The 170,097-nt window shown below is 58.9% G+C and carries 142 protein-coding genes, 7 tRNA genes and 2 pseudogenes; 86 read left to right on the forward strand and 65 right to left on the reverse strand.

The features are described 5' to 3' along the window. Positions 1-131: 131 nt before the first annotated feature. The 6 genes from rpoD to csaB form a co-directional block, all read right to left on the reverse strand. Positions 132-1,478, reverse strand: coding sequence for an RNA polymerase sigma factor RpoD (rpoD, locus tag B5E56_RS07555; RefSeq protein ID WP_242955465.1), 1,347 nt, complete (start codon positions 1,476-1,478; stop codon positions 132-134). Next, positions 1,471-3,261 carry a DNA primase gene (gene dnaG / locus B5E56_RS07560; protein ID WP_087389244.1) on the reverse strand — a complete coding sequence of 597 codons (1,791 nt, stop codon included), beginning with the start codon at positions 3,259-3,261 and terminating at the stop codon, positions 1,471-1,473. Before dnaG ends, rpoD begins: the two co-directional genes overlap by 8 nt. Before the next feature lie 127 nt (positions 3,262-3,388). Then, positions 3,389-4,393 (reverse strand): deoxyguanosinetriphosphate triphosphohydrolase, encoded by a 1,005-nt coding sequence (locus B5E56_RS07565; RefSeq protein ID WP_087389245.1) that lies wholly within the window; start codon positions 4,391-4,393, stop codon positions 3,389-3,391. 96 nt (positions 4,394-4,489) lie between these two features. Continuing rightward, positions 4,490-5,185, reverse strand: a complete 696-nt coding sequence (locus tag B5E56_RS07570) for an HAD family hydrolase (protein WP_087389246.1) — start codon at positions 5,183-5,185, stop codon at positions 4,490-4,492. Positions 5,186-5,250: 65 nt separating this feature from the next. Next, positions 5,251-6,327, reverse strand: coding sequence for a glycosyltransferase family protein (locus B5E56_RS07575; RefSeq protein ID WP_242955463.1), 1,077 nt, complete (start codon positions 6,325-6,327; stop codon positions 5,251-5,253). Then, on the reverse strand, positions 6,324-8,555 hold the full coding sequence (csaB, locus tag B5E56_RS07580; RefSeq protein ID WP_087389247.1) for a polysaccharide pyruvyl transferase CsaB: 2,232 nt from the start codon (positions 8,553-8,555) through the stop codon (positions 6,324-6,326). Before csaB ends, B5E56_RS07575 begins: the two co-directional genes overlap by 4 nt. A 122-nt stretch (positions 8,556-8,677) precedes the next feature. Here csaB and B5E56_RS07585 point away from each other — a divergent pair, with 122 nt between their 5' ends. The 3 genes from B5E56_RS07585 to B5E56_RS07595 all read left to right on the forward strand — a co-directional run bounded on the left by B5E56_RS07585 (position 8,678) and on the right by B5E56_RS07595 (position 10,373). Beyond that, positions 8,678-9,193, forward strand: coding sequence for a DUF4330 domain-containing protein (locus tag B5E56_RS07585; RefSeq protein ID WP_087189101.1), 516 nt, complete (start codon positions 8,678-8,680; stop codon positions 9,191-9,193). 77 nt (positions 9,194-9,270) lie between these two features. Continuing rightward, a complete protein-coding gene (locus B5E56_RS07590; RefSeq protein ID WP_087189100.1) occupies positions 9,271-9,825 on the forward strand; it encodes a phosphatase PAP2 family protein in 555 nt (184 codons plus the stop codon). A 2-nt stretch (positions 9,826-9,827) separates the two neighbouring features. Then, positions 9,828-10,373: a GNAT family N-acetyltransferase gene (locus B5E56_RS07595; RefSeq protein ID WP_087265622.1), complete on the forward strand. Its 546-nt coding sequence runs from the start codon at positions 9,828-9,830 to the stop codon at positions 10,371-10,373. 45 nt (positions 10,374-10,418) lie between these two features. Here B5E56_RS07595 and B5E56_RS07600 read toward each other — a convergent pair whose 3' ends face one another. After that, on the reverse strand, positions 10,419-11,612 hold the full coding sequence (locus B5E56_RS07600; RefSeq protein WP_087265619.1) for a coenzyme F420-0:L-glutamate ligase: 1,194 nt from the start codon (positions 11,610-11,612) through the stop codon (positions 10,419-10,421). 107 nt (positions 11,613-11,719) lie between these two features. Next, positions 11,720-12,595 carry a LysR family transcriptional regulator gene (locus B5E56_RS07605; protein WP_242958835.1) on the reverse strand — a complete coding sequence of 292 codons (876 nt, stop codon included), beginning with the start codon at positions 12,593-12,595 and terminating at the stop codon, positions 11,720-11,722. Between the two features lie 120 nt (positions 12,596-12,715). Here B5E56_RS07605 and B5E56_RS14610 point away from each other — a divergent pair, with 120 nt between their 5' ends. Further along, positions 12,716-12,859, forward strand: coding sequence for a hypothetical protein (locus tag B5E56_RS14610; RefSeq protein ID WP_158094701.1), 144 nt, complete (start codon positions 12,716-12,718; stop codon positions 12,857-12,859). Positions 12,860-12,942: 83 nt separating this feature from the next. Here the strand turns inward: B5E56_RS14610 and B5E56_RS07610 are convergent, their stop codons facing one another. Then, positions 12,943-14,148, reverse strand: a complete 1,206-nt coding sequence (locus tag B5E56_RS07610) for a hypothetical protein (RefSeq protein ID WP_087389249.1) — start codon at positions 14,146-14,148, stop codon at positions 12,943-12,945. A 170-nt stretch (positions 14,149-14,318) separates the two neighbouring features. Here B5E56_RS07610 and B5E56_RS14895 point away from each other — a divergent pair, with 170 nt between their 5' ends. After that, complete coding sequence (locus tag B5E56_RS14895; protein WP_242958851.1) at positions 14,319-14,462, forward strand: phage holin family protein; 144 nt, start codon at positions 14,319-14,321, stop codon at positions 14,460-14,462. A gap of 264 nt (positions 14,463-14,726) precedes the next feature. Here B5E56_RS14895 and B5E56_RS07620 read toward each other — a convergent pair. Continuing rightward, positions 14,727-14,800 (reverse strand) — tRNA-Gly (locus B5E56_RS07620). A 193-nt stretch (positions 14,801-14,993) separates the two neighbouring features. On the opposite strand from B5E56_RS07620, the gene B5E56_RS07625 reads away from it, so the two are divergent. Next, positions 14,994-15,629 carry a TetR/AcrR family transcriptional regulator gene (locus B5E56_RS07625; RefSeq protein ID WP_087389250.1) on the forward strand — a complete coding sequence of 212 codons (636 nt, stop codon included), beginning with the start codon at positions 14,994-14,996 and terminating at the stop codon, positions 15,627-15,629. Between the two features lie 53 nt (positions 15,630-15,682). On the opposite strand, the gene B5E56_RS07630 is transcribed toward B5E56_RS07625, so the two are convergent. Further along, entirely contained in the window at positions 15,683-16,957 is a 1,275-nt protein-coding gene (locus tag B5E56_RS07630) for an adenylosuccinate synthase (RefSeq protein ID WP_087189094.1), read from the reverse strand. A 291-nt stretch (positions 16,958-17,248) separates the two neighbouring features. Here B5E56_RS07630 and B5E56_RS07635 point away from each other — a divergent pair, with 291 nt between their 5' ends. The 11 genes from B5E56_RS07635 (at position 17,249) to B5E56_RS07685 (ending at position 23,683) form a co-directional block, all read left to right on the forward strand. Beyond that, the gene (locus tag B5E56_RS07635; protein ID WP_087189093.1) at positions 17,249-17,557 is read left to right on the forward strand and encodes a YerC/YecD family TrpR-related protein; all 309 of its coding nucleotides are present in this window, start codon (positions 17,249-17,251) and stop codon (positions 17,555-17,557) included. After that, complete coding sequence (locus B5E56_RS07640) at positions 17,547-18,293, forward strand: class I SAM-dependent DNA methyltransferase (RefSeq protein WP_087389251.1); 747 nt, start codon at positions 17,547-17,549, stop codon at positions 18,291-18,293. Before B5E56_RS07635 ends, B5E56_RS07640 begins: the two co-directional genes overlap by 11 nt. Positions 18,294-18,297: 4 nt before the next feature. Continuing rightward, positions 18,298-19,176, forward strand: a complete 879-nt coding sequence (gene hslO / locus B5E56_RS07645) for an Hsp33 family molecular chaperone HslO (protein ID WP_087265601.1) — start codon at positions 18,298-18,300, stop codon at positions 19,174-19,176. Positions 19,177-19,281: 105 nt separating this feature from the next. Further along, a tRNA-Val gene (locus B5E56_RS07650) sits at positions 19,282-19,357 on the forward strand. Between the two features lie 36 nt (positions 19,358-19,393). Further along, a tRNA-Asp gene (locus tag B5E56_RS07655) sits at positions 19,394-19,470 on the forward strand. A gap of 3 nt (positions 19,471-19,473) precedes the next feature. Then, a tRNA-Phe gene (locus tag B5E56_RS07660) sits at positions 19,474-19,549 on the forward strand. A gap of 92 nt (positions 19,550-19,641) precedes the next feature. Beyond that, positions 19,642-19,717, forward strand: a tRNA-Gly gene (locus B5E56_RS07665). A gap of 41 nt (positions 19,718-19,758) precedes the next feature. Further along, positions 19,759-19,832 (forward strand) — tRNA-Cys (locus B5E56_RS07670). 249 nt (positions 19,833-20,081) lie between these two features. Further along, positions 20,082-21,260: a transglutaminase domain-containing protein gene (locus B5E56_RS07675; RefSeq protein WP_158098689.1), complete on the forward strand. Its 1,179-nt coding sequence runs from the start codon at positions 20,082-20,084 to the stop codon at positions 21,258-21,260. A gap of 54 nt (positions 21,261-21,314) precedes the next feature. Then, positions 21,315-23,108, forward strand: a complete 1,794-nt coding sequence (locus B5E56_RS07680; RefSeq protein WP_087389253.1) for a hypothetical protein — start codon at positions 21,315-21,317, stop codon at positions 23,106-23,108. A gap of 95 nt (positions 23,109-23,203) precedes the next feature. Next, entirely contained in the window at positions 23,204-23,683 is a 480-nt protein-coding gene (locus B5E56_RS07685) for a GNAT family N-acetyltransferase (protein ID WP_158098690.1), read from the forward strand. Between the two features lie 51 nt (positions 23,684-23,734). Here B5E56_RS07685 and purD read toward each other — a convergent pair whose 3' ends face one another. The 9 genes from purD to purE all read right to left on the reverse strand — a co-directional run bounded on the left by purD (position 23,735) and on the right by purE (position 32,979). After that, positions 23,735-24,991, reverse strand: coding sequence for a phosphoribosylamine--glycine ligase (purD, locus tag B5E56_RS07690; RefSeq protein WP_087389255.1), 1,257 nt, complete (start codon positions 24,989-24,991; stop codon positions 23,735-23,737). Positions 24,992-25,233: 242 nt separating this feature from the next. Beyond that, complete coding sequence (locus B5E56_RS07695) at positions 25,234-26,406, reverse strand: phosphoribosylaminoimidazolecarboxamide formyltransferase (protein ID WP_087189086.1); 1,173 nt, start codon at positions 26,404-26,406, stop codon at positions 25,234-25,236. Between the two features lie 19 nt (positions 26,407-26,425). After that, a complete protein-coding gene (locus B5E56_RS07700; RefSeq protein ID WP_087189085.1) occupies positions 26,426-27,133 on the reverse strand; it encodes an IMP cyclohydrolase in 708 nt (235 codons plus the stop codon). A gap of 4 nt (positions 27,134-27,137) precedes the next feature. After that, positions 27,138-27,770 carry a phosphoribosylglycinamide formyltransferase gene (gene purN, locus B5E56_RS07705; RefSeq protein ID WP_087389256.1) on the reverse strand — a complete coding sequence of 211 codons (633 nt, stop codon included), beginning with the start codon at positions 27,768-27,770 and terminating at the stop codon, positions 27,138-27,140. Continuing rightward, the gene (gene purM, locus B5E56_RS07710; protein ID WP_087389257.1) at positions 27,767-28,810 is read right to left on the reverse strand and encodes a phosphoribosylformylglycinamidine cyclo-ligase; all 1,044 of its coding nucleotides are present in this window, start codon (positions 28,808-28,810) and stop codon (positions 27,767-27,769) included. The genes purN and purM overlap by 4 nt, the downstream gene beginning before the upstream one ends. An 18-nt stretch (positions 28,811-28,828) precedes the next feature. Further along, positions 28,829-30,253, reverse strand: a complete 1,425-nt coding sequence (purF, locus tag B5E56_RS07715; RefSeq protein WP_087389258.1) for an amidophosphoribosyltransferase — start codon at positions 30,251-30,253, stop codon at positions 28,829-28,831. Positions 30,254-30,305: 52 nt separating this feature from the next. Then, positions 30,306-31,727 (reverse strand): amidophosphoribosyltransferase, encoded by a 1,422-nt coding sequence (locus B5E56_RS07720; protein ID WP_087189081.1) that lies wholly within the window; start codon positions 31,725-31,727, stop codon positions 30,306-30,308. A gap of 3 nt (positions 31,728-31,730) precedes the next feature. Beyond that, positions 31,731-32,450, reverse strand: coding sequence for a phosphoribosylaminoimidazolesuccinocarboxamide synthase (gene purC, locus B5E56_RS07725; protein ID WP_087189080.1), 720 nt, complete (start codon positions 32,448-32,450; stop codon positions 31,731-31,733). Positions 32,451-32,487: 37 nt separating this feature from the next. Beyond that, complete coding sequence (purE, locus tag B5E56_RS07730; RefSeq protein WP_087189079.1) at positions 32,488-32,979, reverse strand: 5-(carboxyamino)imidazole ribonucleotide mutase; 492 nt, start codon at positions 32,977-32,979, stop codon at positions 32,488-32,490. A gap of 381 nt (positions 32,980-33,360) precedes the next feature. Between purE and cls (B5E56_RS07735) the strand changes: the two genes are divergently transcribed. Beyond that, positions 33,361-34,893, forward strand: a complete 1,533-nt coding sequence (gene cls / locus B5E56_RS07735) for a cardiolipin synthase (protein WP_242958837.1) — start codon at positions 33,361-33,363, stop codon at positions 34,891-34,893. Positions 34,894-34,935: 42 nt separating this feature from the next. On the opposite strand, the gene B5E56_RS07740 is transcribed toward cls (B5E56_RS07735), so the two are convergent. Further along, positions 34,936-37,035, reverse strand: a complete 2,100-nt coding sequence (locus B5E56_RS07740; RefSeq protein WP_087389259.1) for a glycogen debranching protein — start codon at positions 37,033-37,035, stop codon at positions 34,936-34,938. 56 nt (positions 37,036-37,091) lie between these two features. Continuing rightward, positions 37,092-39,338 carry a hydratase gene (locus B5E56_RS07745; RefSeq protein WP_087389260.1) on the reverse strand — a complete coding sequence of 749 codons (2,247 nt, stop codon included), beginning with the start codon at positions 39,336-39,338 and terminating at the stop codon, positions 37,092-37,094. A gap of 191 nt (positions 39,339-39,529) precedes the next feature. Here B5E56_RS07745 and B5E56_RS07750 point away from each other — a divergent pair, with 191 nt between their 5' ends. Next, positions 39,530-41,035, forward strand: a complete 1,506-nt coding sequence (locus tag B5E56_RS07750) for an N-acetylmuramoyl-L-alanine amidase family protein (protein WP_087389261.1) — start codon at positions 39,530-39,532, stop codon at positions 41,033-41,035. A gap of 59 nt (positions 41,036-41,094) precedes the next feature. On the opposite strand, the gene B5E56_RS07755 is transcribed toward B5E56_RS07750, so the two are convergent. The 6 genes from B5E56_RS07755 to larA form a co-directional block, all read right to left on the reverse strand. Then, positions 41,095-41,808, reverse strand: coding sequence for a FadR/GntR family transcriptional regulator (locus B5E56_RS07755; RefSeq protein ID WP_158098691.1), 714 nt, complete (start codon positions 41,806-41,808; stop codon positions 41,095-41,097). A 221-nt stretch (positions 41,809-42,029) separates the two neighbouring features. Next, entirely contained in the window at positions 42,030-43,172 is a 1,143-nt protein-coding gene (locus tag B5E56_RS07760) for an acyl-CoA dehydrogenase (RefSeq protein WP_087389263.1), read from the reverse strand. Positions 43,173-43,310: 138 nt separating this feature from the next. Continuing rightward, positions 43,311-44,315: an electron transfer flavoprotein subunit alpha/FixB family protein gene (locus B5E56_RS07765; protein ID WP_087389264.1), complete on the reverse strand. Its 1,005-nt coding sequence runs from the start codon at positions 44,313-44,315 to the stop codon at positions 43,311-43,313. Positions 44,316-44,329: 14 nt separating this feature from the next. After that, on the reverse strand, positions 44,330-45,136 hold the full coding sequence (locus B5E56_RS07770; RefSeq protein ID WP_087265575.1) for an electron transfer flavoprotein subunit beta/FixA family protein: 807 nt from the start codon (positions 45,134-45,136) through the stop codon (positions 44,330-44,332). 22 nt (positions 45,137-45,158) lie between these two features. Further along, positions 45,159-46,580 (reverse strand): FAD-binding oxidoreductase, encoded by a 1,422-nt coding sequence (locus B5E56_RS07775; protein ID WP_087389265.1) that lies wholly within the window; start codon positions 46,578-46,580, stop codon positions 45,159-45,161. A gap of 60 nt (positions 46,581-46,640) precedes the next feature. Continuing rightward, the gene (gene larA / locus B5E56_RS07780; protein WP_087389266.1) at positions 46,641-47,915 is read right to left on the reverse strand and encodes a nickel-dependent lactate racemase; all 1,275 of its coding nucleotides are present in this window, start codon (positions 47,913-47,915) and stop codon (positions 46,641-46,643) included. 381 nt (positions 47,916-48,296) lie between these two features. Between larA and B5E56_RS07785 the strand changes: the two genes are divergently transcribed. Further along, entirely contained in the window at positions 48,297-49,856 is a 1,560-nt protein-coding gene (locus B5E56_RS07785) for an L-lactate permease (RefSeq protein WP_087189241.1), read from the forward strand. Positions 49,857-49,908: 52 nt separating this feature from the next. Here B5E56_RS07785 and B5E56_RS07790 read toward each other — a convergent pair whose 3' ends face one another. Together B5E56_RS07790 and B5E56_RS07795 are read right to left on the reverse strand one after the other, a co-directional pair. Beyond that, on the reverse strand, positions 49,909-50,610 hold the full coding sequence (locus B5E56_RS07790) for an ATP-binding protein (protein ID WP_087265568.1): 702 nt from the start codon (positions 50,608-50,610) through the stop codon (positions 49,909-49,911). Between the two features lie 131 nt (positions 50,611-50,741). Next, positions 50,742-50,990, reverse strand: a complete 249-nt coding sequence (locus B5E56_RS07795) for an IreB family regulatory phosphoprotein (protein ID WP_087189243.1) — start codon at positions 50,988-50,990, stop codon at positions 50,742-50,744. A gap of 244 nt (positions 50,991-51,234) precedes the next feature. Between B5E56_RS07795 and B5E56_RS07800 the strand changes: the two genes are divergently transcribed. Together B5E56_RS07800 and B5E56_RS07805 are read left to right on the forward strand one after the other, a co-directional pair. Further along, positions 51,235-51,702: an RNA polymerase sigma factor gene (locus B5E56_RS07800; protein ID WP_087189244.1), complete on the forward strand. Its 468-nt coding sequence runs from the start codon at positions 51,235-51,237 to the stop codon at positions 51,700-51,702. A gap of 2 nt (positions 51,703-51,704) precedes the next feature. Next, complete coding sequence (locus tag B5E56_RS07805) at positions 51,705-53,180, forward strand: serpin family protein (protein WP_087389267.1); 1,476 nt, start codon at positions 51,705-51,707, stop codon at positions 53,178-53,180. A 41-nt stretch (positions 53,181-53,221) separates the two neighbouring features. On the opposite strand, the gene cls (B5E56_RS07810) is transcribed toward B5E56_RS07805, so the two are convergent. The 10 genes from cls (B5E56_RS07810) to B5E56_RS07855 form a co-directional block, all read right to left on the reverse strand. Further along, on the reverse strand, positions 53,222-54,766 hold the full coding sequence (cls, locus tag B5E56_RS07810) for a cardiolipin synthase (RefSeq protein ID WP_242958840.1): 1,545 nt from the start codon (positions 54,764-54,766) through the stop codon (positions 53,222-53,224). A gap of 25 nt (positions 54,767-54,791) precedes the next feature. Next, on the reverse strand, positions 54,792-58,268 hold the full coding sequence (locus B5E56_RS07815) for a DNA polymerase III subunit alpha (protein ID WP_087389268.1): 3,477 nt from the start codon (positions 58,266-58,268) through the stop codon (positions 54,792-54,794). A 30-nt stretch (positions 58,269-58,298) separates the two neighbouring features. After that, on the reverse strand, positions 58,299-58,829 hold the full coding sequence (locus B5E56_RS07820) for a hypothetical protein (protein ID WP_087389269.1): 531 nt from the start codon (positions 58,827-58,829) through the stop codon (positions 58,299-58,301). Between the two features lie 35 nt (positions 58,830-58,864). Next, entirely contained in the window at positions 58,865-59,758 is an 894-nt protein-coding gene (gene whiA / locus B5E56_RS07825) for a DNA-binding protein WhiA (RefSeq protein WP_087389270.1), read from the reverse strand. Between the two features lie 12 nt (positions 59,759-59,770). Then, the gene (locus B5E56_RS07830) at positions 59,771-60,787 is read right to left on the reverse strand and encodes a gluconeogenesis factor YvcK family protein (RefSeq protein WP_087189249.1); all 1,017 of its coding nucleotides are present in this window, start codon (positions 60,785-60,787) and stop codon (positions 59,771-59,773) included. Positions 60,788-60,800: 13 nt separating this feature from the next. Next, positions 60,801-61,661, reverse strand: coding sequence for an RNase adapter RapZ (gene rapZ, locus B5E56_RS07835; RefSeq protein ID WP_087189250.1), 861 nt, complete (start codon positions 61,659-61,661; stop codon positions 60,801-60,803). Between the two features lie 11 nt (positions 61,662-61,672). After that, positions 61,673-62,587, reverse strand: coding sequence for a UDP-N-acetylmuramate dehydrogenase (murB, locus tag B5E56_RS07840; protein WP_087389271.1), 915 nt, complete (start codon positions 62,585-62,587; stop codon positions 61,673-61,675). Between the two features lie 63 nt (positions 62,588-62,650). Then, positions 62,651-63,400, reverse strand: coding sequence for a glycoside hydrolase family 25 protein (locus B5E56_RS07845; RefSeq protein WP_087389272.1), 750 nt, complete (start codon positions 63,398-63,400; stop codon positions 62,651-62,653). 116 nt (positions 63,401-63,516) lie between these two features. Then, the gene (brnQ, locus tag B5E56_RS07850; RefSeq protein WP_087389273.1) at positions 63,517-64,806 is read right to left on the reverse strand and encodes a branched-chain amino acid transport system II carrier protein; all 1,290 of its coding nucleotides are present in this window, start codon (positions 64,804-64,806) and stop codon (positions 63,517-63,519) included. Between the two features lie 115 nt (positions 64,807-64,921). Further along, positions 64,922-65,092: a DUF362 domain-containing protein gene (locus tag B5E56_RS07855; RefSeq protein ID WP_087189254.1), complete on the reverse strand. Its 171-nt coding sequence runs from the start codon at positions 65,090-65,092 to the stop codon at positions 64,922-64,924. A 328-nt stretch (positions 65,093-65,420) separates the two neighbouring features. Here B5E56_RS07855 and B5E56_RS07860 point away from each other — a divergent pair, with 328 nt between their 5' ends. The 3 genes from B5E56_RS07860 to malQ all read left to right on the forward strand — a co-directional run bounded on the left by B5E56_RS07860 (position 65,421) and on the right by malQ (position 69,994). Next, positions 65,421-67,913, forward strand: coding sequence for an ATP-dependent Clp protease ATP-binding subunit (locus tag B5E56_RS07860; protein WP_087389274.1), 2,493 nt, complete (start codon positions 65,421-65,423; stop codon positions 67,911-67,913). Beyond that, positions 67,898-68,413, forward strand: coding sequence for a DUF4358 domain-containing protein (locus B5E56_RS07865; protein ID WP_087389275.1), 516 nt, complete (start codon positions 67,898-67,900; stop codon positions 68,411-68,413). Before B5E56_RS07860 ends, B5E56_RS07865 begins: the two co-directional genes overlap by 16 nt. A 102-nt stretch (positions 68,414-68,515) precedes the next feature. Further along, complete coding sequence (gene malQ / locus B5E56_RS07870) at positions 68,516-69,994, forward strand: 4-alpha-glucanotransferase (RefSeq protein WP_087389276.1); 1,479 nt, start codon at positions 68,516-68,518, stop codon at positions 69,992-69,994. Positions 69,995-70,046: 52 nt separating this feature from the next. Here the strand turns inward: malQ and B5E56_RS07875 are convergent, their stop codons facing one another. Then, positions 70,047-71,090: an HAAS signaling domain-containing protein gene (locus B5E56_RS07875; RefSeq protein ID WP_087389277.1), complete on the reverse strand. Its 1,044-nt coding sequence runs from the start codon at positions 71,088-71,090 to the stop codon at positions 70,047-70,049. After that, positions 71,083-71,409 carry a PadR family transcriptional regulator gene (locus tag B5E56_RS07880; protein WP_087265538.1) on the reverse strand — a complete coding sequence of 109 codons (327 nt, stop codon included), beginning with the start codon at positions 71,407-71,409 and terminating at the stop codon, positions 71,083-71,085. Before B5E56_RS07880 ends, B5E56_RS07875 begins: the two co-directional genes overlap by 8 nt. Before the next feature lie 249 nt (positions 71,410-71,658). Between B5E56_RS07880 and B5E56_RS07885 the strand changes: the two genes are divergently transcribed. The 4 genes from B5E56_RS07885 to B5E56_RS07900 all read left to right on the forward strand — a co-directional run bounded on the left by B5E56_RS07885 (position 71,659) and on the right by B5E56_RS07900 (position 77,920). Then, positions 71,659-74,595 carry an acyl-CoA dehydratase activase gene (locus B5E56_RS07885; RefSeq protein WP_087389278.1) on the forward strand — a complete coding sequence of 979 codons (2,937 nt, stop codon included), beginning with the start codon at positions 71,659-71,661 and terminating at the stop codon, positions 74,593-74,595. A 19-nt stretch (positions 74,596-74,614) separates the two neighbouring features. Further along, positions 74,615-75,925: a 2-hydroxyacyl-CoA dehydratase gene (locus B5E56_RS07890; RefSeq protein WP_087389279.1), complete on the forward strand. Its 1,311-nt coding sequence runs from the start codon at positions 74,615-74,617 to the stop codon at positions 75,923-75,925. Beyond that, complete coding sequence (locus B5E56_RS07895) at positions 75,918-76,481, forward strand: GNAT family N-acetyltransferase (RefSeq protein ID WP_087389280.1); 564 nt, start codon at positions 75,918-75,920, stop codon at positions 76,479-76,481. Before B5E56_RS07890 ends, B5E56_RS07895 begins: the two co-directional genes overlap by 8 nt. 98 nt (positions 76,482-76,579) lie before the next feature. Next, positions 76,580-77,920, forward strand: coding sequence for an MATE family efflux transporter (locus tag B5E56_RS07900; RefSeq protein WP_087389281.1), 1,341 nt, complete (start codon positions 76,580-76,582; stop codon positions 77,918-77,920). A gap of 54 nt (positions 77,921-77,974) precedes the next feature. On the opposite strand, the gene B5E56_RS07905 is transcribed toward B5E56_RS07900, so the two are convergent. The 3 genes from B5E56_RS07905 to B5E56_RS07915 are packed head-to-tail and all read right to left on the reverse strand — an operon-like array spanning position 77,975 to position 80,930. After that, positions 77,975-79,198 (reverse strand): aspartate kinase, encoded by a 1,224-nt coding sequence (locus B5E56_RS07905; RefSeq protein ID WP_087189413.1) that lies wholly within the window; start codon positions 79,196-79,198, stop codon positions 77,975-77,977. 52 nt (positions 79,199-79,250) lie between these two features. Continuing rightward, entirely contained in the window at positions 79,251-80,462 is a 1,212-nt protein-coding gene (locus B5E56_RS07910; protein WP_087389282.1) for a homoserine dehydrogenase, read from the reverse strand. A 27-nt stretch (positions 80,463-80,489) separates the two neighbouring features. Continuing rightward, positions 80,490-80,930, reverse strand: a complete 441-nt coding sequence (locus B5E56_RS07915; RefSeq protein WP_087189411.1) for an ACT domain-containing protein — start codon at positions 80,928-80,930, stop codon at positions 80,490-80,492. 174 nt (positions 80,931-81,104) lie between these two features. Here B5E56_RS07915 and ytvI point away from each other — a divergent pair, with 174 nt between their 5' ends. Beyond that, complete coding sequence (ytvI, locus tag B5E56_RS07920) at positions 81,105-82,187, forward strand: sporulation integral membrane protein YtvI (RefSeq protein WP_087389283.1); 1,083 nt, start codon at positions 81,105-81,107, stop codon at positions 82,185-82,187. Between the two features lie 32 nt (positions 82,188-82,219). Here the strand turns inward: ytvI and B5E56_RS07925 are convergent, their stop codons facing one another. Further along, positions 82,220-82,609, reverse strand: a complete 390-nt coding sequence (locus B5E56_RS07925) for a PaaI family thioesterase (protein WP_087189409.1) — start codon at positions 82,607-82,609, stop codon at positions 82,220-82,222. 10 nt (positions 82,610-82,619) lie between these two features. Next, entirely contained in the window at positions 82,620-83,189 is a 570-nt protein-coding gene (locus B5E56_RS07930) for a xanthine phosphoribosyltransferase (RefSeq protein WP_087189408.1), read from the reverse strand. Positions 83,190-83,344: 155 nt separating this feature from the next. On the opposite strand from B5E56_RS07930, the gene B5E56_RS07935 reads away from it, so the two are divergent. Further along, a tRNA-Ser gene (locus B5E56_RS07935) sits at positions 83,345-83,433 on the forward strand. A gap of 173 nt (positions 83,434-83,606) precedes the next feature. Here the strand turns inward: B5E56_RS07935 and B5E56_RS07940 are convergent. Together B5E56_RS07940 and B5E56_RS07945 are read right to left on the reverse strand one after the other, a co-directional pair. After that, positions 83,607-83,978, reverse strand: a complete 372-nt coding sequence (locus B5E56_RS07940; RefSeq protein ID WP_087389284.1) for a hypothetical protein — start codon at positions 83,976-83,978, stop codon at positions 83,607-83,609. Positions 83,979-84,057: 79 nt separating this feature from the next. Next, a complete protein-coding gene (locus B5E56_RS07945; RefSeq protein ID WP_087389285.1) occupies positions 84,058-84,435 on the reverse strand; it encodes a DUF5655 domain-containing protein in 378 nt (125 codons plus the stop codon). A gap of 160 nt (positions 84,436-84,595) precedes the next feature. Here B5E56_RS07945 and dinB point away from each other — a divergent pair, with 160 nt between their 5' ends. After that, entirely contained in the window at positions 84,596-85,834 is a 1,239-nt protein-coding gene (gene dinB / locus B5E56_RS07950; RefSeq protein WP_087389286.1) for a DNA polymerase IV, read from the forward strand. A gap of 200 nt (positions 85,835-86,034) precedes the next feature. Continuing rightward, positions 86,035-87,408: a radical SAM protein gene (locus B5E56_RS07955; RefSeq protein WP_087188976.1), complete on the forward strand. Its 1,374-nt coding sequence runs from the start codon at positions 86,035-86,037 to the stop codon at positions 87,406-87,408. Between the two features lie 42 nt (positions 87,409-87,450). On the opposite strand, the gene B5E56_RS07960 is transcribed toward B5E56_RS07955, so the two are convergent. Both B5E56_RS07960 and B5E56_RS07965 read right to left on the reverse strand, forming a co-directional pair. After that, positions 87,451-88,119, reverse strand: a complete 669-nt coding sequence (locus tag B5E56_RS07960; protein WP_143383147.1) for a YczE/YyaS/YitT family protein — start codon at positions 88,117-88,119, stop codon at positions 87,451-87,453. A 43-nt stretch (positions 88,120-88,162) separates the two neighbouring features. After that, complete coding sequence (locus B5E56_RS07965) at positions 88,163-88,852, reverse strand: helix-turn-helix transcriptional regulator (protein ID WP_242958843.1); 690 nt, start codon at positions 88,850-88,852, stop codon at positions 88,163-88,165. Positions 88,853-89,142: 290 nt separating this feature from the next. Between B5E56_RS07965 and B5E56_RS07970 the strand changes: the two genes are divergently transcribed. From B5E56_RS07970 to B5E56_RS07980, 3 genes are all read left to right on the forward strand, one after another. Next, positions 89,143-89,520, forward strand: a complete 378-nt coding sequence (locus tag B5E56_RS07970) for a RidA family protein (protein ID WP_087326604.1) — start codon at positions 89,143-89,145, stop codon at positions 89,518-89,520. A 134-nt stretch (positions 89,521-89,654) separates the two neighbouring features. Beyond that, positions 89,655-91,316: a tryptophanase gene (locus B5E56_RS07975; RefSeq protein ID WP_158098692.1), complete on the forward strand. Its 1,662-nt coding sequence runs from the start codon at positions 89,655-89,657 to the stop codon at positions 91,314-91,316. Between the two features lie 192 nt (positions 91,317-91,508). After that, on the forward strand, positions 91,509-92,903 hold the full coding sequence (locus B5E56_RS07980) for a sodium-dependent transporter (protein WP_087389287.1): 1,395 nt from the start codon (positions 91,509-91,511) through the stop codon (positions 92,901-92,903). A gap of 59 nt (positions 92,904-92,962) precedes the next feature. On the opposite strand, the gene B5E56_RS07985 is transcribed toward B5E56_RS07980, so the two are convergent. Both B5E56_RS07985 and B5E56_RS07990 read right to left on the reverse strand, forming a co-directional pair. Continuing rightward, positions 92,963-93,451, reverse strand: a complete 489-nt coding sequence (locus B5E56_RS07985; protein WP_087389288.1) for a DUF6530 family protein — start codon at positions 93,449-93,451, stop codon at positions 92,963-92,965. A gap of 149 nt (positions 93,452-93,600) precedes the next feature. Next, the gene (locus B5E56_RS07990; RefSeq protein ID WP_087389289.1) at positions 93,601-95,592 is read right to left on the reverse strand and encodes a fructose-1,6-bisphosphatase; all 1,992 of its coding nucleotides are present in this window, start codon (positions 95,590-95,592) and stop codon (positions 93,601-93,603) included. 154 nt (positions 95,593-95,746) lie between these two features. On the opposite strand from B5E56_RS07990, the gene B5E56_RS07995 reads away from it, so the two are divergent. From B5E56_RS07995 to B5E56_RS08005, 3 genes are read left to right on the forward strand one after another with little or no spacing between them, the layout of a single operon-like run. Further along, entirely contained in the window at positions 95,747-96,181 is a 435-nt protein-coding gene (locus B5E56_RS07995; protein ID WP_087389290.1) for a MarR family winged helix-turn-helix transcriptional regulator, read from the forward strand. Next, positions 96,178-97,914, forward strand: coding sequence for an ABC transporter ATP-binding protein (locus B5E56_RS08000; protein ID WP_087389291.1), 1,737 nt, complete (start codon positions 96,178-96,180; stop codon positions 97,912-97,914). Before B5E56_RS07995 ends, B5E56_RS08000 begins: the two co-directional genes overlap by 4 nt. Continuing rightward, entirely contained in the window at positions 97,907-99,709 is a 1,803-nt protein-coding gene (locus B5E56_RS08005) for an ABC transporter ATP-binding protein (RefSeq protein WP_087389292.1), read from the forward strand. The genes B5E56_RS08000 and B5E56_RS08005 overlap by 8 nt, the downstream gene beginning before the upstream one ends. Positions 99,710-99,911: 202 nt before the next feature. Here the strand turns inward: B5E56_RS08005 and B5E56_RS08010 are convergent, their stop codons facing one another. The 4 genes from B5E56_RS08010 to B5E56_RS08030 form a co-directional block, all read right to left on the reverse strand. Then, complete coding sequence (locus B5E56_RS08010) at positions 99,912-102,053, reverse strand: sodium-translocating pyrophosphatase (protein WP_343214239.1); 2,142 nt, start codon at positions 102,051-102,053, stop codon at positions 99,912-99,914. A 132-nt stretch (positions 102,054-102,185) separates the two neighbouring features. Continuing rightward, positions 102,186-103,622, reverse strand: coding sequence for a TrkH family potassium uptake protein (locus tag B5E56_RS08015; RefSeq protein ID WP_087389294.1), 1,437 nt, complete (start codon positions 103,620-103,622; stop codon positions 102,186-102,188). Next, entirely contained in the window at positions 103,619-105,010 is a 1,392-nt protein-coding gene (trkA, locus tag B5E56_RS08020; RefSeq protein ID WP_087188964.1) for a Trk system potassium transporter TrkA, read from the reverse strand. The genes B5E56_RS08015 and trkA overlap by 4 nt, the downstream gene beginning before the upstream one ends. A gap of 229 nt (positions 105,011-105,239) precedes the next feature. Then, entirely contained in the window at positions 105,240-105,929 is a 690-nt protein-coding gene (locus tag B5E56_RS08030; protein ID WP_087389296.1) for a hypothetical protein, read from the reverse strand. Between the two features lie 248 nt (positions 105,930-106,177). Here B5E56_RS08030 and udp point away from each other — a divergent pair, with 248 nt between their 5' ends. From udp to B5E56_RS08105, 16 genes are all read left to right on the forward strand, one after another. Further along, positions 106,178-106,948, forward strand: coding sequence for a uridine phosphorylase (udp, locus tag B5E56_RS08035; protein WP_087389297.1), 771 nt, complete (start codon positions 106,178-106,180; stop codon positions 106,946-106,948). 224 nt (positions 106,949-107,172) lie between these two features. Next, positions 107,173-107,607 carry a MarR family winged helix-turn-helix transcriptional regulator gene (locus B5E56_RS08040; protein ID WP_242955454.1) on the forward strand — a complete coding sequence of 145 codons (435 nt, stop codon included), beginning with the start codon at positions 107,173-107,175 and terminating at the stop codon, positions 107,605-107,607. Positions 107,608-107,685: 78 nt separating this feature from the next. Then, positions 107,686-109,428, forward strand: coding sequence for an ABC transporter ATP-binding protein (locus tag B5E56_RS08045; RefSeq protein ID WP_087389298.1), 1,743 nt, complete (start codon positions 107,686-107,688; stop codon positions 109,426-109,428). Continuing rightward, complete coding sequence (locus B5E56_RS08050; protein WP_242958846.1) at positions 109,418-111,307, forward strand: ABC transporter ATP-binding protein; 1,890 nt, start codon at positions 109,418-109,420, stop codon at positions 111,305-111,307. The genes B5E56_RS08045 and B5E56_RS08050 overlap by 11 nt, the downstream gene beginning before the upstream one ends. A 175-nt stretch (positions 111,308-111,482) precedes the next feature. Continuing rightward, positions 111,483-111,629 carry a hypothetical protein gene (locus B5E56_RS14615; RefSeq protein WP_158094694.1) on the forward strand — a complete coding sequence of 49 codons (147 nt, stop codon included), beginning with the start codon at positions 111,483-111,485 and terminating at the stop codon, positions 111,627-111,629. A gap of 105 nt (positions 111,630-111,734) precedes the next feature. Beyond that, positions 111,735-112,277, forward strand: a complete 543-nt coding sequence (locus B5E56_RS08055; protein ID WP_087389299.1) for a hypothetical protein — start codon at positions 111,735-111,737, stop codon at positions 112,275-112,277. A 61-nt stretch (positions 112,278-112,338) separates the two neighbouring features. After that, on the forward strand, positions 112,339-112,752 hold the full coding sequence (locus tag B5E56_RS08060; RefSeq protein WP_087326564.1) for a Mini-ribonuclease 3: 414 nt from the start codon (positions 112,339-112,341) through the stop codon (positions 112,750-112,752). Continuing rightward, positions 112,743-114,467 carry an Rqc2 family fibronectin-binding protein gene (locus tag B5E56_RS08065; RefSeq protein WP_087389300.1) on the forward strand — a complete coding sequence of 575 codons (1,725 nt, stop codon included), beginning with the start codon at positions 112,743-112,745 and terminating at the stop codon, positions 114,465-114,467. The genes B5E56_RS08060 and B5E56_RS08065 overlap by 10 nt, the downstream gene beginning before the upstream one ends. A 24-nt stretch (positions 114,468-114,491) precedes the next feature. Further along, on the forward strand, positions 114,492-115,181 hold the full coding sequence (locus B5E56_RS08070; RefSeq protein WP_087266651.1) for a response regulator transcription factor: 690 nt from the start codon (positions 114,492-114,494) through the stop codon (positions 115,179-115,181). A 100-nt stretch (positions 115,182-115,281) separates the two neighbouring features. After that, on the forward strand, positions 115,282-116,202 hold the full coding sequence (locus B5E56_RS08075) for an ABC transporter ATP-binding protein (protein WP_087389301.1): 921 nt from the start codon (positions 115,282-115,284) through the stop codon (positions 116,200-116,202). After that, positions 116,195-116,950: an ABC transporter permease gene (locus B5E56_RS08080; protein WP_087389302.1), complete on the forward strand. Its 756-nt coding sequence runs from the start codon at positions 116,195-116,197 to the stop codon at positions 116,948-116,950. The genes B5E56_RS08075 and B5E56_RS08080 overlap by 8 nt, the downstream gene beginning before the upstream one ends. Positions 116,951-116,974: 24 nt before the next feature. After that, entirely contained in the window at positions 116,975-117,721 is a 747-nt protein-coding gene (locus tag B5E56_RS08085) for a hypothetical protein (protein WP_087389303.1), read from the forward strand. Positions 117,722-117,790: 69 nt separating this feature from the next. Continuing rightward, positions 117,791-118,711, forward strand: coding sequence for a sensor histidine kinase (locus B5E56_RS08090; protein ID WP_087389304.1), 921 nt, complete (start codon positions 117,791-117,793; stop codon positions 118,709-118,711). Between the two features lie 189 nt (positions 118,712-118,900). Further along, positions 118,901-119,758, forward strand: a complete 858-nt coding sequence (locus tag B5E56_RS08095; protein ID WP_087266644.1) for a sulfide/dihydroorotate dehydrogenase-like FAD/NAD-binding protein — start codon at positions 118,901-118,903, stop codon at positions 119,756-119,758. A 15-nt stretch (positions 119,759-119,773) separates the two neighbouring features. Then, positions 119,774-121,171, forward strand: coding sequence for an NADPH-dependent glutamate synthase (gene gltA / locus B5E56_RS08100; RefSeq protein WP_087326543.1), 1,398 nt, complete (start codon positions 119,774-119,776; stop codon positions 121,169-121,171). A 160-nt stretch (positions 121,172-121,331) separates the two neighbouring features. After that, positions 121,332-122,669 carry an MATE family efflux transporter gene (locus tag B5E56_RS08105; protein WP_087188949.1) on the forward strand — a complete coding sequence of 446 codons (1,338 nt, stop codon included), beginning with the start codon at positions 121,332-121,334 and terminating at the stop codon, positions 122,667-122,669. A 68-nt stretch (positions 122,670-122,737) separates the two neighbouring features. Here the strand turns inward: B5E56_RS08105 and B5E56_RS08110 are convergent, their stop codons facing one another. Beyond that, entirely contained in the window at positions 122,738-123,691 is a 954-nt protein-coding gene (locus tag B5E56_RS08110) for a LysR family transcriptional regulator (protein WP_087389305.1), read from the reverse strand. A gap of 198 nt (positions 123,692-123,889) precedes the next feature. Between B5E56_RS08110 and B5E56_RS08115 the strand changes: the two genes are divergently transcribed. The 15 genes from B5E56_RS08115 to B5E56_RS08185 all read left to right on the forward strand — a co-directional run bounded on the left by B5E56_RS08115 (position 123,890) and on the right by B5E56_RS08185 (position 138,632). Further along, on the forward strand, positions 123,890-125,161 hold the full coding sequence (locus B5E56_RS08115; protein ID WP_087266640.1) for an MFS transporter: 1,272 nt from the start codon (positions 123,890-123,892) through the stop codon (positions 125,159-125,161). Between the two features lie 29 nt (positions 125,162-125,190). Further along, positions 125,191-126,468 carry a DUF362 domain-containing protein gene (locus B5E56_RS08120; protein ID WP_087389306.1) on the forward strand — a complete coding sequence of 426 codons (1,278 nt, stop codon included), beginning with the start codon at positions 125,191-125,193 and terminating at the stop codon, positions 126,466-126,468. Continuing rightward, a complete protein-coding gene (locus B5E56_RS08125) occupies positions 126,452-126,736 on the forward strand; it encodes a hypothetical protein (protein ID WP_087187972.1) in 285 nt (94 codons plus the stop codon). The genes B5E56_RS08120 and B5E56_RS08125 overlap by 17 nt, the downstream gene beginning before the upstream one ends. Before the next feature lie 268 nt (positions 126,737-127,004). Then, positions 127,005-127,967, forward strand: a complete 963-nt coding sequence (locus B5E56_RS08130) for a 3-hydroxyacyl-CoA dehydrogenase family protein (RefSeq protein WP_087187973.1) — start codon at positions 127,005-127,007, stop codon at positions 127,965-127,967. A gap of 11 nt (positions 127,968-127,978) precedes the next feature. Further along, positions 127,979-129,208: an L-lactate MFS transporter gene (locus tag B5E56_RS08135; protein ID WP_087326528.1), complete on the forward strand. Its 1,230-nt coding sequence runs from the start codon at positions 127,979-127,981 to the stop codon at positions 129,206-129,208. A 1-nt stretch (position 129,209) separates the two neighbouring features. Next, positions 129,210-129,863, forward strand: coding sequence for a CoA transferase subunit A (locus B5E56_RS08140; protein WP_087389307.1), 654 nt, complete (start codon positions 129,210-129,212; stop codon positions 129,861-129,863). Between the two features lie 13 nt (positions 129,864-129,876). Then, a complete protein-coding gene (locus B5E56_RS08145; protein WP_087389308.1) occupies positions 129,877-130,527 on the forward strand; it encodes a CoA-transferase in 651 nt (216 codons plus the stop codon). 1 nt (position 130,528) lies between these two features. Beyond that, a complete protein-coding gene (locus B5E56_RS08150) occupies positions 130,529-131,701 on the forward strand; it encodes a thiolase family protein (RefSeq protein ID WP_087389309.1) in 1,173 nt (390 codons plus the stop codon). 47 nt (positions 131,702-131,748) lie between these two features. Further along, on the forward strand, positions 131,749-132,765 hold the full coding sequence (locus B5E56_RS08155; protein ID WP_087266626.1) for an enoyl-CoA hydratase/isomerase family protein: 1,017 nt from the start codon (positions 131,749-131,751) through the stop codon (positions 132,763-132,765). Between the two features lie 40 nt (positions 132,766-132,805). Next, positions 132,806-133,819: an enoyl-CoA hydratase/isomerase family protein gene (locus tag B5E56_RS08160; protein WP_087187979.1), complete on the forward strand. Its 1,014-nt coding sequence runs from the start codon at positions 132,806-132,808 to the stop codon at positions 133,817-133,819. A 104-nt stretch (positions 133,820-133,923) separates the two neighbouring features. After that, on the forward strand, positions 133,924-134,808 hold the full coding sequence (locus tag B5E56_RS08165) for a 3-keto-5-aminohexanoate cleavage protein (protein WP_087389310.1): 885 nt from the start codon (positions 133,924-133,926) through the stop codon (positions 134,806-134,808). 1 nt (position 134,809) lies between these two features. Beyond that, positions 134,810-135,772 (forward strand): phosphotriesterase family protein, encoded by a 963-nt coding sequence (locus B5E56_RS08170; RefSeq protein ID WP_087187981.1) that lies wholly within the window; start codon positions 134,810-134,812, stop codon positions 135,770-135,772. 239 nt (positions 135,773-136,011) lie between these two features. Then, positions 136,012-136,857, forward strand: a complete 846-nt coding sequence (locus B5E56_RS08175) for a transketolase (protein ID WP_087389311.1) — start codon at positions 136,012-136,014, stop codon at positions 136,855-136,857. Positions 136,858-136,860: 3 nt separating this feature from the next. Continuing rightward, positions 136,861-137,808, forward strand: coding sequence for a transketolase family protein (locus B5E56_RS08180; RefSeq protein WP_087389312.1), 948 nt, complete (start codon positions 136,861-136,863; stop codon positions 137,806-137,808). After that, the gene (locus B5E56_RS08185) at positions 137,805-138,632 is read left to right on the forward strand and encodes a Cof-type HAD-IIB family hydrolase (RefSeq protein ID WP_087389313.1); all 828 of its coding nucleotides are present in this window, start codon (positions 137,805-137,807) and stop codon (positions 138,630-138,632) included. The genes B5E56_RS08180 and B5E56_RS08185 overlap by 4 nt, the downstream gene beginning before the upstream one ends. Positions 138,633-138,682: 50 nt before the next feature. Here the strand turns inward: B5E56_RS08185 and B5E56_RS08190 are convergent, their stop codons facing one another. Next, the gene (locus B5E56_RS08190) at positions 138,683-140,029 is read right to left on the reverse strand and encodes an MATE family efflux transporter (RefSeq protein ID WP_242958848.1); all 1,347 of its coding nucleotides are present in this window, start codon (positions 140,027-140,029) and stop codon (positions 138,683-138,685) included. 75 nt (positions 140,030-140,104) lie between these two features. Here B5E56_RS08190 and B5E56_RS08195 point away from each other — a divergent pair, with 75 nt between their 5' ends. The 4 genes and pseudogenes from B5E56_RS08195 (at position 140,105) to B5E56_RS08210 (ending at position 143,191) form a co-directional block, all read left to right on the forward strand. Then, complete coding sequence (locus tag B5E56_RS08195; RefSeq protein ID WP_087266620.1) at positions 140,105-140,911, forward strand: MerR family transcriptional regulator; 807 nt, start codon at positions 140,105-140,107, stop codon at positions 140,909-140,911. Positions 140,912-141,207: 296 nt separating this feature from the next. Continuing rightward, a complete protein-coding gene (locus B5E56_RS08200; protein WP_158098693.1) occupies positions 141,208-142,173 on the forward strand; it encodes a transglutaminase domain-containing protein in 966 nt (321 codons plus the stop codon). A gap of 71 nt (positions 142,174-142,244) precedes the next feature. After that, a pseudogene (locus B5E56_RS08205) lies at positions 142,245-142,580 on the forward strand (sigma-70 family RNA polymerase sigma factor); the annotation flags it as partial. 104 nt (positions 142,581-142,684) lie between these two features. Then, positions 142,685-143,191 carry a helix-turn-helix domain-containing protein gene (locus B5E56_RS08210; protein WP_158098694.1) on the forward strand — a complete coding sequence of 169 codons (507 nt, stop codon included), beginning with the start codon at positions 142,685-142,687 and terminating at the stop codon, positions 143,189-143,191. A gap of 15 nt (positions 143,192-143,206) precedes the next feature. Here the strand turns inward: B5E56_RS08210 and B5E56_RS08215 are convergent, their stop codons facing one another. From B5E56_RS08215 to B5E56_RS08225, 3 genes are all read right to left on the reverse strand, one after another. Next, positions 143,207-143,389, reverse strand: a complete 183-nt coding sequence (locus B5E56_RS08215) for a hypothetical protein (RefSeq protein WP_087346811.1) — start codon at positions 143,387-143,389, stop codon at positions 143,207-143,209. A 37-nt stretch (positions 143,390-143,426) separates the two neighbouring features. Further along, on the reverse strand, positions 143,427-144,347 hold the full coding sequence (locus tag B5E56_RS08220; protein WP_158098695.1) for a tyrosine-type recombinase/integrase: 921 nt from the start codon (positions 144,345-144,347) through the stop codon (positions 143,427-143,429). A gap of 1,038 nt (positions 144,348-145,385) precedes the next feature. Beyond that, positions 145,386-145,595 (reverse strand): helix-turn-helix domain-containing protein, encoded by a 210-nt coding sequence (locus B5E56_RS08225; RefSeq protein WP_158098696.1) that lies wholly within the window; start codon positions 145,593-145,595, stop codon positions 145,386-145,388. A 96-nt stretch (positions 145,596-145,691) separates the two neighbouring features. Between B5E56_RS08225 and B5E56_RS08230 the strand changes: the two genes are divergently transcribed. From B5E56_RS08230 to B5E56_RS14620, 3 genes are all read left to right on the forward strand, one after another. Continuing rightward, entirely contained in the window at positions 145,692-146,207 is a 516-nt protein-coding gene (locus B5E56_RS08230; protein WP_087389317.1) for an SLOG family protein, read from the forward strand. 92 nt (positions 146,208-146,299) lie between these two features. Next, positions 146,300-147,577 carry an ATP-binding protein gene (locus tag B5E56_RS08235; RefSeq protein WP_087389318.1) on the forward strand — a complete coding sequence of 426 codons (1,278 nt, stop codon included), beginning with the start codon at positions 146,300-146,302 and terminating at the stop codon, positions 147,575-147,577. A 73-nt stretch (positions 147,578-147,650) separates the two neighbouring features. Then, on the forward strand, positions 147,651-147,806 hold the full coding sequence (locus B5E56_RS14620) for a hypothetical protein (RefSeq protein ID WP_158098697.1): 156 nt from the start codon (positions 147,651-147,653) through the stop codon (positions 147,804-147,806). A 278-nt stretch (positions 147,807-148,084) separates the two neighbouring features. On the opposite strand, the gene B5E56_RS08240 is transcribed toward B5E56_RS14620, so the two are convergent. Both B5E56_RS08240 and B5E56_RS08245 read right to left on the reverse strand, forming a co-directional pair. Further along, positions 148,085-149,398: a sensor histidine kinase gene (locus tag B5E56_RS08240; RefSeq protein ID WP_087389319.1), complete on the reverse strand. Its 1,314-nt coding sequence runs from the start codon at positions 149,396-149,398 to the stop codon at positions 148,085-148,087. Further along, positions 149,395-150,117, reverse strand: coding sequence for a LytR/AlgR family response regulator transcription factor (locus B5E56_RS08245; protein WP_087389320.1), 723 nt, complete (start codon positions 150,115-150,117; stop codon positions 149,395-149,397). Before B5E56_RS08245 ends, B5E56_RS08240 begins: the two co-directional genes overlap by 4 nt. 252 nt (positions 150,118-150,369) lie before the next feature. Here B5E56_RS08245 and B5E56_RS08250 point away from each other — a divergent pair, with 252 nt between their 5' ends. The 3 genes from B5E56_RS08250 to B5E56_RS08260 are packed head-to-tail and all read left to right on the forward strand — an operon-like array spanning position 150,370 to position 164,499. After that, on the forward strand, positions 150,370-150,753 hold the full coding sequence (locus B5E56_RS08250) for a hypothetical protein (protein WP_087389321.1): 384 nt from the start codon (positions 150,370-150,372) through the stop codon (positions 150,751-150,753). 8 nt (positions 150,754-150,761) lie between these two features. Next, positions 150,762-157,952 carry an immunoglobulin-like domain-containing protein gene (locus tag B5E56_RS08255; protein ID WP_087389322.1) on the forward strand — a complete coding sequence of 2,397 codons (7,191 nt, stop codon included), beginning with the start codon at positions 150,762-150,764 and terminating at the stop codon, positions 157,950-157,952. Positions 157,953-157,974: 22 nt separating this feature from the next. After that, positions 157,975-164,499 (forward strand): S-layer homology domain-containing protein, encoded by a 6,525-nt coding sequence (locus B5E56_RS08260; protein WP_143383146.1) that lies wholly within the window; start codon positions 157,975-157,977, stop codon positions 164,497-164,499. Positions 164,500-164,910: 411 nt separating this feature from the next. On the opposite strand, the gene B5E56_RS08265 is transcribed toward B5E56_RS08260, so the two are convergent. Then, a complete protein-coding gene (locus B5E56_RS08265) occupies positions 164,911-165,090 on the reverse strand; it encodes a hypothetical protein (protein ID WP_087346780.1) in 180 nt (59 codons plus the stop codon). A 499-nt stretch (positions 165,091-165,589) separates the two neighbouring features. Between B5E56_RS08265 and B5E56_RS08270 the strand changes: the two genes are divergently transcribed. From B5E56_RS08270 to B5E56_RS08295, 6 genes and pseudogenes are all read left to right on the forward strand, one after another. Then, positions 165,590-166,507 (forward strand): ParB/RepB/Spo0J family partition protein, encoded by a 918-nt coding sequence (locus tag B5E56_RS08270; RefSeq protein ID WP_087389324.1) that lies wholly within the window; start codon positions 165,590-165,592, stop codon positions 166,505-166,507. 68 nt (positions 166,508-166,575) lie between these two features. Next, entirely contained in the window at positions 166,576-167,184 is a 609-nt protein-coding gene (locus tag B5E56_RS08275; protein WP_072853537.1) for a hypothetical protein, read from the forward strand. Beyond that, complete coding sequence (locus tag B5E56_RS08280) at positions 167,181-167,450, forward strand: DUF5720 family protein (protein WP_087389325.1); 270 nt, start codon at positions 167,181-167,183, stop codon at positions 167,448-167,450. The genes B5E56_RS08275 and B5E56_RS08280 overlap by 4 nt, the downstream gene beginning before the upstream one ends. 30 nt (positions 167,451-167,480) lie before the next feature. Beyond that, positions 167,481-167,987: a hypothetical protein gene (locus B5E56_RS08285; RefSeq protein ID WP_072853534.1), complete on the forward strand. Its 507-nt coding sequence runs from the start codon at positions 167,481-167,483 to the stop codon at positions 167,985-167,987. Between the two features lie 92 nt (positions 167,988-168,079). Continuing rightward, positions 168,080-169,273: pseudogene (locus B5E56_RS08290) on the forward strand (DNA topoisomerase); the annotation flags it as partial. Then, complete coding sequence (locus tag B5E56_RS08295) at positions 169,266-169,625, forward strand: cysteine-rich VLP domain-containing protein (protein ID WP_087389327.1); 360 nt, start codon at positions 169,266-169,268, stop codon at positions 169,623-169,625. The pseudogene B5E56_RS08290 and the gene B5E56_RS08295, both read left to right, overlap by 8 nt. Positions 169,626-170,097: the final 472 nt, after the last annotated feature.

Here is a 170,097-nt window from a genome sequence, read left to right on the forward strand (position 1 = left end):
TGGGCGGCCGTTTTTCGTGGGAATCCGCCCCTTTTGCCGAGGAAACGGATTGCCACGCCAGTGTGCGCACTGGCTCGCAATGACAGGCTTGTGCAAAACAGCTATTTTGCAACAGGCCCGCTTTTCGTTTGTTAGTTCAGGAAATCCTTCAGCTTCTTGGAGCGGGAAGGATGACGCAGTTTACGCAGGGCCTTGGCCTCGATCTGACGGATACGCTCACGGGTGACCTTGAATTCCTTGCCCACTTCCTCCAGGGTGCGGGTGCGGCCGTCCTCGATACCGAAGCGCAGCTTGAGCACCTTCTCCTCACGCTCGGTGAGGGTACCCAACACGGAGACCAGCTGCTCCTTCAGCAGGGTGAAGGAAGCAGCCTCAGAGGGCTCGGAGGCGTCCTCGTCGGGGATGAAGTCCCCCAGGTGGGAATCCTCCTCCTCGCCGATGGGGGTCTCCAGAGAAACGGGCTCCTGGGCAATCTTCAGGATCTCCCTTACCTTGTCCACCGGCATATTCATCTCCTCGGAGATCTCCTCGGGGGTGGGATCGTGGCCCAGCTCCTGGAGAAGCTGACGGGAGACACGGATGACCTTGTTGATGGTCTCCACCATATGGACGGGGATACGGATGGTACGGGCCTGATCGGCAATGGCCCGGGTAATGGCCTGACGGATCCACCAGGTGGCGTAGGTGGAGAACTTGTAGCCCTTGGTGTAGTCAAACTTCTCCACGGCCTTGATGAGACCCAGGTTGCCCTCCTGGATCAGGTCCAGGAAGAGCATACCGCGGCCCACATACCGCTTGGCGATGGATACCACCAGACGGAGGTTGGCCTCGGCAAGGCGCTGCTTGGCCGCCTCGCCACGCTTCACCAGACGGCGAAGCTCCTTGATGTCGTCCTCAGACAGGGCGATCTCCTCGCCGGCCTCCTTGGCCCGCTCCATATCCTCCAGCTGCTCCTTGGCAGCGTCACCGGCGCCCATATCCTGGGCCAGCTGGACCTCCTCATCGGGGGTGAGCAGGTTGACTTTGCCGATCTCCTTCAGATACATACGGACCGGATCGTCAATGCCGAAGGAGTCCACCAGAGTGTTGGGGTCTACGATCTCCTCTTCAGGCAGGTCTTCGATTTCATTGAGCTCCTCCAGAGGAGGCATGGTGTCGTCGGCCAGCTCGGGCAGATAGTCGTCGCCTACCGTGTCGATGCCCAGGTTCTCCAGGGTATCGTAGATCTTGTCCATCTGCTCGCTTTCCAGATCCAGGTTCTCCAGCACGTCCATCAGTTCGCTGGAGGAGAGCTTGCCGTTTTTCTTGCCGCGCTCGATCAGCTCCGCCAGTTTTTCGGCGCCCTGGACGCCTTCCACCACCTTCATGACCTCGATCTTGCCCTGCTCCATCTTCTTCGCGTTGTCGCGGGCCAGCTTGGCCTGATCCTCCAGGGTCAGGGTGAGCTCTTTTTTACCGGTGGTCTTCTTTTCACTCATGCGGTTGTCCTCCATATGATTTTTTCTCTCTGAATTTATCCCGGGCTGCCAGCAAAGGGTCCAGCCCGACGCCGCCCCGCTTGGCGGCTTCTGTCTCGATAATCTCTAAGTAGTCATGCAGCGCCTGGCTGCGATTGGAATGGGTCTCCGGCTGCTCCAGAATCCCGGTGATGTGGCTCATCTCCTCCGGGGCCAGCGATCCGGACAGCGCGCCCAGTTGTAAACTGAGCCCTTGGCTGTGCCGCTGCTTGAGCAGCACATAGAGCTTGGCCAGCAGGGGAGAGGAGAACTGGGACGGGTCCAGTCCATCTGTCTCGGGCAGCAGGACTGGGTCCAGCAGCAGCAAGCGGATCACACCCTCCTCCGCGCGAGCGGAGCGGATATTCTCATAGTGCAGCTGTCTGGATTTGGGCTGGAGCTGAACGGCGGGGGTCAGGTCCTTTTTTGCCTGGACTTTTCTGGCCCGCCAGGCCCGGTCCTTTCGGTAGCGGGCTACCTCCTGGGCCATGGCGGTTCCGGAAATACCGGCTGCTGCTGCTGCTTTATTGCCGTAGATTTCCCGCTCAATAGGGCTTTGAAGGGCGGCGATGGTGGCCACAGCTTCCTTTAGATAGGCCAGCCTGCCCTCTTCGCTTGACAGGTCATGTTTTGCCTGCAGGCTGTCCAGCCGGTAGTCGTTTTGTCCGGCGCTGCCATTGAGGCACTTCTCAAAAGCGGCAGGGCCAAACTTTTTAACGAAATCATCCGGGTCCTGTTTGATGGGCTTGCCCTCGGCATCAAAAGCGTTGGGCAGCTGAAGTACCCGGACGGTGAGGTTGGCATTTTTTAAAATGTTGAGTACCCGGTCGGTGGACTGCTTGCCGGCGGCATCATTGTCGTAGCAGAGCACCAGTTCCTTGGTGTACCGGGCCAAAATGCGGGCGTGCTCCTCAGTGAGGGCGGTTCCCATGGTGGCAACCACATTATCAAAGCCCGCCTGGTGCAGGGTGATCACGTCGATGTTGCCCTCCACCAGAATCAGGTTGGGCCGCTTGGTGTTCTTGGCGAAGTTGAGGGCGTAAATGAGACGGCCTTTTTTGAAGAGCACCGTCTCCGGAGTGTTCAGGTACTTGGCGCCCTCCAGTCCGGGGAGCAGGCGGCTGGTGAAGCCCACCACCTCGCCCCGCACATCAATGACCGGGAGCATAAGCCGGGACCGGAACTTGTCATAGATGCCGCCGTTCTTTCCGGCTACTGCCAGACCGGCGTCAATCAGATCCATTTTGGTGTAGCCCTTGGCGGTCATGGCCTTTGTGAGGGCATCCCACTGATCTGGCGCGGCCCCCAAACCAAACCGGGTAGCGGTGCGGGGAGAGATCTGCCGTTGGGCGATATAGTCCCGCACCTGCTGGCCGCCGGGACCAATGAGATAGTCGTGGTAGAAACGGGCTGCGTCTTTGGACAGCTCCAGCAGTCGGGACCGCTTTTTGCGATAGGCCTCGTTTTCTCCGGCCTCCGGCACCTCAAGACCTGCCCGCTTGGCCAGCAGCTTTACCGCGTCCAAAAAGGGGAGATTCTCCATCTCCATAACAAAGGAAATTACGCCGCCACCCTTGCCGCAGCCGAAGCAGTGGTAGATCTGCTTATCGGGAGAGACGGAGAAGGAGGGGGTCTTTTCGTTGTGGAAAGGGCACAGGCCCCACAGGTTGTTTCCCTTTTTCGTGAGGTGGACATAGGAAGAGACCACGTCGGCAATGTCGCTGCGGGCCACCAGATCGTCAATGAATTGTTCTGGTATCGCCACAGGCATCCTCCTTCCGACTATCTTTTCCAATCAATACCAATCTCATACGCTGGCATATGTAAAGTTAAATAACCTTACGGCATAAACACCTTTAAAAGCATTTATACTCTAATGGTGTAAGCATAAATCACTTTACGCTCCAGGACTTCGGGATGAAAGCGTCGCTGAACTGGTCCACGGCATATTTATCGGTCATGCCGGAGATATAGTCGCATACGGCGCGCTCTACGCCCTCCTCCACCCGGATGTCCTGATATTCCGGAGGCAGCTTGTCCGGGTCCTTCACATAGTACTCAAACAGGCGGCGGATCATGTCCTGGGCCTTTCCCTCCTCGCCCTTGGCTACCGGGCTGCGGTAGACATATTCAAACATGAACTCCCGCAGTTCATTCATAGCGTCCCGGCAGGCGGGGGACTGGACAATGTCATTCTTTCCGGCGGACTGGGTGATGATGTCCACCGTCAGAGTGTTGATTCGCTCAGAGTGGGTGAAGCCCAGTACCTGGGAGACCGAGAGGGGCAGGTCCATGGGATAGATGATCTTGCCCCGCATGGCGTCGTCAATGTCGTGGTTGATGTAGGCGATCTTGTCGGCCAGCCGCAGCAGACGGCCCTCCAGGGTCTCGGCCTGGTCGGAGCCGGTGTGGCAGAGAATGCCCCGGCGCACCTCGTAGGTCAGGTTGAGTCCCTCGCCGTCCCGTTCCAGACGGTCCACCACCCGAAGAGACTGCTCGTTATGGGCAAAGCCTCCGGGCATGATCTCATTGAGGACCCGCTCTCCGGCGTGTCCGAAGGGGGTGTGGCCCAGATCGTGGCCGTAGGCGGCCGCTTCTGCCAGATCCTCGTTGAGGCGTAAGCCCCGGGCGATGGTGCGGGCGATGCGGCTGACCTCGATGGTGTGGGTCATGCGGGTGCGGTAGTGGTCCCCCTCCGGCTCCAGAAAGACCTGAGTCTTGTGCTTGAGCCGCCGGAAGGCCTTGGAGTGGACAATCCGGTCGATGTCCCGCTGAAAGCAGGTTCGGGTGGGGCAGGGCTCCAGAGGCACCAGACGTCCCCGGGAGCAGGCGGACAGGCAGGCATAGGGGGAGAGCAGGGCCGCCTCGGCGGCTTCGGTCTGTTCACGCAGTACCATGGGCGCTCACCAGCCTCTCAGCAAATTTCAACCTTTATTCTTTATACGCCGCAGCCTGGATAAAACCCTTCTTTTTTTGTAAATTTTCTATTATGCTCACAAATCCCCCTGATGAGGGCGGCTGGATTCGTCATTTTGCTCGCCAGTAAGCAGGGCCAGAAGCTCGGCGGGGGTAGAGATGATCTGCTGTGCACCCTGTTCGGTCAGAAATTCCGCGTCACGGAAGCCCCAGCTCACCGACAGACAGGGCAGACCGGAATTGCGGGCGGTCTGGATATCCACCTCGGAGTCGCCTACATAAACGGCCTCTTCAGGCTGAGCGCCCAGTTCCTTCAATGCGCGAAGTACCGTGTCGGGAGCAGGCTTGCGGGCAACTCCCTGGGATTCACCGATGGCCACCTTTACCCGATCGCCAAAGTAGGTCTGACACAGACCTTTGACAGCGCCGTCAAATTTGTTGGATACCACTGCCAGTTTGATCCCGGCCTGATTCAGACCGTCCAGCAGCTCCAGCACACCGGCGTATGGAGCGGTGCGGTTCTCCATATTCAGCAGGTAGTGGGCCCGGAAATCAGCCAGACACCGGGCCTCCAGTTCTTCAGGGGTTCCCTCGGGCACGGCACGGTGAATGAGCAGGCCTACGCCGTTGCCCACAAAGCGGCGTACCTCATCCAAAGAGCGGGCGGGCAGTTTGTGGAGGGCCAAAGCATAGTTGGTACTGTCGGCCAGATCCTGAAGGGTATCCAGCAGGGTGCCGTCCAGATCGAAAATCACGGTGGAATAGGGAATCATAACAAGCCTCCTTATCAGCAATGGCAGGAAATGCGGGCGGTCCGTGGGACCGCCCGCATTGTGGGTCAGTAGAGTCCGTTGGCAGAGAGGATCTGGGTAACCTGCATGGCACGGTTGGACCAGGCGGCGGCAGCCCCATGTTCCCGCCGGCGGACGGCAGGCCAACCATCCGGTTCTTCCAGAGCACGGATGCACAGCCGCACAAACTCGCCGGGGCTGTGGGCGGCGTAGATTACGTCAGGGAAATGCTCCACATGGTCGGGGTAGAACATAGCCACAATGGGCTTGCCGGAAGTGAGATATTCATAGACCCGGCTGGGTACGATGTCGGCGCCGTAGTCAGACTGCCGCAACAGATGAAGGCACACGTCGAATCGGGACAGATAGTCTGGAATATCCACCGGCAGCTGGCGGCCCAGCAGACGGACGTTGGGAAGGGCCTCCAGGGTGCGCAGCTGGGGATTGTAGGGCTCTACCTGCCCTACAAAGACAAAAGTGCACCGGGGCAGAGCCCGGGCGGCCTGGATGGCCGGTGTCAGGTCAAGATCCTCCCAAATGGTGCCCACAAAGCCCAGAATGGGACCGGTGAGGTCGGCCAGGGGAGCGGGACACTCATTGTCTGGCCGGGAGAACATGGGATAGCTTACCCCATTGGGAAGCAGGGCAATGTTGTCGCTGCAGGGGGAGAGGTGGTCCACCAGCCCCTCGGAGGCGGCAAAGATCACGTCGGCAGCCAAGGCCAGGTCGCTCTCCCACTCGGGCGGAGTGTCCAGCCAGTCCTGGGCGCAGTCATATACCAGCCCCTGATGGGGGATGGCGTCCAGCAGATGGACCTGCTCCGGGGAAGTGCACCAGAGCAGGGGCTCCCGAAAGCGATGCATATCCATCAGCTTAAGAATATGGCGGGTCAGCTTGCGGTCCCGGACAAACCGGAGCAGCCGCTGATCCTCGGAGGCCTCAGGAGCAGGCGGGAGGGCATATACGGTCAGGCCGGGGCGTACTTTGCGGCCGGGCTTGCGGTAGTTCCGGGAAGGCGGCTCCAGAAAGATGATCTTGGCATCCTTCAACCGGGTCATCAGCTGCTGGGTGCGGGTGGGGATAGTGCTCCAGGGTTGGGAGGAGAGGCACAGGATCTGTTTCAACGGGACACACCCTCCAAAAGCCGGCGGGCAGTCTCCTGGTTGCGCTCCTCCACCTGCCGCAGCCGCTCCACGCCGCCGGACAGGAATTCGGTGTCTCCGATTCGGGCATAGACTGCGTCGATGTAGCCGCACAGGGATTCCGCCGTCACCTTATCCAGGTCGGTGTACAGATCCTGGCCGATATAGGAGAGGAAAGAGCTGATTTTCTGGTCGTATACCACGCCCACCAGAGGCACACCCTGGCCGGCGGAAAAGACGAGGGCGTGCAGCCGCATAGAGATAACCGCCTGCATCCGTGCAAACAGACCGATAGTGTGGTCGGAACTGCCGGTATGGGTAAGAATATGGTGGGGGGCCTTCATATACTTAGCAGCCAACTTGGCGGCATCCACATCCAGACGCCGCTCAATGGGCAGAAAGACGGTGGTCAGGCCGTATTTCTCATAGGCGTAGTCGGCGGCGGCGGCAAAAACGGGGGCCTTGGCCTCAAAGCCCGGCCAGGGCCGCAGGGCAAAGCCGATATATTTGCCGTTGGGATCGATGCCCTGGCTCTCCAGAATGCCGTCCACCACGGGCGCGGGAGCGGCGGGCAGAATGACCGTGGGGTCGGCGGAGAGAATGATTTCCGGGTGGGTGACCTTCATGTCGGTCAGCTCCTCACGGGAGTGAGTATCCCGCAGGGTGATGGCGTCCACGCTCTTCTGGAGCACCTTGGAGGCCCGTTTCCGATTGGAGGGGGAGTGGATGGGACCGATGCCGCAGCCGTACATCATAACCTGATTGCCCAGCCGCTTAGCCCAGGAGATGGTGAAGAGATAGAACCACAGGGAGCGATGGCTGGTTACGTCCTGCATCAGGGAACCGCCGCCGTTGATATACAGCTTGGTTTTTCGCATCCGCCACAGGAACTTGGGGAAGGCAAAGGTGTAGATGGAGTTGACACGATAGGTGCGCCGGGTATCTTCCGGGCTGCGGGAGAGCACCCAAATGGGAAGGTCAGGGTCCACCTGGCGCAGCTCGGTGACAATGGCCTCCAGAATGGCATCGTCGCCGGCGTTGCCCCGGCCATAGGCTCCGCATACTAGAGCGCCATCCCGCCGGCCGGTCTTGCGGGCCTGGCGGCGGAGAATGGTGTCATAAATGGAGAGCTGCCGCTGGAGGGTGCTCTCCAGAGAGTAGTCCTCCTTGGCCCTCTGATAGAGCCGCTGGCCCATATGCTGGCGCAGCTCCGGGTCCTGAGCCAGCGCAATGAGGTGGCGGGAGAGTCCCTCCGCGTCCCCTGCCTCAAAGAGGAAACCGTGGATACCATGCTCGATCAGGTAAGGCACGCCGCCTACCCGGCTGGCCACTGTGGGCAGGCCCGCCCGGGCGCCTTCGGTGAGGGAGTAGGGGAAGGTCTCGGAGAGAGAGGTGAGGGTATTGATGTCCAGAGCATTGTAGAAGCTGTCGGTGTCGGACACCCAACCGGCAAAGCAGACCTGCTTGGCTACTCCCAACTGGTTGGCCAAGTCCTTCAGCATCCCCATCTGCTCGCCGTCGCCGGCGATAAGCAGCCGCAGATGAGGGCAGACTTTATAGGCCAGGGCAAAGCCGCGGACCAGGGTGGCAATATCCTTGACGGGGTTGAGGCGGGCGGCAATGCCCACCACAACAGAGTCCTGGTCAGCATCCAGCCCCACACTCTTCCAGTATTCCTCCCGGGAGAGGGCGGGGGTACGGGGGGCAAAATCGATGCCGTTGTAGATGGTGAACAGCTTGTCCGGATCAAAGCCGCGGGAGATGAGCAGATCGGTCATGGCATCGGACACGCCGATGCGGTAGTCTAGCTTCCGCAGAGCGATGGTGTTGATGGTGCCGTAAGTGATGCGGGAGAAGGGGCGGCCCAGGTAGTCCAGCCGATAATCGGAGTGGACAGTGGTAACCACGGGCAGACCGGTGGCCTTCCGCAGCAGAGCGCCCATCAAATTGCCCCGGGCGCCGTGACAGTGGAGGATCTGATAGCCCCCCTCCACGATCATCTTTTTCAGGGTGTTGCGGGTTTTCAGCAGATTGTGTCCAGGCAGGACCACAGTGGGGATGCCAAGTTCCCGGGCCTCTTGGGCAAATGGACCTTCCATAAAACATACCATGGTAACGTCGATGGTATGGGCAAGATTTTTCAGTAGGGAATGAACGTGGGTCTTGGCGCCGCCGCTGTCGCCGCCGGAGATGAGGTGCATGACCTTCATGGAATCAAAACCTCCAAAGAAAAAAGAAAGTACTTGTGTCTCGGTGGGGATCTATGATACAATAACCCGGTACCATTGTACCAAGTGCGACATGAATTTACAACCTCGGAGGCTGCAAAAAGATGATAGACGAAAAGGGAAGACTGTTTGGTAAAATCAACATCGTGGATCTGCTGGTGATCCTGGTGGTTATTATTGCGGCAGTGGTTTTGGGTATGAAGTTCCTCAAGCCGGGCAGCAGTGGTGTTGTAGGCGGAGGTTCCACCACCACCCATGTGGAGTATACCGTGCTGGTAGAGAGCGTCCAGCCGGCGGTTTATGAGAGCATCAAGGAGAATTATATCCCCTCCACCCTGATGGCCTCTGGCGAGCTGCTGGACGGTCAGGTCACTGCTGTGGAGGCCAAGCCCCACGGTGGAGATATTACGGTGAGCACGTCTGGCGATACGGTGGCCCTTACTGCTGACAAGGGTTTGCTGGATCTGACTTTCACTGTGGAGTGCAATGTGGCTAACCCCATTACCACCGAGCTTGGTACCCAAGAGGTGCGTGTGGGCAAGAGCCATATCCTTAAAACGGATAAGTTTGAGCTGAATGGCGTGATCTTGGACTGCACCTGGAGTGAGAACGCCGAGTAAACCAGCTGAGATCGATCAAAATAGAGAGGGCGGCGGTCATGGTACCGCCGTCCTTTTTCCAATAGGAGGAACTTATTATGCCCCAATGGCTGCTGCCGATAGACGGCGGTATTCTGCTCTGGATCCAGAACTTCCTGCGCTGTGCCGTGCTGGACCCGATCATGATCATTTATACCCAGATGGGTGACGCTGGCATCCTGTGGATTGTGCTTTCTGTGGTGCTGATCTGTATTCCCAGGACCCGTAAAGCGGGTTTTGTCAGCTTGATAGCCATGCTGCTGGGCCTGCTATGTACCAATGTGGTGCTCAAGCATTTGGTGGGCCGTACCCGGCCCTGGCTGATGGTAGAAGGGCTGATTCCGTTGGTAGCAGAGAACGACCCCAATTCCTTTCCTTCGGGCCACACCTGCGCAGCCTTTGCGGCGGCCTCTGCCTGGTGCCGCACCCTGCCCCGGCGGTGGATGAAGATCGTCGCCGTGGTGATGGCGGCTCTGATGGGGTTCTCCCGGCTTTATGTGGGAGTTCACTTCCCTACAGACGTGTTGGCCGGTATGGTGGTTGGTCTGCTGTGCGGCTGGCTGGCCTGGCTCATCTGGAAGCGGCTGGCCGCCTGGCGGAGTTGGGAGGCATAACCATGCGGGCGGAAGAGATGCAGACCACTCTGCGGAATGGAAGCCGGTGTCTGCTTCGCAGTCCCCGCCCGGAGGACGGGGAAGCGGTGCTGCGCCATCTGCGCCGGGTGGCAGCAGAGAGCCCTTTTACCGCTTTTCTGCCGGAGGAGATCAGCAATACCCTGCGGGAGGAGCAGGCCTTTCTCAAGCGGCAGCTGGCCAGCCCGGGCAGACTGATGCTGGCCGGATTTGTGGAGGGCAGGTTGATTGGGCTGGGGGGCGTGGGCCCTGCGGCAGCCAACCGAAAATGCGGTCACCGGGCTGAATTGGGATTATCTGTCCGCTGCCGCTGGTGGGGGCAGGGCCTGGGCCGGATGCTGATGGATGGACTGTGCCGGGAAGCCAGGCATATGGGCTATGCCCGCATGGAGCTGTCAGTGATGGAAGACAATGTCCGGGCGGTGGCCCTCTATGAGAACTGTGGGTTTGAGCGTTTTGGCCTGCTGCCCGATGCCTACCGTACAGAGGGAGACAGTCAGGCCGCCATTTTGATGAGCAAGGTATTATAAAATGGACGCCAGTCCCTATGGGACCGGCGTCCATTTTATATGTGCTTATTCGGTGGTGTAGTTGTCGAAATAGCCCTGGATGTAGACAATGGGGGTGCCCTTGTCGCCGGAGCCGGAGGTCAGATCGCACAGAGAGCCGATCAGATCGGTCAGGCGGCGGGGGGTGGTGCCCTGAGCAGCCATCTTACCCACCAAGGAGCCGTCCTTCTTCTTGATCTCGCCCTTAATGGCCTCGCGCAGAGCCTCGCCGGACAGAGCGGCAAAGTCATTGTCAGCCAGGTACTTCAACTTCAGCTCGTTGGGGGTGCCTTCCAGACCGGCGGTGTAAGCGGGGGAGACCACCGGGTCGGCCAGCTCCCAGATCTTGCCCACGGGGTCTTTGAAGGCGCCGTCGCCGTAGACCATGACTTCAACGTGCTTGCCGGTAGCCTTCAGAAGCCGGGCCTGGATTTCCTCCACCAGATCCTGGCAGGGACGGGGGAAGAGCTTCACCTTGTCCTCGGTGGACTTGTTGGAGCCCAGCAGGCCATAGTTTTCATTGTAGCCGCTGCCGTTGATGGGAGCGGTCATGATCTCATCCAGGCAGAACACCTTCTCGGCGCCGGCGGCAACCAGGCGGCGCTTGGTGCGGGCGCGGGTGTGGATGTCGCAGGCCAGCACGTTCTTGGTGTAGGCCAGAATAGCCCGGGGATCGTTGGCGAAGATGACCTCCACCTCAGCGCCAGACTCACGGATCAGATTGGAATAATAGTCCACATAGTCCACGCCGGTAAAGGGGTGGGTGGTGTAGCCGAACAGCTCGCGGTAGCGCTCCAGAGAGAGCACATCCTTGTAGGGGTCCACACCCTTTTCGTCCATCACGTCCTCATCAATAAGGTGATTGCCCACCTCGTCGGAGGGATAGGACAGCATCAGGACCACCTTCTTGGCGCCCTTGGCGATGCCGCGCAGGCAAATAGCAAAACGGTTGCGGCTGAGGATGGGGAAGATCACGCCAATGGTCTCTCCGCCCAGCTTCGCCTTTACATCGGCGGCAATATCGTCTACCGAGGCATAGTTACCCTGGGCGCGGGCCACAATGGCCTCAGTCATGGCGACTACGTCGCGGTCGCGTACGGAGAACGCGCCATCGTTGACCGCCTCCAGGACAGACCCGGTGACGATCTCGGCCAGGTCATCTCCGCTGCGGATAATGGGGGCGCGGATACCCATGGATACGGTGCCGACCATCCGGCTCATAGAACAACACTCCTACTATAGTTGGATTCGCTGCGGTATTCCCGTAACATTAAAATTATACTATATTTTTTTCTGCTTGTAAAAGGTTTTTTCTTTGCAAACGAACTTTATTCGACGGATACCCACTGCCGGACCACGTCAAGAAAACGGGCGGTCAGAGGGGAAAGCGGCTTGCCCCGGCGAACGGCCAGGGTGATGTCCCGATAGCGGGGATGTTCCAGAGGGATGGCGGCGAAATTGCGGCCGGTACCCTGCAGCACCAGTTCCGGTCGGATACTGACACCCAGCCCCTGCTCCACCATGGCCAGGATGGCAAAGTCGTCGTTGACGGTGTAGCGCAGGTTGGGATGGATGCCCTCCTCCTGGAAGATTTCTCCGATCTCCACATCCCGCTCCTCAGGAATCCAGATGAAAGGGTCCTGGGCCAACCGTTCTATGGGATAGAAGGGGGCGTGTGCCAGAGGGTGGTCCGGTGGGAGCACCGCCATAAACTGATCCCGGCGCAGGGGAAAGACCTCCAGATCGTCTCCGGCGGGCAGTCCCAGGAAACCACAGTCTGCCTGCCCCTGGCGGATCAGGTCCTCCACCTCTGCAAACTCCCACTTGCTCAGTAATTCAAAATGGATGCCGGGATAGCGCTGGAGAAAGAGCTTCATAATAGGAGGCAGCCAGTGGATGGATACGCTGGCGAAGGTGCCCACCCGCAGGGTGCCACGGGTCAAACCGTGGAGATGGGCAGCCTGCTCCTCCAACTCCTTCTGGGCGTTGCACACAGCTCGCAGATATGGAAGCAGTGACTCACCGGCTGCACTCAGATGCACGCCTCCCCGTCCCCGGACCAGCAGCTCCATGTCCCATTCCTGTTCCAGCGCGGCGATCATCCGACTGGCCGCCGATTGGGTGTAGCCAAACGCCTCAGCTGCCTTGGTAATTCCACCCAGTTCTACTGTTTTCAGCAGGATCTGATACTTGATCAGGCTCATATCGATCATTCCGTTTCATCATGAATTTCATGAAAAAGATTCGTTTGCATCATAGTAAACTCTATTGTATACTATAGCCAGAAGGAAGGCAAGAGCGAACGACAGAAAGGAGCGATTTCCATGAAGAAGAACAACGCAATGGTAATGAATCGGAAGAACAACGGCTATGAGCTGATGGGAAAGGGTATGTCGGTCAACGTCATGCGCACCTATTGGAAGGGAAGCCCCTGGAAAGCGCTTCGGGACTGCGTCCGCAGCGTATAATTTGATCTTTGCTCCGGTTGGGGAGAACCGATAGAAGCCCGGAGGGCCTGCCGAATGGCAGGCCCTCCGGGCGGTTTTTTATATTATGCCCCCAAGTCTGCTGCCTGAGGGAAGGGATAGGTTGTGCTGCCGATGGTAATAGATTCCACCTGGCTCAGGTCAAAGGCCTGGGCAGGGGTAAAGCGGAAGACATGGATGCCGTCCCGACTAGACCCGGGGTAGGGACTCTCGCCAGATCCCCAGGTTCCGGCATAGGCGCTGGGAATCTGAGTAATCAGCTCCGAAGTGCCGTCCCGGTAGTTCAGCCGTGCATCTGCCAAAATTTCCTTTACGCTGACCAGCCAGCTGCCGCCGTATGTGTCCCTGACCAGATAACCCTCCAGCTGCGGGGGCAGCTCTATGTCGGAAAGCTTCTCCAGATCCAGCAGTACCTCCGCACCGGAGACGGCTGTCCACTCCTCCAGAGTGGGGGTCTGCATCTCCAGTTCAATATAACCTGCGCAGATGGAGATTTGATAGATGGTGCCCTCCTGGGTATATTCGGAAAATTCCGGCTGGTCGGGCCGCAGACCCCAGGCTTCCTCCATCTGCCGGGTGGTATTGACCACTGTAATGTCTGCCGGGCAGCTGAGGGTCTGGCTCTCGGTCACCGGTATGATCACCGGGCCGTAAGCAGCGATGGGCTTGAAGTTATGATTGAGGTTCATGCTCACTTCTACCTGTTTCAGCTCAGGATCTTCTAAAGTCATGGATACCTTGACAAGAGAGGTTTGCGTATCTGGGTCGTAGCTGGCCTGCTCCAGATTAAGGGTGCTGCATCCCTCGAAACCGCCCCGGGGCCCCCATTCATATTCCGGCGAGTTGTCCGCAAGAACGACACCTGCCTCCTGGGATACCGGAGAAGCCGCAATGTAGGCATACAGTTGGTTCCCGCTGCACATGGTTGCCACCAGGGTAGCCTGGGGCTCTGACTGGGTGACAGTCTGGGTGGGAGTATCATATTCTGTCCATTCTTCGATGGGGTCCTCCTTGGATATGCCCATATCTGCCCGTGCTGCGTCCCGCAGCGTAAGCACCACCGCAAAGGCGGTGAGGCAGCAGAGGGACGCGATGATTGCCGCCACCAGCAAGCCCCGGGTCAGGCGGCGGGTTCTTCCTGTTTTATGGTTTTGTTTGAATCGTTTCATCGTCAACTCCTCAATCCTGGCGGGGGAGAGGGGGGTGGTATCAGTTAAGAGAATGCTGTCCTCCTGATAGTGGTCCAGCAAATCAAAGATCTCACGTTTCATCAGCCTGCTCCCCCTTTCGTCAAAGCTTCCTTGAGTTTCATGCGACCGCGCCTCAGCTTGGTTTTTATGGTGGATTCGTTCAGGGCCATGTGATCTGAGATCTGCTTGGTAATGTACCTGGGGTGGAACTGCCTTTCACCTACACGGTACTCCTCTGTCCACTGGTGTTAGTGTGGTACATCCTTACCGAGGCGGGCAGCATCATAGAGAATGCCGGCGCCCTGGGTGCGAAGATTCCTGGTTTCCTGCGAAAAGCTATTGAGGCTCTGAATGATAAGGTAGAAAGCGCCGGGGATATAGACAATGATAAATAATCTTCGCCGCAGGCAATGTCCGCCGGTCCGGTAGCCAGGTTTCTGGAGCAGCTGCCACTGATTTTTTACATGATGTGTGATTTGTATGGATATGCAAATCACAAACTGCTCTTTATCGCCTGAAGGCAGAACTTTTGTAACACCACCTTTAGCACCACCCGGATATGCAAAAACGGGCGTTTTTAAGCATATTGGACGCCGGGTATGGACAAATAAAAAGCCCTGAAAGCATTGAAAAATCAATACTTTCAGGGCTTTCTTGCTTGGAGCAGGTAAAGGGAATCGAACCCTCATATTCAGCTTGGGAAGCTGACGTTCTGCCACTGAACTATACCTGCATGGGCTTATTGACTTAGGCATTATAGCATATGCCCTTATATTTGGCAAGAATTTTTTTGCGACGGCATTCCTGGCCTTTCGCTATGAGCGCTGAAAAATCACAAAAAACCTTGCAATCTATTCCAATCCGTGATATCATTTCTTAAACCAAAGGTATAATAACTGAAAGGGTATGGAAAGGTTGGAAGTACGATGAGCAAAAAACAGGCATTGACTGAATTCCATCGGGGCTCCATCCTGGCCGCTGCCGAGCGGCTGTTTGCGGAAAAGGGCACCGAAAAGACCACCATGGATGACATTGCCCGAGAGGCCGAGTACAGCAAGGCGACTTTGTATGTCTATTTTCAGAGCAAGGAGGAGATCATCAACGCAATCCTCCTCAGTGGGATGGTGTTGCTGAAGAAGAAGCTGCATGAGGCCATTGAGAGCCACAGTGACTGGTTCCAGGCCTATGACGCGGTGTGCCAGGCGATCGTGCGTTTCTATGATGAAAACCCCACTGCCTACGACGCCGCCACTGGTTCTATCCCCCTGTCTCAGGATGGCGACACCCTCCAGAAGGGAATATCCGACATCCTGCGGGTCAGCGATGAGATCGAGCAGGAACTGGCTGATTTCCTGGTACGGGGTGCAGCGGACGGCGCGGTGCGTTCTCAGCTGCCTCCCGTGGAGACCGTTCTCCTGTTCTGGTCTGCTCTCTCCGGTATGGTACATACCGCTGAGCAGAGGGAGAATTACATCCAGCGCACCTTGGGCCTGACCCGGGAGGAGTATCTCCAGCACGGCGCCCGGCTGCTGCTGGCCTCCCTGACCAAAGCGAATATGTAAGTATTGTATACAGTATGAACCCGGTCCGGATTTCCGGACCGGGTTCTCTGTTTTTATCGATAGCAGATCTCGTGGCGCTTGGGGCCGGTGGAGACGATGGTGATGGGACACTCGATCTCTTTCTCCAGGAAGGTCACATAATCCTTGGCCTGCTGGGGCAGGGCATCAAAGTCGGTAACGCCCCGGATATCGCACTTCCAGCCGGGCAGAGTGGTATAGACCGGCTTGGCCTGATCCAGCAGAGCGGGTACCGGGAAGTCCCGGGTCACTTTACCGTTGATCTCGTAACCAGTACATACCTTGATCTCATCCAGATAGCCCAGACAGTCAATGGCGGTGAGAGCCACCTGAGTGGTACCCTGCACCATGCAACCGTACCGGGTAGCCACGGCGTCAAACCAGCCCACCCGGCGGGGACGACCGGTGGTAGCGCCGTACTCGCCGGCGTCACCGCCCCGGCGGCGCAGCTCCTCGGCCTCATCCCCGAAGAGTTCGCTGACGAAAGCGCCGGCGCCCACAGCGGAAGAATAGGCCTTGGTTACAGTCACGATGTCGGAAAATGCCGTGGGAGGTACTCCGCCGCCCACAGTACCGAAGCCGGCCAGCGTGTGGGAGGAGGTGGTCATGGGGCAGATGCCCAGGTTGGGATCCTTCATGGAGCCCAGCTGACCCTCCAGCAGCACCTGCTTGCCCTCCTTCAGGGCCTGGTGCACAAAGCTGACCGCGTCGCCCACGTAAGGCTCCAGGATCTTCTTATAGCCCATCAGTTCCTCAAACAGATCCTTGGGGTCCAGAAGAGGCTTATGATACAGATGCTCCAGAAGAACGTTTTTCAGGGCACAGATATGTTCCAGCTGAGCCTTGAGCCGGTCCTCATACCACAGATCGGCCACCTGAATACCGATTTTGGCATACTTGTCAGAATAGAAAGGAGCGATACCGGACTTGGTGGAGCCGAAGGCGGCGCCGGCCAGGCGTTCCTCCTCGCAGCTGTCCAGCAGCACATGGTAGCTCATCAGCAACTGAGTCCGCTGATCCACGATAATGTGGGGGGCAGGTACGCCGCCGTCCTCCAGATGCTTGAGCTCAGCAGCAAATTTCGTTACATCCAGGGCCACACCATTGCCGATGATGTTGGTGGTGTGGGAGTAGAATACGCCGGAAGGCAGCTGATGCAGAGCGAATTTACCATAATCGCAGATAATGGTATGGCCTGCGTTGGCGCCTCCCTGGAAGCGGATGACTACATCGGACTTCTCCGCCAACAGATCGGTGATCTTGCCCTTGCCTTCGTCGCCCCAGTTGGCGCCTACAATTGCTTTCACCATATTGGATTCCTCCTGCCGCGGGGATTCGCGCATTGGCCTTTTCCCGTCGGCAATCCATGGGGATATCATTCCCCACGCGGTATTATAGTACGCTTTCTCCCTTGAATCAAGGCAAAAAGAGAAAAAATGTCATAAAATGATTGCCACCACCTTCCAGAACACCGCGTTTTGTTGGAAAAGTAAAAAAAGAGGTTTACTTCCACACTTCACTTTGATAAAATAAGAAAAACGGGCGGCTAAGAAGCTGCCCGCCGGTTTCCGAAAGAGAATCATCAGGAGGTCAAATACTCTATGACGAAAAACGAAAAGCGGGAACACAGTGATCTGCTGTATGAAGCGATCCTCACCCTGAAGGACCTGGACGAGTGCCGGAAGTTCTTTTCCGATCTCTGTACGGTGGCGGAACTGCGGGCCATGGAACAGCGTTTTGAAGTGGCAATGCTGTTGTCCGAGGGCATGATTTACAACGATATTCTGGAGCGCACCGGCGCTTCCAGCGCCACCATCAGCCGGGTGAACCGGTCTTTGCAGTACGGTGCTGACGGCTATCAGGCAGTGCTGCCCCGGATCAAGGAGAAGCAGAGCGGCAATGGCGTATGAATATCTGGCCGGCTGTTATGACCGTTTTACAGCCGACGTTCCTTACGCCGCCTGGGCCGACTATCTGGAGAAGCACTTTGCCCGCAGTAAGCTGCCCATCCATACCGTGCTGGACCTGGCCTGCGGTACTGGTACCCTGACCTGTGAGTTGGCCCAGCGGGGGTATGAGATGATCGGCGCCGACCTGTCGGAGGAGATGCTGGCCCAGGCAGCCGAGAAGGCCCGGGACGTGGAGGGGATTCCTCCTATCTTTCTGCACCAGGCTATGGAGAAGCTGGACCTGTATGGTACCATCGACGCCTGTGTCTGTTGTCTGGACAGTGTGAACTATGTTACCCAGCCCAAAAAACTGGCGCGGGCCTTTCAGCGGGTCCATACTTTTTTGATGCCTGGAGGACTGTTCCTCTTTGACATCAATACCCCGGACAAGCTCAAGGGGCTGGACGGTCAGCTTTTCATGGATGAGGACGAGGACGCCTGCTGTATCTGGCGGGCGGAATACTCGCCCCGCCGGCGTATCTGTAGCTACGGCTTTGATATCTTCTGCCGGGAGGAGAATGGACTGTGGAGCCGGATGGAGGAGGTCCATGAGGAATACGCCTATGAGCCGGAAGAGCTGGAGCAGATGCTGCGCCAGGCCGGTTTTCGGCAGATCAAGCAATATGGCGAACTGAAGATGCGCCGCCCCGGACCGGGGGAACAGCGCATCTTTTTCGCCGCACGAAAGGAATTTTAAACGTATGTCAGATTCGATCATTCGCGTTCTGGCTAAGGACGCTCCTGTCAAGGCCTCGGCCATTTCCGCCCGGGCCATGGTGGAGCGGGCCAGACAGATCCATAAGACCCTGCCGGTGGCTACTGCGGCTCTGGGCCGCTCCCTGATGGCCGCCTCCATGATGGGCAACCAGCTGAAGGAGGAAAACGGCTCTGTCACTCTGCGGATCAAGGGCGACGGACCTCTGGGGGGCATTACTGTGGTATCCGACAGCGCCGGAAATGCCAGGGGCTATGTGGTCAACCCCCTGGTTGATCTGCCTTTGAAGGGCCCTGCCAAGTTGGATGTGGGTTCTGCTGTGGGCAAGGACGGCTCTCTTACCGTCATCAAGGACATGAACATGAAGGAGCCCTATGTGGGTACCATCCCTCTGGTATCCGGTGAGATTGCCGAGGATATCACTTCTTATTTTGCGGAAAGTGAGCAGATCCCTTCCGCCTGCGCCCTGGGTGTGCTGGTGGATGTGGATCAGAGTGTACTGTGCGCTGGTGGTTATCTGATTCAGCTGCTGCCTGGTGCAGACGACAGCGTTATTACTGCTATTGAAGAGGGCATTGCCAAGGTGGGCCCCGTTACCGAGGCTATGCGCAACGGTGAGAGTGCCCGCAGCCTGGTGGAGCGTGTTCTGTCTGCCTTTGACCTGGAGGTCCTCAGTGAGGAGCCGGTGGAGTACCGCTGCTATTGCAGCCGTGAGCGGGTGACCCGCGCCCTCATCAGTATGGGCCGGGAAGAACTGGAGTCTCTCATCAAAGATCAGGGCAAAGCGGAGCTCACCTGCCAGTTTTGCGACAAGGTTTATGACTTTACAGGCGAGGAATTGCAAGGCCTTCTGAATTCGATTTGATTTTTTGAAAAAAATCGAAAAAAGTTGTTGACAACTGGGGGTCGTTCTTGTATAATAACTTTCGTCGCTTGGCCCGACAGCCAAACGAAAGTGAAAGAAGAACGAGGGAGCATAGCTCAGCTGGGAGAGCGCATGCCTTACAAGCATGATGTCACAGGTTCGAGCCCTGTTGTTCCCACCACTCCCTTTCTGGGAGCTCCCGTACCCCCTACCGTCTGGCGCGGTAGTTCAGTTGGTTAGAACGCCGGCCTGTCACGCCGGAGGTCGAGGGTTCAAGTCCCTTCCGCGTCGCCATTCGCCTCTGTAGCTCAGTTGGTAGAGCAGGGGACTGAAAATCCCCGTGTCGCTGGTTCGATTCCGGCCGGAGGCACCACCGTTCCTGGTGGATACCGCAAGGTATCCACCAGGGGCACCTTTAAAATCCAGGCATATGTGTTCCGTTCTTTTCATAGGATGGAAACAGATGCAGGTGTAGCTCATCTGGTAGAGCGCCACCTTGCCAAGGTGGAGGTAGCGAGTTCGAGCCTCGTCACCTGCTCCAAAAATGATAAAAGGAAGGTCCGCCCTTCCTTTTATCCATATGGCGACATAGCCAAGTGGTAAGGCAGAGCTCTGCAAAAGCTCCACCCCCAGTTCGAATCTGGGTGTCGCCTCCAAAAACCGACTATCGAAAGATAGTCGGTTTTCTTTTTGATTTCTTGAGCAATCAAAATGTTTGGCGTAAATGCGCCGCTCACTGCTTGGGCTGCTAGTCTTAGCTTGCATCTATATTGTTTGGATAAGAAGAGAACCGGTTATCGGAAGGTAACCGGTTTTCTTCTTTGTATATACTGGAAAATATCATATGATATGGTATAATGAGAAAAATGTAGAACAACAGTATGGTGGAGAGGGGAAGTGCGGATATGAAGAAAAAGAGAAGATCGAAGAGACGCAGGCGGAGCGCCTCCGGTGTGGTGCTGCTGATTGTTTTGTTTCTGGTGATAGGCATAGGTGTGGTGCTGGTGCGGATGCTGCTCTCGCCCAAGGAAGGGTCTGCAGCGGCCTCTCCGACTGAAACAGAATTACCCTTACCTCAGGTCACGACAAGTCTTCAGACGCCGTCTGCGGTCGTTACAGGGCGCCCTGAGAAGGAAGATCCGGAGAGCATTCTCTACCAATATCTCTATGAACAGGTAGATGGGCAGCAGCAGGTGGTGAACTTTACAGCGGAAGATATGAGCATGGAGCAAATCGGGCAAGTGCTGGAACAGCTCCAGCGTCAGCCGGAATTCTTCTGGTTGGAAGGCTACGAATTGGTTGGCAGCGGTACGGAGTATCAGGTGGAATTTGACTGGAAATATACGGATCTGACCGCCCGACGGGAACAGGTGGAGCAAGCGGAGGCCCAGGCGCTGGCTGCCATTCCGGAAGGAGCGGGAGACTATGAGACTGCCCTGAGCCTGCATGACTGGCTGTGTGATCACATTGTATATCAGAGCAGCAGCGACGGCAGCGATCAGGACCTGTACGGTGCGTTGGTAAATGGACGGTGTGTGTGTTCCGGATACAGTCAGGCCTACGTGTACCTCCTGCGCCGAGCCGGCATCCAGGCTGAGACCGTGCGAGGTACTGCTGACAATGGAACAGGTGCCCAGTCCCATGCCTGGACAAAGGTGGTTCTGGATGGGGAGGTATATTATACCGACGTGACATGGGACGACCAGGAGACACATCCGGACGGACATACTTATAGCTGGTTTGCAGTTACCAGTGAGCGTATGGCGTCTACCCATTTTGCGGAGCCGGAGCGAGGCGCGGAGATGACGCCCAGTTCCGCGGTGGCGTGCAATTACCACTACCGCAACGGCTGGGTGCTGGAGCAGTTCAACACAGAAGAACTGGTCCGGATCTTCTCCTCTCAGACTGGCGGAAGCCTTACTGTACTGGCCGCAGATGAGGCGGTATATGGTCAGCTGATGGAGTTGGTACAGGACGGGGAGGCTATGACCGCTGTGCTGGAGCAGGCAGGCTATCCGGTCAGTCAGTATACCTATTTCCACTCGGAAGGTTCGCTGTGTCTGGACCTGTTCCCGGAAGCATGAGCGAGCCTAAAAAGCTGTATGGCGGACAGGCCGCCTCACAGGAAGGAAATTGATATGTGGGCAGATTGTTGTTTTTACCTTTCGGTGCTGCTTCTGGCGGGCAGCCTGATCGCCGCTGTCAGGATATATAGAGCGCCCTATCAGCGGGGGCGGTTTCTGTCGCCGGTCAAGTGCGTCCTGGCCGGGGTATTCCTTGCTGCGGTCCTGCTGTTTCTTCCCCTTCATCTGGAGCAGCTCCCAAAGGATTTTGCGGGAGGGATAAACAGCGTACTGCTGTCCATTCACAGTACCATGAGGCTGTTTGTGCTGGATGGGGAGTTTGACGGTGTGCTGGCATTTACCTCCGCTTTACCAGACGGTGTGGTACGTACCGGGTACTCGGTTGTTGCTGCAGTGCTGTATGTACTGGCTCCCGCCCTCACCTTCGGCTTTGTCCTGTCCTTTTTTAAGAATATTTCCGCTTATCGCTCCTTGCTGTTTCACTATGGGACCGACGTTTATGTTTTTTCCGAACTGAACGAGCAGGCTCTGGTTCTGGCGCGAAGCATCCAGGAGAAGGACAGACGCTGTCTGCTTGTTTTTATGGATGTATTTGAGAACCATGAGGAGTCTATCTTTGAGCTGTGTGAGAAGGCAAGAGAGCTGAAGGCGGTCTGCTTCAAAAAGGACATCGTTGATATCAGTTGGAACGTCCACAGCAAGAGAAGCTGTGTGTCTTTATTTGCGATAGGGGAGAATGAGTCTGAAAATATTGAGCAGTCCATCAAGTTGGTGGAGGCGTATAAAAACCTCCCCAATTTCCGCTTGTATGTTTTTTCCACCAGGGTGGAAAGCGAGGTTTTGTTCCAGACTGCTGTGGATGGCGGAATGCGGGTCCGGAGAGTGAATGTAATCCGCTCTCTGATCAGTCAGACCCTGTACCGGGAAGGCGGTTCTCTGTTTGAGGGAGCCATAGACTGCGGGACTCATAAGCTGATATCGGTGGTACTGATTGGTTTGGGCCGGTATGGCACGGAGATGCTGAAAGCCTTATCCTGGTTCTGTCAAATGGACGGGTATCAGGTAAAAATTCACGTCTTTGACCAGAGAAATGACGCAGAGGAGCGGTTTACCGCGCTGTGTCCGGAGCTGATGGCGCCGGAGCGCAACGGAACCGACACGCCGGGCGAAGCGCAGTATCATATTGTGATCCATGGGAGAATGGACGTGCAGACTGCCCGGTATGCGGACTGCTTTCATACCATCGGACCAATCAGCCACGTCTTTGTAGCGCTGGGGGATGATGGCCGGAACGTTGAGGCGGCGATCAATGCCAGAATCATGTGTGAACGTCAAGGACAGCATCCTACAATTCAGACCATTGTATATGATCCTTTGAAGAAAAAGGCATTGGAGGGGATCACCGATTACCGGGGCAATCGGTATCGCATTTCCTTCATTGGGGATTTGAATGAATCCTATTCTCAAGAAGTCATTCTGGACTCGGAGTTGGAACAGGCTGCATTGGAGCGGCATCTGAAATGGGGAACAGAGAGCGCCTTTTGGGCATACGAATTTAACTATCGTTCTTCCGTTGCTGCGGCGATCCATTTGAAAATGAGGATCTTATGCGGAATCCCTGGGGCTTCAAAAAAGGAAAGTGAGCTGACTCCGGAGGAGCGGAGGACCATTGAGGAGCTGGAGCACAGGCGCTGGAACGCCTATATGCGGTCCGAGGGCTACCGGTTCAGCGGATCTGTCTCACCGGAGAGCAGAAATGATCTGGCAAAGCTCCACCATGATCTGGTTCCCTTTGTGAAGCTCAGCGAGGAAGAGAAACGAAAGGACTCCCGTGTGGGGACGGCCTGAATTGACGCAAGCGTCTTGTCAGCCTCTGAATATCGGCGTATACTGAGAGCGAATTAAGATATCCGCACCGACGGATGAAAAGGAGCGAGAAGATAGTGGAACAGATCTGCATACGCCCCATGGAGGAGAACCAGGTGGCTGAGGTATCGGCCCTCATTGGCCGGGTGCTGCTGGAGGTCAATATTCGGGACTATCCCCGCGAAGCGCTGATGGAGTTTGTGGAGTATTACAGTCCAGAAGGTGTGGCTGCCATCCCCAAATCAGGCGGACACAGCTATGTAGCCATGCTGGGGGATGAGCTGCTGGCCTGTGGCTCTGTGGCGCCTATGGAGGACCGGCCGGGGGAGTGCGAGATCAGGGCCCTGTTTGTACGGCCTGACTGGGAAGGCAAGGGTGTGGGCAGAAAATTGGTACAGACTCTGGAGGCCGACCCGCTGTTCCGGGCGGCCAAGCGTGTGGCGGTTTCCGCTTCTCTGACCTCCCACGAGTTCTATTTGAAACTGGGCTATCGCTATCAAGATGGGATTAAAGTCTGCGAGGACAATGACCACTACTGGATGGAGAAATTCAACTAAGAAAAAAGCCTCCGGCCGGGATTTCCCGGCCGGAGGCTTTTTTTATAGCTTTTATACCCGACCAATGTCAGTGCGGAAGTGCATATCCTGGAAGTGGATGTGCTTGGCGGCGGCGTAAGCGCCGTCGATAGCCTCATCCAGATTGTCACCCACGGCGGTGACGCCCAGAACACGACCGCCATTGGTAACGATATCACCGTTGTCGTTCAGCTTGGTACCGGCGTGGAATACCACGGCAGTCTCGCCGGCCTCGTCCAGACCGGTGATGGGGTAACCCTTCTGATAGCTGCCGGGGTAGCCGCCGGAGGCCAGCACCAGGCAGCAGGCCGCGCCGGGCTTCCAGCGGATATCCATCTTGTTGAGCTGGCCCTCACGGCAGGCGGCGAAGATCTCCATCAGGTCGGAGTCCAGCAGAGAGAGGACGGCCTGACACTCGGGATCGCCGAAGCGGGCGTTGTACTCCACCACCTTGGGACCCTCGGGAGTGATCATGAGGCCGAAGTAGATGACGCCCTTGAAGGGGCGGCCCTCCGCCTTCAGTGCCGCTACAGTGGGCAGGAAGATGTCCCGCATACACTGAATGGCCACGGCAGCGGTGTAGTTGGGGGAGGGGGAGATAGCGCCCATGCCGCCGGTGTTGGGGCCCTGGTTGCCGTCATAGGCCCGCTTATGGTCCTGAGAGGAGGGCATACACAAAATATGCTCTCCATCGCAGAAGGCCAGCACGGTGACCTCGGGGCCGGTCATGCACTCCTCGATGACGACCTTGGCCCCAGCCTCGCCGAAGCGGTGATCGCTCATCATGGAGCGGACGGCCTCCTTGGCCTCCTCCACAGTCTGGGCCACAATGACACCCTTGCCCAGAGCCAGGCCGTCGGCCTTGACCACGATGGGGGCGCCCTGAGCTTCCACATAGGCCAGAGCGGCGTCCATGTCGGTAAAGGTCTCATATTTGGCGGTGGGGATGTTGTACTTCTTCATCAGGTTCTTGGAGAAGATTTTGCTGGCCTCAATGATGGCGGCGTCCGCGGTGGGGCCGAAGGCGGGAATACCCGCCGCCTCCATGGCGTCCACCATGCCCAGAGCCAGGGGATCATCGGGGGCTACCACCACAAAATCCATGGCGTGGCTCTTGGCCCACTTCACCATGCCGTCCACGTCGGTGGCGGCGATGGGGACGCACTGGGCGATGGATTCAATGCCGCCGTTGCCGGGGGCACAATAGAGCCGGGTGACATGGGGGCTCTGGGACAGCTTCCAGCAGATGGCGTGCTCCCGCCCGCCTCCGCCTACGACTAATACCTTCATGTTCAAACCTCGTTTCGTTACCCCCGTCCTTTTCGCGTAGCGAAAAGCTTTTTCGCGGAGGGTGTTGCGCTCCGTGACCCCGGAGCGAAAAAATCAGATGTATGTCTGGGAGAATTCACTTCTCCCAGACATACCCCGACCCGCGCCGTGGGCGCGAAACCGGGGGTATCGCAGAACTGCGCCAATGTACATTGGCGCAGTTCTGCGTATCCAGGGGGTATTGGATACCCCCTGGAACTGGTTTAATGGTGGAACAGCCGCATCCCGGTAAAGGCCATGACAATGCCGTACTTATTGCAGGTGGCAATGACGTGGTCGTCCCGGATGGAGCCGCCGGGCTGCACGATGTAGGACACGCCGGACTTGCGGGCCCGCTCCACGTTGTCACCGAAGGGGAAGAAGGCGTCGGAACCCACGGTCACACCGGACTGGGTAGCGATCCAGGCCTTTTTCTCCTCAGCGGTGAGCACCTCGGGCTTGACCTTGAAGGTGTTCTGCCACACGCCCTCGGCCAGCACATCCTCGTACTCGTCGGAGATGTACACGTCGATGGCGTTGTCCCGATCGGGGCGGCGGATGCCGTCCACGAACTGGAGGCCCAGAACCTTGGGATGCTGGCGCAGCAGCCAGTTGTCCGCTTTGTTGCCTGCCAGACGGGTGCAGTGGATGCGGCTCTGTTGGCCGGCACCCACACCGATGGCCTGACCGTCCTTCACATAGCACACCGAGTTGGACTGGGTGTACTTCAGGGTGATCAAGGAGATGAGCATATCCCGCTTGGCGTGCTCGGGCAGCTCTTTGTTGTCGGTAACGATGTTGTTCAGCAGGTCGGCGTTGATCTCATAGTTGTTGCGGCCCTGCTCAAAGGTGATGCCGAACACGTCCTTGTGTTCGATGGCCTTGGGGACGTAGTTGGGATCGATCTCCACCACGTTGTAGCCGCCCTTGCGCTTGGTCTTGAGGATGGCCAGGGCCTCCTCAGTGTAGCCGGGGGCGATGACGCCGTCGGACACCTCCAGAGCCAGATAGCGGGCGGTCTGGGCGTCGCACACGTCGGACAGGGCGGCCCAGTCGCCGTAGGAGCACAGCCGGTCGGCGCCACGGGCCTTCACATAGGCGCAGGCGATAGGGGACAGGTCCATGTCCTCCGCAAAGTAGATCTTCTTCTCCACGTCGGTGAGGGGAGTGCCCACAGCAGCGCCTGCGGGGGAGACGTGCTTGAAGGAAGCGGCGGCGGGCAGGCCGGTGGCCTCCTTCAGCTCCTTGACCAGCTGCCAGGAGTTCAGCGCGTCCAGAAAGTTGATGTAGCCCGGTTTGCCGTTAAGCACCTTGATGGGCAGCTCGCCGGACTCCATAAAGATGCGGGCAGGCTTCTGGTTAGGGTTGCAGCCGTATTTCAGCTCCAGTTCGGTCATGTTCTGTGCTTCCTCCTTCTTACTGATGCTTGTTGAGGATGACGGTCTCCCAGTTGCCGGTCATGATGTCGATATAGCGCACAAAGAGGGAGACCTTGTTCTCCTCATTGAGGCTGTTCCAGATCAGCTGGGCAAATTCCTCGGGAGTCTCGCTGGTGATGGCGATCTGCTCCGGCTCACCCTCGAAGGAGGGCAGGGGATTGCCGTCTCCCATGTAGGTGTGGATGAAGTGGCCCTGACCGGCCAGGGGCTTCTCATAGGCATAGAAGTAGCGGCGGCAGGAGGCGGGATCGCCGTCGGCGCTCTTCAGGATGGAGAGCACATAGTCGCCGTCCTTCTTTACCAGACCGGAAATACGGGGGGTGTAGTTGGGCTCATCCGGCTCGAAGGTGCGGGTATGCAGGGCCTGAGAGAAGGTCTTGCCGGCGGCCAGGCCCTCCCGGATGGTGTCGGTCTGGTCACCGTTGGTGACAATGGTGGAGGCGCCGAACACCCGGACTGGATTGTAGATGATGAGGGAGGGGTCGGTCATCTTGGAGGGATCAAAGGCCTGGGTGCGGATGCCGTCGGGGGTCTCCACAAACACACGGTTGCGGGAGTTCTCGCTGCGGCCCATGATGAAGTAGGCGATGACCGCCTTGGTGTCGTCGGCGGAGCGGCCCAGCACGATGCCGCGGCCGGGATAGGGATTGCTTTGCAGCAGTTGGGTCAGGTCCAGCGTTTTCATAACATCATTCCCCTTCTTTGATGGTAACGATCCGTCCCTCCACGGAGAGGCGGCCTTGACAGAACAGAGCGACGGCCTGGGGCAGAATATGCCACTCAGCCTGCTCCATGACCCGGCGCTGGAGTACCTCGGGGGTGTCGCCGGGCAGAATGTCCACCGCTTTCTGGAGGACGATGGGGCCGCCGTCGGGCTCCTCATTCACAAAGTGAACGGTGGCGCCAGTGACCTTCACACCGTAGGCCAGGGCCTTTTCGTGGACGTGAAGGCCATAATAGCCCGCCCCGCAGAAGGACGGGATGAGAGCGGGATGGACGTTGAGGATGGCGTTGGGATAGGCTTGCACCATTTCCTCGGTCAGAATGTGCATGAAACCGGCCAGCACCACCAGATCGATGCCCAGCTCCTTCAGCTTGGCCACCAGGGCCTGGGTCATGGCACGGTTGGAGTCGTAGTCCTTCCGGGCTATCACATAGCCGGGGATACCGGCGTTTTTGGCTCGCTCCAGGGCATAGGCGTCAGCTTTGGAGGAGATGACGGCGGCCAGTTCTCCGCCGCCCAGCTCACCCCGGTCCCGGGCACCAATGAGGGCCTGGAGATTGGTCCCGCCGCCGGAGACCAGTACAGCGATTCGGGTCATACCAGTTCCACCCCGGCGTCGCCGTCAACCACAGAGCCGATGACGTAGGCCTGCTCGCCGGCCTGGGCCAGCAGTTCCATGGCCTGCTCCGCCTGAGCGGCGGGAAGGGCCAGGATCATGCCGATGCCCATGTTGAAGGTGTTGTACATATCCCGGGTGGGAATGCCGCCCTTCTTTTCGATGAGGTCGAAGATGGGCAGGCGGGGGAAGGAGTCCAGCTTAATCTGAGCGGTGAGGCCCTCGGTCATCATACGGGGCACGTTCTCGTAGAAGCCGCCGCCGGTGATATGGCTGATGGCGTGAACGTCGATGCCGCCTTTCAGCAGGGCCAGGATCGCTTTGACATAGATGCGGGTGGGAGTGAGCAGGGTCTCACCCAGGCTCTTGCCGCCCAGCTCCTCCATGGGGGAGGTCAGGTCGGCGTGCTCCACGTCCAGCACCTTACGGACCAGGGAGAAGCCGTTGGAGTGGACGCCGGTGGAGGCCAGACCGATGAGGGTATCGCCTGCGGCCAGGGCCTTGCCGTCGATGATCTTCTCCTCGTCTACAATGCCAACAGAGAAACCGGCCACATCGTAGTCATCCTCCGCCATCAGGCCGGGATGTTCGGCGGTCTCGCCGCCTACCAAGGCGCAGTCAGCCTGGCGGCAGCCCTCGGTGATACCGGCCACGATGTCGGCGATGCGGGCGGGATCGTTCTTGCCGCAGGCAATGTAGTCCAGGAAGAAGAGGGGAGTGGCGCCGCCGCAGATGATATCGTTGACGCACATGGCCACGCAGTCGATGCCGATGGTGTCATGCTTGTTCATCAGCTGGGCCAGGCGCAGCTTGGTGCCCACGCCGTCGGTGCCGGACACCAGCACGGGCTTCTTCATGCCCGCCATATCGGGGGCAAACAGACCGCCAAAGCCGCCCAGGGTGCCCATGACGCCGGGGATATAAGTGGATTCCACCATGGGCTTGATGCGCTCTACCGACTCATAGCCGGCGGTCACGTCCACGCCGGCGGCGGCGTAGGACTCAGAGTGAGAATTTTTCATACGGAGAAACCTCCTCGATTATTGGGTTTGACCGATTTTCTGTTCAAAACGGAATTTTTCCCGGGCTTCCGGTACGGGCACCGGATAGGTGCCGGTGAAGCAGCCGTCGCAGAAGGTGCAGCCGCAGCCGTTGGCCAATTTATGGACGCTGTCCACGCTGAGGTAGCCCAGGGAGTCGGCGCCGATGATCTTGGCGATCTCCTCCACCGTGTGATTGCAGGCGATGAGATGATCCCGGGAGTCGATATCGGTACCGAAGTAGCAGGGATGGAGGAAAGGGGGCGCGGAGACCCGCATATGGACCTCTGTGGCCCCGGCCTCCCGCAGCAGCCCCACGATGCGGGCGGAAGTAGTACCCCGGACGATGGAGTCGTCGATGATGACTACCCGCTTGCCCCGCACTACGGAGGAAATGGGGTTGAGCTTGATACGCACCTTGTCCTCCCGGTTTTTCTGGCCGGGGGCGATGAAGGTGCGGGCGATATACTTGTTCTTGATGAAGCCGGTGCCGTAGGGGATGCCGGACTGCCGGGCATAGCCGATGGCGGCATCGATGCCGGAGTCGGGCACGCCGATCACGATGTCGGCCTGGACCGGATGCTCCAGGGCCAGGAAGGCTCCTGCACGGAGCCGAGCCTCGTGGACGCCGGCACCGTCGATCACCGAGTCAGGCCGGGCAAAGTAGATAAACTCAAACACACACAGGCTGCTCTTGGCCTTGCCGCAGTGGGTCCGTATGCTCCGCAGGCCGGACTGGTCGGCGATGACGATTTCGCCGGGTTCCACATCCCGGAGGAAGTGGGCGCCGATGGCGTCCAGAGCGCAACTCTCCGAGGCGAACACATAGCCGCCGTCCAGGGTGCCGATGCACAGAGGCCGGAAGCCGTTGGGGTCCCGGGCGGCGATCAGCTTGCGGGGGGAGAGGAGCACCAGGGAATAGGCCCCCTGGATCACATCCATGGCGGCGGACACGGCCTCCTCGATGGAGGGGGCTTTCAGCCGGGCGCCGGTGATGGTGTAGGCGATGACCTCGGTGTCGCTGGTGGTGTGGAAGATGGCGCCGGACAGCTCCAGCTTCTCCCGCAGCTCGGCGGCGTTGGTCAGGTTGCCGTTGTGGGCCAGAGCCATGGAACCCTTCACATGGTTGATGACCATGGGCTGGGCATTGGTACGGCTCTTGCGGCCGGTGGTGGCGTAGCGCACATGGCCCACGGCCATACTGCCGGGACCCAGGTGCTCCAGAACTTCAGGGGTAAATACTTCGCTGACCAGTCCCACGTCCTTGTGGCTGGTGATGACGCCATCGTCATTGATGGCCATACCGGCGCTCTCCTGGCCCCGGTGTTGGAGGGCATAGAGCGCGTTGTAAGTAACAGAGGCGGCGTGGGTCATACCGGCCACACATACGCCGAAAACACCACATTCTTCATGAATTGTTGCCATGGCTTTTCTTCCTTTGCGTCAGGGGCTTGGACGTGGAAACCGGACGGACCGGTTATTCCTTACCGGTCCAGCAGTAGGTGCAGATCTTGTCGCGGTCGATGCCGATGGCCTCCAGCAGGCCATCCAGAGACTGATAGCCCAGGGAATCAAAGCCCATTTCCTTACAGATGGCCTTGAGCATACACTGGCCTCGCTCTGTGGAGGAGTCGGCATATTCCTCCAGGTGCTGCTGCCCCTCGTCACCCTCCAGGTTCTGGATGGTGCGCCGGGCCAGCAGCTCCATGTCGGAGTTGCTGCGGGAGAAGTTCAGATATTTGCAGCCGTACATGATGGGGGGGCAGGCCGAGCGCATATGAACTTCTTCAGCACCAGACTCGTAGAGAAATTCTACGGTTTCTCTCAGCTGGGTGCCGCGGACAATGGAGTCGTCCACAAAGAGCAGCTTCTTGCCCTCGATGAGCTCGGGCACGGGAATCTGCTTCATTTTGGCCACCTGGTTGCGGGCCGCCTGATTGGCGGGCATGAAGGAGCGGGGCCAGGTGGGGGTGTATTTGACGAAGGGGCGGGCAAAGGGCTTACCGCTGCGGTTGGCAAAGCCGATGGCGTGGGGCACGCCGGAGTCAGGCACACCGGCCACGTAGTCCACCTTGGGCAGCTGGCCCTTCTGGACCTCGTCCCGGGCCATGATCTCGCCGTTGCGGTAGCGCATAACCTCCACGTTGACTCCCTCGTAGTTGGAGTTGGGGTAGCCGTAGTAGGTCCACAGGAAGGCGCAGATCTTCATTTTGTCTCCGGCAGGGGCCAGGGTCTCCCAGCCTCTGGCGGTTACCTTGACCACCTCGCCGGGGCCAAGCTCGTAGGCGTCGATGTAGCCCAGCTTGTGGTAGGCGAAGGATTCAAAGGAGACGCAGCAGCCCTCATCGTTCTGGCCGATGAGTACCGGCAGACGGCCCAGCTTGTCCCGAGCGGCGATGATGCCGTCGGGGGTGAGGATAAGCATGGTGCAGGAGCCGTCAATCTCCTCCTGGGCGTGGCGGATGCCGGACACCAGGTCGTCCTTCTGGTTGATAAGGGCGGCAGCCAGTTCGGTAGCGTTTACCTTACCAGAACTCATGGCCATAAACTGGTGGCCATGGTCGGAAAAGTACCGCTCAATCAGCGCCTCGGAGTTGTTGATGATGCCTACCGTAATGATGGCGTACAGACCCAGATGGGAGCGTACCAGGAGGGGCTGAGGGTCGGTGTCGCTGATGCAGCCGATGGCGGAACAGCCCTTGAACTCGGCCAGGTCTTTGTCGAACTTGGTACGGAAGGGGGTGTTCTCGATATTGTGGATCTGGCGCTGAAAACCGATCTTGGGATCATAGACTGCCATGCCGCCCCGCTTGGTACCCAGGTGGGAATGGTAGTCGGTGCCGAAGAACACGTCCATGACGCAGTCGCGCTTAGAGATAGTGCCAAAGAAACCGCCCATGCCTTACTTGTCCCCCATCAGACGGCGCATGACCTCTTCATAGGCCTCTTCGGCGCCGCCCAGATCCCGGCGGAAGCGGTCCTTGTCCAGCTTCTCGTGGGTCTTCTCATCCCACAGGCGGCAGGTGTCGGGGGAGATCTCGTCGGCCAGCACGATGGTGCCGTCGGCGGTCTTGCCGAACTCCAGCTTGAAGTCCACCAGATCGATGCCGATCTCCTTCATGAAGCCCTTCAGCAGGTCGTTGACAGCAAAGGCGTACTTCTTGATGAGCTCGATCTCTTCCTTGGTGGCCAGCTTCAGGGCCAGAGCGTGATAGTCGTTGATGAGGGGATCGCCCAGGTCGTCGTTCTTATAGGAGAACTCGATGGTGGGCTCGTCAAACACGATGCCCTCCTCCACGCCATAGCGCTTGGCGAAGGAACCGGCGGAAATGTTGCGGATAATGACCTCCAGGGGGACGATGGATACCTTCTTCACGGCGGTCTCGCGGTCGCTGAGCTCCTCCACATAGTGGGTAGGCACGCCCTTCTCCTCCAGGCGGCGCATCAGGTTGTTGGTCATGCGGTTGTTGATGGCGCCCTTACCGGTGATGGTGCCCTTCTTCAGGCCGTTGAAAGCGGTAGCGTCGTCCTTGTAGGACACAATGACCACCTGGGGATCGTTGCTGGCGAAAACCTTCTTAGCCTTGCCTTCGTAGAGCTGCTCTTTCTTCTCGTAAGCCATGACGTGATGCTCCTTTTTCTATTCTAAATTGATTTGATTACAGTTTTTCTACAATATGGCGGTCTTTTTCCATCACTTCTTCCGCCATGCGGGCCTTGAACTGGACCAGCTTGTCGGTCAGTTCGGGATCGGACAGGGCCAGCATCTGAGCGGCCAGGATAGCGGCGTTGTCAGCGCCATCCACCGCCACGCAGGCCACGGGGATGCCCTTGGGCATCTGGACCATGGACAGCAGAGAGTCCAGACCGCCCATCATGGATGTCTTGATGGGAACGCCGATGACGGGCAGGGTGGTGTAGGCGGCCAGCACACCGGCCAGATGGGCGGCCTTGCCGGCAGCGGCAATGATAACACCGAAACCGTTTTCCATGGCGTGGGAGGCCAGTTCCTCAGCGGCGGCAGGGGTGCGGTGGGCGGAAATAATGCGGACCTCAGCGGGAATGCCGAAGGACTGCAAACGCTGGATGCAGGGGCGCATGGTGTCCAGATCGGAGTCGGAACCCATGACAACAGCAACTTTTTTGCTCATAAGACCCTCCTGTATACCTAAAAATTTTTCAGGGCTGGAAAAAATAAATCAGGGCATCCGGTATACGGATGCCCTGACGGTTTCAGACCCTGAGGTTGGACAGGTTGGTGCCGTGGATGGATCGCCAGTTTGCGTAAAACCAGTGCAGTGATGACATCCCCGTACCTCCCCATTTGTTTGATTCATGTAAAATAATATCGGATTTTTTTGTGCTTGGCAAGGGCACTGGTGGATTTTTGTCTTGTTATACAACTTTGACGAAAAAAGGAAGGGGTACGTTGTGGAAGAAGAGAGGAACCGCTCCGAAAGAGGTTGCGTTCCGGAGCGGCAGAGGCTATACTTGCCATAGAAAGAATCCGTCGAAAAGGGGAGGTGGCCCGAGTGAAATCCAGCCGGAACGAGACGGTAAAAAACAGTGTGGGACGAGCGCTGTTCGTGGCTCTCAGCGTACTGCTCCAGGTGGCCTGGATCGTAGGGCTGGTGCTGCTGCTCAACGACTATTATTATGCTATCTCTCTTATCACCAACGTGCTGGCCTTCCTGGTGGTGCTCAATCTCTATGGCAAGCAGATGACCGGCCCCATGAAGGCGTCCTGGATCATTTTGATCCTCTTTTTCCCTGTGATGGGTCTGTGCATCTATCTGATGTTTGGACGTCCCAACTGTACCCGTGTCATGCGCCGGCGGTTTGAGCGCCTCCAGCAGCGGACCCAGGACCTCCTGTCCGACGGCGAGGCGGTGCTGGCCCGGGTGGAGGAGCGGGACAAGGGGATCGCCAATCAGCTGCGCTATCTCTCACGACGGGCCGGGTTTCCAGCCTATGAGAATACCGATGTAGAGTATTATGCCACGGCGGAAGAGGGGCTGGAAGCCCAGAAGCAGGCCCTGCGGCAGGCCGAACACTTTATCTTTATGGAGTACCACGCCATTGAGGACTCCGAATCCTTCCACGGCCTGGAGGAGATTCTGGTGGAGAAGGTCCGGCAGGGTGTGGAAGTGCGGCTGCTGTACGACGACATGGGTAGCATGGGCTTTATCAGCCCGGCTTTCATCAAGCGGATGGAAAAGCTGGGCATCCAGTGCCGGGTATTCAATCCCCTGATGCCGGTACTCAATATTTTTATGAACAACCGGGATCACCGGAAGATTACCGTCATTGACGGCAAGGTGGGCTTTACGGGCGGTTACAATCTGGCGGACGAGTACTTTAACCTGACGCATCCCTTTGGTTGGTGGAAAGACACAGGGGTCAAGCTGACGGGGGATGCGGTGCCCAGTCTGACGGTGATGTTTCTGACCATGTGGAACGGAATCAAGGAGACCGACAAGGACTTTGCCCCCTACCTGTCCAAAGTGGACTATCAGGCCAGGGAGCGGTGCGTGGTGGTCCCTTATGGGGACAGCCCTCTGGACGATGAACAGGTGGGGGAGACGGTCTACCTGAATATGGTCAAAAACGCCAAGGACTATGTATATGTCATTACGCCCTACCTGATTTTGGACGACGAGCTCATCTCGGAGTTGACCCTGGCGGCCATGCGGGGGGTGGAGGTGCGGATCATCACTCCCGGTATCCCGGATAAAAAGCTGGTCTACAAGGTGACCCGCTCCTATTATGGATGCCTGGCGGACCGTGGCGTGCGGATTTTTGAGTATACCCCCGGCTTCTGCCACGCCAAGATGATGCTGTGCGACGGGGAGACGGCGGCAGTGGGTACCATCAATCTGGATTATCGCAGCCTGTATCTCCACTTTGAAAACGGTGTGTTCCTCTATGACTGCAAGGCGGTGGAAGATGTGGGGAAGGATTTTGTGGAGACCTTTGCCCAGTGCCGGGAGGTCACAAAGGATTACCGGGGCAGGAAGCTGGGCCTGGGCCGGACGCTGCTCAGGCTCTTTGCCCCCTTGATGTAACAGAAAAAGCCTGCCGGAAATTTTCCGGCAGGCTTTTTTGAATCAACTGCGTCCGCTGACCGCATGAAAGACGGCCACCGAGCGGGGGCCCATCTGCAGTCCATTGCCGCTGAACAGGGGGCCGGCGCCAAAGGGATCAGGGCAGGCGGTGTGGAGCACCAGACTCCACCGCAGGCCGGAGGGCAGCTCAGGCAGGCCCTGCCAATGTGCCTCCCAGTGGGAATTGACCGCCAGCAGAATCAGGTCGTCGGCGGTGTCGTCCTGGTTCCGGCCGGTGAAGAGCACGCCGATCTGCCGGGTCTGCTCATCCATCTTGGCGTTCCAGGCTGCCCCGTTGTGAAGGGACACCGAGGGCCAGCCGCACCGGGCAGGGGCGGTCTCTCCGCGGATAATGGGGTGTGCTTTGCGGAAGGCGATCATTTGCGAGACAAAGTGGAACAGATCCTGGTGGTTTTCCAGCCGGGACCAGTCCAGCCAGGAAATCTCGTTGTCCTGACAGTAGGCGTTGTTGTTGCCAAACTGGGTGTTGGCAAACTCGTCACCCGCCAGGAACATGGGGGTGCCCCGGCTGCACAGCAGCACGGCAAAGGCGTTTTTCATCAGCCGGTCACGGAGGGACAGCACCGCCGGGTCCTCGGTGTCCCCCTCCACGCCGCAGTTCCAGCTGTTGTTGTCGTTGGCCCCGTCGGTGTTGCCCCAGCCGTTGGCCTCGTTGTGCTTGACGTCGTAGGAGTACAGGTCGTACAGGGTAAAGCCGTCGTGGCAGGTGAGAAAGTTCACCGAGGCGTTCTGCCGCTGGGAGGGGGGATACAGGTCGGCGGAGCCGGTGATGCGCTGGACCGCCGCCCAGGCCAGACCTCCGTCTCCCTTCAGGAAGCAGCGCAGGTCGTCCCGGTACTTGCCGTTCCATTCTGCCCACCGGTTCCAGGAGGGAAAGGACCCCACCTGATACAGTCCGCCGGCGTCCCAGGCCTCGGCAATGAGCTTCACCCGGCCCAGAATGGGGTCGAAGGCCAGGCTCTCCAGCAGGGGCGGCTCAGACAGGGGAGCGCCGTCGGTGTCCCGGCCCAGAATGGAGGCAAGGTCAAACCGGAATCCGTCCACCCGGTACTCCACCACCCAATACCGCAGGCAGTCCAGAATGAACTGACGCACCACCGGATGGTTGCAGTTCAGGGTGTTGCCCACGCCGGAGAAGTTATAATATTTGCCGTCGGGGGTGAGCATATAGTAGATGTTGTTGTCCAGACCCTTGAAGGAGAAGAAGGGGCCCTGCTCGTTGCCTTCGGCGGTGTGGTTGACCACCACGTCCAGAATAACCTCAATGCCGTGCTCGTTGAGGGTGCGGATTAGATGCTTGAGCTGGGTGCCCTCGTGGTTGAACTCCGGAGTGGCGGTGTAGCTGGTGTTGGGGGCGAAGAAGCAGACGGTGTTGTAGCCCCAGTAGTTGAGTAGCTGGCGGCCGTCCACGATGCGCTCGTCGGCCATCTCGTCAAACTCAAAGATGGGCATCAGCTCCACTGTGTTGACCCCCAGCTCCAGCAGATAGGGCAGCTTCTCCAGCAGGCCCTCAAAGGTGCCGGGGTGCTTGACACCGGAGGAGGGATGCTGGGTAAAGCCCCGGACGTGGGTCTCATAAATGATCATATCCCGGAAGGGGAGATGGGGGTCGTGGAAGTCCCCCCAGTCAAAGATATCCTCCACCACCCGGGCGTGGTAGGAGCAGCCGGGGGTCTGGTTCACGCCCCAGATGCTCTGGCCGGTGACCGCCCGTGCATAGGGGTCCAGCAGGTATTTGGTTTTGTCAAAGAGCAGGCCCCGGTCCGGGTCATTGGGACCGTCCATCCGATAGGCATATTCGATCTCGTAGATGTCCAGGTCAAAAACGATCATGGAGAAGGTGTTGCCGATACGGAAGTTATCGGGAAAGGGCAGGATGGCAAAGGGTTCCTGCTGGGTGCGGCGGAAGAGGCACAGCTCGCAGTAGGTGGCGTTGATGGAGTGGATGGTGAAGCTGACTCCGCCGGGCACCACGTTGGCGCCATTCAGCAGAAACAGGCCGGGCCGCACCCGGAAGCCGGAGATGTTGTTGGTGGCGGCCAGGGGTTTGGCGGGCAGCAGAGGGGTAGGCTTTGGGACCATGGGAAAGTCTCCTTTAAAAAAGAGGGGCGCTGCATCGGTGTGCAGCGCCCCGGCTTTTATTTGGCGTAGTAGTTGATGAGGCAGCCCGCCAAAACAATATCACGTTCTTCGCGGGTCATACCGGGCAGCTTCAGGGTGACGGTGTGCTCCGTACCGTTCTGGATAAGGACGGCGGGGATGACATCGGCGCCGCTGTCCAGGGCGGTGCGGACGCCGGGGATGTACAGCTTGTCGCCGGGCTGGATGTTCCAGTCCTTTACGTCCTCGTTGATGAAGGGCAGCATACCCCAGTTCACCACGTTGGAGCGGTAGCGCTTGGTGGCATACTCAGCAGCCAGGTTGGCTACGCCGCCCAGCACACGCTGGCAGGAGGCAGCCTGCTCACGGGCGGAGCCGTCGCCGGGCTTGAGGGCCATGACCAGGGAGCCCAGGCCGGTGTTGGCGGGATCGTGGCCCATCAGGGCCTCCTTCACCTCGGGGGCCTCGGGGTTGGTACGGCGCAGCTTCTCCACAGCCAGCACTTCTTTGGCCCGGGGCACATACTGGGGGTCCTTCCGGCTCAGAGCGAACTCAGACAGCTTGATGGGGTTGGAGCGGTAGGAGGAGGTCTCGCCGGAGGGGATCAGCTCATCGGTGGTAGTGACGGGATCGTAGATGGCGGAGCAAACGGTGAGCAGCAGGTTGTCGGGCAGAGCCACCTGCTCCGGCCAGTCGGCGATGTTGGGACCAAAGACCAGCTCCTGGCTGGGATCAGCCTTGCCCACGCCGAAGTACACCCGGGCCTTGTAGGGAGTGTCGTCATAGGCGAAGGGCTCCACGGCGGGATCAGCGGGGGCGTTGGGCAGCTCGTCGGCTCCGGTGAGGGCGCCGCCGTTGAGGGCGGTAGCGGCGATGGAACGGGCGTCCATCAGGGCCACATAGGACACCTGGCCATCGGAAGGCTTGGAGCCCTCCCGGTTGGGGAAGTTGCGGGTGGAGTGGCGGATGGAGAAGGCTCCGTTGGCAGGCACGTCGCCGGCGCCGAAGCAAGGACCGCAGAAGCAGGAGCGGATGGAAGCGCCAGCCGCCATCAGGGAGGCGATGTAGCCCCGGCGGGTCAGCTCCAGGTTGACAGGCTGGCTGGTGGGGTAGACGGACAGCCAGAAGGCGTCGGAGCCGATGGCGTGGCCGTCCAGCACCTGGGCCGCCCGGACAATGTTCTGATAGGTGCCGCCGGAGCAGCCGGCGATGACACCCTGATCCACCATGAACTTGCCGTCCACGATCTTGTCCAGCAGGGAGGCAGGCTTGCTCTTCAGCTTCAGCTGGCGCATAGTGTCCTCGTCCACCTGGTGGAGGAGGTCGGCCATGTTCTCCTTAAACTCCTGGATGGTGTAAGCGTTGGAGGGATGGAAGGGCAGGGCGATCATGGGCCGGATCTTGTCCAGCTCCACATGGATGACGCCGTCATAGTAGGCACCGTCAGCGGGGGCCTGGGGCTTGAACTCGCCGCCGCGGCCCAGCACCGCCAGGTGGTCCTTCAGGGTGTCGTCGGCCACCCACACGGAGGACAGGCAGGTGGTCTCAGTGGTCATGACGTCGATGCCGGAGCGGTAGTCCATGGACAGGTTGGCCACGCCGGGGCCGAAGAACTCCATGACGGCATTCTTGACAGTACCGTCTTTGAAGGTGGAGCGGATCAGCTCCAGGGCCACGTCCTGGGGACCCACGCCGGGGATGGGGGCGCCGGTGAGATAGATGGCAATGACCTTGGGATAGCTGATGTTGTAGGTCTTTTCCAGCAGCTGCCGGGCCAGCTCGGGACCGCCCTCACCGATGGCCATGGTGCCATAGGCGCCGTAGCGGGTGTGAGAGTCGGAGCCCAGGATCATCTTGCCGGGGGCAGCGTACCGCTCCCTCATGTAGGAGTGGATGACGCTCTGGTGAGCGGGGACGAACTCGCCGCCGTATTTCTTGGCGGCGGACAGGCCGAACACATGGTCGTCCTCATTGATGGTGCCGCCCACGGCGCACAGGGAGTTGTGGCAGTTGGTAAGCACATAGGGCAGCGGGAACTCCTTCATACCGGAGGCCCGGGCGGTCTGAATGATGCCGACGTAGGTGATGTCATGGGAGGCCATGGCGTCGAACTTGATGGCCAGACTGTCCATAGAATCGCTGGTGTTATGGGCCTTCAGAATGGAATAGGCCATGGTGCCTTTCTTTGCCTCCTCGGGAGCGGGCAGGCCGGCGGCGGGGCCGTCCTGGACAGGCACAAAGGCGTTGTTTTTATAGTAGACGCCCTGACGGGTGATGTTCAGCATATGATTCCCTCCGATGCTCTTGAATTATCTTTCATCATACCAACTTTTTCTTGCAAGTGCAAGAGCTTTGTCCGTCATTTTCTGGATAATGAAATTTATGTCAACTTTTTCTGCCGGTGTTTTCTTGACGGCTCTATGGGAAATAGGATAAAATATGTCGAAGATATCCCAGTTCTGGCAAGGAGCATACCATGAAGAAACGCATATTTACGCTGTTTTTGCTGCTGACGGCGGTAGTTGGACTGTTTCCGGCTGCTATGGCGGCGGGGACGGAGCAAATCACCGTCCGGTTTTACGATGAGGTGAGCCAGCGTTACAGTGAACCTACAGTGACCGATCGTGTCAATCTGACTCTGGACGGGGAGGCGTTGATACCGGAGGACGTTCCGGCGCTGGCCTACTATCCGGAGGGAAGCACCAACGGCCGTACCCTGGTGCCTGTCCGGCTTATCTCCGAGGCACTGGACGCTACCGTGACCTGGGTGCCTGAGACCCGGCAGATCATCATCCTGCGGGAGGAGAGCACCATTGTACTGACGGCAGGCAGCGCCACGGCCCTGGTGGACGGTCAGGCGGTGGAGCTGCCCGACGGAGTGCCCGCCGGCGGCGTCATGTGGGATGGCAAGGAGAGCACCATGGTACCTCTCCGCTTTGTGTCTGAGCAGTTGGGGGCCGGTGTGGAATGGGTGGGGGAGACGGCTACAGTGGCCATTACCTCCCCGGAGGAGCCTCAGCAGCCAGACCCCACCCAGCCCCAGGAGGGAGATCTGGGGTGGATTACCGAGTTGTCCTTTGATGAGGAGGAGCAGACCTTTACCATCACCGCCGACCATACGCCCAAGTACCGCATTGTGGACCTGGGGGACCGGCTGGCCATAGACTTGCTGGGGGCGGTGTACGCACCGGCGGTAGGGAAAGATCTGACTCTCCAGGTGGAGAGCGACGCCATTGAGAAGATCCGCTGCTCCCAGCATGGGGATGATCTGGGCTACGGGTATCCCCACACCTTGCGGGTGGTGCTGGATCTGGCCTCCGGTGTCAGCTATGCACAGCATCTGTCCGTATCTTCCGGTGGGAATCAGGTGCGGGTCAGCGTCACCGATGTGCCGGAAGAGCCGGAGGTGCCCCCTCTGGATCCGAGCAAGATTACCATTGCCATTGATCCCGGCCACGGCGGCAATCAGCCGGGTGCGGTCTATCCCGATGAAAATGGAAATGATGTAAAGGAAAAAGATCTGACCCTGCCCATGTCCCTGATGCTGGCAGATATCCTGGAGGAGCGGGGGTACAACGTGGTACTTACCCGGACAGGGGATGACTCGGTGAGCCTGGCCGACCGGGCCAAAATGGCCAACGCCGCCCAGGCGGAGGTCTTTGTCAGCATCCACTGCAATGCCCTGGACCGGACGGATTATGAGGGGATCTTTACCTATTATTATCCCAACAGCACCCGGGGAGAGGCCTTGGCCAAGCAGGTACAGGCCGGGGTAGTAGCCTCCACCGGCGGCATCGGGCGTGGTACCCCCTCCGCCAATTTCCAGGTGCTGCGGGAGACCACCATGCCCGCCGTGCTGGTGGAAACCGGATTCATGACCCATCCGGGAGAGCTGGCCCGGTTGTGCGACCCTGATTACCAGCAAAAGATCGCCCAGGGCATCGCCGACGGTGTGGAGGCCTATCTGAAAGCGGAGACATAAAGAAAAAACAGCGCTTCATCTGCATCATCAGATGAAGCGCTGTTTTTTTGAAAAAAGGATTAAAAAATCTTGCGTCCGGCCAGTTCATCCTTCTGGATGGAGGTGTTGACTATCTCGAAGTGGGTGAAGGTGGCTCGGATGGCGGCCAGCTCATCATGGTCGGCCAGGGCTTGGGCCAGTTGGATATGGGCGTTGTGCAGGAGGGAGGCCTGTTCCTTGTCCTCCATGATACGGACGTAGACGGTGCCGATAAAATCATTTACGGTGGCCCGGATAGCGCCGAACAGGGAGCGGATCAACTTATTTCCTGAGGCGTCGCACAGCAGGTTGTGAAATTCCTGGTCATATTGAGAGGCCTTCGCCGCATCCGACTCACCTCGCATCTTGACGGCCAGTTCCATCAGTCGGGCGGCCTGACCGGGGAGAATACGATTGGCTGCCAGTCGGGCGGTCTCGCTTTCCAGACCACGGCGCAGCTGGCTGACTTGCAGATAGTTGGTCTCGCCCAGCAACAGCATCATACGGAAGCTGGCGCTCAGATTCTGCTCCAGATCGCAGGTGAGAAAGTTGCCCGCTCCATGGACGCTGGAGATAAAGCCCATCAGGCTCATGGTGCGCAGGGCTTCCCGGACGGAATTGCGGCTGACGCCCAGCAGTTCGGCCAGATCCCGTTCAGGGGGCAGGTGCTCACCCCGTTTCAGATTGCCTTTCCAGATTTCACTCTGGATATAATTGACTACCTTTTCATAGGTGCGTTCCGATCGTTCGTTCATGGAGCCTCCAAATTCGAGCATTTTCTATAACCTAACTATTATATCATAAAAAATATCACGACACAACTGCAACCCGCAGGACCAGATTTGGAGAGAAGACAGAAACACCGGCAAGGATGGATCGGCCTTGTCGGTGTCTCTGCGTTCATATGGAGGAAGACGATACGCGGAGCAGGTCCGCGAGAATAAACCGGGCAAGCGGTTTATTCACAAAAGGGAAATTATTTGACGCCCATCCAACCGGAGATGACCATACGCTGGACCTCAGAGGTGCCCTCGTAGATCTCGGTGATCTTGGCGTCGCGCATCATGCGCTCAAAGGGATACTCACGGGTATAGCCGTAGCCGCCCACCAGCTGCACGCAGCGGCGGGTCACGTCGCTGGCGGTCTCGGAGGCGAAGAGCTTGCCCATGGCGGCCAGATGGCTGTAGGGCTCGCCATCCTGCTTGGCCTGAGCGGCCCGGTAGATGAGCAGACGGGCGGCGTCCACCTTGGTCTGCATATCGGCCAGCTGGAACTGGGTGTTCTGGAACTGGCTGATGCGCTTACCGAACTGGATGCGCTCCTGAGTGTACTTCACGGTCTGGTCGATGCAACCCTGAGCGATGCCCAGCGCCTGGGCGCCGATGCCGATGCGGCCGCCGTCCAGGGTCATCATGGCAATCTTGAAGCCCTTGCCAACCTCGCCCAGCAGGTTCTCCTTGGGTACCTTGCAGTTGTCGAAGATCAGCTCGCAGGTGGAGGAGCCGCGGATACCCATTTTCTTCTCGTGGGCGCCCACGCTGAAGCCCGGGGTGTCCCGGTCCACGATAAAGGCGGAAATGCCCTTGGTGCCCAGGGACTTGTCAGTCATAGCGAAGATGACGAACACGGAGGCATAGCCGGCGTTGGTGATGAAGATCTTGGAGCCGTTGATGAGCCAGTGATCGCCCTTATCCTCGGCGGTGGTTTTCTGCATGGCAGCGTCGGTGCCGGCGCCGGGCTCAGTGAGGCCGAAGGCGCCCAGCTTCTCACCGGAGCACAGAGCGGGCAGATATTTCTGCTTCTGCTCCTCGGTGCCGAAATGCTCGATGGGCCAGCAGCACAGGGAGGAGTGAGCGGACACCATGACGGAGGTGGTGGCGCAGTGCTTAGCCAGCTCCTCACAGCAGGCGATGTAGGTCAGATAGCTCAGACCGGCGCCGCCGTATTCCTCAGGATAGGCAATGCCCATCATGCCCATGTCGGCAAGCTTGTGCCAGGTCTCCTCGGGGAAGCGCTCCTGCTCGTCGATCTCGGCGGCCAGAGGGGCCACCTCCTTGACGGCAAAGTCGTGGAGCATATCAATGATTTCCTGTTCTTCTTCGTTGAATTTGAAATTCATAAAACAGCACTCCTTCTATCATGGGCGGCGAACGGTGTGACCGGCGGAAGGGAGAGGGGAGAGGGGAGCAGGGGCGGGGGGACGCCCCTGCCGGTCTTGCCGGCCGTTCCGGCCGCGGCCCAACGGGTCTGACAATACTTAGCCTTTCATCTTCTTGATCTCGGCGGTCAGGGCGGGCAGCACCTCGAAGAGGTTGCCCACGATGCCGTAGTCGGCAACACCGAAAATGGGAGCGTCGGGGTCCTTATTGATGGCCACGATCACATCGGAGGAGCTCATACCAGCCAGATGCTGGATGGCGCCAGAGATGCCGCAGGCGATGTACAGCTTGGGTCCCACGGTCTTGCCGGTCTGGCCAACCTGATGGGAGTGAGAGATCCAGCCGGCATCCACAGCGGCGCGGGAGGCGCCCACGGTGGCGCCCAGGGCCTCAGCCAGCTGGCGGACGGGCTCAAAGCCCTCGGCGCTGCCCACGCCGCGGCCGCCGGCCACAATGATATCGGCGCCCTCCAGGTCCACCAGCTCACCGGCGGTCTCCTTGATGACCTCCAGGATCTCGGTGCGGATGGACTCGGCGGGGAAGGAGAAGTCCACCTTCACCACCTCGGCCTTGGCCTCGCCGGCCTCAGGCTTCTTGAACACGCCGGGGCGGACGGTGCCCAGCTGGGGCCGGTGATCGGTACACAGGATGGTGGCCATCAGGTTGCCGCCGAAGGCGGGACGGGTCCAGGCCACACAGCCGGTCTCTTCGTCGATAGCCAGGCCGGTGCAGTCGGCGGTCAGGCCGGTCTGCAGGCGGCTGGACAGGCGGGGGCCCATGTCACGGCCGTTGGGGGTGGCCCCGATGAGCATGGTGGTGGGGCCATAGGTCTCCACCAGATGATTCAGCGCCGCCACATAGGCGTCGGTGGAATACTGACGGAACTCCTCGCCGTCGATGTAGAGCACCTGATCGGCGCCGTGGCAGGCGGCCTCGTCCACTGCGGCCTTCACGCCGCAGCCGATGACCACAGCCACCAGCTTGCCGCCCTGCTTGTCGGCCAGTTCACGACCGGGATTCAGCAGCTCGATGCCCACGTTCTTGGCGGAGCCGTCCTCCTTGGTTTCTACAAATACCCAAAGGTCCTTGGTTTTCGCTTCCATGTTGTACGCCTCCCTTAAATCACATGGGCCTCGCTCAGCAGCGCGAACAGCTTCTGAGCGGATTCTTCGCCGGTCTCTTCCTTAATCACCACGCCGGCCTCCTTGCGGGGGGGCACGAAGGTCTTCTTCACCTTGGTGGGAGAACCCTTCAGACCGGCCCGGGCGGGATCGATGGCGGTCAGCTCGGCGGAGGTCAGGCTCTCAATGACTGCCTTGCGGGCGGCCATCTTCCGCTTGATGGTGGGGAAGCGGGGGTCAAAGGCGGGCTTCGTGAAGGTGATGAGGCAGGGGGTCTTGACGCCGATCAGATAGTTGCCGTCCTCGCCCTCCTTCAGGATGTGCAGGGTGCCGTCGGCATTGGTGGCCTCCAGCGCGTAGGTGACCTGGGGGTAGTCCAGCAGCTCGGCCAGCTCGGGACCCACCTGGGCGGTGTCGCCGTCGATGGCCTGCTTGCCGCAGAAGATGGCGTCGAACTTCACGCCCTCCAGCTCCTCCACCTTGGAAATGGCGTTATAGAGGATGTAGCTGGTGGCCAGGGTGTCAGAACCGCCGAACATACGGTCGGTGACCAGATAGGCCTTGTCGGCGGCGATGGCCAGGGCCTCACGCAGAGCGGCCTCGGCCTGCTTGGGACCCATGGACAGCACCACGATGCGGGTGTCCGGGTCATTGTCCTTGATGCGGGCGGCGGCCTCCAGGGCGTAGCCGTCAAAGGGATTGATGATGCTGGGAACGCCGTCCCGGACCAGGGTGTTGGTGACGGGATCAATCTTGATCTCCGTCGTATCCGGGACCTGCTTGATACATACCAGAATATTCATAACGAAACTCCTTTCCGAACGATCACAGCGTGCAGCAGACCTTGCCGGGGTTGAGGATCATCTTGGGATCAAAGACCTTCTTGATGCCCTGCATCAGCGCCATATTCACGGGACCCACCGCCTGGGCCAGGTACTTCACCTTGCCGAAGCCGATGCCGTGCTCGCCGGAAATCTGGCCGCCGAACTCCATGGCCTTCTGATAGATGGCGCTGAGGAACTGATCCACCTGCTTGCGGAACTCGGCCTCGTCCATGGTGTTGGAGCACTCATAGATGTGCAGGTTGCCGTCGCCGGCGTGGCCGAAGTACTTGACCTCGAAATCGTAGTTGGCTTTGGTCTCGTTGACGAAGGCCACATAGGGGGCGATCTTGTTGACGGGAACCACCACATCGCACTCGTCCAGCAGCTTGGTCTGCTCCTCGATACCCTCCAGGAAGGAGGAACGGGCGGCCCAGGCGTCCTTCAGCTTGGGAGCGGTGTCGGCGATGAGCACATCCAGAGCGCCCTCCTCCACCAGCATCTCGGCGGCGCGCTCCACGATGGGGTCCAGCTCGTCCATGGAGTCGCCGTCAAAGGTGAGCAGCAGGTAGGCGCCGGCCTCCACGCCGTCCACCTTGCGGGGGAAGACCTGCTTGCCCAGGTACTCCTCGGAGGAGATGAGGATCTCCTTCTCAAAGAATTCCACGGCCTGGGGCTTGAAGTGGTTCATGAACACCTTGGGCACGGTGGAAATGCAGGCGTCCAGATCCTCGTAGGGGGCAATGAGGCTGACGGTGGCCTTGGGGGCGGGGATGAGCTTCAGGGTCAGCTCGGTGATGATGCCCAGGGTGCCCTCGGAGCCCACCATCAGGTTAGTCAGGCTGTAACCGGAGCTGGTCTTGGACACGGTGCTGCCGAAGTGGGTGATTTCGCCGGTGGGGAGGACCACGGTCATGGCCCGCACATAGTCACGGGTGGCGCCGTACTTGACAGCCCGCATACCGCCGGCATTGGTGGCCACGTTGCCGCCCAGGGTAGCCATCTTCTCGCCGGGATCGGGGGGATAGAGGCAGCCGTGGGTGAGGGCGTCGTCGGCCAGCTGCTGCAGCAGCACGCCGGGCTGGACAGTGACGGCGAAGTTTTCCAGGTCATAGCTCAGGATCTTGTTCATCCGCATGGTGCAGAGCACCACGCCGCCGCACACGGGGGTGCAGCCGCCCACCAGGCCGGTGCCCGCGCCCCGGGTGGTGACAGGGATGTTGTTGTCGTAGCAGATCTTGACGATGCCGGCCACCTCTTCGGTGGTGAGCACGTCAATGGACACCTCAGGCATCTTCACGCCGTAGATGGGCATTTCGTCCCGGGCGTAGTCAGGATTGACGTCGGCCCCCACCACGACGCGGCCGGGTACCACCTGCTCCAACTGAGCGATGATTTCAGGCGTGACAGGATTGTACGTTGCCATAAGTAGAACCTCCTCCATACATAGTGAAAGAAATAGAAATAAACGGATGGAAAACGGAACTTACTCCCGTACCATGACGGAAATACCATTGGGAATGACCACCAGATGGGCGTCGGCGCCCTTGGCCTGACGGGCCCGCTCCAGGGCGGTGTCCACGTCGGGGGCCCACTCCATCTTCATGTCCTCGATGGTCTGGCGCTGTTCGGGAACGGTGACGTAGATCACGCGGTGCTTGCACAGGACCCGGGCCAGGATCTGAAATTCCCACTGATCCGGCTTGGTCTGATCCTGCGGCGTGGCCAGGATCTCATCGGTCAGGGCCTGGGGGGAGGAGGCGTCCCGCAGGGCATGATAGAAGCTGTCCCCGCCGGCCCCGTCCATGCAGGAGCTGACCATAATGAGCACGCCGCCTTCTGCCGCGGCGGCCTCCGCCGCGGTGAGACCCTTGACGCTCTGGTAGATGTTCTGATCCAGGGGGTAGCCGCCGTTGCTGGAGATGACGATATCGCCCCGGCGCTCCGGCTTGACCTGGCAGTAACCCAGCAGGAAGTCACAGCCCTTGCGGTGGGCGGTCTCCGGGTCGCCGGCAAAGGCGGCCACTACCTTTTTATCCTCGTCGATGATGACGTTTACGATGTAAGCCAACTTGGCCATCTTGGCCGCCGCCAGCATATCGGTGTGAAGCGGATTGCCGTCCAGCACGCCGGTGCGGGCGTAGGGGGAGGCGATAAACTTGGAGCAGTGATTACCCAGCACGGTGACCTGATCACACACACCGGGGAGCACACTCTTGCGGCCGCCGGAGAAACCGGCAAAGAAGTGGGGCTCAATAAAGCCCTCAGCCACCAGCAGATCGGTCTCCACAGCCAGACGATCGATGACGCAGTCGGCACCGGAGGGAAGCACGCCGATCTTTACGTTGGAGGCGGCGTCCCGGCTGTCGTGAATGACGATGGTCTCATGGTCCACGATGTCCTGACCCAGCTTGCCCACCAGCTCTTCCTTGGTGGTGGGGCGGTGGAAGCCGGTGGCTACCAGCAGAGTGACCTGGATGTCTGGGTTGCCCTGACGCAGCTCAGCCAGCATATGGGGGAGAATGTGCTTGCTGGGTACCGGCCGGGTGTGGTCGCTGATGATGACGGTGCAGGTTTTCTTGCCGGCGGCCAGCTCATGCAGTGGCTTGGAGTCAATGGGCTTGGCCATGGCGGCCAGGACCAGGGCGTCCTCTGAGTCGGAGGCAGTCAGCTCCCCGATGTGAGAGGTGAGTACCTCAGCCCCGGACAGATCAGCGTGCAGCGTCATGCCGGAAGATCCAAAGGGAATGGTAAGGGCCATTCGAAATACCTCCTTGCAGATCGGAATTAAGAATGAAGTGGTACAACCACTTTGCTGACGTCATCACTTTACCACAATTTTTGAAAAATGCAATCCCCAGTTTTTAATTTCTCACATATTCCGAAAAAATGGGTTTGAATTTATGCAAAGCGCCAATTTTGAGCTGAAATAAAGAAAGGGAGTAGACAATTTGCTGGTACGAATTTATAATAAGACCAGTCAGTTTATCGAAATATCATTTACTGCGGAAAAGTATGGAAAAATTAAGGAGGGAGAGAAGGGCGAATTTCGGTTTTTGTATTTTGATTGGTAGAACCAATAAAAAGTGGGCCGCCGCCCTGTGTCCGGCGGCGGCAGGAGACAAAGGAGGTCCCGTTTTCAATGCCGTTGTTGATGTCGATCCTTACGCTGCTGCCTATTGTCTGGCTGATAATTGCGCTGGCTGTTCTGAAAATGCCGGGCCATCGCGCCTGTCTCATCGCGCTGCTGCTCACGGCGGTGCTGGCCCTGACCCTGTGGAAGATGCCGCCGGTGGATTGCCTGACCTCCGCCCTGGAGGGCTTTGCCGCGGCCCTGTGGCCCATCATTCTGGTGATCATCGCCGCCATTTTTACTTACAATCTGTCTTTGCGCACCGGCGCTATGGATGTGATCAAGCGGATGCTGTCCAATGTGTCGGGGGACCGGCGGGTCATCATCCTGCTGATCGGCTGGTGCTTCGGCGGATTTCTGGAGGGAATGGCGGGCTTTGGTACCGCCGTGGCCATTCCCGCCGGTATGCTGGCAGGTATGGGTATGGACCCGGTGCTGTCCTGCCTGGTGTGTATGCTGGCCAACGCCTTCCCCACGGCCTTTGGCTCGGTGGGTATTCCCACCACCACGCTGGTCAGTGTGACCGGGCTGGATGCCATCCCGCTGGCCTTTACCACCGTGGTGGAAATGGCTCCCTTCATGATCCTGATGCCCTTCCTGATGGTGATTGCCGGCGGCGGTGGCGTCAAGGCCCTGAAAGGGGTGGTGGGTATCACCCTGGTGGCCGGTCTGTCCTTTGTGGTGCCTGAGCTGGCGGTGTCCTACTTCCTGGGGCCGGAGCTCACGGTAGTGGTGGGCAGCGTGGTGTCCCTGGCCTGCACGCTGGCCATGGCCCGGCTGCGGAAAGGTAAGCCGGTGCCCGCGGAATATCAGATGTCCAGTGGGCAGCCCGCCCAGACGGGGGAGCGGGGGACGATGTCCCCGGTGGTGGCCTTTTTGCCCTTCCTGCTGATCTTTGTGCTGCTGCTGCTCACTTCCAAGCTGGTGCCGCCGGTCAACAGCTTCCTGTCTCAGTTTGCCTCGTCCTTCAAGATCAGCACCGCTGAGACGGCGGGGCTGACCTCCTTCAGTTGGGTCAACACCCCCGGTGTGGTCATCTTTGTGGCGGCCATCATCGGCGGCGTGGTGCAGAAGGCAGGGGCACGGTTGATGTGGGAGACCTTCCTGGCCACCCTGAAGCAGATGAGCCGCACCATTGTTACCATTATGGCGGTATTGGCGGTGGCCAAGATCATGACCTATTCCGGCATGATCTCTGACATGGCAGGACTGTTTGTCTCCATTACTGGTGTGTTCTATCCCTTTGTTTCCCCCATCATTGCTGCCATTGGTGCCTTTGTTACCGGCAGCGGTACCAACACGGAGGTATTGCTGGGCCGGCTTCAGTCGGAAGCGGCCACAGCCATCGGCGCTTCGCCCTACTGGCTGGCGGCAGCAAACTCTGTGGGTGCCGGTATCGGCAAAATCCTCTCTCCCCAGTGTATCGCCACCGCTGTGGCGGCGGTTGGCCTGGTGGGTCAGGACAGCAAAGTACTGTCTGCGGTTCTGAAATGGGCCCTCTTCATGCTGGTTCTGGCCTGTATTCTGGTGGGCTGCTTCCAGTGGCTTGCCCCTTATCTGGTTGGATAAAATCAAATACCCCCGGACCACTGTTTTCAGAGGTCCGGGGGTATTTTGATAGTTACTGTATGGAGCCGTCGGGGGCTACGATAGCAACCCGCAGGGGAATATTCTTTCCGCTGGCGGCCACGGCGTTCTGAACTGCACGCTGGATACCGCCGCAGCAGGGTACCGTCATGCGGACTACGGTGACACTCTTTACGTCGTTGCCCGCCAGGATGGCAGTCAGTTTCTCAGTATAATCGCCCTCATCCAGCTTGGGACAGCCAATGAGCGTTACCCTGCCCTTGATGAAATCCTGATGGAAGTTACCGTAGGCGTAGGCGGTGCAGTCGGCGGCAATGAGCAGATGACAGCCGTCGAAGTAAGGGGCATTGATGGGTGCCAGCTTGATCTGTACCGGCCACTGACGCAGCTGGCTGGGTACCTGCCCGGCGCAGGGGGAAGGGGAGGCTTCATCACGATGGATGGCCCGGCTCATGCTGCCGGGGCAGCCGCAGGGCAGGGGAGGGGCTGCTTTTTCCTTGGCCGCCTTGGCGGCCAGCACGGCGGCGTGGTCGTAGGCAGGAGCTTCCCGCTCTTCAAACGTGATGGCTCCGGTGGGGCAGGCGGGCAGACAATCGCCCAGCCCGTCACAGTAGTCCTCCCGGGTCAGTTTGGCCTTACCATTTACCATCTCGATGGCGCCCTCGTGGCAGGCGGCGGCGCACAGGCCGCAGCCGTTGCACAGGGCCTCGTCAATTTTTATGATCTTGCGTTTCATATGGAACGCCTCCTTGTGTTTGTGTGAGCCAAGGATACCAGAGTAAGAGCCCATGGTATGTTGCAGAAGCAACACAAACAGAAAAAAGATGTCTGCGCTGTGGCGCAGACATCTTTTTTCCGCAATCAAATTCAATCCCTGAGATACTGCTTGACCAACTCCTGCAACAACTCGTCCCGGTCCAGCTTACGAATGAGGGCCCGGGCGTTGTTGTAGTTGGTGATATAAGTCGGGTCCTCCGAGAGGATGTACCCCACGATCTGGTTGATGGGGTTATAGCCCTTCTCCTGAAGGGAGTTGTATACGGAGGTCAGCACCTCTTTGATCTCAGGATCTTTTTCGTAGCGGATGCTGAATTTGCGAGTGTAATCGGTCTCCATACCTGTCGCACCTCCCGGTCCAAATCTGTTTCCCATTGTAGCCGAAAATGGTCCGGCTGTAAAGGGGGCGGGGGAAAATTTATCAATCTTTAAGATGTTGGAAAGGAAAATATCTGGTAGATGCAACCATTGGATGGGTGCTGTGGTATTATGGATACCAGAGGACCGGCGGGGCCTGTGCTTACGGGCATGAGCGCAGGAGGAATCGGCGGCCTCCGGATGCCCATAAGGGAGGAGAAAGACCATGACGGACGAGCGGAAAGCCAGAGCTCAGGTGGAGCGCTGGGGAGATATGGTGTGGCGGCTGGCCCTGGCCCGCACTCGCCATATCCAGGACAGCGAGGATGTGTTCCAGGAGGTGTTTGCCCGCTTCTTCCGCCATGAGGAGGAGCTGGACAGCGATGAGCACCGGAAGGCCTGGCTGATTCGCTGTACCCTCAACTGCACCAACACCCTGCTGTCCGCTCGCTGGCGGACCCACCTGCCCCTGGAGGAGGCGGTGACAAAGGCCATGGAACCGGCGGATCGCACGGTCTATGAAGCAGTACTGTCCCTGCCAAAAAAGTACCGGACTGCCATTCACCTGCATTACTATGAGGGGTATTCGGTGGAGGAGATTGCTGCCCTCACCGGAGCCAAGACGGGCACAGTGAAAAGCTGGCTGTCCCGGGGGCGGGACCGGCTGTCTCAAGCACTGAAAGGAGACAAGTGACCATGATGAATGAATATAAACGGGCCAATGATACCCTCCATCCCACCCATTCCGCTGTGGAGCGGGCGGTGAGGGGGGAGGATTCCAAGAGAAAAGGAAGGCCGCTGAAAGCACTGGTGCCGGCGGGAGTGGCGGCTGTGGCAGCCGTAGCTCTGCTTATCACCGGTATCCCCGGCACGGACGGCGAGACCGGCGGCGGGCCATTGACAGGCAGCGCCTATGCCATTGCCTTGCCGGAGTACCCTGATCTGCCCAAGCACCCAGCTGAACCCCTGGGGGGCAGCGACGCGGAGTGGGAGCAATTCAATGCAGACCTGGATGTCTATCTGGACGCCTGGGAGGCCTACCAGGACGAGACCGTCAGCCTGCGTGACACCCCTGAGCTGACTGCCGCCCTGGCGGACTATACCGGCACCAGCGCCGCCCTGGCTCTGGCAGGGGAGGGCAACCGGGTCTATTCTCCCGTATCCCTGTGGTTTGCTCTGGCCATGCTGAGCGAGACTACGGACGGAGAAACTCAGCAGCAGATACTGGATGCTTTAGGGGCTTCCGATGTGAATCAGCTGCGGGAGTGGGCCGACATCCTGTGGCACACCCTCTACCTGGATGACGGCACCGCCGCCACTCTGCTGGGCATCTCCATCTGGCTCAGCGAGAAGTTAGACTTCCACCAGGACACCCTGGAGCGGCTGGCGGAGTACTATTATGCCGGCTCCTTCCGGGTCCCCATGGGTACCGGCGAGGCGGACAGAGCCATCACGGAGTGGGTATCGGAGCAGACAAAAGGCCTTATCGGCTCCGACGGCAAGGTGCTGACCACCAGGGCCGAGACTCTGGCGGTGCTGGCCTCCACCCTGTACTTCCAGGCCCGGTGGAGTGACGAGTTTGATCCCAGCCTCACGGCGGAGGATGTGTTCACCGCTGCGGATGGCAGCGAGACGACGGTGGACTTCATGCACATGACCCAGACTACCGGCTTTCTCCGCCAGAACGGCTATCAGGCAGCCAGCCTGGGCACCACCGGCGGCACGATGACCTTTGTCCTCCCCGACGAGGGGGTCACCCCCGCCGAATTGCTGGCCAACCCGGATTTTCTGACGGAACTCACCGATTCTGACAGCAAGATCTACGGCGAGGTCCAATGGTCGGTTCCCAAGTTCGACGTCAGTTCCGATCTGGATTTGATTCCTGCCCTGACAGGTATGGGGATCACCGACGTGCTGTACAGGGGGACCGCCGACTTCACCCCCCTCGTCGACCTCACTCCGGTGTGGCTGGAAGAGGCCAGACAGATCGCCCGGGTGAAGGTGGACGAGGAGGGGGTGGAGGCCGCCGCCGTCACCCTGCTGGCTGCCGACGCCGAGGAGGCCATCGTGGAGGACCCCGCCATCTGCGTCATGGATCTGGACCGGCCCTTCCTGTTCGTGATCCGGGACGGGGATGCCGTCCTTTTTGTGGGCGTGGTGGAGCAGGTATAAGCACAGCCCCCGCGGCAAGATGCCGCGGGGGCTGTGTTCGTTTATACCAGGGGAGCCAGTACACGCAGGATGGATCGGAACAGCCGCCGGGGCCAGGAGCGCTCCAGGCACTGCTCCAGGGTGACTTTTTGGCTGGCCAGCTGGGTGGCCAGAAAGTCGGCCTTGATGTCCAGCACTGTGGGGTCTTGGTAGAGGAGCACCGCGTCCTCAAAGTGGAGGAACATACTGCGATAGTCCATGTTGATGGTGCCTACAACTCCGCACACGTCGTCGGACACCAGATTTTTGGCGTGGACAAAGCCGGGGGTGTACTCAAAGATTTGTACTCCAGCCTCCAGCAGAGGCTGGTAATGGGATCGGGTCAATTCAAATACCAGCTTTTTGTCCGGGATATGAGGGGTGATGATGCGTACATCCACTCCGGATTTGGCGGCGTTGCACAGGGCGGTATTGACGCTGTCGCTGACGATGAGATAGGGAGTCATGATATAGACGTACCGCTTGGCCTTGGAGATCAGGTTCAGGTATACTGTCTCGCCCACCGGCTCATTGTCCAGGGGATTGTCGGCGTAGGGCTGTACAAAGCAATCTTTTCCCATAACAGCCTCGGGAGGCAGGGAGGTGGGCCGCAGGGCAGCATAGTCCACCCTGATCTCCCGGATATATTCCCACATGGTGAGGAACATCACCGTCATGCTCCAGGCTGCTTCTCCTTTTACCAGGATGGCGCTGTCCTTCCAGTGACCGAAGCGGGGTTTCTGGTTGATATACTCGTCGGCCAGATTGATCCCGCCGGTGAAAGCAGTGTGTCCGTCGATGATGCACAGCTTCCGGTGGTCCCGGTTGTTCATGCGGATGGAAATGACCGGCTTGAACCGGTTGAAGAAGCAGCAGGGGATACCGGTCTCCTGCTCAAATTTTTCGGCGTAATTGGCGGGCAGGGTGCCAAGGGAGCCCACGTCGTCATAGATCACCCGTACGTCCACGCCGGCAGCGTGCTTTTCCTTCAAAACTTCCACGATGGAGTCCCAGAACACACCGGGGGCCAGGATGAAATACTCCAAAAAGATATAATGTTTGGCCTTTTTCAATTCCTCCAGCATGGCGGGGAAGGCGTCGTCTCCCAGCGGGAAGTACCGTGTCCAGGTATTGGTATACACCGGGCAGCGGGCATATTGCTCCAGATAGCGGGCCTGATTTACCGCGTCACGGCCCAGCACCGCCAGCTTCTGAGCCTTGTAGTCCCCCTCCAGCTGCTCCAGCATGGTACGGTCCATACCCTGCATCTTCCGGCGCATCCGGGCAGACAGCTTGTTGCCGCCGCACAGCAGATAGACCAGCCAGCCAAACATGGGGAAGAGCAGGATGGGGATGATCCAGGCGATCTTATACCCCGGGTCGGTCTGCCTGCGGACAATGACCAGTACAGCCAGCAGGGAGAGTACCACACAGGCCCAGTATACGTAGACATAGTAACTCCAGGCCCATATCATGGGCACCAGAAGTACCGTGGCCTGCAAAATGATGAGCACAGCCACGATCACCGAGCGCTGAAAGAGAAAGGAAGATAGCTTTTTGATGTTCACGGGGTTACTCCTTGCCGCATGATGGTTACTTCACGACCACATTTTCTCCGCCCAGCAGCTCCTTCAGTTCTTCGACGAGGGCTGGATGGATCACACAGGGGGTGGACAGCAGCTTGCCGGTATCGGCGCAGCGGATCACCAGCTGCTCTGTGCCGGGGAACATGGTGAGCACCAGTTTGATCCGGCGCCAGCGTGAGTCCTCCAGGCTGGGGATACGGATGTATAGCTTTTTGATCTTCAAAGTGGGCTGGTCCGGCTCCTCGTAGCCGTCCCGCAGGTGATCTAAAGGCTGTACTCGGTCACACATGAGCTGGGGGGCCTTTTCGTCTCGGACGGAGATGCGGCCCTCTGCCAGCAGCGGCACATTTTCCTTCAGATAGGGGCCGCACTCGCCCAGAGCCCGGGCAAACACCAGCATTTCCATGGAGCCGGTGTCGTCCTCCAGGGTGACATAGGCCATCAGAGTGTTGTTGCGGGTGGTGCGGGTACGGGAGGCGGACACCACACCGGCAATGGTCACCCGTTGCTCGTCCCGGAAGGTGGTGGGACCGCCTTCCTGGGCGAAGTCGGAGAGAATAGCACCGATGGAGGCCACCTTCCGCTTTTTCACCAGGTCCCGGTACTCATCCATGGGGTGGCCGGACAGGTACAGGCCGGTGGTCTCCTTCTCCATGGTCATCAGTTCCCGGCGGGAGAACTCAGGGATGTTTTTCAGATTGAGCTGGGGGGCGGACTGGGGCTCGTCCCCGCCGCCGCCGAAGAGGTCGAACTGTCCCTCCAGATTTTTGCGTTTGTTCTGAGCGATGGAGTCCACCAGGGACTCATAGGCGTCCAGCAGCTGGGAGCGGAAGATTCCCATACTGTCAAAAGCGCCGCACTTGATGAGACTTTCCAGCACCCGCTTATTCAGGTCGGAATCAAACATCCGTTGGCAGAAGTCGGGGAAGGAGGTGAACGCCCCCTCCTTTCGTTCTGTCAGTACGTCGTTGATAAAGCCGCGGCCTACGCCCTTGACGGCCACCAGACCGAAGCGGATATGGTCGCCGGATACGGTGAAGTCGGCCCCGGACTCGTTGATGTCCGGGGGGAGGAGAGGAATGCCGCAGTCCTTGCATTCGGCGATGTACTCCGCCACCTTTTCGCTGGAGTCCAGCACCGAGGTGAGGAGGGCGGCCATGTATTCCTTGGTGTAGTGGCACTTGAACCAGGCGGTGTGGTAGGCCACAATGGCGTAGCTCACCGCGTGGGCCTTGTTGAAGGCGTACTGGGCAAAGGCCTCGATCTCGTCATAAATGTCCTCGGCGGTCTGCTGGGGGATGCCGTTTGCCATACAACCGGCAATATTCCGCTCGGGGTCGCCGTGGACAAAGGTGTGCCGCTCCTTCTCGATCTGGGCCTTCTTCTTTTTGGAGATGGCCCGGCGCACCATGTCAGCCTGGCCCATGGTGTACCCCGCCAGACGGCGGAAGATCTCAATGACCTGCTCCTGATACACGATGCAGCCGTAGGTCACCGACAGGATGGGCTCCAGGGCGGGGTGCTTGTACTTCACCTTGTCCGGGTTGTGCTTGCAGGCGATGAACCGGGGGATGGAGTCCATAGGGCCGGGACGGTAGAGGGCGATGATAGCGGTGATGTCCTCGATGTTGTGGGGCTTCAGCCCCACGCACACCCCGGTCATGCCCGCCGACTCCATCTGGAACACGCCGGAGGTCTTGCCGTCGGACAGCATCTGGAATACCTCGGGATCGTTGTCCGGGATGTCGGCCAGAGAGAAGCCGGGGCGCTTCTGGGCCACCAATTTCACCGTGTCGTCCAGAATAGTCAGGTTCCGCAGGCCCAGAAAGTCCATTTTCAGGAGGCCAAGCTCCTCCAGAGTGGTCATGACGTACTGGGTGACCACCGACTCGTCGTTTTTGGCCAGGGGCACATAGTCCATCACCGGGCGGCGGGTGATAACCACGCCAGCGGCGTGGGTGGAGGCGTGGCGGGGCATTCCCTCAATGGCCTTGGCGGTGTCAATGAGCTCCTTTACCCGCCTATCTCCCTCGTAGAGGTCCTTCAGGGGCTTGGACAGCTGGAGGGCCTGGTCCAGGGTGATGTGGAGGGCGCCGGGGCCGCTGGGTACCTGTTTGGCCACCGCATCCACGTCAGCGTAGGGAATGTTCAGGGCCCGGCCCACGTCCCGGATGGCCCCTCGGGCGGCCATGGTACCGAAGGTGACGATCTGAGCCACGTGGTCCTCGCCGTACTTGCGCTGGACGTACTCAATGACTTCCTGCCGCCGGCGGATGCAGAAGTCGATATCGATATCGGGCATGGTGACACGCTCGGGGTTAAGGAATCGCTCAAAGTAGAGGGAGTACTTCATGGGGTCCACATCGGTGATGTTCATGCAGTAGGCCACCATGGAGCCTGCCGCCGAACCGCGGCCGGGGCCCACCGGGATGCCCTGGCTTTTAGCATACCCAATAAAATCCGAAACGATAAGGAAGTAGTCCACAAATCCCATTTGCCGGATGACGCCCATCTCGTAGGCCAGACGGTCCTGGTACCCCTCGGGATTGTCAGGGTAGCGGCGGGCGTACCCCTCCCGGCACAGCTTCTCAAAATAGGCGTCCCCGTCGGTATAGCCCTGGGGCAGCTTGAATTCCGGCAGGTGATAGGTGCCGAACTGGAAGTCCATGTTGCACAGCTCGGCAATTTTCACCGTGTTTTCCACCGCCTCCGGGTAATCGGGGAAGAGGGCGGTCATTTCCTCGGTGGACTTGACGTACAGCTCGCTGGTCTCCATTTTCAGGCGGTTGGGGTCGTCCACCGTCTTGCCCATCTGGATGCACATGAGGGTGTCCTGCATCTGGGCGTCCTCCCGGCGGAGGTAGTGGGCGTCATTGGTCACCACCAGGGGGATGCCGGTCTCCTGGTGGATGCGGATGAGCCCCTGGTTGATGGCGGGGTCATTGGGCAGGTTGTGGTCCTGAAGTTCCAGGTAGTAGCCGTCCTCTCCAAAGAGCTCCCGCATCTCCAGGGCGATTGCCTTGGCCCCCTCATAGTCCCCGGCCAGAATGCGCCGGGGCACCTCGCCGGACTGGCAGGCCGACAGGGCGATGAGTCCGCCGCAATGCTGGCGAAGCAGTTCCTTGTCGATGCGGGGACGGATGTAAAAGCCCTCAGTGAAGGCACAGGAGTCCAGATAGCACAGGTTGCGGTAGCCCTCCTCGTTGCGGCAGAGGAGGATCAGATGGTACATGGAAGCATCCAGCTCGTGGACCCGGTCAGTGCGGCCACGAGGAGCCACATAGACCTCACAGCCGATGATGGGCTTGATTCCCTCCGCCTTGCAGGCCTTGTAGAAGTCCACCACGCCGTACATGACCCCGTGGTCGGTGATGGCCACGGCGGGCTGACCCAGCTCCTTCACCCGCTTGACCAGCAGGGGAATGCGGCAGGCGCCGTCCAGCAGGGAAAACTCGGTATGGACGTGCAGGTGGACAAAGGACATAGGGATACCTCCTTGAGATGGTAGCGGCGTTCAGCGGGGGATTGTCGTATGCTGACAGAGCGTTTGGGTCAGATAGTCCCGCAGGATCTTGCGGTTGGCCTGCTCCTTCATGTTGACATTGGAGCTGAGCAGAATCAGGAAGCTGACAAAATAGCAGCCCAGCATAGGGATCATAGTTCCCCAGAAATCTCCGTATAGGGGGAGAAAGAATAATTCAAATAATGAGAAGTGCCGCTGGCCAGAGCCACCGCCACCGGGCAGGTATAACAGCAGCAAGAGGAGTATTAGGGATAAAGGAATGGCAAATAAGAAGCAATGAAACAGGGAGAGGCCGAAATAGCCACGCATAATGGCACTGCCATCCTTTCTGGACAGAATGCGGCCTTTCCATTCGCTGAAAGTCTCTTTGCCCTCAGCACCTTTTTTAGCGAGGGTTATCTCAGTCTTCCAGTTGTATATCTTCACATTCAGACGACTGCCGTCAGGCAATATAGTCCCGTTCAGGGACATCAGCAGGCGGTACAACTGCTCCTGGGACAGAGAAGTGACAAAGCGTGCCATAGCCTTCGCTCCTTTCTGTGCAGCGGAACCAATGACTATCGGTTGGCCAGTTCTACCAGTTTGCGCAGACGGTGATTGAATGCAGATTTGCTAACCGGCGGATCGCACAGCTCGGCCAGCTGGGACAGGGTGAGTTCCGGGTGGGCCATCCGAAGGTCCACCGCCTCCTTCAGCTTGTCCGGCAGGTTTTCCAGCATACCCCGCTCCTCCAACCTGTAAATAGCCTCGATCTGGCCCTGGGCGGCATCCACCGCCTTGTCCAGGTTAGCGGCGTCACAGTTGACCCGGCGGTTGATGCTGCCCCGCAGGTCCTTCTCCGCCTTGGCGTTCATCAGATCCATGGCCGCCAAGGGGGCCCCCATGGCGGTAAGAAAGTCCTCAATGGCGTTGCTCTGCTTGAAGTAGGTGATGGCGTTGGCCTTGCGGCGGCTTTCCTTGGGGGAGAAGCCCATCTCCAGCAGCAGGGCGTGGAGCTCCCGGCTTACCGACAGATGGGAGGTGGCCAGTTCCAGATGATAGCGCTTGGCCGGGTCGGTCACCGAGCCACCCGCCAGAAAGGCGCCCCGCAGAAAGGCGGTACGGCAGTGATCTTCCTCCAGAACAGCGTAATTGATGTGGTGAACCAGCGCCTCCGCCGGATCATGTCCAAAAACGGACCAGAGGGCGGACAGCTTGTCCGGAGCGGTGATGGAAAAGATGCGCTTGCCCGCCCCCTCTGCGGGCAGGCGGTCAAAGCGCACCTGAAAAGCCTTTTGAAACAGTTGGGGCAGCCGGTCGGCAAACTCCGGCGACTCGGTGGTGATGCGGACCTCGGTGGGGGTGGACAGGGAGCAGTAGAGCAGTACCCCGTAGGCTTCCGCCTGGGCGCAGCACTTCCGGTTGAGGGGGGCGCGGCACAGCTCCGCCTTGACCTGAGTGGAAAAGGACATGATACGCCCTCCTTACAGAATCCGGGTGGAGGCCCGCTCCTGGTAGAGATCCATCACCGCGGCGGACAGCCGGGCAAAGGAGTGGCGGGCGTAATCCAGGGTTTCAGAGGCCAAAGGACGGGTGACCAGCTCCACCCCCAAGGCTTCAATGGCCTCTTTGTCCACGACGATGGGAGTGGCGTCCTCCTCCTTATACCGCTCCAGCAGGCCGGGACGCACCGGGGCGGAATTGCACAAACAGATATCAATAAGGCAGGGACCGGAGTGGCGCAGCAGGGCCTTCACATGGTCGGAGGCGGTCATGCCCTCGGTCTCGCCGTCCTGAGTCATAATATTGCAGATATAGATCTTCAGGGCCTTGGAGGCGCATACCGCCTCAGAAATGCCGTCCACCAGCAGATTGGGAATGACACTGGTATACAGGGAGCCGGGCCCCAGCAGGATCAAATCGGCCTCCTGGATGGCACGGATGGCCTCGGGCAGGGCTTTGGGGTGCTCGGGCAGCAGGCGCACACCCTGGATGCGGCAGTCCTGGGCCTTTTTAAAGTCGCTGATCTTGGATTCGCCCTGGACTCTGGTGCCATTCTCAAAGGTGGCCTCCAATACCACGTCGGCATTGGTCACAGGCAGTACCCGGCCGGTGATGGCCAGAACCTGGCTCATTTTGGATACCGCCTCGTCAAAGGAGCCGGAAATGCCGTTGAGGGCGGCCAGGATCAGATTGCCGAAGGACTGGCCGGTCAGGTTGCCGGAGCCCTGGGGGAAGCGGTAGGTGAGCAGCTGCTGCATCAAAGGCTCGGCATTGGCCAGAGCCTCCATGCAGTGGCGTATGTCTCCCGGAGGGGGCATCCCCAGATCCTGCCGCAGCATACCGGAGCTGCCGCCATCGTCGGCAACGGTGACGATGGCGGTCAGATTCTTGGTGTGGTTTTTCAGACCGCGGAGCATGGTGGACAGACCGGTGCCGCCGCCGATGGCGACGACCTTGGGCCCCTGGGCCCAGCGGCGCTCATAAAAGGACTGATACACGGCGGCTCCTCCTTTATGCCCGGGTCATGTCCCGGTGATTTTCGGTGGCCTGATAGCCCTTCTGCTTGATGTACTCGGCCAGCGCGTGGGTAATGGCTACCGAGCGGTGCTGTCCGCCGGTACAGCCCACGGCGATAACCAGGGCGGCTTTACCCTCCGCCACATAGAGGGGGAGGAGGAAACCAATGAGATTCTCCAGATAGTTCATAAATTCGGTGGTCTGGCGATAGCCGAACACAAAGTCGTACACGCCGTCGTCCAGTCCGGTCTGATGGCGCAGCTCGGCAATGTAATAGGGGTTGGGCAGGAAGCGTACGTCAAACACCAGATCGGCCTCGATGGGGATACCGTACTTGAAGCCGAAGGAGATGACGCTGACGCTCATCTCGGGGGTATCGCCACCGTGGCCGAAGAGGCGCAGTACCTCCCCGCGTAGCTTGGCGGTGGAGAGAGCGGAGGTGTCGATGATGTATTCCGCCCGCTGGCGGACAGGGGAGAGGACGGTGCGCTCCAGCCTGACGGCCTCGTCCAGGGAGTGGGCGGAGCTGGCCAGGGGGTGGCTGCGCCGGGTCTCCTTGTACCGCTTGATGATGGCCTCCACGCTGGCCTCCACAAAGAGGATCTTATACTCGCACCCCATCTCCTGGAGGGCGTCCAGGGCGGAGAACAGCCCGTCAAAGGTCTGACCGCCCCGGATGTCGGTGACCAGAGCTACCCGGTCATACCGGGAGGGATTTGCCATACACAGCTCGGCAAATTTGGGGATCAGGGGGGCGGGCATATTGTCGACCACATAAAAGCCGATATCCTCCAGGAAGGAGGCGGTTTTACTCTTGCCTGCGCCGGATAGGCCGGAAATAATAATAAAATCCATAGGAACTCACCTCAAAAACCCAAAAACTTCACTTCTGGTTCCAAAGCAATGCCGGTCTCGCGGAGTACGGTGTTCTGGATCAGCTCCATCAGTCGGCGTACATCGTCGGCGGTGGCCCCACCGCGGTTGACGACAAAGCCGGCGTGCTTTTCCGATACCTGGGCGCCCCCTACGCCCACGCCTTTCAGGCCGCACTGCTCAATGAGAGCGGCGGCAAAGTGGCCCTCGGGGCGTTTGAAGGTACTGCCCGCGCTGGGCAGGTCCAGGGGCTGCTTGGAACGGCGCTTTTGGGCCAACTCATCCATTTTGGCTTTGATTGCAGCGGGGTCTCCGGGGGTGAGGGCAAACTCAGCCTCCAGAATGAGCCATTCCGGATGGTCGGTAAACAGGCTGTGCCGGTAGGTGAGAGCGCACTCCTCCACAGGCAGAGTGACCTCATCTCCAGCCTCGTTGAGGAAGGTGACGGAGGTCAGAACCTGAACCAGCTCGCCGCCGTAGGCGCCGGCGTTCATGGTGACGCCGCCTCCCAGGGTACCGGGGATGCCGTGGGCAAACTCCAGGCCGGTCAGGCCTCTGCCCAGGGCCGCCATGGCCAGCCGGGCCAGGGGAATACCGCTCTCCGCCCACAGACGGTGGTTTACCTCCCGCACATCATCCAACCCGGAGGTTTTCAGGACAAAACCGTTATACCCCTGATCGGACACCAGCAGGTCGCTGCCGTTGCCCAGAAAGAAAGGGGAGATGTCCAGCTCTTTGGCCGCCTGAACCGCGGCGATGGCCTCCTTCCGGCTTCTGGGCAGGGCGATCAGCCGGGCGGGACCGCCGATGCGGAAGGTGGTATAGGACGACATAGGCTCCTGCTCCCGCAGTTCCAGCTGAGGGACACGGCGGCGCAGTTCCTGAATCAGAGTATCAAAACGGTCCATAGGGGCCTCCTTACAGTTTTGCGTACTGGTATTATATCAAAAAGAGGGGGAAATTAGAAGTTCTTATCCCAGGCCAAAGGCATCAAACTCCGCCTGGCTGCCCCGGAATACGTTCAGATCAATAAGGGGCTGAGCGCCGGTATAGCCTTCCAGTTTTGCGGAGTGGGAGTACTGCCAAAAGTGCCACCGGGGCACCAGAGGGAACACCGTGGGACTGGAGCACCACACCGGATAATCCGCATATTTGGCGTCGGTGAGGTAGCTGTAGTAGGAGCGGTAGGTTACATAGAGAATGGGCTTGACCCCATAGTGCTCCTCCAGCCGTGCCAGCAGAGGGTCCAGAATGCTCTGGACCTGGGCTTTCTCCGGCGGATTCTCCAGGTATTCGCCGTAAAATTCAATATCCACCACCGGAGGCAATGCCCCATCGGTGACCGGGACCATGGAAATAAAGTTGTCAGCCTGGGTCTCCCCGGGGCTGTCATAGCTGAGGAAGTGGTAGGCGCCGGGCCGGACTCCGGCCTCCAGGGAGCCGTTCCAGTTGGAGGCAAACTGCTTGTCCTGAAGGAGGGAACCTTCCGTAGCCTTGATAAAGGCAAAATCTACCCCCTGGCTGGCCAGGACGTGCCAGTCCACCGTCCCCTGATAGGAGGATACGTCCACACCGAATACTTCCCACTGGTCCGGGTTGGATTCGTGGGAGTACAGGATCAGCCCGCGCCAGCGCAGGAAGAAAAAGCCCAGCAGAAGGATTGCTCCCACCAGAAGAAGGATCAATATCGTGCGCCGCAGAATGCGGAAAACTCGTCTCAAAAAGCATCACCAAACAGGATAGGGATTCAATAGACAATATGATACCCGTATGCGTGGGAAAAGGCAAGCAAAAACCAACGGGATACCGCGTTGGCGGTATCCCGTTTGGGGGAAGACTACTGCTTTTTAGGGGACGGAAGCAAACCAAGCAGGATGCCCACAACAGCGGGGAGTACCCAGCCCAGCCCCATGGAAGCCAGAGGCACATAGTTCAGGAAGGAGAGGGGGAGGCCAATGTCCTTGAGTGCATAGAGCAGGCTGGCCACGCCGGTAAACAAAATGGCCACCGGATAGACCAGCCGCTCTCCTTCCAGCCAGCGCTGGAAGAAGGACAGGGCAATGAGCACGATAGCCATGGGGTAGAGTACCCCCAGCACGGGGGCGGAAACGGAAATGATCTGGGCCAGACCGGCATTGGAGATCATCATGCTGACCACGGCGAACAGAATTGCCCAGCCCCGGTAGCTGAGACGGGGGAAGAGCTTGTGGAAGAACTCGCCGCAGGAGCTGATCAGACCGACGCACACATTGAAGCAGGCGATGATGAAGATGGCGGCCAGCAGGGCATTGCCCAGAGGACCAAACAGCAGACCCACCACATTGGTGAGAGCGGCAGCGCCGTCAGTGGGGTTGGGGACTGCGCCGCCGGACAGAGCGCCGATGTGCGCCAGCATGGCATAGACCACCAGCAGCATAGCCCCGGCAATGAAGCCGGAGCGGATGGTGCCTTTGACCACAGCTTTGTCCTCCCTGACTCCTCTGGCTTGGATATTCACCGCGATCACAATACCAAAGGCCAGCGCGGCAATGGTGTCCATGGTCTGGTAGCCCTCCAGAAAGCCCTTGACCACCGGGTGGGTCACATAGTCGCCGGAGGCGGCTCCATAGCCGGACAGGGGGTTGACCAGGCAGCCGGCAAAGGTGACCACGATGAGGAGCACCAGAATGGGGCAGAGGATCTTGCCCAGCCGGTCGGTGAGCTTTTCCGGCCGCAGGGCAATGACCAGAGCGGCGGCAAAGAACACCAGAGAGTAGATCAGCCGGAAGAGGGACAGAGGAGCATCCGGTCCGGCAAATGGGGGCACCGCCATCTCAAAGGAGGTGGTGGCGGTACGGGGAATGGCCAGGCAGGGACCGATAGCCAGATAGGCGGCGATGGTAAAGACCTTGGAAAAGAGAGGATGGACCCGACTGCACAGGGTATCCAGACCACCGGCGCGGGCCACTGCCACCACGCCCAGCACCGGCAGGCCAACAGCGCTGATGGCCAAGCCCAGAAATGCGGGCCAAGTGGCGGTTCCGGCCTGGGCGGCAATGCCGGGCGGGAAGATCAGATTGCCTGCTCCGAAAAACATGGAGAACAGCGTGAGGCCCACCAGAAGCAGGCTTTTGCCCTTAAGCTGCATAATATCCTCTCTTTCTGCGGGAAAGGGCCTTACCGGCCCCAATGTGGATTTGGTATGGAAGTAAAAACAGCGGCATACCAGTGGTATGCCGCTGTTTTCTTACGTAGTGCGTCAATTAGCCCTGGGAAATAGCACCCGTGGGGCAGGTGTCGGCACAAGTACCGCAATCGATGCAGGAACCGGCGTCGATCACGTAGTGGTCATCGCCCTGAGCGATAGCACCGACGGGGCAAGCGCCCTCGCAAGCGCCACAGCTCACGCAAGCGTCGCTGATGACATAGGCCATTGGATACACCTCCAAACTTCAAAGCTAACGATATTGTATCATAACTTTTCAAAATTGCAATGCTAAAATGTGTGTACCATGGGTATATTTTTTTCTGGCGGGAAAAATGATAACTGCGATGCGCAGCCGGAAGGGAGCGATCCGATGGACAGAACATCGAGGTTCCGCATGGAAGCGGCAGGGGATCTGACCCCTGAGCTGAACGGGGCTCCGTGCAGCGGGGCCCATCCGCATAGAACAAAGGAAAAGGGGCGTGGCACAAGGTATGAAGCCCGTCAAGAAAAAACGCAGGCTCTTCCCCTGGAGGAAGGGATGGCGAAGCGCCGGCATGAATGAGACCCGGTTTACCCAGCGGGCCCAGGCCGCGCTTCGGCTGGCTCAGGAGAGCGCGGCGGAGCTGGGCCATGGCTATGTGGGCAGCGAGCACCTGCTGCTGGGGCTGGCTGGGGAGGGCCGTGGCGTGGCCTCCAAGGTGCTTTTGGCCGCCGGCCTGGAGCCGGAGAAGCTGAAAAAGACCGTGGCCCAGCTGGTGGGGGTGGGTACGCCGGGCGCTGCCCCCTCCCAGGGACTGACCCCCCGGTGCAAGAAGATCATTGAACTCTCCCTCACCGAGGCGGTGCGGCTGGGCCACCAGTATGTGGGCACGGAGCACTTGCTGCTGGGTATCCTACGGGAGGGGGACGGCGTGGCGGTCCGGGTGCTGGACGCCGCTGGGGTGGAGCCCCGCCGTCTGCGGGGCGACCTGTCCGCCGCCATGGGAGGGGAGGCGCCGCCGCCTCCCTCCTTTCGGGGCAGCGGGAAGCCCCGTACCGAGCGGGATTATCCCGGCGAGTCCAAGGTGCTGGAGCAGTTTGCACGGGACCTGACCCGGTTGGCGGCTGGCGGTCAGCTGGACCCGGTGGTGGGGCGGGACAAGGAGATCCGGCGGGTGATCCAGATCCTGTCCCGGCGGCAGAAGAACAACCCTGCCCTCATCGGCGAACCTGGCGTGGGCAAGACGGCGGTGGCCGAAGGCCTGGCCCGAATGATGGTGGCCGGAGAGGTACCGGAGGAGCTGCAGCGCAAGCGGCTCATCTCCCTGGACCTGTCTGCCATGGTGGCGGGGACCAAGTACCGGGGCGAGTTTGAGGAACGGGTCAAAAACGTCATGTCCGAGGTTCGACGGGTGGGGGATGTAATCCTCTTCATTGACGAGCTCCATAACATTGTAGGGGCAGGCTCCGCCGAGGGGGCCATCGACGCGGCCAATATCATCAAGCCTGCTCTGGGCCGGGGAGAGATCCAGGTCATCGGCGCCACAACCACCGAGGAGTACCGCAAATATATTGAGAAGGACGCGGCTCTGGAGCGGCGGTTTCAGCCGGTACTGGTGGGAGAGCCTGATCAGAAGACGGCGGAGGCCATCCTCTTTGGCCTGCGGGATCGGTATGAGGCCCACCACCGCATCACCATCAGCGATGGGGCGATCACCGCTGCCGTGGCCCTGTCCAGCCGATATATCGGGGACCGCCGCCTGCCTGACAAGGCCATCGATCTCATGGATGAGGCGGCGGCCCGGGTGCGGCTGGACCGGCTGGCGGCTCCTCCCGATCTGCGGGAACTGGAGAGCAAGGTGGCCCGGGCCAGAGGGGAAAAGGAGGAGGCCATCCGCAGCCAGGACTTTGAGAAGGCCGCCATGCTCCGGGACGCGGAGGAGGATTTCCGCCGGGAGCTGGACCAGCAGAAGGCCCTGTGGCGGGCAGGCCAGAATACCGGCGCCGTGACCGCCGAGGATATAGCGGCGGTGGTATCGGGGTGGACCGGCATCCCGGTCACCACCCTGACCCAGGCCGAGAGCGATCGCCTGCTCAAGCTGGAGGAGGACCTCCACCGCCGGGTGGTGGGACAGGAGGAAGCCGTCAAGGCGGTGGCTCGGGCGGTGCGCCGGGGCCGGGTGGGCTTGAAGGAGCCGGAGCGGCCCACTGGCTGCTTCCTGTTCCTGGGTCCCACCGGCGTGGGTAAGACGGAACTGAGCCGTGCCCTGGCGGGGGCCCTCTTCGGCAGCGAGGAAGCCCTGTTTCGATTTGATATGTCGGAGTATATGGAAAAGCACGCCATCTCCCGGCTCATCGGCTCCCCGCCGGGCTATGTAGGCCATGAGGAGGGAGGACAGCTCACCGAGAAGGTGCGGCGGCGGCCTTACTGCGTGGTGCTCTTTGATGAGATCGAGAAGGCTCACCCTGACGTGTGGGGCATTCTGCTCCAGATCATGGAGGACGGTGTGGTCACCGACTCCCAGGGCCGCAAAGCCGACTTCCGCAACGCGGTGGTGGTGCTTACCTCCAACGTAGGTGCGGCCAAGATTACCGCAAAGGGCAGCAAACTGGGCTTTTCCGCTGCCGAGCACCGGGACGGTGAGACCCGCACCCCGGAGGAATTGCGCAGTGCAGTGCTGGAGGATTTGAAAAAGGTATTTCGACCGGAATTTCTCAACCGTCTGGACGAGACCATCGTCTTTACCCAGCTGGGCCGCAGCGAAATCAAAGCCATTGCCTGCCGCCTGCTGTCCCAGGTGGGGGAGCGGCTCAAAGCCCTTGGGGTGACGCTCACCTGGACTGACGGGGCGCTGGAGGTGCTGGCCAGGCTGGGATTCGACCCTGACTATGGGGCACGGCCCCTTCGCCGGGCCATCCGTACCCAAATAGAGGACCCGGCAGCCGAACTGCTGCTGGGCGGCAAGGTAGGCCGGGGAGATACCCTGGTGGTGGATCAGACCGGTAAAAGTCTGACCCTGCACAGACAGGAAGCAGAAAAGGAGAAGGAACCATGCGAAAACAACTGATGATCCCTCTGGCGCTTCTGATGCTCGTCATGGCGGGCTGCGGAGACAAACAGGAGGAGAAAAAAGACCTGACGGCGGAGGAAAGGACTGTGCTCTATCAATCCGCCATTGAAAACGCCAGGGATGCGGAAATGAACGAGGCGGTGCCTGCCATAACCTCGGAAGAGGCGGATCTGGCTCCCGCCATCTTTGGCCTGATTGGTGTGACGGAGGAGGATATGCAGGCCTATGCCATTGCCATCTCTCCCGTCAATGTCAAGGCCTATGGCATTGCGGCCATTCTGCCCGCCGAGGGCCGGGAGGCCGTGGTGGTGGATGGATTGCAGGCCTTTATTGACCGACAGAAGAGCAATTTCCAGACCTACCTGGCCGATCAGTATGCTATCGCGGAAAAAGCCAGGCTGGAAACCCTGGAGGACGGCACAGTGCTGATGGTTATGTGTGAGGATTCCGACCAGGTGCTGGACACCATTAAAACGGCCATAGAGGCCGGTACCTGATCAGAGGGCAACCCTTGAAAGCCGCGGCTTTCAAGGGTTGCGGCTTTTTCGGGGATGTAATATAATAGGAACGTCCGTAATCAATGAAGTGGAGGCCTGTTTATGCAAGCAAGAGCCAGCGGGATCCTGCTTCCCGTATTCTCCCTGCCGGGGCCTTACGGCATCGGCACGCTGGGCAAGCCGGCCCGGCAGTTTATCGACTTTTTGGCGGCTGGAGGCCAGAAATTCTGGCAGATCCTGCCTCTGGTACCGCCGGGCGGGGGTAATTCCCCTTATATGTCCCCCTCGTCCTTTGCCGGAAACCCCCTGTTTCTGGATCTGGATGAGCTGGCGGAGGAGGGACTGCTGACCCAGGACGAGCTGCGGTCTGCCTGCCGGGACAATCCGGACCGGGTGGATTATGCCTGGCTTCACGAGACGCGGCTGCCTCTGCTGCGGAAGGCGTTTGAGCGGGGACGTGCAAAGTATGCCGCTCAGCTCAAGGAATTTGAAGAACAGGAGGGGGACTGGCTGCCCGATTACGCCCTCTTTTTGGCCCTGAAGGACCACTTCAGTGGCAAGGAGCTGGCCGACTGGCCTGACGAGGCCCGGCTGCGCCGGCCCAGGGCCATGGAGCAGTACCGGGCGGAGCTGGCGGAGGAGTGCGCCTTCCAGGTGTTCCTGCAATATCTGTTCTTCCAACAGTGGAAGGCGGTCAAGACCTACGCCAACGCCAAGGGTATCTCCATCATCGGGGACCTGCCCATCTATGTCTCCCCCGACAGCGCCGAGGTGTGGGGCAATCCGGAGCTCTTCCAGCTCAAGAAGGATATGCGGCCCTCCGGCGTGGCCGGTGTGCCGCCGGACGCTTTTTCCGACAAGGGCCAGCACTGGGGCAACCCCCTGTACGACTGGGATTACCACAAAAAGACCAAATTTGCCTGGTGGAAGCGCCGGGGCGCCCACATGGCCCGGCTGTACGACGTGGTGCGCATCGACCACTTCCGGGCCTTCCACACCTACTGGGCTATCCCGGAGGACGCCAAGGACGCCCGGGAGGGCCACTGGGAGAAGGGGCCGGGCAACGACCTGTTGGACGTGCTGAAAAACGTACCCGGCCTGGCCCTCATCGCTGAGGATCTGGGGGACCTGGACGCCGACGCCCTGGCCTACATCGCCCAGAGCGGCCTGCCTGGCATGAAGGTGCTGGTCTATGCCTTCGACCCGGTGGGGGAGAGCGCCTATCTGCCCCACAACTGCCCCCGGGACGCGGTAATGTATACCGGCACCCACGACACCCCCACCTTTGTGCAGTGGCTCTTTACCGAGGCCAACCCGGCCGAGCGGCAGTACGCCTTCGACTACCTGCGGCTGCGGGAGGACGAGGGCTTCGGCTGGGGCGCGGTGTGCGGGGCCTGGATGTCCCCCTGCCGTCTGGCCATCGCCCCCTTCCAGGATCTGCTGGGCCTAGGCGGGGACGCCCGGGTCAACGCCCCCGGCACTTTGGGAAATCAGAACTGGTCCTGGCGGGTGCGTGTGGATGCGCTCAATCCGACCGTGTCCGGCAAACTGGCCAGAATCACCCGTACTTATCGGAGATAAAGAAAGAACTGCCTGCCGCAGTCCTGCGGCAGGCAGTTCTTTATAGAGAGGCTTATTGAAACTCCAGACTGAGATCTCCGGTGCCACTGCTCAGAGAGAGCATCTTATTGCCGTCGCCGCCGGTCAGTAGGAAGGGGGACATGATTTCTCCGTTCAGACGGATGTCGCCGGTGCCTGTGCTCAACTGCCAGGAGTAATCGGACTGGTCGTCTGTTATCTCCAGGGTTACGTTGCCTGTCCCGGCGGTAAGGTCGGCCTTATCTGCGGGAGCGGCTAGTTTCAGTTCCACATTGCCCACACCGGCGGAGAGATCGGCCACCCCTAATGAGGCCAACACATCCAGATTGCCAACGCCGGTTTCCGCTTTCAACTTTCCGCTGACAGCGCAGCCACTCCAGTCCAGAGAACCAACGCCCAAAGCCAGCTCCGCCCGATCCAGTGCGATCCCTTCCGGAATGGTCACATACACCAGAATGTCCGCAGAGCTTTGATCGGGAAGAACATCGGTGGGATTCGAGGTACTCCAGACAGAAAGAATGCCGTTGCGGTTGCGGTAGTTCAGCTGGTAGGAGTCCTCCGAGGTATCTTGGCTCTGGTTGACCAGACGAATGCTCCAGTTGCTGCCTGTTCTGATTTGAACGGAGGCCACCGCAACATCCAGCTCCAGTGCATCGAAGGGGGACAGCTCTACCGATAGATCAGAATCCTCTGAAACGAGAACGGGGGTGTTAGATTCAGAAACGGTAGGTGTGAGGGAATCATCGGTCCTGAGCGCCAGAAGCAGAGTGGAGGGCAGCACAAAGATGACCAGTATGATCCCAATCACGATGGAGATGATCAGCGGAGCTGCCCGTCGCCGCCGTCCGGCGGAAGCAGGGGGTGGGGTAGAGACCTGTCGGGCGCTTTCTCCTGCGTCCTTGAGTACCTGCTCCGCTACCGAGGCGGGGGAGCCCAGACGTCCGGAAACGGTCTCCTCATCCTCTTCGGAATCGGCAAAATAGGCCTCATAGTAGGAGAGCACATCGTCCAGTTCCTCCGGCGGCAGCTTGCCCGCCAGAATGTCATGCAGTTCTTTTAAAAATTCTGCCTTATTCATGGTTCTCCTCCTTTTCCCCCAGCAGAAGCGCCTCGATCTGGCTGCGGTAGCGTACCCATTCCTCTCGATAACCGGACAACAGCGCCCGGCCGGCCGGTGTGATGGCGTAATAGCGCCGGTTGCGGCCCTGAAAGGGCTTGTCGTAGACGGTGAGGCAGCCGCTCTGCTGCAGCCGCCTGAGGACGGGGTATAGGGTGGATTCCGATAGCTCCACCTGTTCTTTCATGCGCTGGGTCAGACGGTAGCCATAAGTGTCCCCCTCATCCAGAACCGCCAGTACACAGGCATCCAGCAGAGGAGCGCCCAAAGGAAAGGTCATATCCAAGCCCTCCTTTCATTCTGACTAATATTATATGACGTATAATATTGCTTGTCAACATAGATGTTGCGGTCAGAAGGCGTTGGTAAAAATGCGTCAGCGGCCAGGGATGGGGGATGGATTTTTAGGCACAATTCTTTCCGGATACGGAACATCCTGTATTTTCGAGGTTTGGTCTTGTAAAAAAATTTTTTTTGTTATATTATGATGAATACGAAATTCTTTATAATAAGGATACCAGGTGAATCTATGAGTCTGCGGATTGGAATTGACATTGGTTCCACCACGGTAAAAGTGGTGGTGTTGGACGAGAAGAACAAGCTGCTCTTCCGCTCTTATGAACGGCACTACTCCAAGGCCAGAGAGCGGGCAGCGGAGACTCTGCGTTCCATCGAAGAAAAGCTGCGGGGCCAGCAGGTGCGTATTGCCATCACCGGCTCCGCCGGTCTGGGCGTGGCCAAAGCGGCGGACATCGACTTCGTGCAGGAGGTGTACGCCACCGCTGCCGCTGTCAACACCTACATACCGGATACGGATGCCGTCATCGAGCTGGGCGGCGAGGACGCCAAGATCATCTTCTTTGGCGGTGCACTGGAGGAGCGGATGAACGGCTCCTGTGCCGGCGGTACCGGTGCTTTTATCGATCAGATGGCCACTCTGATGAACGTCACGGTAAACGAGTTGGATGAACTCTCTCTCAAACATGAGAAGATCTATCCCATTGCCTCCCGCTGCGGCGTGTTTGCCAAGAGTGACATCCAGCCTATCCTGAACCAGGGCGGACGGAAAGAGGACGTAGCGGCCTCTATCTTCCAGGCGGTGGTGGACCAGACGGTGGCCGGTCTGACCCAGGGCCGTGAGCTCAAGGGTAAGATCGTCTTTCTGGGCGGCCCCCTCCACTTCCTGCAGGGCCTGCGTCAGCGCTTTGTGGAGACCCTGAAGCTGGACGAGGCCCATGCCATTTTCCCGGAGGATGGCGATTGCTTTGCCGGCATCGGCGCGGCCCTGTGCGCCACCGATTTTGCCGAGTGCTCCTTTGACGAGATGCTGGACCGGCTGGAGAAGAGCGTGGACAATGTGGGCCTGGTGGATACCATGCCGCCTCTGTTCCAGGACCAGGCCGAGTATGATGCCTTCCTGGCCCGCCACAATGCCATGCATCCCCCGGAGGTGGACATCAACACCTATTCCGGCGATGCCTGGCTGGGAATTGACGCCGGCTCCACCACCACCAAGATGGTGCTGATCACCGCCGACGGCGGTCTGCTGTATACCTACTACCACTCCAACCTGGGCAACCCGGTGGCCATTGTGCTGGACCAGCTGAAGGAGCTTTACAACCTGTGTGGTGACCGCATTGTCATTAAGGGTGCGGCTGTCACCGGCTACGGTGAGGATCTGATCAAGAACGCCTTCTCCTGCGATGCCGGTCTGGTGGAGACGGTGGCCCACTACAATGCCGCCCGTCACTTCACCCCCGACGTGGATTTTATCATCGATATCGGCGGCCAGGATATGAAGTGCTTTAAGATCCGCAACGGCGCTGTCGATTCCATTATGCTCAACGAGGCCTGCTCCTCCGGCTGTGGCTCCTTTATCGAGACCTTTGCCAAGGCACTGGGCTACAACATCGCCGACTTTTCCAAGCTGGGGCTGCTGGCCCAGCACCCGGTGAACCTGGGCTCTCGCTGCACCGTGTTCATGAACTCCTCGGTGAAGCAGGCCCAGAAGGACGGCGCCAGCGTGGAGGACATCTCCGCTGGCCTGTCCATCTCCATCGTGAAAAATGCCGTGTATAAGGTTATCCGCGCCGCCAATGCCGACGACCTGGGCAAGCACATCGTGGTACAGGGCGGTACCTTCCATAACGACGCGGTGCTGCGCGCCTTTGAGCTGGAGCTGGGCCGCAATGTGACCCGGCCCACCATCGCCGGCATCATGGGCGCTTTCGGCGCGGCACTGGCTGCCCGGGATCTCCATCTGGACAAGAGTTCCATCCTGACGGCGGAGGATCTGAAGACCTTCTCCCACACAGCCAAGCCGGTGACCTGCAACCTGTGCACCAACCACTGCTCTTTGACCGTCAACACCTTTGACGGCGGTCGGCGGTTCATCTCGGGCAACCGGTGCTCCCGGCCTCTGGGCAAGGAGCGCACCGAGAACCCCGACCTGATGCACTATAAGTACAAGCGGCTGCGGGCCCTTCACGGCAAGGGCGCCGGCAACGGCGTCCGGGGCCGGATGGGCATCCCCTTTGGCCTGAATATGTACGAGAACCTGCCCTTCTGGTTTGAGTTCTTTACCCGCCTCAACTTTGAGGTTGTGCTGTCCCCTGAGTCCTCCCGCAAGCTCTATCTAAAGGGTCAGCACACCATTCCCTCCGATACGGTGTGCTATCCCGCCAAGCTGCTCCACGGTCATGTGGAGGCCCTGGTGGAGGAGGGGGTGGACGCCATCTGGTACCCCTGTATGTCCTACAACAACGACGAGGGTATCGGTGACAACCACTATAACTGCCCGGTGGTGGCCTATTACCCTGAGCTGCTGGCTGCCAACGTGCCCATGCTCAAACAGACCAGGTTCCTCAATCCCTATGTGGGCCTGTGGCGCCATAAGGACTTTACCAAACGCATTGCCGTGATTATGGAGCAGGAGTTCAATATCCCCAAGCGGGAGACCGAGGCGGCTGCCAAGGCGGCCTACACGGCCTATGACACCTACCTCCACGATGTGCGGGAGACGGGCAAGCGATACATTGAGTATGCAAGGGCCCGTGATATGCCCATCATTGTGGCCTGCGGCCGGCCCTACCACATTGACCCGGAGATCAACCACGGGATCAATGATCTGATTACCTCTTTCGGGTTTGTGCTGGTTACCGAGGACGCCCTCAGCTATCTGGAGGGCTACGCGCCCCGAAAGGTGCTCAATCAGTGGACCTTCCAGTCCCGGATGTACAATGCCGCCCGCTATGTGTGCACCCAGCCTGATATGCAGGTGGTACAGCTGGTCAGCTTCGGCTGCGGTACTGATGCCATTACCACCGATGAGATGCGCGACATTCTGGAGAGCGGCGGTAAGCTGTACACCCAGCTGAAGATCGACGACATCAGCAATCTGGGCGCCGTTACCATCCGGGTCCGTTCTCTGATGGCGGCTATGGACGCCCGAAAGCACCAGGACTGAGAAAGGAACCTTCGTTACTATGGCAGAACTGATTTATGACAAGACGGGGCGGCTGCTGTTCACCAAGGAGATGAAGGAGGAGTATACCATCCTCTTTCCCACCATGCTGCCCGTTCACTTCGGCCTGATCGCCCGGATTATCGAGCGGGAGGGCTATAAGCTGGAGATGCTCACCACCAACCACCGCAACATCGTGGACGAGGGGCTCAAGTACGTCCACAACGACACCTGCTACCCCGCCCTGCTGGTCATCGGCCAGCTCATTGACGCAGTGAAGAGCGGCAAGTACGATCCCCACAAGGTGGCCCTGCTCATCACCCAGACTGGCGGCGGCTGCCGGGCTTCCAACTATATCCACCTGCTGCGCAAGGCTCTGGTGAAGGCGGGGCTGGAGTATATCCCCGTCATCTCCCTGAACCTGTCCGGCCTGGAGCACAACCCCGGCTTCAAGCTCAATCTGGACATCATCCGCAAGGCCATCTTCGGCCTGATGTACGGCGATATCATCGTCCAGTCGGCCAACCAGGTCCGCCCCTACGAGGTGGAGGAGGGCAAGACCGAGCGCACCATCGAGGAGGTGGAGAACCACCTGCTGGAGGAGATGGAAAAGGGCAAGGGCCTGTCCTTCAAGAGCATGGTGGAGAACTTCGACCACATCGTGGCCGCCTTCAAGGCCATCCCGGTACAGGGCGAGCCCAAGGTCCGGGTAGGCGTGGTGGGGGAGATCTACATCAAATACTCCCCCCTGGGCAACAACAATCTGGAGCAGTTCCTCCTCTCCGAGGGGGCGGAGCCGGTGGTGCCCGGCCTCACCGACTTTATCATCTTCAAGATCTATAACCGGGAAGTGGACGTGGATATCTACGGCGGGAAGCTGGCCAAAAAGGCCGCCTGCGCCGCCCTGCGCCACTACATTGAGAAGTGCCAGCGGGCCATGATTGATGCCATGAAGCGAGGCGGCTTCCGTGCCCCCGGTACCTTCCAGGATCTGCGCCGGCTCATCAAGGGCTATCTGGGCGAGGGCAACAAGATGGGGGAGGGGTGGCTGCTTACCGCCGAGATGCTGGAGCTCATCCACTCCGGCACCCCCAACATCGTTTGCACCCAGCCTTTCGGCTGCTTGCCCAACCACATCGTGGGTAAGGGCATGATCCGCAAGCTGAAGGACGACTATCCCAACTCCAACATTGTGGCCATTGACTACGACCCAGGCGCCACCAAGATCAACCAGGAGAACCGCATCAAGCTGATGCTGGCCAACGCCCGGGCTCTGGCCCGGCAGGCAGCTCAGCAGGAGCCCGAGACGGCAGGGGAAGAGGTCCATGTCTGATCCCCTGCGCTTTGTAGATGCCTGCTCAGAAGTGCATTTTGCCGCCATGAGTGCCATCCATTGCAGAGGCTGGAGGGCGGCCTATCCGGGCTTTGTGCCGGAGGACTACCTGAGCGAGGTCATCACGGAGGAGCATTGGATTCCGTTTTTCCGGGAAGACTACGCCACCAAGAGATGCAAAGGGCTTTTGCTTTACGAAAATGATATTCCTGTAGGGTGTTGTAATTACGGCCCCGTCCGCAGCGGCCCCAGTCCCCGCCAAAGCGAAGGATTGGTAATTGATTCCTCCAACTACAGCGGATGGGGTGAGGTGATTTCCCTTTACGTTGAGCCTGCCAGAACCGGTTGCGGGTATGGAGGATTGCTTCTGGAGGAGGCGGCTCGCCGCCTGAAAGAGGCAGGCTATCCAGGCTGTACGCTGTTTGTTCTGAAGGAGAATGAAGGGGCCCGCCGGTTCTATGAGCGGCACGGCTTTGCATGGGACGGCACCATTCAAAAGGTGCCCTTTCCTCATGATATGGTGTGCAATGATTTGCGGTATATCAAAACTTTATAAGTATCCAGCGGGCTGCCACGCCGCTGGAGGAGAATAGATCGGGGCGTGCGTCAGCACGCCCCGATTTTTACAGAAAGAGAATCATAGGAGGAATTTGGGTGGAAGAGAACAAGATGGCGGTGATGCCGGTACGCCGGCTGCTGATCAATATGTCCTGGCCCATGATGCTGTCCATGCTGATCCAGGCCCTGTATAATCTGGTGGACAGCCTTTTTGTGGCCAACCTGAGCCGGGACGGTTTTGAGGCGCTGGCGCTGGTATATCCGGTGCAGACGCTGATGATCTCGGTATGTGTAGGCGTAGGTGTGGGCTTCAACGCGCTGCTGGCACGCAGACTGGGGGAGCGGCGGCAGGCGGAGGCCGATCAGGTGGCGGCCAACGGCTATTTTGTCTACTTTGTCTGCTGGCTGGTCTTTCTGATCCTGGGAGTTGGTTTTGCCCGGCCTTTCCTGTGCCTGTTCTCAGATGTGCCCCAACAGATTGAATATGGAGTGCAGTACCTCTCCATTGTCACCGGCCTCTCCATCGGTGTGTGTATGCAATTTGCCGGCGAACGTACCCTGCAGGCCACAGGAGATACCGTGGGGCCCATGATTATTCAGGGTATCGGGGCGGTGGTCAACCTGATTCTGGACCCGCTGTTCATATTCGGCATCGGTCCCTTCCCCCGGCTGGAGGTTGCGGGGGCCGCTTTGGCTACCGTTCTGGGTCAAATTGTGGGCCTGGTGGCCAGCTTCTGGATGGTGCGGCGCAGCAAGGTGGTGAAACTCTCTTTCCGGGGCTTCCGGCCCAACGGGGAGATCATTCGTATTATGTTCAAGGTGGGCTTTCCTGCCATTGTCATGCAGTCGCTGTCCAGCGTTATGAACGTTGGCATGAACCTGATCCTGCGCCTGTTTAATCCCTTTGGCGTCTTTATCCTGGGTGCTTATTACAAGATCCAGTCCTTTATCTTTATGCCGCTGTACGGCATGAACAATGCCTTGGTGCCCATCGTCAGTTTTAACTACGGCGCCAAGAGCAAGGAGCGCATCACCGGCACGGTGCGCTTTGCTATGGTGCTGACGGTAATCATTATGGGTGTGGGGACCTTGTTCCTGATTTTCCTGGCTGGACCGCTGATGACTCTGTTTGACGCCGACGGTGAGCTGCTGGCGGCTGGTGCGGTGGCCCTTCGTATGGTTGCGCTCTCCTTCCTGTTTGCCGGCATTTCCATTATCCTGTGTTCTGCGCTGCAGGCCCTGGGATCTGCCAACGCCAGTCTGCTGATTTCTTTGCTGCGGCAGGTGATTCTGCTCTTTCCGGCGGCGCTGGCCTTCGGCTGGCTATACACGGATCTGATATGGCTGGCTTTTTTGGTGGCAGAGGTGATTTCCTGCGGAGTGGCGCTGCTGCTCTATCGGGTGGTCTATCACAAAAAAATATCCGTACTGCAATAAAAAATGCTGGCCCGCGCAAATGCGCGGGCCAGCATTTTTTTATTGTATGAACGATCAGTTACCGCCAAACTCATGGAAGAAACGGTCGTGGATGACCTGCACGGCCCGATCAGCCTCAGGCAGATCCACCAGAACGGATACCTTGATCTCGCTGGTGGAGATCATATTGATATTGATCCCGGCGTTATACAGAGCTTCGAACATCTTGGCGGCCACGCCGGGATTATGGATCATGCCGGCGCCCACAATGGAGACCTTGGCAATGGAATCATTGACGTCGATATGGTCAAAGCCCAGCGCGCCCTTGTGGGCCTCCAGAATCTCCTTGGAGCGATCCATATCCTGCTTGCCCACGGTAAAGCTGATGTCCTTGGTGTTGTTGCGGCCGATGGACTGAAGGATAATATCCACGTTCACCTTCTCTTTTGCCAGCAGAGAGAAGATCTTAAAGGCGATACCGGGCTGGTCGGCCAGCCCCACAACGGCCAGACGGGCCACGTTCTTGTCGCAGGCCACCCCGCTGACGTGCATTTTTTCCATGGTTTTTGCAACCTCCTTGACTTTGGTGCCGGGCTTGCCGGAGAAGCTGGAGAGAACCTCCAGATTGACGCTGTAGCGTTTGGCCATTTCCACCGAGCGATTGTGCAGGACCTGAGCGCCCAGAGTAGCCAGTTCCAGCATTTCATCATAGGTGATCTCTTCCAGCTGGAAGGCACCGGCCACATGGCGGGGATCGGCGGTGAACACGCCGTCCACATCGGTGTAGATCTGGCACAGATCAGCGCGGAGGGCAGCGGCCAGGGCCACGGCGGAGGTGTCGGAGCCGCCCCGGCCCAGCGTGGTGATGTCGTCGTACTTGTTCAGACCCTGGAAGCCGGTGACGATGACGATGGCCTTCTTATCCAGTTCTGCCAGTACACGCTCGGTGTCCAGCCGCTTGATGCGGGCGTCTCCGTAGACGGAGTTGGTGCGGAATCCGGCCTGCCAGCCCGTCAGGGAGATGACAGGGTAGCCCATGGCTTCGATGGCCATGGCGCACAGAGAGCAGGAGATCTGCTCTCCGGTGGAGAGAAGCATATCCATCTCTCGCTTGGAGCCGTTGGGGTTAATCTCAGCGGCCTTGGCGATCAGGTCGTCGGTGGTGTCCCCCTGGGCGGAAAGCACGGCCACAACACTGTGGCCCCGGCGGTAGGTCTCGGTGATGATGCGGGCCACGTTGCGGATGCGGTCTGCATCAGCCACGGAGCTGCCGCCGAATTTCTGTACAATGAGTCCCATTGGCGTTTGTACCCCCTAAATCAGGTGAAATCTCTTACGATATCCTATGCGCTCAGTCCAGCACACGGAACACAGAGCAGGGCTTGAGCCCCGCCAGCTGGCTGTCCAGTGCGGAACGGGTCATGGACGGTGTCAGGAAAGCAAATTCATTTTCCGGTGCTCCGGCACGGGGCAGCAGAGCACAGTCGGGGAAGGCAGCCTTCACGGCCTCCAGCGTGCCCTCCACCCGGACATACCAAACGCTTTCCAGGTCGGTGGGGGGAACGGCCACATCGTCGCCGCCCTCGGCCCATACCATCCGTTTCTTGGCGTCCTTATGGCGGGCGGCATCAATGACGTCGGCCACCACGGCGGACGCAGTGGGAAGCTTACCGGCGCCCCGACCGTAGAACATGACGTCGCCGATGGCGTTGCCCTTGACGGCGATGGCGTTGAACACATCCTCCACGCCGGCCAGAGGATTCTCCACATCTACCAGGTGGGGAGCCACAAAGGCGCACACCTTTCCATCGGGGCGGCGGATGGCGCGGCCCAGCAGTTTGATCTTCTTGCCGCAGGCGTCGGCATAGGCCACATCGGCCAGCGTGACGCCGGTAATGCCCTCGGTGGGCACTTGGCTGGGATAGACGTGTCGGCCAAAAGAAAGGGAGGAGAGGATGCAGATCTTGCGGCAGGCGTCGTGTCCTTCAATGTCGGCGGTGGGATCCTGTTCGGCGTAGCCGTTCTGCTGGGCTTCCTTCAGAGCGGCATCAAAGCTGAGACCGGCCCGGATCATCCGGGTCAGGATATAGTTGGTGGTGCCGTTGAGGATGCCGGCGATCTCCTCAATCTCATTGGCGGCCAGACACTGGTTCAAGGGGCGGATAATAGGGATACCGCCGCCTACGCTGGCCTCAAACAGATAGCTGACGCCCTTCTCCTGGGCCAGCTTGAGCAGCTCACAGCCGTGCTCGGCCACCAGCTCCTTGTTGGAGGTGACCACGCTCTTTCCGGCGGCCAGAGCCCGGCGGGTGAAGTCCAGGGCTACCTTGGCGCCGCCGATGGTCTCCACCACAATGTTGACCTCAGGGTCGTTCTCGATGATGCTGAAATCGTGGATGACCTTGTCGGCAAAGGGACTGTCGGGGAAGTCCCGTACGTCCAGAATATACTTCAGGCGAATCAGATCGTCCACCTTTTTATCAATGTGAGGGCCGTTGGTGGCCAGGACCTCCGCCACACCGGAGCCTACCACGCCGAAACCCAGGATCGCTACGTTCACCATTACAATGCCTCCTTACTCCAAAGGGTATTACCCTGATATCACTTCGCTGCGCAGGACGCCTTCCACCTTCAGCAGCCGCTCCAGTAGCTCCTCCATGGAGATCTGAAGACCGGAGGTCTCGGCACCAATGGTTACTGCCGCGCAGCCGCTGACCGGGATGGCCTGGTTGATGGTTAGAATATTTCCGCCGGTGATGGCAAAGATATTCAGGACCGCGGACAATACGCCCGGCTCATCCTTCAGTACGATCTGAAAGGTGACGATCCGTCCGTGGAGCATATCGTTGAACGGCCGGACCGCATCCTTATACTTATAAAAGGCGCTACGGCTGATCCCGACCCGGCGTACGGCCTGATTGACTGCTCCGGCCTCGCCGGTTTCCAGCAGACGCTTGGCTTCCGCCACCTTCAGAAACACTTCAGGCAGCGCGCTGGCCTCTACAATGAAATAGGCTGGTGCCTTGCCCATTCTATGGACCTCCTCTTGTCCGTGACAGAAAAGCATTTGTTCTTGTATTGGAGCCTATTTTAGCACAATAAAGTCTTGGCTGCAAGGGCCAAGTTTTTCTGACGCGCCGATATCTTCCAGATTTTTGGCGAGATTTTCGTCATATTATACATAATTCGGAAGGAGGGCGTCTTTATGAGGGAGGACAGGTACCTGCGGCGTGTGATCCGCCTGTTGTGGATCGGACTGGTTTTGGCGGCGGTTTGGGCGGGCGCACGGTGGGTATTGCCCTGGTTGGCGCCCTTTTTGGTGGCCGTGGTGCTGGCATGGCTGCTGGAACCGGTTGTGAGCTGGCTTATCCGGTTCCTGCGGTTGCCCCGCCGGTGGGCGGCTGCCCTATGTGTGCTGGCTGCGGCGGGAGCGGCAGGAGGCCTTGCGGCATTGCTGGCCTGGAGGCTGTGGTATGAGCTGATGGGGTTGCTGGGACGGCTGCCGGGGCTGTTGACAGAGTTGAATGGCTGGGCAGAACAGGCGGAGGTATGGCTTTATCGTCTTTTTGTGGCGCTACCTGCGGAACTGCGGGAGCCGGCCAGACAAGCGGTGGAAGAAGCGGTCCGGGGCATTCTGGCATTTCCGTCCTGGGCAGGGGAGACCCTGGCAGAAGGGGCGGGCGGACTGCTGACTGCGCTGCCGGCCGCAGGGCTGTTTTTGTTCACTGCCTTCCTGGCGACTTATTTCCTCATGGCAGGCCGCCCCGGTCTGCAAGCGGCTGCCCAACAGTTGCCGACGGCGTGGCAGGAACGGATGAAACGCTGGCAGCGGGCAGCGTCCGGAGCGGCAGGCAGTTGGCTGCGGGCCCAGGGAATTCTCATCCTCCTTACCTTTGGAGAACTCTCTGTAGGCCTTTTGGTGCTGCGGGTGGAGCCGGCACTGCTGCTGGCCGGGATGATTGCCCTGGTGGATGCACTGCCCATTTTCGGAAGCGGAGTAGTGTTGCTGCCCTGGAGTCTGGTTTCTCTGTTGGCAGGAAGGACACCCTTAGGCCTGGGGTTGCTCCTTCTTTATGGAGCGGTCACACTGGTTCGGGGGGCACTGGAACCACGCTTGCTGGGGAAACGTATCGGGTTGCCGCCCCTGGTGTCGCTGGTCAGTATGTATGTGGGATTTCAGATCTTTGGTGTGGCAGGTATGATCCTGATGCCGGTACTGACTATGATTGCCTGGCAGATCTGGCTGGACCGGGATGTGGTGATGGATAAGAAAGAGGGACGGCCTTGAAGCCGTCCCTTGCACGCCTTATCATGAAGAACTCAGCGCTGCCCGATGCAGAAGAAGGTGAAATCACCGGTAGCCAGCAGAGCTCCGCTTTCATCTGTGATTTCAACATCAGCCTGACAGGTACTGCGGCCCCGGTGTCGGACCACGGCCCGGGCGGTTACGGTACCGCTGCGGGCGGAACGGATGAAATTCAGGCCTCCGTGCAGGGTGACGTAATTTCTTCCATCGGTACGGCAGGCGGTTCCGCAGGCGCTGTCAGCCATCGTATAATAGGCACCGCCATGAAGTAGGCCGTAAGGATTCAGGCTGTCTGGTCCCAACGTGAGTACAGACTCGCCGTGGTCTGGACCGGAAGAGCTGGAATGAATGCCGTTGAAAAGTGCAAATGCGTTAGGCAAAAGTGCGTTGGTGGTGTTTTCCATGGGGGTCTCCTTATGCTAGAATGATTTGACCGTGCTCAATGGCCTGTACAGTGGCCAGGGCTTCGACCCGGATTCCCATCCGACGCAGGACACGGCCGCCCTCCCGCATGGACTTTTCGATAGCAACGCCCACACCGGCGACTTCTCCACCCGCTTTGGATACCAGCTCCAGAAGGCTGAGCATGGTCTGTCCGTTAGAGAGGATGTCGTCGACCAACAGAACCTGATCCTCTTCGGTCAGATATTTCTTGGATACCCGCAGGGTGTAGGACTTGTCCAGAGAAAAGGAGTGGGTGTCCGCAGAGTAAACGTCAGGATCGATGTATCCGGTTTGAAATTTTTTGGCGTAGATCACCGGCACACCCAGCGCCCGGGCGGTAAAGCAGGCAAGGGCGATTCCGGAACTTTCTGCTGTCAGTACTTTTGTAATGTGCTGACCACGGTATCGCTTGGCAAGGGTGGCGCCCATACGCTCCATCAATTCCATATCCATGCAGTGGTTGAGGAACATATCCACATGGATAATGTCGCCTTCTCCCACGATCGCTTCGCTGAGTATGCGTCGTTTTAGTTCTTCCATGATCTCCTCCTGCATATATTGCCAGGTTGCTTACATACAGCACTGATTATATCTTATTTCATACCTGGCTGCAATATTGACAAGCGAACAAAAATGAGGTATCTTATACATTACGGCGCCAAACCAGATAGTGTTGGCGAAGTGAATTTAGAAATGCAGCGGTATCGAAGTGGTCATAACGGGGCTGACTCGAAATCAGTTTGCGGGCAACCGCACGAGGGTTCGAATCCCTCCCGCTGCGCCAAAGGCTCCAGAAGCAATCTGCTTTTGGAGCCTTTTTCTATCTCGACGGAGGATGCAAAGTAGAACAGCCCGTATCATTGTCCTTGGTCGTTACCTCACATACCAAGATCCGCAAAGATACCATCTGTATCTTTCTGCTTTATACACTGACATTACCGGACGTTCTGTACTGGATCAGCTTTTGCCTGAAAGATAGTACTTGATTTCCAGGGTAGATGAGTGTCCGCTGGCGGTGTCATGCAGCACGACATCATGGTCGGCCATACATTGTCTCATGGCATTACATACCATTGGCATCCTGTTTTTTAATTGCAGATTCTTATGAATATCATTTGCCTTTAGTGTAAGCTCGGTTTGCCCGCTGCTGTATGCCTGCAATTTTTGGCTTTCAATATAAGTCCGGATATCTCCTGTGGTGGTTTTGGGATTATCTCCTGCCGTATGCTCGGTGGAGGCATAGCTGATGACTTCCCGCAAAGATTTTACCTCCTCCTCGAGCTTTTGAATCCTTGAAAGAAGTTCTAAAATAATGGTGTCATAATTCATACAAACCACCTCTGTATTCTGATAGAATTCTAACACGACTTGATGAGGGTGTCAATACGGGAGAAAAGCAATTGAAGGACTATTTGAGCGCGGAAAAGACACTGGCCTCATAGATCCATCCCATTAGCTCATCGTCGATTTCATCAAGGTTTGAAATAAGCACATGGTGGGTCCAGCGGTTGGGATAGGGCTCGGTAGCCACGTCGATTCTGGGGGATTCCAGACGGTGATCCAGGCCAAAGGTGACCACAATGTAGTGGGCGGGGCGATCCTTGGCCTTGCGGACTTTGCTAAAGGAGACGCAGGAAAACATATGCCGGTTATAAAAGGAAATCTGGCTTTTCTGTACCTTGATTTGTACATCGGCAATCCGGTCCAAGATCAGGCCTTCCAACCGCTCATACAGCGGCAGCACCTCTATATCCTGCTGAAAAAACAGCAGAGCGTTTTCGTCCATGAAAACCCCTCCTTTGCTATCAGTGTATCATATCCATGCAGCCATGAACAGCGGTGTTCCCCTGGAATACAGCGAATAGAACGAATGTTTGACTTTGCGGCAAAAAAAGCATATAATAAAAAAATCAGCCGTATCTTTTTGGGAGAGGGGAGGGAAGTGCTTGGACCGGGTCATTTTTCACTGTGATTTGAATAGCTTTTACGCATCGGTGGAGCTGCTGGATCATCCGGAGTTAAAGGACAGGCCGGCGGCGGTATGTGGTGACCCGGAGAGTCGCCATGGAATCATTCTGGCCAAAAATGAGCTGGCCAAAAAGTATAAAGTACAGACGGCAGAGACCATCTGGCAGGCCAGACGGAAGTGTCCGGACCTGGTATTGCTGCCGGCCCACCACTGGAAGTATCGGGAGTATTCCAAAAAGGTGAATGCCGTCTATGAACGGTATACCGATCTGGTGGAGCCCTTCTCCATTGACGAGAGCTGGTTGGATGTGACCGGGACCCTTCATCTCTTTGGAGGGGATGGAAAGGCTTTGGCCGACCAGATTCGCCAAACTGTGCGGCAGGAATTGGGGCTGACGGTATCGGTGGGCGTTTCCTTTAATAAGGTATTTGCGAAAATGGGCAGCGACTACCGAAAACCGGACGCCACAACGGTGATCACCCGGGAAAACTTTCAACAGCTGCTCTGGCCATTGCCGGTGACCGATCTGCTCTTTGTGGGCCGTGCGGCGGCCAGGGTGCTCAATGGCTACGGGATACGCACCATTGGCGATCTGGCCCGGCTTGACCGGGAGAGCCTGGGGCAGATTCTGGGCAAGGGAGGATATACCCTCCACGACTATGCCACGGGCAGGGAACACGCCCCGGTAGTACCTGCCCGGGATATGCCAGGGCCCAAGTCGGTGGGAAACGGACTGACCTTCCCTAAAAATCTGGTGGGCTGGGAGCAGCTGCGTACGGCGCTGTCTGAGTTGGCGGACGAGGTTGCGGTCCGGCTGCGCAAGCACGGCCTCAAATGTACCACCGTACAGATCACCGTGCGTGATCCGTCCTTTAAAGATATCTGCCGCCAGAAGCGGCTTAGTGCCCCCACCTATATCTCCCGGGACCTGGCGCAGTGCGGGATGGAGCTGCTGCACAGCTGCTGGAGTGAGCGGCAGCCAGTCCGGGCCCTTACCATTACGGCCCAGAACCTGGTGGAGGAGCGGGACGCAGGGGAGCAGGTGGATCTGTTTGCCGCCGACGCCATACCCTGCCGCGATAAGCTGGAGAAGCTGGAGAAGGCCATGGATTCCATCCGGGACAAATATGGGAGGGGAGCCATCTCCATTGCTTCTGCCGTCCATCCAGCGGGAGAGCCGGACAGGGAGGACCAGCGGTTGCCGCCGGGGGACTGATATAGTTTTACAAACTATATTATAGGATGGATAAAATTATATAAAACTAAGGCGAAAATCTGAAACGCTTTTAAGCAAACTGCTGTTTTTGTATAGAGTTTGGACATGAAACGGGTTTTGTCTATTTTCAATTTTCGTCAGAAAAGGTATCATGACACACAATGATAGGTATTGTTATGCCGTGAAAGGGGAAAATAAAGATGAAAATTCCTGACAGTCTGAAGCGCTATGGCCTGGCCAAGGTGTTTGATTATCTGGATAAAGACCCTATGAACAATATGAGCAAGGTTATGGACCTGGTCAATAAGTTCTCCGGGGACACCCTGTCCACTCAGCGTGAGGCGTTCGACAAGGCCATCAACGACAAGGATTCCTGCTGGCACCAGCTGATCGAGAAGGTCTGGACCCAGACCGACCCCGATGTGCTCAAGACCGTGTTCAACAACTTCTTCGTCAACGCCAACCTGGTGGGCTGGCCCAAGCAGGAGAAGATGCGTGAGAAGTACGGCTGCAACATTCCCTGGGCCATTCTGCTGGACCCCACCTCTGCCTGCAACCTGCACTGCACCGGCTGCTGGGCGGCGGAGTACGGCAATAAGCTGAATCTGTCCTTTGACGATATCGACTCCATCATCACCCAGGGCAAGGAACTGGGCATCTATATGTACATCTACACCGGCGGCGAGCCCCTGGTGCGCAAGAAGGACATCATTGCCCTGTGTGAGAAGCACAATGACGTGGCCTTCCTGTCCTTCACCAACGCCACCCTCATTGACGAGGAGTTCTGCCAGGATCTGCTGCGGGTGAAGAACTTCATTCCCGCCATCAGCCTGGAGGGCTTTGAGGAGGCCAACGACAGCCGCCGCGGCCAGGGCGTGTACGAGAAGGTTACCAACGCTATGGCCCTGCTGAAGAGCCATCACCTGCCCTTCGGTATCTCCACCTGCTACACCAGCGTCAACTACAAGGACATCACCAGCGAGGAGTTCTACGACAAGATCATCGACCTGGGCGCCTACTTTGTGTGGTTCTTCCACTATATGCCTGTGGGCAACGATGCCGCTCCTGAGCTGATGCCCACCCCCGAGCAGCGTGAGGAGATCTATCACCGCATCCGCGCCATGCGTCAGACCAAGGGCATCTTCGCCATGGACTTCCAGAATGACGGTGAGTATGTGGGCGGTTGTATTGCCGGCGGCCGCCGTTACCTGCACATCAATGCCAACGGCGACGTGGATCCCTGCGTGTTTATCCACTACTCCGACTCCAACATCCACGAAAAGACCCTGCTGGAGTGCCTGCAGTCCCCGCTGTTCATGGCCTACCATGACAACCAGCCCTTCAATGACAATATGCTCCGTCCCTGCCCCATGCTGGAGAACCCCGAGCGCATCGAGGAGATCGTCAACAAGACCGGCGCTCACTCCACCGATCCTCAGTCTCCCGAGACCGTGGAGCACCTGACCTCCAAGACCCACCCCTACGCCGACAACTGGAAGCCCACCGCCGACAAGCTGTGGGCCCAGTCCCACCCCCAGTGCGGCGGCTGCACTGCCTGCAGCGGCAACAAGTAATTACATAAAAAAATTCCTCCGTCTCAGGACGGAGGAATTTTTTTATCCGTGGGAAGGGCTGTGCATTCTGCTGGCCAGATTGCGGAAGCTTTCCATCAGATTTTCCTGATGAACCTCTGCCGCGCGGAAGCGGAAGAGGGCAAAATTCAGATTGAACAGGGTACCCAACACGATAGCGGAGATAACTGTGCCGATTCCCACCTGGCCGCCCAGCAGCCAGCCGAGAATAATGACGCCGATTTCCACCACTGCCCGGCATAGGCCCACGGACCGTTTGGTCTTGCGGGCCAGTGCCACCATCAGGGAATCCCGGGGACCGGCGCCCAGAGCCGCCTTCATGTACAGCCAGGTCCCGATGGCCAGCAGTTCCAGGCCGCCCAACAGCATCAGAATGCCGGAGAACAGGTTTTCCATCAGAGGAATCCATCCCTGGGCCAACATATAATCGATAAAAATGGCACATAGGGTGATATTTAAAATTGTACCCAGGCCGAAACCCTCGCCAAATAGAATGGCAACACCGATGGCGGCCGCGCCTACGATGATGGAGGCGGTGCCGTAAGTGATGCCGAAGGTTTGGGCCATACCCTGCTGCAGGACGCTCCATGGCTCCAGGCCAATGTTGGCCTGCAACATCATAACGATACCCACCGCGCTGATCACCATGCCCAGAACTACCCAGAGCAGCCGGCGGGGATAGTGATAACCCATCTTGATCTTACCTCCCATAGAACTGAGGAAAAGGGGAGAGACCTCAGGTCTCTTCCTTGCGGATCGCACTCAGGTAACGATATACGCTGGCCTGGGAACATTCCAGAGCGTCGGCCACATCCTTTACGGCGCCCTTGAGCAGGAAAACGCCCTCGCTGTCCAGTGCGCCGATGATCTGAATGCGTTCTTCGGAATTGAGACGGTCCGCCGTGATGTTTCTGCGGTCCAGTTCCCGAAGTACCGCCTCGGTAGCCACACCGTGGATGGAGTTGTGGAAGCGCTCTGCCGGAGCAAAACGGTCTGCCACAGTCTCATCCACCTGAAAATTGGTATCAACAAAATGATCGGGGTGGCAGAGCCGCAGTAAGGCATCGCTCACTGCCTGGAATCGGCTGTCATCAAAATTGATGCACAGCATTCCGATCAGCTTGCCGTCGTGTTTGATGAACATGGTGGAAGAGCGCAGGGTCTTGCCGGTGCTGGATACTCCTAAATAGTGAAGGATATAGTCCTGATTCTCATAACTTTTGTCCCGCAGAATGCGCAGGGCAACATTGGTCAGAGGGGCGCCCACCTCGCGACCACTGACGTGGTTGTTGGCAATGGCGACGATGGAGCGATCTTTGTCGGTCAGATCATGAAGGGCTACCTCATAATCGGGACCCAGGGCATAGCCCAAAAACTCAGTCAGCTTGATGTAATGCTGCAACAATGGACTGGCCAATCGGCTCACCTCTATCCTTGATATTCGGCTTGGATTCTCTCTTATTCAAAAGACGCGACAAATTTTATACAGTTTATAATTAGTATAGCCGATAACAGGCGCAATGTCAAAACAAGATTAGAATAATTTTCTCACGGCAAAAAAATTTTTAAGTTTAAGCAAAAAATTTGTATTGATAATTCCTACAAAATATCAAAGTTAAATTGTAAAATCGTACGAAATACACAAAAGTGTGTTGACAAAAAATTCTCTCCGTGATAAATTACTGTTGCCAAGTGAAAAGGAGGCGGAAAACAAACATGAAGAAAATCGTCAATACCGACAAGGCGCCTGCGGCCATCGGCCCTTACGCTCAGGCGGTTGAGATCGACGGTCTGGTCATCACTTCCGGCCAGCTGCCCATCGATCCCGCTACCGGTGCGTTCCCCGAGGGCATCGCGGAGCAGACCCGTCAGTCCCTGACCAACGTGAAGTCCATCCTGGCCGAGGCTGGCCTGGGCATGGATAAGGTCGTCAAGACCACCGTGTTCCTCAGCGACATGAACAACTTCGGCGCCATGAACGAGGTGTACGCCACCTTCTTCGGTGAGGGCGGCTATCCTGCCCGCTCTGCTGTGGAAGTTGCCCGTCTGCCCAAGGACGCCCTTGTGGAGATCGAGGTTATCGCAGTCAAGTAAAGTACCCTATCAACCACATTCGGAAAGGTTACTGTCCGCCAGTTGCAGGAGCCGGAACCACCGGCTTCCGACGACCGGGGTATCCTCTAGTAAAAAGATGGCGCAAAGCGCCAAATTAAATGGAGGTAAACAAAATGGACAAGAATGTGAAGCACTATCCTCTGGCTCAGAATGTTGAGATGCCCCAGCACTGCGCCTTTGCGGTGCGCGACCTGCCCCAGGCCACTGTTGAGCAGCGTGAGCGCGCTCTGAACGCCACCCACTGGAACGAGTTCTCCTTCCCCTCCGGACTGCTGACCGTTGATATGCTGTCCGACTCCGGCACCACCGCTATGACCAACCAGCAGTGGGCGACTCTGTTCCTGGGCGACGAGGCCTATGGCCGCAACACCGGCTACTATGTGCTTCTGGACACTTTCCGCGACATCTTCGAGCGCGGCGGCGAGAAGAACTGGAAGAAGAGCATCGACCTGGTCCGCACCGACTGCCGCGACCTGGAGAAGATGATGGACGAGCTGTTCCTCTGCGAGTACGAGGGCGGCCTGTTCAACGGCGGCGCCAAGCAGATGGAGCGCCCCAACGCCTTCATTATCCAGCAGGGCCGTGCCGCTGAGTCCGTGCTGATGGAGATCGTGAAGAAGATCCTCACCGCCCGTCATCCCGGCAAGGTCTTCACCATCCCCTCCAACGGTCACTTCGACACCACCGAGGGCAACATCAAGCAGATGGGCTCCATTCCTCGTAACCTGTACAACAAGGAGCTGCTGTACGAAGTTCCCGAAGGCGGCAAGTACGAGAAGAACCCCTTCAAGGGCAACATGGACATCGAGAAGCTGGAGCAGCTGATCAATGCCGTGGGCGTGGACAACGTGCCCCTGATCTTCACCTGTATCACCAACAACCCCATCTGCGGCCAGCCTGTCTCTATGGCTAACATCCGTGAGATCAACCGCGTGGCCCACAAGTATGACATTCCTCTGGTCTTCGACGTGGCCCGCTGGGCTGAGAACTGCTACTACATCAAGATGAACGAGGACGGCTACGCCGACAAGTCCATCGCTGAGATCGCCACCGAGATGTTCTCCTACTGCGACGCCTTTACTATGTCCGCCAAGAAGGACGGCCACGCCAATATGGGCGGTATGCTGGCCTTCCGCGACAAGGGCCTGTTCTGGAAGAAGTTCTCCGACTTCAACGAGGACGGCACCGTCAAGACCGACGTGGGCGTGCTCATCAAGGTCAAGCAGATCTCCTGCTACGGCAACGACTCCTACGGCGGTATGTCCGGCCGTGACATCATGGCTCTGGCTGCCGGCCTCTACGAGTCCTGCGACTTCAACTATCAGCATGACCGTGCCATGCAGTGTGAGTACCTGGCTCAGGGCTTCTACAAGAACGGCGTTAAGGGCGTTGTTCTGCCCGCTGGCGGCCACGCTGTGTACATCAACATGGACGAGTTCTTCGACGGCAAGCGCGATCACACCACCTTTGCCGGCACCGGCTTCTCCCTGGAGTTGATCCGCCGCTATGGTATCCGTGTGTCCGAGCTGGGCGACTTCTCCATGGAGTACGACCTGAAGACTCCCGAGCAGCAGGCCGAGCTGGCCAACGTGGTTCGCTTCGCGATCGACCGCAGCCGCCTGACCAAGGAGCACCTGGACTACGTCATCGCTGCTGTGGCTCAGCTGTACAAGGATCGTGAGTCCATCCCCAATATGCGTATCGTTTGGGGCCACAAGCTGCCCATGCGTCACTTCCACGCCTTCCTGGAGCCCTATCCCAACGAGGAGAAGTAAGATCTCTCTACCCAAATTCTGGACAATTTTGTGTGACCGCATGACGTGGTAACAATGCGGCCAATCTGGCGGGACCGGCGCCCAACAAACAGAATAGTCCGTTTGTTGGACGCCGTCTCTTTTGCAATGCAAAGGTTTTATTTCGTTGCCGCTCCTCCGGGAGCTGCGGCGAAAGAATGAGAGGTGTAATTTATGGCAACTCCCGATACGCTGCAAAATCAAGATGGCTTCAAGTCCCAATTTGGCTTTATCATGGCTGCTGTGGGCTCCTGTGTGGGTATGGCGAACGTGTGGCGCTTCCCCATGCTGGTTTCCCGGTACGGCGGTTTGACCTTTCTGATCCCCTACTTCATCTTCGCATTCATCATCTGCCAGTCCGGCATGATGGAGGAGTTCTCCCTGGGCCGCTGGGCCCGCAGCGGCCCCTCCGGCGCCTTCGGCAAGGCCATGGAGAACGGCGGCCACTCCAAGAAGCTCGGCGAGTGGATCGGCGGCGTGCCCGTGCTGGGCTCCCTGCTCCTGGCCATCGGCTACTCCGTGGTCATGGGCTGGGTGTTCGCCTACACCAAGATGGCCATCACCGGCGAGCTGACCGCCATGGGTACCGATATGAACGCTATCGGCGGTACCTTCGGCGCCATGGCCCCTGAGGCCGATACCCTCCCCGAGGCTCTGCAGATGACCTTCGCCACCGGCGGCGCCAACAACTTCTGGATCATCATCGGCGTCGTGGTCTCCCTGGTCATCATGCTGGCCGGCGTGTCCGGCGGCATCGAGAAGTCCTGCAAGATCATGCTGCCCATCCTGTATGTCCTCTTCATCGTGCTGGCCATCGTGATGATCTTCATCCCCGGCACCTCCGCTGGCTATCAGTACATCTTCACCTTCGACCCCAAGGGCCTGCTGAATCCCCAGGTCTGGGTCTACGCCTTCGGTCAGTGCTTCTTCTCCCTGTCGGTGGCAGGCTCCGGCTCCGTGGTGTACGGCTCCTATCTGGGCGATGACGTGAAGATCCGCCAGTCTGCCATCATCTGCGCCATCCTGGATACCTCCGCGGCCCTGCTGGCCATGTTCATCATCATCCCCGCTATGGCCACCACCGGCGCCGACCTGGGCAACGGCGGCCCCGGCCTGATGTTCATCTATGTGCTCCCCGTGTTCAACGGCATGGGCGGCATCGCCAGACTGATCGTCATCTTCTTCTACGTGGCCATCCTCTTCGCCGGTGTCTCCTCCGTCATCAACCTGTTTGAGACGCCCGTCAACTTCCTGCAGCAGCAGCTCCACCTGAAGCGCTGGATGGCCGTGGGCCTCATCCACGTCGTGGGCGTGATCGTGGCGCTGCTGATCCAGCCCTGGACCTCCCAGTGGATGGACATGGTCTCCATCTACATCCTGCCGCTGGGTGCTGTGGCCGCCGGCATCATGTTCTTCTGGGTCATGAAGAAGAAGGATGCCCTGGCCGCCGCTCAGCTGGGCTCCGACAAGCCCATCATGAAGTGGTTCCTGCCCTTCGGCAAGTACGTCTTCGTCCCCCTGTGCCTCCTCTGCTTCGTGCTCGGCATTGCCTGGGGCGGCATCGGCTAATCTGCCAAGCAGTTACAAAATAAAAATGGTCCGCTGCATTTGCAGCGGACCATTTTTTATTATCCATGATAGCCCAGGTCAGCCAGCAGGCGGGCCAAAACCTGCATTCGTTCTCCCAGCAGATCACCATCCCGAGCCAACGCATCCCGAAAGAGTGCAATATCCTCGCAGATATGGTCGTTGCCGGTACATACCTCTACCGTCATAGCGTCTCCCTGGAGACCCACCCGGTCGATCTGAGGGGTGTCCGGATCATACAGAGCAGGGAAGCGGTAGCTCTCCTCCCGAATGTAGTGGACTGCCCGGCAGGTGAGGATAGCCAGGTCCAGCACCCGGTGGAGGGGGAGCTCCTCCGACTGGCGGGACCACTTTTCACCAGTGTGCCGCCAGACTTTGGCGGAGATATCCACCCGGCCCCGGTCATTCCATTGGGCCAGGCCAAGGCTCAGACCCTGGGCGTCGGTTTGATAGGCGCTGCGGCCGTCAATATTGCTGTAGTCCTCGGCTACAAAGACCGGCTTGTGCTTCAAATTGGTAGGGATTTGCATGGTTACCTCCTAATAACAAGTTAGTTATTTACTAAATTACTAAATTAGTAAATGAAGTTTAACACAAAAGGGGGAGCGCAGTCAAGAAGATAACCAGTTGGGTGAGCAAAAAATGCCGGCCGCATTTGCGGCCGGCATTTTTTAATAAGTCAGTCCTTGTGGTCTTCTACGATCTCACCATTGCGGAAAGCCTGTACCAGAGCCATCAGATCGTCGATCTGCTCCTGGAGCTGGCGGCCCACGTCAGTCCCGGCGATTTTCAGCCGGGACTCCAACCGCTCGAACACCACCGAGGAGGAAGCGATGTCCTGGTTTTCCCGGATGGCGTTGGCCCGTCCAACAAAGGGCTCGTGGGAGACCAGCCGGAAGCAGGCGGAGTTGTAAATCAGCGTGTAGCCCGCAATGCCGGTGGTTTTCTGATAGGCTTTGCAGAAGCCGCCGTCGATAACCAGCAGCTTGCCGCCTGCCTTCATGGGGCTCTCGCCCTTTTTGGACTTTACCGGGATGTGCCCGTTGATGATGTGGCAGTGAGGTCCCTCCAGACCGAACTGCTTCAGCAGGAACTCACACACAGCGGGGTCGTTGTACAGTTGATAGTAGGCGTTTTTGGGCTCGGTCCAGGTGGACTCATCCAGAATGAACCGGCGCTCAAAGGTAGTCATACGGTCACGGCCAAAGATGGGGCTGTTGCGGCCTGCCCACAGGAACCACAGAAAGTCCATGCCGAACTCCCGTTCTTCCGTGCCCGGTTTGCTGTAATAGGCCCGGCGGGCGTTGGTATCGGCATAATCCAGAAAGTCTTTGCCGGACAGGGTCACACCGCCGATGGTAAAGGACTGGAGCTGACCATCCTCCGTCATGGGGATGCAGCCGTGGAAGAGCAGGTTGCCGTTGTAGACCTTGTACAGACTGCCCTTGGAGTAAAGGAAGCGGATGTGTCGCTGGAGCTTTTCACTGTGGAGGAAGGAGCTGGTCAGCTGATTGATGAGGGTACTCTCTTCCTCAGTGAGGGTATAGGGATCGTTGGGGTCTACAGTGGGGAAGTCGGTATCCTCCATGGGATAAGTGGTGCCATTGATGGTGATGCACTTATTCTCATAGTCGATCTTGTCCAGCAGCAGCCGGTCCGCCATACCAAAGCAGGGGTTGCGCAGCAGTTTCTGCCCCTCCAGCTTGAAGAGAATGATGGTAATGGCCTTGTGCATTCGGGCGGCAAGCAGCTTATCCTTTTCCGTGTAGTGGGCGGCGTCTTCGTTAGTCAGCTTCACCTCAAAACAGTGGACATCGCAGTCCTTGTATACCTCGTTGGCAAAGACCGACAGAGGCCGCAGGGAGATGCCGTAGCCTGTCTCGATGACCTCCAGGTTGTTGTAGCGCAGGGAGTTGGCCAGTACGGTGGCCACCAGGGTGCGGGAGCCGGAGGCGGCACCCATCCACAGCACGTCGTGGTTGCCCCACTGGATGTCCACGCTGTGGTAGTCCATCAGAGAGTCCAGAATGATGTCCGCCCGAGGACCACGGTCAAAGATATCGCCCACCAGATGAAGATGGTCCACCGCCAGTCGCTTGATGAGCTCGCACAGCTGCACCAGGAAGTTGGAGGCCCGGTCGATGTCGATAATGGTGGAGATGATGTTCTCGTAATAGTCCCGCTTGTCCATGTCCTCATAGTGAGTATGGATCATTTCATCAATGATGTAGGCGTACTCAGGAGGCATAGCCTTACGGACCTTGGAACGGGTGTATTTGGAGCTGACCAGCCGGCACATCTCGATCAGGCGGTGAAAGGTGATGCGGTACCACTCCCGCATATCGGTGGTCTCCCGCTCGATCTCCTCCAGTTTTTCCTGGGGATAGTAGATAAGAGTGGCCAGCTGGTCCAGATCGGCCTTGGATACGGTGGTGGCAAACAGGCTGTCCAGCTTCTCGCGTACCACGCCGGAAGCCGAATTCAGGATGTGAAGGAAGGCCTCATACTCGCCGTGTACGTCGGAGATAAAGTGCTCAGTGCCTTTGGGCAGGTTCTGAATGGCGTGGAGGTTGATGATCTCGGTGCTGGCAGCCTGGACATTTGGGTATTGTCGGGCCAGCATTTTCAGGTAGTGCAGGTTTTCCGGACGGTATGCTTTCTTACCTTCCATGGGAGGGCCTCCTTTTGGATGTCGTTGCCAATATTATCCCACTTTATGCCTCCGGTTGCAAGTAGAATCCAACCATTGTTGGACTTGACAGTGTAAAATCTCGGGATATAATTGATACGTCAATCGTTGATATGTCAATTAGGAAGGTGAGTGGATGGAAAAGACATTCCATATGCTGCTCTACCGGGCTTTTCATGCCCAGCGGGGGGCGTTGCGTCCCTGCCTGGCGGAGGTAGGACTGGGAACCGGTCAGCCCAAACTGCTGGGTTATCTCAGCCAGCATGGTCCCAGCCGCCAGCGTCAGCTGGCCGACTACTTTGAGATCGATCCGGCGGCGGTATGCCGGATGCTGGACAGCCTGGAAAAGGGTGGCTTCGTGACCCGATGCGGGGATGGGCAGGACAAGCGCCGGGACCGAATCGAGATCACTCCTGCTGGTCAGACGGCCTATGATGCCTGGCGGACCTGCTGCCGTACCATGGAGGAACGGATGCTGGAGGGGTTTACACCGGAGGAGCAGGAGCGGTTTGCCGACTATCTGAGTCGGGCGTACCGCAATCTGAAGACGGCAGGGGAGGGACGGCCATGAAAGAACTGAAACGCCTGCTGTCCTATTTGGGCCCCTACCGCCGGGACCTGTTTCTGGGCGGATTGTTGGTGCTGGTGGAGACGGCTTTTGAGCTGGTGATTCCCGTGCTGATGGCTGACCTCATTGACGTGGGAGTAGAGAACCGGGATCTGAATTATATTGTGGTCAAGGGTGTACAGATGGGCGTATGTGCTGTACTGGCTTTGATCACCGGCCTGCTGTATGCTCGGTTTGCCGCCCGGGCGGCCTACGGCTGGGGCGCCCGTATCCGGGAGGCCCAGTATGAGCGGGTCCAGGACTATGCCTTTTCCAACCTGGACCGATTTGAAAGTTCTTCTCTGGTTACCCGTATGACCACTGATGTGACGGTGCTGCAAAATGCCATCAACGGCGGACTGCGGCCCATGGTGCGCAGTCCGGTGATGCTGGTGATGGGGTTAGGGCTATCCTTCTGGATGAATGCCCGGCTGGCCCTGATTTTTGTGGTGACTGCCCCCATTCTGGCACTCATCCTCTTCTTTGTGGTGCGTAAAGTAGCGCCCATGTATGGCAGACTCCAGAAGGCCATGGATAAGCTGAATAATGTGGTTCAGGAGGGTCTTACTGCCATCCGGGCGGTGAAGGCTTTTGTGCGGGGGGAGTATGAGGAGGAGAAGTTCCAGTCGGTCAATGAGGAGCTGATGGCCACCAGTCAGCGGACCTTCCACTTTGCGGTACTCAACCTGCCCGCCTTCCAGTTCACGATGTATACTGCCATCGTGCTCATTCTGTGGTTCGGCGGCGGCATGATCCTGGGCGGCAGTCTCCAGGTGGGGGAACTGACCGGCTTTCTCAGCTATGTGCTTCAGGTAATGAACTCCTTCATGATGATTTCCAACGTGTTCCTGCTGCTCACCCGGTCTCTGGCCAGTGCCCATCGCATTGCGGAGGTATTGGAGGAGAAGCCGGCCCTTGTTTCCCCGGCTCAGCCGGTGGAGAAAGTGCCCGACGGCAGCGTGGACTTTGAGAGTGTGTCCTTCAAGTACCATACCGACGCCAGGGAGTATGCTCTGTCTGGGGTAAATTTGCATATTAGAGCAGGACAGACTGTGGGTATCCTGGGCGGCACAGGCTCTGCCAAGACTACCCTGGTACAGCTCATTCCCAGGCTATACGATGCCACGGAAGGTACTGTTCGGGTTGGTGGGCACGATGTAAAGGACTACGACCTGACAGTTCTGCGGGATGCGGTGGGCATCGTGCTCCAGAAAAATGTGCTCTTCTCCGGTACTGTACGGGAGAACTTGAAGTGGGGAGACCCGGATGCCGGCGATGAGACCCTGTGGGCGGCTTGCCGGGCGGCCTGCGCCGATGAATTTTTGGAGCGGATGCCGAACGGCCTGGACACCGACCTGGGACAGGGGGGCGTCAACGTCTCCGGCGGACAGAAACAGCGGCTGTGTATTGCACGGGCGCTGTTGAAGAACCCCAAGATCCTGATTTTTGACGACTCCACCAGCGCGGTAGACACTGCAACGGAGAGCAAGATCCGGGGGGCTCTGACCAAGCTTACCGGTGTGACCAAGATCATCATTGCCCAGCGAGTCACCTCTGTGATGCACACCGATCTCATCGTCATCCTGGAAGACGGCAGAATTCACGCCGCCGGCACCCATAGGGAGCTGCTGGAGCATGATCCCATCTACCAGGAGATTTACGCATCCCAGATGAAAGGAGGGGAGGACCGTGGCTAGGCAGCTAAGCGCAAAAAAGCCAAAGCACCTGGGTTACACCATTCGCGCCCTTCTGTCCTATCTGGGAAGACACAAGTTCCTGCTGCTGGCGGTAGCGGTGTTGGTTACTGTCAGTGCTCTGGCCAACCTGCTGGGCACCTATATGATCCGACCGGTGGTCAATAACCTGGCTACAGGGGGGATGGAAGCCCTGCTGAGAGGGGTGGCCATCACTGCCCTCATCTATCTGGCGGGAGCCCTGGCGGCCTGGGGCTATACCCAGACCATGGTGAAGGCGGCACAGAAGGTACTTTACGATATCCGCCGGGACTTGTTCGCCCATCTCCAGAAGCTGCCCCTCCGCTTCTTCGATACCCGCCGCCACGGCGACGTGATGAGCTACTTCACCAACGACGTGGACACCATTTCGGATGCCCTGAACAACAGCTTCGCTATGGTGATCCAGAGTTTCATTCAGGTAGCAGGTACCCTGACCATGCTCTTCATCCTCAACTGGCGGCTCACCCTGGTAGTAGCGGTGTGCTATGTAGTCATGTTTCTCTATATCCGCTATAGCGGAAAGCGAAGCAAGGCCTACTACAACAAGCAGCAGCGTGCATTGGGTGATCTGGACGGCTATATTGAAGAGATGGTGGCAGGCCAAAAGGTGGTCAAGGTATTTAACCACGAAAAAGCCAACCTGCGGACGTTTCGAGAGAAAAACGAAGCGCTTCGCAAGGCGGGCACCGGTGCTCAGAGCTACGCAGCCACCATGATCCCTGCGGTAGTGAGCATCTCCTATATTAACTATGCCATTGTGGCTGCCCTGGGAGGCTATATGGCCATGGCAGGCATGACCGACGTGGGAAGCCTGGCCAGCTATCTGGTCTTTGTGCGTCAGGCCGCCATGCCCATCAACCAATTTACCCAGCAGACCAACTTCCTGCTGGCTGCCCTGGCTGGCGCCGAGCGGGTTTTTGAGGCTATGGACCAGACTCCGGAGATTGACGACGGTCAGGTGAGGTTGGAAAAGCGCGACGGGGGCTGGGTTTGGCGCAAGCCTGACGGCTCTGAGGTGCCCTTGCGGGGGGATGTCCGCTTTGAAGGTGTCACCTTTGGTTATGATGCCGGTCACCCCATTCTGAAAGACATCAGCCTCTTTGCCAAGCCAGGCCAGAAGATCGCCTTTGTGGGCTCTACCGGCGCGGGCAAGACCACCATCACCAATCTGATCAACCGCTTCTACGATGTGCAAAAGGGGCGGGTGACCTATGACGGCATTGACGTGAAGGACATCCGGAAAGATGATCTGCGGCGATCCCTGGGCATGGTGCTTCAGGATACCCACCTCTTTACCGGAACCATTGCGGATAACATTCGCTTTGGCAAGCTGGATGCCACCATGGAGGAGGTGGAGAAGGCGGCCAAAATCGCCAACGCTGATTCCTTCATCCGCCGCTTGCCCCAGGGCTACGACACTATGGTGACGGCAGACGGAGCCAATCTGTCTCAGGGCCAGCGGCAGCTGCTTGCCATTGCCCGGGCGGCAGTGGCTGACCCACCGGTACTCATTCTGGACGAGGCAACCAGCAGCATTGATACCCGCACCGAGGCCCTCATCGAAAAGGGAATGGACCAGCTGATGGAGGGGCGGACGGTGTTTGTGATTGCTCACCGGCTGTCCACGGTCCGTAATGCTGACGCTATTATGGTGCTGGAACAGGGTCAGATCGTGGAGCGGGGCAGCCACGAGGACCTGCTGGCTCAGCAGGGAGAATATTATCAGCTGTACAACGGTATATTTGAACTGAGCTAAAAGGGCATAAAACTTCATGCGCCAAGAGCACACCACGAAAACGGGCGAGGCTTGTGGCGCATGAAGTTTATGCGCATATGGGCCGTCCCGGCCCATGCGCTTTGATTTCATGGCCGTGCCGCTGAAAGCGGCATATGGCCAATTTTGCTATGCTTTTGCATAGCAAAAAAGGACGCCGTCAGGCGTCCTTTTTTATGCTGGATTAGAACAGGTGAATGGTGGTGATCAGGCCGGAGAACACGATGGAAACGGTGGAGCACAGCTTGATCAGGATGTTCAGAGAGGGGCCGGAGGTGTCCTTGAAGGGGTCGCCCACGGTGTCGCCGATCACGGCGGCCTTGTGGCAATCGGAACCCTTGCCGCCGTGGTGGCCGGCCTCAATGTACTTCTTGGCGTTATCCCAAGCGCCGCCGGCGTTGGACATGAACACAGCGACCACGAAGCCGGTGACAGTAACGCCGCCCAGCAGGCCCACAACGGCCTCAGCGCCCAGGATCAGGCCCACGATGACGGGGACGATAATGGCCAGCAGGGAGGGGATAACCATCTCATGCAGAGCGCCCTTGGTGCACAGGTCCACGCAGGAGGCGTAGTCAGGATCGGCCTTGCCTTCCATGATGCCGGAGATCTCACGGAACTGACGGCGAACCTCCACCACGATGGACTGGGCGGCACGCTGCACGCCGCTCATGGTGAGGGCGGCGAAGATGAAGGTAAGCATGGCGCCCACGAACAGACCTACCAGCACGGCGGGGTTGGTGAGGGACAGGTCCATGGCGTGGTCCAGCTTGCCCTTGACCACGTCCACATAGGAGACCAGCAGAGCCAGAGCGGTGAGGGCGGCGGAGCCGATGGCGAAGCCCTTGCCGGTGGCGGCGGTGGTGTTGCCCAGGGAGTCCAGAGCGTCGGTACGGTTGCGGACCTCCTCGCCCAGGCCGCTCATCTCGGCGATGCCGCCGGCGTTGTCGGCCACGGGGCCATAGGCGTCAGTGGCCAGGGTGATGCCCAGGGTGGACAGCATACCCACGGCGGCGATACCAATGCCGTACAGGCCCTTGGAGAAGAGCAGCTCATAGTCGGCGCCGCCGGTGGTCAGAGAGCCGCCGGAGGCCAGGAAGGAGACGATGATAGCGATGCCGATGATGATGATGGGAGCGGCGGTGGAGAGCATACCCAGGGAAATACCGCCGATGATGGTGGTAGCGGCGCCGGTCTCAGTGGAGTCGGCCAGGCCCTGGGTGGGCTTGTAGGTGTCGGAGGTGTAGTACTCGGTGAAGTAACCGATAGCGCAGCCAGCCACCAGACCGGCCAGGATGGAGATGTAGGGGCCCCAGGAACCCATGATGAAGTAGGTGATGGGGGCGGCGGCGATTGCGGCCAGAACAGCAGCGGTATAGGTGCCCTTACGCAGGGTGGCCAGCAGGGACTTCTGGGTGGCGTTCTCCTTGGTGCGGATCAGGAAGCTGCCCAGCACGGAGCAGATCACGCCCACCACGGCAATGACCAGGGGCAGCAGCATGGCGTTCCAGGTCATGTTGTCGCTGGCATAAGCGGCAGCACCCAGAGCGAAGGTAGCCAGAATGGAACCCACGTAGGACTCGTACAGGTCGGCACCCATGCCGGCCACGTCGCCCACGTTGTCGCCCACGTTGTCGGCGATGGTAGCGGGGTTACGGGGGTCATCCTCGGGAATACCGGCCTCAACCTTACCCACCAGGTCGGCGCCCACGTCGGCGGCCTTGGTAAAGATACCGCCGCCTACGCGGCCAAACAGCGCCATGAAGGAAGCGCCCATACCGAACATAACCATGGTCTGGGCGATCTTGGCGGCTTCAAAGTGAGCAATGTACTTCAGAATGTGGAACCAGATGGACACGTCCAGCAGGCCAAGACCCACCACGGTGAAGCCCATGACGGCGCCGGAGGAAAAGGCCACGTTGAGGCCCCGGTTCAGGCTCTCATGAGCGGCGTTGGCGGTACGGGCGTTGGCGGAGGTGGCGATTTTCATGCCAACAAAACCAGCCAGGCCGGAATAGATACCGCCGGTGAGGAAGGCGAAGGGGATAAACCAGTTATCCAGCATATCCACTCCTGCCAGAATAAGTAAAATCACGAAGACTACAATAAAGATCTTTGCGACGGTGGTATACTGGCGCTTAAGGTAAGCGTTAGCGCCTTTGCGGATAGAGGCGGCGAGCTTTTGCATCAGTTCGGTGCCTTCAGAAAACTTTAGCACCTTCCTTGATTGGGCTACGGCGAAGATTAGCGCGATAAAAGCGCCTACTATACCAAGCCAAAAGAGGTTTTCGATCATCTTACCCAACTCCTTTAATTCGGAAACCATTGTAGCGCAAGGGTTTCCGGTTTTACAGACAACATTATAATACCTCAAAATACATCCGTTTGGCAAGAGTATTCAAAAAAGAAAGCGTCAAATCCGAGGATTTGACGCTTTGGACAAAAACGAATGGACAGTTTAAGACCGTTTCCATGCATTTCCGCTAAAGAGCACCAGAATGGGCAAAACCTCAAGGCGGCCCACAATCATGCACAGGGAAAGCACCAGTTTGGAGAAGCCGGAGAAGAAAGCGTAGTTGCCCATGGGGCCTACCAATTCCAGACCGGGACCGATGTTGCCGATGCAGGAGACCACCGCAGTAAAGGTGGTACCGAAGGAGTTGTTGTCCACAGAGACCAAGAGTGTGGCGCCCAGGGTGATAAAGATATAGGCGGCAAAAAAGATCTGGACGGAACGAAGGGCGGTCTCGTCCACTACACGACCGTCCAGTTTGACCACGTTGACGGCCCGGGGATGGATAACCTGGCGGATCTCCCGCTTGATGCAACGGCCCAGCAGCAGGACACGGGAACACTTGATAGCGCCGCCGGTGGAGCCGGCGCAGGCGCCGATAAACATGAGCAGCACCAGCAGGGTTCTGGAGAACTCTGGCCATAGGTTGAAATCCGTGCTGGCGAAGCCAGTGGTGGAGATGATGGAACCGACCTGGAAGGCGGCATGGCGGATGGATTCTCCGCCGGTGGGGTAAAGATTCCAGATATTGATGGAGATCAGCGTGATACTGGCAAAGACTACGATCAGGAAGAAGCGCAACTCGTCACTTTTCAGTACCTGCTTCACCTTTCCGCAGAGCAGCAAGAAGTAGAGGGAGAAGTTCACGGAGAACAGCAGCATAAAGATCGTAATGATGATCTCAATGGCGGGACTGCCGTAGGCGGCAATGGAGATGTTTCTGGTGGAAAAACCGCCGGTGCCTGCTGTGGCGAAGGAGTGAACGATGCTGTCATACCAGGGCATCCCGGCGATCTTCAGAATGATGATCTCAATGGCGGTCAGACCGCAGTAGATCCCGTACAGGATTTTGGAGGACTGGCTACTCTTGGGAACCAGCTTGCTGACTACAGGGCCAGGACTTTCGGCCCTCATCAGGTGGAGAGTGCGGGATCCCAGACTGGGCAGCAGTGCGATGGTAAGAATAAGCACGCCCATACCGCCCAGCCAGTGGATGAAGGAGCGCCAGAACAGAATGCCGCGGGGCAGCGGCTCCACTGCGGTCAGAATGGATGCACCGGTGGTGGTAAAGCCGGAGACAGCTTCAAAAAAGCAGTCTATGTAAGAGGAGAAATAGCCGCTGAAATAGAAGGGAAGCGCGCCGAAGGCGCCTACCAGCAGCCAGATCAGCGCCACCGCGAAAAAGCCTTCCCGGGTAAAGAAGTGGTCGTCACTGGGCAGAAGGGAAAGCGCGAAGCCGATTACCATGACCAGCGGTATGGTGAAGAGAAAGGGGGTGGGGTCTTCCTGATAGATCAGGCACACCAGCACCGGCAGCAGCATGGTGATGGCCTCCACCATCAGGGTCTTTCCGGCTACTTTAAATACCAGTCTGAAGTTCATTGTGCCGCCCCCAGATCCAGCAGAGAGTCCTCATAGATATCATTGAGGTCCAGAATGCCGTGGTTGCGGGAGATCAGAATCACCGTATCGCCCGCGGAAATGGAACTGGAGCCGTCAGGAATGATGATCTTGCCCTGGTGGACCAGTACGGCAATGAGGATGCCCTTTTTCAGCCGCAGATCCTTCAGCGGCACGCCCTGATTGTGGGTAGTCTCATTGGCGATGAACTCCAGAGCTTCCGCGTGTCCGTCGCAGATCTTGTACAGGGCGTTCATCACGCTGCCTTTGGAATTCTGCATTCCGCGGACCACCTGAAGAATGTGGCTGGCGGTGATGAGCTTGGGGGAGATCACACTGTCCAGACCGGCGGCGTGGGCGATGCTGGCGTAGTTCTGCCGGTTGGACTTGGCCACCACCTTTTTGATACCCTGCTGCATGGCGTAGAGGGAGATGATGATATTGTCCTCGTCCCGGTCGGTGAGGGCAATAAAGGCGTCGGAAGCGCTGGCGTTTTCCTCCTCCAGCAGCTCCTGGTCGGTGCCGTCGCCCTGAATAATGAGGGCCTGGGGAAGCACATCGCTGAGGTGACGGCAGCGCTCCGGGTTACGCTCCACGATCTTGACCTGCATTCCCATCTTGAGCAGAATGCTGGTCAGATAATGGGCGATGCGTCCGCCGCCGATGATAAAGGCGGAATGCAGCTTGGGAATGTGCCGTCCCAGCAGGCGGAAGAAGGCGGTCAGGCCGGCGGGCTGACCCACCAGATAGAGCCGGTCGCCTACCCGGGGAATAAAGGTGCCGTCAGGAATGATGACCTCGCCGTCTTCCCGCTCCGCCGCGCACAGGAGCATGGGCAGCTCCCGGATCTTGCTGGTCTGGGCGGACAGAGGCTGGTCGGCCAGGAAGTCGCCCTCCCGCACCCGGAAGCCGATTAACTCCACCCGCCCCCGGCAGAAGGTTTCGATGTTGGCCGCGCTGGGGAAACGAAGCAGGCGGGAGATCTCCACGGCGGTGGCATTCTCCGGGTTAATGGCCAGATCAATGCCCAGTTCCCGCTTCATGTGGGACAGCTCCATGGCATACTCCACATTGCGTACCCGAGCGATGGTAAATTTGGCGCCCAGCTGTTTGGCGGTGAGGCAGCAGACCATGTTGACTTCGTCCAGGCTGGTGGCGGCGATGAGCACGTCTGCCGACTCAACACCCGATTCCTTCAGGGCGGAGATGGAGGCGCCGTTGCCCTTGACGCACATCACGTCCAGAGATTCTGAGGCGTGGCGCAGGGCGTCGTCGTTGGTGTCGATTACCGTGACGTTGTGCTCCTCCTGAGACAGATGCTCTGCCAGTGTAAAACCGACCTTTCCATCTCCCACAATGATGATCTTCAAGCAATATCCATCCTTTCAGGGGTCGGGGTCCCCTTGTAGACGCTCTATATAAATCAGGCGAGAGCGGTCCATTCATGATGTATGATCGTAGCCTCCATCTTAACGCAATCTGTCAGTAGATGCAAGTATTCTTTCATCATTCCGACAAACTTCGGGAAAGCAAAAGAAAGATTTCTCGGAACAAAAATCTGCCGGTCTGTGACCGGCAGATTGGGCGGCGGCAGGATGATTAACTGGTCCATTCGCCGTGGATGATGCCCACCAGGTACCAGTCGTTGTTCCAGATCTCAAAAACCAGCTTGAGAGAGCACCAGTCAAAGCCCTCCAGCGCGGGATCGATACCAGGGAAGTGGTATTCCACAAAACGACCGTTGGGATAGGCATCAGCCACGTTTTCCAGGGCGTTTCCACTGATTAGCACGGTATCAATCCCCACCTGGGGAGCTTCGGTATAGTCGGTGTTAAAAACATAGCGGGCAAAATAGTCCTTGGAGGTGCAGCGGATGGGGGAGCCGGAGCCCACAGCCAGACCCCAGGTGTAGAGCTGTTTATCTTCCGCTAAACCGGCCACCTGATCTTGCGAGAGTACATTGTCACAGGAATAGTCCACGGTGGAGTAAGGCGTCAGGGTGACCCCCCGCCTGGGATGGACCAGCTGGGAGAGCGCGGAATAATCTTCCTGCTTGAGTGCCTCCAATACCTGACTGGCACGCTCCAGGAGCAGCGTATTGTCGTTGACATCCAAGGGTGGCTCCGTAGGAACAGCGGAGGCGTAGGTATGCTGATTATAGGCGACAGTAGGAATGGAGGAAGAGACAGCAGCGGAGTTATTAGAGGAAGAGAGAGACAGTCCCACCATAGAACCCAGAACCAGTCCGCACAGCAGAGCCAGTACGGTCATTAGGGCTGCCCGCTTCATATTCGCCGCCTCCTTTTAAATCGAGATGTCTGCCGGACCAGGTAAAAATGCAGCCTGTCCTTCAGCAGAACTATTCTAAAACGGATGAAACAAAAATACAACAACAAAACGTTACAAAAAGGAGAGATATTTGTGCACCTTGCAAAGGGGAGCAGAAACTGATATAATACAGTACGCTCATCCGTGGACCATACCCGGTCTGATCCGGGGATGAAAGGGATGTATGCGACACCGAGGAGGTATCCGAGATGCATGAACATGAATTGCAGTTCCATATAAAATGTAAGCAGGGCGACGTGGGCCGCTATTGCTTTCTGCCTGGTGATCCGGGCCGCTGCGAGAAGATAGCCGCTTATTTTGATAATCCGGTGAAGATTGGCAGTAATCGGGAATATACCATTTATACCGGCACGCTGTTGGGCGAAAAGGTGAGCGTATGCTCCACCGGCATCGGGGGTCCCTCCGCTGTGATTGCCATGGAGGAGCTACATAACATCGGGGCGGATACCTTTATTCGTGTAGGTACCTGCGGCGGTATTGCTCTGCCTGTCAAAAGCGACGATGTGGTGATTGCTACCGGCGCGGTGCGCCACGAGGGTACCAGCCGGGAGTACGCGCCCATTGAATTCCCCGCCGTGTCCGACTACGAAGTCCAAACCGCTCTGGTCAAGGCGGCCAAGAATCTGGGGAAGCCGTGGCACGCTGGCGTGGTCCAGTGCAAGGACTCTTTCTATGGGCAGCACAGTCCGGCCCGGATGCCGGTGGCTCAGGAACTGCTTTATAAGTGGGAGGCCTGGAAGCGCCTTGGGGTTCTTGCCTCTGAGATGGAGTCGGCGGCTTTGTTCTGCTGCGCCGCCGCACTGGGCGTGCGGTGCGGCTCCTGCTTCCATGTGATCTGGAATCAGGAGCGAGAGGCCGCCGGACTGGATCAGACCGAGAGCCACGACCTGTCCGCTGCTCTGGAGGTTGGTATCGAGGCGGTTAAGCTGTTGATCGAGGCCGACAGGGAGAAAAACTGAAAATGCCTGCATCAGGGCCTGCCGCAATATGCGGCGGGCCCTTTTTTGCTGCTGTACAGCGCTCCCCAAACGGGTATGTTTGTCTGACAATATACCGGATATCGTAGCAAATTCGGTAACAGAATTACGGGGAGATCAACTTATGTGTTTTGTTAATGTTGTGCATTGACAACTGTTAGCAGACAAACTAAACTAAACATAGTACAGAAAAAGGAGATGACGTGATGCGGCAGGAGCGCCATGTGGGCTATGAGATCAAAGCCCTGTCCAATCTGCTGCGGCGAAAGGTTTTGGAGATGACCTGCACACCGGAAGGAGACGATTTTACCGAGATGCAGGTGAAGCTGCTGGGTTTTTTGTGTCATAATCGGGACCAGGAGATCTGCCAAAAGGATATTGAGGAAGCCTTCTATATCCGGCGGTCTACGGCATCCCGGCTGCTCAAGCGGCTGGAGGCTCAAGGCTTTATCGTGCGGCAGTCAGTGGAACGGGACGCCCGGCTCAAGCGGGTGACCACCACTGCCAAGGCGGATGCGCTCCATCAGGAGATCATCGATCGGATCAACAGTGTGGAAGACCTGTTGACCCAGGGGCTGAGTCAGGCGGAGGTGGAGCAATTCCTCAGCACGGTGGAAAAACTGAAGCAGAATCTGATGTAAGCCGTCCGTGTGGCGGCTTACAGTGCGTCATTCCTGCGTAGACTGTGGTTTACGCGCAAATCCTAAGGAGGGAACCCTATGAAGAAGAAACGCGGCTTAATCAGCTGCATTGGGGAATTCAAGACGGCTACCATCCTTACACCCATCTTCGTGATCGGAGAGGTGGCCTTCGATGTACTGATTCCCATGATGACCGGCAAGCTGCTGGATGAAGGCGTCAGAGCGGGCAATATGAGCCGGATCATTCAGTATGGCCTGCTGGTTGTGGCCATGGCATTGATGGCACTGCTGTTGGGTGGCCTGTCCGGCCGGTTTGCGGCCCGGGCATCCACCGGCTTCTCCCGCAATCTGCGCCGAGAGATGTATCAGAACGTACAGAAGTTTTCTTTTTCCAACATCGATAAGTTTTCTACCGGCGGTATCATTACCCGTCTGACCACTGATGTGACCAACGTGCAGATGGCCTTTATGATGATTATCCGTATTGCGGTGCGCTGCCCCATCATGCTGATCTGCGCCTGGTTCCTTACCTTTACCCTCAATCCCAAGCTGGCGCTGATCTTCTTGGTGGTCATTCCTATTCTGGCAGCGGGTATTCTGCTCGTTATGAAATCGGCCCACCCTGTCTTCGAGCGTGTGTTCAAGAAGTATGACTGGCTGAACAACGTGGTGGAGGAGAACCTGCTGGGCATCCGTGTTGTGAAGTCCTTTGTGCGGGAGGATCATGAGAAGGAGAAGTTCGGCAAGGTGTCCAATGAGATCTATATGGACTTCTCCAAGGCGGAAAAGATGGTGGCATTCAATATGCCGCTGATGCAGATCTGTGTCTACGCCTGTATGCTCACTGTGTCCTGGATTGGCGCCAACCTGGTGGTGGGCGGCGAGCTGACCACCGGACAGCTGACCAGTATGTTCAGCTACATCATGATGATCCTCATGAGCCTGATGATGCTGTCCATGGTGCTGATGATGATCATTCTGGCCCGGGCTTCTGCCGAGCGAATCGTGGAACTGCTCAACGAGGAGAGCGACCTGAAGAACGGCCCCGATCCCATCTATGAGGTGAAGGACGGTTCCGTGGGCTTTGAGAACGTCAGCTTCAGCTACGCCAAGGACCCCACCAAGGAGTGTCTGAAGGACGTGAATCTCACCATCAAGTCCGGCGAGACCGTGGGCATTCTGGGTGGTACCGGTACCTCCAAGACCACCCTGGTCCAGCTGATCCCCCGTCTGTACGATGCCACTGAGGGCCGCGTGCTGGTAGGCGGCGTGGATGTGCGGGACTACGATATGGAGGCTCTGCGTGAGCAGGTGGCCATGGTGCTCCAGAAGAATGTGCTTTTCTCCGGTACCATTAAGGAGAATCTGCGCTGGGGCAACAAGGAGGCCACCGACGAAGAGATGGTCCGGGTGTGTAAGCTGGCCCAGGCTGATCCCTTTATCCAGGAGTTCCCAGACAAGTACGATACCCACATCGAGCAGGGCGGTTCCAACGTGTCCGGTGGCCAGAAGCAGCGCCTGTGTATTGCCCGGGCTCTGCTGAAGAAGCCCAAGATCCTCATTCTGGATGACTCCACCTCTGCAGTGGACACCAAGACCGACGCCCTGATCCGCAAGGCGTTCCGGGAGGAGATCCCCGACACCACCAAGTTCATCATTGCCCAGCGTATCTCCTCCATTGAGGACGCCGACAAAATCCTGGTGATGGACGGCGGCAAGATCTCCGCCATGGGTACCCATGAGGAACTGCTCAAGACCTGCGAAATTTACCGCGAGATTTATGAATCCCAGACCAAAGGAGGCGGCGAAGATGAAACCTGATATGAGACAGAAGCCTCCTGTGAACCGCTCCCGCACGATACGCCGCCTGATGCAGTACGTCAAGCGGGGGTACGGGTTCCGGTTCCTGCTGGTGCTGGTGTGCATCCTGATCAGTGCCATCGCCTCGGTGTCCGGCTCCCTGTTCCTGGGCTCCCTCATCGATGACTATATCACCCCTCTGATGGCCATGGACAATCCAGTGTTTGATGGCCTGCTCCATGCCCTTGTTCTTATGGGCTGCCTCTATCTTGCCGGTGCCCTGTGTGCCCTTGCCTACAACCGTCTGATGGTTACCATCTCTCAGGGCGTGCAGAAAAAGATCCGAGACGACCTGTTCGGTCATATGCAGTCCCTGCCCATCAAGTATTTTGATACCCACGCTCACGGCGACGTGATGAGTGTATACACCAACGACGTGGATACCCTCCGTCAGATGTTTTCCCAGAGTATCCCCCAGGTCATCAACTCTCTGATGATGATTGTGGTGGCCTTTGTGGGCATGATCTTCACCAATCTGCTGCTTACCGGCGTGGTAATTCTTTGCATCATCGGTATGCTGCTGGTGACCCGGTTCCTGGCCGGCCGCAGCGGCCGCTACTTCATTCGCCAGCAGGTGAAGCTGGGCGATCTGAACGGCTATATTGAAGAGATGATCAACGGCCAGAAGGTAGTCAAGGTTTTCTGCCATGAGGAGGAGGCCCAGGAGGGCTTTGATAAGGTAAACGACGCCCTCTTCGAGAGCGCCGACAAGGCCAATAAGTACGCCAACATCCTCATGCCCATCCTGATCAATATCGGCAACGCCCAGTATGTCATCATCGCCATGGCCGGCGGTGCTCTGGCCCTCAGCGGCATTGGCCCCGGCATCACCCTGGGCGTCATCGCTACCTTCCTCCAGCTGTCCAAGAGCTTGTCCAACCCCATCAGCCAGATCTCCCAGCAGCTCAACTCGGTGGTTATGGCTCTGGCCGGCGCCCAGCGTATCTTTGATCTGATGGATGAGCCTGCTGAGGAGGACCACGGCACCGTGACTCTGGTGAATGTGGCCTTTGACAAGGATGGTACCCTCCATGAGACCGACGAGCATACCAACCTGTGGGCCTGGAAGGTACCTCAGGAGGACGGTTCCGTCCAGTATGTGAAGCTGGCCGGTGATGTGCGCTTTGACCATGTGGACTTCGCCTATGAGGAGGGCAAGACCATCCTCCACGACATCAGCCTCTTTGCCAAGCCTGGCCAGAAGCTGGCCTTCGTGGGCGCCACTGGCGCAGGCAAGACCACCATCACCAACCTGATCAACCGCTTCTATGACATTGCCGACGGCAAGATCCACTACGACGGTATCTCCATTAACGATATCAGAAAGCCCGATCTGCGCCGTTCTCTGGGCATCGTGCTTCAGGATACCAACCTGTTTACCGGTACCGTCCGGGAGAACATCCGCTACGGCAACCTGAACGCCACCGATGAAGAGGTGGAGGCTGCCGCTGTGCTGGCCAATGCCGATGACTTCATCCGGCGGCTGCCTCAGGGATACGATACCATGCTGACCGGCAACGGTGCCAACCTGTCCCAGGGCCAGCGGCAGCTCATTGCCATTGCCCGGGCCGCCGTGGCCGATCCCCCGGTGATGATCCTGGACGAGGCAACCTCTTCCATCGATACCCGTACTGAGGCCATTGTCCAGCAGGGTATGGACTCCCTCATGTGTGGGCGCACCGTCTTTGTCATTGCCCACCGCCTGTCCACCGTACGCAACTCCGACGCCATTATGGTGCTGGATCACGGCCGTATTGTGGAGCGAGGCGACCACGAGGACCTGATCGCTCAGCAGGGCCTCTACTATCAGCTGTACACCGGCGCGTTTGAGCTGGAGTAAGCAAACCCTCTCTTTGCGGCGGGCCGCCCCGGTCATACCGGGGCGGCCCGCTATTTTTTCCTTCAGCACGCACCACCTCCGGAGCGCGGCATAGTATGGAATGAGACCGGGCCGGACAGCGGGAAGCTCCGCCGCCAGCTCCAGGTTTCTAACATTTAAACCGGGAGGTACTTCTATGATGGGGTGCAATAATGGTTGTGGCTGTGGCTTTGGCGGCGGTAGCTGCCTGTGGATCATTCTGATCATCATCCTGCTGTGCTGCTGCTGCGGCGGTGGTAATAGCTGCGGCAACAACTGCGGCTGCGGAAACAGCTGCTGCTGAGTCCATACCCATAGAAAAAACCGGGGGGATGCCAAACAAGGCATCCCCCCGGTTCGTCTGTCCAGTCCCCGGAGCGCATAGAATGGCAGAAAGGGGGGACGGGGTATGGAGCGGCGGTTTTCACTGTGGGAGGGCCGGGGCTGGCTCACGGTGCGGGAGGAGCAGAACCGTGCGGTGTGTGCCGCACAGTTGCCTAACGACGGCAAAGGACTGTACAAGTGCTGGCTTACCGGAGGGGGAGGAAAAGCCCTGCTGGGCACCTTTGTGCCCCAGGGCGGTGTCCTGCGGTTGGAGCGTACCTTGACGATCAGCGAGCTGGAGCGGCAGGGTGTCTGGCCGCCGGAGGGCGGTCAGGCCGTACTGGCATTCTCTTTTGATGGAGCAGAGAAGCTTCCGGCAGGGTGGCAGCGGGAAGACAATCCCGGCCGGCTGATGGGGGAACCGCTGCTGGCTGCTGCCGCCAGAGGTCCTGCCCTAATCTGTCGGGACGAGCGTGGCTTTCTCCTGGCCTATCTGTATCAGAAGGACCGGCCTTTTCCGTTGACGCCGCTGTTTTGTTTTGCACGGCTGGAAACGCTGGAGGGGCGGGATTATCTCTGTTTTCCCTTCCGGCCCGGCGGCTGCCCCCGGCTGGACGATCTGTTGTAATTTCTCTTTGTTTGCGCTATACTGACAGAATGAGATCCTATTTACAAATGAGGAATGAACTATGATCGATTATTTTCATCTCAATGCCGGGCCGGAACTGATCCAGGGGATCAGCAGCTTGGGGCTGGCCCATCTGGGGGATGGTGTGTTTGAGCTGATGGTGCGCTCCTGGCTGTGTCTCCACGGCAAGGCCACCTCCAAGGGCCTCCATCGGGCCACTGTTCGCTATGTGGCGGCTCCCGCCCAGGCCAGAGCAGTGGAGAAGATCCTCCCCCTGCTGGAGGAGGCGGAGCAGGACGTGTTCCGCCGGGGCCGCAATACCAGCCCTCACAGTGTGCCCCAGAATGCCAGTCGGGCGGACTACCAGGCCGCTACCGGCCTGGAGGCTCTGTTCGGATGGTTGTGGCTTCAGGGTCGCACCGACCGGCTCAATGAACTGTTTGCCGTAATGATGGAGGAAGAGGAATGCCGTTAGACGCACTGTGCCTGACCGCCGTGGCGGAGGAGCTTCGCCGGGCCGTGGTAGGGGGGAAGATCGACAAGATCTATCAGCCTACCCGGGATGAGATCGTGCTCTTCCTCCGGGGGCAGGGCGAGAATCTGAAGCTGCTGCTCTCTGCCAATCCCGGCCACCCCAGGGCCCACCTCACCACCCTGAATCGGGAGAATCCGGACAAGCCCCCTATGTTTTGTATGCTGCTGCGCAAGCATCTGCTGGGCGGTCGCATTCTGGAGCTGAACCAGCCCCCCCTGGAGCGTATCCTGGACTTCAAGCTGGAGACTATTGACGAACTGGGGGACCGGGTGGAGCGCCGTCTGGTGCTGGAGGCCATGGGCCGCTCCGCCAACCTGATCCTGTTGGACGGGGAGGGGCGCATCATTGACTGTATCCGCCGCATTGACGGCGACCTGTCCAGAGGACAGCGCCAGGTGCTGCCCGGCCTGTTCTATCGGCTCCCTGCTCCGCCTGCCAAGCTGAATCCCTTTACACTGGATGAGGGCGGGCTGAGGGCGGCCCTGGATAATCCCATGGGAAAAGAGCCGGAAAAGCTGCTGATGGATACCTTTACTGGCCTTTCACCCCTGATTGCCCGGGAAATCGTGTTCCGGGCCGGAGGGGAGGAGGGCCTGGTTCAGGAGCTGCTCAAGCTGCAAAATATTGTACAGCAAAATAGCTTTACAGCTTATCTGCTGGTGCGGGAAGGCAAACCGGTGGATTTCTCTTTCCTGCCCATCCTCCAGTACGGGCCGGAGACCGAGAGTATCCGGCAGGACAGCTTTTCCGCTCTGCTGGACGGCTTCTATGAGCGCCGGGAGGCGGCGGAGCGGGTCAAGCAGCGGGGCCAGGATCTGGTGAAGGCGGTGACCAACGCCCGAGACCGTACCGCCCGCAAGCTGGCCAACCAGGAGAAGGAGCTGACTGCCACCTTTGACCGGGAAAAGCTGCGGGAGCAGGGAGACATCATCACCTCCAATCTCCACCGGATGGAGAAGGGGATGGCGGTGCTCCATGCCCAGAACTTCTACGACCCGGACTATGGTGAGATCGACATCAAACTGGACCCACTGCTCACCCCTCAGCAGAATGCCGCCAAATATTATAAGGACTACAACAAAGCCAAGAAGGCGGAGGAGATGCTCACCATCCAGATTGAGAAGGGCGAGCGCGAGCTGGAGTATCTGAACAGCGTGCTGGAGAACATCCGCCTGGCGGAAGGGGAGCGGGACCTGGGCGAGATCCGCCAGGAGCTCACCGACACCGGCTATCTCCGCCGGGCCAAGACTGCCGCCAAGCGGGAGAAGCGGGTGGCGGGCAAGCCCATGGAGTTCCGCTCCACCACCGGCCTACGCATCACCGTGGGCAAGAACAACAGCCAGAACGACCAGCTTACCACCAAGATGGCTTATAAGAGCGACATCTGGCTCCACACCCAGAAGATCCATGGCTCCCATGTGATCCTGTGGTTGGAAGGAGGGGAGGCCGACGCCCAGAGCCTCACCGAGGCGGCCATTCTGGCGGCTACCTTCTCTCAGGCGGGGGACAGCACCCGGGTGCCGGTAGACTACACCCCGGTGAAGTATGTGAAAAAGCCCGCCGGGGCCCGGCCGGGCATGGTGGTGTATACCACCTATCAGACCGCCGTGGTGGACCCGGACCACGAGCTGGCCAAGCGCCTGCGGGTGAAATAACCGGGGACCAGGAGGAGATCATATATGGAGACCTGCCACATCCTGGTGGTGGAAGACGACCAGGACATCAATAACCTGCTGTGCAAGATCCTGACCGGGGCGGGCTATGACTGCCGGCCCGCTTACTCGGGCAGTGAAGCCGCCCTGTGGGCGGAGCAGTATGACTATGATCTGGTGCTGCTGGACCTGATGCTCCCCGGCATGACCGGGGAGGAGTTTATTGCCCAGCTCCGCCGGCGTAAAACCATGCCCATCATCGTTCTCTCCGCCAAGGCGGGGCTGGAGGATCGGGTGAACGTGCTGCGGCTGGGGGCGGACGACTTTATTCCCAAGCCCTTCGACAACGCCGAGGTGCTCGCCCGGGTGGAGGCCCAGCTGCGCCGGTACAAACAGTTTGACCGGGGGAGCGGCGGGGCTGTGCTTACCCACGGGGACTTGGTGCTGGACAAGGAGGGTGTCACCGTCACCGCCGGCGGCAAGCCGGTGACCATCACCGCCCGGGAATTCCGCATTTTGGCCCTGTTGATGGAGCATCCCAAGAAGGTTTTTACCCGGGAGGAGCTCTACCAGCAGGTGTGGGGCGGGGAGTATATGGGGGACGACAATACGGTAAACGTCCACATCTCCAATCTGCGGTCTAAGCTGGCAAAAGCCAGCCCCACGGAGTACATCAAGACGGTGTGGGGTATCGGCTTCAAACTGAACGATTTATAAGATCACACCCAACTTTAAACATTCTTCACCTTTGCTTAAAGCCCGGTTATTGACTTGCCTGTATACTGGCATCACAAACCAAGAGAAAGGCTGATGCCCTATGACAGATACCGTATTACACACAAAGGGCCTGACCAAGCGGTACGGGGCCCACACTGCGGTGGACCGGGCGGAGCTGACGGTGGAGAAGGGCCAGATCTATGGCCTGGTAGGCCGCAACGGCGCCGGAAAGACCACCATCATCCGCATGGTGACCGGTCAGACCGTGCCTACGGCGGGGGAGATCTCCCTCTTCGGGGCCACGGGTAAGGACCTGATGAAGGTGCGTGCCCGCACCGGGGTCATGGTAGAGACCCCCAGCTTCTATCCCTACCTCACCGCCCGGCAGAACCTGGAATACTACCGCATCCAGCGTGGCATCCCCGGCAAGGGAACGGTGGACCAGGTGCTGGAGGAGACCGATCTGGCCAACACCGGAAAAAAGATCTTTAAGAACTTTTCCCTGGGCATGAAGCAGCGGCTGGGCCTGGCCCTGGCGCTGATGAACCGGCCCGACTTCCTGCTGCTGGACGAGCCCATCAACGGTCTGGACCCGGAGGGCATTGTGGAGTTCCGTAACCTGCTGCTCAAGCTCAATCGGGAGCGGCAGACCACCATCCTCATCTCCAGCCACATCCTGCCGGAGCTGGCCAACCTGGCCACCTGCTACGGCTTCATCGACAACGGGGTCATGCTGGAGCAGATCACTGCCCGGGATCTGGAGGAGAAGTGCCGGGCCTGCATCGAGGTGGGGGTGGAGGACCCCTCCGCCGCCTCCCTGGTGCTGGAGCAGAAGCTGGGTACCCGGGACTACGAGGTGCTCTCCGGCGGTATCCTGCGGCTGTACAGCTTCCTGGACCAGCCCCAGACAGTGGCAAAGGTGCTGGTGGAGGGCGGCGTGGCCCTGCGCTCCCTGGAGAGCCGGGGGGCCAACCTGGAGGACTACTTCCTGTCCATGATCGGAGGTGTCTGCCATGCGTAACTATCTGGCCGCTGAATGTTATAAAGTATTCCGGAGAAAGTATCTCTACCTGACCCTGCTGGTGGTGCTGGCCCTGGAGGGGCTGATGCTGTGGGGGTTCTGGTTCACCTGGTCCAACGGCAACACGCAAATGGACTTTTATTCCGCTGTCATCATGATCCCCATGATGCTGAGTGTCGGACTGTACGCCACCATCCTCACCGGCGACATGGTCTTTTCCGAGCAGTATAAGCACAACACTCTGAAAAATGAGGTGTCCTACGGCGTGTCCCGGGTGCGGATCTACCTGGGCAAGCTGGCGGTGGCTACCCTGGTGGCACTGCTGGCGGCGGTGGTGATGGTGGCCCTCTATATGGCAGGCTGCTGGGTGCTGCTGCCCCACAATGAACTGGACCAGACCGGTCTGGCACTGGTGGGCTACACCCTCGCCGGTGCGCTCCCCCTGTGGCTGGGAGCCCAGGGCGTGGTACTGGCCTGTTATTTCCTGGTGCGCAACACCACCTTGGCCGCCTTTGTGGCGGTGGCCCTGCTGGGTGTGGTGCCCTCCATCCTCCAACTGTGCGGTCTGCTCATCCATCCGACCTTTGAAATGATCCGGCAATTTATGCCCGCCGTTATGCTGGAGCAGCTGCATCTCTATGCCTTCCAGTGGGACTATGTGGGCCGGTGCTGGGTGGTAGGCCTGGTGGTGCTGGCGGGGTCCATTTTGGTAGGCCTGCTGGCATTTCGGAAAAAAGAGATTCGCTGACAGACAGCGCCGGGAGGGAGACATATGCTCAACTACATTAAGGCGGAGCTGTGGAAGGCCTTCCGGCACAAGGGAATCTACGGGCTGGTTCTCTTTCTGGGAGTGTGTACCGCTCTGTTCACCTTTATGATGCTGGAGGCTGACGACTTTTCCCAAATGGCCTCCGCTGCCTCCACTACCATGCTGCTGGGGATGCTGGTTGCCCCGCTGCTTACCCAGATCGTGGACGGCAAGGCCCTGGGGAGCTTAAAAAATGAGGTGTCCTTCGGGCTGAGCCGGGGACGGATCTACTGGGGCAAGCTGTTGGCCGGATTGATGCTGGGGCTGGTGCTGTGCCTGCTGCTGTTGGGAAGCTACCTGCTGGTGGGTTGGCTGGCCCTGCCTCACTACTCCCGGGAGGCCGATTTGGTTGCTTTGGCGGTGGTAGGCTTCTCTTTGCTGGGGGCCCTTCCCGTCTGGTGCGGGATATATAGCTTGTGCCACATGATGGCCCTGCTCATCCCCAGCACGGCGGCATGGATGGCGTTCTATTATATCCTCAGCTTCTTTGGCCAGCCTGTGCTGGTGGCCCTGGCGGCCATAGGTACCGAGGGCCGGGTCGGCAGTTTGATTCAGGCGATTTTAATGCCAGCATCCCTGCTGATGCCTGATTTTCTGTCCGGCTGGCTTACCTGGGAGTACCAGTTCTGGTGCTGGGCTGTAGGGATAGGCTGGCTGGTATTTACCACAGCGCTGGGCCTGCTCTGGTTCCGGCGGCGGGAGATCAAGTAAAAAGAAACTTTTCCACGGGCGTGCCGCTTCCTGCGGCACGCCCGCTTGGGCTGGAGAGGAGATGGGACCATGGCGATCATCCTTTGTATCCTGCTGGCCGCAGTATGCGCCGGACTGGGCCTGTGGGTTTGGACACAGTACCGGGCGTTAAAAGAGGCGGCGGAGCAACTGCGGGAGCTGACCCAGGGAGACAGCACCGCACGGCTGCGGATGGCGGTACCCAACCGGGCGGCGGAGGAACTGTTGGAGGGGGTCAACCACCTGCTGGAGCTGCGGCGGGAGGACCAGTCCCGCTGGCTGGAGCGGGAGCGCTCCCTTCGCCAGCAGATTGCCAACGTGTCCCACGACCTGCGTACCCCTCTGACCTCCATCCTGGGCTATCTTCAGCTGCTGGAGGACCCTTCGCTGCCGGAGGGAGAGCGGAGGGAGTACCTTGCGGTGGTGGAGAGCCGGGCCAAGGCATTGCAGAGTCTCATCACCGGCTTTTATGACCTGTCCCGGCTGGAAGGGGGAGAGTATCCTCTGGAGCAGGAACCGGTGAATCTCTATACCAGCCTGTCCGGTTTGCTGGCCGCCTTCTACAACGACTTTACCGACCGGCACTTTGATATGACAGTGGAGTTGTCTGAGCATCTGCCGCCGGTGCAGGCAGACAACGGCGGCGTACTGCGGGTATTCACCAATCTGATCCGCAATGCCCTGGACCACGGACAGGGGAAGATGACCGTCCGGCTCTGGCAGGAGGGGGACAAGGTGGTGAGCCTCTTTGCCAACGAGACCGATGAGCTGACGGCGGAGGACCTGCCCCATATCTTCGATCGCTTCTTTACTTCCGATAAAATGCGCACCGGCCGCAACACCGGTCTGGGCCTGGCCATTGTCAAAACTCTGGCGGAGCAGATGGGCTGCCAACTGACCGCTGAACTGGAAAACGGTATGTTTGCCATTCGGGTACAGTGGCCCCTTTGGCAGGGGCGAAGCTTTGGATGATGTGCCAAAGGCGGTGATTGCCGCTTGACAAAGTAAGGGAAAACTGATATCGTTTATCCGTATGACTGGAAGGCCGCAAACCATTGGGGCTGTAAGGTTTTCTAAACTGGGCAGTCATAAAAATGGCGGAAGCGGCCGTGACGGGAAACCGTGCCGCAGATTGTTATTGAGAAGAAGAGGTTGAATACTATGGTAAAGATCGTACGCAAGAAGGTGCTGAACCCCAGCGTTACCTTGCTGGAGGTTGAAGCCCCCCTGATCGCCAAGAAGGCGCGGGCGGGACAGTTTATCATTCTGCGGCTGGATGAGCAGGGTGAGCGCATCCCCCTGACCATTGCCGACTATGACCGTGAGAAGGGCACCATCACCATCATCTTCCAGAAGGTGGGCCTGACCACCGAGCTGCTGGCCGACCTGAATGAGGGCGACCACATCCAGGACTTTGTGGGTCCTCTGGGCCTGCCCACCGAGCTGCCTGAGGGCGCCAAGCGCGTCTGCGTGGTGGGCGGCGGCGTGGGCTGCGCTATTGCCTATCCCCAGGCCAAGACCTGCCATGCCGAGGGCCTGGAGGTGGACGTGATCGCCGGCTTCCGCTCCAAGGATATTGTCATTCTGGAGGACGAGTTCAAGTCTGTCAGCGACCACTGCTACATTATGACCGACGACGGCTCCTATGGCGAGCAGGGCTTCGTTACCGTCAAGCTGAAGGAGCTCATTGACTCCGGCATCCACTATGATGCTGTCATCGCCATCGGCCCCATCCCCATGATGAAGTTTGTGTCCAAGACCACCGAGCCCTACGGCATCAAGACCATCGTCTCCCTGAACCCCATCATGATCGACGGCACCGGTATGTGCGGCGGCTGCCGTGTCACCGTGGGCGGCAAGATGAAGTTTGCCTGTGTGGACGGCCCCGACTTCGACGGCCACGAGGTGGATTTTGACGAGCTGATGAACCGCAACGCGGTTTACCGCGCCCAGGAGGCGGAGGAGAAGGAGCGCCACGCCTGCCGTATGGACCAGCTTGCCAAGGAAATGATCCAGTAAGGAGAGACTGATACAATGCCTAATATGAGTTTGAAGAAGGTCCCCATGCCGGAGCAGGACCCCAATGTACGCAACCATAACTTCCAGGAGGTCTCTCTGGGCTACACTGCCGAGATGGCCATGGAGGAGGCCGGTCGCTGCCTCAACTGCAAGCACAAGCCCTGCGTGGGCGGCTGCCCGGTGAATATCCGCATCCCTGAGTTCATCGCCAAGGTGGCCGAGGGTGACTTCAAGGCCGCCTATGAGATCATCTCCGACACCAACGCCCTGCCCAGCGTCAGCGGCCGTGTGTGTCCCCAGGAGAGCCAGTGTGAGGCCCGCTGCGTCCGTGCCATCAAGGGTGAGCCGGTGGCCATTGGCCGCCTGGAGCGCTTTGTGGCCGACTGGTACCGGGAGAACATCAACGCCATGCCTGAGAAGCCCCAGAGCAACGGCATCAAGGTGGCGGTGGTGGGTTCCGGTCCTGCCAGCCTGACCTGCGCCAGCGATCTGGCCAAGCTGGGCTATCAGGTCACCATGTTTGAGGCCTTCCATACCGCCGGCGGCGTGCTGGTGTACGGCATCCCCGAGTTCCGTCTGCCCAAGGCCATCGTGCAGAACGAGGTGGACAAGCTGTCCGCTCTGGGCGTGGATCTGGAGACCGACATGGTCATCGGCAAGACCTTCGACATCGACGAGATGTTTGAGGAGGGCTATGAGGCCGTGTTCATCGGCTCCGGCGCCGGTCTGCCCATGTTCATGGGTATCGAGGGCGAGACTCTGGCGGGCGTGTATTCCGCCAACGAGTACCTGACCCGTATCAACCTGATGAAGGCCTACCGGGAGGGCTACGACACCCCCCTGAAGATCTCCGGCTCTGCCGCCATCATCGGCGGCGGCAACGTGGCCATGGACGCCGCCCGCTGCGCCAAGCGTATGGGCGCCAAGCACGTCTATGTCCTCTACCGCCGGGACGAGGAGGAGATGCCCGCCCGTAAGGAGGAGGTCCACCACGCCAAGGAGGAGGGCATCGAGTTCATGCTGCTCACCAACCCTGTGCGGGTGCTGGACGACGGCACCGGCAAGGTGGGCGGCCTGGAGTGCGTCAAGATGCGCCTGACCGCCCCTGACGAGAGCGGCCGCCGTGCCCCCAAGGTGGTGGAGGGCTCCAACTTCGTGATGGACGTGGACACTGTGGTCATGAGCCTGGGCACCAGCCCCAACCCCCTGATCCGGTCCACCACTCCCGGCCTGGAGACCAACAAGAAGGGCTGCCTCCAGGTCAACGAGGAGACCATGGAGACCAGCCGGGAGGGCGTGTACGCCGGCGGCGACGCGGTTACCGGCGCGGCTACCGTGATCCTGGCCATGGGCGCCGGCAAGAAGGCTGCCGCCTCCATGCACGAGTATCTGACCAAAAAGCACAGCAAATAAAAGTTCAGCGGGGCCCGCCGGATTCCGGCGGGCCCCGCTTTATTTGATATGAAATTGGTTACTAAAAAGAAAGTGACTGAGCAAAAGGTGGGGATTGCAGGGAGAAGGACGGCGCGGTACACTATACCATGTATGAGAAAGAGAAAAGGAGAGGATGGGTATGCCCGCCCTTCAGAACAATCTGACCGAGGGGAGTGTCAGCCGCAAGCTGATTCGATACGCCATGCCCCTGGTGGCATCCAGCCTGCTGCAGGCCATCTATTCCATCACGGACATTATCATCGCCGGTCATTTCATCGGAGATAACGGTATCTCCGCCATCAACACCTCCAGCGTCATCATGAATATGCTGACCCAGGTGGCCATAGGCCTGACGGTGGGCGGCAACATCCTGGTGGGCCGCTACTTTGGCAGCGGCGCGGACGAGGAGCGCAAGAAAGCGGCAGGTAATACCTTCACGGTGGGCGTTATCACCGGTATTTTGTTTACCGTGGCGATTTTGCTGTTGGGCCGGCCCTTCCTGACGCTGCTGAAAGCCCCTGCCATGGAGGATTCGGTGGCCTACCTGGGAATCTGCGGCATCGGTCTGCTGTTCATCTTTGGGTATAACGCACTGTCGGCCATTCTGCGGGGGGTGGGAAATTCCCGCATCCCGCTGTACTGCATCATTGTGTCCGTCAGCCTCAATGTAATCCTGGACATTCTGTTTGTGGCGGTCTATGAGATGGGTGTGGCAGGCGCGGCTATGGCCACTGTAATTGGTCAGGCGGTGTCTTTTATAACAGCCCTGGTGTTCAGCCTGATCCATAGGGACAGCCTGGGCCTGCGGCTGAAGTACCTGCGCCCGGAGCGCCGCGTGGTGGGTATGACCCTGAAGCTGGGTCTGCCGGTGGCCCTCCAGTGGACCATCGCCAGCATTTCCTGGCTGGTGGTGCTGAGCCTGGTGAACAAATACGGTGTGGCGGTGTCTGCCGGTAACGGAGCCTCCAATAAAATCCGGGATTTCTGCCAGCTGTTCCTGTCCGCGCTCACCACCGGCGCCGGCACCATGTGCGCCCAGTGCCTGGGCGCCAAGATGTACGACCGGGCGGAGCAGGTGATGAAGACCTGTATGAAGCTGTCCCTGGGTATGGCGGCAGTCATCATCGTGCTGGCCGAGGTCCTGGCTCCCTGGCTGGTGATGATCTTCACCCCCGACCCGGAGGTTCAGCACTGGGCCGTCATCAACCTGCGGATTGAGATTGTATGCCAGCTCTTCTATGCAGGTATGTACACCTATAACACGTTGGCCACTGGTTCGGGCCACACGGTGTTTATTATGTGGAACTCCTTCCTCAACTGCATCGTGGTCCGTCTGGTGCTGGCGGTAATTCTGGAGCATTTTATGGGCATTTACGGTGTTTATCTGGCTTGCGGCATTGCGGTGTCCAGCTCGGTGCCGGTGGGCTGGTGGTTCTACCGCTCCAACCGCTGGAAAATCGCAAAGAACGTAGCATAACAGAATGAAAAAGTCCCCGCTGAGGACCTCAAATGGTCCTCAGCGGGGGCTTTTTATATGCGCTCAGATCAGATGGTGCTCTGGGATACACCGTCCGCAATCTCGGAGCGGACCTGCTCTATCAGTGCCTCATAGGCCCGGTCAATACCCTGCATATAGTCGCGCACAAAGTCCCGAAAGCGCTTGCCCTGAGCGTTCAGCGGACGGCGCTTGTGGTAGGCGATGCCGAAATAGGCCACCGGCGCGCCGTCGGTATAGGGACGGCAGACCACATCGTTGTGCTTGCCCAGCAGCCGCAGTTCCCGGTATTTCACTGACGGTACAATGGAGATGCAGCGGTTTGCCTCCACCAGGGAGAGCAGCAGTTCCAGGTGCCGCACATCGTAGTCGATGATGGGGTTGTTTCCCATTTTTTCTTCAGCGGCGCAGAAGGTGGTCCGGTTGACGCGGGAGCCGTCGATGGCCAGGTGCTCGCCCGCCAACTGCTGGCGGCTGATACTCTGGCAGCCGGCCAGAGGATGGGCGCGGTTGAGCAGCAGCACAAAGTCACACTCGTACAGCCGTTCAAAGGCCAGATCGTCTCCCGGAGGTTCCAGTACGGTGAGGGCCAGGTCTACCTCCTGGCGCTCCAGCATTGCGGTGACGGAGGGCAGATCGGCACGCTGGTGGTTGAGGCTGATATCCGGATTTTTCAGCAGGAACTGCTGCAGCATGATGGTATCGTCCACCATACAGGCAATGGACAGCGCTTCCGGGCGGTCGGCATTGAGATTGCGTACCTCCTGCACGCCTTTTTCCAGGGCGGACAGAGCATGGTCCACATAGTGCAGGAAGCACTCACCGCTCTGATTCAGAGTGATCTTACCCCTTCTGCGTTCAAACAACGGGACTCCTATCTCCTCCTCCAGCCGGGACAGGGAAGTGCTCAGATTGGGCTGGGACACAAACATGGTCTCGGCTGCTTTTGACATATTACCCAACTGGGCTACGGCAGAAAAGTACCGAAGCTGTGAAAGTTCCATGCCAAGTTTCCTCCTGGTAAGTATATGAATTGTTTATACTGTTGTAAACATTATATATTTTTCAAAAATGCTTGTAAAGCTTATACTGATAATCGCTCCAAGACGATCCGGAACGTCAGGCAATGCTACGCAAGAGGGAAGGGCAGGCGGAGCTGTCCGGTTTGCCCAGATGGAATGTGTAAAAAGGAATGTGAAAGTATGGAACAAACGAAGCGAGGCTTTGGTGCCTGGGGTTGGTTTCTGCTGATCTTCGGTTTGCTGATCTTCTTCAGCAACGGCGGCTTTTTTGCTGACGGCACCAACGTGATCTCTCCCGCAGTAGCGGAAAAGTTGAACGTGGATCAAAGTTTGATCCTTACCATGAACTCCATTGCCGGTGTGATTGGTGTTCTGGTGGCCATTGTGGCCGGCCAGGTGAATCAGCGCATCGGCCCCAGTAAGGTGGCTGCCGGCTGCCTGATTCTGGCGGGCCTGGGTCACATCGCTGCCGGTAACGCCGTGAACGTGCCCATGTATCTCATCGCCATGTGCTGCGTGGGCGGCGGCCTGAGCGCCGGCTCCTTTGTGGGCATCGGTACCCTGGTGGCCATGTGGTTCCCCAAGAAGCAGGGCCAGGCCATGAGCGTTGTGGCCATGGGTTCCAATCTGGGCACCATGCTCTTCGTCCCCCTGCTCACCGTGATGGTGGGCGCCATGGGCATCGGCACCAGCTCCATGATCTGCGGCATTGTGGCTGTGGTGGTGGGCGTGATCGGCGCCATCCTGCTGCGCAATACCCCCACTGAGCGAGGCCTGTATCCCGATAACGTCACTGAGGCCGAGTTCAAGGCTAACTACTCCACCAAGCCCCCCGAGGTTTCCGATGCGGGCTGGACCACCGGCAAGCTGCTGCGGACCAAGGAAGTGTGGCTGTGTGTGTTTGCCACCGGCCTGCTGATGCTGGTTCAGATGGGTATTATGACCCAGTTGGTTTCACGCAACATGGAGGTGGGCATGGATCTGGGTATGGCCACCGGCGTTATGAGCGCCATCGCTGTCATCGGCATCATCGGTTCGGTGATCTTCGGCCGCATCGTGTTTAAACTTGGCATCAAGAAGGCGGGCGTGCTCACCGGCGTTCTGTACATCATCGCCATGCTGTGTAACGTCAGCGGCATCATGCCTCTGGTGTGGGTGTCCCTGGTGATCATCGGCTTCCTGGGTGCTGCCGCTCCCAACCTGATGAACTCCGTTCCCGGCTCCGTGTTCGGCCGGGTGGGCTACGCCAAGGTCAACAGCGTGGTGTTCCCCCTGACCAGCATCATCTTCATGCTCAACTTTGCTGTCAACGGCCTGATCAAGCAGCTGTTCAACAGCCTGAGCGTGGCTTACATCGTTTTCGCGGTACTGGCCTTTATTTCCATCCTGCTGATTCTGGCTCTGCAGGATCACAAGTATGACCAGGACTACATGGCCGCCCATAAAAAGTGAGCGGTCCAAATACAAAAGGAGGTAACCCTATGAGCAAGAACTCTACTGTAGCCCTTGCCCACGGCATGGACGTTCAGGAAAATGTAACCCGCGTCTTTGATATGCTGGGCGGCGTCACCAACCTCATCAAGCCCAACACCACCGTAATTCTCAAGCCCAACGCCGGCCACGCGGCTCCCCCCGAGTTTGCCGTGTGTACCCACCCCGAGACCGTCCGCGCCGTGATCCACGAGGTGCGCAAGGCCAATCCCAAGCGCATCGTCATTGCCGAGTCCGCCGCTGTGGGCTGCGATACCATGGAGTGCTACGAGGCCTGCGGCATCGCCAAGATGGCTGCCGAGGAGGGCGTTGAGCTCTACGACATCAAGCGGGAGAAGGACCTGATCAATGTTGCCGTCCGGGACTACCGCTCCAATATCAGCCATGTGAAACTGCCCCGGCTGCTGCTGGAGGCCGAGCACATCATCAACCTGCCCATCCTGAAGGCCCACGCCAGCATGGTGTTCTCCGGCGCTCTGAAGAACATCAAGGGTGTGGTGCAGGATCAGGTCCACACCACCATGCACCGCCAGAACCTGACCATGGCCATGATGGATGTGTGGAGCGTCTGCCGGCCCGACCTGAACATCATGGACGTGATGAGCGCTGCCAGCGGCTACTCTCCCCACACTCCCACTCCCATTGAGCTGGACTGTGTCATGGGTTCCAAGGATCCCGTGGCCCTGGACCGCATCGCCTGCGAGCTGGTGGGCATCGATCCCGACGGCGTGAGCTACTTCAAGGTCGCCGATGAGGTGGGCCTGGGCACCACCAACCCCGATAACATTGAGGTTGTGGGCGATAAGCTGGCCGATTGCAGCAAGAAGATGTGGGTCCCCTACCTGGAGGACATCCGCAACCGCTGGCCCGAGTATGACGTCCACTGCGACGGCGCCTGCTCCAGCTGCCAGGCTCTGCTCACCCTGAACATGGAGACCCTGAAGGCCATCGGCATCTACGATGAGAACAAGGGCATGACCGTTGTGGCCGGCTGCGACAACAAGCTGGATCCCAACACCCCCGACAAGCAGATCATCCTCCACGGCAACTGTACCCGCCGGCATCTGAAGGAGCATCCCGATGCCTACTTCCTGCCCGGCTGCCCCCCCGGAGAGGGTTCCCTGTACATGACCGTTGTCCGCAAGGAGCCTGTCACCGGCCAGCCCGAGCTGATGCCCTGGATCCGCCAGCGCATGGAAGACGACGCTCCCGCCTGGCGTGGCTATGTTGAGAAAGAGGCCGAGAAGTTCTATGGAAGCAACAAATAATAATCAGGGCTATGTGTTCCTGGGGAACGCCCCGGAACTGATGAAGCTGCTGGAGGATATCTTTACCGACGAATTCATGCAGCGGAACACCCGCTTTGAGAACTTTGACGGGTTCAAATTCTCCAGTGCGGTGATGGTCAACTGGAAGGCGGATACCATCGTCTATGCGCCCCTTCTGCTGGACAGCTTTGTCAAGGAGAGCACCCAGTTTTCCAACTGGGACGAGATGGTGCGCGCCGCCACCAGCCTGCGCTATCACTGCAGCTGAGAGCGGGGAAGGGGAGGCCTGAACCCGTTCGGATACAGGCCTCCGCTATAATTCCACAGATGTTCTGCCGGGGCGGGATGGGATCACGCCCCGGCAGGGCGCAGGGCTTTGAAGTCCAAGAACGGGACGCCCTGCGCGGGAACAGAGTCAGCTTGCCCTGAAAGAGTGTCTTTCCAGGGCTCTGACTCTATTCTCGAACCTGGGTCCCAACGGACCGCCGGCGCCAGCACGCCGCCGGGTTACACAGTGAAAGGAGCTAGATTTACATATGAAACCGGAAGAGATCAAGCGAGTGGCCTGTGTGGGCGGCGGTGTGATCGGTTCCAGCTGGGCAATTCAGTTTGCCATGAAGGGCCTGGATGTGGTTCTGTACGATATCAATGACGAGCAGCTGGCCAAGAGTCAGGCTCAGATGCACAAGAGCCTGGATGCCCTGGAGCAGTTCAAGGCAGTGACACCCCAGCGGCGGCAGGAGATCGCCGACCGGGTGAAGCTGACCACCTCCATGGAAGAGGCGGTGAAGAACGCCCAGTTCATCCAGGAGAGCGGCCCTGAGCGGCTGGAGATCAAGCGGTCTATCCTGGCCCAGGTGGAGGAGTATGCTTCCGCCGACGCCATCTATGCCAGCTCCACCTCCGGCCTGTTGGTCAGTGATATTGCAGCCCAGGCGGCTCACCCGGAGCGGTGCGTGGGTGCCCACCCCTACAATCCCCCTCACCTGATTCCCCTGGTGGAGCTGACCTCCGGCGACAAGACCGATCCGGAGCTGCTCCAGCTGGCCTACGACTTCTATCAGTCCATCGGCAAGGAGGCGGTGCTGCTGCGCAAGGAGTGCCCCGGCTTTATTGCCAACCGGCTCCAGCTGGCCCTTTACCGTGAGGTGCAGGATCTGGTCATGCGGGGCGTGTGCTCCGTAGAGGACGCAGATAAGGCCCTGGTATACGGCCCCGGCCTGCGCTGGGCCATCTTCGGCCACAACATGATCATGCAGCTGGGCAACCCCGGCGGCCTCACCGGTATGGTGCAGATGCTGGGCAACTCCGGCGACCGCTGGCTGGCTGACATGGCCTCCTGGACCCATCAGCCCGATAACTGGGCCGAGGTGGCTCAGCCTGGTGTGGATAAGGAGATGGCCAATTTCCCCGATCACATCGGCCACACCAATGAGGACTGCGCCAAGTATCGGGATCAGATGCTCATTGAGCTGCTGAAACTCCACCGCAAGCTGTAAGAGGAGGTTTCATGGCTTTCCCGAAGGATTTTACCGCGTTTACCCGGCGGCGCTGGGTCTGTCTCATTTCCGCCATGGTGATCTGTGTCTGCGCCGGCTTCGGCTACGCCTGGAGCGTGCTGCAAAACCCCATTGTGACTCGTTTCGGCTGGGCTGACTCCGGCGTGGCCCTGGCCTATACCATTACGGTACTGTGTTCCACCATGGCGCCTCTGATCTTCGGCGGACTGATCCGCCGTATGTCCACCCGGGCCGGTGTGATCGTAGGTGCGATTCTCTTCGGCGGCGGACTGCTGCTGACGGGATGGATGAACCAGATTTGGCAGCTCTATCTGTTTTACGGTGTGATCTCCGGACTGGGCGTAGGTTTCATCTACCCCAGCATGATGGCCTATGTGGTGCGCCTCTTCCCGGACCGATCCGGACTGGCCTCCGGACTGGGCACCGCCGCCTACGGCTCAGGCGCCATTTTGTGGGCCCCTACCGCCGCGGCGCTGATGGAGGGTGTGGGCATGGACCGGGCCTTTCAGGTGCTGGGCATCCTCTTTGCCGTAATTATTTTGGTCGGCTCCCTGCTTCTGATTGATCCGCCCGAGGGTTTTCAGGCCGCTATGGCGCCCAAGAGCAGGGGGGAGCAGGGAGGGGCCGCCGACCTGAGACGGGGCCAGATGGTGCGTACCGGAACCTTCTGGAAGATGGTTGTGGTGTTCACCTGCGGCCTGGTGGCCGGCGTCATCGTCATCAGCCAGGCATCTCCCATCCTCCAGCAGTCCCTGGGCTATTCCTCCTCCAGAGCGGCCCTTTTCGTCAGCGTGTTTGCCGCCTGCAACATGGCCGGGCGCTTCCTGTGGGGCAGCCTGTCGGACAAGCTGGGACTGGTCAATACCGCTGGTGCGGTCTTTGTGCTGTGCATCCTGTCCATGGGCCTGCTGGCCGTGGTGGGGCAGGAGGTGTTGGTGCTGGTGCTGATGGGCGTGGCGGCCTCCTGCTATGGCGGCCTGGCCTCCATCCTCACACCCCTCACCGCCCGGATGTTCGGCCCCCGGTACATCACGGAAAACTACGGTGTGATGTATGTGGTGTTCGGTCTGGCCAGCCTGATCGGGCCCAGTTTGGCCACTACCTTTAAAACCATGGGAGGGGGAAGCTATACCGGAGCCTATGTCACTGCCGCGGTGCTGGCAGCGGTGGGCCTGGTCCTCTCCCGATTCCTGAAACCTGTGTCCCGCAAAGGAGAATGATATGGAACTAAGTAAAGTACGTACCATGGAGCAGATCATCGCCAGCTTCAAGGACGGCCAGACCATCGCCATCGGCGGCCAGACCAATCACTATATGCCGGAACGGCTGATTGATTGTGTGCTGGAGAGCGGGGCCAAGCATCTGACGGTGTACTCCATCGATTCCAGCGACCCCGGCATGGGCATCAGCCGCATCATTGAGGCCGGGCGGGTGGACAAAATGATCACCACCCATGTGGGGACCAATCCCCGTACCAACGCCCGTATTCAGGACGGCTCCCTGAAGGCCGAGCTTATCCCCATGGGTACCTTCATCGAGCGCATCCGCTGCGGCGGCATGGGCCTGGGAGGCGTGCTCACCAAGACCGGCCTGGGTACCGTGGTGGAGGAGGGCAAGCAGATCATCGAGGTCGATGGTCAGAAGTACCTGCTGGAGACCGCCCTCCACGCCGACGTGGCGCTGACCCGCTGCCGGAAGGCCGATCCTCTGGGCAATCTGGCCTATCGGGGCAGCAGCGGCCATGCTTCCCATCCGGTCATTGCCACCTGTGCCGACCTGTCCATCGTGGAGTGCGATCACTTCTGCGACCTGGGTGAGATCGGCCCGGATGAAGTAAAGGTGCCCGGTATGTTCGTGGACATGATTCTGGTGTAAGGAGGGGGAGCAGATGGACAACAGAAACTTTATCGCCAAGCGGGCTGCTGCCTACTTCAAACCCGGCGACGTGGTCAACCTGGGCATCGGTATCCCCAGCCTCTGCGGCAGCTATGCCGCCGAAGGGGTTCTGTTCCAGAGCGAGAACGGCTTTATCGGCATCGGCGCCACGGTGAATGAGGGCCTGATGATGAACGAGCGGTTCGTCAATGCCGGCGGCGTAAACTTTATCCCTGTCCCTGGCGCCAGCGCCTTCGATGTGGCCATGTCCTTCGGTGTCATCCGGTCCGGTCGGCTGGCTGCCACCGTGCTGGGCGGCCTTCAGGTATCCGCCAACGGTGATCTGGCCAACTGGGCCTCTCCCGGCCGGGCCTTCGGCATGGGAGGCGCCATGGACCTGTGCAACGGCGCCCGGAAGGTGATTGTGGCCATGGATCTGGTGGCTAAAAACGGTGCGCCCAAGGTGGTGAACCAGTGCACCATGCCCCTCACTGCCATCCACTGCGTGGACCACATCGTTACCGACCGCTGTGTCATCAACGTGACCCCGGAGGGTCTGGTGCTGGCCGAGATCCGCAAGGGCCATACCGTGAAAGAAATTCAGGCCGCTGTGGAGCCTAAGCTTCTGGTGGCCCCTGATCTGATTGTAATGGAGGAAGATTGATATGGCAAAACCGCTGAGCAAAACAGTGGTCGTGGCCTACGGCCGCTCCGCTGTAGCTAAATCCGGTAAGAAGGGCGCTCTGCGTCAGCTTCATCCCATCGACATGGGCGGCCTGGTGCTGAAGGGTGTTATGGAGAAGATCCACCAGCTGGACCCCGCTCTGGTGGAGGATGTGATCCTGGGCTGCGCCATCCCCGAGGCCAAACAGGGCCTGAACCCCGCCCGCCTGGTGGCTGCCCGGGCCGGACTGCCCTACACCGCCTGCGGCCTCACCGTGGACCGCTTCTGCTCCTCCTCTCTCCAGGCTGTGGCCCTGGCTGCCTGGCAGATCGAGGCCGGACAGGCCGACTGCATCGTGGCCGGCGGCATTGAGTCCATGACCGCTCTGCCCATGACGCTGGACCGCAGCGGGGACATGAACCCCTGGCTGCTGGAGCACGACCCCAATCAGTATATCTCCAACGGCGAGACCGCTGAGAATGTGGCTGAGAAGTACAACGTCACCCGGGAGGAGATGGACGCTCTGGCCCTGGCCAGCCATCAGAAGGCAGCCCATGCCCAGGACGCCGGCTACTTTGACGATCAGATTATCCCTCTGCCCGGCGTGGATGCCGAGGGCAATCCCATCGTCTTTGACAAGGACCAGGGCATCCGCCGTGACACCAGCATGGAGAAGATGGCTTCCATGAAGCCCTGCTTCCGGGAGAATGGCCGGGTCACCGCCGCCACCTCTTCCCAGACCAGCGACGGCGCTGCCTTCCTGGTGCTCATGAGCCGGGACAAGGCCGCTGAGCTGGGCATCAAGCCTCTGGCCTCCTTCCTGGGCTTCTGCGTGGGCGGTCTGGACCCCGCCTATATGGGTCTGGGTCCCATCTACGCCGTGCCCAAGGTGATGGAGTATACTGGCCTCACCGTGAACGATATGGACGTGATCGAGCTCAACGAGGCCTTTGCCGCCCAGGTCAGCCCCTGCATCAAGGAGCTGGGCATGGATCCCGCCAAGGTCAACCCCAACGGCGGCGCCATGGCTCTGGGTCATCCTCTGGGCGCTACCGGCGCGGTACTGTCCTGCAAGGCCATCTCTGAGCTGCACCGCACCGGCGGCAAGTACGCCCTGGTGACCATGTGCATTGCCGGCGGCATGGGCGCGGCCGGTATCTTCAAAGCGGAATAAATTGACACAACAATTATTATATTGACCATTTTATGGAGGTATTGATTATGGGTAAGCCTTTGGCCGATTATGTGAAGCTCCCCCAGCTGGACGAGTACAAGGAGTGGTTCAAGGATTTCGCGGACCTGTACCGTGAGGATGGCATCCTGCAGGTGACCTGGAAGACCAACGACGGCCCCATGCACCACAGCGGTATGTCCCACCGGGCCATCAGCCAGCTGGTGCGCATCTTGTCCCTGGACAACCAGAATGAGATCATCATCTTCACCCACATCGGCGACAGCTGGATGACCGAGTCCGATCCCAACGGCTGGGAGACCTATTCCAAGCTGCCCACCGAGCGGTTCCAGCACCAGTATTTTGACGACACCAACCTGATCAAGAACATGATCTTCGATCTGGATGTGCCCACCATCGGTGTGCTGCCCGGCCCCGGCTTCCACTGGGACTCCGCCATGCTCAGCGACATCACCATCTGCTCCGATGATACCTGGATCGAGGTGCCCCACGCCCACGGCGGCCTGGTGCCCGGCGACGGCATGGGCCTGATGGCTCAGCACTACTTCGGCACCAAGCGGGGCAACTACTACATGATGACCGCCCGTCAGTGGACTGCCCAGCAGATGCTGGACTGGGGCATGGTCAGCGAAGTGGTGCCCAAGGATCAGGTTATGGCCCGCGCCTGGGAGATCGCCCGGATGCTCAAGACCATGCCTTACGAGAACCGCACCATCATGTCCAACCTGGCCAAGCGTCCTCTGAAGAAGCTGCTGGTGGAGGATCTGAAGCTGCACACTGTGTCCGAGCAGTACGGCTCTCTGCTGCGCATCGCCGCCGGCGACATGGGCGACCGCAACGCCGCCCAGCAGGACGAGAAGTACATCAGCCAGACCAACGACTGGCGTTACTGCCACGACTGGATGCAGCAGCCCCCCACCCGGGAGAGCTGGGCTGGCTTCCGTACCAAGCCCATCGAGTGGTTCAAGGAAGTGGAGGCCGGTCGGGAGGTCAACCCCTTCGATCCCAGCCGTCCGGTGAAGCCCTATCGTCCCGACGAGAAGTAAGCCAAACCCCGGCATGATTTGAGTATTGGAGGTTACTGTAATGGGAAAGCCTATGGCTGATTACGTCAAGCTGCCCGAGTTTGACGAGTATAAAGAGTGGTTCAAGGACTTCGCCGATCTGAAGCGGGAGGACGGCATCGTCCAGGTCACCTGGAAGACCAACGACGGCCCCATGCACCACAGCGGTATGTCCCATCGGGCCATGAGCCAGCTGACCCGTTGGCTGAGCCTGGACTACAAGAACGAGATCATTATCTATACCCACATCGGCGACAACTGGATGATCGAGTCGGACGCCAACGGCTGGGAGACCTACTCCAAGCTGCCCACCGAGCGGTTCCAGCATCAGTATTTTGACGACACCAACCTGATCAAGAACATGATCTTTGATCTGGATGTGCCCACCATCGGCGCCATCCCCGGCCCCGGCTTCCACTGGGATTCCGCCATGCTGTGCGACATCACCCTGTGCTCCGAGGACACCAAGATGGAGGTGCCTCACGCTCAGGGCGGCCTGGTGCCCGGCGACGGCATGGGCCTGATGTGCCAGCACTTCTTCGGCACCAAGCGGGGCAACTACTATATGATGACCTCCCGCCAGTTCACCGCCCAGCAGATGCTGGACTGGGGCATGGTCAACGAGGTGCTGCCCAAGGGTAAGGTGCTGGAGCGGGCCTGGGAGATCGCCCGGATGTGGAAGACCATGCCCTACGAGAATCGCACCATCATGTCCAACCTGGCCAAGCGTCCTCTGAAGAAGCTGCTGGTGGAGGACCTGAAGCTGCACACCGTGTCTGAGCAGTATGGCTCTCTGCTGCGGGTGGCCGCCGGGGAGCTGGGCGACGAGAATTCCGCCCAGCAGGATGAGAAGTACATCAGCCGCGTGAACGACTGGCGTTACGCCACCCACGACATGGAGCAGCCCCAGACCGCCGAGAGCTGGCGCACCATGCCCCAGAAGGCCAACCAGTGGTGGCAGAAGGTCAAGGCCGGAGAGATCGAGAATCCCTTCGTCTTTGAGCACAGCAACGAGCCGGAAGGCTACGAATTTTAATCCAACAGGGAAGAAGGGGCCGTATCCGGCCTCTTTTTCCCATACCTGTTTCCTAAACCGTGCCGGATGCCGGCGCGGAACCATGAAAAAGGAGTGGAACTGAAATGACAAAGACCATCATTACCGCCGCGCTGACCGGCGCGGTCACCCCCGCGGGTTACAAGATCCCCGAAACCCCCCAGCAGATCGCCGACGAGGCCTATGACGCCTGGAAGCTGGGCGCCGCTGTGGTCCACCTGCATATGCGTGCCGACGACGGCCTGGGCGCTATGGACAAGGAGAAGTTCCGTGAGACCATCCGCCTGATCCGCAGCCACAAGGACTGTGACGTCATCATCAACTGCACCTCCTCCGGCGCCTCTCCCCAGCATCCCGCCACCGATGAGGAGCGTATGGCGCACCACAAGGAGCTGCCCGGCATTGAGATGGGCTCCTACGATGCCGGTTCCTTCAACTGGATGCCCGGCGGTGTGTTCATCAACTCCCCCCAGTTCCTCCAGCAGCTGGGCGACCTGTACATGGAGAAGGGCACCAAGCCGGAGATCGAGATCTTTGACGCCGGTATGCTGGGTGTTACCGACTACTTTGTGAAGAAGGGCCACCTGCCCACTCCCTGCCACTATCAGTTCTGCCTGGGCGTGCTGGGCGGTATGCCCGCCACCGTGGAGAACCTGCTCTATCTGGTAAATCACATCCCCGCCGGTTCCACCTGGTCCGCCTTCGGTGTGGGCAAGGGTCATTTGCCCATCATGTTCGCGGCCCTGGCCCTGGGCGGCCACATCCGTGTGGGCATGGAGGACAATGTGGTCTTTGGCGTGGACGAGAACGGCAAGAAGATCATGGCCACCAACCATATGCTGGTGGAGCGTGCCGTGGCCGCTGTCAAGGCTTTCGGCAATACCCCCGCTACCCCCGCCGAGGCCCGCCAGATCCTAGGCATCCCCGCCTTTGACGGCGAGAAGGTCCGCGCCGCTCTGGGGATCGACTGATATGAAGATCCAGAGCGTACTGGGCCCGGTGGACACGTCGGAACTGGGCCAGGTGCTGATGCACGAGCATCTGACCTGTGCCGACTGGTCCATGCGGATGAACTTCGGTTCCCGCTTCTATGAAGCGGACAAGGTTACCGAGATGTCCTGCGGAATGCTGGGCAAGGCAGCACAGCAGGGTGTGGCCACCGTGGTGGACGGCACGCCTGTAAACCTGGGCCGTGACATTCACTTGATGCGGGATGTGGCCCGCCGTACAGGACTGAACATCATCGCCTCCACCGGCTTCTACTATCAGGAGGAGCCCTGGCTGGGCTTCCGGGACGAGGAGCAGATCTACGACCTGCTGATGGGCGACTGCACCGACGGTATTCAGGGTACCGACAGCAAGCCGGGCATCCTGAAGGCGGGCGTGGCCCGGGCCGGGGTGACGCCTCTGCTCCACAAGGTACTCCACGCCACCGGCCGTGTGGCCGCCGAGACCGGGCTGCCCATCTTCTGCCACCATGATCCCTCTGTCCACAGCGGCGGGGAGATTCTGGACCTGTTCGAGAGCTGCGGCGTGCCCGCAAACCGGGTGATCCTGGGTCACAGCGGCGACACCACCGAGCTGGAATACCTCACCGCCATGCTGGAGCGGGGCTGCTGGCTGGGCATGGACCGCTTCGGCTTCTGCGACCGGGACCTGGGGCTGGAGCCCCGGGTGGACACCATTGCCCGGCTGTGCGAAATGGGCTGGGGGAACAAGCTGCTCCTCAGCCACGATCTGGCCGCCTATCTGGCCTTCTGGGACAGCTGGGAGACCACCAAAAACAGCGATTACCTCCATCTGGAGGAGGACTTCACCTTCATCCACCGTCGGGTACTGCCCGCTCTGCGGGAGCGGGGCCTGGAGCCCGCCGTGGTGGACGGCCTGCTGACGGCCAATCCCAGAACCTTCTTTGAAGGAACTTCCAGTCACTAATGATTGTTCCTTATTTTCCCCCTTACTAAATCCTTTCCCTCATCAGGCAGGCACGGGACCGGAGCCACGGTCCCGTGCCTGCCGCTTTTTTGCGGATAAAAGTACCAAACGCTCAAGGACGGGAGGGGTCCAATCTGTCTTTTTGTGTGAACCGATGGTTGAAACGTACGGTTTTCTAATGTATACTAAAGGTCAGAGAATATGGCCCTTCGGGCCCACAGAATGGAAAGGTGAATCGAATGGAACAGTCAAAGGTCCACGCACTGGCTGTCACAGCCGCCCGTGCCCGCCTGCTGGCGATGGACATGGTGCATGACGCGGCCTCCGGCCACATCGGCGGCTCCCTGTCCTCCATGGACATCATTACCACCCTGTACGGTCATGTGATGCGGGTAGATCCCGCCAATCCCCGGGACCCTGACCGGGACCGTTTCGTGCTGTCCAAGGGACACTGTACCCCCGCACTCTATCCCAATCTGGCTCTGAAGGGCTTTTTCCCCGTGGAGGATCTGAAACTTTTCCGCTCCATCAAGGGCGAGATGTCCGGTCATGCCGAAATGCATCACATTAAGGGCGTGGATATGTCCACCGGCTCTTTGGGTCAGGGCATCTCCGCCGCTGTGGGGATGGCTCTGGCGGGTAAGGCCGATCAGAAGAACTATCGTGTGTATGCTCTGCTGGGCGACGGCGAGATCGAGGAAGGCCAGGTGTGGGAGGCCGCCATGTCTGCGGCCAAGTACCACCTGGACAACCTGTGCGCCATTGTGGACGTCAACGGCCTGCAGATCGACGGACCCACGGCTGAGGTCATGCCCTCCGAGCCCCTGGACAAGAAGTTTGAGGCCTTCAACTGGAATGTGATCCATGTGGACGGCCACGACTTCAACGCCCTGGAAGAGGCGTTTAACGCCGCTGCTGCCTGCAAGGGCAAGCCCACCGTGCTGCTGGCCAAGACCATCAAGGGCAAGGGCGTCTCCTTCATGGAGGGAGACTACGGCTGGCATGGCAAGGCGCCCAATGATGAGCAGTATGAAAAGGCCCATGCGGAGCTGGCTGCGACGCTGGCGGAACTGGAGGGAAAGTAAGCCATGAGTGAAAAGATCGCCACCCGCGTGGCATATGGTAAGGCCCTGGCCGAGCTGGCCGACCAGTATCCCGACCTGGTGGTGCTGGACGCCGACCTGTCCGGCTCCACCCAGAGCGCCTTTTTTGCCAAGGCCCACCCTGAGCGTTTTTACAACATGGGCATTGCTGAGGCCAACATGACCGGCGTGGCTGCCGGTTTGGCTACCTGCGGCAAAATGCCCTATACCCATACTTTTGCCATGTTCGCCACCGGTCGAGCCTATGAGCAGGTCCGTAACTCCGTGGCCTATCCCCGTCTCAACGTGAAGATCGTGGGTTCCCACGGCGGCCTGTCCGTGGGTGAGGACGGCGCCACCCATCAGTGCATCGAGGACTATGCCCTCATGCGTACCATCCCCAACATGATGGTGGTCTCTCCCTGCGACGGCCCCGAGATGCGTCTGGCGGTAAAGGCTCTGCTGGACTATGACGGACCGGCCTATCTGCGGCTGGGCCGCCTGGCGGTAGACAGCATCACTGATGAGGTGCCCGGCTACTCCTTCCAGCTGGGCAAGGGCTCTCTGCTGCGGGATGGCACCGACGTCACCGTCATTGCCACCGGCATGATGGTCCAGATGGCCTATGCTGCCGCTGAAGAGCTGGCGGAGGAGGGCATCTCCGTCCGGGTCATCGATATGCACACCATCAAGCCTCTGGACGGCGAGATCGTGCTGAAGGCTGCCCTGGAGACCCGTTGCATTGTCACCTCCGAGGAGCACACCGTTCTCAACGGCCTGGGCTCCGCTGTGGCGGAATTCCTGGCCGAGCACTGCCCGGTGCCTGTGGTGCGCCATGGCGTCAACGATGAGTTCGGCCGCTCCGGCGCTGCCAAGGCGGTGCTGGAGGCCTACGGCCTCACCACCGAGGGCATCATCGAGAAGGTACGTCAGGCCCTGAAGCTGAAGAAATGAGTGACATCCGACTGATCTGCCTGGATATGGACGGCACCCTGTTGGACGACGACCACGCCACCGTGCCCCCCAGAAATGTGGCCGCTCTCCGGGCAGCGGCGGAGCGGGGGGCGGCGGTGACCATCGCCAGCGGCCGGGCCTGGTCCCTGCTGCGGGCGGTGGACGCCCAGATTGGCGTTACCCGGTACGCCGTGCTGTCCAACGGCGCGGCGGTGCTGGATGTGGCCACGGGGGAGTGGATTTACCGCCGGCCCATGGACCCGGCTGCCCGCCGTACCATCCTCACCCTGCTGCTGGACTGGGGCCTGCCCTTTGAGGTCTACTGCGAAGGAGAAAACTATATTCAGGCCAACCGCACTGAGCAGGTGGTGGGCAGCGCCCTGTCCCCGGAGTTTGCTCAGGTACTGCGGACCTGCTCTCATTTTCCCGAAGATTTGAACGCGGCCCTGGAAGGTAAGGCGGTGGAGAAGATCCACATCTTCCATGTGCCTCCGGAGCGCCGGCAAGAGCTGCTGGGCGCGGTGGAGGCCTGCGGCCCCCTGGCGGTGACCACCTCCTTTGGGGAGAACATGGAGCTCACCGCCCCCGGTGTCAACAAGGGTTCGGCGGTACAGGCCCTGTGTGCCAGGCTGGGATTGGAGCCTGACCAAGTGATGGCCTTTGGCGATGCAGGCAATGACCTGGAGCTGCTGAGCTGGGCGGGCTGGTCCTTCGCCATGGGCAATGCCAGCAGTGAGGCCAAGGCCGCCGCACGCTATACCACTGGCACCAACCGGGAGGGCGGCGTCGGTATGGCTGTGGAACAGTATCTGCTGAATGCATAATCAAACGGCGCATGACCATTGTCATGCGCCGTTTTTCCTCATAGTTGATTTTAGCGGGCGACGGAAGAGAAGTCGGGCTGCTGTTCCGGTTCGGTCTGACGGATTTTATGAAGGTATCGCAGCAGGAAAAACAGGGTGATAACCAGGCAGATTCCCTCGGAGAACAGGGGAGAGAGCCAGATGCCCGTATCGCCCAGCACTTTGGACAGGACCACCAGGCAGCCGGAGATGAGCACCAGGCCCCGGCCAAAGGAGATGGTAAGGGCGGGGAAGGGGTGTTCAACGGCGGTAAAGAAGCCGGAGATCAAGACGTTAAAGCCCATAAGCAGGAAGGCGGGAGCATAGAGCCGGAGCGCATTGACGGTGTATCCAAAGAGTGGATCGGCCGGCTCCAGAAAGAGGCCTACAATGGGACCGGCCAGCAGCTGGCAGATGATGAAGAAGCCTACTCCTGCCACTGCCACCAGCTTGATGCCGTAAGACAGGAATTTGTGGCACAGGGGCCGCTGTCCCGCGCCAAGATAGAAGCTGGACAGAGGCTGGACCCCGTGGGCAGTGCCGATCATGGTCATGAGCACCAGAGTGTTGACATAGCTGATGATGGTGTACGAGGTGAGGGCGGCCTCGCCGGACACCTGCAGGATAGTCTGATTGAACAGAAAAATGACCAGGCCGTTGGAGAACTCGCTGAGTCCGTCGGAGGTGCCCAGAGGAATGATCCGGCGGTAGGCCCCGAAGTCGGGCTTGAAACGGCCAAAGCGCAGAGGGTTGGGGTGGCGCACGAAGTAGATGACAAAGATCACAGTGGAGGTGACCTGAGACAAGCCGGTGGCCAGAGCCGCACCCCACACGCCCCAGTGGAAGTGCATCACAAACACATAGTCCAGCACCACATTCATAATGGCACAGGACAGTACGCCGATGGTGCTGACGTGGGGGGCGCCGTCTGCCTTCACCTGAACCTCAAGGTTGTAAGACACGGTAAAAAAGACGGAGAAGCAGGCGATAATACCTACATATTCCTTTACCAGCGGCAGCAGGTCCCCAGTGGCGCCCAGGAACAGGGCCACGCGCTCCAGGTTCAGCAGCACGACTGCCGTCAGGACCAGAGACAGAACAATGACCACTGCCAGGTTCTGATTAAAGTAGTTGCGGGCTTTCTCCTCGTCCCCTTGGCCCAGAGACAGGGACAGGACGGTGGAGGTGCCGGTGGCCAGCAGGATGCCTATGGTGAAGATAAGGGATACAAAAGGCATGGATAGATTTACTGCTCCCAGAGCGTGGCTGCCCACACCGTGGGCCACGAAAATGCCGTCCACCATGGTGTACAGGGAGAAGATCCACATGGAGACGATGGATGGAACGGTAAACTTGAAAAACTTAGCAACCAGATTCACGGGTAAAACCTCCTCTTACTGGGGATATGATAAACCCTCGTACTGTCCGAGAGTCAAGAGCGGGAGGCAAAAAAGTTGAAAGAATTTTATCAGATCCATGAATTGGCCAAATTGTTCGATCTTTGTCCCGATACCCTGCGCTATTATGAGGAGAAGGGGCTGCTCCACCCGGTGCGGGGAGAGAACCGCTACCGGATGTACGGTATCCAGGATGTGTGTACTCTGAATATCATTCGCTCACTGCGGGAGCTGGATCTGCCCACCCGGGAGATCGGAGCTTATCTGGAGCGGCGGAGCGTAGGGGAGACCCTGGAGCTGCTGGATCGGGAGGAGACGCTGCTCAAGCGTCGGATGGAGGAATTGGAGGCTGCACGGAAGGAGGCGGCAGAGCGCCGAGCACGGTTGGAGCGCTACCGCATGGTGGAGGCCGGATATGTAGAGCTTGTCCGGGAGCCGGAGCGGCCCTACGTCTTTCTGGAAAAGGATTTTATTCTGGAGAAGGAAGTGGACTTCCAGCTCAAGCGGCTGGAGCAGCGGCATCAGGATTACATCCAGGTCATTGGCAGCCAATGTATGGGGGCCCAGGTGGACGAGGAAAGTCTGAAAAAAGGGATCTTCAATCATTTTTCTCGGGTCTTTTTCCTCACAAGCTCTGGACTGCCCTACGATGATATACTGCCCGGAGGTGAATATGCCCGGCTGTACTATCGGGGCGAATATGATCGGATGGAGGAGCATCTGGGAACGCTGCTGACGGGAATCCAGGAGGCTGGGCGGATACCAGAGGGGGCGCCGCTGGAGCTCTACCGCATCGACGCCCACGACACCAACCGTCCGGAGGAGTACGTCACCGAACTTCAGGTGAGGGTCTGTGCCCTGTGACCCTGGATTTGATATGGTGCCTCAAGGCAGGACAAGAAACTTTTTACAGCAGCAGCACGTCTATGACATGACGGGACTCCCGTCAGATGCAGCATTTGGCAGGAGGAGATACACATGAAAAGAATTGGTACGACTGCTGTTGTCCTAACGATTTTATCTGCAATGTGCTGAGCGGCTGTTCACAGGCTCAGTCCAATGCCGTGGATACCAACAGTCCCAGCATTGAGACACCATCCCCCACTCCGTTGCAAAGTGAAGTGCCAGCCTCGCCGGAGCCAATGGATGAGATCTATCCCGTGAGTACCCAGGAGGAGGCAGCTCAGATCCTGGAGCGGGCATATGAAGGATTTGTGCAGGAAGTGACCTTCCGCTTTACGCAGGAAGATCTGCCCTTTCAGGAGCGTTCCATTCTGCTCCAGAACGCGTCCAATGAGGTGTTGAGCGCCCGGCCGGAGCTGAAATATGCCTACGCCCCGGAATGTACGGAAGGAGTGGATGGGACAGTCTGTAAGATTTCGTATATGCCGTATAAACTGGGGTATCCGGACGGCAAACCGGAGGGAGCCGTGGAAATCAATACCCTTGCGGAATTGGTGAAGGCGGCGGACGCCGCTCTTAGTGAGGAAGAGATTTCTATTGTGATCCGGGACCCGGAGCTGGTGGTGGATGATATGCAGCGGGCCCTGCAGTTGGCGGGGTATGGCTATATATTGTATACGCTCAACAGCGACGCCACGGCAATCCAAACTTTTCCAAGCGATTCTGAAACGATTGAGCAGAGTGTTGGGAAGATACAGGAGATCCAGAGTATCGCAAAAGAGACTGCGGCGACAATTCTGACCGATACCATGGATGATGAGGAAAAGCTTAAGGCTATTTATCGCTTTATTGTGGGAAATACCACATATGACTACCGATATTATCAGAGCCCGGACACGCTGCCCTATGAATCCAGGACAGCTTTCGGACCATTGCAGAACGGAACGGCCATCTGCGGCGGGTTTTCCTGGGCGTTTCGTGTGCTCTGCGAAGAGGCCGGTATCCCCTGCTGGAACGTCACCGGTACCGGAGCAGGGGAGGAGCATATGTGGAATTGCGCTCTGCTGGATGGGGAATACCGCTACTTTGATACGACCTGGGACGCGGGACGCCCGGATGAGAGCCAGTGGAGGTATTTTGGCCGAACGGAAGAGGAAATCTCCCAGGATCATTTCTGGGGAATCGGCCAGAAGGAGTTGATACAGGGGCTGACCCAATCATAAGATTGGGACAAGGCTTTGCCGTATAGGGACAAACATTGTCGGAATACAGTGGGACCATGGAGGTGTGACAAATGATTCCTGCATGGATCCTGCTGCTGCTCAATCAGGTTTTCTTTACGCTTCGCCTGTCCGGCGGGGGAAACGGCTCCTTTCCCCGCCCGCTGAAAGCGGAAGAGGAACGCCGGTATCTGGAACAGGCTGCTCAGGGCGATCTGGAGGCCCGCAACAAATTGATCGAGCACAATCTGCGCTTGGTGGCCCACATTGTTAAGAAGTACTATACCCCCAATGGGGATCAGGACGACTTGATTTCTATTGGTACCATTGGGCTGATCAAAGGAATTGGTACCTTTAAACCGGATAAAAAAGTACGGCTGGCTACCTATGCGTCCCGCTGCATTGAAAATGCTACACTATCGTAACGGACTTTTTACCCCTTCATGTGGCGGATCGCACCGACTTAAGGGATAAATGGCGTGTGTTTTGCCAACCTACGGAACGCGTGGTAGTCATGACACGCTATGCTCTCAATGTGGTCAGTTACGCGCCCTTGTATATTCACAGTTTCCGCCTTGTCCAGCCCCACACGCTGGTGGAGGCGGAGAAGTTCAATCTTATCTACACAGATCCAACTCAAATCGACAATATAGCGGACAAGCTGCGGTGGTACAGATACCAGCATGGTCTGCTGCAAAGAGATGTGGCAGACTACGCCGGTCTGGATCGTAGTACATATTCCGGCTATGAGAATACCCAGCGGGACTACTACCCCATCGAGAAGATGCAGAAGATTGCGGAGCTGTTCGCCGTGCCGGTCACGGATTTGCTGGACGAGTTTAATTTGTTCCTCTACAATGGTCAGGGACGACAGATTAAAGAAATGCGCCGGCGGCGTCACATGACCCAGGTGGAATATGCCAGGCGACTGGGTGTCCCCTTTGGCACGCTGCAAGGGTGGGAGCAGGATCGGGTACAGATCTGCAAGCAGACATGGCGCAGACTGAAAATCAGAGGATAACACAAAGGGATGGGGTTATGCCCCATCCCTTTGCTGATGTATTCGTTTGATTGCCTCAATCAACTCCGCTTTCTGCTCCACGGGGCAGGGCATGGCTTTGATTTGTTCCATGACTGTCTGCGCATGGACGGCAGCAACTTTCTTAAAAAGTTCTTCCTGCTTTTCCGGAGCTGTCGGATAATGCATGATAACGCCCAACGCACATCCCCTCTTTCTTGGTAAGGCAGTATATGCGTCAATGCTTGTCCTTCATGTCCTTTGCGGACAGGGAAGCCAGGTAGACATTGGTCACATCCGCCCGTTCGTGGCCCAGCAGCCGGGACACCGTGAAGTGGGCGTCCAGAGCGCCCATGCCTTTGTCCATCAGTTCCTCATACTTCTCCGCCGCAAAGGTGTGGCGAAGTCCGTGAAAGGTCAGGGGAGGATCAGATTTTACTTGAATGCTGCTCCGATGCGCTGCGATGAACAGCTGCAGGCGGTGGATGGCCTGGTCGGTGGGCATATCGTCCGGCACCAGCAACTTGTGGCCCCGCGGGGTGCGCACCAGCTGACGCCGCAGGGCAATGGCGATCTGCTCGTTGATGGGAACCGTGCGGATCTTGCCGCCCTTGCCCTTGACGGTGACGGCCTGCTCCCGAAGGGCCTGCTCTGCTGCGGCGGTGTCCATGCGGAAACACTCGTGAATGCGGAGCCCGGCGTAACGGGCCAGGTAGAGAGCCAGAATGTAATCCCAACGCTCCGCGGCCAGGGCCTTGCCCAGCATGTGGTTGAACTCCTCTGTACTCCAGGTACGGTCCACACCGCCGAAGCGTCGGCGCTCCAGTTCGACTCCCAGTTCGCTGTTGGTGGGCAGCGCATATTTGGGGTTGCTCATTTTGTCGTGGAAGAAGCGAATGGCTGCCAAATCCGTTTTTATGGTGGAAGCCGACTTCCCATGTTCCTGTAAATACAGCACATAGCCAACAAGGTGCTTGCCGCTGATGTTGCTCAGTTTCTGAAGGTGGTACTCATCAGCCAGATAGCCGCAGAACCGCTTGCACGCCTCGTAATAGCGATCCTTGGTGCGGAAACTGCCCTGACGATTATGGCGGGCTAACTTGTTCAGTTGGCTCACCAGGGCCAGATAGAGACCCTTGTTTTGAATGGATCGTGTCATATAATAAAGTGCTCCTTTTCTTTCATAAGTAGTTCGGATGGGCACAGTTCGCCCCTTGGCAGAGCCGTCTGTTTCCGCCGGATCTCCAGGAAAATCTTCCTGGAGCCTGGGGGCAATCGCTTCGGAACCCCTTGCAGCAGAGGCGTTTCCAGGAAGCGAGCCATGAACGGCGAATCTCTGTCTCTTTTTCAGTTGGAACCAGGTCAGTACGAGTGCAGTATGGGGATAGACCCTGCCATCGGAGGGCATTGCTCCGATGACGACTGCCGACACAACCGCTGAAACTCGGCTGCAAACTGCGGTAAAGAACCACAGCCTGCGTGTGTCTGTTGATCCCTCCGGCTGGGATCAAGGGAATTGCGTCCTCTTTGCTGCCGAACCGGCACTGTGCCGGAACAAAGAGGGGTGAGCCTGCTGCCACAGGCTCCGAGGTGCAGCCCCCCAAGTCACTCCGCACACCTCGACGCGGAGAAGGGAGACGGCCATGTTTTAGGATAAGTTCTTCTGGCACCTTACCGCAGACTGGCAGAGTCTGGGGCAACTCCCAACGGGAGTGCGGGGCTATGAACGCACAAAAAGAGGGTGCGAAAAGTTCCTTCTGTGCCTGATCTACACAGGCAGTAAACTTTTCGCACCCTCAAACAAGTGCTCGTATTCTTTCTCATGGCCATCCGAAGAAGTCAACATCTTCGGCGCAGCACCACAGCATCAAAGGAAAAGACAGCCGATGAACATGGTTCCCTTGTTGTCCACTGAAACGGAGACAACAGCCGTAGGGCATTGCCCTGGCGGAAAACGGCTGAAGCGTACAAACCTAACAGCGTGCGCAATGCGAGATGTCCCTCTCGCTCACAGATGAATCCTGCCCCGGAGTTCCACCGAGTACGCGCAAAGAATCAATAGTAATTATTATATACCACAATATATTGTGTTTGTCAATGCAATTTAGCCATATATATGATGTTGATTGAAAAATTTCTCGACTTCTTTCGACAGAAAATCAAAAGCCGCCTCCACAGCTTATGTGTAGAAGCGGCCTCATGCCGGATCATCCGGGATATATTTGGCAATGTCTCCGATCTCGCAGGACAGAACGGCACACAGCTTGTTCAAAGTCTTGGTCTCCATATTATCGTTGGCCCGGAGACGGCGGATGGTTTTACTGTCAATGCCGCATTTTTCTCTCAGCTGATAGGTGGAGACACCCTTTTCCTTCATCAGCACCCATAAATTATCAAATACAATCATCTGCATTCCCCCATCATTGACACCATACAGTATGGGGGTTATAATCCGCATTATTAAGGGGATATAATCCCCATACTCAATACGGGAGATGATTTTTTGAAGAAAGCAAGAAAAACCTGTGCGTTCACCGGTCACCGCCCGAAAAAACTTCCCTGGGGCTACAATGAGACAGATGTGCGGTGCGTCGCACTGAAAGTTGCATTGGAGCGGCAGATTCGTTCACTGGTTCAAGAGGGGGTGACGGATTTCCTCTCCGGTATGGCCGAAGGAATTGATTTGCTGGCGGCGGAGATTGTCTTGAATCTGCGGGCGGAATACCCCTGCATCAAACTGCACTGCATCTTTCCCTATAAGGGGCAGGAAACGGAGTGGCCCGCTGCATCCCAGGCCCGGTATCACGCCATTCTGGCGCAGGCGGATTCCGTCATCTATGTCAGCCGGATCTTCCGAAAAAATTGTATGCTGGAACGCAATCACTTTCTGGCCGCCCACTCTGATGTTCTGCTGGCCATCTATAACGGTGAGTATCGGGGCGGCACAGCGGCGACCATACGCTACGCGCAGAAATTGGGACACAGCGTAATTATCCTTGACCCCAACGAAATAGATTGAGTGCACTCAAAATTGAAAATCTGACTGAATAGAGTTGTAAAATTTAACTGAATAGAGTATAATGATTTCACTGAATCATTGAGGTGACTGCCATGGACAAACAAATCTATAAGCCCCGCATTATCGATCATCAGGTGGAAGAATATCTGTCGGCCTTCGGTGCCGTCTGCGTGGAGGGGCCGAAATGGTGCGGCAAGACCTGGACTTCCTCCTATCACAGCCAGAGTGAGATCTATATTGGTGACCCTGCCGGCAACTTTCAGAACCGTCAGTTGGCGGAGTTGTCTCCTGCTCTGGTGCTGGAGGGAGAGACGCCCCGGCTGATTGACGAGTGGCAGGAAGTACCACCTCTTTGGGACGCGGTGCGCTATAAAGTAGATCAGACAGCGCAAAAGGGGCAGTTCATCCTCACTGGCTCCGCCACCCCTAACCACAAGGGGATTCTCCACAGCGGCGCGGGACGGATCGCCCGACTGCGGATGCGGCCCATGTCCCTGTGGGAATCTGGGGACTCCAGCGGCAAGGTGTCTCTGGAGCAGCTGTGCCAGGGGAAAGTGACCCCCGCCATGACCGGCGAGGTGGATCTGAAAAAGTTGATCGAACTGATTATTCGGGGCGGTTGGCCGGGAAGTCTGGGCCTGACTTTGGAGCAGGCGGCGCTGCTTCCCGCCCAATACCTGGACGCTGTCATCGATGATGATGTGTACCGGATAGACGGCGTGAAGAGGGATACCCAGAAAATGCGCCTGCTGCTGCGCTCTCTGGCCCGGAATGAGAGTACCACCGTCACCAATAAAACGCTGATGAAGGACATTAAGGCGGTGGACGACGAGGATATTGACGGCAACACGGTGGCAGCCTACCTGGATGTTTTCAAGAGGCTGTTTATTACGGACAATCAGCCGCCCTTCTCGTCGGGCATCCGTTCCTCTGTACGGGTGAAGCAGGCAGAGAAACGGCACTTTGCTGATCCATCCTTGGCCTGCGCCCTGCTGAAGGCCACACCTGCCAGCCTGTTGGGGGATCTGGAGACTCTGGGCTTCCTCTTTGAGGCTTTGTGCGAGCGGGATCTGCGGATTTATGCCGAGTCTTTCGGGGCGCAGCTTTACCACTACCAGGACTATAAGAACCAGGAGATCGATGCGGTGGTCGAGTTACCGGACGGCCAGTGGTGTGCATTTGAGATTAAACTGGGAGCAAATCAGATTGACGCCGCGGCGGAAAATCTGCTGGAAATTAAAAAGCAAATTGAGGCCGACCCCAAGGGCAAGCCGCCCGTAGTCCTGTGTGTCCTGTGCGGCATGGCCAATGCGGCCTACCAACGGCCGGACGGGGTATTTGTGCTGCCTGTGACGGCGCTCAAGGATTGAGGATTACGGCTTTGCCAAAAAGGAATGCAGCGAAGAATCTGTAAGAGAATAGCTGTACAAGGGAGGAACTGCAATGGCCTATGCAGTTTCCTCACTGTTTGCTCCTGTGGGTCGCTGTGCGGCTTCTTTCGGCGCCGGGTTTACCCTGGATACCTGGGCTCACGTGACCACTTCGGACCAGAAAGCTGCGGTCAACACCATGGGGAAACTTCTCTCCGGCAGCGTCTGACTCTCTCCAGAGCGTTCCGGCCCTTTCCACGCATTTTCCCGTATGTGGCATTGTCTGGGGCAACGAAAATTTTCCAGAAACGAAATCACCAAAAAGCACATAAAAGCAGAATAAAACCGCTGAAATCTTGCGATTTCAGCGGTTTTTTAGCTGCAGCGTCAGGGCTCACGCCTGTGGGCAACCGGCTATGAGAAGCGGCTCCGCCGCCCATTTGCGTATAATAGCTAATCCGTTAAATAATGGGGCGAGAATCCATGGTGTCAGACCTTACCTCACCATCAGTGCTCTCCCCGGAGCATGACCTGAGCGCGGAACACCGTCCCGTCATATTGGAACTTGCAGTAGCCGCCATTTTTTGCAGCAATGCGGCCCACCGACTGCAGGCCGATACCATGTCCCGGACGCTTGGAGGAATGGAACCCGCCCTTGTCCTCCAGGATCTCGCCGGTGTAAGCGTTTTCCACCTCCAGCAATACCACGGCATTTCCATGAATTTCCCCGCGTACCCGGACCCAGCGTAATGAAGGAGGCAGGCGCAGACTGGCCTCCAAAGCATTTTCCAGCAGGTTTGAGAGCACCACGCATACATCCATTTCATCCGCAGGCAGCAGGCGCGGCAGATCCAGAATGTACTCGGCAGGTACGCCCTCCCGGCGCAGCAGGGAGGCATAATGGCCCGCCACCCCGTCCGCGGCGGGATTTTCGCACAAATTCAGCTCCGTGTCAGGCAGGCTCTCCACGGCGGCGTCCACATAGGTACGCAGCTCCTGCCACTCCTCCCGGCGTAGCAGCGCGTCAATGGCGGTAAAGTGGTGGCGCAGATCGTGGCGGGCTTGGCGGGTCTCGGCAATGGTGGCTTGGAGATTTTCATATTGGCTGGTCTGCATCTGCAGGAATTGGTTCTGCTGCTGCAGACGCAGATTCTCCCCCAGGCCCCGGGCCATCAGGTAGAACATCAGGTAGCACAGCAGCAGCAGACACAGCAGCATCAGCTCCACGACGAAAAAGAAAAAGAGGTTCCGGCCGGCTGGTGGGCCATAGATGGCCATAGGCTGAATGACCACATTGAGGAGGGTGAGGACCAGGGGCAACAGCCAGAACACATACCAGGTGCCCGGCATTTCCATCTCCCGGAGCAGATGGCGGACCGTGTGGACGGCGGGATACCACATGGCCAGAACGAATATCCAGCAGAAACCGTTATAGGCCAGGCAGGCCGGCAGAGAAAACCAGACGCTGAGGTTATCGGGTGCCACCCAGAGGTCTACCACGCTGGACAGATTGGCCAGGCAGGAGAAGGCGCCGCAGACGCCCAGGAACACGCTGATGGACTTCCAGGCGGACAGGGCGCACAGTCGCCGCAGGATCAAGGCAAAGACCAGCAGGGAGGGGAGCAGCAGCACGTTGCTCCCCCAGCCCAGGCGGCCGCAGATCCAGCCACCCAGCGGAACCCACACCCCCAGCACCAGAAGGAACAGCAGGATCAGCCGGGCCTTGCCTATGCGCAGATGCTCTCCCAGCGCCAGAAAGCACAGCAGCCCCGCGGGCGCGGTTACCGCCAACTCCAGCGCGGCGCGTACAGCCTGATTCACCGCGTCGCCCCCCTCCGGAACAGAAATTCTCCGAAGGCCGCCCGGGCGCTCTCGGTGCTGCTGCGGCTGACCGGCACCTGGGTGCCGTCGTTCAGTAGGAAGGCCGCGCCGTCAAAGTCCCGGACATGCTCCAGATTGACCAGCACGCCGCGGCCGCACACCAGGAAACGCCTCTCCTCCTTGAGCAGCTCGGTAAATTCGCCAAACGTCATGCGGACAGCGGTCTCCGTTCCATCTCTGAGGTGAATGTGGATCTGATGCCGGAAATGATCCGCCCACAGGATCTCCCCCGGCGCCAGGAGACGTTCCTGCCGGCCGATGTGCAGCCGGATCACCGCCTCTTCCGGAGGCAGATGGCTCAGCACCTCCTCCAGCACCTCCTCCACCTCCGCTATCTGGTAGGGCTTGACCAGGTACTGGAGGGCCCGGACACGATAGCCGTCCAGGGCGTGGTCGGTGGAAGTGGTGGTAAAAACCAGCACGCAGTCGGGATCAAACCCCCGCAGCGTGCGGGCGACCGTTACGCCGTCAATCCCCTCCATGTAGATATCCAGAAAAACCAGATCAAAGGGCTCCCGTGCGGCGGCATCCAGGAAGGAGGTCCCATCCGCAAAGGCCAGGTATTCCACCGGCTTCCGGCGCTGGTTCAGCGCTGTTTTGAGCCAGCGCAGCAGCTCCTCCCGATCCCGGGGATTGTCATCCACCACTGCCAGGCGCATAGTTGTCCCCTCCTCTCCAGCCCGGCCATTGGGCAATCTGTGTTCTTTTATAATAGTATAGCAAATTATGTTTCCCGCGGCTACAATTCAGGCCGGAAAATTACAGTTCGGGACAGATGCCTTGACCTCGACAATTTCTAAAGCATACCATAATGCTGTCAGTGTGCAGAGGAGTGCGGATCCTCTGCTTTTTCAGGCTGGAACCTGAAGAAAAAAGGGCAAAACCACAGGTTTGCCGAAAGGAGGGGGAACATGCGTCGGGTAGCGGTACTGAGCCATTCGCCGGACACCCGAATGCGGCTGTGCAGACAACTGGGAGACCATCTGGCCCGCATGGGATATTTCCCATGCCTGGAGGCTCCGGAGGAGCTGGAGGACTTCTACTACACCATGCGGGCCTCCCCGCCGGACGGGGTGGTGCTGGCCATGGACGGGGTGGCGGGGCTGAACGCCGCCGAACACCTGCGCCGGCTCTGTCCCCGCTGCGCCCTCATCTGGAGCAGCGACCTGGACTTCTCCCTGCAGGCCTATCGGCTGCGGGCGGATTACTTCGTGCAGGGCGAATGGACTGAGGAAACGCTGCGGGAGGGACTCAGCCGCTGGGTAGAGCGGAACAAGCAGCGAAAGAAAGGATGATTTGAGGAATGAAAGGAAGAAAGCGCGGGCTCAGCCTGATCCTGACCCTGAGCCTGATCCTGTCCCTGGTGGGCCCCCTGCCCGCCCGGGCGGCGGACCCGGCCGGCTACGACCCCGACGTGGCGGGCGCCTACCTGCTGCCCGCCCAGGCGGCCAATGACAGCGGCTTTGTCCGCACCGAGGTGCTGACGGCGAACGGCCTCCATGTGGACGGCCATTTTGCCGAACTGACAACTGAGCAGAACGCCGTCAGCGTCAGCGGCGGAGACAAAGCGGTTCTCAGCCCCGCCAGCACCTATATGCACAGCGAGAACCGCAAGTGGTGGACCACCTACCAGTGGGTGGACATGGGGAAGACCCTGAAGGAGCTGCTCTCCACCATGCAGATCACCGCCACCATCAGCGCCTCGCTGACGGCGGACCGGCATATGCACCTCGGCACGCACAAGGACCTGACCGACCGGGCCCAGGCCTATCTGTACGCCGGCTACAACACCTCCCCCATTGTGAAGGTGAGCAACAGCTCCGACGACCCGGACGGGGTGGCCCGCACCTACACCAGCAGCGGCGTGCTCACCTCCGGGGGTACCAATCTCCGCTTCCGCATGGGCGCCACCGACTGCGCCTGCGGCAGCTCCAAGGTGAGCAAGGTCTATATCTACCTCACCGACACGGCAGCGCCCACCCTCACCGGAATCTACGTCAGCGACGGGGCGGGCAATAAGGTTAGCCGCACCGCCTACAAGGGCGGGGAGACCCTCTACCTCACCCTGGAGATGAGCGAGCCCATCCGTTTTGCCGACGGCGTGGCCCACAGTGATCTGGCGCTGAATCTGGACCTTATCAACACCTCCACCGGCCAGAGCGCTGGTCAAACCATCGCCGCCAGTTTCTATGCCCTCACCGGCAGCAAGCTGATCTTCTCCTACACCGTACCCAGCGGGCAGAACATGGACTACACCGTGGTGAGCGTCAGCCCCAGCCAGCAGGACTGGATGGGCGGCAGCTATGCCCTGAAGCTGCTGGACGAGAGCGGCAGCCCCATGGACAAGGGCAGCTTCACCGTCAACAGCCTGGTCACCGACCTGGCGGGCAACCCCCTCAGCTGGACCAGCGGCCGGGAACTGGACAGCCGCCTGTACCTGGACGACGTGGCCCCCGGCTATACCCGGCTTAACGCCCAGGGCAACATGACCCAGGGCTACAAGGTTGGTACCGATGGGAATTGGCCCAGCGACATCACCCCCTCCGCCACCTGGGCCGGCGTGGGGGACTACCTGGCCTTCACCCTCACCCTGAATGAAGAGGTGGGGCTGTGGACGGGGGACAGCTACGCCCAGCTCACCAAGAACAGCGGCGTCACCGCCGTCCTCAACGTGAAGGACGGCGATGGAGACTCCGTTGAGGTGGGCCTCAGCAGCGTATCCTATGCCATGGACAACGTCAACGACGTGCGCAACAGCACCATCCTGACCTTCCAGTCCTTCCGGCCTGGCGACGGGATGACCCTGGAGGGCGACGCTATCAGCATCGTCTCCCTGAAGGCCCCCGACGACAGCGCCCTGGGCGACATGGCGGGCAATCCGCTGGCCACCGCTGTGAGCAAAGACCTGGTGGTGGAGAAGCTGGGGCTGGACGTGACGCCGCCTGAGGTGACCATATTGGATGGGCAAGTCACTGTAAACCCCGTAGAAACCAGCGGCAACGGCCGGTACGTCACCATCCCCTTCACCGTGACGGATGAGACTGGCGGCTCCGGCGTGGACCGCGAGCAGGAGGTCATCCTGGGCATCGACATTGCCACCGCTTTCACGGTGCGCTACTGCATTACCGACAGTGCTGTCGCGCCGGATAAGGATAACAGCGCCTACCGGCTGCTGAGCTATCAGCAGCCCACCTGCCCCCTGCCCGCTTCCAGCAACGATATCTATTATCTGCATATCTACTGCGGCAATCTGAGCTGGGACGCCGACCCCGCCACCGGCGAGCTGGCCATCGGGGCTTCGATCACTGCCCGGGACTACGCCGGGAACCAGGGCACAGCAAACCTGGGCGGCTATTCCGTACAGACCGACACCACCGCCCCCACCATCACCCTGTCCGATACCTGTACGGTGTCGGGGGAGGGCCAGATTTCGGTGCCCTTTACGGTGTCCGACAGGTCCTATCTGCAAAGCGTCACCGTGCAGTGGGGTGATGCTTCGGCAACATCTCCAAGTGATTTTAGCTCCAATACTTCCACCACCTATTCCGGCACGGCGGTTTTGAGCGGGTTCAGCAGCAATTCCGCTACTTTGAAAGTCACCGCCACCGACGTGGTGGGCAATGAGTATGAACTGTCGAAAGAATATACTTACAACCTGACCGCTTCCGCCCGGTATACGCTGAACAGCCCTCCGGGTGTGGTCACCGGCCACCCCGGCCTGACGCTTTACGCCCCGGCCAGGGTGGGCGATGCGTCGTCCGGCGATGAAATGATCACCCTGGCGGTGCTGGAGCTGAAGAATGGAATACCCCTGATCTACGCCATCGACAGTTCCGGCTCCCACTTTGAGATTTTCTCCGATGGAAACCTGAACAGAGTTTCCGCCTCCTGCCAGGGAGCCGCCGTAGATGCGGGTACAGTCACAATTGATAGCTACCGGTCGCCCGCCAGTACCGGTAGCTGGGACCCCGCCTACACCTACGGCGATATCAAGGTGACCCTGGTCACCCTGCCGATGGACACCTGGAATACAATTCGGTCGGCTGCGGAGACCGAGGCTGGGGGAACAAGTGCTTCTTATGATGTGACCATTCCCGCCGAGACTGCGAACCTGGCCGTGGAGCAGTTCACCATCAAGGCGGCCCAGGCGTTTGACGAAAATGCCACCGGGACGAATACCGCGCAGGAAATTTATACCATCGCGTTCCAGACGCCGAAAGACGCCGAGAACAAGGATGTCCCCAATGCCATCGCGTCCAATGTGACCGGCAGTACCGTGTCGGTGCAGACCCTCACCGGCCTGACCGTGCCCATCAAACTGGAGCGGGCGAAATATGGTGGTGGTTACAGCGAGTATTATCTGAAGGACATCGACTATGCCAAGTCCTATGTCTGCCTGCAATACAGTTTCGGCGGCGAGGTGGAGGACAGCCAGTACTATTTCAGCGCCGGCCTGCTGGACGGTGACTTGAACGCTGGCTGGACCCTCAACTATCCCATCACCGTGCCCCTGGCCGGAAATAGGGATACCTATACCCCGGTGCTCCATCTGGTCTATCTGGACGGATCGGAATGGGATGCGGAAGGCGCCGCCCTCTACATGAACGACGCCCCCGCGGTGGGAGACTGCTATCTCATAAAGGTGGAGCAAAGCAACAGCACGAACCAGACCTCCCGGACGGTGGAGCTGGGCAAAGACGCCGCCCAGGTCTCCCTGGGGTTCACCGGCTGGAACAATGTCACACTGTCCCTTCAGGCTTTTGAAGCGTACAAGAACAGCAACACCAGCAACTTGAGCTATATGCCCATCGATATCTGGAACGAGAGCCTGGGCGGGGATGCTTTCCATATTACGGGCAATCCAGACACCTTTGGCAACACACAGGTGACCCTCCAAATGTACAGCGAGGGGGCGTCCTCTCAAACCACGCTCTACCTGGTGGAGGGGGAAAACATCGTCCGGTACCGGGGCCTTCTGCCCAACGGGACCTACGCCGCCACCAAGACCCTGGTCATCACGGTGCGCACCGCCAACCCCACCTTTGAAGTGGCGTTCACCCCCAACGAGGCGGGCGGCCTGCGGATGCAGCTCACAAACCTGAGCGGGGACGCGGAGGAGGCCCTGGCCCTCAACGGCCGCACCCTGCGCGTGTCCGAAGACAGAACCTTCTGGACAAGCAAAACCATCACCCTGGACAGCAACCTGGGCCTGGACCTGACCCAGGCGGAGGTGACGACGGGCGTATGGGTCAGCAACCCCGCGGCGATCCAGCTGATGGACGAGTACGGCAATTTCACCTGGCAATACATCTATCCGAACCGCTACATAGACATCCTGCCGCCCGCGATCAACTGTATCAACTCTTACACAGAGTTGAAAGATGGCGCCTATAAACTGGTTGCGTCTATTACGGATACATATGCCAAGGGGGATTACTCTGACGGCCTGGATTTCAACAGCTTCGCCCTCACTTTCCAGTACAGCGGCGGCGAAACCGTCGAAGTGTCACTGCCTGTCGTATCCGGAGGTACCTGGACCGGCAGCGGCGCCGACCACCACGGGATCTATCAGGTCAAGGAGACCGAAGGGTCCCAAACCGATGCCAGCCTGGAGATTTACGGCCAGTTCCCCTATAAATCCAGCGGCATGGTGCAGATCACCCTGTCCTGCCGGGACAACCAGGGCAACGTGGGGACGGACCAGGATCAGTATAACCACGCGTATTGGAAGGAACTGGACTGCACCTGTAGCGCGACGGAGCCCACCGTCACCGCCAGCGGCGGCGAGGGCCAGGTGACCCTCACCTCCGACCTGCCCATCCGGGTGCTGGACCCGGTGCCCACCGATACCGCCGGCACCTTTGCCGCCGCCCACACCCTGCCCATCTATACCGACAGCGCTGACATTACCTATGAGGATGTGTTCGGCAACCAGTATACGGAAACCATTTCCGCCTCTCCCTTCGGGGACCTCTCCGTCACCCTGTCGGAGACCGCCGCCACCCGTGGGCCGGTGACCCTCACCGCCACCGCCACCGGGGAGGGCAGCACCATCACCGTCCTCACTTCGGAGAAGAACGGCAGCGGCGCCATCTCCGGCTCCACCGCCACCCTGGAGCTGACCGCTAACGACACGGTGACCATCACCCTGTCCGACGGGACCTCCCACCAGGTGCAGGTCACCAACATCGACAACCAGGTGGAGACCATCACCGTGGCCTTCTACGGCCCCGACGGCCAGCTGCTGGACGCCGGCAGCGGCGCGGAAAGCGTCACCGGCCCGGTGACCGCCGCCCTGCAGTGTGCGGAGCTGCTGGTGGGGGAGACCAGCCATGTGTTCCCCATTGGTTCCGCCCAGGGCAGCACCTACACCTTCCAGGTGACCGACCTGCTGGGCAACACCACAACCGTCACCGCCGCCCTGCCCTGGGCCGTGGTGAGTGAAACCGGCGAAACCACGCCTCCGGCAGACACCACGGCGCCGGAGTATACGGTCAGCCTCTATACCCAGCGCAGCGGCGGCTGGACCCAGATCAACAGCTATGACTCCCAGATCGCAACCGGCGCGCTCTCTCCCGCGAGACTGGCCAGTGAACTGCCCAACCAGTCGGGCCAGGCCATCCGGCTGGCCTTCTCCATCCGGGACGACTCCCCGGTGAACCTGATCGTCAAGAGCAGCAGCGAAACAACCCCCGGCTATGACACGGCCAGCGATCCCATTTCCGGCCTGACGGTCACCGGCTCCACCCTCACCTGGGAGGGCACGAGCAGCAGCGGCTCCGTCTATGTCTACCTGGTGGACGCCTCCGGCAACGCCGCCGCTTTGACCCTTACCTTCCCCGCCGTGGATAAGATTGCTCCCACCGCCACCGTGGCATATGTGAGCGGCAATGAGGAGCAGAACCTGGCCCTGCCGCCCGTCCGGGCCTATCTGGTGCCCAGCGAAGCGGATGCCAGCGATTTCACCGTGCTGGACACCAACCTGCTGAAGAAGGACGAAACCGCCGGTGATCACCAGGGCCAGTACTACTATGAGTTCCAGACCAACGGCAGCTACATCTTCCGCTTCTCCGACGAGGCGGGCAACATCGGCACCGTCACGGCCACGGTAAACAGCATCGACACCACGGAACTGGAAGTCTCCGATAATAGCATCCAGTGGCTGACCAAAGGCCAGACGTTCAGCCAGGCGGATTGGACAACTGCCCAGAGCGACCTCCACACCAACGTGGCCGTCACCGCCATCATCAACACCAACATCGCCCTGGACAGCGTGACGCTGCCCCTGGGCACCACCGGCGTCACCGCCGCCGTGGCGGCCAACCAGGCCCGGATCACCTTCTTCGCCAATACCACCGGGGCGCTGACCCTGACGCTGAATGCCCGGAACGGAAAGACAACTGAGGTCACCCTGGATGCCGTCACCTGCATCGACACCGCGGCCCCCACTGTCACAGTCAGCGGGACCGGCGTGACCCCCGGCGGCAGCAACACCTACACCGTAAACGGCAGCGACAAGCGGAGCGTGGAGCTGACCTTCACCACCAATGAGGCCACCGCGGCGGACAGGGACAGCAGCTTCAGCCTGACCCACACCTATACGGCCGCCAGGAACGGGGAGGTCAGCCTGACCTTCACCGACCGGGCGGGCAACGTGACCCAGGTAACCCTGAACATCCAAAATCTGGACGACAAGCTGACCCTGTCCTTCTCCAAAAATGCAGACGGCGCCGGCGCCGTCACCGACCCGACGGACCTGGGGCTGAAGGCCGGACAGACCTTCTATGTAAAGTCCACCCGGGATGCCGATATCACCCTGGGGACCGACACTTCCAAACCAGTGACAAAGGGCGATTGGACAGCCTTCACCCTCCCCAGCACCTCGGGCCTTGTGGTCCTGAAGGGGGTGGATGCGGACAAGAACACCCTGTACGCCTATCTCACCGTGGAGCTGCCCGACACCGTTCCCCCGGTGATCTCCCTGCCCAGCCAGATCGTCTATGCCCAGGCGGGTGCGGAGAACCTGGATCTGCTCCGGGAGGGTGTCACCGTCACCGACAATCGGGACGATGCGCCCACTCTCACGGTGGATGACAGCGGCGTGACCTGGGACACCTCCGGCACCTACACCGTCACCTACACCGCCACGGACGCTTCCGGCAACAGCAGTACCGCCACCCGCACCCTGGTGCTCACCCGGGAGGCGCCCATCACGCTGACCGTCAACGGCCAGACCGTCTACCAGGGCAGCACCCTCACTCTCGACAAGGGAACGACCAGCCTGACCCTCAACGGCGTCAACACCCCGGTGTACCTGGCGCTGAAACCGGGCTACAAGAGCGTCGCCCAGATGAAGCTGAACGCCCAGGTGCTGCTCAACGGCAGCTACACCGTGCCTGTCAAGGCCAATCTCACAACCACCGGCTTCTATACCCTCTACCTCCGCACCCAGGACCGGACGGAGTACGTCTACTACCTCTATGTCAAGGGCTGAGCGGCCGGAAAGGAGCATGAACATGAAAAAGCGAACCCTATCCCGCCTCCTGGCCTGGGTGCTGGCCCTGTGCCTGATCACGGGACTGCTGCCCATCTCCGTCCTGGCGGCGGAGCTGCAGAACGTGGACACCCTGTCCAACGAGAACCTGCAGGTGCTGGTGGATAAACGCAGCGGCGGCTTCTCCATCCGCACCCTGGAGGGGGACGCCATCCGGAAGGACGACAACAACAAGAACCTCCTCTTCCCCCTGGGAGAGGACGACACCTCCTTCGCCTCCCTCCGGGTCACCCGGAACGGCGAGACCAAGGACTATGTGTTCGGCGGCAAGTACGCCGGCTCCTCTGACGTGGCGGTGACCGCCACGTCGGAGGAGATCCGGGCGGTGTGGTCGGTGGACGGCATCACCGTCACCCAGACCATCCGCCTGGCCAATCCCGGCTCCAATGAGCACGGCATGGCCTACCTGAGCTACACCGCCCAGAACAGCGGCGAACCGGCCCGGGTGGAGCTGCGCCTGCTGATGGACACCGCCCTGGGCACCCAGGATTACGGCATCTATGAGGTGGCCCAGTCCGGCGGCGGCTACCAGACGGTGGAGAGCGAGCAGAGCATTTCCGGCTACCAGAACAGCTTCTTCGCCTACGACGACCTCCAGAATCCCAGCGTGTTCGCCTACTTCCTCAACGGCTCCGTGGGCGACACGGCCAGCACGCCGGCGAAGGTGACCTTTGCCCACTGGAACAATCTGGCGGCCACCGTCTTTGACTACGACCCCGACACAAGCCTCTATTTCACCACCCCCTACAACCGGGACTACCTGACTGCCGACAGCGCCTTTGCCCTGTATTATGACCTGGGCACGGTGGCTGAGGGGGGCAGCGCCGCCGCCGCAGGCTACTACGGCGTGTTCTCCAACGCCGACGTGCCGGAGACCGCCGGGGCCACCCTGAACTTCACCAATGTGCCCCAGGCTCTGGAGATGGACGACACCGGGAAAGCCTATGAAAACGGCGGCGACTTTACCGTCACCGCCTCCATGACCAACATCTCCGGCCAGAGCCTGGACAACGTGCGGGTGGTGGTCTATCCCGGGGAGGATATTACCCCCTATAACCAGAGCGGCGTCCTTCAGACGAACGTCAGCTATCTGGACCCCTACTATGTCGACCTGACCAATCTGCAGGCCGATGGGTCCCAGAGCATGGAGTTCAAATTCCACGCTGTGCCTGGCGAGGAGGCCACCTACCGGAAACTGACCTTCCAGGCCTACAAGCTGGAGGGCACCTCCACCGTCCTCCAGGCCCAGAACCTGCTGTGCGCCGAGACGGTGTGGATCCTCTGCCCGGGCACCAACGGCAACGTGCCGGAGATCGGCTTCACCAGTGCCTCTCCGGACCTGATCTACACCACCGGCAACCGCAGCCTATACCTCACCGGCACCAATTTCAGTATGCTGGTGGGCAGCAACTACACGCTGCGTCTTTCCCGCACCGATGGGGCACAGATTAACGGAGAGAGCAGCATTGCAATCGATAGCAGCGCCTTTATTATCAATGCGGAGGACAACACCGCCCAGGTGGTGCTGACCCAGGAGCTGCCCATCGGGGAATACCAGCTGACCATCGACTACACCGACACCGCGACGGCCGACATCACCGCCCCCGCCCTGCGCTTCCAGGTCACCGACGACCCGGAGTACCGCAACGACGGCTACGGCGTGGTGACGGTAGAAGCCGACGGCAATAATACCTACTCTGTCAAAACTTACGAAACGGAAGAAAAATACGAAGACTCCGGCAAGGAGCTGGGCAACGACACCGTCCTGCTGGAGTTCCGGGGCGCCTTCTCCCAGAAAACCGAAGGCAGCGGTACCGTTTACACCGCCGTGTCCCTGGGGAAAGAGGACAACGTCATCACCCTCAACAACTGCCTGGACATCCGGGACGGCCAGGTGACCATCACCGACGAGAACGGGACCATCGAGGTGGACTTTGACGCATCCCTCACCGTCTCCGGGGTGGGCACCTCGGTGTGGAGCGGCCGGTGCTGCCTCACCGCCATCGAGGACGGCTCCGCCTATTCCCTCACCACCTATGACGAAAACGGTGATCGGGACGAGGACGGCAACATCACCCTCCTGTGGCCCAGCGTGGGCCAGGCCGCCCAGAGTCTGCTGGGCCTGCTCTTCGAGTTCAAGTACGGCGAGCTGGGCTATATGGACGGCATAGGCGGCGTCATCGGCTTCGGCGGCGGCCTGGACCTGTCCTTCCTGGTGCCCGCGGCCAAGCAGTCCGCCCCGGAGGCCTCCGCCCTGGACCAGGCCAAGCAGGACCTGATCGAAAGAGGGGCGGACACGCCGGACAACCTGCGTGCCCTGGAGGAGCAGATCCCCCATGACGCCGACACCGTGAACACCAACGCGCCCCCCTTTGAGACCTCCACCGACATGGGAGACGGCGCCGAAGCCGGGGACGGCGACAGCCGCTCGGCCACCATCCAGGTGGACGACATCCTCTTCGGCGGCGGCAGATACCTGGGCGTCAACTTCTCCGTGGCCCTGGGCCTGCCCAGCTACTTTGACGGTATGCCCGGTATCGAGGGCGTGCTCACCGTCAGGACAGTAGGCGACTGGGCGGTGGATGTGTCCGGTGCGGCCTCCTTCGCCACCTTTGCCATGGAGGCGGAGCTGGCCATCCAGAGCAAGGACGGCATCCCCTACCCGGACACCCTCCACTTCTTCGTGGGCGGCTTCGTCCCCGGCATCAACCTGGACGGCTTCGGCGTGCTGTGGCTCCAGGGCGCCGGCGGCGGCATCAACAACCTGTACGACACCATCTTCCTCACCGAGTCCATCCCGCCCCTCCAGCTCGTTCTGGAGGCGCAGTTCTCCGTCCTCCAGATCATCTCCGCCCGGGCCACGCTGGCCCTGAGCCTCCAGGGCATCAGCGCGGAGCTGAGCAACGGCACCCTGGCCAACGCCGTGGCCGTGCTGGACAGCGCCAGCCTGGAGTTTGACTGGTACCCCGAGTTCTTCTTCCTGGCCTCGGTGGATATGAACATCTACGGTGTCCTTCAGGGCGGCGGCTATCTGGTCCTGGAGGAGGGCGGCCCCTATGAGTTCTTCATCCGGGCCTCCCTGAGCCTGCCCGGCACCCTGCCCCTCATCGGCGGCCTGACCCTGGCCGATGTGGGCATGGGCGCCAACGCCGAGAAGATCTGGGGCGCCGCCGAGGCCCTGGGGCTGAAGGTGGGCATCACCTACTACTGGGGCGGCGAGGTCAGCTGGAATGGAGACGACGCCACCCCCAGCTACCCCGATCTGCTGGGCCTGGCCGCGGTGCCTGTGTACACCTCCGCGGAAACCGGCAGGACCCTGTATGCCGCCGTGGGCAGCAATGTCTCCGTAACGGCTCTGCCCCAGGTGGGGGCCAGCCTGAACGTCCCGGCGGCCCGCACCGGTAGCGACTCCCTGAGCAGCAATGTTTCCGGGACGGAGCACCAGCTGACCCTGGTATCCAACCCCTCCGACGCCGCTCTGACCTTCACCTGGTCGAGCGCCAGCGAGGAGAAGGCCATTGAGGAAGGGAAGCAGCTGACCATTAAAAATATTAAAGATGGTAACGATCAAAATTATGAATTGACCTGGCTTGATCCGGAAAAAGACGCCGACGCACCGGAGAACCAGAACGCCAACGCCTATGTGTACTATGACGAAGACAGCGGGCAGGCCCACATGACGGTGACCTTCCCGGCAGACACGGCGGGCACCTATACCATCACCACGGCCCAGCCTGCCGACCTGACCCTGTACCGTCTGGCCCCCCTGCCGGAGCTGACCAATGTCACTGTCAACGAGGGCAACACCACCGTCACTGTCACCGGCACTGACCTGAACAAATTCTCCGAGATCACCCTGCTGGCAGTGGACGAGGAGAATCCTGACAACTCCCGTATGGTAGGCCATGTGACCAGCGACAACGGTGCCTTTGACAGCGACAGCGTCACCGTCCCCATGGATACCGCCGCCCTGCCCTCCGGCAGCTACAACCTGCGGGCCGTCGCCGTGGACAGCGACAGCACCATGTTCTCCACCGTGGAAGCCAACTGGACGTACACCAATTCCAACCAGCCCGCCAAGCCCACGGTGAGCGGCGTGCAGTCCGCCGGGGACTACAAGGTGTCCTTCACCGCCACCTCTGCAGGGGATATTGACGGCTACCGGGTGAACTTCTATGAAGGCAAAAATCTGGTCTCCGGCGTCAGCGGCCTGATGCTGGAAAAATCCAGCACCGGCAATACCTACACCGCCGGCGGCCAGGCCACCGTGCCGGAATACCAGACCGATGAAGATGGGCAGCTTGTCCTGGACAGTGAGGGCAACCTTATCTCCACCGGCAATACCGTCACCGTGGGCCTGGAGGCGGGCAAGACCTACACCATGGGCGTATCTGCCTACAGGACAGTAAATGGCGTTACCCTCTACTCGGAGGAAGCCACCGCTTCCGTCCAAGTTTCCGCCCCCAACCCGCCCGCTTTCTCCTGGAATGCCGACGTCGAAGGCACCACTGTGAGTACCAAGGCCGGGGAGGAGACCTTCTCCACACTTACCTACCGGACCAATGCCCTCACCGTCACCCTGACGGAAACAAAGCGCCAGGCCGTCAGCGGCGTCTGGTCCCTGGACGGCGGCGCGGAGCGGAAGGTTGAAAGCCAGAGCACCATCCAGATGGAGCTGACAGAACTGACCGAGGGCTCCCACACCATCCGGTTCCAGGGCACCAACAGCCAGGGCGATGCCTTCCTGTACACCAAGAGCTTCTCGGTGGACACCACGCCCCCGGCCCTGCTGGTATCTTCCCCCATCAGCGGTTCCTTCTTCGGCAGCGACGGCTCCGTTACCCTCACCGGCTGGACCGACGGCACCCTGAGCCTGTTGGTGGACGGCAAGGCTGAATCCATCACCGTTGCGGACGGTTCCTTCTCCCAGTCTCTGGCCTTGGACGATTCCGCCGCCAGCCACACCCTTACCCTCACCGCCACTGACGCGGCAGGGAATGAGACCGTCCGCACCATCCAGGTGGTCAACCCGGCCCTGGGGCAGATGAAGAGCATCGCCATCTACGCCAACGACCAGGACATCACAGAGGAAACCTTCCAGCCCACCAGCACCACCACCCTGTCGGTACGGGCGGTACTGGAAGGCGGAGAAACCCTGTCCCTGGACGGCAGCCGTCTGGTGGAGTGGGAGGCCGCCCCGGCTACCGGCACCCTCCAGGTGGACGATAACGGCCAGCTGACCCTGACCGCCGGCTCCACCGGCCTGGTGTACGCCCGGCTGCGGAGCGCCGACACCGGCGCCCATTCGGCTTACGCCCTGGTCAGCGGGGAAAATCTTACACCCACCGTCACCTGCACAGTCAATACCGGCGGTACCCTTTCCGTGACCGCCACCCTCAACGGCAGCGACGCCGTGGAGAGCATCGTCAACGACGTCTATACCATCAAGCCGGGCGCCACGGTGACCATTACGCCCACGGCTGACACCGGCTATGAGCTGAGCGCGCTGCAGGTGGACGGCACGACGGTTGCACTCACCAACGGCAGCTACACCATCAGTAATCTGCAGAGCGCCATCCAGGTATCCGCCGTCTTCCAGCCGGTCACCGAGGAGCCTGACGAGCCTGACGATCCCGGCACCTCCGGCAATCCCGGCACCTCCGGCGGCGGCTCCACACCCACCTACGCGGTGACCATCCCAAGTAATACGGCCAACGGCAGCGTGTCCGTCAGCCCCAAAAACGCCGCGCAGGGTACCCTTGTTACCATTACGGTCAGTCCCGATGACGGCTATGTCCTGGACCAGCTGACGGTTACCAACACCGCCGGCGAGGTCGTTCCCCTGAGCCAGAAGGGCGAGAACCAGTATACCTTCACCATGCCCTCCGGCAAGGTTTCCGTTGCCGCCACCTTCGTACAGGCATCTGACGTCACTGGCTTGCCCTTCATCGACGTGAAGGAGAGCGACTGGTTCTACGAGGCGGTACAATTTGCCTTCGAAAGCGGCATGATGAACGGCACCGGCGGCAGCAGCTTCCAGCCCAACGCCATGCTGAGCCGGAGCATGATCGCTACCATTCTGTGGCGGTTGGAGGGATCTCCCGACGGAAATCCCGTCCGGTTTACCGATGTTTCCGACGGCCAGTGGTACACCGAAGGGGTGAACTGGGCCGCGGCCAACGACCTGGTAAACGGCTACGGCAACAGCACTTTCGGGCCAAAGGATGACATTACCCGGGAGCAGATGGCGGCGATCCTGTATCGCTACGCCCAGTTCAAGGGATATGACTGCACCGTTCAGGGCGATCTGTCCCGTTTTGCCGATGGCGGTCAGACCTCCGATTGGGCCAGGGACGCCGTGGTGTGGGCTGTGGACAAGGGCCTGCTCACCGGCAAGGGCGGCGGTCTGCTGGATCCCAAGGGCACCGCTACCCGTGTTGAAGTGGCGACTATCCTCATGCGCTTCGTTGAGAACATCTCCCAGTAATTTGAAACAAGCAAGACATGCGGGACGCTCCTTTTGGAGCGTCCCGCATATCTGTCAGAAACCCGGTTTGTACATCAGATATGAGCCGGGTTTCTGATATTATGGTGCCAAAAGCGCCCTGTAACGGGCGGGATGTGGATATCGCTGGAATCGTCTGCTCCACGTTCAACCCTGACCCGCTGAGACAACGCATCATCTATACAATGAACATGAATAAGACCATGCAGCACCTGTGGGACTTTATCAAGCCGGAATAACCGAAGTGGATTGCTCCGATTTTTGGCTCCAATAAAAGGGGCTGCTCTACCAACGATATGCCCGCTTGGTTTACCAACACCCCCTGCTACATCGCCCAGCACTCACAAATCAGCAACTGTGTGTCTGATAGCGCTTCTTTGATTTCAAGCAACTTTATTTTGCCAACTCCAGGAATGCCTCTCGGTATGTTTCCAAAATCCGGGCGGCGGCCAAATCAATTTTTTCATCATCGGTCAGTTCATGCTTTCTAACTTGAAACTCTTGAGAAAGGGAAGGGCCGCTCTCCAACTGCTGGTCATTGTGCGGTATGGGATGGACTTCTTCCAACATCATGTTTCCCTCGCTTTCCGCCTAAACTGATCTGCTTTTATTTTGACAGATAATTGCTCGAAGCACAAGGGAATTGTTTTCGGTAAAAGCAAATTACCCCTTTGAGATTTCACCACATTCCGAGAGGCGTTATCGGGTGTTATTAAAGCCCCGGAAATCCTTGAAAATACGCCAATTTATCCATGTGAAGGCGTTATAGGCTGTTATCGAACATTACCGCATTTTTATGGCCTCACGGACGCTCGTGAGGGAAAAATTAAGGGCAAAACACAGGGAACGACAAGAGAATGAAGTGGCAAAGAGAACTGTCGTGATGTGTGCCAGGCTCCGCCGGAGCCTCCCCTGTGTGAAGCCGGACAACTGAATATAGCGGCTCTTGTGAGCCGATGGATTGACGGACATTAGTGTTTCTGCTGATGTCCGTTTTTCTATGCCCAAAATCAGATGCGAAGGAGGTTCCGGGCTGGGCCTCCTTTTTGCGTCTCAATGGAGGTGAGAAGCATTGAGCGACAAGCCCGCGTCACCTGCCAGGGGACGAAAGAAAACCGCCCCGCCTACCCAGCAGCCACCCCAGGAAGAAGTGGTGGTCCGCCTGCCGCTGACCGACCTTCACCCATTCCCGGACCATCCTTTTCAGGTGCGGGACGATGAGGAAATGCGGGAGACAATCCAGAGCGTCAAAGAGTATGGCGTGATTGTCCCTGCCATTGTGCGGCCCCGCGAGGAAGGCGGCTATGAGATTGTGGCCGGACACCGGCGCAAATACGCCTGTGAGCAGGCCGGTCTGGACACGATGCCGGTCCTGATCCGTAACCTGGACCGGGACGCCGCCACCATCATCATGGTGGACAGCAACCTTCAGCGGGAGAACATCCTGCCCAGCGAAAGGGCCAAGGCATACAAGATGAAGCTGGAGGCCATCAAGCGGCAGGGCGCACGAAACGATTTGACTTCGCCGAAAATTTCGGCGAAGTTGAGAAGCGATGATGAGATCGGCCAGCAGATGGGTGTCAGCGGCGATACCGTCCGCAACTATATTTCTCTGACGAACCTGGTCCCGGAGCTGATGCAGATGGTGGATGATGGCAAGATTGCACTTTCACCCGCTTATCAGATTGCGGCTCTCAAGCCGGAGGAACAGCAGATACTCGTTACCACGATAGACTATGAGCAGGCCACCCCGTCACTCTCCCAGGCCCAGCGGATGAAGAAATTCAGCCAGACCGGGAAACTCAATGAGGACAGTATGCTGGCAATCATGTCCGAGGAAAAGAAGCCGGAGAAATTCAGCCTGACTTTGGACGGGGACCGCATACGCAAGTATTTTCCAAAATCCTATACGCCCCTGCAAATGGAGAACACCATCATCAAGCTGCTTGAGGCATGGCAGAGGAAACGCCAGCGCAGCCAGGAGCGATAAAACCGAATACACTTAACCCGCCGGACAATCCATTTGCCCGGCCTTTTCATTTTCACAAGGAGGTATCCATGTATATCAACACTTTCAAATACACACCGGCAGATGTAGACTGCAAACTTTGCACCGAGTATGTCAAGAAATTTGGCTGCACCGCCTGCGGCTGCCCCTGGATGGCCGAGCGCATCGAGGCGGGCGTTGTGGGCTATGCAGAGGTGGTCCGGCAGATGTTTCCCCACGATAAGCGCCTGATGGCCCGCCTGGAACCGCTGATCCGGGATTTCCCCGGTATGCTCTGGCAGGATGAGCGCCACCGGCAGCGCATGGAGGGTGTGAAAATCCACCTGGGCCACAGCAAACGCCGGGACACGCCTGCTTTCTTTGCGGTCATGTTCCTGTTCACTTCCGATGAGGACATTTACCGCCGCGCCGGAAACTGCCTGTGCAGGCGGGGCGCGGAGTTCGACTATGCAAGGCTCCATGAGATTTCGCCCCACGATTACACCCTCTATATCGCTGCGCGGGGCATCTACACTAACGCAGGCGGCCTGACAACCCGTGACCTGGCGGATGCCGAAGTTGTAGACGCTGCGGCACTCCGCATGATCGTGAACGCCCTGCTCATCGCCCGGTATGGCTGTGCGGTCCTGGATATTCACGAAAGGGGGCGCAAGGCATGAAACCTCTGCATCTCCCGCTGGAAGGCCACGACCTGCTGGCTGTGGAACGGTTCAAGGACGATACCCGGCACATGGCGGAATTTCTCATCCTGTCCACCCACTGCCCCCTGGGGCGCAGGGGCCAGTATAAGCGGCTGTTTCTGACCGAGGACGAGTATGCCCGGATGCGGTCCCTGGAACGCCAGGGCCAGCTTCAGATCCGCCGCCACGCTGCAATCATCGAGGGGCATATCCTGCCCGACAAACCCAAAAAACGCCGCCATTGATGGCAGGCTCACCCATAGGAGGATTTAAGTATGGACGCTTATGAAGCATTGAAAGAAACCTTTGACGATCTGTTTCAGCAGGCGGTGGAGGAAGGCTGCTACACCGAGGACGAGGCCGCCGAGCTGGTGGAAAGCCTGGACATTTACAGTCTGTTGCAGGTGGTCCGCCACAATGCCACAACGGTGTATTCCTACATCACCCAGGGCAGGCAGGAACGGTCCTTCAACTACCGGGGCGAGGACCTGTTCCGCCAGAAAGCCACCCTGCTGTATGAGGAAACCGACCAGGTGACAATGGAGATCGTGGTGGCCACCCGCACCTTGGAGCTGTGGCTCCTGGAAGATATGTCCCTGGCCGTTGTCTCCTGCGTGAGTGTGAACTATGACCATGACGGTTACATCACGCAGTACCGCACCATCAAGGATACGCCGGTCATGGACAGTGAGCTGTGCCTGGACCTGGGCGAGCTTGTAGAGGACTTAAACGGGCTGTGCGGCCCGGTGTATGAACATACCCAGCCGGTCTATGAACCGTAACCAGTAAGGCGGCTGGCCCCAGGGCCGGGCCGCCCTTTTAGAATGGGAGTGATGAATATGGCAGTTTTTCGCGTAGAGCGCACACGGGACTATATCTCCAGGCATTGTATGAAAAGAAGCTCTGCACCTATCCCCGCACCGACAGCCGGTATCTGACCGCCGATATGGAAGGGACGGTTCCGGCTCTGACGGCTGCGGCGGCGAAGATCTGCGGGGTGGCTGTGCAGGACACCGTTCTGGCCGCCCAGGTCTGCAACAGCGCCAAAGTCACCGACCACCATGCCATCGTCCCCACCGAGGGAGCTGGGCGGACGGATGTGGAGGCCCTGCCTGCCGGGGAACGGGAAATCCTGCGTCTGGTGGCGCGGGGGCTTCTCTGCGCTACCGGCTCCTCTTACCGCTACCAGGAAACGGCTGTCACCCTGTCCTGCGGCGGGAACCAGTTTTCCGTCAAAGGAAAGGCCATCACCGATCCGGGCTGGAAAGCCTATCAGAAAGAAAAGGCAGACCCGTCAAAAGAAAGCGTCCTGCCGGACGGACTGACAGAAGGAATGACGCTCCCTGTCACCGCTGCCACCATCAAGGAGGGCAAGACCACGGCTCCCAAGCACTACACCGAGGACACGTTGCTCTCCGCGATGGAAACGGCTGGCGCAAAGGATATGTCGGAGGATGCGGAGCGCAAGGGCATCGGCACACCGGCCACCCGCGCCGGTATTTTGGAAAAGCTGGTATCTACCGGCTTTGTGGAGCGCAAGAAACAGAAAAAAGCCACCAACCTCATTCCCACGCAGATCGGCGTTTCCCTGATTACCGTCCTGCCGGAGCAGCTCCAATCGCCGCTTTTGACTGCGGAATGGGAACACCAGCTCAAAGAGGTGGAGCGCGGTGAAGTGAAGCCCAGCGAGTTCATGGACGGTATCTGCAATATGCTCCGGGACCTGGTGGGGACCTACAAGGTGATTGACGGTTCCCAGGTGCTTTTCCCCTCTGACCGGGAGACGGTGGGCAAATGCCCCCGCTGCGGCGGGGCTGTCACCGAGCGCAAGCAGGGATTTTTCTGTGAAAACGCTGGCTGCCGGTTTGCCCTTTGGAAAAACAGCAAGTTTTTCACCGCCAAGAAAAAGAACCTCACCAAGTCGGTGGCCGCCTCTCTCCTGAGAGATGGCCGGGTGAAGCTCACCGGCTGCTATTCGGAGAAAACCGGCAAGACCTATGACGCAACGGTGGTGATGGAGGACACCGGCGAAAAGACCAACTTCAAGCTGGTGTTCGGAAATGGATAAGCCCCGCATGACGGAGGGGCAGCTTCGGCGCGCCCGAAAGCTGATCCGCCGCCTGTGTGCCAACTATGACGAGGGAAACTGCCTGGCCCTGGATGAAGGCGAGGGATGCGTCTGCGTGCAGAGCATTTCTTACTCCCTTCTCTGCCGATATTTTAAGGAGGCGGTCCTGCCTGCGGACGCGGAGCTGTGCGCTGCCATCGGCCTGGGAGCTGATGAACTGAAACGCTGCCGCTCCTGCGGCAAGCCCTTCCAGGCCAGAAGCAACCGGGCCTTGTACTGTCCCCGTTGCGCCGCCTTTGAACAAAGAAAGAAAACCCGTGATCGGGTGCGCCGCCACCGGGGGCAGATGTAACGCTTTCGGGGCTGAAAAGCCCAGGTATTTCAAGGCATTTCCGGCCCCGTTTATGCGTTGCCGTATGTTTCCCCCTGAACTCCTCAAAACCGTGTTTGAAACCGTTACATTTCCGCACTGATAAACAACAAAAAACAATGACCTCAAATTGCTGTTTTTTAAGGATGTTAATATGCGTTGCTTGTGGCAACGGGCAATTTCGACTACTCAAAATTAGTGCAAAAGGGCTTTGGGCACCGATGTGAGCACTTGGCCCCTATTGGCACCGATGCGAGCGTTTGGCCTCCGGGGGACCGATGTGAGCATTAGGCCCCCAGGGCACTCACTCTTGCAAAAGGCCCTCATCTTTCCGGGTACTCAAAAGGTGAGCATTTGGTACTTGGGAAAAACATTGCTCACGACATGAAATCTGGTGCTGAAGGTGCTCACTTTTTTGGGGCCCTTTTGCTCACATTTTCGTTTGACAAACACA

It is taken from the genome of Flavonifractor sp. An112 (genome assembly GCF_002161085.1).
In the GTDB taxonomy this organism is placed as follows: Bacteria; Bacillota; Clostridia; order Oscillospirales; family Oscillospiraceae; genus Flavonifractor; species Flavonifractor avicola.

What these genes read in the sequence shown, in the direction of transcription:
- B5E56_RS08180 (WP_087389312.1), top strand. Translation starts at nt 136,861, where the DNA reads ATGAGTGAAAAGATCGCCACCCGCGTGGCATATGGTAAGGCCCTGGCC.
- B5E56_RS07740 (WP_087389259.1), bottom strand. Translation starts at nt 37,035, where the DNA reads ATGGTCCCAAAGCCTACCCCTCTGCTGCCCGCCAAACCCCTGGCCGCC.
- B5E56_RS07680 (WP_087389253.1), top strand. Translation starts at nt 21,315, where the DNA reads ATGTGGGCAGATTGTTGTTTTTACCTTTCGGTGCTGCTTCTGGCGGGC.
- B5E56_RS08055 (WP_087389299.1), top strand. Translation starts at nt 111,735, where the DNA reads ATGGAGCGGCGGTTTTCACTGTGGGAGGGCCGGGGCTGGCTCACGGTG.
- B5E56_RS08255 (WP_087389322.1), top strand. Translation starts at nt 150,762, where the DNA reads ATGAAAGGAAGAAAGCGCGGGCTCAGCCTGATCCTGACCCTGAGCCTG.
- B5E56_RS08130 (WP_087187973.1), top strand. Translation starts at nt 127,005, where the DNA reads ATGAAACCGGAAGAGATCAAGCGAGTGGCCTGTGTGGGCGGCGGTGTG.
- B5E56_RS08225 (WP_158098696.1), bottom strand. Translation starts at nt 145,595, where the DNA reads ATGATTGTATTTGATAATTTATGGGTGCTGATGAAGGAAAAGGGTGTC.
- B5E56_RS07990 (WP_087389289.1), bottom strand. Translation starts at nt 95,592, where the DNA reads ATGGAAGGTAAGAAAGCATACCGTCCGGAAAACCTGCACTACCTGAAA.
- B5E56_RS07755 (WP_158098691.1), bottom strand. Translation starts at nt 41,808, where the DNA reads ATGAACGAACGATCGGAACGCACCTATGAAAAGGTAGTCAATTATATC.
- B5E56_RS08165 (WP_087389310.1), top strand. Translation starts at nt 133,924, where the DNA reads ATGACAAAGACCATCATTACCGCCGCGCTGACCGGCGCGGTCACCCCC.
- B5E56_RS08030 (WP_087389296.1), bottom strand. Translation starts at nt 105,929, where the DNA reads ATGAAGCGGGCAGCCCTAATGACCGTACTGGCTCTGCTGTGCGGACTG.
- B5E56_RS08250 (WP_087389321.1), top strand. Translation starts at nt 150,370, where the DNA reads ATGCGTCGGGTAGCGGTACTGAGCCATTCGCCGGACACCCGAATGCGG.
- B5E56_RS07790 (WP_087265568.1), bottom strand. Translation starts at nt 50,610, where the DNA reads ATGAAACGCAAGATCATAAAAATTGACGAGGCCCTGTGCAACGGCTGC.
- B5E56_RS07565 (WP_087389245.1), bottom strand. Translation starts at nt 4,393, where the DNA reads ATGGTACTGCGTGAACAGACCGAAGCCGCCGAGGCGGCCCTGCTCTCC.
- B5E56_RS07630 (WP_087189094.1), bottom strand. Translation starts at nt 16,957, where the DNA reads ATGGTGAAAGCAATTGTAGGCGCCAACTGGGGCGACGAAGGCAAGGGC.
- B5E56_RS07895 (WP_087389280.1), top strand. Translation starts at nt 75,918, where the DNA reads ATGTCTGATCCCCTGCGCTTTGTAGATGCCTGCTCAGAAGTGCATTTT.
- B5E56_RS07985 (WP_087389288.1), bottom strand. Translation starts at nt 93,451, where the DNA reads ATGCAAATCCCTACCAATTTGAAGCACAAGCCGGTCTTTGTAGCCGAG.
- B5E56_RS07745 (WP_087389260.1), bottom strand. Translation starts at nt 39,338, where the DNA reads ATGCTGAACATCACCCGTCAGGGCGTCTACTATAAAAACAACGCCTTT.
- B5E56_RS08140 (WP_087389307.1), top strand. Translation starts at nt 129,210, where the DNA reads ATGGAACTAAGTAAAGTACGTACCATGGAGCAGATCATCGCCAGCTTC.
- B5E56_RS08280 (WP_087389325.1), top strand. Translation starts at nt 167,181, where the DNA reads ATGAAACCTCTGCATCTCCCGCTGGAAGGCCACGACCTGCTGGCTGTG.
- B5E56_RS08275 (WP_072853537.1), top strand. Translation starts at nt 166,576, where the DNA reads ATGTATATCAACACTTTCAAATACACACCGGCAGATGTAGACTGCAAA.
- B5E56_RS07605 (WP_242958835.1), bottom strand. Translation starts at nt 12,595, where the DNA reads ATGAGCCTGATCAAGTATCAGATCCTGCTGAAAACAGTAGAACTGGGT.
- B5E56_RS07785 (WP_087189241.1), top strand. Translation starts at nt 48,297, where the DNA reads ATGCCGTTGTTGATGTCGATCCTTACGCTGCTGCCTATTGTCTGGCTG.
- B5E56_RS07595 (WP_087265622.1), top strand. Translation starts at nt 9,828, where the DNA reads ATGCGGGCGGAAGAGATGCAGACCACTCTGCGGAATGGAAGCCGGTGT.
- B5E56_RS07940 (WP_087389284.1), bottom strand. Translation starts at nt 83,978, where the DNA reads ATGAATTATGACACCATTATTTTAGAACTTCTTTCAAGGATTCAAAAG.
- B5E56_RS08080 (WP_087389302.1), top strand. Translation starts at nt 116,195, where the DNA reads ATGCGTAACTATCTGGCCGCTGAATGTTATAAAGTATTCCGGAGAAAG.
- B5E56_RS07770 (WP_087265575.1), bottom strand. Translation starts at nt 45,136, where the DNA reads ATGAATATTCTGGTATGTATCAAGCAGGTCCCGGATACGACGGAGATC.
- B5E56_RS07905 (WP_087189413.1), bottom strand. Translation starts at nt 79,198, where the DNA reads ATGGGACTCATTGTACAGAAATTCGGCGGCAGCTCCGTGGCTGATGCA.
- B5E56_RS07760 (WP_087389263.1), bottom strand. Translation starts at nt 43,172, where the DNA reads ATGAATTTCAAATTCAACGAAGAAGAACAGGAAATCATTGATATGCTC.
- ytvI (WP_087389283.1), top strand. Translation starts at nt 81,105, where the DNA reads ATGAGGGAGGACAGGTACCTGCGGCGTGTGATCCGCCTGTTGTGGATC.
- rapZ (WP_087189250.1), bottom strand. Translation starts at nt 61,661, where the DNA reads ATGGATTTTATTATTATTTCCGGCCTATCCGGCGCAGGCAAGAGTAAA.
- B5E56_RS07600 (WP_087265619.1), bottom strand. Translation starts at nt 11,612, where the DNA reads ATGAGCCGGATGGTCGGCACCGTATCCATGGGTATCCGCGCCCCCATT.
- B5E56_RS08095 (WP_087266644.1), top strand. Translation starts at nt 118,901, where the DNA reads ATGGTAAAGATCGTACGCAAGAAGGTGCTGAACCCCAGCGTTACCTTG.
- B5E56_RS08045 (WP_087389298.1), top strand. Translation starts at nt 107,686, where the DNA reads ATGAAGAAGAAACGCGGCTTAATCAGCTGCATTGGGGAATTCAAGACG.
- B5E56_RS07975 (WP_158098692.1), top strand. Translation starts at nt 89,655, where the DNA reads ATGGACAAGAATGTGAAGCACTATCCTCTGGCTCAGAATGTTGAGATG.
- B5E56_RS08085 (WP_087389303.1), top strand. Translation starts at nt 116,975, where the DNA reads ATGCTCAACTACATTAAGGCGGAGCTGTGGAAGGCCTTCCGGCACAAG.
- B5E56_RS08160 (WP_087187979.1), top strand. Translation starts at nt 132,806, where the DNA reads ATGGGAAAGCCTATGGCTGATTACGTCAAGCTGCCCGAGTTTGACGAG.
- B5E56_RS08075 (WP_087389301.1), top strand. Translation starts at nt 115,282, where the DNA reads ATGACAGATACCGTATTACACACAAAGGGCCTGACCAAGCGGTACGGG.
- B5E56_RS08060 (WP_087326564.1), top strand. Translation starts at nt 112,339, where the DNA reads ATGATCGATTATTTTCATCTCAATGCCGGGCCGGAACTGATCCAGGGG.
- B5E56_RS08125 (WP_087187972.1), top strand. Translation starts at nt 126,452, where the DNA reads ATGGAAGCAACAAATAATAATCAGGGCTATGTGTTCCTGGGGAACGCC.
- B5E56_RS08150 (WP_087389309.1), top strand. Translation starts at nt 130,529, where the DNA reads ATGGCAAAACCGCTGAGCAAAACAGTGGTCGTGGCCTACGGCCGCTCC.
- B5E56_RS08260 (WP_143383146.1), top strand. Translation starts at nt 157,975, where the DNA reads ATGAAAAAGCGAACCCTATCCCGCCTCCTGGCCTGGGTGCTGGCCCTG.
- B5E56_RS07865 (WP_087389275.1), top strand. Translation starts at nt 67,898, where the DNA reads ATGCGAAAACAACTGATGATCCCTCTGGCGCTTCTGATGCTCGTCATG.
- B5E56_RS07695 (WP_087189086.1), bottom strand. Translation starts at nt 26,406, where the DNA reads ATGACCGAACTGGAGCTGAAATACGGCTGCAACCCTAACCAGAAGCCT.
- B5E56_RS07805 (WP_087389267.1), top strand. Translation starts at nt 51,705, where the DNA reads ATGATGAATGAATATAAACGGGCCAATGATACCCTCCATCCCACCCAT.
- gltA (WP_087326543.1), top strand. Translation starts at nt 119,774, where the DNA reads ATGCCTAATATGAGTTTGAAGAAGGTCCCCATGCCGGAGCAGGACCCC.
- B5E56_RS07970 (WP_087326604.1), top strand. Translation starts at nt 89,143, where the DNA reads ATGAAGAAAATCGTCAATACCGACAAGGCGCCTGCGGCCATCGGCCCT.
- purF (WP_087389258.1), bottom strand. Translation starts at nt 30,253, where the DNA reads ATGGCAACAATTCATGAAGAATGTGGTGTTTTCGGCGTATGTGTGGCC.
- B5E56_RS08145 (WP_087389308.1), top strand. Translation starts at nt 129,877, where the DNA reads ATGGACAACAGAAACTTTATCGCCAAGCGGGCTGCTGCCTACTTCAAA.
- B5E56_RS08265 (WP_087346780.1), bottom strand. Translation starts at nt 165,090, where the DNA reads ATGATGTTGGAAGAAGTCCATCCCATACCGCACAATGACCAGCAGTTG.
- purM (WP_087389257.1), bottom strand. Translation starts at nt 28,810, where the DNA reads ATGAAAAATTCTCACTCTGAGTCCTACGCCGCCGCCGGCGTGGACGTG.
- B5E56_RS08090 (WP_087389304.1), top strand. Translation starts at nt 117,791, where the DNA reads ATGGCGATCATCCTTTGTATCCTGCTGGCCGCAGTATGCGCCGGACTG.
- B5E56_RS08185 (WP_087389313.1), top strand. Translation starts at nt 137,805, where the DNA reads ATGAGTGACATCCGACTGATCTGCCTGGATATGGACGGCACCCTGTTG.
- B5E56_RS07700 (WP_087189085.1), bottom strand. Translation starts at nt 27,133, where the DNA reads ATGAAAACGCTGGACCTGACCCAACTGCTGCAAAGCAATCCCTATCCC.
- B5E56_RS08170 (WP_087187981.1), top strand. Translation starts at nt 134,810, where the DNA reads ATGAAGATCCAGAGCGTACTGGGCCCGGTGGACACGTCGGAACTGGGC.
- B5E56_RS07875 (WP_087389277.1), bottom strand. Translation starts at nt 71,090, where the DNA reads ATGAATAAGGCAGAATTTTTAAAAGAACTGCATGACATTCTGGCGGGC.
- B5E56_RS07995 (WP_087389290.1), top strand. Translation starts at nt 95,747, where the DNA reads ATGGAAAAGACATTCCATATGCTGCTCTACCGGGCTTTTCATGCCCAG.
- brnQ (WP_087389273.1), bottom strand. Translation starts at nt 64,806, where the DNA reads ATGCAGCTTAAGGGCAAAAGCCTGCTTCTGGTGGGCCTCACGCTGTTC.
- B5E56_RS07980 (WP_087389287.1), top strand. Translation starts at nt 91,509, where the DNA reads ATGGCAACTCCCGATACGCTGCAAAATCAAGATGGCTTCAAGTCCCAA.
- B5E56_RS08105 (WP_087188949.1), top strand. Translation starts at nt 121,332, where the DNA reads ATGCCCGCCCTTCAGAACAATCTGACCGAGGGGAGTGTCAGCCGCAAG.
- B5E56_RS07625 (WP_087389250.1), top strand. Translation starts at nt 14,994, where the DNA reads ATGAGCAAAAAACAGGCATTGACTGAATTCCATCGGGGCTCCATCCTG.
- B5E56_RS07890 (WP_087389279.1), top strand. Translation starts at nt 74,615, where the DNA reads ATGGCAGAACTGATTTATGACAAGACGGGGCGGCTGCTGTTCACCAAG.
- B5E56_RS07930 (WP_087189408.1), bottom strand. Translation starts at nt 83,189, where the DNA reads ATGGAAGAACTAAAACGACGCATACTCAGCGAAGCGATCGTGGGAGAA.
- B5E56_RS08210 (WP_158098694.1), top strand. Translation starts at nt 142,685, where the DNA reads ATGACACGCTATGCTCTCAATGTGGTCAGTTACGCGCCCTTGTATATT.
- B5E56_RS07795 (WP_087189243.1), bottom strand. Translation starts at nt 50,990, where the DNA reads ATGGAGACCGATTACACTCGCAAATTCAGCATCCGCTACGAAAAAGAT.
- B5E56_RS07570 (WP_087389246.1), bottom strand. Translation starts at nt 5,185, where the DNA reads ATGATTCCCTATTCCACCGTGATTTTCGATCTGGACGGCACCCTGCTG.
- B5E56_RS08050 (WP_242958846.1), top strand. Translation starts at nt 109,418, where the DNA reads ATGAAACCTGATATGAGACAGAAGCCTCCTGTGAACCGCTCCCGCACG.
- B5E56_RS14610 (WP_158094701.1), top strand. Translation starts at nt 12,716, where the DNA reads ATGAAGAAGAACAACGCAATGGTAATGAATCGGAAGAACAACGGCTAT.
- B5E56_RS07945 (WP_087389285.1), bottom strand. Translation starts at nt 84,435, where the DNA reads ATGGACGAAAACGCTCTGCTGTTTTTTCAGCAGGATATAGAGGTGCTG.
- B5E56_RS07860 (WP_087389274.1), top strand. Translation starts at nt 65,421, where the DNA reads ATGAATGAGACCCGGTTTACCCAGCGGGCCCAGGCCGCGCTTCGGCTG.
- B5E56_RS08220 (WP_158098695.1), bottom strand. Translation starts at nt 144,347, where the DNA reads ATGACACGATCCATTCAAAACAAGGGTCTCTATCTGGCCCTGGTGAGC.
- purC (WP_087189080.1), bottom strand. Translation starts at nt 32,450, where the DNA reads ATGGCTTACGAGAAGAAAGAGCAGCTCTACGAAGGCAAGGCTAAGAAG.
- B5E56_RS08065 (WP_087389300.1), top strand. Translation starts at nt 112,743, where the DNA reads ATGCCGTTAGACGCACTGTGCCTGACCGCCGTGGCGGAGGAGCTTCGC.
- B5E56_RS07635 (WP_087189093.1), top strand. Translation starts at nt 17,249, where the DNA reads ATGACGAAAAACGAAAAGCGGGAACACAGTGATCTGCTGTATGAAGCG.
- B5E56_RS07720 (WP_087189081.1), bottom strand. Translation starts at nt 31,727, where the DNA reads ATGGGCGGTTTCTTTGGCACTATCTCTAAGCGCGACTGCGTCATGGAC.
- B5E56_RS07960 (WP_143383147.1), bottom strand. Translation starts at nt 88,119, where the DNA reads ATGGGTTATCACTATCCCCGCCGGCTGCTCTGGGTAGTTCTGGGCATG.
- B5E56_RS08015 (WP_087389294.1), bottom strand. Translation starts at nt 103,622, where the DNA reads ATGAACTTCAGACTGGTATTTAAAGTAGCCGGAAAGACCCTGATGGTG.
- B5E56_RS08245 (WP_087389320.1), bottom strand. Translation starts at nt 150,117, where the DNA reads ATGCGCCTGGCAGTGGTGGATGACAATCCCCGGGATCGGGAGGAGCTG.
- B5E56_RS08175 (WP_087389311.1), top strand. Translation starts at nt 136,012, where the DNA reads ATGGAACAGTCAAAGGTCCACGCACTGGCTGTCACAGCCGCCCGTGCC.
- B5E56_RS07590 (WP_087189100.1), top strand. Translation starts at nt 9,271, where the DNA reads ATGCCCCAATGGCTGCTGCCGATAGACGGCGGTATTCTGCTCTGGATC.
- B5E56_RS07800 (WP_087189244.1), top strand. Translation starts at nt 51,235, where the DNA reads ATGACGGACGAGCGGAAAGCCAGAGCTCAGGTGGAGCGCTGGGGAGAT.
- B5E56_RS07910 (WP_087389282.1), bottom strand. Translation starts at nt 80,462, where the DNA reads ATGGTGAACGTAGCGATCCTGGGTTTCGGCGTGGTAGGCTCCGGTGTG.
- B5E56_RS14620 (WP_158098697.1), top strand. Translation starts at nt 147,651, where the DNA reads ATGGCCTATGCAGTTTCCTCACTGTTTGCTCCTGTGGGTCGCTGTGCG.
- B5E56_RS08115 (WP_087266640.1), top strand. Translation starts at nt 123,890, where the DNA reads ATGGAACAAACGAAGCGAGGCTTTGGTGCCTGGGGTTGGTTTCTGCTG.
- B5E56_RS08000 (WP_087389291.1), top strand. Translation starts at nt 96,178, where the DNA reads ATGAAAGAACTGAAACGCCTGCTGTCCTATTTGGGCCCCTACCGCCGG.
- B5E56_RS08040 (WP_242955454.1), top strand. Translation starts at nt 107,173, where the DNA reads ATGCGGCAGGAGCGCCATGTGGGCTATGAGATCAAAGCCCTGTCCAAT.
- B5E56_RS08070 (WP_087266651.1), top strand. Translation starts at nt 114,492, where the DNA reads ATGGAGACCTGCCACATCCTGGTGGTGGAAGACGACCAGGACATCAAT.
- B5E56_RS08155 (WP_087266626.1), top strand. Translation starts at nt 131,749, where the DNA reads ATGGGTAAGCCTTTGGCCGATTATGTGAAGCTCCCCCAGCTGGACGAG.
- B5E56_RS07925 (WP_087189409.1), bottom strand. Translation starts at nt 82,609, where the DNA reads ATGGAAAACACCACCAACGCACTTTTGCCTAACGCATTTGCACTTTTC.
- B5E56_RS07955 (WP_087188976.1), top strand. Translation starts at nt 86,035, where the DNA reads ATGAAAATTCCTGACAGTCTGAAGCGCTATGGCCTGGCCAAGGTGTTT.
- udp (WP_087389297.1), top strand. Translation starts at nt 106,178, where the DNA reads ATGCATGAACATGAATTGCAGTTCCATATAAAATGTAAGCAGGGCGAC.
- B5E56_RS07880 (WP_087265538.1), bottom strand. Translation starts at nt 71,409, where the DNA reads ATGACCTTTCCTTTGGGCGCTCCTCTGCTGGATGCCTGTGTACTGGCG.
- purD (WP_087389255.1), bottom strand. Translation starts at nt 24,991, where the DNA reads ATGAAGGTATTAGTCGTAGGCGGAGGCGGGCGGGAGCACGCCATCTGC.
- B5E56_RS07855 (WP_087189254.1), bottom strand. Translation starts at nt 65,092, where the DNA reads ATGGCCTATGTCATCAGCGACGCTTGCGTGAGCTGTGGCGCTTGCGAG.
- B5E56_RS08110 (WP_087389305.1), bottom strand. Translation starts at nt 123,691, where the DNA reads ATGGAACTTTCACAGCTTCGGTACTTTTCTGCCGTAGCCCAGTTGGGT.
- rpoD (WP_242955465.1), bottom strand. Translation starts at nt 1,478, where the DNA reads ATGAGTGAAAAGAAGACCACCGGTAAAAAAGAGCTCACCCTGACCCTG.
- B5E56_RS07675 (WP_158098689.1), top strand. Translation starts at nt 20,082, where the DNA reads ATGAAGAAAAAGAGAAGATCGAAGAGACGCAGGCGGAGCGCCTCCGGT.
- B5E56_RS07820 (WP_087389269.1), bottom strand. Translation starts at nt 58,829, where the DNA reads ATGGCACGCTTTGTCACTTCTCTGTCCCAGGAGCAGTTGTACCGCCTG.
- whiA (WP_087389270.1), bottom strand. Translation starts at nt 59,758, where the DNA reads ATGTCCTTTTCCACTCAGGTCAAGGCGGAGCTGTGCCGCGCCCCCCTC.
- B5E56_RS08010 (WP_343214239.1), bottom strand. Translation starts at nt 102,053, where the DNA reads ATGGTTTCCGAATTAAAGGAGTTGGGTAAGATGATCGAAAACCTCTTT.
- B5E56_RS14615 (WP_158094694.1), top strand. Translation starts at nt 111,483, where the DNA reads ATGATGGGGTGCAATAATGGTTGTGGCTGTGGCTTTGGCGGCGGTAGC.
- malQ (WP_087389276.1), top strand. Translation starts at nt 68,516, where the DNA reads ATGCAAGCAAGAGCCAGCGGGATCCTGCTTCCCGTATTCTCCCTGCCG.
- B5E56_RS07765 (WP_087389264.1), bottom strand. Translation starts at nt 44,315, where the DNA reads ATGGAAGCGAAAACCAAGGACCTTTGGGTATTTGTAGAAACCAAGGAG.
- B5E56_RS07775 (WP_087389265.1), bottom strand. Translation starts at nt 46,580, where the DNA reads ATGGCAACGTACAATCCTGTCACGCCTGAAATCATCGCTCAGTTGGAG.
- B5E56_RS07610 (WP_087389249.1), bottom strand. Translation starts at nt 14,148, where the DNA reads ATGAAACGTGAGATCTTTGATTTGCTGGACCACTATCAGGAGGACAGC.
- purE (WP_087189079.1), bottom strand. Translation starts at nt 32,979, where the DNA reads ATGAGCAAAAAAGTTGCTGTTGTCATGGGTTCCGACTCCGATCTGGAC.
- B5E56_RS08285 (WP_072853534.1), top strand. Translation starts at nt 167,481, where the DNA reads ATGGACGCTTATGAAGCATTGAAAGAAACCTTTGACGATCTGTTTCAG.
- hslO (WP_087265601.1), top strand. Translation starts at nt 18,298, where the DNA reads ATGTCAGATTCGATCATTCGCGTTCTGGCTAAGGACGCTCCTGTCAAG.
- B5E56_RS07750 (WP_087389261.1), top strand. Translation starts at nt 39,530, where the DNA reads ATGAAGAAACGCATATTTACGCTGTTTTTGCTGCTGACGGCGGTAGTT.
- B5E56_RS07640 (WP_087389251.1), top strand. Translation starts at nt 17,547, where the DNA reads ATGGCGTATGAATATCTGGCCGGCTGTTATGACCGTTTTACAGCCGAC.
- B5E56_RS07585 (WP_087189101.1), top strand. Translation starts at nt 8,678, where the DNA reads ATGATAGACGAAAAGGGAAGACTGTTTGGTAAAATCAACATCGTGGAT.
- B5E56_RS08120 (WP_087389306.1), top strand. Translation starts at nt 125,191, where the DNA reads ATGAGCAAGAACTCTACTGTAGCCCTTGCCCACGGCATGGACGTTCAG.
- larA (WP_087389266.1), bottom strand. Translation starts at nt 47,915, where the DNA reads ATGGCCCTTACCATTCCCTTTGGATCTTCCGGCATGACGCTGCACGCT.
- B5E56_RS07915 (WP_087189411.1), bottom strand. Translation starts at nt 80,930, where the DNA reads ATGGGCAAGGCACCAGCCTATTTCATTGTAGAGGCCAGCGCGCTGCCT.
- B5E56_RS07885 (WP_087389278.1), top strand. Translation starts at nt 71,659, where the DNA reads ATGAGTCTGCGGATTGGAATTGACATTGGTTCCACCACGGTAAAAGTG.
- B5E56_RS07815 (WP_087389268.1), bottom strand. Translation starts at nt 58,268, where the DNA reads ATGTCCTTTGTCCACCTGCACGTCCATACCGAGTTTTCCCTGCTGGAC.
- purN (WP_087389256.1), bottom strand. Translation starts at nt 27,770, where the DNA reads ATGACCCGAATCGCTGTACTGGTCTCCGGCGGCGGGACCAATCTCCAG.
- B5E56_RS08235 (WP_087389318.1), top strand. Translation starts at nt 146,300, where the DNA reads ATGGACAAACAAATCTATAAGCCCCGCATTATCGATCATCAGGTGGAA.
- csaB (WP_087389247.1), bottom strand. Translation starts at nt 8,555, where the DNA reads ATGAAGGTCATGCACCTCATCTCCGGCGGCGACAGCGGCGGCGCCAAG.
- murB (WP_087389271.1), bottom strand. Translation starts at nt 62,587, where the DNA reads ATGGACCGTTTTGATACTCTGATTCAGGAACTGCGCCGCCGTGTCCCT.
- B5E56_RS08135 (WP_087326528.1), top strand. Translation starts at nt 127,979, where the DNA reads ATGGCTTTCCCGAAGGATTTTACCGCGTTTACCCGGCGGCGCTGGGTC.
- B5E56_RS08295 (WP_087389327.1), top strand. Translation starts at nt 169,266, where the DNA reads ATGGATAAGCCCCGCATGACGGAGGGGCAGCTTCGGCGCGCCCGAAAG.